Source organism: Pseudomonas sichuanensis (assembly GCF_024749065.1).
GTDB lineage: Bacteria > Pseudomonadota > Gammaproteobacteria > Pseudomonadales > Pseudomonadaceae > Aquipseudomonas > Aquipseudomonas sichuanensis.
Map to the genome: position 1 here is coordinate 1,419,856 of NZ_CP087185.1, position 229,211 is coordinate 1,649,066.

General features: G+C 63.3%; 200 protein-coding genes, 2 tRNA genes, 4 pseudogenes and 1 riboswitch (2 of these 207 only partly in view). Of the genes and pseudogenes, 128 read left to right on the plus strand and 78 right to left on the minus strand.

Going from position 1 to position 229,211, the window contains the following annotated elements; all coding sequences use genetic code 11:
* The 3 genes from relA to LOY51_RS06610 form a co-directional block, all read left to right on the plus strand.
* Positions 1–1,380, plus strand: partial view of a GTP diphosphokinase gene (gene relA, locus LOY51_RS06600; protein WP_110993026.1) — the 3' portion only. The gene continues 861 nt to the left of window position 1, outside the view; the window shows 1,380 of its 2,241 coding nt (coding positions 862–2,241); its start codon lies off the left edge, out of view; it ends in the stop codon at positions 1,378–1,380.
* Between the two features lie 107 nt (positions 1,381–1,487).
* The gene (gene mazG, locus LOY51_RS06605) at positions 1,488–2,321 is read left to right on the plus strand and encodes a nucleoside triphosphate pyrophosphohydrolase (RefSeq protein ID WP_125462980.1); all 834 of its coding nucleotides are present in this window, start codon (positions 1,488–1,490) and stop codon (positions 2,319–2,321) included.
* A 28-nt stretch (positions 2,322–2,349) separates the two neighbouring features.
* A complete protein-coding gene (locus tag LOY51_RS06610; protein ID WP_125462981.1) occupies positions 2,350–2,889 on the plus strand; it encodes a DUF2058 domain-containing protein in 540 nt (179 codons plus the stop codon).
* Between the two features lie 231 nt (positions 2,890–3,120).
* Here the strand turns inward: LOY51_RS06610 and LOY51_RS06615 are convergent, their stop codons facing one another.
* The 4 genes from LOY51_RS06615 to purM form a co-directional block, all read right to left on the minus strand.
* The gene (locus LOY51_RS06615; RefSeq protein ID WP_125857720.1) at positions 3,121–3,303 is read right to left on the minus strand and encodes a hypothetical protein; all 183 of its coding nucleotides are present in this window, start codon (positions 3,301–3,303) and stop codon (positions 3,121–3,123) included.
* 268 nt (positions 3,304–3,571) lie between these two features.
* A complete protein-coding gene (locus LOY51_RS06620; RefSeq protein ID WP_125462983.1) occupies positions 3,572–4,282 on the minus strand; it encodes a DUF3108 domain-containing protein in 711 nt (236 codons plus the stop codon).
* An 8-nt stretch (positions 4,283–4,290) separates the two neighbouring features.
* Positions 4,291–4,944 (minus strand): phosphoribosylglycinamide formyltransferase, encoded by a 654-nt coding sequence (gene purN, locus LOY51_RS06625; RefSeq protein WP_258645308.1) that lies wholly within the window; start codon positions 4,942–4,944, stop codon positions 4,291–4,293.
* Positions 4,944–6,002 (minus strand): phosphoribosylformylglycinamidine cyclo-ligase, encoded by a 1,059-nt coding sequence (purM, locus tag LOY51_RS06630; protein WP_125857721.1) that lies wholly within the window; start codon positions 6,000–6,002, stop codon positions 4,944–4,946. The genes purN and purM overlap by 1 nt, the downstream gene beginning before the upstream one ends.
* Positions 6,003–6,343: 341 nt before the next feature.
* Between purM and LOY51_RS06635 the strand changes: the two genes are divergently transcribed.
* The 7 genes from LOY51_RS06635 to LOY51_RS06665 all read left to right on the plus strand — a co-directional run bounded on the left by LOY51_RS06635 (position 6,344) and on the right by LOY51_RS06665 (position 16,544).
* A complete protein-coding gene (locus LOY51_RS06635) occupies positions 6,344–7,390 on the plus strand; it encodes a DUF2066 domain-containing protein (protein WP_125462984.1) in 1,047 nt (348 codons plus the stop codon).
* Between the two features lie 12 nt (positions 7,391–7,402).
* On the plus strand, positions 7,403–8,476 hold the full coding sequence (locus LOY51_RS06640) for an AI-2E family transporter (protein WP_125857722.1): 1,074 nt from the start codon (positions 7,403–7,405) through the stop codon (positions 8,474–8,476).
* A 340-nt stretch (positions 8,477–8,816) separates the two neighbouring features.
* Positions 8,817–9,521 carry a DnaA regulatory inactivator Hda gene (gene hda, locus LOY51_RS06645; protein ID WP_110993035.1) on the plus strand — a complete coding sequence of 235 codons (705 nt, stop codon included), beginning with the start codon at positions 8,817–8,819 and terminating at the stop codon, positions 9,519–9,521.
* Between the two features lie 127 nt (positions 9,522–9,648).
* Positions 9,649–10,278, plus strand: a complete 630-nt coding sequence (locus LOY51_RS06650) for a C40 family peptidase (RefSeq protein WP_125857724.1) — start codon at positions 9,649–9,651, stop codon at positions 10,276–10,278.
* Positions 10,279–10,424: 146 nt separating this feature from the next.
* Complete coding sequence (locus LOY51_RS06655) at positions 10,425–10,958, plus strand: C40 family peptidase (protein ID WP_125462987.1); 534 nt, start codon at positions 10,425–10,427, stop codon at positions 10,956–10,958.
* Between the two features lie 320 nt (positions 10,959–11,278).
* A complete protein-coding gene (locus LOY51_RS06660; RefSeq protein WP_258645313.1) occupies positions 11,279–13,825 on the plus strand; it encodes a dermonecrotic toxin domain-containing protein in 2,547 nt (848 codons plus the stop codon).
* Between the two features lie 139 nt (positions 13,826–13,964).
* Positions 13,965–16,544: a dermonecrotic toxin domain-containing protein gene (locus tag LOY51_RS06665; RefSeq protein WP_258645314.1), complete on the plus strand. Its 2,580-nt coding sequence runs from the start codon at positions 13,965–13,967 to the stop codon at positions 16,542–16,544.
* Between the two features lie 9 nt (positions 16,545–16,553).
* Here the strand turns inward: LOY51_RS06665 and LOY51_RS06670 are convergent, their stop codons facing one another.
* On the minus strand, positions 16,554–17,132 hold the full coding sequence (locus LOY51_RS06670; RefSeq protein ID WP_125857727.1) for a hypothetical protein: 579 nt from the start codon (positions 17,130–17,132) through the stop codon (positions 16,554–16,556).
* A 151-nt stretch (positions 17,133–17,283) separates the two neighbouring features.
* Positions 17,284–17,504: riboswitch (cobalamin riboswitch) on the plus strand.
* A gap of 110 nt (positions 17,505–17,614) precedes the next feature.
* On the opposite strand from LOY51_RS06670, the gene cobO reads away from it, so the two are divergent.
* The 15 genes from cobO (at position 17,615) to LOY51_RS06745 (ending at position 30,100) form a co-directional block, all read left to right on the plus strand.
* Positions 17,615–18,226, plus strand: a complete 612-nt coding sequence (cobO, locus tag LOY51_RS06675; protein WP_125857728.1) for a cob(I)yrinic acid a,c-diamide adenosyltransferase — start codon at positions 17,615–17,617, stop codon at positions 18,224–18,226.
* Positions 18,223–19,518, plus strand: a complete 1,296-nt coding sequence (locus LOY51_RS06680) for a cobyrinic acid a,c-diamide synthase CobB (protein WP_258645317.1) — start codon at positions 18,223–18,225, stop codon at positions 19,516–19,518. Before cobO ends, LOY51_RS06680 begins: the two co-directional genes overlap by 4 nt.
* A complete protein-coding gene (gene bluB / locus LOY51_RS06685; protein WP_258645318.1) occupies positions 19,515–20,165 on the plus strand; it encodes a 5,6-dimethylbenzimidazole synthase in 651 nt (216 codons plus the stop codon). The genes LOY51_RS06680 and bluB overlap by 4 nt, the downstream gene beginning before the upstream one ends.
* Positions 20,162–21,070 carry an adenosylcobinamide-phosphate synthase CbiB gene (gene cbiB / locus LOY51_RS06690; protein ID WP_258645320.1) on the plus strand — a complete coding sequence of 303 codons (909 nt, stop codon included), beginning with the start codon at positions 20,162–20,164 and terminating at the stop codon, positions 21,068–21,070. Before bluB ends, cbiB begins: the two co-directional genes overlap by 4 nt.
* Complete coding sequence (gene cobD, locus LOY51_RS06695) at positions 21,063–22,055, plus strand: threonine-phosphate decarboxylase CobD (protein WP_258645323.1); 993 nt, start codon at positions 21,063–21,065, stop codon at positions 22,053–22,055. Before cbiB ends, cobD begins: the two co-directional genes overlap by 8 nt.
* Positions 22,052–23,515: a cobyric acid synthase gene (locus tag LOY51_RS06700; RefSeq protein ID WP_258645326.1), complete on the plus strand. Its 1,464-nt coding sequence runs from the start codon at positions 22,052–22,054 to the stop codon at positions 23,513–23,515. The genes cobD and LOY51_RS06700 overlap by 4 nt, the downstream gene beginning before the upstream one ends.
* On the plus strand, positions 23,508–24,029 hold the full coding sequence (cobU, locus tag LOY51_RS06705) for a bifunctional adenosylcobinamide kinase/adenosylcobinamide-phosphate guanylyltransferase (protein WP_258645328.1): 522 nt from the start codon (positions 23,508–23,510) through the stop codon (positions 24,027–24,029). The genes LOY51_RS06700 and cobU overlap by 8 nt, the downstream gene beginning before the upstream one ends.
* Positions 24,026–25,081 carry a nicotinate-nucleotide--dimethylbenzimidazole phosphoribosyltransferase gene (cobT, locus tag LOY51_RS06710; RefSeq protein ID WP_125857735.1) on the plus strand — a complete coding sequence of 352 codons (1,056 nt, stop codon included), beginning with the start codon at positions 24,026–24,028 and terminating at the stop codon, positions 25,079–25,081. Before cobU ends, cobT begins: the two co-directional genes overlap by 4 nt.
* A complete protein-coding gene (gene cobC / locus LOY51_RS06715; RefSeq protein ID WP_125462999.1) occupies positions 25,078–25,647 on the plus strand; it encodes an alpha-ribazole phosphatase family protein in 570 nt (189 codons plus the stop codon). The genes cobT and cobC overlap by 4 nt, the downstream gene beginning before the upstream one ends.
* 1 nt (position 25,648) lies before the next feature.
* Positions 25,649–26,383 (plus strand): adenosylcobinamide-GDP ribazoletransferase, encoded by a 735-nt coding sequence (locus tag LOY51_RS06720; RefSeq protein WP_258645332.1) that lies wholly within the window; start codon positions 25,649–25,651, stop codon positions 26,381–26,383.
* Positions 26,384–26,481: 98 nt separating this feature from the next.
* Positions 26,482–27,660, plus strand: coding sequence for a glycoside hydrolase family 5 protein (locus tag LOY51_RS06725; RefSeq protein ID WP_125857738.1), 1,179 nt, complete (start codon positions 26,482–26,484; stop codon positions 27,658–27,660).
* Positions 27,661–27,714: 54 nt separating this feature from the next.
* A complete protein-coding gene (locus tag LOY51_RS06730; protein ID WP_258645335.1) occupies positions 27,715–28,119 on the plus strand; it encodes a MarR family winged helix-turn-helix transcriptional regulator in 405 nt (134 codons plus the stop codon).
* 64 nt (positions 28,120–28,183) lie between these two features.
* A complete protein-coding gene (locus tag LOY51_RS06735; RefSeq protein WP_125857739.1) occupies positions 28,184–29,386 on the plus strand; it encodes an MFS transporter in 1,203 nt (400 codons plus the stop codon).
* Positions 29,383–29,505, plus strand: a complete 123-nt coding sequence (locus LOY51_RS06740; protein WP_258645338.1) for a hypothetical protein — start codon at positions 29,383–29,385, stop codon at positions 29,503–29,505. The genes LOY51_RS06735 and LOY51_RS06740 overlap by 4 nt, the downstream gene beginning before the upstream one ends.
* A gap of 43 nt (positions 29,506–29,548) precedes the next feature.
* Complete coding sequence (locus LOY51_RS06745) at positions 29,549–30,100, plus strand: glutathione peroxidase (RefSeq protein ID WP_125463004.1); 552 nt, start codon at positions 29,549–29,551, stop codon at positions 30,098–30,100.
* On the opposite strand, the gene LOY51_RS06750 is transcribed toward LOY51_RS06745, so the two are convergent.
* On the minus strand, positions 30,060–30,368 hold the full coding sequence (locus LOY51_RS06750) for a DUF2798 domain-containing protein (RefSeq protein ID WP_258645341.1): 309 nt from the start codon (positions 30,366–30,368) through the stop codon (positions 30,060–30,062). The two genes, LOY51_RS06745 and LOY51_RS06750, sit on opposite strands and share 41 nt — an antisense overlap.
* 115 nt (positions 30,369–30,483) lie before the next feature.
* Here LOY51_RS06750 and LOY51_RS06755 point away from each other — a divergent pair, with 115 nt between their 5' ends.
* The gene (locus tag LOY51_RS06755; RefSeq protein ID WP_125857742.1) at positions 30,484–31,413 is read left to right on the plus strand and encodes a LysR family transcriptional regulator; all 930 of its coding nucleotides are present in this window, start codon (positions 30,484–30,486) and stop codon (positions 31,411–31,413) included.
* Between the two features lie 43 nt (positions 31,414–31,456).
* On the opposite strand, the gene LOY51_RS06760 is transcribed toward LOY51_RS06755, so the two are convergent.
* From LOY51_RS06760 to LOY51_RS06770, 3 genes are all read right to left on the minus strand, one after another.
* Positions 31,457–32,734 carry an OmpP1/FadL family transporter gene (locus LOY51_RS06760; protein WP_125463007.1) on the minus strand — a complete coding sequence of 426 codons (1,278 nt, stop codon included), beginning with the start codon at positions 32,732–32,734 and terminating at the stop codon, positions 31,457–31,459.
* Between the two features lie 146 nt (positions 32,735–32,880).
* Positions 32,881–33,363, minus strand: coding sequence for a hypothetical protein (locus LOY51_RS06765; protein WP_125463008.1), 483 nt, complete (start codon positions 33,361–33,363; stop codon positions 32,881–32,883).
* A gap of 245 nt (positions 33,364–33,608) precedes the next feature.
* Positions 33,609–33,833, minus strand: coding sequence for a hypothetical protein (locus tag LOY51_RS06770; RefSeq protein WP_125463009.1), 225 nt, complete (start codon positions 33,831–33,833; stop codon positions 33,609–33,611).
* Positions 33,834–34,775: 942 nt separating this feature from the next.
* On the opposite strand from LOY51_RS06770, the gene LOY51_RS06775 reads away from it, so the two are divergent.
* Entirely contained in the window at positions 34,776–35,189 is a 414-nt protein-coding gene (locus LOY51_RS06775) for a tetratricopeptide repeat protein (protein WP_125463010.1), read from the plus strand.
* 299 nt (positions 35,190–35,488) lie between these two features.
* A complete protein-coding gene (locus LOY51_RS06780; RefSeq protein WP_190306077.1) occupies positions 35,489–36,847 on the plus strand; it encodes a DNA recombination protein RmuC in 1,359 nt (452 codons plus the stop codon).
* Here the strand turns inward: LOY51_RS06780 and LOY51_RS06785 are convergent.
* Both LOY51_RS06785 and LOY51_RS06790 read right to left on the minus strand, forming a co-directional pair.
* The gene (locus tag LOY51_RS06785; RefSeq protein WP_258645346.1) at positions 36,819–40,295 is read right to left on the minus strand and encodes a hybrid sensor histidine kinase/response regulator; all 3,477 of its coding nucleotides are present in this window, start codon (positions 40,293–40,295) and stop codon (positions 36,819–36,821) included. The two genes, LOY51_RS06780 and LOY51_RS06785, sit on opposite strands and share 29 nt — an antisense overlap.
* Positions 40,296–40,526: 231 nt before the next feature.
* On the minus strand, positions 40,527–41,717 hold the full coding sequence (locus tag LOY51_RS06790; protein ID WP_258645347.1) for an MFS transporter: 1,191 nt from the start codon (positions 41,715–41,717) through the stop codon (positions 40,527–40,529).
* Between the two features lie 159 nt (positions 41,718–41,876).
* Here LOY51_RS06790 and LOY51_RS06795 point away from each other — a divergent pair, with 159 nt between their 5' ends.
* Positions 41,877–43,016, plus strand: coding sequence for a TDT family transporter (locus LOY51_RS06795; RefSeq protein WP_258645350.1), 1,140 nt, complete (start codon positions 41,877–41,879; stop codon positions 43,014–43,016).
* Between the two features lie 6 nt (positions 43,017–43,022).
* On the opposite strand, the gene LOY51_RS06800 is transcribed toward LOY51_RS06795, so the two are convergent.
* Together LOY51_RS06800 and LOY51_RS06805 are read right to left on the minus strand one after the other, a co-directional pair.
* Positions 43,023–43,592 (minus strand): LemA family protein, encoded by a 570-nt coding sequence (locus LOY51_RS06800; RefSeq protein ID WP_258645353.1) that lies wholly within the window; start codon positions 43,590–43,592, stop codon positions 43,023–43,025.
* 1 nt (position 43,593) lies between these two features.
* The gene (locus LOY51_RS06805; protein ID WP_258645356.1) at positions 43,594–44,700 is read right to left on the minus strand and encodes a hypothetical protein; all 1,107 of its coding nucleotides are present in this window, start codon (positions 44,698–44,700) and stop codon (positions 43,594–43,596) included.
* 211 nt (positions 44,701–44,911) lie between these two features.
* Here LOY51_RS06805 and LOY51_RS06810 point away from each other — a divergent pair, with 211 nt between their 5' ends.
* Complete coding sequence (locus LOY51_RS06810) at positions 44,912–46,786, plus strand: MFS transporter (protein ID WP_125857748.1); 1,875 nt, start codon at positions 44,912–44,914, stop codon at positions 46,784–46,786.
* A 19-nt stretch (positions 46,787–46,805) separates the two neighbouring features.
* Here LOY51_RS06810 and sugE read toward each other — a convergent pair whose 3' ends face one another.
* The 3 genes from sugE to rdgC all read right to left on the minus strand — a co-directional run bounded on the left by sugE (position 46,806) and on the right by rdgC (position 49,347).
* Positions 46,806–47,123 carry a quaternary ammonium compound efflux SMR transporter SugE gene (gene sugE, locus LOY51_RS06815; RefSeq protein WP_023631604.1) on the minus strand — a complete coding sequence of 106 codons (318 nt, stop codon included), beginning with the start codon at positions 47,121–47,123 and terminating at the stop codon, positions 46,806–46,808.
* Between the two features lie 205 nt (positions 47,124–47,328).
* Entirely contained in the window at positions 47,329–48,294 is a 966-nt protein-coding gene (locus tag LOY51_RS06820; protein WP_258645360.1) for a bile acid:sodium symporter family protein, read from the minus strand.
* A 132-nt stretch (positions 48,295–48,426) separates the two neighbouring features.
* A complete protein-coding gene (gene rdgC / locus LOY51_RS06825; protein WP_125857750.1) occupies positions 48,427–49,347 on the minus strand; it encodes a recombination-associated protein RdgC in 921 nt (306 codons plus the stop codon).
* A gap of 205 nt (positions 49,348–49,552) precedes the next feature.
* Here rdgC and LOY51_RS06830 point away from each other — a divergent pair.
* From LOY51_RS06830 to LOY51_RS06840, 3 genes are all read left to right on the plus strand, one after another.
* Positions 49,553–49,628 (plus strand) — tRNA-Val (locus tag LOY51_RS06830).
* Positions 49,629–49,641: 13 nt separating this feature from the next.
* A tRNA-Asp gene (locus tag LOY51_RS06835) sits at positions 49,642–49,718 on the plus strand.
* 171 nt (positions 49,719–49,889) lie between these two features.
* Positions 49,890–51,596: a molecular chaperone HscC gene (locus LOY51_RS06840; protein WP_125857751.1), complete on the plus strand. Its 1,707-nt coding sequence runs from the start codon at positions 49,890–49,892 to the stop codon at positions 51,594–51,596.
* Here the strand turns inward: LOY51_RS06840 and LOY51_RS06845 are convergent.
* From LOY51_RS06845 to LOY51_RS06860, 4 genes are all read right to left on the minus strand, one after another.
* A complete protein-coding gene (locus LOY51_RS06845; protein WP_258645364.1) occupies positions 51,590–54,229 on the minus strand; it encodes a J domain-containing protein in 2,640 nt (879 codons plus the stop codon). The two genes, LOY51_RS06840 and LOY51_RS06845, sit on opposite strands and share 7 nt — an antisense overlap.
* Entirely contained in the window at positions 54,226–54,918 is a 693-nt protein-coding gene (locus LOY51_RS06850) for a DUF1266 domain-containing protein (protein ID WP_258645367.1), read from the minus strand. Before LOY51_RS06850 ends, LOY51_RS06845 begins: the two co-directional genes overlap by 4 nt.
* Before the next feature lie 115 nt (positions 54,919–55,033).
* Positions 55,034–55,810, minus strand: coding sequence for a type I methionyl aminopeptidase (gene map / locus LOY51_RS06855; RefSeq protein ID WP_125463022.1), 777 nt, complete (start codon positions 55,808–55,810; stop codon positions 55,034–55,036).
* The gene (locus LOY51_RS06860) at positions 55,807–56,010 is read right to left on the minus strand and encodes a ParD-like family protein (protein WP_110993070.1); all 204 of its coding nucleotides are present in this window, start codon (positions 56,008–56,010) and stop codon (positions 55,807–55,809) included. Before LOY51_RS06860 ends, map begins: the two co-directional genes overlap by 4 nt.
* Positions 56,011–56,332: 322 nt before the next feature.
* On the opposite strand from LOY51_RS06860, the gene LOY51_RS06865 reads away from it, so the two are divergent.
* From LOY51_RS06865 to LOY51_RS06900, 7 genes and pseudogenes are all read left to right on the plus strand, one after another.
* A complete protein-coding gene (locus LOY51_RS06865) occupies positions 56,333–60,346 on the plus strand; it encodes a bifunctional nitrate reductase/sulfite reductase flavoprotein subunit alpha (RefSeq protein ID WP_258645371.1) in 4,014 nt (1,337 codons plus the stop codon).
* A gap of 306 nt (positions 60,347–60,652) precedes the next feature.
* Positions 60,653–63,205, plus strand: coding sequence for a nitrite reductase large subunit NirB (gene nirB, locus LOY51_RS06870; RefSeq protein WP_258645372.1), 2,553 nt, complete (start codon positions 60,653–60,655; stop codon positions 63,203–63,205).
* A complete protein-coding gene (nirD, locus tag LOY51_RS06875; RefSeq protein ID WP_258645373.1) occupies positions 63,205–63,567 on the plus strand; it encodes a nitrite reductase small subunit NirD in 363 nt (120 codons plus the stop codon). Before nirB ends, nirD begins: the two co-directional genes overlap by 1 nt.
* Positions 63,568–63,867: 300 nt before the next feature.
* Positions 63,868–68,503 (plus strand): annotated as a pseudogene (locus LOY51_RS06880) (tRNase toxin domain-containing protein).
* 6 nt (positions 68,504–68,509) lie between these two features.
* The gene (locus LOY51_RS06890) at positions 68,510–68,977 is read left to right on the plus strand and encodes a Cdi1I family immunity protein (protein WP_258645375.1); all 468 of its coding nucleotides are present in this window, start codon (positions 68,510–68,512) and stop codon (positions 68,975–68,977) included.
* 242 nt (positions 68,978–69,219) lie between these two features.
* Complete coding sequence (locus LOY51_RS06895) at positions 69,220–69,654, plus strand: hypothetical protein (protein WP_252091211.1); 435 nt, start codon at positions 69,220–69,222, stop codon at positions 69,652–69,654.
* 287 nt (positions 69,655–69,941) lie between these two features.
* Positions 69,942–70,217, plus strand: coding sequence for an Imm53 family immunity protein (locus tag LOY51_RS06900; RefSeq protein ID WP_258645379.1), 276 nt, complete (start codon positions 69,942–69,944; stop codon positions 70,215–70,217).
* Positions 70,218–70,301: 84 nt separating this feature from the next.
* Here the strand turns inward: LOY51_RS06900 and LOY51_RS06905 are convergent, their stop codons facing one another.
* Positions 70,302–70,571 (minus strand): DUF3077 domain-containing protein, encoded by a 270-nt coding sequence (locus LOY51_RS06905; RefSeq protein WP_011532450.1) that lies wholly within the window; start codon positions 70,569–70,571, stop codon positions 70,302–70,304.
* Positions 70,572–70,692: 121 nt separating this feature from the next.
* Positions 70,693–70,932 (minus strand): hypothetical protein, encoded by a 240-nt coding sequence (locus tag LOY51_RS06910; protein WP_258645383.1) that lies wholly within the window; start codon positions 70,930–70,932, stop codon positions 70,693–70,695.
* A 528-nt stretch (positions 70,933–71,460) separates the two neighbouring features.
* On the opposite strand from LOY51_RS06910, the gene pcaQ reads away from it, so the two are divergent.
* The 5 genes from pcaQ (at position 71,461) to LOY51_RS06935 (ending at position 74,900) form a co-directional block, all read left to right on the plus strand.
* Positions 71,461–72,393, plus strand: a complete 933-nt coding sequence (pcaQ, locus tag LOY51_RS06915; protein ID WP_258645386.1) for a pca operon transcription factor PcaQ — start codon at positions 71,461–71,463, stop codon at positions 72,391–72,393.
* 246 nt (positions 72,394–72,639) lie between these two features.
* A complete protein-coding gene (gene bamJ / locus LOY51_RS06920; protein WP_125463028.1) occupies positions 72,640–73,368 on the plus strand; it encodes a BamJ family beta-barrel-assembly machinery protein in 729 nt (242 codons plus the stop codon).
* Positions 73,369–73,650: 282 nt separating this feature from the next.
* A complete protein-coding gene (locus tag LOY51_RS06925; RefSeq protein WP_110993077.1) occupies positions 73,651–74,091 on the plus strand; it encodes a YkvA family protein in 441 nt (146 codons plus the stop codon).
* A 99-nt stretch (positions 74,092–74,190) separates the two neighbouring features.
* The gene (locus tag LOY51_RS06930) at positions 74,191–74,535 is read left to right on the plus strand and encodes a helix-turn-helix domain-containing protein (protein WP_125857761.1); all 345 of its coding nucleotides are present in this window, start codon (positions 74,191–74,193) and stop codon (positions 74,533–74,535) included.
* The gene (locus LOY51_RS06935; protein ID WP_110993079.1) at positions 74,532–74,900 is read left to right on the plus strand and encodes a hypothetical protein; all 369 of its coding nucleotides are present in this window, start codon (positions 74,532–74,534) and stop codon (positions 74,898–74,900) included. The genes LOY51_RS06930 and LOY51_RS06935 overlap by 4 nt, the downstream gene beginning before the upstream one ends.
* 200 nt (positions 74,901–75,100) lie before the next feature.
* On the opposite strand, the pseudogene LOY51_RS06940 reads toward LOY51_RS06935, so the two are convergent.
* Both LOY51_RS06940 and LOY51_RS06945 read right to left on the minus strand, forming a co-directional pair.
* A pseudogene (locus tag LOY51_RS06940) lies at positions 75,101–76,306 on the minus strand (EAL domain-containing protein); the annotation flags it as partial.
* A gap of 108 nt (positions 76,307–76,414) precedes the next feature.
* Entirely contained in the window at positions 76,415–78,496 is a 2,082-nt protein-coding gene (locus LOY51_RS06945; protein WP_167409811.1) for a carboxy terminal-processing peptidase, read from the minus strand.
* A gap of 141 nt (positions 78,497–78,637) precedes the next feature.
* Between LOY51_RS06945 and LOY51_RS06950 the strand changes: the two genes are divergently transcribed.
* Positions 78,638–79,600, plus strand: coding sequence for an NAD(P)H-quinone oxidoreductase (locus LOY51_RS06950; RefSeq protein ID WP_125857762.1), 963 nt, complete (start codon positions 78,638–78,640; stop codon positions 79,598–79,600).
* A gap of 118 nt (positions 79,601–79,718) precedes the next feature.
* On the opposite strand, the gene LOY51_RS06955 is transcribed toward LOY51_RS06950, so the two are convergent.
* The 6 genes from LOY51_RS06955 to LOY51_RS06980 form a co-directional block, all read right to left on the minus strand.
* Positions 79,719–80,372 carry an HAD family hydrolase gene (locus tag LOY51_RS06955; protein WP_258645391.1) on the minus strand — a complete coding sequence of 218 codons (654 nt, stop codon included), beginning with the start codon at positions 80,370–80,372 and terminating at the stop codon, positions 79,719–79,721.
* 13 nt (positions 80,373–80,385) lie between these two features.
* The gene (locus LOY51_RS06960; RefSeq protein WP_110996267.1) at positions 80,386–81,375 is read right to left on the minus strand and encodes an ABC transporter ATP-binding protein; all 990 of its coding nucleotides are present in this window, start codon (positions 81,373–81,375) and stop codon (positions 80,386–80,388) included.
* A 1-nt stretch (position 81,376) separates the two neighbouring features.
* Positions 81,377–82,171, minus strand: coding sequence for an ABC transporter permease (locus tag LOY51_RS06965; RefSeq protein ID WP_125857764.1), 795 nt, complete (start codon positions 82,169–82,171; stop codon positions 81,377–81,379).
* Positions 82,161–83,000: an ABC transporter permease gene (locus LOY51_RS06970; protein WP_110996265.1), complete on the minus strand. Its 840-nt coding sequence runs from the start codon at positions 82,998–83,000 to the stop codon at positions 82,161–82,163. Before LOY51_RS06970 ends, LOY51_RS06965 begins: the two co-directional genes overlap by 11 nt.
* The gene (locus LOY51_RS06975) at positions 82,997–83,803 is read right to left on the minus strand and encodes an alkaline phosphatase family protein (protein WP_110996264.1); all 807 of its coding nucleotides are present in this window, start codon (positions 83,801–83,803) and stop codon (positions 82,997–82,999) included. The genes LOY51_RS06970 and LOY51_RS06975 overlap by 4 nt, the downstream gene beginning before the upstream one ends.
* Before the next feature lie 110 nt (positions 83,804–83,913).
* The gene (locus LOY51_RS06980; protein WP_258645393.1) at positions 83,914–84,972 is read right to left on the minus strand and encodes an ABC transporter substrate-binding protein; all 1,059 of its coding nucleotides are present in this window, start codon (positions 84,970–84,972) and stop codon (positions 83,914–83,916) included.
* Positions 84,973–85,299: 327 nt separating this feature from the next.
* Between LOY51_RS06980 and LOY51_RS06985 the strand changes: the two genes are divergently transcribed.
* The gene (locus LOY51_RS06985; protein ID WP_125857767.1) at positions 85,300–86,013 is read left to right on the plus strand and encodes a UTRA domain-containing protein; all 714 of its coding nucleotides are present in this window, start codon (positions 85,300–85,302) and stop codon (positions 86,011–86,013) included.
* Positions 86,014–86,105: 92 nt separating this feature from the next.
* Here LOY51_RS06985 and LOY51_RS06990 read toward each other — a convergent pair whose 3' ends face one another.
* From LOY51_RS06990 to minC, 7 genes are all read right to left on the minus strand, one after another.
* On the minus strand, positions 86,106–88,259 hold the full coding sequence (locus LOY51_RS06990) for a mechanosensitive ion channel family protein (RefSeq protein WP_125857768.1): 2,154 nt from the start codon (positions 88,257–88,259) through the stop codon (positions 86,106–86,108).
* Between the two features lie 44 nt (positions 88,260–88,303).
* The gene (locus tag LOY51_RS06995) at positions 88,304–88,471 is read right to left on the minus strand and encodes a hypothetical protein (protein ID WP_167409870.1); all 168 of its coding nucleotides are present in this window, start codon (positions 88,469–88,471) and stop codon (positions 88,304–88,306) included.
* A gap of 177 nt (positions 88,472–88,648) precedes the next feature.
* Positions 88,649–89,938, minus strand: a complete 1,290-nt coding sequence (locus LOY51_RS07000) for a M18 family aminopeptidase (protein WP_258645397.1) — start codon at positions 89,936–89,938, stop codon at positions 88,649–88,651.
* Between the two features lie 124 nt (positions 89,939–90,062).
* Positions 90,063–90,698, minus strand: coding sequence for an RluA family pseudouridine synthase (locus LOY51_RS07005; protein ID WP_110996259.1), 636 nt, complete (start codon positions 90,696–90,698; stop codon positions 90,063–90,065).
* 113 nt (positions 90,699–90,811) lie between these two features.
* Positions 90,812–91,066: a cell division topological specificity factor MinE gene (gene minE, locus LOY51_RS07010; protein ID WP_023631120.1), complete on the minus strand. Its 255-nt coding sequence runs from the start codon at positions 91,064–91,066 to the stop codon at positions 90,812–90,814.
* Positions 91,067–91,069: 3 nt separating this feature from the next.
* Positions 91,070–91,882 carry a septum site-determining protein MinD gene (minD, locus tag LOY51_RS07015; RefSeq protein ID WP_110996258.1) on the minus strand — a complete coding sequence of 271 codons (813 nt, stop codon included), beginning with the start codon at positions 91,880–91,882 and terminating at the stop codon, positions 91,070–91,072.
* A 96-nt stretch (positions 91,883–91,978) separates the two neighbouring features.
* Entirely contained in the window at positions 91,979–92,740 is a 762-nt protein-coding gene (minC, locus tag LOY51_RS07020) for a septum site-determining protein MinC (protein ID WP_125463048.1), read from the minus strand.
* Between the two features lie 100 nt (positions 92,741–92,840).
* On the opposite strand from minC, the gene LOY51_RS07025 reads away from it, so the two are divergent.
* Both LOY51_RS07025 and LOY51_RS07030 read left to right on the plus strand, forming a co-directional pair.
* Positions 92,841–93,776 carry a lipid A biosynthesis lauroyl acyltransferase gene (locus LOY51_RS07025; RefSeq protein WP_258645400.1) on the plus strand — a complete coding sequence of 312 codons (936 nt, stop codon included), beginning with the start codon at positions 92,841–92,843 and terminating at the stop codon, positions 93,774–93,776.
* 82 nt (positions 93,777–93,858) lie between these two features.
* A complete protein-coding gene (locus LOY51_RS07030) occupies positions 93,859–95,001 on the plus strand; it encodes a patatin-like phospholipase family protein (RefSeq protein ID WP_125857771.1) in 1,143 nt (380 codons plus the stop codon).
* Positions 95,002–95,229: 228 nt separating this feature from the next.
* Here LOY51_RS07030 and LOY51_RS07035 read toward each other — a convergent pair whose 3' ends face one another.
* The gene (locus LOY51_RS07035; RefSeq protein ID WP_190306036.1) at positions 95,230–96,045 is read right to left on the minus strand and encodes an MlaA family lipoprotein; all 816 of its coding nucleotides are present in this window, start codon (positions 96,043–96,045) and stop codon (positions 95,230–95,232) included.
* The gene (gene mlaY / locus LOY51_RS07040) at positions 96,038–97,336 is read right to left on the minus strand and encodes a lipid asymmetry maintenance lipase MlaY (protein WP_125857773.1); all 1,299 of its coding nucleotides are present in this window, start codon (positions 97,334–97,336) and stop codon (positions 96,038–96,040) included. Before mlaY ends, LOY51_RS07035 begins: the two co-directional genes overlap by 8 nt.
* A gap of 219 nt (positions 97,337–97,555) precedes the next feature.
* Here mlaY and LOY51_RS07045 point away from each other — a divergent pair, with 219 nt between their 5' ends.
* Positions 97,556–97,909 carry a hypothetical protein gene (locus LOY51_RS07045; RefSeq protein WP_258645404.1) on the plus strand — a complete coding sequence of 118 codons (354 nt, stop codon included), beginning with the start codon at positions 97,556–97,558 and terminating at the stop codon, positions 97,907–97,909.
* A 45-nt stretch (positions 97,910–97,954) separates the two neighbouring features.
* On the opposite strand, the gene LOY51_RS07050 is transcribed toward LOY51_RS07045, so the two are convergent.
* Both LOY51_RS07050 and moaA read right to left on the minus strand, forming a co-directional pair.
* Positions 97,955–98,854, minus strand: a complete 900-nt coding sequence (locus LOY51_RS07050) for a bestrophin family protein (RefSeq protein WP_258645406.1) — start codon at positions 98,852–98,854, stop codon at positions 97,955–97,957.
* Between the two features lie 22 nt (positions 98,855–98,876).
* On the minus strand, positions 98,877–99,881 hold the full coding sequence (gene moaA / locus LOY51_RS07055) for a GTP 3',8-cyclase MoaA (RefSeq protein ID WP_110996250.1): 1,005 nt from the start codon (positions 99,879–99,881) through the stop codon (positions 98,877–98,879).
* 315 nt (positions 99,882–100,196) lie between these two features.
* Between moaA and LOY51_RS07060 the strand changes: the two genes are divergently transcribed.
* Positions 100,197–102,524: an FdhF/YdeP family oxidoreductase gene (locus tag LOY51_RS07060; RefSeq protein ID WP_258645408.1), complete on the plus strand. Its 2,328-nt coding sequence runs from the start codon at positions 100,197–100,199 to the stop codon at positions 102,522–102,524.
* Between the two features lie 209 nt (positions 102,525–102,733).
* Here the strand turns inward: LOY51_RS07060 and LOY51_RS07065 are convergent, their stop codons facing one another.
* Complete coding sequence (locus tag LOY51_RS07065) at positions 102,734–103,192, minus strand: Lrp/AsnC family transcriptional regulator (RefSeq protein WP_125463055.1); 459 nt, start codon at positions 103,190–103,192, stop codon at positions 102,734–102,736.
* 153 nt (positions 103,193–103,345) lie between these two features.
* Between LOY51_RS07065 and LOY51_RS07070 the strand changes: the two genes are divergently transcribed.
* Entirely contained in the window at positions 103,346–104,521 is a 1,176-nt protein-coding gene (locus tag LOY51_RS07070; protein ID WP_125857776.1) for a trans-sulfuration enzyme family protein, read from the plus strand.
* 100 nt (positions 104,522–104,621) lie between these two features.
* Here LOY51_RS07070 and LOY51_RS07075 read toward each other — a convergent pair whose 3' ends face one another.
* Positions 104,622–104,858, minus strand: coding sequence for a DUF465 domain-containing protein (locus LOY51_RS07075; RefSeq protein ID WP_125463057.1), 237 nt, complete (start codon positions 104,856–104,858; stop codon positions 104,622–104,624).
* A 116-nt stretch (positions 104,859–104,974) separates the two neighbouring features.
* Here LOY51_RS07075 and LOY51_RS07080 point away from each other — a divergent pair, with 116 nt between their 5' ends.
* From LOY51_RS07080 to LOY51_RS07100, 5 genes are all read left to right on the plus strand, one after another.
* Positions 104,975–105,343, plus strand: a complete 369-nt coding sequence (locus tag LOY51_RS07080; protein WP_125857778.1) for a 5-carboxymethyl-2-hydroxymuconate Delta-isomerase — start codon at positions 104,975–104,977, stop codon at positions 105,341–105,343.
* A 160-nt stretch (positions 105,344–105,503) separates the two neighbouring features.
* Positions 105,504–107,141 (plus strand): phosphoethanolamine transferase, encoded by a 1,638-nt coding sequence (locus LOY51_RS07085; protein ID WP_258645411.1) that lies wholly within the window; start codon positions 105,504–105,506, stop codon positions 107,139–107,141.
* Positions 107,142–107,337: 196 nt separating this feature from the next.
* Positions 107,338–108,471 carry a ribonuclease D gene (rnd, locus tag LOY51_RS07090; RefSeq protein WP_125463060.1) on the plus strand — a complete coding sequence of 378 codons (1,134 nt, stop codon included), beginning with the start codon at positions 107,338–107,340 and terminating at the stop codon, positions 108,469–108,471.
* The gene (locus LOY51_RS07095) at positions 108,468–108,761 is read left to right on the plus strand and encodes a YcgL domain-containing protein (RefSeq protein ID WP_125857780.1); all 294 of its coding nucleotides are present in this window, start codon (positions 108,468–108,470) and stop codon (positions 108,759–108,761) included. The genes rnd and LOY51_RS07095 overlap by 4 nt, the downstream gene beginning before the upstream one ends.
* Positions 108,762–108,836: 75 nt before the next feature.
* A complete protein-coding gene (locus tag LOY51_RS07100) occupies positions 108,837–109,769 on the plus strand; it encodes a D-2-hydroxyacid dehydrogenase (protein WP_258645415.1) in 933 nt (310 codons plus the stop codon).
* A 73-nt stretch (positions 109,770–109,842) separates the two neighbouring features.
* Here LOY51_RS07100 and LOY51_RS07105 read toward each other — a convergent pair whose 3' ends face one another.
* On the minus strand, positions 109,843–110,436 hold the full coding sequence (locus tag LOY51_RS07105; protein ID WP_125463063.1) for a nitroreductase family protein: 594 nt from the start codon (positions 110,434–110,436) through the stop codon (positions 109,843–109,845).
* A 145-nt stretch (positions 110,437–110,581) separates the two neighbouring features.
* On the opposite strand from LOY51_RS07105, the gene LOY51_RS07110 reads away from it, so the two are divergent.
* The gene (locus LOY51_RS07110; protein WP_125463064.1) at positions 110,582–111,031 is read left to right on the plus strand and encodes a YcgN family cysteine cluster protein; all 450 of its coding nucleotides are present in this window, start codon (positions 110,582–110,584) and stop codon (positions 111,029–111,031) included.
* A 42-nt stretch (positions 111,032–111,073) separates the two neighbouring features.
* Positions 111,074–112,282: a hypothetical protein gene (locus LOY51_RS07115; RefSeq protein WP_258645418.1), complete on the plus strand. Its 1,209-nt coding sequence runs from the start codon at positions 111,074–111,076 to the stop codon at positions 112,280–112,282.
* Positions 112,283–112,391: 109 nt separating this feature from the next.
* On the opposite strand, the gene LOY51_RS07120 is transcribed toward LOY51_RS07115, so the two are convergent.
* Positions 112,392–112,862, minus strand: a complete 471-nt coding sequence (locus LOY51_RS07120; RefSeq protein ID WP_046856681.1) for an RNA methyltransferase — start codon at positions 112,860–112,862, stop codon at positions 112,392–112,394.
* A gap of 72 nt (positions 112,863–112,934) precedes the next feature.
* Complete coding sequence (locus LOY51_RS07125) at positions 112,935–113,300, minus strand: YajD family HNH nuclease (RefSeq protein WP_110992478.1); 366 nt, start codon at positions 113,298–113,300, stop codon at positions 112,935–112,937.
* Positions 113,301–113,432: 132 nt separating this feature from the next.
* On the opposite strand from LOY51_RS07125, the gene LOY51_RS07130 reads away from it, so the two are divergent.
* Complete coding sequence (locus tag LOY51_RS07130; protein WP_125463066.1) at positions 113,433–113,711, plus strand: hypothetical protein; 279 nt, start codon at positions 113,433–113,435, stop codon at positions 113,709–113,711.
* On the opposite strand, the gene LOY51_RS07135 is transcribed toward LOY51_RS07130, so the two are convergent.
* Together LOY51_RS07135 and LOY51_RS07140 are read right to left on the minus strand one after the other, a co-directional pair.
* The gene (locus tag LOY51_RS07135) at positions 113,708–114,181 is read right to left on the minus strand and encodes a cyclic nucleotide-binding domain-containing protein (protein ID WP_258645421.1); all 474 of its coding nucleotides are present in this window, start codon (positions 114,179–114,181) and stop codon (positions 113,708–113,710) included. The two genes, LOY51_RS07130 and LOY51_RS07135, sit on opposite strands and share 4 nt — an antisense overlap.
* A 159-nt stretch (positions 114,182–114,340) precedes the next feature.
* Entirely contained in the window at positions 114,341–116,377 is a 2,037-nt protein-coding gene (locus tag LOY51_RS07140) for a S9 family peptidase (protein ID WP_258645424.1), read from the minus strand.
* 195 nt (positions 116,378–116,572) lie between these two features.
* Between LOY51_RS07140 and LOY51_RS07145 the strand changes: the two genes are divergently transcribed.
* Genes LOY51_RS07145 through LOY51_RS07155 form a run of 3 tightly spaced genes read left to right on the plus strand, consistent with a single transcriptional unit; the run spans position 116,573 to position 118,403 of the window.
* Positions 116,573–117,082: an MFS transporter gene (locus LOY51_RS07145; RefSeq protein WP_125857785.1), complete on the plus strand. Its 510-nt coding sequence runs from the start codon at positions 116,573–116,575 to the stop codon at positions 117,080–117,082.
* 16 nt (positions 117,083–117,098) lie between these two features.
* A complete protein-coding gene (locus LOY51_RS07150; RefSeq protein ID WP_125463070.1) occupies positions 117,099–117,872 on the plus strand; it encodes a class II glutamine amidotransferase in 774 nt (257 codons plus the stop codon).
* A 9-nt stretch (positions 117,873–117,881) separates the two neighbouring features.
* On the plus strand, positions 117,882–118,403 hold the full coding sequence (locus LOY51_RS07155) for a DUF2937 family protein (protein ID WP_125463071.1): 522 nt from the start codon (positions 117,882–117,884) through the stop codon (positions 118,401–118,403).
* Positions 118,404–118,492: 89 nt separating this feature from the next.
* Here LOY51_RS07155 and LOY51_RS07160 read toward each other — a convergent pair whose 3' ends face one another.
* Positions 118,493–119,404, minus strand: coding sequence for a LysR family transcriptional regulator (locus tag LOY51_RS07160; RefSeq protein WP_258645429.1), 912 nt, complete (start codon positions 119,402–119,404; stop codon positions 118,493–118,495).
* A gap of 128 nt (positions 119,405–119,532) precedes the next feature.
* On the opposite strand from LOY51_RS07160, the gene LOY51_RS07165 reads away from it, so the two are divergent.
* The 4 genes from LOY51_RS07165 to LOY51_RS07180 are packed head-to-tail and all read left to right on the plus strand — an operon-like array spanning position 119,533 to position 123,221.
* Positions 119,533–120,819: an MFS transporter gene (locus tag LOY51_RS07165; RefSeq protein ID WP_258645432.1), complete on the plus strand. Its 1,287-nt coding sequence runs from the start codon at positions 119,533–119,535 to the stop codon at positions 120,817–120,819.
* A gap of 10 nt (positions 120,820–120,829) precedes the next feature.
* Positions 120,830–121,609 carry a 5-oxoprolinase subunit PxpA gene (locus tag LOY51_RS07170; protein WP_125463074.1) on the plus strand — a complete coding sequence of 260 codons (780 nt, stop codon included), beginning with the start codon at positions 120,830–120,832 and terminating at the stop codon, positions 121,607–121,609.
* Positions 121,606–122,301, plus strand: a complete 696-nt coding sequence (gene pxpB, locus LOY51_RS07175; protein WP_125857788.1) for a 5-oxoprolinase subunit PxpB — start codon at positions 121,606–121,608, stop codon at positions 122,299–122,301. Before LOY51_RS07170 ends, pxpB begins: the two co-directional genes overlap by 4 nt.
* The gene (locus LOY51_RS07180; RefSeq protein WP_125857789.1) at positions 122,298–123,221 is read left to right on the plus strand and encodes a 5-oxoprolinase subunit C family protein; all 924 of its coding nucleotides are present in this window, start codon (positions 122,298–122,300) and stop codon (positions 123,219–123,221) included. The genes pxpB and LOY51_RS07180 overlap by 4 nt, the downstream gene beginning before the upstream one ends.
* A 104-nt stretch (positions 123,222–123,325) precedes the next feature.
* Here LOY51_RS07180 and LOY51_RS07185 read toward each other — a convergent pair whose 3' ends face one another.
* Both LOY51_RS07185 and LOY51_RS07190 read right to left on the minus strand, forming a co-directional pair.
* Entirely contained in the window at positions 123,326–124,504 is a 1,179-nt protein-coding gene (locus LOY51_RS07185; protein WP_125857790.1) for a vWA domain-containing protein, read from the minus strand.
* A 13-nt stretch (positions 124,505–124,517) separates the two neighbouring features.
* Positions 124,518–125,363 carry an AAA family ATPase gene (locus LOY51_RS07190; RefSeq protein WP_110992491.1) on the minus strand — a complete coding sequence of 282 codons (846 nt, stop codon included), beginning with the start codon at positions 125,361–125,363 and terminating at the stop codon, positions 124,518–124,520.
* Between the two features lie 301 nt (positions 125,364–125,664).
* Here LOY51_RS07190 and cysK point away from each other — a divergent pair, with 301 nt between their 5' ends.
* The 3 genes from cysK to LOY51_RS07205 all read left to right on the plus strand — a co-directional run bounded on the left by cysK (position 125,665) and on the right by LOY51_RS07205 (position 129,066).
* Positions 125,665–126,639 carry a cysteine synthase A gene (gene cysK, locus LOY51_RS07195; protein WP_125463078.1) on the plus strand — a complete coding sequence of 325 codons (975 nt, stop codon included), beginning with the start codon at positions 125,665–125,667 and terminating at the stop codon, positions 126,637–126,639.
* Positions 126,640–126,811: 172 nt separating this feature from the next.
* A complete protein-coding gene (locus LOY51_RS07200; RefSeq protein ID WP_125857791.1) occupies positions 126,812–127,747 on the plus strand; it encodes an aspartyl/asparaginyl beta-hydroxylase domain-containing protein in 936 nt (311 codons plus the stop codon).
* Positions 127,748–128,184: 437 nt separating this feature from the next.
* The gene (locus LOY51_RS07205; RefSeq protein WP_258645437.1) at positions 128,185–129,066 is read left to right on the plus strand and encodes a DMT family transporter; all 882 of its coding nucleotides are present in this window, start codon (positions 128,185–128,187) and stop codon (positions 129,064–129,066) included.
* 114 nt (positions 129,067–129,180) lie between these two features.
* Here the strand turns inward: LOY51_RS07205 and LOY51_RS07210 are convergent, their stop codons facing one another.
* Positions 129,181–130,056: a DMT family transporter gene (locus tag LOY51_RS07210; RefSeq protein ID WP_125857793.1), complete on the minus strand. Its 876-nt coding sequence runs from the start codon at positions 130,054–130,056 to the stop codon at positions 129,181–129,183.
* Positions 130,057–130,293: 237 nt separating this feature from the next.
* Between LOY51_RS07210 and aceK the strand changes: the two genes are divergently transcribed.
* A complete protein-coding gene (gene aceK / locus LOY51_RS07215) occupies positions 130,294–132,015 on the plus strand; it encodes a bifunctional isocitrate dehydrogenase kinase/phosphatase (RefSeq protein WP_125857794.1) in 1,722 nt (573 codons plus the stop codon).
* Positions 132,016–132,028: 13 nt separating this feature from the next.
* Here the strand turns inward: aceK and LOY51_RS07220 are convergent, their stop codons facing one another.
* Entirely contained in the window at positions 132,029–132,382 is a 354-nt protein-coding gene (locus LOY51_RS07220; RefSeq protein WP_125857795.1) for a hypothetical protein, read from the minus strand.
* Between the two features lie 125 nt (positions 132,383–132,507).
* On the minus strand, positions 132,508–133,380 hold the full coding sequence (locus LOY51_RS07225; RefSeq protein ID WP_125857796.1) for a DUF6279 family lipoprotein: 873 nt from the start codon (positions 133,378–133,380) through the stop codon (positions 132,508–132,510).
* Positions 133,381–133,654: 274 nt separating this feature from the next.
* On the opposite strand from LOY51_RS07225, the gene LOY51_RS07230 reads away from it, so the two are divergent.
* The gene (locus LOY51_RS07230) at positions 133,655–134,491 is read left to right on the plus strand and encodes a CvfB family protein (RefSeq protein ID WP_110992498.1); all 837 of its coding nucleotides are present in this window, start codon (positions 133,655–133,657) and stop codon (positions 134,489–134,491) included.
* Here the strand turns inward: LOY51_RS07230 and LOY51_RS07235 are convergent, their stop codons facing one another.
* The 5 genes from LOY51_RS07235 to mnmC all read right to left on the minus strand — a co-directional run bounded on the left by LOY51_RS07235 (position 134,492) and on the right by mnmC (position 142,144).
* Entirely contained in the window at positions 134,492–134,872 is a 381-nt protein-coding gene (locus LOY51_RS07235) for a hypothetical protein (RefSeq protein WP_125857797.1), read from the minus strand. It lies immediately after the preceding gene.
* A gap of 246 nt (positions 134,873–135,118) precedes the next feature.
* Complete coding sequence (locus LOY51_RS07240; RefSeq protein ID WP_258645441.1) at positions 135,119–136,303, minus strand: osmoprotectant NAGGN system M42 family peptidase; 1,185 nt, start codon at positions 136,301–136,303, stop codon at positions 135,119–135,121.
* Between the two features lie 156 nt (positions 136,304–136,459).
* Positions 136,460–138,205 carry an N-acetylglutaminylglutamine synthetase gene (ngg, locus tag LOY51_RS07245; protein ID WP_125857799.1) on the minus strand — a complete coding sequence of 582 codons (1,746 nt, stop codon included), beginning with the start codon at positions 138,203–138,205 and terminating at the stop codon, positions 136,460–136,462.
* A gap of 3 nt (positions 138,206–138,208) precedes the next feature.
* On the minus strand, positions 138,209–139,996 hold the full coding sequence (locus LOY51_RS07250; RefSeq protein WP_258645444.1) for an N-acetylglutaminylglutamine amidotransferase: 1,788 nt from the start codon (positions 139,994–139,996) through the stop codon (positions 138,209–138,211).
* 177 nt (positions 139,997–140,173) lie between these two features.
* Positions 140,174–142,144: a bifunctional tRNA (5-methylaminomethyl-2-thiouridine)(34)-methyltransferase MnmC2/FAD-dependent 5-carboxymethylaminomethyl-2-thiouridine(34) oxidoreductase MnmC1 gene (mnmC, locus tag LOY51_RS07255; protein WP_258645446.1), complete on the minus strand. Its 1,971-nt coding sequence runs from the start codon at positions 142,142–142,144 to the stop codon at positions 140,174–140,176.
* A 123-nt stretch (positions 142,145–142,267) separates the two neighbouring features.
* Here mnmC and pap point away from each other — a divergent pair, with 123 nt between their 5' ends.
* Positions 142,268–143,761 (plus strand): polyphosphate:AMP phosphotransferase, encoded by a 1,494-nt coding sequence (gene pap / locus LOY51_RS07260; RefSeq protein ID WP_125463089.1) that lies wholly within the window; start codon positions 142,268–142,270, stop codon positions 143,759–143,761.
* Between the two features lie 213 nt (positions 143,762–143,974).
* On the plus strand, positions 143,975–144,937 hold the full coding sequence (locus LOY51_RS07265) for a DMT family transporter (RefSeq protein WP_125463090.1): 963 nt from the start codon (positions 143,975–143,977) through the stop codon (positions 144,935–144,937).
* A 103-nt stretch (positions 144,938–145,040) separates the two neighbouring features.
* Here LOY51_RS07265 and LOY51_RS07270 read toward each other — a convergent pair whose 3' ends face one another.
* Positions 145,041–146,435 carry a class II fumarate hydratase gene (locus tag LOY51_RS07270; RefSeq protein WP_125463091.1) on the minus strand — a complete coding sequence of 465 codons (1,395 nt, stop codon included), beginning with the start codon at positions 146,433–146,435 and terminating at the stop codon, positions 145,041–145,043.
* A gap of 153 nt (positions 146,436–146,588) precedes the next feature.
* On the opposite strand from LOY51_RS07270, the gene LOY51_RS07275 reads away from it, so the two are divergent.
* From LOY51_RS07275 to LOY51_RS07305, 7 genes are all read left to right on the plus strand, one after another.
* Positions 146,589–147,107, plus strand: a complete 519-nt coding sequence (locus tag LOY51_RS07275; RefSeq protein ID WP_110992507.1) for a DUF2059 domain-containing protein — start codon at positions 146,589–146,591, stop codon at positions 147,105–147,107.
* A gap of 10 nt (positions 147,108–147,117) precedes the next feature.
* Positions 147,118–147,414: a BolA family protein gene (locus LOY51_RS07280; RefSeq protein ID WP_125857803.1), complete on the plus strand. Its 297-nt coding sequence runs from the start codon at positions 147,118–147,120 to the stop codon at positions 147,412–147,414.
* Between the two features lie 219 nt (positions 147,415–147,633).
* Positions 147,634–148,566, plus strand: coding sequence for an oxygen-dependent tRNA uridine(34) hydroxylase TrhO (gene trhO / locus LOY51_RS07285; protein WP_258645452.1), 933 nt, complete (start codon positions 147,634–147,636; stop codon positions 148,564–148,566).
* A gap of 3 nt (positions 148,567–148,569) precedes the next feature.
* Entirely contained in the window at positions 148,570–149,202 is a 633-nt protein-coding gene (locus LOY51_RS07290) for a DsbA family protein (protein WP_125857805.1), read from the plus strand.
* The gene (locus tag LOY51_RS07295) at positions 149,195–151,027 is read left to right on the plus strand and encodes an ABC transporter ATP-binding protein (RefSeq protein WP_258645454.1); all 1,833 of its coding nucleotides are present in this window, start codon (positions 149,195–149,197) and stop codon (positions 151,025–151,027) included. Before LOY51_RS07290 ends, LOY51_RS07295 begins: the two co-directional genes overlap by 8 nt.
* A 161-nt stretch (positions 151,028–151,188) precedes the next feature.
* A complete protein-coding gene (locus LOY51_RS07300; RefSeq protein ID WP_258645456.1) occupies positions 151,189–153,645 on the plus strand; it encodes an EAL domain-containing protein in 2,457 nt (818 codons plus the stop codon).
* A 38-nt stretch (positions 153,646–153,683) separates the two neighbouring features.
* Complete coding sequence (locus LOY51_RS07305) at positions 153,684–154,469, plus strand: iron-containing redox enzyme family protein (RefSeq protein WP_258645458.1); 786 nt, start codon at positions 153,684–153,686, stop codon at positions 154,467–154,469.
* Between the two features lie 120 nt (positions 154,470–154,589).
* Here LOY51_RS07305 and LOY51_RS07310 read toward each other — a convergent pair whose 3' ends face one another.
* From LOY51_RS07310 to LOY51_RS07325, 4 genes are all read right to left on the minus strand, one after another.
* Positions 154,590–155,330, minus strand: coding sequence for a YciK family oxidoreductase (locus LOY51_RS07310; RefSeq protein WP_110992514.1), 741 nt, complete (start codon positions 155,328–155,330; stop codon positions 154,590–154,592).
* Positions 155,331–155,444: 114 nt separating this feature from the next.
* Positions 155,445–156,116, minus strand: coding sequence for an N-acetylmuramic acid 6-phosphate phosphatase MupP (mupP, locus tag LOY51_RS07315; RefSeq protein WP_125463099.1), 672 nt, complete (start codon positions 156,114–156,116; stop codon positions 155,445–155,447).
* Between the two features lie 2 nt (positions 156,117–156,118).
* Positions 156,119–156,817: a bifunctional 2-polyprenyl-6-hydroxyphenol methylase/3-demethylubiquinol 3-O-methyltransferase UbiG gene (gene ubiG / locus LOY51_RS07320; RefSeq protein WP_110992516.1), complete on the minus strand. Its 699-nt coding sequence runs from the start codon at positions 156,815–156,817 to the stop codon at positions 156,119–156,121.
* A gap of 64 nt (positions 156,818–156,881) precedes the next feature.
* Positions 156,882–158,207, minus strand: a complete 1,326-nt coding sequence (locus tag LOY51_RS07325; protein WP_258645461.1) for a TRZ/ATZ family hydrolase — start codon at positions 158,205–158,207, stop codon at positions 156,882–156,884.
* Positions 158,208–158,318: 111 nt separating this feature from the next.
* Between LOY51_RS07325 and mtnA the strand changes: the two genes are divergently transcribed.
* From mtnA to LOY51_RS07375, 10 genes are all read left to right on the plus strand, one after another.
* Positions 158,319–159,395: an S-methyl-5-thioribose-1-phosphate isomerase gene (gene mtnA, locus LOY51_RS07330; RefSeq protein ID WP_125857809.1), complete on the plus strand. Its 1,077-nt coding sequence runs from the start codon at positions 158,319–158,321 to the stop codon at positions 159,393–159,395.
* A 270-nt stretch (positions 159,396–159,665) separates the two neighbouring features.
* On the plus strand, positions 159,666–162,437 hold the full coding sequence (gene gyrA / locus LOY51_RS07335; RefSeq protein ID WP_125463102.1) for a DNA gyrase subunit A: 2,772 nt from the start codon (positions 159,666–159,668) through the stop codon (positions 162,435–162,437).
* 231 nt (positions 162,438–162,668) lie between these two features.
* Entirely contained in the window at positions 162,669–163,754 is a 1,086-nt protein-coding gene (gene serC / locus LOY51_RS07340; RefSeq protein ID WP_258645463.1) for a 3-phosphoserine/phosphohydroxythreonine transaminase, read from the plus strand.
* Positions 163,754–164,848, plus strand: coding sequence for a prephenate dehydratase (gene pheA, locus LOY51_RS07345; RefSeq protein WP_110992521.1), 1,095 nt, complete (start codon positions 163,754–163,756; stop codon positions 164,846–164,848). The genes serC and pheA overlap by 1 nt, the downstream gene beginning before the upstream one ends.
* A 162-nt stretch (positions 164,849–165,010) precedes the next feature.
* Positions 165,011–167,251: a bifunctional prephenate dehydrogenase/3-phosphoshikimate 1-carboxyvinyltransferase gene (locus LOY51_RS07350; protein WP_258645465.1), complete on the plus strand. Its 2,241-nt coding sequence runs from the start codon at positions 165,011–165,013 to the stop codon at positions 167,249–167,251.
* On the plus strand, positions 167,248–167,934 hold the full coding sequence (gene cmk, locus LOY51_RS07355) for a (d)CMP kinase (RefSeq protein WP_258645467.1): 687 nt from the start codon (positions 167,248–167,250) through the stop codon (positions 167,932–167,934). The genes LOY51_RS07350 and cmk overlap by 4 nt, the downstream gene beginning before the upstream one ends.
* A gap of 123 nt (positions 167,935–168,057) precedes the next feature.
* Positions 168,058–169,734, plus strand: a complete 1,677-nt coding sequence (gene rpsA / locus LOY51_RS07360; RefSeq protein ID WP_110992524.1) for a 30S ribosomal protein S1 — start codon at positions 168,058–168,060, stop codon at positions 169,732–169,734.
* Positions 169,735–169,956: 222 nt separating this feature from the next.
* A complete protein-coding gene (gene ihfB / locus LOY51_RS07365) occupies positions 169,957–170,253 on the plus strand; it encodes an integration host factor subunit beta (protein WP_110992525.1) in 297 nt (98 codons plus the stop codon).
* A 17-nt stretch (positions 170,254–170,270) separates the two neighbouring features.
* Positions 170,271–170,534, plus strand: a complete 264-nt coding sequence (locus LOY51_RS07370; RefSeq protein WP_125857811.1) for a lipopolysaccharide assembly protein LapA domain-containing protein — start codon at positions 170,271–170,273, stop codon at positions 170,532–170,534.
* Positions 170,535–170,635: 101 nt separating this feature from the next.
* The gene (locus LOY51_RS07375) at positions 170,636–172,066 is read left to right on the plus strand and encodes an MBL fold metallo-hydrolase (protein ID WP_258645471.1); all 1,431 of its coding nucleotides are present in this window, start codon (positions 170,636–170,638) and stop codon (positions 172,064–172,066) included.
* A 130-nt stretch (positions 172,067–172,196) separates the two neighbouring features.
* Here LOY51_RS07375 and LOY51_RS07380 read toward each other — a convergent pair whose 3' ends face one another.
* Together LOY51_RS07380 and LOY51_RS07385 are read right to left on the minus strand one after the other, a co-directional pair.
* Positions 172,197–174,224: an aminotransferase class III-fold pyridoxal phosphate-dependent enzyme gene (locus LOY51_RS07380; RefSeq protein WP_258645472.1), complete on the minus strand. Its 2,028-nt coding sequence runs from the start codon at positions 174,222–174,224 to the stop codon at positions 172,197–172,199.
* Positions 174,221–175,108, minus strand: coding sequence for an aldo/keto reductase (locus LOY51_RS07385; protein WP_258645474.1), 888 nt, complete (start codon positions 175,106–175,108; stop codon positions 174,221–174,223). The genes LOY51_RS07380 and LOY51_RS07385 overlap by 4 nt, the downstream gene beginning before the upstream one ends.
* 776 nt (positions 175,109–175,884) lie before the next feature.
* On the opposite strand from LOY51_RS07385, the gene wbpA reads away from it, so the two are divergent.
* The 26 genes and pseudogenes from wbpA to LOY51_RS07515 all read left to right on the plus strand — a co-directional run bounded on the left by wbpA (position 175,885) and on the right by LOY51_RS07515 (position 209,140).
* Positions 175,885–177,195, plus strand: a complete 1,311-nt coding sequence (wbpA, locus tag LOY51_RS07390) for a UDP-N-acetyl-D-glucosamine 6-dehydrogenase (RefSeq protein ID WP_258645476.1) — start codon at positions 175,885–175,887, stop codon at positions 177,193–177,195.
* Between the two features lie 17 nt (positions 177,196–177,212).
* Entirely contained in the window at positions 177,213–178,160 is a 948-nt protein-coding gene (locus tag LOY51_RS07395; protein WP_258645478.1) for a Gfo/Idh/MocA family oxidoreductase, read from the plus strand.
* Positions 178,161–178,162: 2 nt separating this feature from the next.
* On the plus strand, positions 178,163–178,750 hold the full coding sequence (locus tag LOY51_RS07400) for an acyltransferase (RefSeq protein ID WP_258646605.1): 588 nt from the start codon (positions 178,163–178,165) through the stop codon (positions 178,748–178,750).
* A gap of 84 nt (positions 178,751–178,834) precedes the next feature.
* Complete coding sequence (locus LOY51_RS07405) at positions 178,835–179,944, plus strand: DegT/DnrJ/EryC1/StrS family aminotransferase (protein ID WP_258645480.1); 1,110 nt, start codon at positions 178,835–178,837, stop codon at positions 179,942–179,944.
* Positions 179,941–181,218, plus strand: coding sequence for a lipopolysaccharide biosynthesis protein (locus LOY51_RS07410; RefSeq protein WP_258645482.1), 1,278 nt, complete (start codon positions 179,941–179,943; stop codon positions 181,216–181,218). The genes LOY51_RS07405 and LOY51_RS07410 overlap by 4 nt, the downstream gene beginning before the upstream one ends.
* Positions 181,212–181,769 (plus strand): acyltransferase, encoded by a 558-nt coding sequence (locus tag LOY51_RS07415; RefSeq protein ID WP_258645483.1) that lies wholly within the window; start codon positions 181,212–181,214, stop codon positions 181,767–181,769. Before LOY51_RS07410 ends, LOY51_RS07415 begins: the two co-directional genes overlap by 7 nt.
* A complete protein-coding gene (pseC, locus tag LOY51_RS07420) occupies positions 181,766–182,905 on the plus strand; it encodes a UDP-4-amino-4,6-dideoxy-N-acetyl-beta-L-altrosamine transaminase (RefSeq protein WP_258645485.1) in 1,140 nt (379 codons plus the stop codon). Before LOY51_RS07415 ends, pseC begins: the two co-directional genes overlap by 4 nt.
* A 198-nt stretch (positions 182,906–183,103) precedes the next feature.
* Positions 183,104–184,252, plus strand: a complete 1,149-nt coding sequence (locus tag LOY51_RS07425; RefSeq protein WP_258645487.1) for an N-acetyl sugar amidotransferase — start codon at positions 183,104–183,106, stop codon at positions 184,250–184,252.
* Between the two features lie 164 nt (positions 184,253–184,416).
* Positions 184,417–185,925, plus strand: a complete 1,509-nt coding sequence (gene pseG, locus LOY51_RS07430) for a UDP-2,4-diacetamido-2,4,6-trideoxy-beta-L-altropyranose hydrolase (RefSeq protein ID WP_258646606.1) — start codon at positions 184,417–184,419, stop codon at positions 185,923–185,925.
* Positions 185,922–186,973: pseudogene (pseI, locus tag LOY51_RS07435) on the plus strand (pseudaminic acid synthase). Before pseG ends, pseI begins: the two are co-directional and overlap by 4 nt.
* Positions 186,974–188,407 (plus strand): hypothetical protein, encoded by a 1,434-nt coding sequence (locus tag LOY51_RS07440; protein WP_258645489.1) that lies wholly within the window; start codon positions 186,974–186,976, stop codon positions 188,405–188,407.
* 151 nt (positions 188,408–188,558) lie between these two features.
* Positions 188,559–189,158 (plus strand): imidazole glycerol phosphate synthase subunit HisH, encoded by a 600-nt coding sequence (hisH, locus tag LOY51_RS07445; RefSeq protein ID WP_258646607.1) that lies wholly within the window; start codon positions 188,559–188,561, stop codon positions 189,156–189,158.
* Position 189,159: 1 nt separating this feature from the next.
* Positions 189,160–189,933, plus strand: a complete 774-nt coding sequence (locus tag LOY51_RS07450; RefSeq protein WP_258645491.1) for an AglZ/HisF2 family acetamidino modification protein — start codon at positions 189,160–189,162, stop codon at positions 189,931–189,933.
* Complete coding sequence (locus tag LOY51_RS07455) at positions 189,923–191,041, plus strand: N-acetyl sugar amidotransferase (RefSeq protein ID WP_258645493.1); 1,119 nt, start codon at positions 189,923–189,925, stop codon at positions 191,039–191,041. Before LOY51_RS07450 ends, LOY51_RS07455 begins: the two co-directional genes overlap by 11 nt.
* A gap of 45 nt (positions 191,042–191,086) precedes the next feature.
* Positions 191,087–192,283 carry a glycosyltransferase family 4 protein gene (locus LOY51_RS07460; RefSeq protein WP_258645495.1) on the plus strand — a complete coding sequence of 399 codons (1,197 nt, stop codon included), beginning with the start codon at positions 191,087–191,089 and terminating at the stop codon, positions 192,281–192,283.
* A 3-nt stretch (positions 192,284–192,286) separates the two neighbouring features.
* Positions 192,287–193,498 (plus strand): glycosyltransferase family 4 protein, encoded by a 1,212-nt coding sequence (locus LOY51_RS07465; RefSeq protein ID WP_258645496.1) that lies wholly within the window; start codon positions 192,287–192,289, stop codon positions 193,496–193,498.
* A 35-nt stretch (positions 193,499–193,533) separates the two neighbouring features.
* Positions 193,534–195,960 carry a hypothetical protein gene (locus LOY51_RS07470; RefSeq protein ID WP_258645498.1) on the plus strand — a complete coding sequence of 809 codons (2,427 nt, stop codon included), beginning with the start codon at positions 193,534–193,536 and terminating at the stop codon, positions 195,958–195,960.
* 8 nt (positions 195,961–195,968) lie between these two features.
* Complete coding sequence (locus LOY51_RS07475) at positions 195,969–197,372, plus strand: hypothetical protein (protein ID WP_258645500.1); 1,404 nt, start codon at positions 195,969–195,971, stop codon at positions 197,370–197,372.
* A gap of 22 nt (positions 197,373–197,394) precedes the next feature.
* Positions 197,395–198,255, plus strand: a complete 861-nt coding sequence (locus LOY51_RS07480; RefSeq protein ID WP_258645502.1) for a dTDP-4-dehydrorhamnose reductase family protein — start codon at positions 197,395–197,397, stop codon at positions 198,253–198,255.
* Between the two features lie 1,297 nt (positions 198,256–199,552).
* Positions 199,553–202,132, plus strand: a complete 2,580-nt coding sequence (locus LOY51_RS07485) for a hypothetical protein (RefSeq protein WP_258645504.1) — start codon at positions 199,553–199,555, stop codon at positions 202,130–202,132.
* Positions 202,133–202,442: 310 nt separating this feature from the next.
* Complete coding sequence (locus LOY51_RS07490) at positions 202,443–203,453, plus strand: nucleoside-diphosphate sugar epimerase/dehydratase (RefSeq protein ID WP_258645506.1); 1,011 nt, start codon at positions 202,443–202,445, stop codon at positions 203,451–203,453.
* A complete protein-coding gene (gene wecB / locus LOY51_RS07495; RefSeq protein WP_258645507.1) occupies positions 203,446–204,573 on the plus strand; it encodes a non-hydrolyzing UDP-N-acetylglucosamine 2-epimerase in 1,128 nt (375 codons plus the stop codon). The genes LOY51_RS07490 and wecB overlap by 8 nt, the downstream gene beginning before the upstream one ends.
* Before the next feature lie 9 nt (positions 204,574–204,582).
* Positions 204,583–205,551, plus strand: coding sequence for a UDP-glucose 4-epimerase family protein (locus LOY51_RS07500; protein ID WP_258645509.1), 969 nt, complete (start codon positions 204,583–204,585; stop codon positions 205,549–205,551).
* Entirely contained in the window at positions 205,548–206,558 is a 1,011-nt protein-coding gene (locus tag LOY51_RS07505; protein WP_258645511.1) for an MraY family glycosyltransferase, read from the plus strand. The genes LOY51_RS07500 and LOY51_RS07505 overlap by 4 nt, the downstream gene beginning before the upstream one ends.
* A gap of 95 nt (positions 206,559–206,653) precedes the next feature.
* The gene (locus LOY51_RS07510) at positions 206,654–208,648 is read left to right on the plus strand and encodes a polysaccharide biosynthesis protein (RefSeq protein ID WP_374046941.1); all 1,995 of its coding nucleotides are present in this window, start codon (positions 206,654–206,656) and stop codon (positions 208,646–208,648) included.
* Between the two features lie 165 nt (positions 208,649–208,813).
* Positions 208,814–209,140 carry a ComEA family DNA-binding protein gene (locus LOY51_RS07515; RefSeq protein WP_258645513.1) on the plus strand — a complete coding sequence of 109 codons (327 nt, stop codon included), beginning with the start codon at positions 208,814–208,816 and terminating at the stop codon, positions 209,138–209,140.
* 59 nt (positions 209,141–209,199) lie between these two features.
* Here LOY51_RS07515 and LOY51_RS07520 read toward each other — a convergent pair whose 3' ends face one another.
* Positions 209,200–209,367, minus strand: a complete 168-nt coding sequence (locus LOY51_RS07520; protein ID WP_258645515.1) for a DUF2897 family protein — start codon at positions 209,365–209,367, stop codon at positions 209,200–209,202.
* A gap of 183 nt (positions 209,368–209,550) precedes the next feature.
* Between LOY51_RS07520 and pyrF the strand changes: the two genes are divergently transcribed.
* A complete protein-coding gene (pyrF, locus tag LOY51_RS07525) occupies positions 209,551–210,252 on the plus strand; it encodes an orotidine-5'-phosphate decarboxylase (protein ID WP_110992544.1) in 702 nt (233 codons plus the stop codon).
* 37 nt (positions 210,253–210,289) lie between these two features.
* Here pyrF and LOY51_RS07530 read toward each other — a convergent pair whose 3' ends face one another.
* Complete coding sequence (locus LOY51_RS07530; protein WP_125857835.1) at positions 210,290–211,291, minus strand: NADP-dependent oxidoreductase; 1,002 nt, start codon at positions 211,289–211,291, stop codon at positions 210,290–210,292.
* A gap of 178 nt (positions 211,292–211,469) precedes the next feature.
* Here LOY51_RS07530 and LOY51_RS07535 point away from each other — a divergent pair, with 178 nt between their 5' ends.
* Entirely contained in the window at positions 211,470–212,231 is a 762-nt protein-coding gene (locus tag LOY51_RS07535; protein WP_258645518.1) for an SDR family oxidoreductase, read from the plus strand.
* A 28-nt stretch (positions 212,232–212,259) separates the two neighbouring features.
* On the opposite strand, the gene LOY51_RS07540 is transcribed toward LOY51_RS07535, so the two are convergent.
* The gene (locus tag LOY51_RS07540; protein ID WP_258645520.1) at positions 212,260–213,462 is read right to left on the minus strand and encodes an MFS transporter; all 1,203 of its coding nucleotides are present in this window, start codon (positions 213,460–213,462) and stop codon (positions 212,260–212,262) included.
* 122 nt (positions 213,463–213,584) lie between these two features.
* On the opposite strand from LOY51_RS07540, the gene LOY51_RS07545 reads away from it, so the two are divergent.
* From LOY51_RS07545 to LOY51_RS27060, 3 genes and pseudogenes are all read left to right on the plus strand, one after another.
* Positions 213,585–214,982: an aminotransferase-like domain-containing protein gene (locus LOY51_RS07545; protein ID WP_258645522.1), complete on the plus strand. Its 1,398-nt coding sequence runs from the start codon at positions 213,585–213,587 to the stop codon at positions 214,980–214,982.
* A 969-nt stretch (positions 214,983–215,951) separates the two neighbouring features.
* Positions 215,952–216,131 (plus strand): annotated as a pseudogene (locus tag LOY51_RS27055) (hypothetical protein); the annotation flags it as partial.
* A gap of 201 nt (positions 216,132–216,332) precedes the next feature.
* Positions 216,333–217,037, plus strand: coding sequence for a methyl-accepting chemotaxis protein (locus tag LOY51_RS27060; protein ID WP_374046942.1), 705 nt, complete (start codon positions 216,333–216,335; stop codon positions 217,035–217,037).
* Between the two features lie 85 nt (positions 217,038–217,122).
* Here LOY51_RS27060 and LOY51_RS07555 read toward each other — a convergent pair whose 3' ends face one another.
* Positions 217,123–218,313, minus strand: coding sequence for a benzoate/H(+) symporter BenE family transporter (locus LOY51_RS07555; RefSeq protein WP_125857840.1), 1,191 nt, complete (start codon positions 218,311–218,313; stop codon positions 217,123–217,125).
* Positions 218,314–218,459: 146 nt separating this feature from the next.
* On the opposite strand from LOY51_RS07555, the gene LOY51_RS07560 reads away from it, so the two are divergent.
* On the plus strand, positions 218,460–219,062 hold the full coding sequence (locus LOY51_RS07560) for a glutathione S-transferase family protein (protein WP_110992551.1): 603 nt from the start codon (positions 218,460–218,462) through the stop codon (positions 219,060–219,062).
* Between the two features lie 90 nt (positions 219,063–219,152).
* Here the strand turns inward: LOY51_RS07560 and LOY51_RS07565 are convergent, their stop codons facing one another.
* The 5 genes from LOY51_RS07565 to LOY51_RS07585 all read right to left on the minus strand — a co-directional run bounded on the left by LOY51_RS07565 (position 219,153) and on the right by LOY51_RS07585 (position 221,958).
* Entirely contained in the window at positions 219,153–219,524 is a 372-nt protein-coding gene (locus LOY51_RS07565; protein WP_258645524.1) for a glutathione S-transferase N-terminal domain-containing protein, read from the minus strand.
* A 76-nt stretch (positions 219,525–219,600) separates the two neighbouring features.
* Positions 219,601–220,146 (minus strand): GTP cyclohydrolase I FolE, encoded by a 546-nt coding sequence (folE, locus tag LOY51_RS07570; protein ID WP_110992553.1) that lies wholly within the window; start codon positions 220,144–220,146, stop codon positions 219,601–219,603.
* A 69-nt stretch (positions 220,147–220,215) separates the two neighbouring features.
* Positions 220,216–220,776: a Smr/MutS family protein gene (locus LOY51_RS07575; protein WP_110992554.1), complete on the minus strand. Its 561-nt coding sequence runs from the start codon at positions 220,774–220,776 to the stop codon at positions 220,216–220,218.
* Positions 220,777–220,957: 181 nt separating this feature from the next.
* The gene (locus tag LOY51_RS07580; protein WP_110992555.1) at positions 220,958–221,278 is read right to left on the minus strand and encodes a hypothetical protein; all 321 of its coding nucleotides are present in this window, start codon (positions 221,276–221,278) and stop codon (positions 220,958–220,960) included.
* A gap of 89 nt (positions 221,279–221,367) precedes the next feature.
* Positions 221,368–221,958, minus strand: coding sequence for a cysteine hydrolase family protein (locus LOY51_RS07585; protein WP_110992556.1), 591 nt, complete (start codon positions 221,956–221,958; stop codon positions 221,368–221,370).
* 179 nt (positions 221,959–222,137) lie between these two features.
* On the opposite strand from LOY51_RS07585, the gene prmB reads away from it, so the two are divergent.
* The gene (gene prmB, locus LOY51_RS07590) at positions 222,138–223,046 is read left to right on the plus strand and encodes a 50S ribosomal protein L3 N(5)-glutamine methyltransferase (protein WP_125463152.1); all 909 of its coding nucleotides are present in this window, start codon (positions 222,138–222,140) and stop codon (positions 223,044–223,046) included.
* 143 nt (positions 223,047–223,189) lie between these two features.
* Here the strand turns inward: prmB and LOY51_RS07595 are convergent, their stop codons facing one another.
* Positions 223,190–223,972 carry a hypothetical protein gene (locus tag LOY51_RS07595; RefSeq protein ID WP_258645528.1) on the minus strand — a complete coding sequence of 261 codons (783 nt, stop codon included), beginning with the start codon at positions 223,970–223,972 and terminating at the stop codon, positions 223,190–223,192.
* Between the two features lie 123 nt (positions 223,973–224,095).
* Positions 224,096–225,058 (minus strand): alpha/beta hydrolase, encoded by a 963-nt coding sequence (locus LOY51_RS07600; protein ID WP_258645529.1) that lies wholly within the window; start codon positions 225,056–225,058, stop codon positions 224,096–224,098.
* Positions 225,059–225,313: 255 nt separating this feature from the next.
* Here LOY51_RS07600 and aroC point away from each other — a divergent pair, with 255 nt between their 5' ends.
* From aroC to LOY51_RS07615, 3 genes are all read left to right on the plus strand, one after another.
* On the plus strand, positions 225,314–226,405 hold the full coding sequence (gene aroC, locus LOY51_RS07605; RefSeq protein WP_125463156.1) for a chorismate synthase: 1,092 nt from the start codon (positions 225,314–225,316) through the stop codon (positions 226,403–226,405).
* Positions 226,406–226,550: 145 nt separating this feature from the next.
* Positions 226,551–227,705 (plus strand): MFS transporter, encoded by a 1,155-nt coding sequence (locus tag LOY51_RS07610; protein ID WP_125857845.1) that lies wholly within the window; start codon positions 226,551–226,553, stop codon positions 227,703–227,705.
* Positions 227,705–228,241: an oxidase gene (locus LOY51_RS07615; RefSeq protein ID WP_258645531.1), complete on the plus strand. Its 537-nt coding sequence runs from the start codon at positions 227,705–227,707 to the stop codon at positions 228,239–228,241. The genes LOY51_RS07610 and LOY51_RS07615 overlap by 1 nt, the downstream gene beginning before the upstream one ends.
* 9 nt (positions 228,242–228,250) lie before the next feature.
* On the opposite strand, the gene LOY51_RS07620 is transcribed toward LOY51_RS07615, so the two are convergent.
* Complete coding sequence (locus LOY51_RS07620; RefSeq protein WP_125463159.1) at positions 228,251–228,523, minus strand: DUF3509 domain-containing protein; 273 nt, start codon at positions 228,521–228,523, stop codon at positions 228,251–228,253.
* 267 nt (positions 228,524–228,790) lie between these two features.
* Between LOY51_RS07620 and LOY51_RS07625 the strand changes: the two genes are divergently transcribed.
* On the plus strand, positions 228,791–229,211 hold the 5' portion of the coding sequence (locus tag LOY51_RS07625) for an ankyrin repeat domain-containing protein (protein ID WP_258645534.1). 101 nt of this gene lie beyond the right edge of the window; the window shows 421 of its 522 coding nt (coding positions 1–421); the start codon lies at positions 228,791–228,793; its stop codon lies beyond the right edge, outside the window.

The window sequence follows — 229,211 nt, forward strand, 5'->3', positions numbered from 1 at the left end:
CGTGCGGTACGCGTGCTGGTGCCGGAAGTGCGCGACTGCTACACCGCGCTGGGCATCGTGCACACCCTGTGGCGGCACATCCCCAAGGAGTTCGACGACTATATCGCCAACCCCAAGGAAAACGGCTACCGCTCGTTGCACACCGCGGTGATCGGTCCCGAGGGCAAGGTGCTGGAAGTGCAGATCCGCACCCACGCCATGCACGAAGAGGCCGAGCTTGGGGTGTGCGCCCACTGGCGCTACAAGGGCACTGACGTCAAGCCCAGCTCCAACCACTACGAAGAGAAGATTTCCTGGCTGCGCCAGGTGCTCGAATGGCATGAAGAACTGGGTGACATCGGCGGCCTGGCCGAACAGCTGCGGGTCGATATCGAGCCGGACCGGGTCTATGTGTTCACCCCCGACGGCCATGCCATCGACCTGCCCAAGGGCGCCACGCCGCTGGACTTCGCCTACCGCGTGCACACCGAGATCGGCCACAACTGCCGGGGCGCCAAGATCAACGGGCGCATCGTGCCGCTCAACTACAGCCTGCAGACCGGCGAGCAGGTGGAGATCATCACCAGCAAGCACGGCAATCCGAGCCGTGACTGGCTGAACTCCAACCTCGGTTACGTGACCACCTCGCGGGCTCGGGCGAAGATCGTCCACTGGTTCAAGCTGCAGGCGCGCGACCAGAACGTCGCTGCCGGCAAGACCCTGATCGAGCGCGAGCTTAGCCGCCTGGGGCTGCCGCAGGTGGACTTCGAGCGCCTCGCCGAGAAGGCCAACGTCAAGACCGCCGAAGACATGTTCGCCGCCCTCGGTGCCGGCGACCTGCGCCTGGCGCACATGGTCAACGCCGCCCAGCAGTTGCTCGAGCCCGAGCGCATCGAGCAGGTAGAACTGGTGCCGCGCCAGGCTCGGGGCATTCGCGCGGGCAAGCGCAACGACATCCAGATCCAGGGCGTCGGCAACCTGCTCACGCAGATGGCCGGCTGCTGCCAGCCGCTGCCGGGCGATGCCATCGTCGGTTACATCACCCAGGGCCGCGGCGTGAGCATTCACCGCCAGGACTGCGCCTCGGTGCTGCAACTGGCGGGCAAGGAGCCGGAGCGGATCATCCAGGTCAGCTGGGGGCCGATCCCGGTGCAGACCTACCCGGTCGACATCGTCATCCGTGCCTACGACCGCCCGGGGCTGCTGCGCGACGTGTCGCAGGTGCTGCTCAACGAGAAGATCAACGTGCTGGCGGTCAACACCCGCTCGAACAAGGAAGACAACACCGCCTTGATGTCGCTGACCATCGAGATCCCCGGCCTGGATGCCCTCGGGCGCCTGCTCGGCAGGATCTCGCAGTTGCCGAACATCATCGAGACGCGGCGTAACCGTACCCCTTGAGAACGAGGTGGCTTCTTCGCGGGTAAACCCGCTCCTACAGGTAGGTCGCAAACCTCTGTGGGAGCGGGTTTACCCGCGAAGCAGGCGCCGCCGAAGGACCTGCATTCATGACCTACACCCTCGACGACCTGCTGCACCTCATGGCCCGCCTGCGCGACCCGCAATATGGCTGCCCGTGGGACCTCAAGCAGGACTACGCCAGCATCGTCCAGCACACCATCGAAGAAGCCTACGAAGTCGCCGATACCATCGAGCGGGGTGATTTCGCCCACCTGCAGGGTGAGCTGGGCGACCTGCTGTTCCAGGTGGTCTACTACAGCCAGCTGGCGCGAGAAGAAGGGCGTTTCGAGTTCTCCGGCGTGGTCGACTCGATTACCCGCAAGCTGGTTCGTCGCCACCCCCATGTGTTCCCCACCGGCGAGCTCTATGCTCCGGTCGATACGCCCTCGTTGAGCGAGGCCCAGGTCAAGTCGCGCTGGGAAGAGATCAAGGCCGAAGAACGTGCCGAAAATAGCGAGCCCGAGCAATTGTCGCTGCTCGACGATGTGCCGGCCGCACTGCCGGCACTGTCCCGCGCCGCCAAGCTGCAAAAGCGCGCGGCCACGGTCGGCTTCGACTGGCCCGACGCGCTGCCGGTGCTGGACAAGGTGCGCGAAGAGCTCGACGAAGTGCTGCAGGCGATGGCCGATGGTGACAGCGATGCGCTGGAGGACGAACTGGGCGACCTGCTGTTCGCCACCGTCAACCTGGCCCGGCACCTCAAGCACGACCCGGAAAACGCCCTGCGCCGCGCCAACCGCAAATTCGAGCGGCGTTTCCGTTTTATCGAACAGGCATTGCGCGAGCAGGGCCTGAACATCCAAGATCGTACCCTCGACGAGCTGGACGCCCTATGGGGCGAGGCCAAGCGTCAGGAAAAGAACCTGCCCAGCTGTGGCTGAGCCGATGCATAAGTGAGTAAAGACACCCATGAGCCTTTCCCTTCGCGACCAGTTGCTCAAAGCCGGCCTGGTCAACCAGAAACAGGTTTCCCAGACCAACAAGGCTGAGAAAAAACAGAAGCGCCTGGAGCACAAAGGCCAGGTCGAGGTGGACGACAGCCAGCAACGCCTGGCCAAGGAAGCCCTGGCCGAAAAGGCCAGGAAAGACCAGGAGCTGAACCGCCAGGTCCAGGAAAAGGCCGAGCAGAAAGCCCGCGCCGCGCAGATCAAGCAGTTGATCGAGGCCACCCGCCTGCCCAAGCTCACCACCGAGGACTATTTCAACTTCGTCGATGACAAGAAGGTCAAGCGCATCGCCGTCAACGCCCTGATGCGCAGCAAGTTGAGCAATGGTGCGCTGGCGATCGTCGGCCATGCCGGCGGCTACGAAGTGATCCCGCGTGAAGCGGCAGTGAAGATCCAGGAGCGCGACCCGCAGCGTATCCTGCTGCTCAACACCCATGTCGAAGAGGCGGACGAGGACGACCCGTACGCCGCTTACAAGATCCCTGACGATCTGATGTGGTAAGCATGTAAAACCCCGCCTAGGCGGTAATGTCAGTCAGTTAACCTTTCATCGACACTCATGGGGCTGTTTTGTAGCCCTTCGCGGGTCAACCCGCTCCCACAGGATTGCGCAATGCTTGAAACTGGCGCGAAACCTGTGGGAGCGGGTTTACCCGCGAAGGGCCGCAAAGCGGCCCCAATTGGCTTAACTGACCGGCATTAGCCTAGGCGGTTTTTTTGTTTGAAGGCGGTGTCACTGGGTGGTGCGCTGGTTTTCCAGGATTTCCAGTTCGCTGCGGTACTGCTGGGCCAGGTGTTCTTCGTGGAACATGCCGACCAGTTGGCCCTGTTGGTGCACGTCCCAGATCCGCACGCCAGCGGCCAGGCCTTCGTGGGACATTTTCGATTCGTCGCGTTCGGTTACTTGAACTGTCATCGTCAAACTCCACTGCTTGATGGGCTGCGGCACTGTGTCGCAGGCCTTCTTTATAGAATTTGTTAGCAGGCTAAGTAAATTAAACGGCGATGAAACAAGTTTCATCCAATGACCTCATCGCGGGGCAAGTCGCATCGGCGCACCGCCGCTCCCATGGGAACCACATGGCGCGTGGGAGCGGGCTTGCCCCGCGATGAAGTCACGTGAAACGCCCAGGCAAAAAGAAGCCCCGCACAAGGCGGGGCTTCCGGTGCTACTGGGGCAGCGATCAGTTGCCCTTGACCGCCTTGCCATCGACCGTGCCGTCCTGCAGCACGATCACGTACTCCTTGCCGTCGGTCTCGACCTGGCGCAGTTGCACTAGCAGGTAGTCCCAGTTCTTGGCGAACCACAGCTCGGTGATGCGCTTGCTCTGGCTCGGGTCGCGTACGCGCTCGACCTTGATCGCATCGACCTGGCCGGCCTTGGTCGCCACCTTCTCGGTGCCCAGCACGCGGAAGTCGTAGGTGTCGATCTCGTCACCGTCGACTACCTGGTAGGTCATGCTCTTCTTGCCGGCGGCCACGTCATGCTGCAGCGCCAATTGGTAGGACGACTTGTCCAGCACGCCGCGGTTGAGCGGCAGGTTGATCGCGTCGCCACGGTCGCTGCCGGTGACCTTCTTGCCGTTCCAGTCGAAGCTGAGGTCGACTTTTTTCGCCTTGCCCAGGCCGCCGCGCTCGAAGTGGTACTTCTGCGGCAGCAGGGTGTCGTTGTCGAGCTTGAGGGTGCTTTGCTCGGTGAGGCTGGCGATCATCATGGAAGCCTTGAAATTAAGGTCCCAGGTACCGTTGGCGTTCTTCACCAGGCTGCGCTCGGCAGTGCCGCTCATGGGCAGTTGCTTCCAGTCAGCCGTGTAGCTGGCCGCGAAAGGCTTCAGATCAGCTGCCTGGAGGGGCAGGGCGAGCACGGCGAGAGCCAAGAGCAGGGCGCGACGCATAAATTCTCCTAGGATCGAATCAAGTGACCGCTGGCCGCCAGCGGCTGGCCATCCAGTAATGCACCCTGTTCGCCCAGACGCAAGCGCCCTTCGCCGAACCAGCGCACCGCCAGCGGGTAGATCTGGTGTTCCTGCAGGTGCACGCGCTGGGCGAGCGACTGCTCGGTGTCGTCCGTTGCAACCGGAACCACAGCCTGTACGACCAAAGGCCCGCCGTCGAGTTCCTCGGTGACGAAGTGCACGCTGCAGCCGTGCTCGGCATCGCCAGCCTCCAGCGCACGCCGGTGGGTGTGCAGGCCTTTATACTTGGGCAACAGTGACGGATGTATGTTGAGCAGGCGGCCCTGGTAGTGGCGTACAAAGCCGCCACTGAGAATGCGCATGAAGCCGGCCAGTACCACCAGGTCGGGCTCGAAGCCGTCGATCAGCGCCATCAGCGCCGCATCGAAGGCTTCGCGGCCGTCGAAACCCTGGTGCTCGAGCAGCGCGGTGTCGATACCGGCTGCCTTGGCACGTTCCAGGCCGTAGGCATCGGCGCGGTTGGAAATCACCGCGCGGATGCGTACCGGGCTGTCATTGGCGCTGGTGTTGTCGATCAGCGCTTGCAGGTTGCTGCCGGAGCCCGACAGCAATACCACGACGTTGCAGGTCTTGCTCGGCATCAGTGTGCCTTGAGGTTCTGCAGCTCGACCTGAGCGGCGCCTTCGGCGGCTTCGGCGATGTGGCCGATCACCCAAGGCTGCTCACCGGCGGCGCGCAGTTCGTTCAGGGCGGCTTCGACCTGATCCTGGGCGACACAGATGACCATGCCGACGCCGCAGTTCAGTACGCGGTGCATCTCGTGCTCGTCGACGTTGCCTTTTGCCTGCAGGAAGTCGAACACCGCCGGGCGCTGCCAGCTGGCCACATCGACCACGGCCTGGGCGTTTTTCGGCAGTACGCGCGGGATGTTGTCCAGCAGGCCGCCGCCGGTGATGTGGGCCATGGCCTTGACCGCGCCGGTGTTCTTGATCAGTTGCAGCAGCGGCTTGACGTAGATGCGGGTCGGCGCCATCAGCAGGTCGGTCAGCGGTTTGCCGTCGAGCTGGGTGTTTTCGATGTCGGTACCGGACACTTCGAGGATCTTGCGGATCAGCGAGTAGCCGTTGGAGTGCGGGCCGGAGGACGGCAGGGCGAGCAGGGCGTCGCCGGTGGCGACTTTAGAGCCGTCGATGATCTCGGCTTTTTCCACCACGCCGACGCAGAAGCCGGCCAGGTCGTAGTCTTCGCCTTCGTACATGCCTGGCATTTCGGCGGTTTCACCACCGACCAGCGAGCAGCCGGCCAGTTCGCAACCGGCGCCGATGCCGGTAACCACGGTGGCGGCCACGTCGACATTGAGCTTGCCAGTGGCGTAGTAGTCGAGGAAGAACAGCGGCTCGGCGCCGCACACCACCAGGTCGTTGACGCACATGGCGACCAGGTCCTGGCCGATGCTGTCGTGCTTGTTCAGGTTCAGTGCCAAGCGCAGCTTGGTGCCGACACCGTCGGTGCCGGAGACCAGTACCGGCTGTTTGTAGCCGGCCGGGATCTCGCAGAGGGCGCCGAAGCCGCCCAGGCCACCCATGACTTCAGGGCGTGCGGTGCGCTTGGCGACGCCCTTGATGCGTTCGACCAGTGCTTCGCCGGCGTCGATGTCTACACCGGCGTCCTTGTAGCTCAGGGAGGGTTGCTTGCTCATTGATCCAGGCCTTTAAGAGGGAGGGATTCTTGGAAAACGACCGGGACGGCCAAGGCCGGCTTCAAAAGCGGCGGCTGCCTGTACGTCACTGGTCTGCGAAGGCGCGCGATTTTATCAGGGTTGCCCCGAAGCGGCCATCCTCAGGCCGACGGGCAGGCCGGAAATCTGGGCAAAAAAGCGCTTTCACGGTGCGCGACTGGTTGCCGCGGCGGTGCCTGTATAAGGTATAGGCATCGTGACGAGCTCAATGGGCCGCGGCAGCGGAGCATTTCTCTGCGTTGCGCGGTCACAACCGGCAGGTCCGGGCTCGTCGCTCGTGGTCATCTGGACAGGAATCCTCAATGCGTCTTTTCAATTACATCGCGGCCGGGTGCCTGGTGCTGGTCGGCGCTGCGGCGCAGGCCGAAACCGTCACCGGGCTGTATCAGGTCCGCGAACCTGTCGAAGGGCAGGGCGCCGATGCCCGCGCCCAGGCTACCAGCAAGGCCCTGGACACCTTGGTGCTGCGCCTGACCGGCGACCCCAAGGCGGCGCAGAGCCCGGCCTTGGCAGCCCTGCGCAAGGATCCCCAGCAAATCATCAATCAGGTCGGCACCGAGGCCGGGCCCCCCGAGGCGCTGCTGGTCGAGTTCGACCCCGGCAGTACTGAACGCGCGCTGCGCCAGGCGGGCCTGGCGTTGTGGGGCAACAACCGGCCGTCGATCATCGGCTGGTGGCTCTACGACAGTGTCGAGGGCAGCAACCTGGTCGGCGATGGCCAGGCCGCCGCCGAACCGCTGCGCCGTGCCGCCCAGCACCGTGGCTTGCCGCTGCGCCTGCCGCTGGCCGACCTGCAGGAGCAACTGGTGGCCAACGCCAAACAGCTCGAGGGCAATGACCCTGCGCCGCTGCGCGAGGCGTCCGAGCGTTACGGCGCCAATGCCTTGCTGGCGGTGCATGCCCATGAGGCCGACGGCAAGTGGCAAGGCAAGTGGCAACTGTGGCTGGGCGACCAGCGTGAGCAGGGCAACGCCGAAGGTGCCGACCAGGCCGCCCTGGCCGATGCCGTGCTGCTGGCCGTGAGCAACCGCCTGGCGCCGCGCTATGTGACCCGCCCCGGCGCCAGCAGTGACCTGCAGGTGCAAGTGCAGGGCATGAACTTGCAGCGCTATGCCGAACTGAGCCGCGTGCTCGAACCTTACGGCGCCCGTTTGCAGATGGCCGATGGCGCCACCCTGACCTACGGTGTCACCGGCAACCGTGAGCAGCTGCGGGCGCAACTGGGCCTGGCCAAGTTGCAGGAGTTGCCTGCCGAGGCCACGCCGGCACCTGCGCCCCAGGGCGAGCCGGGCGCGACACCCCCTACCACTGCAGCCAAGCCGTTCGATGGCTTGCGTTTTCGCTGGTAAGGGGGCTTGGACATGATTGATATGCGTCGTTGGATCGGGCTGGGCGCCGCCTTGCTGATCGCCGTGCTGCTGTACCTGCTGCACAACATTCTTTCCCCCTTCCTAGTGGGGATTCTGCTGGCCTACCTGGCCGACCCGCTGGTCGACCGCCTCGAACGGGCCGGGCTGTCGCGGACCTGGGGCGTGGTGGTGGTCTTCAGCTTGTTCACCCTGCTGTTCATGGCCCTGCTGCTGGTGCTGATCCCCATGTTGGCCAAGCAGCTGGTGCGCTTGTACGAGCTGGCGCCGCAGATGCTCGACTGGCTGCAGCATGTGGCCCTGCCTTGGGTGCAAAGCCGCCTGGGCCTGGCCGATGGCTTCTGGAAGTTCGACAAGATCAAGGCCGCCATCGGCGCGCACATGGGCCAGACCACCGACATCGTCGGTGTACTGCTGTCCCAGGCCACCGCGTCGAGCCTGGCCCTGATCGGCTGGCTGGCCAACCTGGTGCTGATCCCGGTGGTGGGGTTCTACCTGTTGCGCGACTGGGACCTGATGATGGCCAAGCTGCGCAGCCTGTTGCCGCGCCAGCGCGAAGAGCAGGTGGTGGGGTTGGCCGGTGAGTGCCATGAAGTGCTGGGGGCGTTCGTGCGTGGCCAGTTGCTGGTGATGCTCGCCCTGGGCGTCATCTATTCCACCGGGCTGATGCTGGTGGGCCTGGAACTGGGCCTGCTGATCGGCATGCTGGCGGGGTTGGCGGCAATCGTCCCGTACATGGGCTTCATCATCGGCATCGGCGCGGCCCTGGTGGCCGGGTTGTTCCAGTTCAGCGGCGATTTGTATCCGATGTTGGGGATTGTCGCGGTGTTCATGGTCGGCCAGGCGCTGGAAGGCATGGTACTGACGCCCATGCTGGTGGGCGACCGCATCGGCCTGCATCCGGTGGCGGTGATCTTCGCCATCCTCGCCGGTGGTGAGCTGTTCGGCTTCACCGGTGTGCTGCTGGCGCTACCGGTGGCGGCGGTGATCATGGTGCTGTTGCGGCATGTGCATGACCTCTACAAGGAGTCGGGCATGTATGGCGAGGCGATCGATCCGGACCTGTAAGTGACCGCGTCAGCTGCGCGATACCTGTGGGAGCTACTGTCTTATGTTGTCAGTGCTGGCCTCATCGCTGGCAAGCCAGCTCCCACAGGTACGATGCTGCTTCAAGTTAGCGCGATACCTGTGGGAGCGGGTTCACCCGCGAATACGGGCATAGCCCGTGCCAGGCACCGAGGTGTCATCTTCGCGGGAAAACCCGCTCCCACAGGGGCTCGTGAACATCGCAACTGCTTGATTTTACTTGTGCTCTTCCCCTGCCGGATTGTGCCGCCCGCGTTGCGGGTATAGACTTTGCACACTCTTCACCAAAGGCCCCCTGTGGTCCCCGCGACCGCCCGCGAGCATGAAACCGATCCAGTTGCCCCTGGGTGTGCGTCTCCGTGATGACGCCACCTTCATCAACTACTATCCGGGCGCCAATGCCGCGGCATTGGGCTACGTCGAGCGGCTATGCGAAGCCGACGCCGGCTGGACCGAGAGCCTCATCTACCTGTGGGGCAAGCAGGGCGTTGGCCGTACCCACCTGCTGCAAGCCGCTACCCAGCGTTTCCAGCAGCGCGGCGAGCCCGCCGTCTACCTGCCGCTGGCGCAACTGCTGGAGCGCGGCGTCGAGTTGCTTGACCACCTCGAGCAATACGAACTGGTGTGCATCGATGACCTGCACGTGATCGCCGGCAAGGCGGACTGGGAAGAGGCCATGTTCCACCTGTTCAACCGCCTGCGCGACAGTGGCCGACGGCTGCTGCTGGCCGCCTCCAGCTCGCCCCGCGAACTGCCGATCAAACTGGCGGACCTCAAGTCGCGGCTGACCCTGGCCCTGATTTTCCAGATGCGCGGCATGTCCGACGAGGACAAGCTGCGCGCCCTGCAGCTGCGTGCCTCGCGGCGCGGCCTGCACCTGACCGACGAAGTCGGCCACTTCATCCTCACCCGTGGCACACGCAGCATGAGTGCGCTGTTCGACCTGCTCGAACGCCTTGACCAAGCTTCGCTGCAGGCGCAACGCAAGCTGACCATCCCGTTCCTCAAGGAAACCCTGGGTTGGTGACCCCCTGAAAACACGGGGCCAGAGCGGCAAAACAGAAAAGTCACATGTTTTTCGATAAAATTTGCAAATGGTTCTGATAGAAGGCATAGTTTCCCCCTTCTAAAGGACTACAGACACGGTCGTGCCCATGCTGAAGCGCTTCGCACCCCTCGTGCCACTTGCACTTGCCACCTTCCTGTTTGGTTGCGCCGCTCATGGCCCGACCACTCAATCCCAGGATCATCGCCCGGTCGCCGAGCAATCGCTCAAGGCCAAGGCTTCCGCTTCTTCCGTATTCACCGAGGAAGAGCTGGCCAGCGACGATGACCTGAATGCCTTTTCCAGCAGCAAGCCCTATCAGCTCCCGGTGCTGGCCGACAGCATCCTCGAGCGTGGCATGGCGCTGATCGGTACCCGTTACCGCTTTGGCGGCACCACCGAACAAGGCTTCGACTGCAGCGGCTTCATTGGTTATCTGTTCCGCGAAGAGGCCGGCATGAACCTGCCGCGCTCGACCCGCGAGATGATCAACGTCGACGCCCCCAAAGTCGCGCGCAACAAGCTCAAGCCAGGCGACCTGCTGTTCTTCAGCACCAATGGTCGCGGCCGCGTCAGCCACGCCGGCATCTACCTGGGCGACAACCAGTTCATCCACTCCAGCAGCCGCCGCAGCGGTGGTGTGCGCATCGACAGCCTTGGCGATCGCTACTGGAGCAAGACCTTCATCGAAGCCAAGCGCGCGCTGGCCATGGCACCGACCACCATTTCGCGCAATTGATTTGATATCAAAATGCTGTACCCTGCCGCGGCGGCGTAGCTGAAAAGCTCGCCGCCGTGCGCATTTACAGAAAGCGTCTAATCTAATTTCTCACCTATTTTCATCTTCGGCCGTGGCCGGGGCTTGTCTGACAGGACGTTCGCATCATGGCGATGTTGGCGCGCTTCGCATTTCTTTCCCTGGCGGCATTGCTTGCTGCCTGCTCCAGCCGTGCACCTGCCCCGGCGCCGGTCAAGCAGCCCATGGTCTTCAGCCAGCAACCGGCGGCATCGCCTGCGGCGGAGGATGTGCTGTTCCGCGCGATCGGCCTGGTCGGCACGCCCTATCGTTGGGGCGGCAACACCCCTGATTCGGGGTTCGATTGCAGCGGCCTGATCGGCTACGTATACCGTGATGCCGCGGGCATCAGCCTGCCACGCACCACGCGCGACATGATCGTCATGCGTGCGCCAAGCGTGGACATCAATGCCTTGCAGTCCGGCGACCTTGTGTTCTTTGCCACCAATGGCGGGGCACAGGTCAGTCATGCCGGTATCTATGTCGGCGAAGGGCGTTTCGTCCATGCGCCGTCTACCGGCGGCACGGTGCGCCTGGACTATCTCTCCAGCAGTTACTGGGCCAAGGCCTATCTGCAGGCCAAGCGCGTGTTGCCACCTGGGCATCTGGCGCAGAATCCCTGAGCGCGGCGGGCCACCCGTCTGGCCGTGGGCCCCTCAGGGCGCCTTGTTGATGCGCCAGTCTAGGTTGCCCACATCGTCCGCAACCAATACGCCACCTCGCGGTTTGCGGTTCCACGAGTCCTGCTGTCCAATCAACGCGCTCTGTTAGAAAGGCGGCGATAACGCACCGGCGCCTGCGCGTTTCATTACCCACCTGAATTCCGGGTGAGGCGGGCGCAGGGCGGTTCAACGCACAGGCTTGGCGAGGGCCGCTTTATATACCGCGAATGGTCGTGGCGGCTGGTAAAGGATGCGTGCTTCTTCATCGAAAGGAGCATGTCATGAGCGGCATCGAAAGCATGTTGCAGCGCAACCTGCAGGTATTGGGCACCGGGCGCGAGTTGGCCCGTCTGGCCGACAAGGTCCTGAGCGCTTATCCCGATCCATACCAGCTGGCCGTGACCCAGGCGTCGGTCATCCTGCGCAAGCATACCGGCAAGGACTGGGACCCTCGGCAGGTCTGGTGGCATCAATTCAGTCGTGCCAGCTCCAGCCATCGCAGCTTTACGGGATGGGCGCACAGCAGTCCGCCCGCCAAGTCCCTGCGCTTCACCGAATTGATGGTCGAGCGCTTCGACCCCGGCTTCCAGGAAGCTACTGACTCGCTCGATCTCTATGGCGGCTTCTATCGCCAGGGGCCTCATGCGCACACCTACGATGAGCGCAACGAGGTGCCAATGTTGGCCCGCGATGTCCAGCAGGACTTCTGGGCCTTGGATTTCGCCCAGTTATACCGGCGCCAGATATCGGCATTCTGGGCCGCGTACCAAGATGACTTCAGGCTCCTGGCCAAGGTCAACCTGCTGGGCCAGTGTGCCCGTGCCGAACGGGGCGGGTATATCGACAGCGCGGACGCGGCGCAGTTGCGCGCTCATGTGGTGCCGGGGCTGTCGGCCGGGGAGCGAGCGCCCTCGCTGGCGCAACTGCGTGAACAGTCGAGTGTCGAGCTGCGTGCAAGCGGCTATGGGCTTGGTGTCGCCAGTGGGGCGGCGATCTATGCAATCCAGGGGCCCGGTACCAGGGTCCTGTTGTACTGCCCCTGGGCCGAACAGGCGCTGCGAGGCTTCGACAACCTGCAGGGCATGGCAGGCTGGCTGCGCGAGCACCTGGCCACGGCTCAGGGTCGGGGAGCGTTCCAGCAGGCGTTGATTGCCGACCCGCAAGACCTCGAGGCTGCGCAAGCGGTGCAGCAGGCCCTGCAAGCGCTGGGCGAAAGTCCGAGCGATGCGGCCGCGTTGGCTGTGCTCAAGCAGCAGCGCAGCCCTGTCGGGCACCTTCTCGACGCTCTGGTGGAGCATGCCCGGCAGGAAATGCAGCACACCGCCGCCCGCCTGGTGGACAACAGCCAACTGCGCAAGGCCCTGTGGCGGGGTTATCTGGGGGCTTTCCTGAAAGTGTTCGGCGGTTTCGTGCCGTTGGGTTGGCCGGTGTCGCTGGTGCTGCTCGGCGCCACCCTGGCAAAGGTCGGCCTGGAGGTCGACGGCGCCTTGCACGCCCGCAATGCCCAGGAACGCAAGGCGGCGATGCGTACGGCCATCCTCGATTCGATCTTCGGCGCCTTGAACATGGTGGATGTGAGTTTTGGCAGCAGCCTGGCGTCCCTGACCTACCAGGCGCCGTTCCATGAATTGGACGCATCGCTGGCCGAATGGGAGGTCGAGCAGGCCCCCACGTCGAGCCTGGCGGGGGATGAGGCCAACGAGCTGCTTGACAGCAAGCCAATGGGTAGCGACCGCTTGCAGGGGATTCGGCTCGGCACGGACGGCAGTTGCTGGATCGAGTTGGAAGGATTGCCCTACCGGGTGCGCTTCAGCCCGGAGCTGTCGTCCTGGCTGATAGTACCTCCGGAAAACCCTTACGCTTTCGGACCCTTGCGCCCGGTGCGGATGGACGCTGCGGGCGAGTGGCAGTTGCTGGTGCCGCCACGCCTGTTGGGTGGGGCGCCGACCGATGGCTTGGCCAGCGAGCCCTCGGCGTTCTGGGATGAGTACATGCACACCCACCTGGACCGCAGCCAGACCCTGTCGAATGCCGCGCGAGCGCGCCAGCGAGCTCTGTTGCAGGGGCGGGCAATCGATGTGCTGGATGACGAGCAGGAGCCGCTGGTGGACGAAGATGGATTTGACTTCATCGACAGAGAAGGCGAGCACGTTTACACCTACCGCCATGACGGGGAGTACCGCAATCACCGGATCTTCATGTACACGGAAGAAGACGGTGCCAAGATCAATCGGTTCCTGCGCGAAGGCGAGCGCGAGTTCGATTACGGCGACGAAGTCGAGTACCTCGACAACCTCGCCGATGACCTGGGGAAGCTACCGCACAACAACGACGTGCCGCTGTATCGCGGAGGCCATGGCACACGCAGTACCAGTGGTACGCATTTTCGCAGTGGGCAGTTCAAGGTGGGCGATGTGCTGGTCAACACCGACCTGACTTCCTTCACCGAAAACCCCTACATCGTGCGCCTGTTCGCCGCCGACAACGATCTGTTGGCGGGCAGCGGGGTGGAAGGCGTTTTCGACGACAGCTCGGTGGTGTTCGAGCTGCCTGCCGGCAGCTATCAGCACGGCACCCCCATCAGTCCGTTCTCCAGCCATCCGAACGAGGCGGAAACCCTGTTCCTGCCTGGTTCGTATTTCCGCGTCGAGGCGCTCAAGGAAATCCGCGGTGGCGATTACCATTTCGTCAGTGTCAGGCTCAGCGAGGTGCCGAGACCGGCCAGCGGCGAGGTCTATGAGCTGCGTACCGGCGAGCTATTCGACAAGGCCGCCTACGCTGCTCGGCTGGGTAGCGCGGAGCTGGCTAACCGATTCTTCCCTGACTGACGCGCTTCGGCGCGTCTAGCCACTTGTGCCCGGCATCGTGGGTAACTCGGGCACAAGTGCGCAGGTACATACCTACCGCCCCCGAGGTTCATCGCCCAGCCAGGATGCGTGTTCGATCACGACATCAAGGAGCGGGGTTATGAGCAGCAGTATCAAGGAGCGCGTGGAACAGAGCCTCGACGCGGTGGAGGCGGGGCGGCCGTTGGTTCGCCTGGTGGACGAGGTGATTCGCGAGTATCCCGACCCGTACGTACTGGCGAGCCAGCATGCGCAGCGCATTCTGCTCAAGCATACGGGGAAGGCCATCGATCCGCGTTTCGTCTGGTGGCACCAGTTTGACGGGGCCACCAGCAGCAGCCACAGCTTCACGGGGTGGCGGCACAGCGGGCCGCCACGCAAATCGATGCACCTGGTCGAGTTGCTGATCAATCGTTTCGATGCTCGGTTTCAGGACGCACCGGACGAGCTTGATCTTTATGGCGGCTTTTATCGCCAAGGGCCACACGCCAGCCACTTCGATGAGCGTAATGAAGTGGCGATGCTGGGCAGCAAGGTCCAGCAGGATTTGTGGGCACTGGACTTCGCGGTGGCCTATCGCGATGCAGTCACGCGTTTCTGGGCCAACTATTCCGGGCACTTTCGCGCACTGGCGAAGGTGAATGTGCTGGGGCAGGGGGCCAGCGCGTTGAGAGCAGGACGCATCAACCGTAGCGACTGGGCGTTGTTGCGTGCGATGGCCGCTGACGACCTGGCCGATGGCGAGCTGCCGACGCTGGCCAAACTCGAGCAGGACAGCACCACACACACCTTTTCCGTCAACCGCTATGTGCTTGACCAGGGCGACCGCGGCTGCCTCTACAGTTTTACGGTGGCCAGCGGTCGCACCCTGCTTTACCGTCCATGGGCCTCGCAAGCGCTCATCGGCTTTGCTTCGGAATTGGCCATGGCAGGTTGGTTGCGTACGCAGCTGCAGGACCGCGACACCTTGGCTCACCATGTGCTGGCGGCCCATACCGACGCGCGTGACCCGTCACGCGCCCAGGCGGTCAGGACTCACCTGCAGAGTATCGCCAGCAGCGCGAGCGATCAGGCGGCCCTGCACCTGCTCGGCTTCATGAAGCGAACCGTCAGCTCCGATATCTTCAGCCACCTGGCTAACCAGGCCACAACCGAGATGAGTGACAACGCGTCGGCGATCATCGGCAACGCCGAGTTGCGCAAGGCGATGTGGAGCGGTTATCTCGCGGCGTTCATCAAGGTGTTCGGTGGCTTCGCCCCCCTAGGTTGGCCCATGACCCTGATGTTGCTGGGCGCCAGTCTCGCCAAGCTGGGTCTGGACGTCGATGCGTCCCTGCATGCGGCGGACGAGCAGAGCCGCAAGGCGGCGCTGCGCAACGCCATGCTCGACTCGGTATTCGCGGCATTGAACATGGTCGATCTGGGGTTCCAATCGAGTTATGCGTCGCTGACCTATGAATCATCTGTCGGCGAGGCGGATATCGATCTGAATCGCTGGCAGGTGGCACAGGCCGCCCCGCAGCCGATGGAACACCTCGAATCCAATCAAATCGTCAGTGGCGATTTGGTCAGCGACGGGCGTTTGCGCGGTATCAGGGTCACAACCGATGGCGGTTGCTGGATCGAACTCGATGGCCTGTCCTATCGCGTGCGCTACAACCACGACCTGCACGTCTGGCAGATCGTACCTGCTCATAACCCCTTCGCTTTCAGCCCGCTGTATCCGGTGCGCCTGAGCGCCGCCGGGGATTGGGAGCTGCTGGTGCCGCCGAAGCTGGCTGGCGGAGCGCCGCCTGCCGTGGATGGCATGCCCAGCGTCACCTCGCGCTTCTGGGACAGCCACATGGTCATCGAAGAAACGCGGAGCAAGCTGGTTGCCGCCCAGGTGTTGCGTCGCCATAAAGCATTGCTTGATACCAGCGAAGTACCACGGCTGGCCCCCGGCCAAGCCCCTGATCTGGACGAGCGAGGCCTGGATTGTGTGCGGGTCGAGGGCCAGACGCGTTACTCGTATCGCTCGGGCCGCGAATTCTACAACTCCCTGATCGAGTACTACACCAGCGACGAATCCAGGGTGAATGATGTGTTCCGTTCGGGTAGCTATCGCTATGGGGACGAGGACGACTACATCCAGGCGCTTGCCGACAGTCTCGAGCGCTTGCCCAGAAACAACGGGGCCAGCCTCTACCGCGGAGGCAATGCCTCGCGCGGCACGGGTGGAGGGAATTATCGAAACGGCCAGATCAGGGTAGGGGATGTGCTGGTCAATACCGACCTGACCTCATTCACCGAGAACCCCTTCATGGTTGCCGAGTTCGCATCGCGATCGGCCGTGAGCGCGCCGGGGAACCTGCCGGGATTGTTCGACGACAGTTCGGTGGTGTTCGAGTTGCCGGCCGGTTGGTACCAGGACGGCACGCCGATCAGCGCGTTTTCCCTTTACTGGGATGAAAGCGAGACACTGTTCCTGCCGGGGCGCTACTTTCGAATCGTCAAGCTGGAGCAGGTTTACGGTGAACATTACCGCTTTATCCATGTGACCCTGCAACAGATCCCCAAACCTGCCTCGGGGACCCTCTACGATCTGCGCACGGGGCTGGTGTTCGACGCCCAGGCCTACGAAGCACGCTTCAAGACACCGGGGCTTGCGCAGCGCTTCTTTGCGGCTGATAGCCCCGCTGCCAGCGTGAGTCCGGCCTGAGTCGGCCACTCAGGCTTGCTTGAGCAGCAGCGCCACCCCCGGGTAGTACTGCCCCAGCTCGTTGTGCAGCTTGCGGTAGGCGTAGGGGAAATACCAGGCGATGGCGCAGGCGGTGTGCTTCTGCAGGTCGTCGACCAGGTCCTGAAGCTCTTCGGGGCTGGCGTGCTGGCCGGTTTTCCAGGGAGTGACGAACAGCGCGCCGGCCTTCAGCTGGCTGGCATAACCGATGTGCTTGGCCTGGGCGGCGGTTTCCTGCAGCGCCGAGGCCAGGTCGAGGCGGGCGATACGTGGCCAGCGCTGGCCGGCATGCAGGTGCACAGAGGCTTCGGCGTTGCTGATCGACAGGTCGCATCGCCCCTCGCGCTCACCCTCGTCGCGTTGCTTCTTGCTCTGGTGCTGCTGCAGTGCCACCAGCTCGCCTTGCCAGGCCGCTGCCGCGAGCATGCCGACGTTGGCGGCGCTGCCATGCCAGTAGGGCGCGTCAGCGTCCCCTTGCAGCTGGTTGAAACGATCGATGCAGTCGACCCAGCGCTCCAGCGCCGGGCGCAGGAACTCGAAGTGGGTATTGTTGATGATCAGGCCTTGCATGCTGGGCGCTCCTTGTCATTGTCATTGAGGTCAGCGAGATTGATGGCTAAGTGATATCACTGCCATCAGTGTGGCACAAGCCGACGGATTGGCCATTGATCCAGGCCAGTTCGGCCCACGTTCGATTGACGCTCCCGGTGCAACCCTCTAACCTTCGCGGCGTGTTTCAGGTGCCCTGCGAACCGTGGTTTGGCAGGGTGAAACTGGGAAGCCGGTGGGCGCCAGCAGGCGCGATTCCGGCGCTGCCCCCGCAACGGTAAGTGAGTGCAAAACCGCGCAGGGCCACTGGGTGCAAGCACCCGGGAAGGCGCGCAGGCAAGGGCCAGGTGCCCGCTCACAAGCCCGGAGACCGGCCTGGAACTGCCAACGGCATCACGGAGGGTGATGCGCAGTGCGATGTGGCCCAGGCCACGGCCCCTGCGCGTTCTCCGTCTGCCCGCCTTTTACCTGTCGCCTGGCTGCGACAGCTGCGGAGAACCCTGATGAGCGAATCCCCCGAACGCGACGAACGCCACCTGGCGCGCATGCAGCGCAAGAAGGCGCTCATCGACGAGCGCATCGCCAACTCCCCGAACGAATGCGGCTTGCTGCTGGTACTCACCGGCAACGGCAAGGGCAAGAGCAGCTCGGCCTTCGGCATGCTCGCCCGGGCCATGGGGCACGGCATGCAGTGCGGCGTGGTGCAGTTCATCAAGGGCCGCAACAGCACCGGCGAGGAACTGTTCTTCCGGCGCTTCCCCGAGCAGGTGAGCTACCACGTGATGGGCGAGGGCTTCACCTGGGAAACCCAGGACCGCCAGCGCGACATCGCCGCTGCCGAGGCCGCCTGGGCCGTGTCGCGCCAGTTGCTGCAGGACCCAGCGATCCAGTTCGTCGTGCTCGATGAACTGAACATCGCCCTCAAGCACGGCTACCTCGACCTCGACCAGGTGCTCAGCGATATCCAGGCCCGCCCGCCGATGCAGCACGTGATCGTCACCGGCCGTGCGGCCAAGCCCGAGATGGTCGAACTGGCCGATACCGTCACCGAGATGGGCATGCTCAAACATGCGTTCCAGGCCGGTATCCGCGCACAGAAGGGCGTTGAACTGTGAGTGAAGCACGTCAGTGCCCGGCGGTGCTGATCGCAGCCCCAGCCTCCGGCCAGGGCAAGACCACCGTCACCGCCGCCCTTGCGCGCCTGCACCGCAATCTCGGGCGCAAGGTGCGGGTGTTCAAGTGCGGCCCGGACTTCCTCGACCCGATGATCCTCGAGCGTGCCAGCGGCGCGCCGGTGTACCAGCTGGACCTGTGGATGATCGGTGCCGATGAGAGCCGTCGCCTGCTGTGGGAAGCGGCCCGCGATGCCGACCTGATCCTGATCGAAGGGGTGATGGGGCTGTTCGACGGCACCCCGTCGAGTGCCGACCTTGCGCGCCACTTCGGCGTGCCGGTGCTGGCCGTGATCGACGGCACGGCCATGGCCCAGACCTTCGGCGCCCTGGCCCTGGGCCTGGCGCGCTACCAGCCGGACCTGCCGTTTGCCGGTGTGCTGGCCAACCGCGTCGGCACCTTGCGCCACGCGCAACTGCTCGAAGGCAGCCTGACCGAAGGCCTGCGCTGGTACGGCGGGCTGTCCCGCGAGCGCGGCATCGAGCTGCCCAGCCGCCACCTCGGGCTGGTCCAGGCCAGCGAGCTGAATGACCTGGATGCGCGCCTGGACGCCGCCGCCGAAGCGCTCGCCGCCAGTTGCGATGCGGCGTTGCCGCCAGCGGTGAGTTTTGCCGCGCCAGCGCCTGCAGCGCTTGCGACTTCGCTCAAGGGTGTGCGCATCGGCGTGGCCCGTGACGAAGCCTTCGCCTTCACCTACGGCGCCAACCTGGAGCTGCTGCGCAACCTCGGCGCACACCTCGAATTCTTCTCGCCGCTGCATGACCGCGAATTGCCCGCTGTGGATAGCCTGTACCTGCCCGGTGGCTACCCGGAGCTTCACCACCACGCACTGGCCGCCAATGCGCCGATGCTGGAGGCGATCCGCGCCCACCATGCCCAGGGCAAGCCCTTGCTGGCCGAATGCGGCGGCATGCTCTACCTGCTCGATGCCCTGACCGACGTGGCCGGCGAACGTGCCGCGCTGCTCGGCCTGCTGCCGGGCGAGGCGACCATGCAGAAGCGCCTGGCCGCCCTGGCCTTGCAGGCGGTCGAACTGCCGGAAGGCACCCTGCGCGGGCACACCTACCACCACTCGCTGACCAGCACCGCGCTGGAACCGATCGCCCGCGGCCTGAGCCCCAACGGCGGCCGTGGCAACGAAGCGGTGTACCGCCTGGGCCGGCTGACCGCCTCCTACGTGCATTTCTACTTCCCCTCCAACCCCGACGCGGCGGCGGCGCTGCTGCGACCATGAGCGACCACGCCTACAGCGCCGCCGAGCGCGCGGCCGTCTACCGGGCCATCGGTGAGCGCCGCGACATGCGCCATTTCGCCGGTGGCGAGGTGGCGCCGGAGCTGCTGGCACGCCTGCTTGCCGCCGCGCACCAGGCGCCGAGCGTCGGCCTGATGCAGCCGTGGCGTTTCATCCGCATTACCCGCACCGAGCTGCGCACGCGTATCCAGGCGCTGGTCGAGGACGAGCGGGTACGCACCGCCGACGCCTTGAACGAGCGCTCCGATGAATTCATGAAGCTCAAGGTCGAGGGCATCAACGACTGCGCCGAACTGTGGGTGGCGGCGTTGATGGACAACCGCGAGCCGCACATCTTCGGCCGTCGCACTCTGCCGGAAATGGACCTGGCCTCGCTGGCCTGTGCCATCCAGAACCTCTGGTTGGCGGCGCGTGCCGAGGGCCTGGGCATGGGCTGGGTGTCGCTGTTCGAGCCACAGGCTTTGGCCGAGCTGCTGGGCATGCCCGCCGGGGCCAAGCCGGTGGCGGTGCTGTGCCTGGGGCCGGTGATCGAGTTCTACCCGGCGCCGATGCTGGTGCTGGAAAACTGGGCCGAGCAACGGCCCCTGAGCGAAATGCTGTACGAGAACCATTGGGGAGACCGGCCATGAGCGTGGCCTTGCTGACTGTCGCGGGCGTGGCCCTGGACGCCTTGCTCGGCGAGCCGCAACGCCGCCATCCGTTGGTGGGCTTCGGCAACCTGGCGGCGAACCTGGAGCGGCGCCTGAACGCCGGTGGCCGTGGCTGGCGCAGCCATGGTGTCAGCGCCTGGTTTCTCGCCGTGGTGCCATTGACCCTGCTGGCGCTGATCCTGTCCTGGCTGCCGTACGTTGGTTGGATGGTCGATGTGCTGGCGCTGTACTGCGCGCTGGGCCTGCGCAGCCTCGGCGAGCATGTGCTGCCGGTGGCCCAGGCCCTGCGTCAGGGTGACCTGGACGAAGCGCGGCGCCGCGTCGGTTACCTGGTCAGCCGCGAAACCCGCGAGCTGGACGAGCCCGCGGTAGCCCGGGCAGCCACCGAATCGGTGCTGGAGAACGGCAGCGATGCAGTGTTCGCCGCGTTGTTCTGGTTTGCCGTGGCCGGTGCGCCGGGGGTGGTGCTGTATCGCCTGAGCAATACCCTCGATGCCATGTGGGGTTATCGCAACGAACGCTTCGAACGCTTCGGCTGGTGCGCGGCGCGCATCGACGACGTACTCAACTACATTCCCGCGCGCCTGGTGGCGCTGACCTACGCTGTGCTCGGCAAGACCCGCCTGGCGCTGCGCTGCTGGCGCCAGCAGGGGCCGCTGTGGGACAGCCCCAACGCCGGCCCGGTGATGGCCGCCGGCGCTGGTGCGCTGGCTGTGGAGTTGGGAGGGCCTGCGGTGTACCACGGCGAGCTGCACGAGCGGCCGCGCCTGGGCGAGGGGCCGATGGCCGACGCCGACGCCATCGAGCGCGGCTGGAGCCTGGTGCAGCGTGGGGTGTGGCTATGGTTGCTGGTGATCTGCCTGGGGAGTTACCTGAATGCTTGAACACGGTGGCCGCCTGCTGCGGGCGGTGGCGCAGTACGCAATTGCCCGCGAGCGTTGGCTCGACCTGTCCAGCGGCATCGCGCCCTGGCCCTATGCCGTGCCGTCGATTCCCCAGGAGGCCTGGGCGCGACTGCCGGAAACCGAGGACGGCCTGGAGCAGGCGGCGCGCACCTACTATCACGCCGATCTGTTGCTGGCCGTGGCCGGTTCCCAGGCGGCGATCCAGGCCCTGCCGCAGCTGCGCGCGCCTGGGCGAGTCGGGGTGCTGACACCCTGTTACGCCGAGCATCCCCACGCCTGGCAGCGCGCAGGGCACACGCTGGTCGAGCTGGCTGACGAGCAGGTCGATGAGGCAATCGACAGCCTCGACGTGCTGGTGCTGGTCAACCCCAACAACCCCACCGGCCGGCTGATCCCCCGTGAGCGCCTGTTGGCCTGGCATGCCCGGCTGGCAGAGCGGGGCGGCTGGCTGGTGGTCGACGAAGCGTTCATCGACAACACCCCGCGGCTCAGCCTGTGCGGCCATGTGGATCGGCCTGGGCTGATCGTGTTGCGCTCGTTCGGCAAGTTCTTCGGCCTGGCGGGGGTGCGGCTGGGCTTCGTGATGGCGCAGCCGGCACTGCTGCAGGCGCTGGCCGAGCTGCTGGGGCCGTGGACGGTGAGCGGCCCGACTCGGGTGCTGGGCAAGGTGTGCCTGGCCGATGAACTGGCCCACCTGATGCAGATCGACCGCTGCGCCAAGGCCCGCGCGCGGCTGGTGGCGTTGCTGGGCGAAGCCGGCCTGGCGCCGACCGGGGGCTGCGACCTGTTCCAGTACGTGGCCACCGAGCGTGCGGCGCAACTATATGAATACCTCGCCCGGCGCGGCATCCTCGTGCGCCTGTTCGAGCAACCGGCGGCGCTGCGCTTCGGCCTGCCGGCCAATGCGGCGCAGGAGCAGCGCCTGCGCGAGGCGCTGCTGGATTATCAAAAGGAATCGGCATGACCACCCTGATGGTGCAAGGCACCACTTCCGATGCCGGCAAAAGCACGCTGGTTACCGCCCTGTGCCGCTGGCTGCTGCGCCAAGGCGTAGCAGTGGTGCCGTTCAAACCGCAGAACATGGCGCTCAACAGCGCTGTGACCGCCGACGGTGGCGAAATCGGCCGCGCCCAGGCGGTGCAGGCCCAAGCCTGCCGGCTGGCGCCGCACACCGACATGAACCCGGTGCTGCTCAAGCCCAACAGCGACACCGGGGCCCAGGTGATCATCCATGGGCGCGCGGTCACCAGCATGAACGCCGTCGCCTACCACGGCTACAAAGCCATCGCCATGCAGGCGGTGCTGGCCTCCCACGAGCGGCTTGAGCAGGCCTATCAAGTGGTGATGGTCGAAGGCGCAGGCTCCCCTGCCGAGATCAACCTGCGCGCCGGCGACATCGCCAACATGGGCTTCGCCGAAGCGGTCGACTGCCCGGTGATCCTGGTGGCCGATATCAACCGTGGCGGGGTGTTCGCCCATCTGGTCGGTACCCTGGAGCTGCTCTCGCCGAGCGAGCAGGCGCGGGTCGAAGGCTTCGTCATCAACCGCTTCCGTGGCGATATCGCCTTGCTGCAACCGGGCCTGGACTGGCTGGAGCAGCGCACCGGCAAGCCGGTGCTTGGCGTGCTGCCCTTTGTCACCGACCTGCACCTGGAGGCCGAGGACGGCATCGACGTGCGCCAGGCGGTCAAGGGCGAACGGCTGCTCAAGGTGATAGTCCCGGTGCTGCCGCGCATCAGCAACCACACCGATTTCGACCCGCTGCGCCTGCACCCGCAGGTCGACCTGCAATTCATCGGCCCGGGCCAGCCGATCCCGCCCGCCGACCTGATCATCCTGCCCGGCTCCAAGAGCGTGCGCGGTGACCTGGCGCAGTTGCGCGCGCGTGGCTGGGACACGGCCATCGCCCGGCATTTGCGCTATGGCGGCAAGCTGATCGGCATTTGCGGTGGGTTGCAGATGCTGGGCCGCGACGTTCACGATCCGCTCGGCCTGGAAGGCCCGGCCGGTTCCAGTGCCGGGCTTGGCCTGCTGGACTACGAGACGGTGCTTGAGGCCGAGAAGCAACTGCGCAACGTCAGCGGCACGCTGGCCTTGGAGCAGTCACCGATCGCGGGCTACGAAATTCACGCCGGAGTCACCCGTGGCCCGGCCCTGGAGCATCCGGCCGTGCAACTGCAAGACGGCCGCTGCGACGGTGCCATCAGTGCCGACGGGCAGATTCTCGCCACCTATCTGCACGGCCTGTTCGAAGGCAGCCAGTCGTGCGCGGCACTGCTGCGTTGGGCCGGGCTTGCCGATGTACAGGCCATCGACTACGAGGCCCTGCGCGAGCGCGATATCGAGCGCCTGGCCGACCTGGTCGAGCAGCACCTGGACACCGCGCATCTGCGCCAGCTGTGTGGAGTCACTGCCCATGCGTAACCTGATCCTCGGCGGCGCCCGCTCGGGCAAGAGCCGCCTGGCCGAGCAACTGGCCAGCAGCAGCGGCCTGTCGGTGACCTACATCGCCACCAGCGAGCCCTTGGATGGCGAGATGAACGAACGGGTACGCCTGCACCGTGAACGCCGCCCGGCTGACTGGGGGCTGATCGAAGAACCCTTGGCCCTGGCCAAGGTGCTGCGTGCCGAAGCCGGCGCAGGCCGTTGCCTGCTGGTGGACTGTCTGACGCTGTGGCTGACCAACCTGCTGATGCTCGATGACGAGCAACGCCTGGTGCAGGAGCGCGATGCGCTGCTGGCGTGCCTTGAGCAATTGCCGGGCACGATCATCCTGGTCAGCAACGAAACCGGCCTGGGCGTGGTGCCCATGGGCGAACTGACCCGCCGCTACGTCGACCACGCCGGGCTGTTGCACCAGGCCGTGGCCGAGCGCTGCCAGCGCGTGGTGCTGACCGTGGCCGGCCTCCCTCTCATGCTCAAAGGACCCACTCTATGACCCAGATGTGGTGGCGTGATGCCTGCCAATCCCTCGACACCGCCGCCATGCACCAGGCCCGCGCCCGTCAGCAGCAACTGACCAAGCCCGCCGGTTCCCTCGGCCAGCTCGAAGGCCTGGCGATTCACCTGGCCGCCTTGCAGGGGCGCGAGCGGCCCAGCGTGGACAAGGTGGCGATCAGCATCTTCGCCGGCGACCACGGGGTGGTGGAGGAGGGCATCTCCGCCTACCCGCAAGCGGTGACCGGGCAGATGCTGCGCAACTTCGTCGGCGGCGGTGCGGCAATCAGCGTACTGGCCCGCCAGTTGGATGCAGGTCTGGAGGTGGTCGACCTCGGCACCATCGATCCGTCCCTCGAACTGCCCGGCGTGCACCACCTGCGCCTGGGCGCGGGCACGGCCAACTTCGCCCGCCAGCCGGCGATGACCGACACCCAGCTGGCCGCCGCCCTGCAGGCCGGTCGCGACAGCGCCCTGCGTGCGGTCGAGGACGGCGCCCAGCTGTTCATCGGCGGCGAGATGGGCATTGGCAACACCACGGCGGCAGCGGCCCTGGCCAGCACCTTGCTGAGCTGCCCGGCGCGTGAACTGAGCGGGCCGGGCACCGGCCTGGACAGCGCCGGTGTGCGGCACAAGGCCGAGGTGATCGAGGCGGCGCTGGTACTGCACGGGTTGCGCGCCGACCAACCGCTGCAGGCCCTGGCCTGTGTCGGTGGTTTCGAGATCGCCGCGCTGGCCGGCGCCTACCTGGCCTGTGCCCAGCACGGCGTGGCGGTGCTGGTCGATGGCTTCATCTGCAGCGTCGCCGCCCTGGTGGCGGTACGCCTCAACCCGCAATGCCGCCCTTGGCTGCTGTTCGCCCACCAGGGCGCCGAGCCGGGCCACAAGATGCTGCTGGCCGCGTTGCAGGCCGAGCCACTGCTAGCCCTGGGCCTGCGCCTGGGCGAAGGCAGCGGTGCGGCGCTGGCTGTGCCACTGCTGCGCCTGGCCTGTGCCCTGCACGGGCAAATGGCAACCTTCGCCGAAGCGGCGGTGGCGGACCGCCCGGCATGATCCTCGACCTGCTGCGCCACGGCGAGACCGAACTGGGTGGCGGCCTGCGCGGCAGCCTGGACGATGCTCTGACCGCTACCGGCTGGGCCCAGATGCGCCAGGCCGTGGCACAGGCAGGCCCCTGGGACATCGTGGTCAGCTCACCGCTGCAACGCTGCGCGCTGTTCGCCGACGAGCTGGGCGCGCGCCTGGGCTTGCCGGTGCAGCGCGAGGCGGATGTGCGCGAGCTGCACTTTGGCGACTGGGAAGGCCGCAGCGCGGCGCAGATCATGCAGACCGAAGCCGATGCTCTGGGGCTGTTCTGGAACGACCCCTACGCCTTCACGCCGCCGGCCGGCGAGCCGGTGCTGGCGTTTGCCGAGCGAGTGGTGGCAGCGGTCGAACGCCTGGCCCGCGCGCATGCCGGCAAGCGCGTGCTGCTGGTCACCCACGGCGGGGTCATGCGCCTGTTGCTGGCAAGGGCGCGTGGCTTGCCCCGTGAGCAGCTGCTGCAAGTCGAGGTCGGCCATGGGGCGTTGATGCGCCTTGAGGCCAGCCTTGATGGCCATTTGCGCGAGGTTGGCTGAGATGCTGCCGTTCTGGATTGCCCTGCAGTTTCTCAGCAGCCTGCCGGTGAGCCTGCCAGGTATGCCGACGCCTGCGCAGATGGGGCGCTCGGTGCTGTTTTATCCCGCGGTCGGGCTGCTGTTCGGCCTGCTGCTGTGGCTGGCCAGCCATCTGCTCCAGGGTACGGCGGCGCCCTTGCACGCTGCGCTGTTGCTGGCCTTGTGGGTGCTGCTCAGCGGCGCCCTGCACCTGGACGGCCTGGCGGACAGCGCCGACGCCTGGCTGGGCGGCTTCGGCGACCGCGAACGCACCTTGCAGATCATGAAGGACCCGCGTAGCGGGCCGATTGCAGTGGTCACCCTGGTGCTGGTGCTGCTGCTCAAGTTCTGCGCTTTGTGGGTACTGGTGGAGGACGGCGCAGGCGGCCTGCTGGTGGTGGCGCCGATAGTCGGGCGGGCGGCGATGCTCGGACTGTTCCTGACCACGCCCTATGTGCGCCCGGGTGGACTGGGCACAGCATTGGCCGAGCATCTGCCGCGCCGGGCCGCTGGCTGGATACTGCTGGGCTGCGCCGGGGCCTTGGGCATGGCGGGCAGTTGGGCAGTGATGGCGGCTTTGCTGGCTGCACTGCTGGTATTCGGCTGGCTGCGCCAATTGATGTGCCGGCGGCTGGGGGGCACCACGGGCGACACCGCTGGCGCACTGCTGGAACTGCTCGAATTGACGGTGGTGGTGGCGCTGGCGGTGATGCGCTGAGCGGGTTGTCAGCGTGTGAATTTTCCTGCGGTTGTTGCGGAAATTTCCTTTGATGGGCTGACATATCCTCGGCAGCTCCACCCTCGCAAGGAGCGCACATGCGCCACTGGATCCTCGCCTGCCTGCTGGCCCTGAGCGGCCTGCCCGCGGGCGCCGCCGACCTGGTCGACTTCTGGAGCCTGCCGCGCCACGGCGGCAATAGCTTCAATCGACTGCCCCCCGACCAGGCCTACTTCAATGCGCTCAAGGGCTATGGGGCCAGTTGGGTGCGGCTTTCCTATGACAAGTGGCGGCCGTCGGCACGCGATTTCCTCCTGGGCACGGCGGATGACTATCAAGGGTTGGCGCAGGCCGATCTGCAACAGTTGTTGGAAGTCCTTGACCGTGCCCACGCGGCGGGCCTCAAAGTCGTGATCACGCCCTTGTCGCTACCGGGCATGCGTTGGGCGCAGAACAACCAGGGGCATTTCGATGACCGCTTGTGGCAGGACAAGCGCTTCTGGGACCAGTCCGCACGGTTCTGGCGTGACCTGGCACTGGCGCTCAGGGATCACCCGGCCATCGCCGCCTACAACCTCATCAACGAGCCCGCGCCGGAAAAACACGGTGGCCTGGCCGAGCACGCCACTGCGGCGCAGATGAAGCAGTGGTATCTGGGCCAGCAGGGTACTGCGCGCGACCTGCCGGCTCTTTACCGGCAACTGCTGGCGGCCATACGCGACGTCGACGAAAAGACGCCGGTCATGCTCGATGCCGGTTGGTACGCCGCCGCTGATGCTTTCGATTACTGGCCGTCGATACCGGACGACCCCCGCGTGCTGTATAGCGTGCACATGTATGAGCCTTATGCCGCCACCAGCGCGCCGAACATGGCCCGCCTGCAGCCGTTGGCCTACCCGGGGCCGGTGCCGTTCGCCGGGCAGGTGCAGCAGTGGGATGGCGAACGGGTCGCGCGGTACCTGCAGCAGCCATTGGACTGGGCCGCGTCGGTCGGGCTGCCGCGCTCGCGGCTGGTGGTCGGGGAGTTCGGCTGCATGCGCCGCCTGCCTGGGTGTCGGCAGTACCTGGAGGACGTGCTGACGGTGCTCGACCGCCAGCAGTTGCATTGGGCGTTCTACAGCTTCCGTGAAGACAGCTGGGACGGCATGGACTACGAACTGGGTGCGGCCAAGGTGCCTTGGCGGTATTGGCAGGCGATCGAACAGGGAGCGCCGGACCCGCTGCCACGCAAGGCCACACGGGAATTCGAGCCGATCCGCCGGCGCCTGCAGCCGTGACGGCGGCAATGAAACTTCTTGCAACATCCATATTGCGGGTATATACACGTAACCATGCTGACCAGTGAATGCATCTGTACCCACCTGCGTCGTGCTGCCCGTGGGGTGAGCCGACACTACGACGAGGCCCTTGCCGGCTTCGGCATCAATGTCGCCCAGTTTTCCCTGCTGCGCCATGTGCAGCGGCTCGACCGGCCGAGCATCACCAGCCTGGCCGAGGCCATGGGCCTTGAGCGCAGCACCTTGGGCCGCAATCTGCGGGTGCTGGAGGCCGAGGGGCTGGTGTGCCTGGCCGACGGCGATGACCAACGCAATCGGCTGGTGCTGTTGAGCGAGGCGGGCAAGGCGCGGCTTGAAGCGGCGTACCCGGCCTGGCAGCAGGCCCAGCAGCAACTGGTGGAACAACTGGGCGAAGGCCAGCGCGACGAACTGGTGCGCCTACTGGAGCGGCTGGCTTGATTCATTACGATCATAAGCGGGTATATACCCGCATAAACCTTGCGATGTGCTGGAGACAACGACAATGACTTCCGTATGGCGGACCAGCGGTTGGGTGCTTCTGGGGGCGGCGCTGATCCTTGCGCTGTCATTGGGTGTGCGGCATGGCTTCGGCCTGTTCCTGGCGCCGATGAGTGCCGATTTCGGCTGGGGCCGCGAGGTGTTCGCCTTCGCCATCGCCCTGCAGAACCTGATCTGGGGCCTGGCCCAGCCGTTCTCCGGCGCGCTGGCCGACCGGCTGGGCGCGGCGAAGGTGGTGATCATCGGCGGCATCCTGTACGCCACGGGGCTGGTGCTGATGGGCATGGCCGACTCGATCTGGTCGCTGTCGCTCAGTGCCGGCCTGTTGATCGGCATCGGGCTCTCAGGCACGTCGTTCTCGGTGATTCTCGGCGTGGTCGGCCGTGCCGTGCCGCCGGAAAAGCGCAGCATGGCCATGGGCATCGCCAGCGCGGCGGGTTCGTTCGGGCAGTTCGCCATGCTGCCCGGCACCCTCGGCCTGATCCAGTGGCTGGGCTGGTCGGCGGCGCTGCTGGTGCTGGGCCTGATGGTGGCGCTGATCGTGCCGCTGGTGGGCCTTTTGCGCGACAACCCGATGCCTGCCCAGGGCGCCGATCAGAGCCTTGTCCAGGCGTTGCGCGAGGCCTGCTCGCATTCTGGCTTCTGGTTGCTTGCCCTGGGCTTCTTCGTCTGCGGCTTCCAGGTGGTTTTCATCGGCGTGCACCTGCCGGCCTACCTGGTCGACCAGCACCTGCCGGCCATTACCGGTACCACGGTGCTGGCGCTGGTCGGGCTGTTCAACATCGTCGGTACCTACACCGCCGGCTGGCTGGGCGGGCGCATGTCCAAGCCGCGCCTGCTGACCGCGTTGTACCTTTTGCGGGCGGTGGTGATCGTGCTGTTCCTGTGGGCGCCGGTGACCCAGGTCAGCGCCTACCTGTTCGGCATCGCCATGGGCCTGCTGTGGCTGTCGACGGTGCCACTGACCAATGGCACCGTGGCCACGCTGTTCGGTGTGCGCAACCTGTCCATGCTCGGGGGTATCGTGTTCCTGTTCCATCAGCTGGGGGCGTTCCTGGGGGGCTGGCTGGGCGGTGTGGTGTATGACCAGACCGGCAGCTACGACCTGGTCTGGCAGATCTCGATCCTGCTCAGCCTGCTGGCCGCCGCGCTCAACTGGCCGGTGCGCGAACGCCCGGTGGCCCGGTTGCAGGCGCAGGCGGCATGAACCGGCAACTGGCGCGCAGCCTGCTGGCCCTGGCCGGGCTGCTGTTGCTGGCCTTGGTGTGGTGGGGCTGGCACAAGGGCGGGCTGGCGCTCATGCAACTGGGCATGAGCCTGTGTTAGGCGCTACCCTGCAGGAAGCATTTTCCTGCAGGAGCACCCCTTGATGCATGCACGCTGGCTGACCTTACCCCTGCTGGCCCTGGCCGCCGCGACTTCTAGCTGGGCTGCTGACTGCCCGGCCTTGCTGCAGGGCAGCTTGCCCGAATTGCGTGGCAAGGAGCAGATCGACCTGTGCCAGCGCTTTGCCGGCAAGCCGCTGGTGGTGATCAATACCGCCAGCTATTGCGGCTTCGCCCCGCAGTTCGAAGGGCTGGAAACGACCTACAAGGCCTACCACGGCCAAGGGCTTGAGATGCTGGGCGTGCCGTCCAACGACTTCAAGCAGGAAGACGCCGACAGCGAGAAGACCGCCAAGGTCTGCTACGCCAACTACGGTGTGACCTTCACCATGACCAAGACCCAGCCGGTACGCGGCAAGGATGCGATCCCGCTGTTCGTCGAGCTGGCGCATCAGAGCAGCGCACCGAAGTGGAACTTCTACAAGTACGTGGTGGACCGCAAGGGCAAGGTCATCGGCAATTTCTCCAGCCTGACCAAGCCGGATGATCCGGCGTTTACTGCGGCGATCGAGAAGGCGATTGCGTCGCAGCCGTGAGCTGGCCTGAATAAGGGTGCACCGTCAGCGCCACCAGGCGCACAACCAGTGGCCTTACCATCAGCACACAAACAAAGGCCACCGGCATCGCCAGCTGGTAGGCCTTGAGCACCTTGCTCAGGTAATCGTCACCCACCCCGGCGGTGGCCGCGGTGATCACGAAGCACATCAGCATGGCCATGATCCCCGACATGAAAAAGGCAAACACATAGGGTGTCGCACCTGGATGCAGCTTGCGTCGGGTGCGCAGGGTAAGGGGCTCGTTCATGGCGATTCCTGTTCGAAAGGTGAGGGCGCAGGTTAGCAATGACTGCCCAGGCGCCTGTAGACCTTGCCCAGTGTGTTCTTTATAAAGAGATTCTTACGAATCCGAAGGGCACGACATGGACCTGCTCAACGCCATCCGCAGTTTCATCAAGGTGGTCGAGGCCGGCAGCATTGCCGGGGGCGCCCGCGTGCTGGGGCTTAGCCCGGCAGCCGTCAGCCAGAACCTGGCGCGCCTGGAGGCTCACCTGCAGGTCCGCCTGCTGTCGCGTACCACCCGCAGTATGGCGCTTACACCGGCAGGCAGCCTGTACTACGCGCGGGTGAGCCATATCGAGCGTGACCTTGCCCTGGCCGAGCAAGCCGTGGCCACGCCCGACAGCGAACCGCAGGGCAGGTTGTGCATTGCCTCGAGTTCGGCCTTTGGTCGGCATGTGCTGGCGCCGCTGATCCCGGCGTTTGCCGCGCGCTATCCGCAGCTTTCGATAGAGTTGGTGATGACTGACCGCAAGGTCAATCATGCCCGCGAGGACGTCGACGTCAGCCTGCGCATCACCCCGCAGCTCGAAGATCATCTGCTGGCCCGGCATATCGCGCGTATTCCCTTCATCTGCTGCGCCTCGCCCGGTTACCTGGCCGCCAACGGCTGGCCGGTTACGCCTGAGGCGCTGCGCGAGCACCGCTGCCTGGTGTTCCGCTACCCGGTGGACGGGCGCTTCCTGCCCTGGGGGTTCATGCGCGATGGCCTGCGTTTCGAGGCGCAGTTCGGACCGGTACTGATCAGTGACGACATCGATGCCCTGACCCAGATGGCACTGAACGATGGCGGTATCACCCGCCTGGCCGAGTTCATCACGCGACCGCACCTGGACGCCGGGCGGCTGGTGCCGTTGTTCGAGTTCAGCGACGACACCCAGGCCTACGCCCAGACCGAGCCGATGGATGTCTACCTGTGCCTGGCGGACCGCCATGCCATGACCACCAAGGTGCGTGCTTTCATGGCGTATCTGCAGGACTGTCTGGGCGACAGCTGGCACGTGCAGGCATGAAAAAACCGCCACGAGGGCGGTTTCTTCATGCTGCGGCAGTGACTCAGAAGCGGTAGGTGAGGGATGCACCGATACCGTGGGCACTGTTTTCGTACTTGGCCTGATAGGTGCCCTTGGTCGGGCTTGCCAGGTTGACCTTGGTGTCTTCCTCCCACAGGTAGGAGTAGGCCACGTCGATGGTCATGTCGTCGGTCGGGCTGTAGCCGGCGCCCAGGCTGAAGATCTTGCGATCGCCAGTAGGAATGCGCGGCGAGCGGTCCTGGTTGTTGGTCGGCGACTGGTCCATGGAGAAGCCTGTGCGCAGGGTCCACTCCTTGTTCACCTTGTAGGCCGCACCGATGGCGCCAGCCCAGGTGTCATGCCAGTTCTGCTCCTCGGTGATGGTGCCCAGCCCGCGCCCGACCGGGCTGGCGGCAACCTGTGCCGGCAGCTCGTTGGTGACGGTGATGTCTTTCAGGCGGCTCCAGCGGGTGAAGGTGGTGCCTGCGTACAGGGTCCACTGGTCATCCAGCTCGTGAGTGATCGAGAAGTCGGCCGACTCCGGCGTCTTGATCTTCAGTTCGGCGTCGAACTTGCTGCCACTGAACGGGCCGAGGAGCGCGTTGTTGACCTTGGTATCGCCTTCAAGCTTGTAGTCGACCATCGAGTGGTAGGTCAGGCCGATGCGGGTGCGGTCGGTGGCCTGGACCATGATGCCGATGTTGTAGCCGACGGCGGTGTCGTCGCCCTTGATCTTCACTTCGCCGTCATTGCGGCCAGGGGTGAACGGGTTGACGGTGTTCGAGCCCAGTTCGCCCTTGATGCGGTTGATGGTCGGACCGAAGCCGATCGACACCTTGTCGTTGAAGGCATAGCTGATGGTGGGCTGGAAGGTCACCACTTCGACGTGGCTCTTCTTGCCCCAGTAGCGTGCGGCGTCGCCGCTGCCATAGTCGGTAACCAGGCCGAACGGTACGTATACACCGAAGCCGACGCTCCAGTTATCGTCGATCGGCTTGACGTAGTAACCCATCGGCACGCCGACGACCGGGACCATGTCACCGTCGGTTTCCCCCCCGAGGTTGCTGCCACGGCCGGAAATGTCGGATTTTGCAAAGATGGCTGCGCCACCCACGGTGATTTGTTCGCGCTTGAGGCGCGCCATGCCCGCCGGGTTGCCGTACACGGTGCTGGCATCTTCGGCAGAAGAAGAACGACCCGCGAAACCTGTCCCCATGCCGCTGACACTTTGTTCGTTCAGCGCGAAACCGCTGGCGAGCAAGTGGCTGGAAGCGAGGGCAACGGCAATACCGAGGGAGGTTTTGAGCATTGCTTTTTTCATTATTAGAAACTCCTTGGGATCTCCGGGGCGGAAAGCTACCAACAAATCTCGCTCCACGCTATAGGCTGTATCGCCGGAGATAGAGCGGTTTTGTAGGACAATCCGACCAAAATTCCTTTTTTCCGGGGTGTATACGAGAACGACTCTCAGAACGGTTCTGTCGCGACGGGTTCGATGCAGTGCTGCCAGGCCCTGGCGAAGTCACGCAAGCGGCCCTGGGGGTTGAAGGTCTGGCGCCAGATACGCGCCAGCCCCAACAGGTCGTCGGCGGCGGGTAGCGGGGTGGCCTGCTCCTCGATGAGCATCCAGGCAATGGCGGTGGCGTAACGCAGGTTTACCGTGAGTTCCAGGTGCGGCCCGCCGAGGAAGGCGTGCTGGCTGGCCAGGCCACGGACCAGGCTGGCCAGCTCGGGGTCACGGGCGAGGAATTGGTCCCACAGGCAGCGGTGGCGGTGCTCGGCAATGCGGTAAAGGCCGTGGCCGCGCCGGTCGTGCAAGGCGGAGCCCAGTGCCGACTGGCTGGCGGCAACGCCCAGTAACAATGCTTCGGCGCTTTCGCAGTGGCGGTTCAGGTAGATCAGCGTTGGCCGGATCACGTATCGACTCAACTCGTTCGCAGCGATGCCCATGGTGCCCTCGAACAGATCAGGACCGACGGGCGCTGGAGCTTGGCAGCTGGTGAGTGGTCAGGCCCGTCGGAAGCGACCACGGCCGCTCGAGTTGAAGTGTAGTGTGATAAGCATGGTGTAAAGGGCTGTTTTTAAATCGATTGCTGCCTGAGGTCGCGGGGCATATGCCCGCTGGCAATTAAGCCAAGAACCGTCAGGCAGCTTGCATGGGCATGGATTCATGGCATGAATCGCGCGCCATTCATTCATGCAACCAGCGACTGGCGGGTGCGCTCGATCACTGCCTGCAAGGGCTCGGCGCGGGTGTACTGGTCCGGGTACAGGCGCTCGGAGTGGCAAGCGACGCCATACTCGTCGACCAGGGTGAAGCTGAAGCTGCCCTTGCGGGGCGCTACGATCAGGCACTTCAGTGGAGCGAAGGCTTTGGAGAGGGTGCCAGCGGCAACCTGAATTTGATGATGGTTACTCATATTGTTGGATGTTCCTGCGTAAGACACGGTGTTTGATCCGTGCACAATAGAAACGTTCCAGTGACGTCTTTATTAAGGAGACGCAGAACCTGACTGGAACAGGGCAGCCAGAGTGGCGCAAGCAAAGGTGGGCGCTGGGCTGACTGGTAGGTACGACAAAAGGCAGGCAGCACACCGGGGCCAGGGTTCGAGGCACCGGGGAAGATCCTGATCAATCTGAGACGTGATTCGTGCTTGAGCAGCGTTGGCTGCCAAGTGGATCATCGAATGGGCCGGTCCTGATGGGGCATTGCCTGCTCGTGGTCGAGGGCGTATGCAAGGACTGTGTGGCCGGAATTGACTTTCAGCTGGGTACTAACAGGGCGCACCCTACACGAATGTTCGAGGGTTGGCAAGCATCCAGTTGTTTTCAGCGAAGCCGGCCATTATGTCGATTCTTGTCGGTGCTGTGAAGAGGGGAGCTGCCCCATCGAATGCCTGGATGGCCTGTTTTCGAGCACGCCCATGCCGTTTGATGGTGCACTTGTACACATTTGAGACACTGGCTGTTAGCCCCGTGCAACAGGCTGCAAACGCTTCGCCAATGACTTGACTGCAAGCTTAAGTCAATGAAAAAAAACACTAATTTTTACTGGTGAAAAAATCGACAGTTTGACTGTAAGCCCCGGTTCATAGGGGTTTGCGGGCTTCATGAGGGGGTTGTCCACCGAGTTATCCACAGCTTCTGTGGATTGTCACGAGCACTTGCTCTAGCACGGGCGTGCCAGCAGTTTGGGCAAGTGTCCGACAATCGGGGTGGTGCAGCGGGGGTGGAGATACGCCTCGCAAAAACGTCAAGAAAAAAACATGAAAAAAAATCGATCCTGGCCGAAAGTCTGCCGGGCCGTAGCGAAAAAAAAAGAGTAGAGTGGCGCGCCTCTTGAGTCACCTACGCTGTCGGTCATGAAGTTTCGCGGTAAACACCTCGCCAGTCCGGATACATCGTTGCCCCCCAAAAAACACTTTTCCCTGAAAGTTGCCTTGTGGCTGCTCGACAGCCCGCGCCTGGGCGACAAGCCCAGCGTCAAGCACCTAGCCGGGCGTATGCTCAAACAGCCGGCCCGCCAGGGTGTGGTGGTGGCCCAGAGCCGCCTGGGGCAGATGCTGTGCCGCGACTGTGGCAACGCCCGCGACCGGCGCATCGGCCACGAGCTGCTGCGCCAGGCTGCACGTGCCGGTGATCGCCGCGCACAGCTGGAGTACGGGCGTGCATGTCAGGCCCAGGAGCCCGAGCAGGCCCGTTACTGGCTGGAGCTGGCGGCGGGGCAGGGCTCACAGGAGGCGCGGCGGTTGTTGCGCCAGTGGGGCGACAGCTGATCGCGCTGCGCACTGTGGGAGCAACTGTCTTACGGTAGGAGCGGCCTTGTGCCGCGAAAGGCCCGCTCCTACAGCTGTCGTGTGGTACATCAGTGCAGGCTCGCTCCGCGATGAGGCCTCGCAGGCAACCTGATCAAGCTGCTGATAAGCTGCGCAGCATTCGCAAAAGATCGTTCGGGGTAACCATGGCAGTGGATCTGGCCAGCATTCTGCTGGGGTTGGTGGCGGGTGCCTTGCCCTGCCTGGGATGGGTCATGCAGGTTCAGCGCCGCCAGGGTGCCCGGGACGCAGAGCGGGCCTTGCTCGAAGAGCGCCTGAGCAGTGCCCAGTTGGCCCACGAAGGCCTGCAGGCCCAGCTTGACGCCGGCCGCGACGAGATCAGCGATCTGAGCGAAGCCAACACCGTCAAGCAGGCCCAGTTGGCCGCCCTGGGGCGCGAGCTGGAGCTCTTGCAGATCGACCGCGACAATGCCCGCGACGCCGCCCACGCCTGGAGCCTTGAGCGTGCCAACCGTGAAGCCGAGCTGCGCCGCTTCGAAGCGCAGGCGGCTCGCCTGGAGGCCGAATTGCGTGAGCAGCAGGAAAGCCACCAACAGCGCCTGGAAGACCTGCAGCAAGCGCGTGACACCCTGCGCGCCCAGTTCGCCGAAATGGCCACGAAGATCTTCGACGAGCGCGAGCAGCGCTTCGCCCAGACCAGCCAACAGCAAATGGGCCAGTTGCTCGACCCGCTCAAAGAACGCATCCAGGCGTTCGAAAAACGCGTCGAGGAAAGTTATCAGCAGGAGGCCCGCGAGCGTTTCTCGCTGGGCAAGGAACTCGAGCGCCTGCAGCAGCTCAACCTGCGCCTGTCCGACGAAGCCACCAACCTCACCCAGGCGCTCAAGGGCCAGAAAACCCAGGGCAACTGGGGTGAGCTGATCCTCGAGCGGGTGCTGGAGCACGCGGGCCTGGAAAAGGGCCGCGAATACCAGACCCAGGTCAGCCTCAAGAGCGCCGATGGCGAGCGTTTCCAGCCCGACGTGCTGATCATGCTGCCGGGCGACAAGCAGGTGGTGGTCGATGCCAAGGTCAGCCTTACCGCCTACCAGCAGTTCGTCAGCAACAACGACGAAGCCGCGCTCAAGCAGCATGTGCTGTCGCTGCGCAACCATGTCAAAGGCCTGTCGAGCAAGGATTACAACCGCCTCGATGGCCTGCACAGCCTCGATTTCGTGCTGCTGTTCGTGCCGATCGAGGCGGCGTTCTCGGCGGCGCTGCAGGCTGAGCCGAACCTGTTCCAGGAAGCCTTCGACCGGCAGATCGTGATCGTCAGCCCGACCACCCTGCTGGCCACCCTGCGGGTGATCGACAGCCTGTGGAAGCAAGAGCGGCAAACCCAGAACGCCCGCGAGATCGCCGAGCGCGCTGGCTGGCTGTACGACAAGTTCGTGTTGTTCATCCAGGACCTGGACGAACTCGGCGCCCGCCTGCAACAGGTCGACAAGGCCTACGCCGCAGCGCGCAACAAGCTCTGTGAAGGGCGCGGCAACCTGGTCAGCCGCAGCGAGCAGCTCAAGCTGCTCGGCGCCCGGGCCAGCAAGAGCCTGCCGGCCGAATTGATCGAGCGCGCCTTGAGCGACGAAGCGGTTACTGAACCAGGCTCAGATGCCGATTGAGCAGGGCGCGCAGCGCTGCGGGCTTGACCGGTTTTGCCAGGTAGTCCAGGCCGGCGGCATGGACCATGGCGATGGTCTCGTTGCGCCCGTCGGCACTGATCACCACCCCCGGTACCGGCTCGCCCAGGCGCGCCCGTAGCCAGCCCATCAGCCCGGTGCCGGTCTCGCCATCGTCCAGGTGGTAGTCCACCAGTGCCAGGTGCGGGCGCAGCCCCTTGGCCAGCAGCGCCTCGCATTCGGCCTGGTTGCGGGCGGTCCACACCTGGCAGCCCCAGCGGCTGAGCAGGCTGTTCATGCCGATCAGGATGCTGTCTTCGTTGTCCACGCACAGCACCTGCAGCCCGGCCAGTGGCTGGCCTGGCTGCTCCATCGGTGCCGGCGTCGCCGGTGCGGCGCTGCGGGCAATCGGCACGCTGACCCGGAACACGCTGCCCTTGCCCGGCCAGGAGCGGACTTCCAGCTGATGGCCCAGTACCCGGCACAAGCCGTCGGCAATCGCCAGGCCCAGGCCTAGGCCTTTTTCGGCGCGGGTCTGGTGGCTGTCCAGGCGTTTGAATTCCTGGAAGATCACCGCCAGCTTGTCGTCGGCGATGCCCGGGCCACGGTCCCACACCTCAAGCCACAGGCGCTCGCCCTGGCGCCGCACGCCCAGCAGGATCGGGCCCTTGCCATAGCGCAGGGCGTTGGTGAGGAAGTTCTGCAGCACCCGGCGCAGCAGCTTCATGTCGCTGTCCACCCGCAGGCGGCTGCCGCGCAGGCGGAACGCCAGGCCTTTTTCGGCGGCCAGCAGCTTGAACTCGGCACCGAGGGTGTCGAACAGCTCGTTGAGGGCAAAAGCTTTGACGTCGGGGGTGACCTTGCCGTTTTCCAGGCGCGAGATGTCCAGCAGGTCGCTGATCAGCTCTTCGGCCGAGCGCAGCGAGCTGTCCATGTGCTGCACCAGCTGCCGGGCTTCGTCGTTCATGCCCTCGGCCTGCTGCGACAGCGCGGCGGAGAACAGCCGCGCGGCATTGAGCGGCTGCATCAGGTCGTGGCTCACGGCAGCGAGGAAGCGGGTCTTGGACTGGCTGACGGCCTCGGCGCGGCTCTTGGCCTCGGTGAGCGCCTGGTTGAGCTGCGACAGCTCGTGGGTGCGCTCGGCCACCCGCTGCTCCAGGCCTTCGTTGGCGTCACGCAGGGCCTGCTCGGCTTCGCGGAACGGGGTGATGTCGGTGAAGCTCATGACGAAACCACCGCCGGGCATCGGGTTGCCGATCAGCTCGATCACCCGGCCATTGGGGAACAGCCGCTCGGAGGAGTGCGCCCGGCCCTGGCGCATCCAGTGCAGGCGCCGGGCCACATGGACCTGCGCTTCGCCCGGGCCGCACAGGCCGCGTTCGGCGTTGTAGCGGATGATGTCGGCGATCGGCCGGCCGACGCTGATCAGCCCGTCAGGGTAGTTGAACAGCTCCAGGTAGCGCCTGTTCCAGGCCACCAGGTGCAGGTTCTGGTCGACCACGCTGATGCCCTGGTTGATGTTCTCGATGGCGCCCTGCAACAGCGCACGGTTGAACTGCAGCACCTCACTGGCCTCGTCGGCGATGCGCACCACGTCCTCGAGTTGCATCTCGCGGCCTTCGATGGCCGCCTTGACCACTGCGCGGGTCGAAGAGCTGCCGAGTACCCCGGCGAGCAGGCGCTCGGTGTGTTCGATCCAGTCACCGTCAGCGTTCTGGTTGGGGTTGAAGCCCTTGCCCTGGCGGTAAGCGAAGCGGATGAAGCTCTGCCGGGCACGCTCTTCGCCGACGAAGCGCGCGGCCAGGTTGAGCAGGTCGTCGATCTGCACGGCCAGCAGCGGCTTGCTGCTGGGGCGGGCGCTGGTCTGCTGGCCGATGAAGCGCCCGGCCTGCCAGTGTTCCGAGACCCGCGTGCGCGACAGGATCGAGACCCAGGCGAACAGGGTGAAGTTGCCCGCCAGCGACAGCACCACGCCTTGGGTGAGCGGGGTGATCGGCAGGTCCAGCGGGTTGCCGTGCAGCCAGGCCAGTCCCGGGAACAGCGACAGCGACCAGCCCAGGCTGTGGGCGGCGATCGGCAGCACCAGGGTGTAGAACCACAGGAAGATGCCGGCGGCCAGGCCTGCAAACACGCCGCGGCGGTTGGCCTGTTTCCAGTACAGCGCGCCGAGCATGGCCGGGGTGAGCTGGGTCACGGCGGCGAAGGCGATCTGGCCGATGGTCGCCAGGCTGGCGGTGGAGCCGAGCAAGCGGTAGCTCACATAGGCCAGTAGCAGGATCACCACGATGGTCACCCGGCGCACCGAGAGCATCCAGTGGCGGAACGCTTCGAACGGCCGCTCGGCGTTGTTGCGGCGCAGCAGCCAGGGCAGCAGCATGTCGTTGGAGACCATGGTCGACAGCGCCACGGCCTCGACGATGACCATGCCGGTGGCCGCCGAGGCGCCGCCGATGAAGGCCAGCAGCGCCAGGCTCGGGTGGGCTTCGGCCAACGGCAGGCTGATCACGAACGAGTCGGAGATCACCGTGCCCGGCAGCAGCATCTGCCCGGCCAGGGCGATGGGCACGACGAACAGCGCGGCCAGGGCCAGGTACAGCGGGAACACCCAGCGTGCCAGGCGCATGTCCTGGGGTTCGATATTCTCCACCACGGTGACGTGGAACTGCCGGGGCAGGCAGATGATCGCCATCATCGCCACGGCGGTCTGCACCACCATCGACGGCCAGTTGATGGTCTCCTGCCAGTAGCTTTCCAGGTGCACCGACTGGCGCGCCTGGGTGAACAGGTCGTCGAAACCGTCGTACAGGTTGAACACCACGAAGGCGCCCACGGCGAGGAACGCCAGCAGCTTGACCAGCGACTCGAAGGCGATCGCCAGGACCATGCCGCGGTGGTGCTCGGTGACGTCCAGGCTGCGTGTGCCGAAGACGATGGCGAACAGCGCCAGCACCAGCGACACCACCAGCGCGGTGTCCTGCACCCGGCTGCCGGTAGCGTCGGCGTTGGCGCCGATCAGCAGGTTCACCCCCAGCACGATGCCCTTGAGCTGCAGGGCAATATAGGGCAGCACCCCGACCAGGCAGATCAGCGCCACCACCACGGCGAGGGTTTGCGACTTGCCGTAGCGGGCGGCGATGAAGTCGGCGATCGAGGTGATGTTCTGCTGCTTGCTGATCAGCACCATCTTCTGCAGCACCCAGGGCGCGAAGATCAGCAGCAGCACTGGGCCCAGGTAGATCGGCAGGAATGCCCACAGTTGCTCGGCGGCCTGGCCGACCGCGCCGAAGAAGGTCCAGCTGGTGCAGTACACCGCCAGCGACAGGCTGTACACCCAGGCACGCAGCTTCGGCGGCAACGGGGTGCTGCGGCGGTCGCCGTAGAAGGCGATGGCGAACATGATGGCCATATAGGCCAGGGCGACCACGGCGATCAGCCCGCTGGACAACGACATGCAAACTCCGGAGCAAAAAATGAAACGCGGTCACGATCAATCAGTCTGGCACGCAGGGGCGGGTTCGTCAGCGCCGACGTTGGTCGCAGTGGCAGGACGTCGCAGGCAGTACAGTCAGCCTGTGCGGTCCCTTCGCTGGCAAGCCAGCTCCCACAAGTACAGTGCTTGCCCCAAGAAATGCGCGGAACCTGTGGGAGCTGGCTTGCCAGCGATAGGGCCCTGATAGGTAGCCTAGAGCTGCTGGGCCCCGCGCGTGCCCAACCAGTAGAACACCGCCGCCAGCAGCACAGACCCGATCAACAGATAGAACACCGACGCCGGCGCCATGTACCCCAGGGCCAGGCCCACCAGCATCGGCCCCAGCCCCGCGCCCAAGTTGGAGAGGTTCTGCGCGCCGTAATAGATCCCACGCAGATGTTCCGGTGCGATCAGGTCGATGAACATGAATTCGGCGGGAATGACGATGATTTCGCCCAAGGTGAACACCAGCATGGCCAAGCACCAGGCCACTGCAGAGCCGGCCAGGGAAAACCCCAGCAGCCCGGCGACGAACATGGCCATGCCGGCCATCAACCAGGGCATCAGGTGCTGGCGGGCCATGCGCCGGCCGATCAGGTACTGCAGGGCGATCACCGTGAGGGCGTTGGTGGTCACCAGGTAGCCCACCAGCCGCGCCACTTCGGCGGGGTCGTGGATGCTCACCACCAGGTATTGCGACAGGTAGGCGGTGAACTGCCCGAACACCACGGCGCTGAGCACGCCGCCCAGGGTGAAGCACACCAAGCGCCGGTCGCGCAGCATGCCCAGGGCGACCTGGATGAAGCCTGCCGCCGGCGCGCCCTTAGCCTGGCTCGACAGGCTGCGTTCGCCCAGGCGGTGATAAGCCAGGCTCAGGCCCAGGCCAATCAGTGCCGACACCAGGAACGGCAGGTGGTCGTCGGCTTCGATCAGCAGCACCCCGAGCATCGGCCCGGCGGCCCAGGCGATGTTGTTGAAGGTGTACTTGATGGCGAACACCTCGCCGCGCTGGTCTTCGGGCAGCAAGGCGCAGAACCCCGCCTTGGCGGCAATGTCGACCACGGTCTGGGCCAGGTTGGCCACCACCAGGAAACAGAAGAACAGCACTGCCGAGGTACTGGCCACCATCCCCGCGATGGCCAGGGCGAACACCAGCGCGCTCGCCACGATCAGCGTGTGGCTGCGCAGCGTGTCGACCAGGTGCCCGCCATACAGGCTCAGCAACGAGGCCAGGAACATCGCGCCACCGACCAGCAGGCCCGTCTGGCCGATCGACAGGGCCATGTGCGCGGACAGGTAAACCACCAGATAGGGCAGGGTGATCGCCCGGGCCGTGGTCAGGGTGAAGGTGGTGAACAGCAGCAGGCGGACGGCGGCAGGGTAGCTTTTAAGGGCGCGCAGCATCGACGGATCCTTGTCTTTGTTAGCGGCCAAGCATATGCCAGGCGGCATGCCATGGGCTATATCTTTAAAATCGATAACAGTTAGAGAAATTACCCGTTATATAGATATTCTTCAAAGGCATAAGATGAATTCACCTTACACAAGGCCAGGAGACAGCCCATGCCATGCACCCAGACCCGCGCACCTTCATGGCGCCCGTTCAGCCAATTGGCCCATCCCCGCGAGGTGATCCGCCAGTTCACCCCCAACTGGTTCGCCGCGACCATGGGTACCGGCGTGCTGGCACTGGCCTTTCACCAGTTGCACATCCCGCTGCTGGACAGCCTGGCCGAAGGGCTGTGGTGGCTGACCATTGGCCTGTTCGTCTTGTTCTGTGTCTTGTATGGCGCCCGCTGGGTGCTGTTCTTCGACGAGGCCCGGCGGATTTTCGCCCACTCCACCGTGTCGATGTTCTTCGGCACCATCCCCATGGGGCTGGCCACCATCCTCAATGGCGCGCTGGTGTTCGGCCTGGCGCGTTGGGGCGAGGCGGTGGTGCCGTGGGTCGAGGGCCTGTGGTGGTTGGATGTGGGCCTGGCGCTGCTGTGCGGGGTGGCCATCCCCTACCTGATGTTCACCCGCCAGGAGCACAGCATCGACCAGATGACCGCGGTGTGGCTGCTGCCGGTGGTGGCTGCCGAAGTCGCCGCCGCCAGCGGCGGGCTGCTGGCGCCGCACCTGGCGGACGCTCACGCACAGTTCCTGGTGGTCATCACCAGCTATGTGATGTGGGCGGTGTCGCTGCCGGTGGCGTTCAGCATCCTCACCATCCTCATGCTGCGCATGGCCTTGCACAAACTGCCGCCGGCCAACATGGCGGCCTCCAGCTGGCTGGCCCTGGGCCCGATCGGCACCGGTGCGCTGGGCATGCTGGTGCTCGGTGGCGACGCGCCGGCGGTGTTCGCCGCCAATAGCCTGGGCAGCCTGGGCGAGGTGGCCCGTGGCCTGGGCCTGGTGGCCGGTATCGTGCTGTGGGGCGCGGGGTTGTGGTGGTTGCTGACGGCGGTGCTGATCACCCTGCGCTACATGCGCCAGGGCATGCCGTTCAACCTGGGCTGGTGGGGTTTTACCTTCCCGCTGGGGGTGTATTGCCTGGCCACTCTGAAACTGGCGGCCTGGCTGCAGCTCGGCTTCTTCAGCGTGTTCGGTCAGGTGCTGGTGGTGGCGCTGGCCATGCTCTGGGCCCTGGTGGCCAGCCGCACCTTGCGCGGGGCGTGGCGCGGCGAGCTGTTCGTGTCGCCGTGCATCGCGCAGCGCTGATCGGCCTTACAGGTTGGGTGTGTAGTCGAAGGCGCTGGCGGCCTGGATATCGGTGAACGGGGTGACGGCCGCATGCTTGTTCATCACGCTGTTGACCAAGGAGCCTGGGAACATCTGGATGCCGTTGTTGAAGCGCTCCACTTCGCCGTTGAAGATCACGATGGCCGCGCCGACGTTCTGTTGCTGCTCGGCGATTTCACGCATGAGGTTGTTCATCAGCTCCGAGGCCTTGAGCTCGGGGTAGGCCTCGAAGGCCACGCGCAGCCCGCCGAGCAGCGAGCGGGTGGCGTCCTCGGCCTTGGCCAGGGTCTTGCCGTCCGCCTCGACAGGCAGCTCGGCAATGGCGCTGCGCAGGCGGGTGATCCCGGCCAGCACGCCTTGTTCATGGTCGCGGTACAGGCCGGCCTGCTCTTGCAGCGCATCGAGCACCTTGGTCTTCTGCCGCTCATAGGTCAGCACATCGGCCCAGGCGCGTTTGACCCGGTTATGGTTGCCGACGATGCCGTTGTACAGGCTGATGACGATCAGCGGCACGCCAATCAGCACGGCCAGCAGGATAAGGGCGAAAAGGTCCATGTCAGTGCTCCGTCTGTAGCTGTGCCGGGGTAGGCGCAGTGAAATTGTCGTCGTGCTGCTCGGCCAGGGTGTGCACGGCGTCGAGCAGGGTGCTGAGCTGTGGCAGGTGCACGCCGTGGTCGATCAGCAAGCGGAAATCGCTCGCTCGGGGCAGCTCGCATGTGAGCTTGAAAGCGAGCGGATTGTCGTTGCTGCTCAGGCACAGGCGCCCGTGCCGCGAAAACTCCAGGTTGGGCTTATCGAGTTGGCGATGCAGGTCGAGCAGGTGCAGTACCGTTACCGGCTTGGCGAAGCGGGCGCAGGCCATGGCCGAGCTGCCGGTGAGGCTGAAAGCGCGGTCGAAGTCGCTCGATGCGGTCTTGAAGCGGTGCTCCATGTCGACCATGGATGAGCGGCCTCCGCTACCGCCGCCCAGGGCGATGCCCTGCACCCAAGGGAAGTCGATCACCAGGCTGTAGCGATCGTATTCCTGGTAGGAGGTCACGGTTTTCGAGGTCGTGCCGCCCTTGCCATCGGACTCGGTTTCCTGGTGGGTCTGCTTGTCCACGTAATGCAGGTGGTACCAGCGGTAGTCGAAGCTGTGCAGCCGGCCTTGATAGTGACCCTGCACGGCGCGGCGCAGGAAGCGTTTGTGGTTGCCGCGCACATAGTCGCGAAACTCGGTTTGCAGGCCCTCGAGCAACTGGCTGTCAGTCACCGGGATTTCCTGCAGGCCGGCGGTGATCAGGCTGGAGCGCTCGGCCAGGTCGTGGGCGAGGTTGGGGATGAGCTTCCTGCGCTGGTAAAGGACGACCAGGCTGATCGCAGCGGCGCCGAGCAGGCCGAGCGTGAGGTTGGATGCAAGCTGCGGCAGGCTCTGGCCCAGCAGATTGGCCAGCGGCGCCAGCAGCGGCTCGTAGGCCTGCAGGTAGCCTGCGATGCTGGCAATCGCCAGAGGCCCACAGAGCAGGGCAATCAGCCAGGGCAAGCGGTTGTCGAACTGCATGTTGCCGTAAAAGGCGGCCATGGCGTCCACGGCGACCAGCAGTTGCTGCTTGGTCGTGGCCGTGCGTGCGGTGTGGCTGGCCGCCTGCAGCGTGCGCTTGAGCCGGGCGTTATGGGTATTCAATTGAATCAATGGCTGGCCTTCATCCCTGTTCAGTTCGGCCCCAAGGGGCGCACCTTCCGTGTTGCTGAGGGGCGGCAGTCTGCCAGCTTCGCGGTTGCCGTTCCATCGTGCCGGCCAACGGGCTTGCCTTCATCGTCCATTCCCGTGCAGATTTGTGGCTTTATGCGCTGAACGTGCCTCCAATGACAAAGCCCAATCAGGTACACGGACGATGAGTCACCCCTCGCAATTCACCCTGCTCGGCAAGCGGCGCTTTTTGCCGTTCTTCATTACCCAGTCGCTGGGCGCGTTCAACGACAACCTGTTCAAGCAGTCGTTGATCCTGGCGATCCTCTACAAGCTGAGCCTGGAAGGCGACCGCTCGATCTGGGTCAACCTCTGCGCCTTGCTGTTCATCCTGCCGTTTTTCCTGTTCTCGGCGCTGGCCGGGCAGTTCGGCGAGAAGTTCGCCAAGGACCGGCTGATCCGCGCGATCAAGCTGGCCGAAATCGTGATCATGGCTGTCGGTGCCATCGGTTTCATCACCAGCCATCTGGAGCTCATGCTGCTGACGCTGTTCGCCATGGGCACCCACTCGGCGCTGTTCGGCCCGGTGAAGTACTCGATCCTGCCCCAGGCCCTGCGTGAAGAAGAACTGGTGGGCGGCAACGGCCTGGTGGAGATGGGCACCTTCCTGGCGATCCTCGCCGGCACCATCGGCGCCGGGGTGATGATGTCGGCTTCCAGCTACGCCACGGTGGTGGCCGGCGGGGTGGTCGGCACTGCCGTGCTCGGCTACCTGGCCAGCCGCTGGATCCCGCGGGCGGCGGCAGCGGCACCGGAAATGAAACTCGACTGGAACATCTTCAAGCAGTCCTGGGCCACCCTGCGCCTGGGCCTGGGGCAGACCCCGGCGGTGTCGCGCTCGATCGTCGGCAATTCGTGGTTCTGGTTCGTCGGCGCCATCTACCTCACGCAGATCCCGGCTTACGCCAAGGACTGGCTGCACGGCGACGAGACCGTGGTGACCCTGGTGCTGACCCTGTTCTCGGTGGGCATCGCGGTGGGCTCGCTGCTGTGCGAACGCCTGAGCGGGCGCAAGGTGGAGATCGGCCTGGTGCCGTTCGGCTCGTTCGGCCTGACCTTGTTCGGCCTGCTCTGGTGGTGGCATTCGGGCGATGTGCCGGCAGGCGCGGCGCCGCACAGTTGGCTGGACTTGCTGGGCATGAGCCAGGCCTGGTGGATCATGGCCTCGATCGTCGGCCTGGGCATCTTCGGCGGCTTCTATATCGTGCCGCTGTACGCCTTGATCCAGGCGCGTACCGCCGAAGGCGAGCGGGCCCGGGTGATCGCCGCCAACAACATCCTCAATGCGCTGTTCATGGTGGTGTCGGCGATCGTCACCATCGTCCTGTTGAGCCTGGCCAAGCTGAGCATCCCGCAGCTGTTCCTGGTGGTGTCGCTGCTCAACATCGCGGTCAACGCCTACATCTTCCGCATCGTGCCGGAATTCACCATGCGCTTCCTGATCTGGCTGCTCAGCCACTCGATGTACCGGGTGCAGCACCGCGAGCTTGAGCGTATTCCCGATGAAGGTGCGGCGTTGCTGGTGTGCAACCACGTGTCGTTCGTCGATGCGTTGCTGATCGGCGGCGCCATTCGCCGGCCGATCCGCTTCGTCATGTACTACAAGATCTACAACCTGCCGGTGCTCAACTTCATCTTCCGCACCGCTGGCACCATCCCCATCGCCGGGCGCGGCGAGGACGAAGTGATTTATGAACGTGCCTTCGCCCGCATCAAGCAGTACCTGGCCGAGGGCGAGCTGGTGTGCATCTTCCCCGAGGGCAAGCTCAGTGCCGACGGCGAGATCGATGTGTTCAAGGGTGGGGTCAGCCGGATCCTTTCGGAAACGCCAGTGCCGGTGATACCGCTGGCATTGCAGGGGCTGTGGGGCAGTTTCTTCAGTCGCGACCCGAACAAGGGCTTTTTCAAGCGCCTGTGGTCGCGGGTGACCCTCGTGGCAGGCGCCGCTATCCCGGTGGAAGCGGCGCAGCCCGAAGCGCTGCGCGAGCAGGTGAGCCTGCTGCGCGGCGATGTGCGTTAGGAAGGGATAAGGCGCAAGGTCAGCTTGCGCTGACCTTCAGGCCAACCAGGCCGGTGATGATCAGGGCAACACTGGCCAGGCGGATCAGCGCCATGGATTCACCGAACAGGATGATCCCGGCAATGACGGTACCCACGGCGCCCACGCCGGTCCAGATGGCGTAGGCGGTACCCAGCGGCAGCTCTTTCATGGCCAGGCCCAGCAAGCCAAGGCTGATGACCATGGCGCCGACGGTCAGCACGGTGGGCAGGGGGCGGGTAAAGCCGTCGGTGTACTTGAGGCCGACAGCCCAGCCGACTTCGAACAGGCCGGCGAAGAACAGGATGATCCAGGACATGGTGTGTCTCCATCTATTAATGATGGGGCCGTCCCCGATACGATCACGCGCAGCGTCGTGAGGTCGTCCTCACAGTGCGCACTATATTGCCCATTTGCCGAGGCCGGGGCAAGTCTCAGGGATCGGTGGTTGCCTCATCGCCGGCAAGCCGGCTCCCACAGGTGTGGGAGCCGGCTTGCCGGCGATGAGGCCGGAGCAGGCAACATCAATTGCTGACAGAGGCGGTGCTCTCAACCCCGGGCGAAGGCTCCTCCATCCGCCTGAACCAGGTCGACAGCAACGCCCCGGAGATGTTGTGCCATACGCTGAACAGCGCGCTGGGCACCGCCGCCAGGGGCGAAAAATGCGCCGCCGCCAGCGCCGCGCCCAACCCCGAGTTCTGCATGCCCACCTCCAGCGCCAGCGACTTGCGCTGGGCCAGTGGCAGCTTGCACAGCTTGCCGGTGAGGTAACCGAGCAAAAAACCGAAGCTGTTGTGCAGGATCACCACCGCCATGATCAGCAGGCCCGATTCGGCAATTTTCGCCTGGCTGGCCGCCACCACCGCGCAGACGATCATCACGATGCTCACCACCGACACCAGCGGCAGCACTTGCACCGCCGCGTGCACCCGCGCGCCGAGCAGGCGCTGGGCCAACACGCCGAGCACGATCGGCAGCATGACCAGCTGCAGGATCGACCAGAACATGTCCATGAACGAAACCGGCAGCCAGGCCGAAGCCAGGAACCAGATCAGGGCCGGGGTGAGCAGCGGGGCGAGCAGGGTGGTCACCGCCGCGATCGCCACCGCCAGTGCCAGGTCGCCCTTCGACAGCCACACCATCACGTTGGACGCTGTGCCGCTCGGGCAGCAGCCGACCAGGATAACGCCCACGGCGATCTCCGGCGGCAGGTGAAACAGCTGGCACAGCAGCCAGGCGACGCCGGGCATGATCACGAAGTGCGCCACCACCCCCAGCGCTACCCGCCAGGGCTGGCGGGCGAGGGCGGCGAAGTCGTCGAGCTTGAGGGTCAGGCCCATGCCGAACATCACCAGGCCCAGCAGCGGCACGATGGCTACCTTCAGGGCGATGAACCACTGCGGCATGAGGAAGGCCAGGCAGGCGAACACCAGCACCCACAGGGCGAAGGTGTTGCCGACGAAGCGGCTGAGGGCGGCGAGGGCGCGCATGGCGGGGGGAAACCTCCGGTTTCAGCTTCAAGCTCCAAGCTTCAAGCTATAAGAAGAAGCGGTGCCCGAGCAGGCACCGCAGTTGCTGTGGCTTTTTCTTGTCGCTTGCAGCTAGAAGCTTGCCGCTGTTCTTCAAACTCCCTGCGGAATCTCCTCGCCACCCAGCGCCTCGAACAGCGCCGGCAGGAACTCGTTGAAGGTCATCATCATCAGCAGGAAGCTGGCATCGAACTGTTGCTGGGCTTCGTCACCGCCGTCCTGCTCGGCCTGCTCCTGCAGCAGCTCCTCGAACTTCAGGCGCTTGATCACGGTCTTGTCGTCGAGCACGAACGACAGCTTGTCCTGCCAGGCCAGGGCCAGTTGCGTGACCACCTTGCCGGTGCTCAGGTGCAGCTGGATTTCCTCGCCGGTCAGGTCCTGGCGTTTGCAACGCACGATGCCGCCGTCTTCTGCCTGGTCGCGCAGCTCGCATTCGTCGAGCACATAGAAGTCCGCAGCCGGCGCCTGGGCCTTGACCCATTCGGTCATGGTCGCCACCGGGGCAATCTTGACGCTCACCGGGCGCACCGGCAGCGAGCCCATCACTTCACGCAGGGTCGACAGCAGGTCTTCGGCACGCTTGGCGCTGGCCGAGTTGACCAGGATCAGGCCCTGGCGTGGGGCGATGGCGGCGAAGATCATCGAGCGGCGGATAAAGGCGCGCGGCAGGAAGGCCTGGATGATCTCGTCCTTGATCTGGTCGCGTTCCTTCTTGTAGACCTTGCGCATCTGCTCGGTCTCGATCTCTTCGACTTTCTCCTTCACCGCATCGTTGACCACGCTGCTGGGCAGGATGCGTTCTTCTTTACGCGCGGCGATCAGCATGAACTCACCGCTGACGTGCACCAGTGGTGCGTCCTCGCCCTTGCCGAACGGGGCGACGAAACCATAAGTGGTCAGTTCCTGGCTGGCGCAGGGGCGGGCCGGCTTGCTGGCCAGGGCAGCTTCCAGTGCTTCAGGCTCGAACGGGACATCCTGGGTCAGGCGGTAGGTCAGCAGGTTCTTGAACCACATGGGGGGCAATCTCTCCTCAATACATAAGGCGGGCATTATTCTCCGAGCGGTGGGTTCAGGCCAACCCTGTCAGAGGGCCAGCACCACGCTATAAAGGAAGAAAACAGCGGCTGCGCTAGGTCCTTGAAAATTATTCAAAAAAAATTAAAAAAGTGCTTGCCAGGGTACAGGCTCCTCCGTAGAATGCGCACCACACCGAGACGAAGGGTGATTAGCTCAGCCGGGAGAGCATCTGCCTTACAAGCAGAGGGTCGGCGGTTCGATCCCGTCATCACCCACCACTCGATGTATAGCGCGGCGGTAGTTCAGTCGGTTAGAATACCGGCCTGTCACGCCGGGGGTCGCGGGTTCGAGTCCCGTCCGCCGCGCCATATTAAGCTTCAGGGCCCACTGAACACCCTGAAGCAACAGAGAAAGCGACCTTAGGGTCGCTTTTTTTGTTTCTGGCCTTCACCGGTGAGCCGGACCGGCCAGAATCCCCTGTCCGCCGCAAGTGGCCAGCAGGCCGTGCGCCGGTTCTTATCGCCAGCACGAGACCGACCATGCAGGATGCCAGCCTCTCTCCCTCCGCGACCCAAGCCGCGCCCCTACTCGGTATCGACCTTGGTACCACCAACAGCCTGATTGCCGTCTGGCGCGATGGCGCCGCACAACTGATCCCCAACGCCCTTGGCGAAGTGCTGACCCCCTCGGTGGTGAGCATCGATGAGGATGGCAGCATCCTTGTCGGGCAGGCTGCACGGGCGCGCCTGACCACCCACCCACAGCTTACCGCCGCAGCGTTCAAGCGCTTCATGGGCAGTGACAAGCGCTATGCGCTGGGCGAGCACCACTTCACACCGGAAGAGTTGTCGGCCCTGGTGCTGGGCGCACTGAAGCAGGATGCCGAAGCCTACCTGGGTTGCCCGGTGAGCGAGGCGGTGATCTCGGTGCCGGCCTATTTCAGCGACGAGCAACGCAAGCGCACGCTGTTTGCCGCCGAGCTGGCCGGTTTGACCGTGCAACGCCTGATCAACGAGCCGACCGCCGCTGCCATGGCCTACGGCCTGCACGAGCAGAAATTCGAGCGCACCCTGGTGTTCGACCTGGGCGGCGGCACCTTCGACGTCACCGTGCTGGAGTACGCGCTGCCGCTGATCGAGGTGCATGCTTCCACTGGCGACAACTACCTGGGCGGTGAAGACTTCACCGAGGCCTTGCTGCTGGCCTGCCTGCGCGACTGGAACCTCGCCCTCGAAGACCTCGAAGGCCAGGCCCTAGCCAGCCTGCGCGACGCCATCGAACAGCTCAAACGCGAAGCGGGCGAGGGCAGCTGCACACTGAACTGGAATGGTGACGGCCAGGCCCGCGAATGGGTGCTCGACGAACTCAAGCTGCAAGCCATCTGGGCGCCGTTGCTGGCGCGGGTGCGTACCCCCATCGAGCAGGCCCTGCGCGATGCCCGGCTGAGCCCGCGCGAGCTGGACAGCCTGGTGCTGGTCGGCGGCGCCACGCGCATGCCGCAGGTGCAGCAACTGGTGGCCAAGCTGTTCGGCCGCCTGCCGTACCGGCACCTGGACCCGGATACCATCGTCGCCCTCGGCGCCGCCAGCCAGGCTGCCTGCAAGGCCCGTGACGCGGCCATCGACGAACTGATCCTGACCGATGTATGCCCCTACACCCTGGGTATTGCTTCTTCACGGGGCGAAGACGTCACCGGCGCGTTCTCGCCGATCATCGAACGCAATACGGTGATCCCCACCTCCAAGGTGCAGCGCTTCTACAGTAGCCATGCCGAGCAGAAATTCGTCCGTATTGCCGTGTACCAGGGCGAGCGGCCGTGGGTGCGCGACAACATCCTGGTCGACAGTTTCGAGATCCCGCTGCAGCAGACCGGCCAGATCCAGCCGCTGGACGTGCGTTTCAGCTACGACATCAATGGCCTGCTGGAAGTGGACGTGACCTTCCTCGAAAGCGGCCAGAAGCACAGCCACAGCATCGACCGCAGCCCCACCGGGCTGGATGCCGACGCACGCCAGGCCAGCCAGGAGCGCCTGGCCAAGCTGAAGATCCACCCGCGCGACACCCTGCCCAACCGCACCCTGCTGGCTCGCCTTGAACGCGCCTGGATGCAGAGCCTGGGCGATGAACGCGAGCTGATCGGTGGCTGGCTGGATGCCTTCAACAACGTGCTGGCCCGCCAGCAGGCCAGCGAGATCAACCGCGAGCGCCAGGCCTTGAGCCAGGCGCTCGACGAACTGCGCTACTGACCGTTGAGGCGCCGCAGGGTGGCCTGCAGGCTGTCGTCCAGCAGCCCCGGCTGCCCCGGCGCCGAGCCATAGCGGTTCGGCAGCCGGTCGCCGGGCAGGCCCAGCAACAACAATGGCACTACCGGCAGCAGGCGGCTGAGCAGCACCAGCAGGACCAGCGAGGGGATGCCCCGACCCAGATCGCGCAGGCGCCTGAGCAAGGCACTGATCAACAACCCGATGACCACCACCATCAGCGCTGGCACCGTCAGCATGAGGCTGTAGCACAGGGCGATGGCCACCAGGTGCAGGCCGAAGCCTGTGCGGTCCAGGCGGCTGTTGAGCTTCCACACGGCCCAGAACGGCGTGGGTTTGCTCTGCAGGTCTTTGAGCAGCATGCGCTCGGACCAGCCCAGCAGCGCCATGATTGCGCAGCGCAGGCCCAGGTGCTCACGCGGGTTGTCCTTGTGCTTTTGCAGGGCGCGCAGTACGCGGGTTGTGGGGCGTGTGCAGCGCTCCAGCAGAGCGTCCAGGGCCTCCAGCAGGTCGCTCACCAGGCGCCTGTCGATGCCATGCTCGCGCAGCACCCAGTTTGGTACCGTGCGAGTCTTGCCCTTGAGCAGGTCAGCGCGCCAGGGCGCGAACCAGTCGCCCGTTACCTGTATCGCCTCAAGCCGCTCGCGCAGTTGGCTACGCAGCGCCTCGTCAAGCGAGCGGTCGTGGTACAGCACTGCGCAAAACAGCAGGTAGCCCAGCGGGTTCTTCGCGAGCACAGAGCCGTCATCGTTGCCCAGGCATTGCGCCAGTTGCTTGGCGCTCGGCAGGCGGTCGCTGTTCAGCGCCTGCTGCAGGTTCGCCATGCGCGCTGCGACCTGAGCCTGCAGCGGATCGCTGGGGTCCAGGTTGCCGAGCAGGCCGCCGCTTGGGTGGCGCAACAGCAAGGCATGGGTAGCGGCGAACGGATGCTCCTGCGGGTACTGCAACTGGCCGGGCAAGGCCGGGTCGATCAGCGCCAGCCAGCGAGTCGGCTGGTCGATCATGGCCAGCATGAACAACTGCTGGCGGTGCCATTGCCATAGCGCTTCGCCCTCGGGCATCGCCGGTAACACCACGCCGTCCTCGGCCAGGCGGCCCTGCAGATGCAGGGCGAACGGCACGGTGAACATACGTGGCATGTTGAAGTGATTGTTGAGTTCGTACACCGCCTGGGCCGAGTAGCAGCGCAGGCGCCGCAGCCACTCGCGGCAAACCGGGTGAATCGCGTCTTCGCTCAGGGCTGCGGGCAGTTCGGCGCCTGGCAGGGTGTCGGCACAATACCGCGTCAGCGCCTGGCATACCGGGGCGTGTGACAGCCAGTGCAGTTGCTGTGCGGCCTGGCGCTGGAAACCTTCGAGAATCAAAGCGTCGAGCGGGTCTTCGCTCGGGTGTTGGGCGAGGATCTGCCCCAGCAATTCGGCTTCACCACGTTGCAAGGCCCAGGCCTGCCAGTAGCGCTGGTGCAGGGCGTGCTCGTCTTGCTCTTGCAGCAACCAGGCCAGCAGCGGCAGTTCGTCGTCGCCGTCCAGGCGCCAGTCGACGAAGGTGGCGGCGATGCCGCCCAGCTCAAGGCGCGCCGCTTCGGCCCAGCGCGCCAGGGTCTGCGGCGCTTGCCCCGGGCTTCCCCAGGCCTGGGCCGGGTCGGCCAGCTCGGCGGGCCAGGCGGCAGGCGTGTGTTGCAGGTCAAAGGCCTGGATCAGCAGCGGCAGGCGCTGGGGTTGATGGCGCGCGCACAGGTCGAGCAACCAGCGTTCGGCCTGTGGATGCCGATGCTCACGGTGCAGCCGCAGCCAGCAGTCCAGGGCCTGTTGTTCGGCGCCCAGGGCATCGGCCTGGCGGGCCAGCAGGTAGAGCAGGTCGGCGTCGTCGGGCGCTTGCTGCAAGCGCTCCTGCAGCAGGCCATGGAAGGTGCTGCTGGCAATGCCGGCCTGGCTGAACTGCACCATCAGGCGTTCTACCAGGGCTTGGTCATTGGGCATCGCCAGGCAGGTGTGCACACTGGCGAACTGCTCGTATTCGAACAGCGGGCGCTGGGTGAAGCAGTGCTCCAGGCTGCGCAGGTACCACAGGGTTTCCATTTGCGCAGTCGGTGGCCAGTCACGCATCAGCCCGGTGTCGAACGGGTCCGGCTCATCCAGCCGGCGCAGGAAGGCTTCCACCGGTTGCGGGTTTTCCAGGCGCAGCAGCTGCTGGTCCCAGGCCAGGCGACGGGCCAGCATGCCCGCGCACTGGTGCGACAGCGGGCCGCAGTCGTACAGGGCGCGCAGCAATTGCCAGCTCAGCTCGTCCAGCTCGTCCAGCGGCAGCTCGTCCAGTTCGGCGATGTAGCGCTGCCAGGCCTGCGGGTCGAAACGCAGGGCCGGCTCTTCGAGCAGGGTGTGGAAGCTGATCAGCGCGGGGTGCGCGGCGGCTTCCTCGGCCGGCTGCTCGTTGGCATCGACTGCCGTGGCCTCTTGCTCGCGGGCCAGGCGCAAGGCTTCGTCATAGGCCGCGCGCAGGGCCTTGAAACCTTCCGGGTCGGTTTCGGGGTGGTGGGCTGGCAGCCGGCCACGGTAGGCCAGGCGGATGGCGTCGAGGTCGTTGGTGGGGTCGATCCCCAGACGAATCCAGCAGCTCATGACCAGCAATCCTCTTCCAGCGTGTTGGGGCGTTCCGGTTCGGGCAGTTGCAGGTCCCAGGGCAGGCCGGCGAGCAGTTCATGGGCGCCGTAGCGCAGGTTGAGCAGGATGCAGCGGTTCCAGTGCTCGCTGCCCTGGCGTTCGAGGTTGGCGGCGAAGGTCTCGTCGCTGCTGTCGCTGACGTTCCACAACGCCTTGCCGAACAGGTAGCCGGCCAGGTAGGTGTCCCAGCGGTTGTAATAATGGCGGGCGCGCAGGGCTAGGCGGTAGTGCAGGTAGAGGCTTTCTTCGCGGCTGACCAGGTCGTTCTTGACCCCGGCACGCAGCAAAAAGCTCATGCGCCCCAGGTCCCAGGCGCGGGTGCCGCCGGGGCCGCAGTCGGGGAAGGTGCGTGCGGCGAATTCGTGGCGGACACGCTCACGTGGGCTGAGCCCGTCGAGCAGCGCCTGCCACTGGCTGGGCAGGCAGCGCTGGAATTGCCAGTAGGCCTCGCTCACCTCGGTGGCGTGGCCGGTGTCGGCCATGCCGAGCATGTCCAGCAGTTGCGCACGGTTGCTGATGCCCCACCAGCGTTCCAGGTCGGACTGGTCCTCGCCTTCGTAGTATTCGGCGGCGGTGTAGCTGGCGCCGTTGAGCGCGGCCATGGGCGCGGAGAGGGCAAACAGCCAGCGCTGTGCGGATTCTTCCATGAAAGTCGGTCCTGAGGCTCGGGGAAACTGGCGCGGATTGTAATGCAATGGTTGGCGGTGTGGGGTTGCGCTTTCAGGCCTGTGCAGTCCCCTGTAGGAGCGTTGACTTGAGGGCTCAGTGGCGCTGTTCTTCCGCGCGCAGGGTCAAGACTTCATAGCCACTCTCGGTCACCGCCACGGTGTGTTCCCACTGCGCCGACAAGCTGTGGTCGCGGGTGATCACCGTCCAGCCATCGCGCAGGCTGCGGGTGCCGCGCCCACCCTGGTTGATCATCGGCTCGATGGTGAACACCATCCCGGGCTGCAGCTTCAGGCCAAAACCGGGCTGGCCGAAGTGCAGCACCTCGGGCGCCTCGTGCATCTGCTGGCCGATGCCATGCCCGCAGTATTCGCGCACCACGCTGTAGCCAGCGGCCTCGGCATGGGCCTGGATGGCGTGGCCGATATCGCCCAGGGTCGCGCCCGGGCGGACCTGTTCGATGCCTTTCCAGAGCGCGGCGTAGGTGGTGTCGACCAGCCGCCGGGCGTCTGCGCTGATCTGCCCCAGGCAATACATTTTCGACGAGTCGGCGATATAGCCGCCCTGTTCCAGGGTGATGTCGACGTTGACGATAGAGCCTTCCTTGAGCACCTCGTCGACCTTGGGCATGCCGTGGCACACCACATGGTCCACCGAGGTGTTCAGCGCATAGGGGAAGTCGTACTGGCCCTTGCTCGCCGGGCGCGCCTTGAGGGTTTCGACGATGAAGGCTTCGGCGCGGTCGTTGATCTGCATGGTGGTCACGCCAGGGCGGATGAACCCGTCGAGGTCGGCGAACACCTGGGCCAGCAATTGCCCGGCGCGGCGCATCAGTGCCAGTTGGGCGGCGTCCTTGAGTATCACCTTGCTCATTGCAGCAGTTCCTTGAGGTTGGCTTGTTCCTGGCGCAGCAGCTGGCGCAGCAGTTCCTGGTAAGTGGCCTGGGGGTGCAGCTCGGCGAGCATGCCGAGGCGGATCCAGTGTTCGGCCTGGGCGTTGATCGAGCGCGACAGGGCGGCGCTGGCGATGCGCAGGTCTTCGTGGAGTTCGTCGTTGATCTTGACGATGCCCATGGCTAAGTCATCCGTATATATATGAAACGTATACGAATCATATGCCGAAAGCGTCAAGGCGTGCCACCCGTTGGTGCGTCGATCCCTCTCTCGGTGCATGAGCCAATCGCGGGGCAAGCCCGCTCCCACGCTTTTGACCCTGTGGGAGCTGGCTTGCCAGCGATTGGCCCAGCGCTGGCCTGAGAATTGCTGAGCACTCACTATCAAGGCCATCAACGCCGATGGCCGCTTTTCATCACGACGAAGGCGCCGTGTTGCTCCGCTTGCCCAGTGCAGGCGGGGCAGCCGGCGCCTTTGTCGTTTCATCAGCAGGAGATCGCCGATGAGCAGCAGCCAGGTGCGCAGCGTTTGCCCGTATTGCGGGGTAGGGTGCGGCATCGTCATGAGCGTGAGCGACGGCCAGGTGGTGAAGGTCAGCGGCGACAAGCAGCACCCGAGCAATTTCGGCCGCCTGTGCACCAAGGGCCTGACCGCCCATATTCCACTGAGCGCCGGGCGCATGGCCCATGCCTTCGTACGCCGCCAGCGCAGCCAGCAACCGGTACGCAGTGGCATGGACCAGGCCATCGCCGAGGCCGCCGCCCGGCTGCGCGCGATCATCGACACACATGGGCCGGACGCCGTGGCTCTGTATGTGTCCGGGCAGATGTCGCTGGAGGCCCAGTACCTGGCCAACAAACTGGCCAAGGGCTTTATCCGCACCCGCCATATCGAGTCCAACTCGCGCTTGTGCATGGCCAGCGCCGGCAGTGGCTACAAACAGTCACTGGGCGCCGACGGCCCGCCGGGCAGCTACCAGGATTTCGAGCGCGCCGAGGTGTTCCTGGTGATTGGCGCGAACATGGCCGACTGCCACCCGATCCTGTTCCTGCGCCTGCTCGACCGGGTCAAGGCCGGGGCCAAACTGATCGTCGTCGACCCCCGGCGCAGTGCCACCGCCGACAAGGCCGACCTGTTCCTGCAACTGCGCCCAGGCAGCGACCTGGCGCTGCTCAACGGCCTGCTGCACCTGCTGCACGTCAACGGCCACACCGACCCGGATTTCATCGCCCGGCACACCGAGGGCTGGGATGAGCTGCCGGCATTCCTGGCCGACTACACCCCCGCGCGGGTGGCCGCCATCACCGGCTTGCGCGAAGCCGACATCCATGAAGCGGCGCGCCTGATCGGCGTAGCCGGCGAGTGGATGAGCTGCTGGACCATGGGCCTGAACCAGAGCATCCACGGCACCTGGCACAGCAACGCGCTGTGCAACCTGCACCTGGCCACCGGCGCCATCTGCCGCCCCGGCAGCGGGCCGTTCTCGCTGACCGGCCAGCCCAACGCCATGGGCGGGCGCGAGATGGGCTACATGGGCCCGGGGCTGCCCGGCCAGCGCTCGGCCCAGGTCGCGGCCGATCGCGCCTTCGTCGAGCAGCAATGGCAACTGCCGCCCGGCCATCTGCGCAGCGAAGGCGGCGAGGGCACCGTTGCGTTGTTCGAGCAGATGAAGGCCGGCGAGGTAAAGGCCTGCTGGATCATCTGCAGCAACCCGGTGGCCAGCGTCGCCAACCGCCAGCAGGTGATCGACGGCCTGGGCCAGGCCGAGCTGGTGATCAGCCAGGATGCCTTTCTCGACAGTGAAACCAACCGCCATGCCGACATCCTTTTGCCCGCCGCGCTGTGGGCCGAAGGTGAAGGGGTGATGATCAACAGCGAGCGCAACCTGACGCTGATGCCGCGTGCCGTCGCGGCGCCCGGCGAAAGCCTGGAGGACTGGCGGATCATCGCCCGCATCGCCTGCGCCATGGGCTACGCCGATGCCTTCGACTACCCCGATGCCGAGGCCGTGTACGAGGAAATCCGCCGTTTCTGGAACCCTGCCACCGGCTACGACCTGCGCGGCATCGGCTACGCCGAGCTACGCCAAGGCCCACGCCAGTGGCCCTGCGCCCCAGGGCAAAGCGACGATCGCAGCCCGCTGCGTTACCGCAACGACGGCCTCAGCCAGCAGCTGCTGCGCGACGCGCATGGCGAGCGGCCGGCGCTGGCCTTCCCCACGCCCAGCGGCAGGGCGCGCTTTTTCGCCCGGCCCTGGCTGCCGCCGGCCGAGCTGCCGGACGACGCCTATCCCTTCGTGCTCAACACCGGCCGCGTGCAGCACCAATGGCACACCCTGACCAAGACCGGCAAGGTGCCCAGCCTGAACAAGCTGGAGCCCGGCCCCTTCGTCGAGATCCACCCCGACGACGCCCGGCGCCTGGGTATCGCCGACCAGGACCAGGTGGCGATCCGCTCGCGCCGTGGCCAGGCGCTGTTGCCGGCGCGGCTCAGTGACCGGGTGTTGCCCGGCGGCTGCTTTGCGCCGTTTCATTGGAACGACCTTTACGGCGCGCAACTGGCGATCAACGCGGTGACCTGCGATGCGGTCGACCCCACCTCGTTGCAACCGGCCTTCAAGCACTGCGCCGTGGCCCTGGAGCGGGTTGCCGGCGAACGTATCGAAGCCCTCGACCTGACCACCGCCACGCCTTCGGAGCCTGCCACCATGCCGACCGCCACCCTGTCCCGCCTGCTGGGCCTGGACGCACTGCCGGCCCCGGTGCTGGCCGAAGACGAACGCCACTACCTGCAGGGCTTTTTGCTGGGCCTGGGCCAGGCCCGTAGCGAAGGCGTGCCGAGCCTGCCGGCCAGCGCACCCCTGGCGCCGGCCCGGCGGCTGTTCGTCGATGGCCTGTTGGCCGGGCTTTTCGCCCAACCGGCGCCAGCACCCGTGGTGATCGATGCCGCGCCATGCCACCACGTGCTCTGGGCCTCGCAGACCGGCACGGGCGAGGCCCTGGCCGAGCGCTGCGCCCAGCACCTGCGCGAGGCCGGGCTGGCGGTGCAACTGAGCTGCATGGAGGCGATGACGCCTGCGCAGTTGCAGGGCGCCGCCAGCGTGTTGCTGATCGCCAGCACCTTCGGCGATGGCGAGGCTCCGGACAGTGGCGCGGCGTTCTGGCAGGCGCTGCAGGGCGAGGCGGGCGAGCATTGCGCGGCACTGCCTTTTGCGGTGCTGGCGCTGGGCGATTCGAGTTACGACCAGTTCTGCGGGTTCGGTCGCAAGCTCGACCAGCGCCTTGCTGAGCTAGGCGGGCGGCGCCTGCTGGCGCGGGTCGATTGCGAGCCTGAGCATAGCGAGGCCTTTGCTGCCTGGCTGGCGGCTCTGCTGCCCGAACTGGGCAGCGCCGCGCCAATCTGCGTTGAGCCCGAGCCGGAAAACAACTACAGCAAACAGCAGCCTTGGCTGGCGCCGCTGCTGGAAAACCGCCTGCTCAACGGCCCCGGTTCGACCAAGGAAACCCGCCAGCTGGTGTTCGACCTGAGCGGCAGCGGCTTCACCTACCAGCCCGGCGATGCCTTGGGCGTATGGCCGCGCAACTGCCCGGCGCTGGTCAGCGAACTGCTGGCGTTGATGCAGCTCGATGGCCAGGCCCAGGTCGAGCTCAAGGGGCACGCTCCGATGCCCCTGGCCGTGGCCCTGGAGCGGCACCTGGAAATCGCCCGGGTTACCCCGCAGCAGCTTGAAGTGTTCAGCCAGTCGGCCGAGGCGTTGCGCGACCTGCTGCAGGACAAAACAGCATTGAGAGACTGGCTGTGGGGCCGTCAACTGGCCGACGTGCTGCGCGAATACCCCCAGCAGTTGGCGCTGGATGCCTGGCTGACGCTGCTCAAACCGCTGCAGCCACGCCTGTACTCGATCAGCTCCAGCCCCGCCGCGCACCCTGGGCAGGTGCACCTGACCATGGCCACGGTGCGCTACGGCGAACGCAAAGGGGTGTGCTCGGCGTTTCTCGCCGACCGGGCTCAGGCGCTGGAAGTGGCGATCTTCCCGCAGCCGTCCAGGCACTTCCGCCTGCCAGAGGACGACAGCCTGCCGATCATCATGATCGGCCCCGGTACCGGTGTGGCGCCGTTTCGCGCGTTCCTCCAGGAGCGTGAGGTGCGCGCGGCCAGCGGGGGCAACTGGCTGTTCTTCGGCGAGCAGCAGGCGGCCTGCGACTTCTATTACCGCGAGCAACTGGAGGCCTGGCAGGCCAGCGGGCACCTGCGCCTGAGCACGGCGTTTTCCCGCGATCAGGCCGAGAAGATCTATGTGCAGCAGCGCCTGCTGGAACACGGCGCCGAGCTGTGGCAGTGGTTGCAGGCGGGGGCGTATGTGTACATCTGCGGCGATGCCCAGCGCATGGCCAGGGATGTGGATGCGGCACTGCGCCAATTGGTGGCCGAGCATGGCGGCATGGATGCGGCGGCGGCGGATGCCTATGTCGAGGCGCTGGGGCGCGACAAGCGTTATCGGCGGGATGTGTACTGAGTGCCCCGCGTTGGGGAGCAGTGCACCTTGGCTGTGCATTCATGGGTTGCCTGCGCCGGCCTTTTCGCGGGTAAACCCGCTCCCACAGGAGCAGTGCAGGCCCTGTGGGAGCGGGTTTACCCGCGAAGAGGCCGGCGAAGCCACGCGACTTGATGGTCTTGGCACAGTCTCTGCTTTGACAGATTCACAACAGCCCCACTGATCAACGGCGATCAACCCAGGGGCCTCACATTGATGAGTACAGGCAAAGGCGCCTGGAGCTTACGCTCCAGGCGCCTTTTTGTTTTCCGTGATCGAGGAACGGCTATGAAGGCAACAGCGAACGGCGCACAACGGGCACGACTGGTCATCGTCGGCAACGGCATGGTCGGCCACCACTGTGTCGAACAACTGATCGGGCAGGGTGCACTCGAGCGCTTCGAGCTGCATGTATTCGGTGAAGAGCGCCAGCGTGCCTACGACCGGGTACACCTGTCGGAGTACTTCGCCGGCAGTTGCGCCGAGACCCTGGCCCTGTGCGAGCAGGGCTATTACGGCGACCACGGCGTGCACCTGCACCTGGGCGAGGCGGTACTTCAGATCGATCGTGAGCGCTGCGAGGTGGTCACTGCCGAGGGCCGTTACGGCTACGACCAACTGGTGCTGGCCACTGGTTCCTACCCGTTCGTGCCGCCGGTCGAGGGCTGCAGCGCCAATGCCCGCCTGGTCTACCGCACCCTCGATGACCTCGATGCGATCCGCAGCGCCGCCAGCGACGCTCGCCGTGGCGTGGTGGTCGGTGGTGGCCTGCTGGGGCTGGAAGCGGCCAACGCACTCAAGTCGCTGGGGCTGGAGGCCCATGTGGTGGAGTTCGCGCCCCGGCTGATGCCGGTGCAACTGGATATCGATGGTGGCGCGGCACTCAAGGCGCAGATCGAAGCGCTGGGCGTCGGCGTGCACCTGTCCCGCGCCACCCAGTCGGTGAGTGCCGGCGAAGACTACCGCTACCGCATGAACTTCGACGGCGGCGAACACCTGGAAACCGACCTGATCGTGTTCTCTGCCGGTATCCGCCCCCAGGATGCCCTGGGCCGGGCCAGTGGCCTGGAGATTGCCGCCCGGGGTGGCGTGGTGATCGACAATCATTGCCGCACCAGCGACCCACGGATTTTCGCCATCGGCGAGTGCGCCTCGTGGAACGGCAGCGTGTTCGGCCTGGTTGCCCCGGGCTACGCCATGGCGCGCAACCTGGCGGCGCTGCTGATGGGGGCGGCGGCCAGCGAATTCACCGGCGCCGACATGTCGACCAAGCTCAAGCTGCTGGGGGTGGATGTCGGCTCCATCGGCGATGCCCACGGCGCCACGCCGGGCGCGCGCAGCTACCGCTTCATCGACGAGGCCAACGCCAGCTACCGCCGGCTGGTGGTGGACGCCAGCGGCAAGCACGTAATCGGCGCGGTGCTGGTGGGTGACAACAGCTATTACGACACCCTGCTGCAATACGCCCAGAATGGCATCAAGCTGCCGGCCGACCCGGCCGCGCTGATCCTGCCCCAGGGCGGCGGCGCGCCGGCGCTGGGCGCCGATGCACTGCCCGACAGCGCGACCATCTGCTCGTGCCACAACGTCAGCAAGGGCGCGGTGTGCGCGGCTATCGACAGCGGCTGTGGCGATCTGGCCTCGGTCAAGGCCTGCACCAAGGCCGCCAGCGGTTGCGGCGGCTGCGCGGCGTTGCTCAAGCAGGTGTTCGAACACGAGCTGACCGCCCGCGGCGTGACCGTCGACAAGAGCCTGTGCGAGCACTTTGCCTACACCCGCCAGGAGCTTTACGGGCTGGTGCGGGTCGAGGGCATCCGCAGCTTCCACGAACTGCTTGAACGCCACGGCAAGGGCCATGTTGGCTGTGACATCTGCAAGCCGGCGGTGGGCAACATCCTCGCCTCGTGCTGGAACCAGCCGATCATGGACCCGGCGCTGGTGCCGCTGCAGGACACCAACGACACCTTCATGGCCAACATGCAGAAGAACGGCACCTATTCGGTGGTGCCGCGCATCCCCGGTGGCGAGATCACCCCGGAAAAACTCATCGTGATCGGCCAGGTGGCCAAGAAGTACGACCTCTACACCAAGATCACCGGCGGCCAGCGCATCGACCTGTTCGGCGCCCAGTTGCACGAGCTGCCGCTGATCTGGGGCGAGTTGATCGAGGCCGGGTTCGAGACCGGCCACGCCTACGGCAAGTCGACCCGTACGGTGAAGTCGTGCGTGGGCAGCACCTGGTGCCGCTACGGCGTGCAGGACAGCGTGGCCATGGCGTTGCGCCTGGAGGACCGCTACAAGGGCCTGCGCTCGCCGCACAAGCTCAAGTTCGCGGTGTCTGGCTGCACCCGCGAGTGCGCCGAGGCGCAGAGCAAGGACATCGGCGTGATCGCCACCGACAAGGGCTGGAACCTGTACGTGTGCGGCAACGGCGGCATGCGCCCGCGCCACGCCGAGCTGTTCGCCACCGACCTGGACGATGAAACCCTGGTGCGGCTGATCGACCGGGTGCTGATGTTCTACATCCGCACCGCCGACAAGCTGCAGCGCACCTCGGTCTGGCGCGAAAGCCTGGACGGCGGGCTGGACTACCTCAAGCAGGTGATTCTCGACGACAGCCTGGGCCTGGCCGCCGAGCTGGAGGCGCAGATGCAGCATGTGGTCGAGCAGTATGAATGCGAGTGGGCCAACGCCCTGAACGACCCGGAAAAACTCAAGCGCTTCCGCACCTTCGTCAACGACCGGCGCGCCGACCCCGATGTGCACTTCGTCCGCGAGCGCGGCCAGCGCCGGCCTGCTGCAGCGTTGCACCTGATCCCGACCCATGAGGAGGCTGTCTGATGAACCTGTCCAATGCTGCTGTAGTAAACCAATCAAGCTGGCAGGCCGTGTGCCAGGCTGCCGATCTGGTCGCCGATTCCGGCGTGGTGGTATGGCATGAGGGCGAGCAGGTGGCGCTGTTCTACCTGCCCGGGCATGAGCAGGCGCTGTACGCCATCGACAACCGCGACCCGCGCTCGGGGGCCAATATCATCGGCCGCGGGCTGGTGGGCAGCCTGCAGGGTGAGCTGGTGGTGGCGGCGCCGTTGTACAAGCAGCATTTCAGCCTGCAGGACGGGCGTTGCCTGGAGGACTCGGCGCAGCAGTTACGGGTGTGGCCGGTGCGGGTGGTGGCGGGGCAGGTGGAGATTGGCTTGGGCTGACGGGTTGATATTGCTTGGGGCTGCTGCGCAGCCCTTTCGCGACACAAGGCCGCTCGTACAAGGACCACGATTCCTCTGTGGGAGCGGCTTTAGCCGCGATCACCCGCGAAGCGGGTGCCAGATAACCAATGTTTCGTGCGCCAATGAACATCTTGTTTGTTCAACTGGTCATTTCACAAGATTTACCGTACCGCTAGCTCATCCCTTTCCTGTCGATGCCGCGACGCGTTCCGACATACAGAGCGGCATCTGCTCACCATCATTTCGCCTTCCCAAGCCATGGCCAGGAAGGCTAGCCCCATGACCACCCTCACCGAGCACGACGTCGAGCTCGCCATTGCCCCGCTCGAAACCTTGCTCAGCGAGGACCTGGGCCTCGCCGCTGCGGCTGTCAACGACTGGCTGCATGGCATCAGCAGGGGTTTGCTCGACTTGCAGACCCTGCGCAACCTCGGTGAAAACACCCCTGTTGTTGCCAACGCCCTGGCCGCCGTGGATGTGCTGGCTGACCTCATCGAGTTGGTCGAACACCCTGGCAGCGACCCGCTGCTGTGGGTCAGCCTGGGTATCAACCTGATCGGCGTGGTGCCCTTTCCACCGGGCATGGCCATCCCGCGCCGGGTGTTGCGCCCGGTGCTGCAACTGACCCGCCAGACCCTGCGCCGCCGCCCTGGCGCGCGCCTTGACGCGGTGCTGCTGGAAATCCTCGAAGGCCACCTGCACGCCAGCATCCGCGGCGAGCTGGATAACTTCATCAGCGGGGCGCTGCAGCACTTGCCAGAAATGCTCGCCCACGCCAGTGAGCTCGCCCAGGCGCTGCTTCGCCAGTTGGCCCGCGCCCTCGACGACCTCGCCAAGGGCCGGCTGGACGCCCAGGCCAGCCGGCGCACGGCGCGCCAGCAACTGGCCCAGGTGGCACTGTACGACTCGGCGCTGGAAGCGGATGCCTGGTTGTTGGCCCTGGCGGCGTTGGGCAATGCCGCCGAAGGCACCTTCAAACAGGCCTACAACAGCGTCGCCGGGCATTTCAGTGGCGAGCTCGAGGCCTTGTTCAAGCCGCTGATCGCCACCCTTGAAAGCTTGGCCGAAGCCGTGCCCAAGCAGCTTGCTGCCCTCGGCCAGGCCGAACGGCCGCACAGCATCGCCTGGCTGCTGACCCAGCTGCTGCAGACTGTGCAGGCCCATCCGCCGAGCCGGCGAGTGGCGATTAACCTCAAACCCAATGCCACTGCGCAAGCCAGGCTGATTCGCAGCGAAGGGCCGACCGAAGTTGCCCGCCGCCAGGGTCGCGCCAACAAGCAGCCCAAGCCCGAGAAGAACGGCCCCTGCGCCTGCACCGGCTTCAGCATTGGCCATGTACTCGGTGATGAGACACTGGCCCACCAGGATTTCAGTCTGCCTGGGCCGTTCCCGGTCAACTGGACGCGGGTGTACAACTCGCGGCTGGCCAAGCTGGACGACGGCAGCCTCGGCGCCCGTTGGATCACCGAGTTCACCACCTGCATCGATGTCGTGGAAAAGGGCCTGGTGCTGCATGATTCCGATGGTCGCAGCCATGAGTTGCCGCTGCCCAAGGTTGGCAAACACCATCACGACGCCATTGAATACCTGACGCTGGTGCGCACCGCCGAGCAGCAATTGGTGTTGCTGCGTGGCCTGGACCGCCGCGAAACCTATGCCCGCGAGGGTGACCGCTTCTACCTGACGCATATCCAACTGCGCAGCGGCGCCGGGGCAATGCTGCACTACGAGCACCGGTTCAACGGCCGGCCGGTGTTGTCGGATATCAACACCTACTCCGACAACGACCCCGAAAAAGTCCACCTGCAATTGGGTACCTTGCTCGACGACCATGGGCATATCCAGGGCCTGTGGCAGGTGGTCGATGGCACGCCGCTGCGTCAGCTGTGCGGATACCACTACGACACCCACGGCGACCTGATCGCCGCCCAGGACGAACACGGCGCTGCTTGGCAGTATCAATACCGCCAGCACCTGATCACCCGCTACACCGACCGCACCGGGCGCGGCATCAACCTCGAATGGGACGGCATCGGCCCGCACGCCAAGGCCATCCACGAATGGGCCGATGACGGCAGCTTCGAAACCCGCCTGGCGTGGGACCCGAACATCCGCCTGACCTATGTCACCGACGCCCACGGCCAGCAAACCTGGCATTACTACGACGCCCTGGGCTACACCTACCGCCTGATCCACCCGGATGGTCGTGAGGAATGGTTGTTCCGCGACCCGCGCAAGAACGTCATCCGCCACGTCCACCCCGACGGCAGCCAGGACCGCTACACCTACGATGAGCGCAGCAACCTGCTGCAGCACATCCGCGCCGACCACAGCACGGTGCACTACGCCTATGACGATCACGACCAGCCGATCAAACTGCGCGATGCCGAGGGTGGCTTGTGGCTACGTGACTATGACGAGCGCGGCAACCTGGTCGAGAGCGTCGATCCGTTGGGCAACAAGACCGAGTACGCCTACACCCCGGCCGGGCTGGTCAAGGCGATCAAGGATGCGCTGGGCAACGAAAAGACACTCGCCTACAACGACGCCGGACAGTTGCTTGAGTACACCGACTGCTCGGGCAAGCGCAGCCAGTGGGCATACAACGCCTTCGGCCAGCTGACCGACTTCGCCGATGCGGCGGGCCACACGACCGCCTACGCATACCAGGCCGGGCAACTGGCCAAGGTCACCCATCCCGACCAGACCGAAGAGCGCTTCAACTATGACGCCGAAGGCCGCCTGCTGGCGCATGTCGATGCCCTCGACCGCTGCACCACTTGGGCGTACAGCGCCGCAGGCCTGCTGAGCGAACGCATCGACGCCAACGAACACACCCTGCGTTATCGCTGGGACAAGCTTGGCCGTTTGATCGGCCTGGAAAACGAGAACGCGAGCAAGGCCACTTTCCTCTACGACCCGGTGGGCCGGCTGCTGCAAGAGACCGGCTTCGATGGTCTGGTCACCCGTTACCAGTACGACTCGCACAGCGGTCGCCTCGCCTCGACCCAGGTTGGCCAGCGCCGTATCGAACTGACCTTCGACCCCATGGGCCGATTGAGTGAGCGTACGGCCCGCCTGGGCAACCAGAGCCAGAGCGAAACCTTCGCCTACGACGGCAACGGCCAGCTGATCCAGGCAGTGAATGCCGCCAGCAAGCTGCAATGGTTCTTTGATGAAGCCGGCAACCTGACCCGCGAGCATCAGTACTACCAGGCCACCGGCACGCCGATGGTTGCGGTGTGGCAGCACCAGTACGACGCGCTCAACCAACGCACCGCGACGATTCGCCCGGACGGCCACAAGGTCAGCTGGCTGACTTACGGCAGCGGCCACCTGCTCGGCATGACCCTCGACCAACACGAGATGCTGGCCTACGAGCGCGATGACCTGCACCGCGAGGTGGTGCGGCATCAGGGCAATAAGTTGATGCAGACCCAGGCCTGGGACCCGGCCGGGCGTTTGCAGGAACAGCTGCTGGGCAGCCATGACGGCCAGTCCACGTTGCTCAAGCGTCAGTACCGCTACGACGTCGCCGGCCAGCTGACCAACATCCACGACAGCCGTCGTGGACAACTGGAGTACCAGTACGACCCGGTGGGCCGCCTGCTCAAGGCCACCAGCCGGCTGGGCGTGGAAACCTTCGCCTTCGACCCGGCGGGTAACCTGCTGGACCAGAAGACTCAGGAACTGAATCGCCCGCTGGAAGCCGATCCACGCCGTAACAAGCTGATGGACAACCTGCTGCGCGAGTACGCCGGGAGCCACTACAAGTACGACGAACGCGGCAACCTGATCCATCGCCTGCATAACGGTTCCCATGCCCACTTCACCTGGGACCTGTTCGATCGGTTGGCCTCATACAACGACGACAAGCTCAAGGTGGATTACAGCTACGACGCCCTGGGCCGTCGCCTGCACAAGCATTCGGTGGCGCATTTCTGGGATCGCCCCGAGGCGGGCACTGGCTGGAACCAGTTGCAACGGGCCAAACGCCAGCGCGAACTCGGCTGTGGCTTCACCCTGTTCGGTTGGGATGGTGACACGCTGGCCTGGGAAAGCTCACCGCCTCTCGATGAAGGCGATACCGGGCGTACGGTGCATTACCTGTATGAACCGGACAGCTTCGTGCCGGTGGCTCAGGCCTTACGCAAAAGCCCGATCCGGTTGCACAAGGTGCCGGATTGGAGCCAGCGCGAGTACGACTTCGAGCAGGATCCGTTGTGGCATACCGAGGTGAAACCACAGGCGTTTGAGGCGATCGCCTGGTACCACTGCGACCACCTCGGTACGCCGATGGAGCTGACCGATGAGCAGGGCAATGTCGCTTGGGCGGGGCAGTACAAGGCCTGGGGTGAAGTCCGTGAAGAGCGCTCGGCGTGGGCCAAACAGCACGGCCTGGGCAACCCGCTGGCTCTTCCAGGGTCAATACCACGATCATGAGACCGGGCTGCACTACAACCGCTATAGGTACTATAATCCAAAGGTCGGAAGATTCGTGGGTCAGGACCCAATTAGTTATGCAGGGGGCATAAATCTATATTCGTATGCGAGAAACCCTGTAACTTGGGTAGACCCATTAGGCCTTTGCGCTTGTGCAAAAGGAACTGCGTCTTTCGGGGAAGTAAAAACGGTTCTTAAATCTGCCCAAGCTCCTTACAAGGGCAGCACGGTAATCGGTCACGGACTATCTAAGCATGCCGGTAGAAATCCACACATCTGGGGTAAAACTACAGGGTCAATGGCTACCTGGAACGATCAAGCCATGAAGCACTTGCGGGAAATCTCACGGGCTCCAGGTGAGTTCAAGCAAGTTACAACCGATAAAGGGCTTAACTTTATGGAGAAGCGGCTGCCTGATGGGCGCGGTGTTCGGTTGAATATGGACGGAACTTTCAAAGGATTTATTGATTGAATATTTATGTCTGAGTCTTATGAGGTTGTTCTCCAGCAAGTTGCGAAAGGCGACTTGCAAGTGCTGCTGGAATATATAGAGATGGGATCTCAAACCCTCTCTGGTCTAGCTGTTTCTGAAGAATTCGGAGAGGTCGGCTCGGCGGGAATTAACAAGAATTTGATTGATGCTATTGTTGCCCATGAGGGAGATGTGTGCCTGACGGAGCATTTGCATGAATTTAATGTTTCAGGAGTCATACGCCTCCCTCTAGTATTTTTGAGAGTCATCAAGTATAAGGGTGAAGTGGATGTCGAACTGTCTTTCAATGATGACCCGTCGCTTGATATTGACCGCGTAATGCTTGTTATGCAGGGGTATGCCGATGAGCTATCAAAGAAATTTCATATAAAGGAGTTCTACGGCGGGCTTGAGCCTGCAGCGGATATTGATACTAGATATTTTACTGGTAATACTTTAGGGCCCTTGGGTTGAAAGGCTAAGCGGAAAGCGGATGAATTTAATCTTTACTCTAATTGCTGCCTAAGCGGGACCTAAGGGCCACGAAACTTAGGTGATACCGGCTGAAGAGAGCAGCCCTATTCAATAGGTGACCCTATGCGACTCATCGAAAATTTATTGAGAAGATGAAGCAGGGTGGACCGAAACTAGAGTAGAAAAAATAAATTCCCCCTTTTTCTCGAAGCAAATAAATCGAGAGCTGGAGGCGGCAGCATATGATTCCACTGGAAGTTACAAAATACTTAAGCGGCTACAAGGGTGATATCGCCAGGGCGGATCAAAGTAGAGCGGCGTCGGCACTTCAACTTCTAGGAGTGGCGACAGACTCTGAATTCGGACGCTTCTACCTTAAGTATCAAGGTAGTTTTATAAGCCCCCGACCTGCCGCCGAACTCCTTGATATTGAAGGCCCAGACATCCCTGCAATCCCAGATCAAACTGACTATGTCTGGGGCAGGTACGAGATACCGACAAACTACCTCGCACTATCTTCCGACGAAAGTGAGGGAGTGTACTTGTACGGAATAAACGACGGCGCCGTTTACGACCTCGACATTTCGCACCTTAATGAGTTCATTAATGGCAAGCTCCCTGCTCGCTGGAAAAGCTTTAACGAGTTTTTAACCTGGTACTTCGAACCACAAGCTTAAACTTCCGACATGAGCTTTCCCCGCGCCAGACCGGAACTCACCGGTATCCACAGCGACTGTGGCTACCGCTTATGCGCGTCAACCATTAATAAAAAATACACAAACCATCATGACCTACTGCGAACTCACCACAATTGCAGCCTGATTCAGCAGAAAAAATATATCTGTCCCAAATTGTGCCCTAACGGTATGAGAATGGCCTACAAGAAAACCGAAGTAGCAACAGTAGCTACAAAACAAGATGTGCGATTGGCTTGCGAACTCGCAAGACAGCAAGGACTTTGCAGATGAAAAACCTGATCGAAAATCTACAAAGTTGGTACGGCAGTCAATGCAATGATGTTTGGGAGCATTCATTTGGCATTGAAATTTCCAACATTGACAACCCAGGCTGGAAAATCAAAATCACAGGTGTAAATAACAAAAGCCACCTAACTATTAACGTCGAAAGAAGCGACGCGGACTGGATAGTAATCAACGCAGACGACACAGCATTTCAAGCATATGGCGGCTCACTAAATCTACAAGAGCTTCTGGAGGCGGCGGTTAAATGGCTTGAGTGACCTTGCTTATCAGGAAGGGCGACATTTGTCGCCCTGCGTAATTTTTTCTCGTACTGTCGGAACTCGCGAATTTCAGTTCCTGCTTCAGTGCCTCATACCCAGCTCCGCATCATCCATCAGCGCCTTGGCCAGCGCGCTCAGGTAGTACGACGCCCAGAGCAGTTGCGGCTTTTCTTCCATGATCCCGGCGATGGTCAGGTCGCGCACGCAGCCCATCAGTTCCGAGGCTTGTTCGCGGGCGTGCTGGCAGGGGATGCCGGGTTCGATGCAGAACAGCGGAGCGGTCCGGCCTTCGCCTTGGTAGAACTTGGTTTTGCCTGCGGTGGTGTTGGGGGTGGTGTCGTCTGTGGTCATTATTTTTCTCCCTGAAGTTGTTGGTGCCTGGGCGGGCCCTTTCGCCAGCAAGGCTGGCTCCTACAGGTGAAACGCAGCCCCGGTAGGGGCCGGCTTGCCGGCGAACAGGGCCGGGCGCGGGCTAGTGCAGCGTCTGTGGAGCTTTGGGCATCTGCACCTGAATCAACGCCGACTCGAGCAGCACGCGCAGCGATTCGACTTCATGCATCGACGCCATCATCAGGATCGTGGCCGGGGACCTGGGCTGGGCATGCACGGCCTGATGGGCCACGGTCAATGCGCACAGGGCGTACTCGGTGGCCTGGATGAGGGTGTCTTCGAGGGAATGAGGATGGGGTGGGTCGGGGACGATCTTTAACATGACTACCTCTTGCTGATGAGTGGGACCACCACCGTCTGCTGTCAAACAAGAGGGTGGCAGCTGTACATGGGTTGACAGACCGGTCAGCAAGAGCAAAACCCCGGCGCACACGAAGTGCCCCACATACAGCCGCCATGAAAAGCGAAGCCGTTGAAGTTGCTCTTGGAAGTCGGCCTGTCAAAGCCGGTCGCTGATTCAAGCGACCCGCCGAGACTAGAGCCGTGCCAGAACGACCGCAACGGAAAAAGGGCGGCGGGAGTATGTTTGGGAAATGGACTACAAGGAAGGGGTTAAATCTGATTTCAGAGCCTGAAATGCAACCCCATCGAGGCGTGTCATATCCCTGGCTCCACACTAACCTCAAGCCTTGCGCGATCCTTGTGGGAGCGGCCTTGTGTCGCGAAAGGGCCGCAAAGCGGCCCCAGCGATCATTGCATCGACACTGAGATCCTGGGGCTGCTATGCAGCCCTTTCGCGACACAAGGCCGCTCCAACAGGGCTTGCCGTTTTACGGATACACTGCCGGGCATGAACCTCGACACCCGCATCAAGTACCGCCACCTGCTGTGCTTCCTGGAGATTGCTCGGCAGGGCAGCTTGGCCAGGGCCGCCGACGTGCTCGCCATCAGCCAGCCGGCAATCTCCAAGACCCTCAAGGAACTGGAAGACCTGCTCGAGGCGCGCCTGTTCGAGCGCTCGCGCAACGGCGTCACGCTGACCCCGGCCGGCACCCGCTTCATGCGCTACGCCGGCCCCAGCGTGCAGGCCCTGCGCGAGGGCGTGGGCAGTGTGCGCGGCGAGGCGCGCACGCCGTCGCAGGTGCGCATCGGCGTGCTGTCCACCGTCGAGGGGCTGTTGATGCCGGAGGTGCTCTGCCGCCTGCACCAGCGCCACGAGGCATTGGTGATCAGCGTGGTGACCGGGGTGAGCGCGCAACTGCTCGGGCAGTTGCACCTGGGCGAACTGGAACTGGTGGTCGGGCGCATGACCGACAGCCCGCAGATCCAGGGCCTGTCGTTCGAGCACCTGTACAGCGAATCGATGGCCCTGGTGGTGCGCCCGGGCCACCCGCTGCTGGCCAGTACGCCGGTGGAGCGGGCGCAGGTGGGGGGTTACCCGCTGGTGCTGCCGCCCCAGGGCACCACCATTCGCCAGCACGCCGACAGCCTGTTCGTGCAGTGCGGTATTCCGCTGCCGGCACAACGCCTGGAAACCTTGTCGCTGGCCTTGAGCCGCCGTTACCTGCTGGGCAGCGATGCGCTGTGGGTGGCGCCGCGTGATGCGGTGCTGCTCGACCTGCGCCGTAACGAACTGGCCGAGCTGGACCTGGGCGTGCGCGAGCCCGGCGGCTCGGTGGGCATCTGCCGCAACGCCGCCTTGCCGGCGAGCTTGCCCGCGCAGTGGGTGTGTGAGGTGCTGCGCGAGGTGGCCGGGCAGTACCGGGACGGCCTGTACCCCTGAACGGGCCATTGCGCGGGGCTTCGGGGCCCTTTGTCAGGCACTGGATCGAGGGAGTGATGGCGATTTGGCACTTCACCGTCGACGCAATTCGCTCTGCACGGCCTGGTGCCGTGACCTCAGTAGTTTCAATACCGGAACTTATCGGGCTTTACTGGCTCCTATGCCGGTAGCCATTGGTCGTGGCCGCCTGATAAGCTCGCGGCTTTACCCTGATTTGCCCCTCTGGCGCATGAACAAGGAATCAGCATGAAACAAACTCGTCTGGCGGCTGCGGTTGCCCTGGTAGGTCTGGTGCTGGCGGGCTGCGACGCCCAGACCAGCAGCGTCGAACTGAAGACTCCGGCACAGAAAGCTTCCTACGGTATCGGCCTGAACATGGGCAAGAGCCTGGCTCAGGAAGGCATGGACGACCTGGATTCGAAAGCTGTCGCCCAAGGTATCGAGGACGCGGTTGGCAAGAAAGAACAGCGCCTGAAGGACGAAGAGCTGGTCGAGGCCTTCTCCGCCCTGCAGAAGCGCGCCGAAGAGCGCCTGGCCAAGGCCAGCGAAGAAGCTGCCGCCACCGGCAAGAAGTTCCTGGAAGAAAACGCCAAGAAGGCCGGCGTGGTCACCACGGCTTCGGGCCTGCAGTACGAAGTGGTGAAGAAGGCTGATGGCCCGCAGCCAAAACCGACTGATGTAGTGACCGTTCACTACGAAGGCAAGCTGATCGATGGCAAGGTGTTCGACAGCTCCGTCGAGCGCGGCGCCCCAATCGACCTGCCGGTCAGCGGCGTGATCCCGGGTTGGGTCGAAGGCCTGCAACTGATGCATGTCGGCGAGAAGTACAAGCTGTACATCCCGGCTGAGCTGGCCTACGGCGCCCAGAGCCCGAGCCCGCTGATCCCGGCCAACTCGGTCCTGGTCTTCGACCTGGAACTGCTGGGCATCAAAGACCCGAGCAAGCAGGACGCCGAACCAGCCCAGGCTGAGTAAGCGCAACCTTTGCTGCACAACGACGCCCCGTTTCGACGGGGCGTCGTTGTTTTTGCCGGTGGTTGACGCGAACCGCTGGCGTCCTTCACTGTCGCAAGCAATACCGCAGGTGATCCTGCGGCGGGTTGTCGCAAAACGTTTGCGCGATTGAAACGACTGTGTAAAAAACGCCCGATCCGTGCCCGGCCCTTGCCCGGCGGGCACCGAGCGGCGCAAAGGCGGTCCTGTTCACAAGGTTATCCACAATAAATGTGGATAACTGTCCGTTGCTCTGGAGGTTGCATGAGCGCTCCCTGGAATTTCGCCCGTTTTCTGCCGCTTGCCGAGCGCCTGCTCAGCCGTGGCCGTTTGCCGGCACTGTTGTTCGCGGTCGCGCGCAAGGGGCCCAAGCTTGGCCAGCTGCGCGAGGATGTGCGGCTGATGCAGGCCCTGTGCCTGGCCTGGTGGCGCGGCGAGTACCGCGCCGTGAGCCCCAAGGCGCTGGTGACCATCGTCGCCGGGCTGCTGTATTTCGTCAGCCCCCTGGATGCGATCCCCGACTGGTTGCTGGGAGTGGGCTTGCTTGACGATATCGCCGTGCTCGGCTGGGTACTCAAGACCGTGGCCGATGAGCTGAGCCGCTTCAGGGCCTGGCGCGACAGCCAGGCGCCGGAGAAACTGCGGGTGGTCGAGCGCTTGCCGGACACGCCCGAGGCGCTGCGCCTGGAGCGCCCCAACCGCTGAATAAGCAGCGAGCGCACAGACCCCCGAGGTTGGTAATATAATTGGCATAAGCGTTATGCCTAGGGATTACATGCCGTGATCCAACGTCAAGGGGGTTGTATGGGTATTCAGGTCATCAGCCGGGACGGTCAGCCCGAGTACGCAGTGGTTCCCTGGGAGCAGTATCAGGCGCTGCTGGCCGCTGCGGGCCAGGCACCTGCCGCGGCGCCAGGCAACAGCGACACTGTCGAAAGCACAACGCAGAACGCGAGCCTGCGCTCCCTGGACGAGCTGGCGTCGTTGCGTCAGGCCAAGGGCCTGCCCCCTGAGCAACTGGCGCGCACGGTGGGCATCAGCCCGGCTTACCTGGCGATGATCGAGGCCGGCGAGCGCCGCCCTGACGCAGCGATCCTGCGCAGCCTGGCCTGGCACCTGGGTATTGGTGGCTGGAGCGAGCCGTCATGAGCCAGGTCAGGATCAGCCGTCAGCACTGGGAGAGTCTGCTGACCGAGCTCGACCTGGCCCGCCGACAACGCCACCTGCTCACTTACCGTGCATTGCTCGAACGCCTCCAGCTACCCAGCCCGGCCATGCAGACACTGACCGCTGCCCTGGAATACCTGGCGCTGCTCGATGCCCGTGCCGAGCAGCCGTTGCGCAGCTCGCTGGTGATCAGCCAGGGCGCCAGCCGCCTGCCGCGTACCGGTTTTTTCGAGTGCGTAGAGCGGCTGGGCAGGTTCAACGGGCCGGTGGATGGCATGGAGGCTGCGTCGTGGCATGCCTCGGAAGTGGTGCGGGTATTCGAGTACCGGTATCCGGAAGAGGCGTGAATCGGGTCGGCAGTGCCGGCCCCATCGCTGGCAAGCCAGCTCCCACAAGGGCTGCGTAACTTCTGTGGGAGCGGGTTTACCCGCGAAGCAGGCGGCGCGCCGCTTTGACGCCAAGCGTTGTATCTGAGGGGCGCAATGCAGTCAGTACAAAACAGTCGCTTTCACATGCGCTGGCCCATCTAGCAACAGGTGCGTTGATCGCGGGCCCGCTCGCTCTGTTGTTCGGTGATCAGCTTGAGCACGTCGATCACCCGCCCCAGCCCCAGGTAACGGCCGCCTTGGGTAATGATGAACGCCTCCTCGATGCGCTGCTGCGCCCGGCCGGTAAGCAGGCGGCTGACCTGCTGCAGCGATTGTCCACGTTCGACCACCACAAAGTCCCTGCTCATCAGTTGGCTGACCGGCGTGGCTGCCAACAGGTTGCAGCCCAAAGGCTTGAGCAGGGCTTCGGGCAACGAATGGCGGTGGACGATGCCACAGGGCTTGCCCTGTCGGTCCAGCACGGCGAGGGAATTGAGGTTGGCTTGGCCGCGGAAGGCTTCCAACACTTGCTGGGTGGCGGTTTCCAGGGGCACCGCCGGCTGCTGGATGAGCAGGGCGCCAAGGTCGGCGCTGTCTTCGTTCAACGCCCCAGGGTTGCCCGGCGCCAGGGGTGGCAGGAACGAGCATTCACGCGCAGCGGTCTCCTGAGGGCGGCCAAGCAGATAGCCCTGCAGCAGCTCGACGCCCATTTCAGCCAATACGGTCAGCTCTTCTGCCAGTTCGATGCCTTCGGCGATCACCTGGGCGCGTGAGGCGCGAGCGATTTGCAGGATCGAGCCGACGAATTCGCGCTTGAGCGGGTCCTGGTGGATGCCGTCGATGAAATGGCGGTCGATCTTCACGTAGTCCGGGCGCAGCTCCGACCATAGGCGCAGGCTTGAATAGCCGGCGCCCAGGTCATCCAGGGCAATCGAGAAACCCATGTCGCGGTAATGGTGCAGGGCGTTGAACAGCAGCTGGAAATCTTCGGTGGGCGTCTGCTCGGTGAGTTCGATGACCACCCGGCTGGGCGACAGGCCTACCTGTTCGAGCATCTTCAGGGTGCGCCCGGACGGGTAGTGCGGTTCAAGCAAGGACTCGGGGGAGACGTTGAGGAACAGCTTGCCCTCAAGGTTCTGCTCGGCAAAACGCCGGCAGGCGGTTTCGCGGCACAGCACTTCCAGTTCGCTGAGGCGCCCGGCCTGGCGGGCGATGGCGAACAGGTTCAGTGGCGAATGCAGCGGGCTGTTGGAGGGGCCGCGACTCAAGGCTTCATAGCCGAGAATGCGCCGTTCGGAAAGACAGACGATGGGCTGGAACAGGCTGTGCACGCTACGTTGAGCCAGGATGGCGCTCAGTGCGCTGAGCTGTTCGGTGACGGTCATGGACTGCTTCCTGAATAGAAAAAGGCCGGGCGTTTTCACGCTCGGCCCTTCTATTTCACGACAGCCAGATGACTGTTTGATGACGGCTCACATTATATTGCCATCACCTCAGTGCTTGGCCACCGAAGTGCTCAAGCTCAGGTAGTCGAGCAGGATGCGCCCGGTCTCCGACAGGTAGGCGTCGTCTTCCGGCTTAGTGTCGTCCGGCTCGGCCGGCAGCGCGTCCTCGTCCTCTTTCTTCAGCTCTTTGAGCGGTTCTTCGCCCTTGGCCTTGCGGCGGATGTTTTCCAGCGCCAGCTGCTTGGCCTCGATCTGGTCGTGGCGCGCGCGGCGGTCCTGTTCGTTGAGGCTGACGGTCTTCTCGTCCATCAGCTTCTGGGTCAGGGCCAGGCGGTCACGGATGTAGGCAAACTCGGCATCCTTGACGCTGCGCGCTTCATGCTGTGCCTTGAGCTGGGCCAGGTACGGCTTGAACGGGTCGGCCACCGGCTTGATCACCGGGCGGATGGTGTCCCACGGCATGGCTTCGGGCAGGGCGCTTTCGCCGATCTCCTTGGTGTCGATGATCGACGGGTAGGCGATGTCCGGCAGCACGCCCTGGTGCTGGGTGCTCTGCCCGGAAACCCGGTAGAACTTGGCCAGCGTCAGCTTGAGCTCGCCATGGTTGAGCGGCTGGATGGTCTGCACGGTGCCCTTGCCGAAGGTCTGGCCACCGATGATCAGTGCGCGGTGATAGTCCTGCATGGCGCCGGCGAAGATCTCCGAGGCCGAGGCCGAGAGGCGGTTGACCAGCAGCGCCAGCGGGCCTTTGTAGAAGGCACCGGGGTTTTCGTCTTCGAGCACATCCACGCGGCCGTCGCTGTTGCGCACCAGCACGGTCGGGCCTTTTTCGATAAACAGGCTGGTCAGCTCGGTCGCTTCCTGCAGCGAGCCACCGCCGTTGTTGCGCAGGTCGATGACCACACCGTCGACTTTCTCTTTCTGCAGCTCGGTGAGCAGCTTCTTGACGTCGCGGGTGGTGCTCTTGTAGTCCGGGTCACCGGCGCGATAGGCCTTGAAGTCGAGGTAGAAGGCCGGGATCTCGATGATCCCCAGCTTGTAGTCGCGGCCGTCCTGCTTGAGCTTGAGCACCGACTTCTTCGCCGCCTGCTCTTCGAGCTTGACCGCTTCACGGGTGATCGAGACGATCTTGCTGGTCTGATCGTTCGGCGCATTGCTCGCCGGGATGACTTCCAGGCGTACCACCGAGCCTTTCGGGCCACGGATCAGCTTGACCACTTCGTCCAGGCGCCAGCCGACCACGTCGACCATTTCCTTGTTGCCTTGCGCCACGCCGATGATCTTGTCGGCCGGGGCCACCTGCTTGGTTTTCGCCGCAGGGCCTGCCGGCACCAGGCGCACGATCTTGACTTGGTCGTTGTCGCTCTGCAGCACCGCGCCGATACCTTCGAGCGACAGGCTCATGTTGATGTCGAAGTTCTCGGCGTTGTCTGGCGACAGGTAGTTGGTGTGCGGATCGTACGACTGGGCGAAGGTGTTGATGTAGGCCTGGAAGATGTCTTCGGCACGGGTCTGGTCCAGGCGCGCCAGCTGGTTCTTGTAGCGCTTGGTCAGGGTTTCCTGGATCTGCTTGAAGTCCTTGCCGGCGATCTTCTGGCGCAGCACCTCATCCTTCACGCGTTTGCGCCACAGGTCGTCGAGCTCGGCCGAGTTCTTCATCCACGGGGCGTCCTTGCGGTCGACCAGCAGGTCTTCTTTTACCGTGAAGTCGATCTTGTCGACGCCCTTGTTCAGCTCGGCCAGGGCGAAGTCCAGGCGCTGCTTCACACGGTCCAGGTAGCGCTTGTAGATGGTGAAGCCGGGGTCGAGGTTGCCGCTTTTCAGGAAATCGTCGAACTGCGTCTTCCACTTGTCGAACTCGGCGATGTCGGCCGCGGTGAAGTAGCTGCGCGCAGGGTCCAGCAGCTTGATGTAGCTGTCATAGATGATGACCGAACGGGCGTCGTCCAGCGGCGGCTTGCTGTAGTGGTGGCGCTTGAGCAGCTCGACCACGTTGAGGCTGGCGACGATTTCGTCACGGTCCGGCTGCAGGCTGTCCCACTTGTTGGCGGCGGCCGCATTGCCACCGAGCGTGAGGCTGCCAAGCCCGATGACAAGGGCGAGGGCGGTGCTGGGGAGGAAATGCTTCATGCTGATTCGACGTGTAGGCAATTGATCACGCATAGTAGGCCGTCTTTTCCGTTCGCCGGTTCCATGAAACCGGGAAAATACTGCAAAAAGCCTGGGACGGTGATCCCAGGCTCAGTCATATGATTCAACTATGGAGGCACTGTGAAGGCATTGCAAGGCGTTGACGGACATGTGGCCTGGGTCGAGGCCGAACGCCCGGCCTGTGACGCAGGGCAGGTGCGCATTCGAGTGGCCGCTGCGGGGCTGAACCGCGCCGACCTGCTGCAAAAGGCCGGCCTTTATCCACCGCCGCCGGGTGCCAGCCCTTATATGGGCCTGGAGTGCGCGGGCATCATCGAAGAGGTCGGCGCCGGCGCCGACTGGCGCGTCGGTGACCGGGTCTGCGCCCTGCTGGCCGGTGGCGGCATGGCCGAAGAAGTGGTGGTCGATGCCCGCCACGTGCTGCCGGTACCCGAGGGCCTGAGCCTGCACCAAGCGGCGGCGATCCCCGAGGTGTACGCCACGGCCTGGCTGAACATCTTTCAGCTGGGTGGCCTCAAGGCTGGCGAGAAGGTGCTGGTGCACGCTGGCGCCAGCGGCGTAGGTTCGGCGGCGATCCAGCTGTGCAAGGCCTTCGGCAACCCGGTATGGGTCAGCGTCGGCTCTGACGAGCGCCTGGCTTACTGCCAGGACCTGGGGGCGGCGGGCGGTGTGGTGCGCAATGCCAACCTCGACGCGCTGGAGCAGCTCGGGCCGTTCGATGTGATCCTCGACCCGGTCGGTGCCAGCTATGGTCCGCTCAACCTCAAGCTGCTGGCCCGCGACGGGCGCTGGGTGATCATCGGCCTGATGGGTGGGCGTAAGGTCGAGCTGGACCTGGCGCTGGTGCTGGGCAAGCGCTTGCAGGTTACCGGGTCGACGCTGCGTAACCGCGATGACGGGTTCAAGGCTGAGCTGCTGCGCGAGCTGGGGCAGCAGGTGTGGCCGCTGTTCGCTGAGGGGCGGTTGTCGCCGCAACTGGTCGATACCTATCCGGTGGAGTTTGCCGAGGCGGCCTATGCCGAGCTCGAGAGCAACCAGGTGTCGGGCAAGCTGGTGCTGGTGATCGATTCGAGCCTGGTGTAACCAGGTTCGGCCTCTTCGCGGGTAAACCCGCTCCCACAGGATCATCACAGATTTTTGAGTCTGTGATGATCCTGTGGGAGCGGGTTTACCCGCGAATGGGCCAGAACAGGTCCTAACGTCAGGTCCAGCTCAACACCGGCCAGCCATTGACCAGCGCATGCTCACGCAACACCGCATCCGGGTTCACCACATGCGGATGATCCACCTTCAACAACAACGGCAAATCGTTGCGCGAATCGGAATAGAAACTCGCCCCCTCCAGGTTCTCCTGCTCCTGATCCAGCCACTCCAGCAAGCGGGTGATCTTGCCCTCGCGGTAGGTCAGCACGCCGTGGGTCTTGCCGGTAAAGACGCCGTTGACCGCCTCCAGCTCGATGGCCAGGTACTCGTCCACCCCCAGCCGAGCTGCGATCGGCCCCACCAGGTGCGTACCGCTCGCGGAAATGATCAGGATGCGGTCGCCACGTTTGCGGTGCTCGGCGATGCAACGGCAGGCATCGCCATAGATGATCGGCTCGATCACGTCCTCGACCCAAGGCTCGACCAGATGCTCCACCTCTTCCAGGGGGCGCCCGGCGATCGGTTCCAGGCTGAAGGCCATGTAGTCTTCCATGGCCAGGTGGCCCTTGCCGTAGGCCTCCATCAGTTCATGGTCGCGCTTGAGGAACGCCTTGCCGTCGACCCAGCCCAGCCGGGCCATCTGTTCGCTCCACAGCGACGCGCAGTCGCCGTGGATCAGGGTTTCGTCCAGATCGAAAATTGCCAATGCCATGGGTTGAATCTCCTTAGGCCACTTCCCGTAGCGCCGTGGGGTCGATCGACAAGGATACACGCTGCCCGTCGGCGTGCAGGTCGGCTGCCGAGCGGTTGAGCACGTCCACCACCAGCTCCACGCCGCGCACCTGCACGCGGTAGCGGATGACATTGCCGAGCAGGCTGTGGCTGCGTACCTCGCCGTCCAGCTCGCCGTTCACGCCCAGGGTGATGGACTCCGGGCGGATCGCCAGGCGGCTGGCCACCGGGCGCTGCAGCAGGCGGCTGGCACTGTCGGCATCGAGCAGGTTGTAGTTGCCGATGAAGCCTGCGGCGAACAGGTCGACGGGGGCGGTGTAGAGGGTTTCGGCATCGCCGCTCTGGACGATGCGCCCCTGGTTCATCAGGACGATGCGGTCCGACATGGTCAGCGCCTCCTCCTGGTCGTGGGTGACGAAGATGGTGGTCAACCCCAGCTCGCGCTGGATCGCGCGGATCTGCTCGCGCAGGTGCTTGCGAATGCGCGCATCCAGCGCCGACAGCGGCTCGTCGAGCAGCAGCAGGCGCGGGCGGGTGACCAGCGAGCGGGCCAGCGCCACGCGCTGGCACTGGCCGCCGGACAACTGGTGCGGGTAGCGCCCGGCGAAGCTGCCCAGCTCGACCAGGTCGAGCACTTCGCGCACCCGTGCCTGGCTTTCTTCGGCCTTGACCTTCTGCATGCGCAGGCCAAAGGCGACGTTCTGCTCCACGGTCATGTTGGGGAACAGCGCGTAGCTCTGGAACACCATGCCGATCCCGCGCTTCTGCGGGCTGAGCGGCACGATATCGTGGCCGTCGAGGAGGATATGGCCGCTGTCCACCGGCGTCAGCCCGGCGATGCAACGCAGCAGGGTGGACTTGCCGCAGCCCGAGGGGCCGAGCAGGGTGACGAACTCGCCGCGCTCGATCTGGCAGTCGATGTTTTCGAACACCGGGCTGCCGGCGTAGCTCTTTTGCAGTTTCTGTACGCTGACGAAGCTCATGTCAGGTCTTGTCCTTGTTCAAACGGTTGGCGACCCAGGTCAGGACTAGCACGAAGGCGAAATAGGAAATCACCAGCGCGCTGTTGAAGTGGCCGCTGCTGTTGCGCATGTTGTTCAGGTACACCTGCAGGGTCTCGTAGCGGGTGCCCACCAGCAGGTTGGCGAACACGAACTCGCCGAACAGGAACGAAAACGACAGCAGCAACGCCACCATCAGGCCCTTGCGCAGGTTGGGCAGCACCACCAGGAACGCGGCCTGCCAGGTGCTGGCCCCCAGCAGTTGGGCGGCGTCCATCAGGTCGCGCAGGTTGATCGCCTGCAGGTTGTTGGTGATGGCCCGGTACATGAACGGCAGGGCGACGGTGAAGTAGCAGCCGATCAGGATCCACGGCGTACCGACCATGGCCATCGGCCCGCTGCCGTACAGCTGCAGCAAGCCCACCGCCGACACCACCGGCGGCACCGCGAACGGCAGCAGGATCAGCACGTTCATCAGCGCGTCGAGCCGGGGGAAGTGGTAGTGCACCACGAACAACAGCGGCAGGATCAGCACCACCGACAGCAGCAGCGCACCCACGCACACCAGCAGCGACTGGCCGAAGGCGGCGAGGAAGCGCGGCTCGCTCCACAGCGCGATGTACCACTTGAAGGTCAGGCCGCTGGGCAGCAGGGTTGCCGACCAACTGGTGGCCAGGGAGTAGAGCAGGGTGCCGGCCAGCGGCAGCAGCAGGATCAGGAACAGCAGGTAGACCACCAGCTTGTGGTAAAGCCCGGCGGCGGTTTTTTCAGCGCGCATGGTAGCTCCTCTTGAGCAGCCATTGATGGACCACCGTGACCAGGGTCATCAGCCCCACCAGCACCATGGCCAGGGCGCTGGCCAGGTTCGGGTCGAGGCTGATGTCGCCGGCTACCAGGCCGGCGATGCGGATCGGCAGCACGTTGAAGTTGCCGGTGGTCAGGGCGTAGACCGTGGCGTAGGCGCCCAGGGCGTTGGCCAGCAGGATGACGAAGGTGCCGAGCAGGGCAGGGGTGAGCACCGGCAGGCCGATATGCCGCCAGAACTGCCAGTGGTTGGCCCCCAGTAACGCCGCGGATTCGCGCCAGTCTTCGCGCAGGGCGTCGAAGGCCGGGTAGAGCAGCAGCACCCCCAGCGGGATCTGGAAGTAGGTGTACACCAGGATCAGCCCGGTCTTGGAGTAGATGCTGAAGTCACCGAGCAGGCCCATCTGCTTGAGCAGCAAGGTCAGTGCGCCGTTGAAACCCAGCAGGATGATGAAGGCGAACGCCAGCGGCACCCCGGAAAAGTTGCTGGTCATGTTGGCGAAGGCGCTGACGAAGTCGCGCAGTTTCGAGTCGACCCGGCGCAGCGAGTAGGCGCCCAGGGTGGCGATGACAATGCCGAACAGGCTCGACCAGAAGCTGATCTCCAGGCTGCGTTGCAGCGCCTGCAGGTAGAACTTCGAGGCGAACACCTTGCTGAAGTTGGCCAGGCCCCAGCCACTTTCGCTTTGCAGGCTGTTGATCGCCACCCAGGCCAGCGGGGCAATCTGGAAGACGATGAAGAACACGGCGAACGGCAGCAGGCAGAGCAGGGCCAGGTAGCGGCCACGGGGGCTTGCATTCACTTGAGCAGCTCCCGGCAGACGGTCTTGTCGTGCGCAGCACCGAGCAGCTCGCAGATGGTGCCGCACAGCTCGGTCTGCAGCGGTTTGGCCGCAGGATCCAGGCTGAAGCCGTCACCAAAGACGAACAGCGGCACCTCGCGCTCCTCGGCCAGCAGGCCATTGTGCGAGCGGTCGTTGTTCATGCCGTGGTCGGCGGTGACCAGCACTTGGTAGCCCTCTTCCAGCCAGCGCGGCAGGTAGTCGGCCAGCAGAATGTCGGCGCTGCGCGCGGCGTTGCGGTACTGGCTGCTGTCCAGGCCATGGCGGTGGCCGGCGTCGTCGATGTTCATCGGGTGCACCAGCAGGAAGTTCGGTGCATGGCGCCGGCGCAGGTATTCGGCGTCGGCCAGCAGGTGCGAATCGGGGTAGTGGTCGGCGTAGTAGAACAGGCCGTGCTGGATCGGCAGCTTGGGCGCGTGGGTGTGGCGGTCGCGCAGCGGGTCGAACGGCGAGCGGTTGTACAGCTCGCTCATCCAGTGGTAGGCCGCCGCCGCCGTGCCCAGCCCGGCCTCGCGGGCGTAGTGGAACACGCTGCGCTGGTTGGACAGGCGGTTGACGTTGTTGTGCACGATGCCGCTGTCGATCGGCGGCACGCCGGTGAGGATGCATTCGTAGAGCGGTCGCGACAGCGACGGCAGCTCACATTCCACGCGGTACAGCGCGGCGCGGTCGGCCTCGACGTAAGCGTGCAGGTGGCCCATGGCATGGTGGGCCACCTGATGGTTGAGGCCGTCGAGCAGTACCAGGATGACGTTGTGTTGCATGTTCGCTCCCTTCGGAGCTACAAGCGGGCAAGCGGCAAGCTGCAAGAAGACGCGGGCATGTCGATAGCCTGCTTTTACTTGCAGCTTGCAGCTTGAATCTTGTAGCTGCCTTATTCCATCTCGATGATCACCTGCTCCTGCCACTTCTGCGGCAGGGCCTTGGAGGTGGCTTCCCAGGCCGCGGCGTCCTTGATCGGCTGGGCGGCCTTGTACTGCTCGTTGGGCAGCAGCTTGGCCTGTACGTCTGCCGGCAGCTTCAGGTGCTCGGCACGGATCGGCCGGGCGTGGCCCTTGGCCAGGTTGATCTGCCCGGCATCGCTGAAGATGTACTCACGCGTCAGCTTGGCCGCGTTCGGGTGCTTGGCGTACTTGTTGATGATGGTGGTGTAGCCGGAAATCACCGTGCCATCGGACGGGATCAGCACTTCGAAGCGCTTGGGGTCGATCTGCTCGCGGTAGCTCAGGCCGTTGAAGTCCCACACCACGCCGACTTCGATCTCGCCCTTCTCGATGGTCTGGATCGTCGGGTTGGCCAGCGACAGGCGCTTCTGCTGGGCCAGCTTGGTGAACAGCTGCAGGCCCGGCTCGATGTTCTTCTCGTCGCCCTTGTAGGCGATGGCGGCGGCCAGCACGCCGTTGGCGGCCTGGGCGGCGGTGCCGACGTCACCAATGGCGACCTTGTACTTGCCTTTTTCCAGGTCGTGCCAGCTGGTGGGGCGCTCGCCTTCCTTGACCAGGTCCTTGTTGATGATGAAGGCGATGGTGCCGGTATAGGCCAGCGCCCAGTGGCCGTCCTGGTCCTTGGCCCAGGCTGGCACCTGCTCCCAGGTGCTTGGCTTGTAGGGCTGGGTCACGCCCTTGGTCACTGCGATCGGGCCGAAGGCGGCACCCACGTCGCCGATGTCGGCGCTGGCGTTGTCCTTCTCGGCGTCGAACTTGGCCACTTCCTGGGCCGAGCTCATGTCGGTGTCGCTGTGCTTGAGGCCGTATTTGCTCGCCAGGTCTTCCCAGGTGCCTTTCCAGTTGGCCCAGGCATCGGGCATGCCCACGCTGTTGACCGTGCCTTCCTTGCGGGCGGCATCTTCCAGGGCCTTGAGGTCTTCGGCCATGGCCGTGGTGCAGAACGCGATGGCCGAACCGAGCAGTGACGCCATGAACAACTTTTTCATCCGAAGCTCCTTGGGTGGGTGCCTTGCAATCGTTGTTATGTGATGAAGCGGTGCCTGCCAACCGTTGGTCTAGGTCAGCAAACCTTGAGCCAAGGTAGGCCGGTTGCGTGACAGTTTGATGTAAGGGGCGGGCCTGAGTAGTGCGCCGCAAGCCCTGGCAATACAGCGTAGACCAGATCGAAAGCCTTGATTCACGCGGGCTGGCCCGGTTCTGGCAAGCCCCGCTAAAAGCCTTTGTCACAGGATGTTCATCAGCCGTGACTAGGCTTGCACTACGCTCCATATGCCCTGTTCTGGGGCTGGACTAGTCCAGATAGGTAACCTTTGATGCAAGCGACGCCACCGCGAGCGGTAACAGCCATCTGCCATGCCCTGCAGGAGCAGATCGAACACGGCCTGCTGGCGCCGGGCGGCAAGCTGCCGGCCGAACGCAAGCTCAGCGAGGTGTTCGACACCACGCGCATCACCCTGCGCGAGGCACTGGTGCAGCTGGAGGCCCAGGGCCTGATCTACCGCGAGGAGCGGCGTGGCTGGTTCGTTGCACCCGAGCGGCTGACCTACGACCTGATCGAGCGTAGCCACTTCCATGCGATGGTGCGGGACCAGGGGCGGCTGCCCAGCACCGAGCTGTTGTCGGCGCGGCTGCAGCCGGCCCCGGCGGCTATCTGCGCGCGCCTGCGCCTGCCGGCGTTGTCCAGCGTGGTGCGGATCTGTCGTTTACGGCGGATCGACGGGCGGGCGGTGCTGTATGCCGAGCATTACCTCAACCCGAGCTACTTCCCTGGGATTCTCGAACAGGACCTGGCGCAGTCGCTGACTGAGATTTATGGCCGGGAATACGGCATTCAGTACGGCCAGGTGTGTTTCGAGATCCTGCCGACCGCCTTGCCGGTGGAGGCCGCCAGTGCGCTGAAAGTGTCAGCGGGCAGCCCAGGGCTGCATATCACCCGGGTCAACAGCGACCAGCGCGGGCATCTGATCGATTGCGATCTGGAGTATTGGCGGCATGATGCGATCCGCATCCGTGCCGAGGCGGGATAAAGTGAACATCGCGGGGCAAGCCCGCTCCCACGCCATGTCATGCATAGCGTGGGAGCGGCGGTGCGCCGATGCGACTTGCCCCGCGATGGCCTCTAGCTGGAGGCATTCCCTTCGGTCATTCCACCACCCCCCGCCGTCACCACCTGCACCGACAACCGCGGCGTCGCCAGGTCCAGACCGGCTTCGTCCAACTGGCGCTTCAGCGCCAGGTTGAACGCCCGCGACACCTCCCACTGCTTGATCGGCGCAGTCTTGAACCGCGCCCGCAAGATCGCCGAACCCGACTCGAAACTCTCCACCCCCTGCAGCTCCAGCGGTGACCAGATGTTGCGGCGCATCAACGGGTCGCTGCGCAGCTTCTGGCCGACTTCGCGGACCAATGTGATGGCCTGGTCGATGTTCATGTTGTGGGGAATCGCCACACGGAAGATGGCGTAGCCGAACTCGCGCGAGTAGTTCTTGATGCTCTTGATCTCGCTGAACGGGATGGTATGCACGATGCCGTCGATGTCGCGCAGGCGCACGGTGCGGATGGTCAGGCCTTCCACGGTACCGAGGTGGCCGCCGACATCCACATAGTCATCGATGGCCAGCGAGTCCTCGATGATGATGAACAGCCCGGTGATCAGGTCGGCGACCAGCGACTGGGCGCCGAAACCGATGGCCAGGCCAATGACCCCGGCACCGGCCAGCAGCGGCGTGACGTTCATGCCCATGTTGGCCAGGGCGACGATCACCGCGATGATGAAGATCGCCACGAACATCACGTTGCGGATCAGCGGCATCATGGTCTGTGCGCGGGCGTTGGCCTGGCCCCGGCGCGAGCGCACCAGGGAGTGGTGCACGGCGGTGTCGGCCAGGATCCACACCAGCCAGGCGACGATCAGGGTGCCTGCCAGGCCCAGCAGGCGCAAGCTGATCTCGTGGCCGTCGCCTTCGGCGAAGTCGATCATCGACAGGCCCCACACGCGCAACCCCAACTCGATGAAGGCCAGCCAGATGAACAGGTGCACCAGGGCATAACCGAAGTTGCGCAACCGTTCGGTGTACACCGCCTGGCGTTTGTTGGCGCGCTTGGGGTTGGCGGCGTGGCGACGCACCAGGCCGTTGAGCACCATGCACACCACCACCAGCACCGTGCACATCAGCGATTGCCGCAGGGCGGTGCTGGTGTCGCCGGCGGACACGAAGGTGGCGAACAGCGAGACCGCCACCAGCAGCAGCGCCGGGATGAACCAGAAACTGCCGAGGATCTCGATGGTGTCGCTGAGGGTGCGTCGGGTCAGGCGCCGGCTCAGCGGCTGGTTGCGGATCAGGTGGGCGATCGGGCGTCGGAAGCGCAGGATGAACAGCCCGGTGCACAGCGCGGCGAAGACGTTGGCCAGGGTGGCCAGGCCATGGGCCAGATGGCTGCCCAGGGCGGTAGTCAGGCGTGGGTCGCTCATCGCCTCGCCGAACGCGGCGAAACTGCCGATCAGCCACAGCGGGCGAAACGCCTGGTGGCGCAGGATGTGCAGGGCGCGGTGGCGGTGCGGGCCGTCGAGCAGCGAGAAGGCGATCACGCAGATTGCCGAAAACAGCGTGCCGACCACCAGCGCATACGCCAGCACCATGGCCATGGATTTACCCAACGACGGTGGCAGGGCGAAGCTCAGGTAGACGGTGAACACCAGCGCCACCAGCCACGGCCCGAGCTTGCGCAGGGCAAACCGTACCAGGTCCCAGGTGCGTGGGTGCTGCGGCAGCTCCTCGGTAAGGCCGAAGCGCACCCGCACCCGGTGGCCGATCCAGTTGAAGGCGTAGGCCAGCAGGCTCCATACGGCGATGACCGCCGCGAAACCGAAGAGAATGGCCGGCCATTGGTGCACCGGCACCATCAGTGCGGTGAGTTCATCCTGGGCCTGGCTGATTTCCTGCGCCCAGCGGTTGAACGGGCTGGCGTCACCGCTGAACTGCTTTTCGAAGTCATGCAGGGCGCCGCCGATCAGGCCGAGCACGCCTTGTTCGACGGTGGGTTGCGATTGTTTGCTGGCGTCGCGCAGCTTTTTCAGGTCGGCCAACAGCTTGGCGCGCTGCTGGTCGTTCTCCAGGTTCTTGATCACCTCGTCCAGCGACTTGCCCAGCGGCTCCGTGGCCTCGGGCTGGGCAGGCGTGCTGGAGCCAAGCAGGCTCGGCAGGCCGGCGGCCTGCACCGGGGTGACGAACAGTAGAAACAGCAGGAACAGGCAACGCAGGAGGGCAGGCACCGGGAAATCTACCTCAGGTCAAACGATTGACCGAGTGTAGAGGTTTATGTGGGCAGTTTCTCCAGGATCTTCCAGCAGGTCAGGCCGAAGATGCCCAAGGTGCCGATCCACATCATCAGCACGCCGATATTGCGCTCGCGCAGGCTGAAGCCGATGGTCAGCAGCATGAGAAACCCGAATACCGGGATGAACAGCGACAGGAACGGGGACATGGTGCGGCAATCCTTGTGCTTGATGGGCCATGTATCAAGCATAGCGCTTTGCCAGCGAGGTGGATTGACCGGGGGCAGGGGGTTGCCAATGCCGGCCTCATCGCTGGCAAGCCAGCTCCCACAGCTACAGCGCAACCCTGTGGGAGCCGGCTTGCCGGCGATGGATGTGACGCGGCCTCAGGGCAGTTCGCGGCTGCGGTAGAAGGCCGTCAGCACCTTCACCAGGTGCGCCAGGTCATGGCTGCCGCACAGCTCGCGGATCGAGTGCATGGCAAAGGTCGGCAAGCCTATGTCGACCGTGCGCACGCCCAGGTTGCCGGCGGTGATCGGGCCGATGGTCGAGCCACAGCCCATGTCGCTGCGGACCACGAAGCTCTGCATCGGCACTTCCTCGGCCATGCACAGGTGGCGGAAGAACCCGGCGGTTTCGCTGTTGGTGGCGTAGCGCTGGTTGTTGTTGACCTTGATCACCGGGCCTGCGTTGAGCTTGGGCCCGTGGTTACCGTCGTGCTTGTCGGCGTAGTTGGGGTGCACGCCGTGGGCGTTGTCGGCCGAGATCATCAGCGAGCGCTGCACGGTACGCACATAGGCGTCACCTTCGGGCAACAGGCGCTGCAGGGTCTGTTCGAGCATCGGGCCGTCGGCGCCGCAGGCCGAGCAGGAGCCGACTTCTTCGTGGTCGTTGCACACCAGCAGGCAGGTTTCGTCGCTGTCGGCACTCAGCAGCGCCTGCAGGCCGGCATAGCACGACAGCAGGTTGTCCAGGCGGGCGCCGGCGATGAAGTCGCCGTTCAGGCCGATCAGTGCCGCGTCCTGGGTGTCGTAGAAGCTCAGCTCGTAATCGAGCACCACGTCGGCGTTGAGGTCGTGCTCGCGGGCCAGTTGCTCGGTGAGCAGGGCGCGGAAGTCGATGCGCTCGTCGCCTGCCACCTGGGCCAGGATCGGCGGCAGTTCGGTCTGCGGGTTGATCGTCCAGCCTTCGTTGGCGGTGCGGTTGAGGTGGATCGCCAGGTTGGGGATCACCGCGATCGGCAGCTTGAAGTCGATCAGTTGGCTTTCGACCTTGCCGTCACGGCGGAAGGTGACTCGCCCGGCCAGCGACAGGTCGCGGTCGAACCACGGGGCGAGCAGGGCGCCGCCATAGACTTCGACGCCCAGCTGCAAGAAGCCCTGGCGCTGCAGTTCGGGTTGCGGCTTGACCCGCAGGCACGGGCTGTCGGTATGGGCGCCGACCATGCGGATGCCGCTCATCAATGGCGAGTGCTTGCCGAGCTTGATGGCGATGATCGAGGAGTCGTTGCGGGTCAGGTAGTAGCGCCCGCCAGGCACCGTGGCCCAGCTGTCGCGTTCGTCCAGGTGCTGGAAGCCGGCGGCTTCGAGGCGCTGCACGAGGCTTGCGGTGGCATGGAAGGGCGTCGGGGAGGCCTTGAGGAATTCAATCAGGCCGGCGTTCAGGGCATCGCGCATAAGTCACTCCAATTCGAGCTTCAAGCCGCAAGCTGCAAGCTTCAAGCAAAGGCGGTCAGCAGCGCAAGCGTGCACGCGACCTGCCTTGGCTTTAGCTTGCAGCTTCTAGCTTGAAGCTTGCAGCTTAAAAAGGCGCCGGGCACTCGAACTTCAACCGCTGCCCGGATACCGGGTGGGTAAAGCTCAGCATCGAGGCATGCAGGCACAGCCGTTCATGGGCGGCCAGCGCTTGCGGGTTGGCGTACAGGCGGTCCCCCAGCAGCGGATGGCCGATCGACAGCATGTGCACGCGCAACTGGTGCGAGCGCCCGGTGATCGGTGTCAGCTCGACCCGGCAATGATCGCCGCAGCGTTCGACGATGCGCCAGAAGGTCAGGGCGTGCTTGCCTTGCTCATGGTCGACCACGTGGCGCGGCTTGGTCGGCGGGTCGTAGCGCAGCGGCAGGTCGATGCTGCCGCTGTCCAGTTGCGGTTGGCCCCAGCACAGCGCGGTGTAGGCCTTTTCCGTCTCGCGGTCGTGGAACTGGCGCGACAGTTCGCGGTGGCTGTCGGCGTCACGAGCCAGCAGGATGATCCCCGAGGTCTCCCAGTCCAGGCGGTGGACGATCAGCGCGTCGGGGTAGCCGTTTTCCTGCAGGCGGGTGATCAGGCAGTCCTTGTTGTCATCGGCACGGCCCGGCACCGACAGCAGCAGGGTCGGCTTGTTGATCACCAGGATGGCGGCGTCTTCGTGAAGGATCTGGATGTTCGACAGCGGCATGTTCGGGCGTTCTCTGCAAAGCATTGTGGGAGCGGGCTTGCCCCGCGATAGCGTCAGATGGCCATCGCGGGGCAAGCCCGCTCCCACAAGGTATACCTGGGGCTGCTGAAGACTCAGCGATCAGGCAGGGTGATGTTCAGTTCCAGAATCGAGCAGCTGCCCTGGTTTTCCAGTTCGATCTGCACGTCGTCATTGCCGATGTTGACGTACTTGCGAATCACCTCGACCAGCTCCTTCTGCAGGGCAGGCAGGTAGTCCGGGGTGCTGCGCTGGCCACGCTCGTGCGCCACGATGATCTGTAGACGCTCTTTCGCTACCGACGCGCTGCTCTGTTTCTGTCTGCCACGAAAGAAGTCAAAAAGGTTCATGGTTTACTTGCCTCCAAACAGGCGTGCGAAGAATCCTTGCTTCGGCACTTCGATGAACCGCAGTGGCTTGGGCTTGCCCAGCAGGCGGTCGACGGTGTCACTGTACGCCTGGCCGGCATCGCTCTGGTCATCGAGGATGACCGGGATGCCCTGGTTGGACGCCTTGAGCACGGCCTGGGATTCGGGAATGACACCCAGCAGTTCGACCGAGAGGATTTCCTTGACGTCTTCGACGCCCAGCATTTCGCCCTTCTCGACACGCTCTGGGTGGTAGCGGGTGATCAGCAGGTGTTCCTTGATCGGGTCGTCACCTTGTTCCGCGCGGCGCGACTTGCTCGACAGCAGGCCGATCATGCGGTCGGAGTCACGTACCGAGGAAACTTCCGGGTTGGTCACGACGATGGCTTCGTCGGCGAAGTACATCGCCAGGTGCGCACCTTTTTCGATACCGGCCGGCGAGTCGCAGACGACGAACTCGAACTGCTCCTTGAGCTCCATCAGCACCTTTTCCACGCCTTCCTTGGTCAGCGCGTCCTTGTCGCGGGTCTGGCTGGCGGCCAGCACGTACAGGTTCTCGAGGCGCTTGTCCTTGATCAGGGCCTGTTGCAGGTTGGCTTCGCCGTTGACCACGTTGACGAAGTCGTACACCACGCGGCGTTCGCAGCCCATGATCAGGTCGAGGTTACGCAGGCCGACGTCGAAGTCGACGATGACAGTCTTGTGCCCACGCAGTGCGAGGCCGGTACCGATAGCGGCGCTGGTGGTGGTCTTGCCCACACCCCCCTTGCCGGAAGTAACCACGAGAATCTTGGCCAAGGTGTTTCACCCCTAAATAATCGGGACAGGCGTCCCTGCAAATACAAAAAAACGGCAACGGTAAAAAGTTGCGCTAAAAATGCCGGCAAGTATCCGTTAAAGACGGGTGATGTTCAACACGTCACCGGACAGGCTGACCTGTACGCCCGAGCCCCACAGCGGGTCGCGGCGCAGGTCTTCGCAAACTTTGTACTGGCCGGCGATGGAGACCATTTCTGCGGTCATCTGCTGGCAGAAGATGCGCGCCTTGGTATTGCCCTTGATCCCCGCCAGGGCCCGGCCGCGCATGGCGCCGTACACATGGATGTTGCCATCGGCAAGAAGTTCCGCGCCCGGGCTGACGGAGCCGGTGACCACCAGGTCGCCGCCCTGGGCGTAGATCTGCTGGCCGCCGCGCACCGTCGTGGTGATGATGCGCGTCGGGCGCACTTCGGGTTCGGCTGGCGCCGGTGGCGGTGGCGGTGCAGGTTCCGGCGCTTTCACCTCCGGCTCCGGCTCCAGCGGGCGCTCGCGGGCTCCGGAAGGCGGCAGCACCGGCAGGTCGATGGCGATCGCCGCGGCGATGTCCTCGATGCGGTTGGCGCGGATCGCCAGGGTGCGCAGGCCATGATGGCGGCAGACGCGCATCAGCCCAGGCAGGTCGATGGCGCCCTCGTCGGGGGGCAGCTTGTCCAGCGCCAGCACCAGCGGCGTGTTGCTGAAGAAGTTCGGCGCCTGCGCCACCTTCGCCGCCAGCTGGCGGTCGAGGGATTCGAGGTCGTTGCGCGCCAGTTCCAGCACGGTGATGGCAAGCATGCTGCCCTTGAGCTGGAACACGGGGGCGTTGTCGGGTGTCTGGTTAGGGCTCATGGTCTGCATAGACGGCTTGTTGCGAGAAAAGTGCCCTGACTTATAGCGATAAGACCGATTGCCCGCAACCGATGTAGAATGCTCGGCCCTTGTCTTGCCGGAAGCTTCAATGGAACGCCCGCGTTTTCGCCGCCAATTTCTCCACCCGCGATTCTGGGCCCTGTGGCTTGGCCTGGGCCTGTTGTGGCTGGTCGCCCAGTTGCCCTACCGCGCCCTGCTCGGGCTCGGCCGCGTTCTCGGTGCGCTGATGTACCGGGCGGCCGGCGAACGCCGCCGCATTGCCGCGCGTAACCTTGAATTGTGTTTCCCCGAGCTTTCCAGCGACGAACGGCAGCGCCTGCTCAAGGAAAATTTCGCCTCCACCGGCATCGCCTTCTTCGAAATGGCCATGAGCTGGTGGTGGCCACAGGCCCGCCTGGCCCGCCTGGCGCACATCGAAGGCATCGAACACCTGCAGGCTGCCCAGCGTGAAGGGGAGGGGGCGATCCTCATGGCCGTGCACTTCACCACCCTGGAGATCGGCGCTGCGCTGCTGGGCCAGGTCCACACCATCGACGGCATGTACCGCGAGCACGGCAATCCGGTGTTCGACTTCATCCAGCGCCGTGGCCGCGAGCGCCACAACCTCGATTCGCTGGCGGTGGAGCGCGACGATGTGCGCGGCATGCTCAAGCTGCTGCGCAAGGGCCGGGCGATCTGGTATGCGCCCGACCAGGACTACGGCATGAAGCAGAGCATCTTCGTGCCGCTGTTCGGCATCCCGGCCGCCACCGTTACCGCCACCAGCAAGTTCGCCCGCCTGGGCAAGGCCCGGGTGATCCCCTTCACCCAGAAGCGCCTGGAAGATGGCAGCGGCTACCACCTGGTGGTGCACCCGCCGCTCGAAGGCTTCCCGGGGGAGACCGAAGAGGCTGATTGCCTGCGCATCAACCAGTGGGTTGAAGGCGTGCTGCGCGAGTGCCCGGAGCAATACCTATGGGCGCACCGGCGGTTCAAGTCGCGGCCTGAGGGCGAGCCGCGGCTGTACGACAAGAAGAAAAAATGAGAAAGATCGCGGGGCAAGCCCGCTCCCACAGGCCTGTCGTGGGAGCGGGCTTGCCCCGCGATAGCGACTCCAGGAAGGAACCATGACCCCCACCACCGGCCTGATCCTCTCCGGCGGCGGCGCCCGCGCCGCCTACCAGGTCGGCGTGCTCGCCGGCATCGCCGAACTGCTGCCGCCTGGCGCGGCCAACCCGTTCCCGGTGATCGTCGGCACCTCCGCCGGCGCCATCAACGCGGTCAAGCTGGCCAGCGGCGCCACCCGCTTCGCCGAATCGGTGCAGCACCTGACCGCCTTCTGGCAAAACTTTCGCAGCCACCTGGTACTGCGCAGCGACTGGCCCGGGGTGATCCGCCAGGCCAGCCGTTTCGTCGGCCACAGCCTGCTGGGCCTGGGCGGCCAGGTGCCGGTGGCACTGCTCGACAGCCGCCCGCTGCGCAAACTGCTGCACCAGCACCTGGACCTGGACGGCATTGCCCATTCCCTGGCCGCCAACCAGTTGCGCGCCATCGCCGTGACCGCCTTCGGTTATGAGTCCGGCCAGGCGGTGACCTTCTATCAGGGCCGCGACACCATCGAGCCCTGGCTGCGTCACCGACGCATCGGCATGCCTACGCCGCTGACCATCGACCATCTGTTGGCCAGCTCCGCCATCCCGCTGCTGTTCGCCCCGGTGCGGCTCGGCGAGGAGTTTTTTGGCGACGGTGCGGTACGTCAGTCGGCGCCGATCAGCCCGGCCCTGCACCTGGGGGCCAGCCGCGTGCTGGTGGTGGGCGTCAGTGGCAACCCACAGCGCCCGGCGCCGCCGTTGCCCACCCAGCGGGTGTTCAGCGGCCAGCAGCCGAGCCTGGCGCAGATCGGCGGGCACATGCTCAACAGCACCTTCATCGACAGCCTCGAAGACGACATCGAGTTGCTGCAACGCCTCAACCACCTCAGCCATATGTTGCCAGCGCACCTCGATGCACGGCGCCTGGGGCTGGCACCGATCGAGGTGCTGGTGGTGGCGCCAAGCCAGCCGCTGGACGAGATTGCCGCGCGGCACCGGCGCGACTTGCCGGCGGCGCTGCGGCTGTTCCTGCGCGGGCCGGGGGCGACCAAAACCAGCGGGGCGGGGGTGCTCAGCTACCTGCTGTTCGAGGCGAGCTATTGCAGCGAGCTGATCGAACTGGGGCGCAAGGATGCCTTGGCCAAGAAGCGCGAGTTGTGCCAGTTCCTGGGGATCTGACAAAGTATCGCGGGGCAAGCCCGCTCCCACATGGATCGCGCTAACTTCGAGGCAGCATCGTACCTGTGGGAGCTGGCTTGCCAGCGATGAGGCCAGCACTGACAACATAAGACAGTTGCTCCCACCCTCTGTACTGCCCCCAAGAGTTGGATTGGTTTCCAACTTTTTGTGAGGAGTCCAGAACGTGGGAGCGGCGGTGCGCCGCTGCGACTTGCCCCGCGATGATGCTTACTCGGCGATCTGCAACTTGCGCGCCTGGGTGTACACGTACCGCAGCTTTTCATACTCGAACGGCGAGTTGGTCTGGCCATAGCTGAAGTTGGTGCTGTTGCGCTTGTCGATGGCCCGCATCAGCGTGATTTCCGGGTGCTCTTCGGCAGACTCCGGCACGTCCAGGTAATTGACCGCCTGCTCGCCCACGTAATCCACCACCAGCCCGGTGGTGTCGCGCAGGTTTGACGGCCCGAGGATCGGCAGCATGATGTACGGCCCTTCCGGGACGCCATAGAAGCCAAGCGTCTGGCCAAAGTCCTCGCTCTGGCGCGGCAGCCCCATGCTGGTCGCCGGGTCCCACAGCCCGCCGACACCGAGGATGGTGTTGAACATCAGCCGCGCGGTGATTTGTGCCGAGCGCTTGGCCTTGAGCTGGAACACGCTGTTGAACAGGTTCGGCACATCGCCCAGGTTGTTGAAGAAGTTGTTCACCCCGGTGCGCACGAAGCTTGGGGTGATGTAGCGGTAGCCATCGACCACCGGCAGGAACACCCACTGGTCGAAGCGGTAGTTGAAGTGATAGATGCGCCGGTTCATCGCTTCCAGCGGGTCATAGATGTTCAACGCCGCCAGGGTCGAGCGCTCGAACTCGCGCTGGTCCAGGCCCGGGTTGAACTTGAGTTCGCGCAGCGGATCGAGGAACCCATCGGGTTCTGCGGTGAGGGCCGGGGCCTTGTCGGCCTCGACCACGCTGGCCCGGGGCGCGACTTCCTCGGCCAGGGCGCAGCTGCTGGCGAGTATGGCTGTGACGAGCAGCAATCGGTTAACCACGGAAGAACTCCAGCATGGCGTCGCTGTTGACGCGGTAATTGAGGTTGCCGCAGTGGCCGCCATGGGGGTACAGGGTCAGGCGCTCGCCGAACACCCGGCGCAGGAAACCGATGTCGCCGGGGCCGAGGATCACGTCGTCGGCGTTGTGCATCACGGCGATCTTCGGGCTGTCGTGCAGGTAGTCGGCGAGGGCGTACAGGCTGACCTGGTCGATCAGCTGCAGCAGGCTGTTGCCGTCGGTGCGCGCGCGCCACATGGGGATCACCTGCTCGGTCAGGTAACAGTCGAAATCGCACTGCAGGGCACGCTTGAAGAACGGCGTGAGGCTGGTGGTTTCGGTGATCGGGTACTTCGGCGGAATGATCAGGCCGCGGCGGTTGATCAGGTCGGAGGTGAAGGCGATGTCGGCTGCCGAGAAGCGGAACGAGGTGCCGATCAGCATGGCCATCTGTTCGTTGGACAGGTGCTGGCGCGACTGCTGGAAGTCGTACAGCAAGGCTTCGTTGAGGTCGATGTAGCCCTTGTCCTGGAAGTAGCGGGTGAGCTTTTCCAGCATCAGTTCGTAGAACGTGGTGCTTTTGTCGATGCCCTTGACCCGGGTCTGCACCAGTTTGTCCAGGTTGCTGATCGAGGTGTACAGGTTGACCGGCGGGTTGAGCAGCAGCACGCGCTTGAAGTTGAAGCTGCGCCGGGTTTCGTCCAGCTTGCTGACGAAGGCTGCATCCAGCGCCCCCAGGCTGTAGCCCGTCAGGTAGTACTCGCTGACCGGCAGGCGCGGGTGCTGAGCGCGCACCGCCTGCATCACCCGGTACAGGTCCTTGGCATCCTCGGCGCTCACGCCAGGCGTGGCGAAGCGCGAGGCCGCGCTCATGAAGTCGTAGCTGGTCGGCGAGGACAGCTGCACCACGTGGTAGCCGGCCTGATAGAACAGTTTTTTCAGGTATTCGTTGATCGAGCTGAAGTAGGGCGCGCCGGTACCGGCGATCAGGAAGATCAGCGGCGCCTCGTGGTCCTGCCTGGCCAGGCGGTAGCGCAGTTTCTTCACTGACCAGAAGTTGTCCGGCAGGGTGAACTCGCGTTCCGGGCGCAGGGTGAGGCTGTAGTCGTCCTGGTTGATTTCATCGTCACTGGGCAGCGTCGGGCGTTGCTCAGGCGGGGTGGTGGCGATGGTCGCCTCGAACGGGTTGGTCAATGGGTAGCCGTAGCTCGCGGCATCGATATCCCGCGCCGAAGCGGCCGCAGCCATGAGCAGGCCGCCAAGCAGCGCGGCGAGGCGCAAAGATCGAAGCATGTAGTCCCCCAGAAAAACGCAAGGTCGTGCAGTTTGTACGCAGGCTAGGACCATGGTCGGCACGGCAAAGTTGCCTGCCGTTCATACCTTTGTCGCACCAGATGTTGTTGTCCACGGCAATGTCTGTGTTGTGCAACATAGCCGCTGGGCCATGATTTTGCCTTACATCGGCCCGTGAGCGATCATTCACGCTTTCGATTGCCGCTATTGGAGAACCGGATGTCCCGTTCGTGGCCGCTCATTGCCTTGCTGCTGTTCCTGCCCCTGTGGCTGGCCGCCAGTTATGGCGTGCGTTATGGCTTGATGGAAGCGCCCCAGTGGGTCGGCTTGTGCTCGCAGCCGGGGGAGATCTGGCAGTGCCAGGTGCGCTCGCTGCTGGGCTTGGGCATTCATTTCCAGGTGATCGCCTGGAGCGCGTTGGGGCTGGCGCTGGTCGCCCAGTTGGCTCCGGGCCGCCTGGGTCGGCGGCTTGCACTGCTGGCGCTGGTGTTCGGGCTGCCGGCGCTGGTGCTGTACACCGCGAGCATCGCGGTGTTCGCGGTGGTCCTGGCAGGCTTGCGCTTGGTCAGGTGATTACCGGCTTGCTGGGTCGGGCTTGGAGGGTGGCGGGCTGAAACCTCAACTCAGCACGTGTTCCACCGGCTCCAATGCCGGCGGCAAAGGCTCATGCCCCAGCGCCGCCAGCACATCGCGCTCGAGGGTGCGCACCAGCGCATCGGTCGGCAGGTCGTTCTCATCCCGGCCGAACGGGTCTTCCAGCTCGTTGCCAATGGCATCCAGGCCGAAGAAGGTGTAGCTGACGATGGTGGTGAACAGCGGCGCCAGCCAGCCCAGCGGTTCGGCCAGGGCGAACGGCAGCAGCAGGCAGAAGATATAGATGGTGCGGTGCAGCAGCAGAGTGTAGGGGAATGGCAGAGGCGTACCCTTGATCCGCTCGCAGGTGGCCTGCACATCCGTCAACCCCGACAGGCGCTGTTCCAGGGTGGTGTAACGGAACTCGCTGATCAGCTGTTGCTGCGCCAGTCGTGAACATTGCGCGCCGATGTCCTGCAGGATTCCGTTGCACAGATTGTGCGGGGTCAGCGGCGCCTGCTCGGCCAGCCAGGGGCAGGCGGCGCGCAGTTCGTCCTCGTTGCGCAGCCGGGCATTCAGGGCGTGGGCAAAACCGCACAGGCTGCGCAACATCGCCGAGCGCAGTTGCGCATCCTCGATCACCACGCTTTCACGCACGAACGAACGCACCTCGATGATCATCCGCCCCCAGGCCTTGCGTCCTTCCCACCAACGGTCGTAGCAGGCGTTGTTGCGAAAACTCATGAAGATCGACAGTGACAGCCCGAGCAGGGTGAACGGGGTGGCGCTGACCGGGTAGAACAACGCCGGGTAGTGCCGCTCGATGAGCACGATCAGTGCGGCCAGCAGGGTGACCATCAGGCAGCGCAACGCGATGCGCTTGACGATCGAGCCCTTGAGGGTGAACAGCACGCGCAGCATGTCGGGGCGGGAGTGGACGATCAAGAGGGGTTCCCGAGGCGGTCGTTCAGCCGCCGGTCATGTTCATGAAACGCAGGATCTGCACCTCGCCACCCACTTCGAAGTGGTGGCGCCAGGGCTTGAGCTGCATGGCCTCGCGGATGGCCTTGTCCAAGCGGGCACTGTCGCCGGGGTGCTGGCGCAGCACCTGCTTGAGGTCCAGCGAGTGCTCGTTGCCCAGGCACAGCAGCAGGCGGCCTTCGACGGTCAGGCGCACGCGGTTGCAGGTGGCGCAGAAGTTGTGGCTGTGGGGCGAGATGAAGCCTACCCGGGTGTTCGGCGCTTCGGCCAGGCGCCAGTAGCGGGCTGGGCCTTGGGAGGATTCGGCCGATTCGATCAGGCTGAAGTGCCCGGCCAGGCGCTCGCGCACATCGTCGCTGGAGCAGTAGGACTCGCCGCGCTGGTGTTCGCTGATCACCCCCAGGGGCATTTCCTCGATGAACGAGATGTCCAGCTCGCGGTCGATGGCGAAGCGCACCAGGTCGACGATCTCGTCGTCGTTGCGGCCCTTGAGCACCACGGCGTTGAGCTTGGTGCGACGAAAACCGGCGGCGCGCGCGGCATCGATGCCGGCGATCACCTGGTGCAGGTCACCGGTGCGGGTCAGGGCGCGGAAGCGCTCGGGGTCGAGGCTGTCGAGGCTGATGTTCAGGCGCGACACGCCGGCATCGAACAGCGGCTGGGCCAGGCGGCCGAGCTGCGAGCCATTGCTGGTCAGGCACAGCTCACGCAGGCCGGGCAGGGCGGCGATACGTTCGCAGAGCCCGACGATGCCCTGGCGAACCAGGGGCTCACCGCCGGTCAGGCGGATCTTGCGGGTGCCCAGGGCGACGAAGCGTTCGGCCACCTGGTAGAGCTCTTCGAGGCTGAGGATCTGCTGGCGCGGCAGGAACTGCATGTCCTCGGCCATGCAGTAGACGCAGCGGAAATCGCAACGATCGGTGACCGACATCCGCAGGTAGTCGACCTTGCGGTTGAAACCGTCGATCAGGGCCTGGGGGTTTTGTTCCACGTTGGCGCTCGAGAGGGTTGGGGCTATGCAATCCAAGCTATCGCCTGGGGCCAGACCCGTCAAATTGCTTTCCCTGACCGCTTGATCAATGGCCTCTATCAAGGGTCAAGCAGATGCGCGCACGGTACTCTCGTGGGAGCGGGCTTACCCCGCGAAAGGTCTATTACAGACACCTGAAACCCATGATCGACACCGCCTATCACCCCGTCAGACATTTCGATTGGACGCCCCCACACCACCCTCCATAGGCTGGAAAAAAGCAGCGGGCAACGTGATCCGCCGCACCTTTACCATGCCCGCGTGAGGATTGACCGCATGAGCCAGGACGAACACATCAGGGACTACAAGGGGCCGGCCGCCGGCTGGGGCGCGCTCAAGAGCGTGACCAAGAGCTGGCTGGGCAGCGAGAACGCCTTCAAGAACCTGCGGGCCATGCTCAAGACCAACCAGAACGGCGGCTTCGACTGCCCCGGTTGCGCCTGGGGCGAGTCGCCGGAAAGCGACATGGTCAAGTTCTGCGAGAACGGCGCCAAGGCGGTCAACTGGGAAGCCACCGGCCGCTCGGTGGACCCGGCTTTCTTCGCCAAGTACAGCGTCAGCGCGCTGCTGGAACAGACCGACTACTGGCTCGAGTACCAGGGCCGGCTGACCCACCCGATGCGCTATGACGCGGCCAGCGATCACTATGTCGAAACCAGCTGGGACGAGGCCTTCGCCCTGATCGGCCAGCACCTGAACAGCCTCGAGTCGCCCGATCAGGCCGAGTTCTACACCTCGGGCCGGGCCAGCAACGAGGCGGCGTTCCTCTACCAGCTGTTCGTCCGCGCCTACGGCACCAACAACTTCCCCGACTGCTCGAACATGTGCCATGAAGCCAGTGGCGTGGGCATGGCCGAGACCCTCGGCGTGGGCAAGGGCACCGTGGTGTTCCATGACCTGGAGCTGGCCGACGCGATCTTCGTCATCGGCCAGAACCCCGGCACCAACCACCCGCGCATGCTCGAACCGCTGCGTGAGGCGGTCAAGCGCGGCGCCCAGGTGGTGTGCTTCAACCCACTCAAGGAGCGCGGGCTGGAACGCTTCCAGCACCCGCAGCACCCGCTGGAGATGCTCAGCAACGGCTCCGAGTCCACCAGTACCGCGTACTTCCGCCCGGCGCTGGGCGGCGACATGGCGGCCATGCGTGGCATCGCCAAGTACCTGTTGCAGTGGGAACGCGAAGCGCAGCTCAACCATGAGCCGGCGGTGTTCGACCATGCCTTCATCGCCGAGCACACCAGTGGTGTCGAGGCTTACCTGGCCGTGGTCGAGGCCACGCCCTGGGACCATATCGTCGAGCAGTCCGGCCTGACCAAGGCCGAGATCGAGCTGGCGGCGCGCATGTACCGCAAGGCCGAGCGGGTGATCATGTGCTGGGCCATGGGGGTGACCCAGCACCGCCACTCGGTGGCGACCGTGCAGGAAATCGTCAACCTGCAACTGCTGCGCGGCAACGTCGGCAAACCCGGTGCCGGCCTGTCACCGGTACGCGGCCACAGCAACGTGCAGGGCGACCGCACCATGGGCATCGACGAAAAACCCAAGGCGCAACTGCTCGACGCCCTGGAAAAGCGCTTCCAGTTCAAGGTGCCGCGTGCCCATGGCGACAACGCCGTGCTGGCGATCAAGGCCATGGAGGAGGGGCGGGCCAAGGTGTTCGTCGCCCTGGGCGGCAACTTCGCCCAGGCCACCCCGGACACGCCACGCACCCACGCGGCGTTGCGCAACTGCGCGCTGACCGTGCAGATCTCCACCAAGCTCAACCGTTCGCACCTGGTCACCGGGCGCGACGCGCTGATCCTGCCGTGCCTGGGCCGTACCGAGATCGATAGCCAGGCCGAGGGCCCGCAAGGGGTGACGGTCGAAGACACCTTCAGCATGGTGCACATCTCCCATGGCCAGCTGAAGCCGCGCTCGCCGCACCTGCGCTCGGAGCCGGCGATCGTTGCCGGCATGGCCAAGGCCACCCTGGGCAACATGCCGATCGATTGGGAATACGCGATTGCCGACTATGGCCGCATCCGCAGCATGATTGCCGATGTGATTCCGGGCTTTGCCGATTTCAACGAGCGCTTGCAGCATCCGGGCGGTTTCCACCTGGGCAACAACGCGGCGGACCGCACCTTCCGTACCGCCACCGGCAAGGCGCGCTTCACCCCGAGCCTATTGCCCGAGCAACTGGTCAACGACCAGGTGCTGGCCCGTGGCGACAAGCCCGACCTGATTCTGCAGACCCTGCGCTCCCACGATCAGTACAACACCACCCTGTACGGGCTGGATGACCGCTATCGCGGGGTGTTTGGCCTGCGCGAAGTGGTGTTCGTCAACGAGGCCGATATCCGCCGCCTGGGTTTCGAGCCGGGCGAGCAGGTGGACCTGGTGTCGTTGTGGGCGGATGGTCGCGAGCGGCGGGTGTCGGGGTTCCGCCTGGTGGCCTATGACGTGCCCGAGGGGCAGGCGGCGGCGTACTACCCGGAGACCAACCCGTTGGTGCCGTTGGAGAGTTATGGCGAGGGCACTTACACGCCAACCTCGAAGTTCGTCGCGATCAAACTGGAGAAGGCCAGCGCGGGGAACCGGATCGCGGCGGCAGTGGCTGATTGATCGGTTGCCGGTCAGGGCCTCATCGCCGGCAAGCCGGCTCCCACAGGCGTAATGCGAACCACTGTGGGAGCCGGATCGCGGCGGCAGTGGCTGACTGATCGGTTGCCGGTCAGGGCCTCATCGCCGGCAAGCCGGCTCCCACAGGGATAATGCGAACCCCTGTGGGAGCCGGCTTGCCGGCGATGAGGTCGGGCCTGCAGGCAGCGAAATCAGCGGCTCACCGGATACGCCGTGGTGTACTTCATCTGCTCCATGGCAAAGCTCGAGGTGATGTTCGACAGCCCGTCGGTGCTGGTGATCAGTTTCTTGTAGAAGCGGTCGTAGGCGGCGATGTCGCCTACCACTACCCGCAGCATGTAGTCCCAGTCGCCGGACATGCGGTACACCTCCATCACCTCCTCGAACGCGGTCACCGTGGCGGCGAACTGCGCCAGCCAGGCGCTGTCGTGGCGCTGGGTCTTGAGCTGGACGAACACCGTCAGGCCCAGGCCCAGGCGCTGGGGGTCGAGCAGGGCGACGCGGCCGCGGATATAACCTTCGTCCTCCAGGCGCTTGACCCGCTTCCAGCAGGGGGTTGTGGTCAGGTTGACCGCTTCGGCCAGGTCCTTGAGGGAGATCGAGGCGTCGCGCTGGAGCAGGGTGAGGATGTGCTGGTCGAAACTGTCCATGTCGCTGTTGGGCTCCAGGCGAGAAAAAGTTTCCCGAGATTAGCCGTTGGCGGTGCAGCTTGGAATCGCTATGGGACGCATAAGGTAATAATGTTCTGGCTGGCGCCGGTCGCTGGCGGATATGAGATAGTTGCGCTTTTCCACCCTTAGTCAATGGACCCGACCATGTCCGAAAAGCCGCGCAATTTCGCCACCCGCACCATCCACGCCGGCGAGCAGTCCAGCGTTGCCGACAACGCCATTTTCCCGGCCATCGTCACCTCCAGCTCGTTCATCAAGCGTGGCCTGGACGACAACCCCGAATACGCCTACAGCCGGGTCAGCAACCCCACCCGGCATGCCTATGAAACCTGCGTGGCGGCCCTGGAGGAGGGTGTCGGCGCGGTGGCCTGTGCTTCTGGCGTCAGCGCTACGGCCACGGTGCTCGAGCTGCTGTCCAAGGATGCCCACGTGGTGGTGATGAACGGCGTCTACGGCGGCACCTTCCGCCTGCTGGAAGACTACCGCGGGCGCACCTCGGGCCTGACCACCACCTACGTCGACCTCAACGACGTCGAGGCCGTGGCCGCGGCGATTCGCCCGAACACGCAACTGATCTGGATCGAGTCGCCGACCAACCCCTTGCTGCACCTGGTCGATATCAAGGCGGTCTGCGACCTGGCCCGCGCGCGCGGGATCATGACCTGCATCGACAACACCTTCTGCTCGCCGTGGAACCAGCAGCCGATCACATTGGGCGTGGACCTGGTGATGCACTCGGCGAGCAAGTACATCGGCGGCCACTCCGACCTCACCGGCGGCGTGGTGGTGGCGGCCAACGACGAACTGCTGGGGCGCCTGCGCAAGATCAGCATGGCGGTGGGGGCGATCCAGGGGCCGTTCGATTGCTACCTGGCGCTGCGCGGGCTGAAGACCCTTGACGTGCGCATGGAGCGCCAGAGCGCCAACGCACTGCGCGTGGCGCAGTACCTGGAAAGCCATCCGCAGGTCGAGCAGGTGTATTACCCAGGGTTGGAGAGCCATCCGCAGCATGAATTGTGCAAGCGCCAGATGCGCACCGGCGGGGCCGTGGTGGCCATTCGCATCAAGGGTGACCGGGCTGCGGTCAACCGCCTGGTCGAGGCGCTGCAGATCTTCGTCCTGGCCGATTCGCTGGGCGGCGTGGAGAGCATGATCAACCATTCCTGGAGCATGTCGCACAACTCGCTCAGCCCTGAGCAGAAGGGCGTGATGGGCATCAGCGAGAACCTGGTGCGGTTGTCGATGGGGATCGAGGACTATCGGGATCTGATCGAGGACCTGGATATGGCGCTCAAAGCGTCCGCTTAAGGGCTGATAACGTCATCGCGGGGCAAGCCCGCTCCCACGCACGTGGGAGCGGGCTTGCCCCGCGATCATTTTGAAGGGTTTACCCGGTTATCCGGGGTGTTCAGGACTTGGGCGGATGGACGATCCGTTCAATCTTGTCCTTGATCAGCAGCCGCTCCTTGCGTAACAGGTTGACCTTGTCGTCGGCGCTGCCGTTGCCTTCGGCAGCCACCACTTCCTTGTCCTTGGCGTTGTAGTCCTTGTGCAGCTTGTGCAGGTCCTGATTCTTGTCGATCAGGGCCTGGAACTGGTCGGCGCTAACGTGCAGGTCTGCGAGCAAATCGTGCGGAACTGGCATTTCTTCACCTCTTTCAGGGTTGGCGAACGGGCCTGAACCATGAGGATAGCCGCCTTTGCCCCAATGGGGGACTGGGTTAGGCTGTCGCACACCCTCCCTTGACCGGAACCTGCGCCATGCCTCACCTGAACCTGGAATACAGCGACAACCTGGGCGAACTCAACGTCGACCTGCTGTTGTTGCGCCTTAACCACGCCCTGGTGGGCAGCGGCCAGTTTGCCGACGAAGCCGACATCAAGAGCCGCGCCCAGGCCTTCGCCAAGTACCGGGTGGGCACCGCACCGGGTGAGCGTGCCTTCGCCCATGTACGCCTGGCGATGCTCAGCGGGCGCTCGGAGCAGGTGAAACAGCAGTTGTCGGGCAGCCTGCTCGCGGTGCTGCAGGAGGCGATCCCTGCCCAGGCCGGGCTGGATATCCAGCTGTGCGTGGAGGTGCTGGACATCGACCGTGAGCCCTATGCCAAGCTGCGTCTGCCGGCTGAATAAAAGCTGAATGAAACTTGTTTAATTGGTGAAAACTGCATTCCGACCAATTGTTACCAAGTTTTTCACAAAAAATTGATGCTAGCCTTCTTAGAGTTCGGCCAACTTCCCAAGGTGCCCGCCCGGGCACCCTGGCCGCTCATGAACTCTACCTGCGAATGCCATGCTCAACGTCAAATCCCTGCGGACTGAATGGGTCACGCTGCTGGCCAGCCTTTACCTGTTGATCGGCCTTAACACCTTCCTCTGGCAACACCTGCAAGCCATCGTGCCGCCCGGCATGGTGGGGCTGTGGCTGGGGCTGGCATTCGCCGTGCTGATGTTGTTCGCCTTCAATCTGATATTGACCTTGTTGGCATTCAAGTATGTGTTGAAACCGGTATTGATCCTGTTGTTCATGAGCGGCGCGGGCGTTGCCTACTTCATGAATCAATATGGCGTGCTGATCGATACCGGCATGTTCCGCAATGTGGCGGAAACCAACGTTGCGGAAGTTCGCGACCTGCTGTCGATCAAGTTTGCGCTGTATATCGTGCTGCTCGGCGTGCTGCCGTCGCTGTTGGTATGGAAGGCGAAAATCGCCTACCGCCCCTGGTACCGCGAAGTGCTGGGCAAATTGGTGGTGACGGGGGCCTGTGTGGCGGCGCTGGGCTCGGTGGCACTGGTCAACTACCAAGGGCTTGCATCGCTGTTTCGCAACCACCACGAACTGCGCCTGATGCTGACCCCGAGCAATATCGTCGGTGCGTCCATCGGTTATGTCAGCGAACAGTTGGGTACTGCATCACGGCCTTTCCAGCCATACGGCACGGATGCCCACCGCGATGCCGCCTGGCAGCACCATGAGCGCAAGTCGTTGACCGTGCTGGTGGTGGGTGAAAGTGCCCGCGCCGAGAACTTCGGCCTGCTTGGCTATGCCCGCGACACCACGCCGAACCTGGCCAAACAGCAGGGCCTGCTGAGTTTTACCGATGTGCACTCGTGCGGTACCGAAACCGCCGTGTCGGTGCCGTGCATGTTCTCCGGCATGACCCGCAAGGACTATGACGCCCGCGTGGCCAAGAACCGCGAAGGCCTGCTCGACATCCTCCAGCGCGCCGGCCTGGCCGTGCAGTGGCGTGACAACCAGTCCGGCTGCAAGGGCACCTGCGACCGCGTGCAGTTCATCGACGTGAGCAACCTTGCCGACCCGGCCCTGTGCGCCAACGGCGAGTGCCACGACGAGATCCTCCTGCAGGGCCTGGGCGAGCTGATCGACAACCTCGACAAGGACACCGTGCTGGTGCTGCACCAGATGGGCAGCCACGGCCCCGAGTATTTCAAACGCTACCCGACGGGCAGCGAGCCGTTCACCCCGGTGTGCCGCAGCAATGCGCTGAACCAGTGCAGCCAGGCGGAAATCGTCAACGGCTACGACAACACCCTGGCCTACACCGACAAGGTGCTTGGCTCGCTGATCGATACCCTGCGCAGCAAGCAGGACAAGGTCGACACGGCGATGATCTACCTGTCTGACCACGGCGAGTCGCTGGGTGAATACAACCTCTACCTGCACGGCACCCCCTACGTGATGGCGCCGGAGCAGCAGAAGCACGTGCCGTTGTTGACCTGGTTCTCCGACAGCTACCAGCAGGACTTCGGCCTGGACACCGACTGCCTGGCCAAGCTGCGCGACGCGCCACTGTCCCAGGACAACCTGTTCCACTCGATGCTCGGCCTGTTGCAGGTACGCACCGAGGTCTACCAGCAGTCGCTGGACATGTTCGCCAGCTGCCGGCCGTGGCTGGCGGCGGGGCGCTGAAGCAGGGTTTTAACGCCATCGCGGGGCAAGCCCGCTCCCACGACATAGCGCCGAGGCGTGGGAGCGGGCTTGCCCCGCGATGGCGTTAAAACCCGGTCACCGTCCGGGCAACCGCCCGGCACCATGGATGGCGCGAGGTTTCACCCCCAGGGGCCGCGCCGTATATACTGCGCGCCAATGTTAGTGGGAGAGCCTCGTGGCCATCGAAATTCACTGGATCCGTGACGACCAGACCCTGGCCGAGCACTGCCAAAGCTGGCGCGAACTGCCCTTCGTGGCGCTCGACACCGAATTCATGCGGGTCGACACCTTCTACCCGAAAGCCGGCCTGATCCAGGTGGGCGTCGGCGAGCACGCCTACCTTATCGACCCTCTGCTGATTGGTGACTGGCAGCCGCTGGCCGAGTTGCTCGACGACACGGCCGTGGTCAAGGTGCTGCACGCCTGCAGCGAAGACCTCGAAGTGCTGCTGCGCCTGACCGGCAAGCTGCCGCAGCCGCTGTTCGACACCCAGCTGGCCGCCGGTTACCTGAACATCGGTTTCTCCATGGGCTACTCGCGCCTGGTGCAGGAAGTCCTGGGGCTTGATCTGCCCAAGGGCGAGACCCGCTCCGACTGGCTGCAGCGCCCATTGTCCGATACCCAGGTGAGCTACGCCGCCGAGGATGCCGTGCACCTGGCCGAGCTGTTCAGCGCGCTGCGCCCGAAATTGTCCGACGACAAGTACGCCTGGGTCCTCGACGACGGCGCCGAGCTGGTCGCCGCGCTGCGCCGTGAAGTCGAGCCAGAGACCCTGTACCGCGACGTCAAGCTGGCCTGGAAGCTGGGCCCTCAGCAGTTGGCTGTGCTGCGCGAGCTGTGCGCCTGGCGCGAGCGCGAAGCCCGCAGCCGCGACGTACCGCGCAACCGTATCCTCAAGGAACACTCGTTGTGGCCCATGGCCAAGAGCCAACCCGGCAACCTGCCGGCCCTGGGCAAGATCGAAGAGATGCACCCGCGCACTATCCGCCAGGACGGCGAGTTCCTCATCCAGCTGATCAAGCGCGCCGCAGGCCTTCCCGCCGAACAGTGGCCGCAGCGCTTGCCTGAGCCGCTGCCGATCGAGGCCGCCGGCATTCTCAAGCGCCTGCGTGCCATCGGCCAGGCCGAAGGCGAGCGCCTGCAGATCGCCCCGGAGCTGATGCTGCGCAAGAAGACCCTCGAGGCCCTGCTCAAGAGCGGCTACCCCGACGGCCCCTATCAACTGCCCGATTCGCTGCGCGGCTGGCGTCGCGAGCGTATGGGCCAGGCCCTGCTGGACGACCTGGCAGGCGCCGGAGAAACTCAATGAAACGTATTTGCTCGATTTACAAGAGCCCACGCAAGAACGGCATGTACCTCTATGTGCTCAAGGCCGATGGCCTGGAGCGCGTTCCTGAAGGCCTGTTGCCGGTATTCGGCACGCCGATGCACGCCTTCGACCTGGTGCTGACCCCGGAGCGCAAGCTGGCCCGCGAGGACATCGTGAAAGTGCTGGAGAACCTCGACAACCAGGGTTACCACCTGCAGATGCCGCCGCCGGAAGAGGAGTACATCGAGCACCTGCCCGAAGAGTTGCTGCGCCGCAACGACCCGGTCTGATTCGGGCGCGCTCATCCTCATAGCTGCGGCCCGCCTGGCGGGCCGCTTTCGTTGTTTGCCAAGGTTGTGTTTCACATGCGCGTACTGATCGCTGAACAGGATCATGCCAACTACGCCCGCCTGCTCGGCGAGGCAGCACCGGACCTGGAAGTGCTGACCAGCGGCGACTCCGCTGAACTGGCGCGCTTCGCCGCCGACTGCCCGGTGTGGCTGGGCCAGCCGGACCTGCTGGCCAGCCTGCTGCGCCAGGGCCATAAACCTGAGTGGATGCAATCGACCTGGGCGGGCATCACCCCGCTGCTGGCCGATGCGCTGCCGCGTGACTACCGCCTGACCCGGGCGGTGGGCATCTTCGGCCAGGTGATGGCCGAGTACATGCTCACCTACATGCTGGTGCACGAGCGCGAAGTGTTGTCGCGCCTGGTCAGCCAGGTCGAGCGGCGCTGGGACGACCGCCCCGGGCGCAGCCTGGAAGGGCGCCGGGTACTGATCGTCGGCACGGGCGACATCGGCCAGCGGGTCGCCGAGTTTCTCGTGCCCTTTGGCGTGACCCTGTACGGCGTAGCCAGCACGGCTCGCGAGCAGGCGCCCTTCGTCGAGGTGGTCGGGCTCGACCAGTTGCCACGCATGGTCGGGCAGGCCGACTACGTGCTCAACCTGCTGCCCGACACCCCGGCTACCCACGATATCTACGATGCAGCGCTGTTCAAGTGCTTCCAGCCCAGCGCATTGTTCATCAACGCCGGGCGTGGCGCGGCGGTGGTCGATGCAGCCCTGGTCGAGGCGCTCAAGGAAGGCCATCTGGCCGGTGCGGTGATCGACGTCTGCCGGCAGGAGCCGTTGCCTGCGCGGCACCCGTTCTGGACCGCCTGGGGGCTGCTGCTGACCGGGCACAGCTCGGCGCCGACCTCGCCGCCGGCGATGGTGCGCTTGTTCGTCGAGAATGTGCGGGCCTATGCAGCGGGGCAGGGGTTGCGCGGCGAAGTGGATTTCGCCCGCGGGTATTAGCGAGGAGCTACAAGCTACAAGCGTCTGCGGATCGCTTTTTCTTGCAACTTGCAGCTTGCAGCTTGCAGCTGCTTTACAAGCTGAACTCACCCTCAGCCGCCAGCTCGCTCAGCGGCCGGCGCGGGCTCGGCACTTCGCGGGCCTGCAGGCCCTCGGCCAGGCTAGCCTTGTCGCCCAGCTTGCCGATCGCCACCATCGCGTGCAGCGCGTAGCCTTCGGGGATCTTCAGCTCGCTACGGGCCAGGTCCTGGTCGAAGCCGGCCATGCCATGGGTGTGCCAGCCGCTGATGCTGGCCTGCAGCGCCAGGTGGCCCCAGGCGGAACCGGTGTCGAAGGTGTGCCACAGCGCCGGCTTTTCTTCATCCGAGCCCGGTGCGGCGAAGGTGGTCTTGGAAATTACCAGCACCAGCGCCGAAGCCTGCTGCGCCCAGCTGCGGTTGAACTCGTTGAGGATGCCCAGGTAGCGCTCCCAGCTCGGCGTGTCGCGGCGCGCATAGAGGAAGCGCCAAGGCTGCGAGTTGTAGGCAGACGGCGCCCAGCGCGCGGCTTCGAGGAAGCTCAGCAGGGTCTCCTGGCTGATCGGCTCGGCGGTGAAGGCGCGAGGCGACCAGCGGTTGATGAACTGCTCGTTGATGGCGTAGTCGGCGATACGAGGGGTGGCGCTCATGGCTGCTCCTGCAGTGGGCGGGGTAAAGACCGCACGCTACTGCGTCCGGCAAGCACTGACAAGCGGTCTGGCGTTGCCGCCGGACAGCCTCTAGACTGGCGCCGCCGCGCGCCGCGGATTCAAGTTGATTGCAGGAATACGTGTGATGATCGCCGACAACGCGCCCTTCTGGCGGCGCAAGACCCTCGAAGAACTCGACTCGCGCGAGTGGGAGTCGCTGTGCGACGGCTGCGGCCTGTGCTGCCTGCAGAAGCTCGAGGACGAAGAAGACAACAGCGTCTATTACACGAGCATCGCCTGCAAATTGCTCGACCTCACCACCTGTCAGTGCAGCGACTACCCCAACCGCTTCGCCCAGGTGCCCGACTGCATCCAGCTCACCCCGGGCAAGGCCGACCAGTTCAAGTGGCTGCCGCCCACCTGCGGTTACCGCCTGGTCAGCGAGGGCAAAGACCTGCCGGCCTGGCATCACCTGGTCAGCGGCGACCGCGAGCAAGTTCACGAGCAGCGCATTTCCCGGTCCGGGCGCATGCTCAGTGAGAACGATGTGGATGAAGATGACTGGGAAGATCACCTGATTTTCCGCGCTGGTTGAATCGCCCGGGCTTTCGTCTCTGGGGAACAAGGAGTTTTCTGTATGCGTCGCCCGCTGTTGCTGCTGCTTGGCCTGCTGGCCAGTTCCCAGGTACTGGCGAAGAAAGTCGACCTCGATTACCAGGTGCGCCTGCTGCCGCAAAGCGGCCAGGCCGAAGTGCGCCTGACCCTGGCCGACGGTAGCGTGGTACGCAGCCTGGACTTTGACCTGGGCCAGAGCGGCGCCTACAGCGACTTCCTTGCCGACGGCCAGTGGCAGGCCCAGGGCGGCCGCGGTGTGTGGCGCCCGGCCCCCGGCAAGACCAGCCTCAGCTACCGGGTACTGCTCGATCAGGCGCAGCCTGGCGCCAGCCATGAGGCCCGGATCACCGCGCATTGGGCGTTGCTGCGCGGTGAGCAGCTGGTGCCGCCGGCGCGCCTTGACCAGCAGGACGGTACCGAACTGGTGGCGCGCCTGACCTTCGAGTTGCCCGCCGGCTGGAAGAGCGTGGAAACCGCCTGGCCGCGCATCGGCCGACAGAAATTCCGAATCGACGATGTTTCGCGCCTGTTCGACCGCCCCACGGGCTGGATGCTCGCCGGCAACCTCGGCAGCCGCCGTGCGCGCCTTGGCGAGACCGAGGTCACGGTTGCCGCGCCGCAGGGGCAGGGCATGCGCCGCATGGATACGCTGACCCTGCTGACCTTCGTCTGGCCGCAACTGCAGGCGGTGTTCCCGCGCAACCCGCCCAAGCTGCTGCTGGTCGGCGCCCGGGACGGCATGTGGCGCGGCGCCCTGGCCGGGCATAACTCGCTGTACCTGCACAGCGGCGCGCCGCTGATCAATGACAGCGGCGCCAGCCCGCTGCTGCGCGAAGTGGTGCAACTGTTCGCGCAGATCAACGACCGCGATGGCAGCGACTGGCTCGGCGAGAGCCTCACCGACTATTACGCCACCGAACTGCTGCGCCGGGCAGGCGGCATCAGCGATGACCGCTACCAGGCCTTGCAGGCCCGCTTGCACAAGCAGGGCGCCAAGGTGACCCAGCTCAAGGGCGCCAAGGCCGACCCCGCGCAAGTCGCCCGCGGGGTGTTGCTGTTGCAGGCGCTGGACCGCGAGATCCGCCTGCACAACCACGACAAGCGCTCGCTGGACGATGTGGCGCGGGCGCTGATGCGCCTGTCCAGCGTGAGCACCGAAGAGTTCGTGCAGATCAGCGAGAACGTGCTCGGGCGCCAGTCCGAGGTGTTGCAGAGCAAGCTGCTGCGCTAGAGTGAACTGGTCAAGTAATTTTGGACACCGGTTAAGGTTCATGCCGGCTCCCACAAGGTCCACGAAAACCCTGTGGGAGCCGGCTTGCCGGCGACAGGGCCAGACCTGCTTACTTGAACTTCGGCCCCGACCGGGTATTCAAGCCCTTGGCCATGCGGTCATACAGCACCACATTCACCGTCGCCGCCAGGTTCATGCAGCCCTGGGTCGGAATATAGATGGTCTCTTCGCACCACCCCCGCACATCCTCGCTCAGCGAGCCATCCTCAGGCCCGAAGATGTAGATCGCCCGATCCGGGTGGGTGTACTCCGGCAGCGGCCTGGCACCGTCCACCAGCTCCACCGCCACGGGCGTGCAACCCAGCGGGATGATGCGTTGCAGGTCGTCGATGCCGATCAGCGGAATGTCGTAGTGCACGCGCTTGGTGTCGGTGACGAAGTCGCGGGCGCGCTCGTAGCGCTTGCCGGTGTAGAACACCGAATTGACCCCGTAACAGCCTGCCGCACGCATCACCGAACCGACGTTCTCGGCGGATTTGGGGTTGAACAGGCCGATGCAGCTGTACCGTTTGTTCGCCACGAGTCGGGCCCTTCGCAAAAAAAGAGCGCGATTATACGGGGTCGCCGACGCGGTGGGGGCGGGAATCGACGTTCAGTCTTTCTTCAGCAGGCTGGCCAGCCCGGCGAACGGGTTATGGGTGGCCACGGCGGTTTTCGGCGAGCTCAGCGAGCCCTCGCTGAAATACTGCTGGTCGGTGTAGCGCGAATGCTCGTTGTCGTGGCAGTACAGGCACAGCAGCTCCCAGTTCGAGCCGTCCTGGGGGTTGTTGTCGTGGTTGTGGTCACGGTGGTGCACGGTCAGTTCCGACAGGCGCTTGCCGGAGAACTCGCGGGTGCAGCGGCCGCACACGTGGGGGTACATCTTCAGTGCCTTGTCGCGGTAGCCCATTTCCTTGTCGCGCTTGGCGTCGGCGAGGATGCGGTCGAGGCGGGCGGTGGCAGCGGAGGTGGAGCTCATGGTGTTACCTTTTTTCTGATCAGGCGAATGACGGTTATAGCGTCGAGTCTAGCGCGCCTGTGGCGTCAGCGGACAGGCAAAAACGCAAGGATCGGCCTAGCCTGTAGCAAGGTTCCCGACAGGAGGTGGCAGATGTTGCATGCGATCCTCGCCGCGCTGCTGAGCGCCGCCACCCCCATGGCCGATGCCGCCGGCCAGCAGGCCGGCTCCCTCACGCCCGCGCCCGGTGCGCCCGGCACGGCGACACCCACGCCGTATCCGCAGATCACCCCGAGCACGCCGCCCAAGGCCGGCGCCAACCGCCCCGGCGCACCGCTGTTACCGCCCATGCCGGTGCCCGGGCCGCCGAAGGATCAGCCATTGCCCGGGTTGAACCAGGACCCGCCGAAAGCCCCGGGCAAAAACGACTAGACCTGGCGTGCCAGGCTTTGCCCGTCCTGCATGCGCAAGCGCTTGGACAACGCCACCGCCAGGGCGCGGATGATGCGTGCGGCGATGCGCGGCGAGTCCATCAGCATCTTTTCCAGTGAGTCCTTGCCCAAGGTGAGCAATTGGCAATCGCTGGCCGCGACACAGGTGGCCGAGCGCCGCTCACCGTCGAGCACGGCCATTTCGCCGAAGGCACGGCCCTTGCGCAGGGTGGCGATCTCCACCAGGGCGCCAGTGGCGTCGGTCTTGCGTACCGAGACCACGCCGCGGTGCAGGATGCACATGAACGTGCCGGCATCGCCTTCGCTGAAAATGGTCTGGCCTTCGCTGATCGCGGTGAGGCTGAAATAGCCGGCGGCGGCAAGGTAGTCGCCGGGTTGCAGGGTGTCGAACTGGCCGCAGTCCATGAGCATGTCGCGGATTTCGGCGTTGAGGTGGGATTGGTCGGGCATGTGTTGTTCTTCTTCGAATGTCTTGATCCCTGTGGGAGCGGGTTTACCCGCGAATGCTGCAGTGGCTTCACTGACGCTTTCGCGGGTGAACCCGCTCCCACAAGGGCCGTTTCACCTTCATGTCGGGTGACCGAACCCTATGACAACCAAAAACGCGTTTTACACCACGCCCAGCTCATTGAAGACGAACGCATATTCCAGCGCCACGTCGCGCAGCCCCTGGTAACGCCCGCTCATGCCGCCGTGGCCAGCACCCATTTCGGTCTTGAGCAGCAGCAGGTTGCTGTCGGTCTTGCACGTGCGCAGGCGCGCCACCCACTTGGCCGCTTCCCAGTACTGCACGCGGCTGTCGTTGTAGCCGGCGATCACCAGCATGGCCGGGTAGGCCTGCTGCTTGACGTTCTCGTACGGGGCGTAGCCCTTGATTCGCGCGTACACCTCGGGCTCTTCGGGGTTGCCCCATTCGTCGTACTCGGTGACGGTCAGCGGCAGCTCCGGGTCGAGCATGGTGTTGAGCACGTCGACGAACGGCACTTCGGCGATGGCGCAGCGGAACAGCTCCGGGCGCAGGTTGAGCACCGCGCCCATCAGCAGCCCGCCGGCGCTGCCGCCGCTGATGGCCAGGCGTTCGGAGGAGGTGATGCCCTCGTTGATCAGGTGTTCGGCGCAGGCGATGAAGTCATCGAAGCTGTTGTGCTTGTGTTCCTGCTTGCCGGCCCGGTACCAGGCCTCGCCCAGCTCGCCACCGCCGCGCACATGGGCGATGGCGAAGGCCACGCCGCGCTCCAGCAGGCTCAGGCGGGCATGGGAGAACCAGGGGTCGAGGCTTTCGCCGTAGGCGCCGTAGCCGTACAGGTAGAGCGGCACGGTCTTGTCCAGATCGACACGCCGGCGCACCAGGCTGATCGGCACGCGGGTGCCGTCCTTGGCCACTGCCCACAGGCGCTGGCTGACATAGTCGTCGGCATCGAAAGCGCCCAGCACCGGGGTCTGCTTGAGCACGGCCTGCTCGCCCGTGGCCAGCTCCAGCTGGCGCACCTGGGCCGGGCGGTTGAGGGCCTCGTAGCGCAGGCGGATGCGCGTGCTGGCGAACTCCAGGCTGTCCTGCACGTACAGGCTGTAGGCAGCGTCCGGCAGCTCCACGCGGTAGGCCGGCAAGCCTTGCGGGCGCACCTCGATGATCGGCAGGCCGCCTTCGCGCAGGCTCAGGCTCAGGGCCGAAGCGTTGAGGCTTACGCCTTCGAGCATGATGTCGTCGCGGTGCGCGACCAGCAGCTGCCAGTCGGCGCGGGTCGGTACCTGGTCGGCCGGGGCGTGGTACAGGGCGAAGTTGATGCCGTCCTGGTTGCTGCGGATGAACCAGCGCCACTGGCCGTCGAGCTGGCCGTGGTCGGGGAAGTATTCGTGGCCTTCGATCCGTGGCGCCAGGCAGGTGAACGCAGCCTGCGGCGTGGCGGCGTCCAGCACCCAGGCCTCACTGGTGGTCTTGCTGTTGAGCAGCAGCACCAATTGGCGCTCGGAGCTGGCGCGGTAGCAGTGCAGGAAGAAGCGCCCGTCGGGCTCTTCGAACACGCTCAAAGCATCGGCCTCACCGAGGGTGTGGCGGCGCAGGCGCCAGGGGCGGTGGGTGTCGTCCAGTTCGGCGAAGAACAGCGTCTGGCTGTCGTTGGCCCAGGTCATGCTGCCGTCGCAATCGTCGAAGGGCAGGGTGGTCAGCGCGCCGTTGGCCAGGTCCTTGACGTACAGGGTGTAGATCTCGTCGCCGCTGGTGTCGAGGCTGTAGGCCAGCAGGCGGTGGTCGGGGCTGACGTTGAATGCGCCGAGGGCCAGGAAGCCGCCATTGGCCAGGGCGTTGGGGTCGAGCAGCAGTTCTTCGCGGCTTTCATCCACCGTGTTGCTGTCATCCGCAGGGCGCGGGCAGCGGTAGTGGCGCGGGTATTCGTCACCGGCGGTGGTACGGGTGTAGTACAGGTAGGGGCCCCAGGGCGAGGGCAGCGACAGGTCGGTCTCGAGGATACGGCCCTTGATCTCTTCGAACAGCTGTTCGCGCAAGCTGGCCTGGTCGGCCAGGCAGGCCTCCTGATACGCGTTTTCCGCGTTCAGGTAGGCCAGTACCTCGGGGGTGTCGCGATCTTGCAGCCAGGCGTAGGGGTCGGTGCCGGGGGCCTGGTGGGCGACGGGGGGCATGATTGGCATTCGGTGTCTCATGATTGAAGGCAGCCTGTGCCGGCCATTTCGCGGGTAAACCCGCTCCCACAGGTTATGCGTAATCCCTGTGGGAGCGGGTTTACCCGCAAAGCAGCCGACGCGGTTCCTGAATGGGAGAGGGGGCGCCTGCGCCGGTAAAAGTGTTTATCATAGGCGTCTCTTTGCCTGGCATGCACGAACACCATGACCGAACACGACTATCTGTTGGCCTGGGGCCTCTACGCCGTCGCCGCCCTGGGTTGCCTGCTGGTGGCCTGCAAGCTCACCGGCTGGATGTGGCGCTGGCTGCGCGAGCCGCTGTGGGTGATCGTCGCCGTGCTGCTGTTCAGCCCGACCATCGTCGACCCGGTCAAGGACAGCTTCGCCCCGGCCATCGCCATCACCGCGCTGGACCTGGCCTTCAAGGTCGGCAACAACGCCTGGCGCGCCGCCTCGGACCTGGCCATGTACGGCATGATCGCCTTCGCCCTGTACCTGGTCTTCGTGCTGATCCGCTGGCCGCTGGAAAAACGCGCCGGCGAGCGACGTGCCCTGCGTGAGGCCGCGGCCCAGCGCCAGGCCAAGGAAGATGACGAGGCGCCGGCCCTGGCCCCGGTGGCCGCCGACCGCAACGACCGTTACCGCGATGACCCGCCACCTGCTCCCGTGCGCCGTTCCGGCCCGGCCCAGGGCCGCGTAGAACCCCGTCTGTAAGCCAGGAGCCGCGAGCATGTGCGAACTGCTGGGCATGAGTGCCAATGTCCCCACCGATATCGTCTTCAGTTTCACCGGCCTGATGCAGCGCGGTGGCCGCACCGGCCCGCACCGCGACGGCTGGGGCATCGGGTTCTACGAAGGGCGCGGCCTGCGCCTGTTCCAGGACCCGGCGGCGAGCAGCGAGTCGGAGGTGGCCAATCTGGTGCAGCGCTACCCGATCAAGAGCGAAGTGGTGATCGGCCATATTCGCCAGGCCAACGTTGGCCGGGTGTGCCTGTCCAACACCCATCCGTTCGTGCGCGAGCTGTGGGGCCGCAACTGGTGCTTCGCGCACAATGGCCAGTTGGGCGAGTTCAGCGGCCAACGCACCTTCTATCGCCCGATCGGCGACACCGACAGCGAAGCGGCCTTCTGCGACCTGCTCAACCGCGTGCGCGAGGCCTTCCCCGAGCCGGTCGAGGTCGAGCAACTATTGCCGGTGCTGGTCGAAGCCTGCGCCGAATACCGTGGCAAGGGCGTGTTCAACTGCCTGCTCAGCGACGGCGACTGGCTGTTCTGTTTCTGCTCCACCAAGCTGGTGCACATTACCCGCCGCGCGCCTTTCGGTGCTGCACGCTTGAAGGATGTCGACCTGATCGTCGATTTCCACACGCAAACCACCCCCAACGACGTGGTCACGGTGATCGCCACTGAAGCCTTGACCGAGAACGAGACCTGGAACCGCTACGAGCCGGGCCAATGGGCCCTGTGGCGCCACGGTGAGTGCGTCGCCCACGGCCAGAGCTAAGGACGCTCCATGTTCAGAAGTTACCTGCGCTTGCTGTTGTTCACGTTCGGCCTGCTGGCCGGTATCCAGGTGCCCGGGCTGGTCAAGGACTACAGCCAGCGGGTCGAGGCGCACCTGCTGGAATCGCGCCAGGCGCTCGACGGCTTCCGCCAGACTGCCCAGCGTTTCTTCAACGGCGACCTGCAGGCGCTGGTGCAGCATTACCGCAGCAGCGACGACCCGGTGTTCAACAGCGATGCCAACAGCATCGAAAGCCTGCTGATCCGTAATCAGTTGCTGGAGCACGAGTGGCAGGCGCTGCAAGGCTCGTGGGTGAGCCGCACCTGGCATGTGCTGGTGCAGCCGGAACCGGCGTTGCGTGAAGAGACGCTCAAGGGCTACAGCTACCAGATCCTGCTGGTGCCCGAGGCGATCGGCTGGGGGATTGGCGCCGGGTTCGTGCTGGCGTTCGTGGTCGAGAGCCTGTTGCTGCTGGTCGGCTGGGTGATCCTGGGTGGTCGGCGCAAGGTGGTCAAAGAGAGCTGGCGCTAGCCCTCGCCAGCCCAATCGCGGGGCAAGCCCGCTCCCACAGGTGAACACACTGCATGCGTGGGAGCGGGCTTGCCCTGCGATTGGGCCGTTCAGACCAACACAATCCGCTGCCCCCCCACATCCCGCGCATAGCGCTCCAGCACCTGTCGGCAAACCTCCACCACCTCGTCCACCAGCGCCACCCCGGTCTGCCAGGCCACCACCAGTTCCAGGCTCGGCGGTGGCTGCAACCCCTCCAGCAGCACCAGTTCACCCCGGCTCAACTCGCTGTCCACCAGCGCCGGCGGCAGCGCGCCGATGCCGAAGCCATCGCGCAGCAAGCGCGTGATTGCCGCCACCGAGTTCACGCAGTTCAAGCGCGGCGCCTCGGCCCCTGCACCCTGCAACAGGCTGAGCACCTCCTGGTGAGGCCGTGAATTCTTCGAGAAGGTGACGATGCGTTCGCGGCCCAGCTCAGCCAGCGACCCATAGTCACGGTGGTGGATGGAGCCTGCGGCAACGATCCAGCCCATGGGGTAACGCGCCAGGTCCAGGCTGCGGATCGACGGCTCGCGCAGCAGGTCGGTCTGCAGGATCACGTCGAGAAAGCCCTTGTGCAGCTGTTCGCGCAGGTTCAGCGCGGTGTCGGCCACCAGTTCGATCTCCACCTGCGGATAGCGTTCGGTAAGCTCCGCCACCAGCGCGCTCATCCAGGTGTGGATCACCGTGTCCATCACCCCCAGGCGAATCCGCCCGGTCTTGGCCCGGTCGCTGTCCAGCGACTGCTTCATGGCCTTGGCGGTGTCGAGCATGCGCTCGGCGTATTCGAGCACCTTGCTGCCTTCGGGCGTCAGGCTGACCCCGCGCGAGTCGCGCAACAGCAGTTTCACCCCAAGGTCGGCCTCCAGCGCGGCGATGCGGCTGGACACCGAGGCCTGGGTGGTGAACAGCTTCTCGGCGGTGAGGCGGAAGCTCTTGAGCCGGGCGACCCAGACGAAGGTTTCGAGGAAACGAAGGTTCATGATCAGTTTTTCTTGTTCCAGACCGGCGGATTTTCTCGTTGGACGCTTGAGGCGTTGGCTCTGAACATGGCAGCCAGGCCGCGACCTCGACGTCGCCCGTAAAACAATACCAACAAGCCGAGGCATACATGAACCCGACCGGCGTGCAGCAGCAGGCCCCCGCCCGATCCTCGAGCGGCCCCTTCGCCTGGTACCGCGACATCGACTCCCAGCAACGACGCACCTTCTGGAGCTGCAAGATCGGCTATGGCCTGGACGGCATGGACACCCAGATGCTCAGTTTCGTCGTGCCCACCCTGATCATGCTCTGGGGCATCAGCACCACCGAGGCCGGGTTGATCCATACCAGCACGCTGATCGCCTCGGCCCTAGGCGGCTGGATCGCCGGCATCCTCTCCGACCGCATCGGCCGGGTACGCACCCTGCAACTGACGGTGCTGTGGTTCGCCTTCTTCACCTTCCTCTGCGGCTTCGCCCAGAACTACGAGCAACTGCTGATCGCCCGCACCCTGATGGGCTTCGGTTTCGGCGGCGAATGGACCGCCGGCGCGGTGCTGATCGGCGAGGTGATCCGCGCCCAGGACCGTGGCAAGGCGGTGGGCATGGTGCAGTCGGGCTGGGCCATCGGCTGGGGCCTCACCGCCATCCTCTATGCGCTGCTGTTCTCCTGGCTGCCACCTGAACAAGCCTGGCGTGCGCTGTTCCTGCTCGGCCTGCTGCCGGCGCTGTTCGTGATCTTCGTGCGCCGCCTGGTCAAGGACCCGGAGGTCTATCGCGAGGCCAAGGCCGCCGAAAGCGCTGCCGAGCCCGCGCATTTCTACGAGATCTTCGCCCCCGGCATGCTCTGGATTACCGTGCGCGCCTCGCTGCTGACCACCGGCGCGCTGGGCGGTTACTACGCCATCACCTCGTGGCTGCCGACTTTCCTCAAGAACGAACGCGGCCTGAGCGTGCTCGGCACCGGCGGCTACCTGGCGACGGTGATCGTCGGCTCCTACATTGGCTACGTGGTCAGCGCGTACCTGTCTGATCTGCTGGGGCGCAAGAAGAACTTCATCCTGTTCGCCGTGGGTTCGTTCATCATCGTGCTGCTCTACACCCAGCTGCCGGTCAGCAATGACGTGATGCTGTGGCTGGGCTTGCCGCTGGGCTTCTTCGCCTCGGGCATCTTCAGCGGCATGGGCGCCTTCCTCACCGAACTGTTCCCCACCCGTATCCGCGGCTCGGGGCAGGGCTTCTGCTACAACATCGGCAAGGTCTTCGCGGCGTTGTTCCCGCTGCTGATCGGCCTGCTCAGCCAGAAAGTCCCCCTGGGGCTCGGCATTGGCGCCTTCGCCGCGGTGTCCTATGGCGTGGTGATCCTGGCAGCGCTGAGCCTGCCGGAAACCCGCGGCAAACAACTGCTGGCACGCTAAGGTAGGCAGCATGAACATCGACACGGGAATCAGCCAAGTGAAACGCCTGCTACTCAATTGCGACATGGGCGAGAGTTTCGGCAGCTGGCGCATGGGCCTGGATGCCGAGGTGATGCCGTACATCGATTGCGCCAACATCGCCTGCGGCTACCACGCCGGCGACCCGGGCACCATGCGCCGCACGGTGGCCCTGGCGCTGGAGCATGGCGTGACCATTGGCGCGCACCCGGCCTACCCGGACCTGGTGGGCTTCGGTCGCCGCTCCATGGCCTGCAGCAGCGAGGAGATCCGCGACCTGCTGCACTACCAGATCGGCGCGCTGGATGGCATCTGCAAGGTGCAGGGCAGCCGGGTGGCCTACATCAAGCCCCATGGCGCGCTGTACAACGACATGATGGCCGACCCGCAAAAGCTGCGTGCCGTGCTCGAGGCCGTGGCCGCCTATGACGGCAACCTGCCTTTGATGCTCATGGCCACTGCTGACAACAGCGCCGCCCAGGCCCTGGGCGACGAAATCGGCGTGCCGCTGTGGTTCGAAGCCTTCGCCGACCGTGCCTACACCGCCAGCGGTCACCTGGTGTCGCGGCGCCTGCCGGGCGCGGTGCACCACGACCCGGCGCTGGTGGTCGAGCAGGCATTGCGCCTGGCCCGGGGTGAAGCACTGGTGGCTGATAACGGCAGCGCTGTGGGGCTGAACGCCAGCACCCTGTGCGTGCATGGCGACAACGAAAGCTCGGTGGCCGCCGTACGCCAGATCCGCCAGGCCCTCGACGCGCTGGAGCTGCCATGACGCCGCGTATCGAGGTGGTGGCGTTCGACAGCCTGATGGTGCGCCTGTTCGACCGTATCGATGAGGCCAACATGCCCTGGATTCTCGCCGCCAGCCAACGCCTGCGAGCGGTGTTCGGCGCGCAGCTGATCGACTTGGTGCCGTCCTATACCACGCTGATGGTGCAGTTCGACCTGGCACCGAACGAAGCGCGCCAGCGCATTGTGCAAGCATTCGAGGGGTTGCAGCCGGACCCCGGCAGCGCCGGGCGGCGCCACGAGATCCCGGTGTGGTACCACGCCAGCGTCGGCCCTGAATTGCCACTGCTGGCCGCCCGCAGCGGCCTGAGTGAAGCCGAGGTGATCAGCCTGCACAGCGGTCGCGATTATCCGGTATTTGCCTTGGGTTTCGCCCCCGGCTTCGGCTTCATGGGCCTGGTCGATGAGCGCCTGGCCAGCCCGCGCCTGAGCACCCCGCGCAAGCGCGTGGCGGCGGGCAGCGTGGGCATCGCCGAACGCCAGACGGCCGCTTACCCTGCGGTATCGCCGGGCGGCTGGAACCTGATCGGGCGCACGCCGGTGCGCCTGTTCGACCGTGAGCGCGAAGGCTACAGCCTGCTGCAGCCGGGCGACCGGGTACGTTTTGTGGCGGTGGACCGCCGTGAATTCATCACCTTGGGCGGCGACGACAGCCCGTTGGAGGCCCAGGCATGAGCCAGTTGCGGATCGAGGCCAGCACCGCGCTGTGCCTGTTGCAGGATGCCGGGCGTTTTGGTGTGCGCCACCTGGGTGTGACCCAGGGCGGGGCGTTGGATTGGGTGGCCATGCGTTGGGCCAACTGGCTGCTGGGCAACGACCTGGACAGCGCCGTGGTCGAGATCGCCCTGGGCGGTTTCAGCGTGGTCGCCGAACAGGATTGCGTGCTGGCGTTGGCCGGTGCCGACCTGGATGCGCATATCGATGAGCGGCCAGTGGCGCCTTGGCGCAGCTTCAGGCTGGGCAAGGGGCAGCAGTTGAGCTTGCGCCAGCCGCGTCAGGGCGTGCGGGCTTATCTGGCGGCGCCCGGCGGATTCGCGGGTGAGGTGGTGCTGGGCAGTTGTGCGACGGTGGTGCGCGAAGCCTTGGGTGGCTTGGATGGGCAGGGCCGGGCGTTGCTCAAAGGTGAGGTGTTGCACGCGGGTGCTGCCATCGCGGGGCAAGCCCGCTCCCACGTGCCTGAAACGGTGCGCCCGGTGTATGACGAGAAGCCCCTGCTGGACCTGGTAATGGGCGCGCAGATTGGCGACTTCAGCGGTACCAGTTTGTTCGAGGCGTTCAATCGTGACTGGACATTGGACAGTCGCGCCGATCGCATGGGCATTCGCCTGTTGGGGTCGCAGCTGGTGTACCAGGGGGCGCCGATGATTTCCGAGGGCATCCCGCTGGGCGCTGTGCAGGTGCCGCCGGACGGGCAGCCGATCGTGCTGCTCAATGACCGGCAGACCATTGGCGGCTATCCGCGGCTGGGCGCGTTGACGCCGCTGGCCCTGGCGCAACTGGCGCAGTGCCTGCCGGGGGCGGTGGTGCGGTTCCGGGCGGTGGTGCAGGATGAGGCGTGGCGGGAGCAGCAGGTGTACTTGCGCAGGTGGGGTTGAGTCTGCCGGCCTCATCGCGGGGCAAGCCCGCTCCCACGCCATTTCCACGAGAGTATGGCGTGGGAGCGGGCTTGCCCCGCGATGGGGTCAGTCCAGTCAATTCATCACTTGGAGAGGTAACGCATCCCGTCTTCCAACCCCTGCAAGGTCAGCGGATACATCTTGTCCTCGATCAGGTCGCGCACCAGGTGGGTTGACGCCGTGTAGTCCCAGGCCTGCTTGGGGTACGGATTGATCCAGATGACCTTCTTGAACTTCTCCATGAAGCGCTGGATCCACACATACCCGGCTTCTTCGTTCCAGTGCTCGACGCTGCCACCCGGCTGGGTGATCTCGTAGGGGGCCATGGCGGCGTCGCCAACGAAGATCACTTTGTAATCGTCGCCGTACTTGTGCAGCAGGTCGAAGGTGGCGAAACGCTCCGAGGTGCGGCGCAGGTTGTTCTTCCACACCGACTCGTAGACGCAGTTGTGGAAGTAGTAATACTCCAGGTGCTTGAACTCGGTCTTGCAGGCCGAGAACAGCTCTTCGCACACCTTCACATGGGCATCCATCGAGCCGCCGATGTCGAACAGCAACAGCAGCTTCACCGTGTTGCGCCGCTCGGGGCGCATCTGGATGTTCAACAGCCCCGCGTCACGGGCGGTGTGGTCGATGGTGCCGTCGATGTCCAGCTCTTCGGCGGCGCCTTCACGGGCGAACTTGCGCAGGCGGCGCAGCGCCAGCTTGATGTTGCGGGTGCCCAGCTCGACCTGGTCGTCGAGGTTCTTGTACTCGCGCTGGTCCCACACCTTCACCGCCTTGCCCTGGCGCTTGCCGGCCTCGCCGACGCGGATGCCCTCGGGGTTGAAGCCGCCCGAGCCGAACGGGCTGGTGCCGCCGGTGCCGATCCACTTGTTGCCGCCGGCGTGGCGTTCCTTTTGCTCTTCGAGGCGTTTCTTGAATTCCTCGATCAGCTTGTCCAGGCCGCCCAGGGACTGGATCTGCGCGCGTTCCTCGTCGCTCAGCGAGCGTTCGAACTCCTTGCGCAGCCAGTCCTCGGGGATCAGAGCCTCGATGTGCCGGTCGAGGTTATCCAGGCCCTTGAAGTAGGCGGCGAAAGCGCGGTCGAACTTGTCGAAATGGCGTTCGTCCTTCACCAGGATGGCCCGGGCGAGGTAGTAGAACGCGTCCATGTCGGCGAACACCACGCCCTTCTGCAGGGCGTGGTGCAGGTCGAGCAGCTCGCGCACCGACACCGGCACCTTGGCCGCGCGCATTTCATTGAACAGGTTGAGCAGCATGGCCCGGCTCCTGTCAGCGGTTGCCGCGCCGGCTCATGAAGGCCAGGCGCTCGAGCAGTTGCACGTCCTGCTCGTTCTTGACCAGGGCCCCGGCCAGCGGCGGGATGGCCTTGGTCGGGTCGCGTTCACGCAGTACCGCTTCACCGATGTTGTCGGCCATCAGCAGCTTGAGCCAGTCGACCAGTTCGGAGGTGGAGGGCTTTTTCTTCAGGCCCGGCACCTTGCGCACGTCGAAGAACACGTCCAGCGCCTCGCTGACCAGCGACTCGCTGATCTTCGGGTAGTGCACATCGACGATGCGCTGCAGGGTGTCGCGGTCGGGGAAGGCGATGTAGTGGAAGAAGCAGCGGCGCAGGAAGGCGTCGGGCAGCTCCTTTTCGTTGTTGGAGGTGATGATGATGATCGGGCGCTGCTTGGCCTTGATGGTCTCGTCGGTCTCGTAGACGTAGAACTCCATCTTGTCGAGCTCTTGCAGCAGGTCGTTGGGGAACTCGATGTCGGCCTTGTCGATCTCGTCGATCAGCAGGATCACCCGCTCCTCGGCCTCGAAGGCTTCCCACAACTTGCCCTTTTTCAGGTAGTTGCGCACATCGTGGACTTTGTCGGTGCCCAGCTGCGAGTCGCGCAGGCGGCTGACCGCGTCGTACTCGTAGAGGCCCTGGTGGGCCTTGGTGGTCGACTTGATGTGCCAGGTGATCAGGCGCGCACCGAACGAGGCGGCCAATTGCTCGGCGAGCATGGTCTTGCCGGTGCCGGGCTCACCCTTGACCAGCAGCGGGCGTTCCAGGGTGATGGCCGCGTTGACCGCCAGTTTCAGGTCGTCTGTGGCGACGTAGTCGCGGGTGCCTTCGAACTTCATGAACCGATCCTCTGGGGTGGCCTGTGCCGGCCCTTCGCCGGCAAGCCGGCTCCCACAGGTACGGCGCAATCGCTGTGGGAGCCGGCTTGCCGGCGATAGGGCCGGTAGAGACAACACATGTTTGTATTTTGTCAGCGACTATAACCCCAGCCCCGACGCCTGCAAACGCAGACCCGGTATTCAGTCCCTGAATGGTCCGTCACGACCGGCCGCCCGGCAGGCGCGATCAGGCTTTACGCTCCCCCGTTGCAGGCTTACCCTGATGTTTTTCCCCGCTCTTTCATGTTCAAGGACACCTGCCATGAGCCGTATCTACGCAGACAACGCCCACTCCATCGGCAACACGCCGCTGGTGCAGATCAACCGCATCGCCCCGCGCGGCGTGACCATCCTGGCCAAGACCGAAGGGCGCAACCCTGGCTACTCGGTGAAGTGCCGGATCGGCGCGAACATGATCTGGGACGCCGAGAGCAGCGGCAAACTCAAGCCGGGCATGACCATCGTCGAGCCCACCTCGGGCAATACCGGCATCGGCCTGGCCTTCGTGGCCGCCGCCCGCGGCTACAAGCTGATCCTGACCATGCCGGAGTCGATGAGCCTGGAGCGGCGCAAGGTGCTCAAGGCGCTGGGCGCCGAGCTGGTGCTGACCGACAAGGCCAAGGGCATGAAGGGCGCCATCGAGAAGGCCAACGAGATCGTCGCCTCAAACCCTGCGCAGCACTTCCTGCCGGGCCAGTTCGACAATCCGGCCAACCCGGCCATCCACGAGAAGACCACCGGCCCGGAAATCTGGAACGACACCGATGGCGCGGTGGACGTGCTGGTGGCCGGCGTCGGCACCGGTGGCACCATCACCGGGGTGTCGCGCTACATCAAGCACACCCAGGGCAAGGCGATTCTGTCGGTGGCGGTGGAGCCGGTGAACTCGCCGCTGATCAGCCAGACCCTGGCCGGCGAGGAACTCAAGCCCACCCCGCACAAGATCCAGGGCATCGGCGCCGGCTTCGTGCCGAAGAACCTCGACCTTTCGATTGTCGACCAGGTGGAGACGGTGACCGAGGAGGAGTCCAAGGCCATGGCCATTCGCCTGATGCAGGAGGAGGGCATCCTCTGTGGCATCTCCTGTGGCGCGGCGATGGCGGCGGCGGTGCGCCTGGCGGAAAAACCGGAAATGCAGGGTAAGACCATCGTCGTGATCCTGCCTGACTCCGGCGAGCGCTACCTGTCCAGCATGCTGTTCAGCGACATGTTCAGCGAGCAGGAAAACCAGCAGTAAGCGGCAAAGTAAGCGGCAAGTTGCAAGTTGCAAGCTTCAAGCGGCAAGATCACGGCCTGCGTTGACGCAGATCAGCTTGCCGCTTACGGCTAGGAGCTTGCAGCTCCCCCGGAGGGGGTTATCATGTCCGGCTATTCGGGGATGGCCAGATTTCCCCTCCAAGGAGTGTTGCATGACCTTTTCCTTTGTCGCCAAGGCCGGTGTGTTGCTGGTCTTTTTCGGCAGCGTGCTGTTCGTACACCTGCGCGGCAAGGCGCGTCTGCCGGTGCTGCGCCAGTTCGTCAACCATTCGGCGCTGTTCGCCCCGTACAACAGCCTGATGTACCTGTTCTCCGGCGTGCCTTCCAAGCCGTACCTCGACCGCCAGCGCTTCCCTGAACTGGACGTGCTCAAGGACAACTGGCAAACCATCCGCGAAGAGGCCATGCGCCTGTTCGACGAGGGTTACATCAAAGCCGCAGAAAAGGACAACGACGCCGGTTTCGGCTCGTTTTTCAAGAAGGGCTGGAAGCGTTTTTACCTCAAGTGGTACGACAAAGCGCTGCCGTCGGCCGAGGCGCTGTGCCCCAAGACCGTCGAACTGGTCAACAGCATTCCTAACGTCAAAGGTGCGATGTTTGCCCTGCTGCCCGGCGGCAGCCATCTGAACCCGCACCGTGACCCGTTTGCCGGTTCGCTGCGCTATCACCTGGGCCTGTCCACCCCCAATTCGGACAACTGCCGCATCTACGTCGACGGCCAGCCCTACGCCTGGCGCGATGGCGAGGACGTCATGTTCGACGAGACCTTCGTGCACTGGGTGAAGAACGAGACCGAGATGACTCGGGTGATCCTGTTCTGCGATGTCGAGCGCCCGCTCAACAGCCCGTTGATGACCCGCATCAACCGCAAGGTCAGCGCCTTCCTCGGCCGTGCCACCGCACCGCAGAATACCGACGACGAGCGTGTCGGCGGGATCAACCAGGCGTATGCCTGGAGCAAGCGTTTCAGCAATGTGATCAGCTCCCGCGTGAAGCAGTTCAAGCGTGCCAATCCCAAGGCCTACCGTGTGCTGCGGCCAGTGCTGGCGGTGCTGGTCGCCGTCGCGCTGTACCGCTGGTTGTTCTGATTTATCCGTTGCTTGCCAGGGCCCCATCGCCGGCGAGCCGGCTCCCACAGTGAAACGCATGACCCTGTGGGAGCCGGCTTGCCGGCGATGGGGCCCTGTTGCTCAGCCAAAGAATTGCCGATATATTCCGAAACATTCACTTCTGCAGAAGACCTGCTCATGCCAGCCATCCCTTCCACCACTGCTTACGTTCTCGCGCCTGTCGCGGGCGTGGTTGTGCGTGGCAGCCAGCAGCCGGCCATGATCAGTCATTACCCACCACCACCTGTCAGTGGCGTCGTAGGCGGCGTAGCTCCGCCTCCTTGCGTGGTCGTACTGGGCTGATCGGCTTCTGGCCGCATCCCCAGCGCACGCAAGCTACTGAACACGGTCGGCTATCCCTCGATACGCGATAGAACCGCCCGTACGGCTTTCCTTGCCCATACAGGTGGCAATACATGTCTGTTTTCAACAAAGCATCCGTGGCCTCGGCGGCCACCACCAGCCTGTTCGTCCTGCTGTGGAGCAGCGGGGCGATCGTCTCCAAGCTTGGTCTGGCCCAGGCCAGCCCCTTCGCCTTCCTGTTGCTGCGCTCGGCGCTGGCACTGGCCGGCCTGTTGCTGATCGGCCCGTTGCTGGGGTTGCGCTGGCCGCGTAGCCGGGGTGGCATTCTGCGCGCCCTGGGTACCGGCTGCGTGCTGCTCGGCGCGTACCAGATCTTCTACCTGCTGGCGCTGAACACCCACGTCACCCCCGGCGTCATGGCCACAGTGATGGGCGTGCAGCCAATCCTCACCGTGGTCCTGATGGAGCGTAGGCGTTCCTGGAGCCGGCTGTTCGGCCTTGGCTTGGGCCTTGGTGGGCTGGTGATGGTGGTCTACCAGGGCATCAACCTGGGTGGCGTCTCGTTGCTCGGGATGCTGTTCGCCTTGCTGGCGCTGGCCAGCATGACCTGCGGCTCGATCCTGCAGAAGCGCATCACCGACAACCCCATGGGTACCTTGCCATTGCAGTACCTGGCAGGTTTTGCCCTGTGCGCGCTGTTCGCGCCGTTCCAGCCGTTGCAGGTGGCGTGGAATGCCAGCTTCCTCGGCGCGCTGCTGTGGATGGGGCTGGTGGTCTCGTTGCTGGCCACGCTGCTGCTGTACCGGCTGATTGCGCGGGGCAACCTGGTCAATGTCACCAGCCTGTTCTACCTGGTGCCGGCGGTGACGGCGGTGATGGATTTCATCATCTTCGGTAACCGCCTGGCGCCGCTCAGCCTGCTGGGCATGGGGCTGATCGTGGTCGGGCTGCTGTTTGTGTTCCGCAAGCCGGCGTTGCGTACAGCGCAGGCCTGACGCCAGTGGGAGCGGGCTTGCCCCGCGATGCGTCGTCCGATCTGACGAAATCGCGGGGCAAGTCGCAACGGCGCACCGCCGCTCCCACGCTACACAGCTCCCACGCTGCCCGGTTCACTGCCGGGTAGGGCGCAGCACCAGCCACAGTGCCGCGCCAATCAGCACCCCGCCGTACAGGTGTGCCATCGACAGTGGCTCGTCCAGCAGCCACGCCCCCCACAGCACGCCGAACACTGGAATCAGGAAGGTCACGGTACTGGCCTTGACCGGCCCGATCTCGTCCAGCAAGCGGAAGTACAGGATGTAGGCGAACGCGGTGCACAGCAGGCCCAGGCCCAGCAGCGACAACCACACCTGCCAACCGCCCCAGCTGGCTGGCGGTTGGCTGAGGGCGCTCCAGGTGAACAGCGGGCTGAGCAGCAGCGTCGCGCCGAGCATGCTGCCCAGGGCCGACAGGCGGCTATCCAGGCCGCTGATCCAGCGCCGGGCGAGGAAACCGGCGAAGCCATAGCAAGTGGTCGCCGCCAGGCAGGCCAGAGCGCCTTGCAGCAGGGCCAGGTCCAGCGCCGCAGGCCCTGCGCCGCTGAGGATGCCGACGCCGAACAGGCCCAGGAATATCCCGCACAGCTTGGCCAGTGTCATCGGCTCACGGAAGCACAGCGCGCCGATCAGCACACCCATCAGTGGCGTGGTGGCGTTGAAGATCGCCGAATAGCCGGCCGGCAGCACCTGCGCTGCCACCGAATAGAAGGTCGCCGGGATGCCGGAGTTGATCATGCCCAGCACCAGGCAGGCGCCCAGCTTGCCGTTGAAGTCCCAGCGCACCCGGGTAGCGGCGAGGATCGCGATCAGCCCAAGGCAGGCGATCGACACCCGGAAGAACGCGGTCGGCACGGTGCCGAGTTCCGGGGCGATGATGCGCATGAACAGGAAGCTCGCCCCCCAGACAGCGGCGAGGGTCAGCAGGCGGGCTAGGGCGATGGGGCTCACGGGGGTCTCCGGCAGTGGGGCAGGGGCGCGAGTGTACGTCACGGGCCTTGGCGATTCTTGTGCTTTCTTGCTCAGTGATTGCGTGCGGCCCATCGCGGGGCAAGCCCGCTCCCACGCCACACACCACACACGCGGGAGCGCGTGGGAGCGGGCTTGCCCCGCGATGGGCCGCACGGTCTTCCGTAAACCCTGCAGGCGACTAAGCTCTTTAACTCACCTTGATTCGAGGCCCCGCGCATGACCCAACCCTGGCCCGCTGCCGACATCGCCCGCGTGATCCTCGAGGGCTTCGACGACTACCGCGAGCATTTTCGCCGCATCACCCTGGGCGCCCGCGAGCGTTTCGAGCAGGCGCGCTGGCAGGACATCCAGCAAGCGGCTGCGGCCCGTATCAACCTCTATGAAGAAAAGGTCGCCGAGGCCAACGGCAGGTTGCGCCAAGGGTTCCAGGCGCCGGTGCTGCTGGACGTGGAGCAGTGGCCGCTGGTGAAGAGCGCTTACATCCGCCTGATCGACCCGCGCCTGGACGATGAACTGTCCGAAACCTGGTACAACTCACTGTTCTGCAGCCTGTTCAGCCATGACCAGATCAGCGACGGTTGCATGTTCATCCACACCACCCGGCCTTCGATGCGCAGCCACGAGCGCGCGGCGCAAACCTGCACTTACCCGCTCCAGGGTGGGCTGAAGGGGTTGTTGCGGGCGATCTTCGCCGATTATGCATTCAACGAGCCCTACGGCGATCTGGAGGGCGACCTGACACGGCTGGAGCAGCAACTGCGCGAGAGCCTGCCCGACTGGGTGTGCAAGGACCCGGCGCTGGCCGTGGAGCTGTTCACCCCGGTGCTGTACCGCAACAAGGGCGCCTACCTGGTCGGGCGCCTGCACACCGTCGACGAGCAATGGCCGCTGGTGATCCCGCTGCTGCACCGCGAAGGGCATGGCATCGAGGCCGACGCGCTGATCACCGATGAGGCCGAGGTGTCGATCATCTTCTCCTTCACCCGCTCGTACTTCATGGTCGATGTGCCGGTACCGGCGGAGTTCGTCAACTTTCTCAAGCGCATCCTGCCGGGCAAGCACATCGCCGAGCTGTACACCTCGATCGGCTTCTACAAACACGGCAAGTCGGAGTTCTACCGCGCGCTGATCGGCCACCTGGCGCGCAGCGATGACCGTTTCATCATGGCCCCGGGGGTACGGGGGATGGTGATGAGCGTGTTCACCCTGCCGGGCTTCAACACCGTGTTCAAGATCATCAAGGACCGCTTTTCGCCCTCAAAGACCGTGGACCGTGCCACGGTGATCGACAAGTACCGCTTGGTGAAAAGCGTCGATCGCGTCGGGCGCATGGCCGATACCCAGGAGTTCGCCGATTTTCGCTTCCCCCAGGCCAAGTTCGACCCCGAATGCCTTGCCGAACTGCTGGAGGTTGCGCCCTCCACCGTGGCCCTCGAAGGTGACACGGTATTGATCCGCCACTGCTGGACCGAACGGCGCATGACCCCGCTCAACCTGTACCTGGAGCATGCCAGCGAGGCGCAGGTGCTGGAGGCGCTGGAGGATTACGGGCTGGCGATCAAGCAACTGGCGGCGGCCAATATCTTCCCGGGCGACATGCTGCTGAAAAACTTCGGTGTCACCCGTCATGGCCGGGTGGTGTTCTACGACTACGACGAAATCTGTTTCCTTACCGAGGTCAACTTCCGCCATATCCCGCCACCGCGCTATCCGGAGGACGAAATGTCCGGCGAGCCGTGGTATTCGATCGGCCCCCACGACGTGTTCCCCGAGGAGTTCCCTCCGTTCCTGTTCGCCGACATGGGCCAGCGGCGTTTGTTCAGCCGCTTGCATGGCGAGCTGTATGACGCCGATTACTGGAAGGGGCTGCAGGAGGCGATCCGGGCGGGGAAGGTGATCGATGTGTTTCCGTATCGGCGCCGGGATCGCAAGCCGTGAGAGTGCCGGCGGGTCAGAGCATTCTGAGCAGCAGATGGGCGCCTGCCTTCAGGTATTCGACTTGTGCAATCAACGCATCGCGCACGATGGCTGCGCCTGTGTCGCTGAGTTCGGTTTTCATAGCTTGCAGAACCGACAGCTGTAACAGGTGCATGGTCACGTCCATGGCGTTCATGTAGGCGGTGAGGTTGCTGTTTGGAGTGCCGAGCAGGTTGATCAGCCGCTCGATGCGTTCATCGGCGTCCCTGGCGATGGCGCGATACTCCTGCAGGTTCACCGTGCCGTCCGCATGGATGGTGCTGAGCAAGTGTTCAAGCGAGCCTGAGTTGAATGGGTTGCGCTCTGCTTTTGTGGTGTGGTCGTTCATGGGTTGTCCTCTAGGAAGCCGTGTTAGGTAACCGTGGCGGTTGCCACAACACGCAGTCTGCCTAGCCCCAGGGCCCAGGTTGCGGTACATGATTGCGACATTGCACGGGCAGAACGTGGTATGCGCTAGCGGGACGCGGCTGTCTTCAGGCACTTCAGCTCACTGAAGTCTGCCCGTACCTGGCCCAGGCGTTGTTGCAGGAACGTGCGCTGTTGCGGGCTGCTTTGTTTCATCAAGTCCACCAGCAGGCTGCGGGCTTGCAGTTCGGTATTCTGGAACGCGGCTCGGTATTCTGGCGTCCACAGACTCTCCTTGCGCTGCAGCAGCTGTGCCAGCCGTGGCTCGAAGCCGGGCGAGGCACGCTGGTCCATCACCAGCACCAGCTGCTGCTGCCAATGGGCGCGGTTGGCGATCGCTGCACGGTTCTGATCGCCCAGCGCCTGGGACCAGCTCAATACCCGCAAGCGCTGTTCGGGGGTGAGCTCTCCCAGCCAAGGTTCAAGGCGCTTCTGCATGCGGGTTGCACGCTGTTCGATCTGTTTGGGCAACGGCGTCTGGGCATAGGCTTGCCGGCGTTTGTCGATGTCCTGGCGAAACGCCTGGCGCATCTCGGCCACCTGGGCGTCGCTCATGCCACGCAGCAGCTCGCTGGCGGAGGGGGTGATCTGCTCGGCGACCCTCCCGATCGCCTGGCGTGCCTCGGCAGTGCGCTGTTGCAGGGTCGCATCGGTAACGTTATCGCTGGCGACCATCCCTTGCACCCGGTCGAGCCAGTCGAGGTAGCCGGGCAGTTGGGTCTTGCAGTGCCAGGCCAGTTGTTCCTTGAGCCGTTCGTCGAGCAGGCGCTTCTGTTCGCGGTTCATGTCCAGGTAATCGCCCAGCGACCACGGCACCAGGCGGTCGAGGTTGCGGTAGGCCAGGTCGATGCGGTTGCAGGCTACCAGCACCAGGGCCAGGGCAACGACGATGAGCAGGGCTTTGGTCAGGCGTACAGGCATGAGCGAATCCTTGCAGGGACTGGCCAGGCGGTAGACGCAAAGGGTGCGCGGCGGTTCCGGCGCATGTGCGTTCGGACGGCCGGGCGGGTCAGGTGTTAGGTTTTGTACGAAAAGTGTCTGCGCGACGATCATGCTGCGTTGAAAACAGGCTCGGAATGCTCATTTACAACCCGTAAACTCCGCTTCCTCGCCTGTTTTCGCCTTGCCTGATCGCCGCTCGACGACTTTTTGTACAAACCCTAGAATAGCCGCCTTGTCTTGAGGATCTTCACAAATGGCTCTGCTTGGGCGCTACAACAGTTTGCAAATCGTGAAACACGTGGAATTCGGCCTGTACCTGGACGGCGGCGCCGATGGCGAAATCCTGCTGCCACGGCGCTACTTCCCCAAGGGCGCAGAGCTGGAACTCGATGACTGGCTCAACGTGTTCATCTACCTGGACAGCGAAGACCAGCTGATCGCCACCACCGAGAAGCCGAAAATGCAGGTGGGCGAGTTCGCCAGCCTCAAGGTCAAGGACATCAACGGCGCGGGCATCTTCCTCGACTGGGGCCTGTCCAAGGACCTGCTGATGCCGTACTCGGAAGAGTCGCGGCCGCTGAAGATCGGCGACTACTGCGTGGTCCACGCCTACCTGGACAAGCGCACCCGCCGCATCACCGCCACCGCCAAGCTGGATCGCTACCTGGACAACGCCCCGGTCGACTACAAGGTCGGCCAGCCGGTCGAGCTGCTGGTGGCCGGCGAAACGCCGATGGGCTTCAAGGCGATCATCAACAACCGCCACTGGGGCCTGATCCACAAGAACGAGGTGTTCAAGTTCCTGCGTTCAGGCATGCACGAGAAGGGTTTCATCAAGGAAGTGCGCCACGACGGCAAGATCGCCCTGAGCCTGCAGCCGGTGGGCGAAGCGCTGGCCGACGGCCTGCAAGAGCAGATCATGCAGCGCCTGGAAGCGGCTGGTGGCGTGCTGCCGGTGTGCGACAAGAGCGACCCGGCGGTGATCAGCCAGATGTTCAACGTCAGCAAGGGCAACTTCAAGAAGGCCATTGGCGCGTTGTTCAAGCAGGGCAAGATCGTCATCCATGACGACCGGATCGAGCGGGCCTGATCAGGCCTGCACGAAGGTGCGGAAATCCAGTTGCTCGCCACCCGGGCGGGTGTCGCGCAGCAGCGAATCGCGGTCGGCGCTCAGCGCCAGGCTGATGGTGGAGCGGCGCTTGCCGGGGTGGCGTACTTCCATCTGCTCCTGGTGAGCACGGAGGAAGTTGACCGGCACCTTCAGGTGCTGCAGTTCGTCGGTTTCCGGGGTGTGCAGCAACAGGTTGACCCAGTCGGGCTGGCCTTTGCGCAGCAGTGCCACCGGCACTTCGAACCACCACAGGTTGCGCTTGGTGTCGAGGATGGCGAACAGGGTGTTGTCGCTGTCGAGTACCGGGCGGGCCAGCGCTTCGTTGCGCCGGGCGATGGCGGTGGGTTTGTTGATTTTCATGCAGGGTCCTGCGGATTGACGCCAGAAAGGCCTGACATTGTGCGGGGTGGCGCAGGGCGGGGCAAGGTGTGCGATGCGCATTGGCCGCTCCGGCAGTGGGTGTGCAAGTCCACTTAGTGGGCGCAACTGTCTTGTATTGCCTGCACTGGCCTCATCGCTGGCAAGCCAGCTCCCACATTAAGGATGGCGCGGTCCATGTGGGAGCCGGCTTGCCGGCGATGAGGCCCGTGCAGACATCACAAAACCTCAACCTTTGTTACCCACCAGGCTATCCACCGCCGGCACCCGGGTGTCGCTTTCCATCTGTGCATCGTGCTCCAGCTGGTGGCTGAAGCGCTCCAGCGAGGCGTTGGCCGGCTGCGAATCGCTGGCGAACACCGGCGGGCTCAACAGGTAGCCGCAGAGCAGCCGGCTGAGGGCCGCCAGGCTGTCGATATGGGTGCGCTCGTAGCCGTGGGTGGCATCGCAACCGAAGGCCACCAGGGCGGTGCGGATGTCGTGGCCGGCGGTCACCGCCGAATGAGCGTCGCTGAAGTAGTAGCGGAACAGGTCGCGGCGCACCGGCAGGCCCTGGTCGCCAGCCAGCTTCAGCAGGTGGCGCGACAGGTGGTAGTCGTAGGGCCCGGACGAGTCCTGCATGGCCACGCTCACCGCATGTTCGCTGGAGGCCTGGCCGGGGGCAACCGGAGCGATGTCGATACCGACGAACTCGCTGACATCCCAGGGCAGGGCGGCGGCAGCGCCCGAGCCGGTTTCCTCGGTGATGGTGAACAGTGGGTGGCAGTCGATCAATGGCTGCCGGCCGCTTTCCACCACCGCCTTGAGCGCTGCCAGCAGCGCCGCCACGCCGGCCTTGTCGTCCAGGTGACGGGCGCTGATATGGCCGCTTTCGGTGAACTCCGGCAGCGGGTCGAAGGCGACGAAATCACCGATGGCTATGCCCAGCGCCTCGCAGTCGGCGCGGGTGGTGCAGTAGGCGTCCAGGCGCACTTCCACGTGTTCCCAACTGATCGGCATCTGGTCGATGGCGGTGTTGAAGGCGTGCCCGCTGGCCATCAGCGGCAGCACGCTGCCGCGGTATACGCCGGTATCGGTGAACACGCTGACCCGGCTGCCTTCGGCGAAGCGGCTCGACCAGCAGCCCACGGCCGCCAGCGCCAGCCGGCCGTTGTCCTGCAACTGGCGCACGCTGGCGCCGATGGTGTCCAGGTGCGCGCTGACGGCTCGGTCCGGCGAGCTTTGCCGGCCCTTGAGCGTGGCGCGGATGGTGCCGCGACGGGTCAGTTCGAAGGGGATGCCCAGTTCGTCCAGGCGTTCGGCGACATAGCGCACGATGGTGTCGGTGAAACCGGTGGGGCTGGGGATGGCGAGCATTTCCAGCAAGACTTTCTTCAGGTAGTCGAGATCAGGTTCGGGGTGTCGATCGGTCATGAGTACTCCTTGGTTCCTGTGCCGGCCTCTTCGCGGGTAAATCGCATCGGCGCACCGCCGCTCCCACAGGTACGTCGCCGCCTTCAAGGAGGGCGAAGTCCCTGTGGGAGCGGCGGTGCGCCGATGCGATTTACCCGCGAAGAGGCCTTTGCAGGCTTACGCCGGCGCGCGGCTATGGGCGAACAGCAAATCGACAAAGCGCTCAGCCGTGGGCTGCGGTTCATGGTTGGCCAGCCCCGCGCGTTCATTGGCCTCGATGATCACGTAATCCGGCTGCTCGGCAGCACGCACCATGAAGTCGAGCCCCACCACCGGGATTTCCAGCGCCCGCGCAGCCCGCACAGCGGCATCGGCCAGCACCGGGTGCAGGCGTTCGGTCACGTCTTCCAACGTCCCCCCGGTATGCAGGTTGGCGGTGCGTCGCACGGCCAGGCGCTGGCCGGCCGGCAGTACATGGTCGTAGCCAACGCCCGCCGCCTTGAGCGTGCGTTCGGTCTCGTCATCGAGCGGGATGCGGCTCTCGCCGCCGGTGGCGGCCTGGCGCCGGCGGCTCTGGGCCTCGATCAGCGCGCGCAGGCTGTGCTTGCCGTCGCCGATCACCTGGGCCGGGTGGCGGATGGCCGCGGCCACCACCTCGTAGCCGATCACCAGGATGCGCAGGTCGCTGCCCGGGTGGTAGCTTTCCAGCAACACGCGGCTGTCGAAGCGCCGGGCTTGTTCCACCGCCTGGCCGACGTCGTCGATGCAGGTCAGGTTCACGGCCACGCCCTGGCCTTGCTCACCGTCCACCGGCTTGACCACCACCGCGCCATGCTCGTCGAGAAACGCCAGATTGTCGTCGGCGTTGCCCGCCAGTTGCTGCGCCGGCACCTGCAGGCCGGCGTCGTGCAGCACCTGGCGGGTCAGGCGCTTGTCCTGGCACAGGGTCATACTCACGGCACTGGTCAGGTCGCTGAGCGACTCGCGGCAGCGGATGCGTCGGCCGCCCAGGCACAGGGTGAACAGCCCGGCGGCGGCATCGTCCACCTGCACCTCGATGCCGCGGCGCAACGCTTCATCGACGATGATCCGCGCATAGGGGTTGAGCCCGGCCTCGGGGCCGGGGCCCAGGAACAGCGGCTGGTTGATGCCGTTCCTGCGCTTGACCGCGAAGGTCGGCAGGTTACGAAACCCCAGCTTCTGGTACAGGCGCTTGGCCTGGCGGTTGTCGTGCAGCACCGACAGGTCGAGGCAGGCCAGCCCGCGGCTCATGAAGTGCTCGATCAGGTGGCGCACCAGCACCTCGCCGACGCCGGGGCGGGTGCAGTGTGGATCGACCGCCAGGCACCACAGGCTGCTGCCGTGTTCGGGGTCGTCGAAGGCCTTGTTGTGGTTCAGGCCCATGACGCTGCCGATCACCGCGTGGCTGTCTTCGTCCTCGGCCAGCCAGTACACCGGGCCACCGAGGTGGTGTGGGGTCAGCAGGTCGGGGTCCAGCGCCAGCATGCCGCGGGCCTGGTACAGCGCGTTGACCGCCTGCCAGTCCGCCGGGCTCTGCGCACGGCGAATGCGAAAGCCACGGAACACCCGCTGCGCCGGGCGGTAGTCGGTGAACCACAGGCGCAGGGTGTCGGACGGGTCGAGGAACAGCTGCTGCGGCGCCCGGGCCAGCACCTGCTGCGGCGCGGCCACGTACAGGGCGATGTCGCGCTCGCCGGCACGCTCTTGCAGCAGGGCGTCGGCCAGGCTGGCCGGGTCGGGGTAGGTGTGCCCGATCAGCAGGCGGCCCCAGCCACAGTGCACTGCGCGGGGTTGGTCGTGGGGTTCGCTGCCGTCACCGGCCAGGCGCGCCTGCAGGCGTTCGTAGGACGGCGCCTGGCCGCGCAACAGGCGCTGGCCATAGGCGATTTCGTGGGCTTTCATCGATCAGATTCCTTGTTCGCTGAGCCACAGGTTCAGCGCTGCCAGCTGCCACAGCTTGGAGCCGCGCAGCGGGGTGAGCTGGCCATGGGGGTTGCTCAGCAGGCGGTCGAGCATCGCCGGGTTGAACAGGCCGCGGTCCTGGCTGGGGTCGGTCAGCAGCTCGCGCACCCAGCCCAGGGTCGCGCCCTCCAGGTGCTTGAGCCCGGGCACCGGGAAGTAGCCCTTCTTGCGGTCGATCACTTCGTGGGGGATGACCCGCCGTGCCGCCTGCTTGAGCACCTGCTTGCCGCCATCGGGCAGCTTGAAGCGCGCCGGGATGCGCGCCGACAGCTCGACCAGGCGGTAGTCGAGGAACGGGGTGCGCGCCTCCAGGCCCCAGGCCATGGTCATGTTGTCCACCCGTTTGACCGGGTCGTCGACCAGCATCACCGTGCTGTCCAGGCGCAGCGCCTTGTCCACCGCGTCCGGCGCACCAGGGCGGGCGAAGTGCTCGCGGACGAAGTCGCCAGCGGCGTCGTTGTCCAGCAGCCAGGGGGCCTGCACGGTGTCGCGGTATTCGCCGTGGCTGCGGTCGAAGAAGGCTTCGCGGTAGGCCGCGAACGGGTCCTGCGCGCCATCCACCTGCGGGTACCAGTGGTAGCCGGCGAACAGCTCGTCGGCGCCCTGGCCGCTCTGCACGCCCTTGCAGTGCCTGGCCACTTCCCGCGACAACAGATAGAAGGCGATGCAGTCATGGCTGACCATCGGCTCGCTCATGGCCCGGAACGCCGCCGGCAACTGCTCGATGATCTCGTGCTCGGCGATGCGCAACTGGTGGTGGCGGGTGCCGTAATGGCGGGCGATCAGGTCGGAGTACTGGAATTCGTCGCCGCGCTCGCCACCGGCATCCTCGAAACCGATGGAAAAGGTCGACAGATCGTCGACCCCGGCTTCACGCAGCAGGCCGACCAGCAGGCTCGAATCGACTCCGCCGGACAACAGCACGCCAACGTCCACCGCCGCGCGCTGGCGGATCGCCACGGCGTCGCGGGTGGCGTCGAGCACCCGGGTGGTCCAGGCCTCCAGGTCCAGTTCCTGCTCATCGGGGTTGGCCCCGTAGTGCAGTTGCCACCAAGTCTGACGCTCGACTTCGCCGTGGCGGTCGATGCGCATCCAGGTGCCGGGTTCGAGCTTCTGCACGTTGGCCAGCAGGGTGCGCGGCGCCGGCACCACGGCGTGGAAGTTGAGGTAGTGGTTGAGCGCCACCGGGTCGAGCACAGGGTCGATGTCGCCGCCCTTGAGCAGCGCCGGCAGCGTCGAGGCGAAGCGCAGGCGTTCGCCGTTGCGCGACAGGTACAGCGGCTTGACGCCGAGGCGGTCGCGGGCCAGGAACAGGCGCTGGTTGTCGCGTTCCCAGATGGCCAGGGCGAACATGCCGTTGAGCTTGGGCAACAGCGCTGCGCCCCAGGCGTGGTAGCCCTTGAGCAGCACCTCGGTGTCGCCATCGGAGTGGAAGCGGTAGCCCAGCGCCTGCAGTTCCTCGCGCAGTTCGGGGAAGTTGTAGATGGCGCCGTTGAAGGCCAGGGCCAGGCCGAGGGGGTTGTCGACCATCGGCTGCGCCGAGTTGTCGGACAGGTCCATGATCTTCAGCCGGCGGTGGCCGAGGGCGATCGGGCCCTGGCTATGGAAGCCCCAGGCGTCCGGGCCGCGGGGCGCCAGGTGGTGGGTGATGCGCTCCACGGCGGCGAGGTCCGCCGGGCGAGGGGCTTGGTCGAAGGGGGTGAAACGTAACTCTCCTGCTAATCCGCACATAAGTCCTTACCGGTTTTGCCGTTGGGGAAGGTGCCCAAAAATCGGGGCACTTAGGTAGGGACCGGGGTGGGTTGTGAGAGTTTTAGATCAATCTGTTATATGGCCTGGGTGGCCATCGCGGGGCAAGCCCGCTCCCACGCAACCACGTGGGAGCGGGCTTGCCCCGCGATGCTTTGGTCATTTACCGCGAATCAACCGGCGCAACGCGAACCGGTTCGGGTGGCAGGCCTCGGCCACTGCTCGGGGCACCGGCAACGGCTCACCACTGACCCACGCCGCAATCAGCTCCCCAGACAGCGGTGCGGTGATCAACCCACGCGAGCCATGCCCGCTGTTCACATACAGGCCCTCAAGCCACGGGCAGGCGATATCCGGCACCTGCCGCGCGTCCCTGGCCAGCACGGCATAGGCCTCATTGAACGCCTCGGTGTCCGCCACCGGCCCGACGATGGGCAGGTAATCCGGGCTGGTGCAACGGAACGCCGCGCGACCTTGCAGTTGCTCGACAGCGAGCTTGCCGACGGCCAATCGCCCGGCCAGGTCAGTGGAAATCTCGTCCAGCAGCGCCAGGTTGCCCTTGTGCTCGGCGAGGGTGGGCGTGGTGCCCTGGCTGTGGAAGTCGAAGCTGGCGCCCAGGGTGTGCTCATCGCCTCGTGGCGGCGCCACATAGCCTTCGGCGCACACCACCGTTTGCAATGCCCGGCTGGCCTCGGTGGCCGGCAAGCGGGTGATCTGCCCGCGAATGCGCTTGAGCGGCAGCCCGGCGCAGGCCGGGAAGTTGCGTACCTCGGCGGCACCGGCCAGCACCACCAGCGGCGCGCTGGCCAGCAGGCGTTCGCCGTCCCAGGCCTGCCACAGGCCATCGGCCTTGCGCAGTTCGAGCACATTGGCGTGGCTCAGCAGGCGGATACGCGGATGGCCGAGTTGCGCCTGGCACAGCGCGGGCGGGTGCACCCAGCCACCTTCGGGGTAGAACAGGCCGCCAGCGGGCAGGGCAACGCCGGCGACGGCTTGGGCCTGGTCGCGGTCCAGCACCCGCAGCAGGCTGCTGTCGAACGCAGCCGCCAGTTTGGCCTGGCGCTCGGCCTCTTTGTCGTCGAAGGCCAGTTGCAATACCCCGCAGCCATCCCAGGCCTGGCCGCGTTGCAGGCGCTGCAGCCAGCGGCGGGTGTAGCCAAAGCCGGCAAGGATCATCTGCGACAGCGCCGTGCCATGGGCGGACAGCTTGAGGTAGAGCACGCCTTGCGGGTTGCCCGAGGCTTCCTGCGCCGGGCCGTCGTGGCGTTCCAGCACGCTGACTTGCCAGCCGCGTGCGGCCAGGCTGGCGGCGGTGGCACTGCCGGCCAGGCCGGCGCCGATCACCAGGGCTTCGCGCGGGCCGGGTGGTGCGGCCGGGCGGGCGTACCAGGGGGCGGGCAGGGCCGCCGGTTCGGCGCTGTAGTGGCCATGCATCACTTCCCATTTCTTGCCCAGCCCCGGCACCTTCTTCATGGTGAATCCGGCCTCGACCAGCGACCGGCGAACCCAGCCGGTGGTGGTGAAGGTGCCGAGGGTGGTGCCGGCGTGCGACAGGCGTGCCAGCTGGGCGAACAGCTCGGGGGTCCACATGTCCGGGTTTTTCGCCGGGGCGAAGCCGTCGAGGAACCAGGCATCGATGCGCGCGTCGAGCTGCGGCAACTGCTCCAGGGCATCGCCGATCATCAGCGTCAGGGTCACCCGGCCGCCATCGAGGCTGAACTGCTGGAAGCCTGGGTGGATGGCCACGTACTGCTCGAGCAGCGGGCCGGTGAAGGCCGCGAACTGTGGCCACAGCTGCATGGCCCGCGCCAGGTCGTCACGGGTCAGCGGGTACTTCTCGACACTGACGAAATGCAGGCGGGCATCGGCATGGGCCAGCTCGTCGAACAGTTGCCAGGCACAGAAAAAATTCATGCCGGTGCCGAAGCCGGTCTCGCCGATCACCAGGCAGGCGTGTGGCGGCAGTTCGGCGAAGCGTTGACGCAGGCGGTTCTGCTCGATGAACACATGCACGGTTTCGTCGATGCCTTCTTCCCTGGAGAAATATACATCGTCGTATTGGCGCGAGTGGGGGCGGCCCTGGTCGTCCCAGTCGATCTGGGCATGCAGGGAGAGGGGTGAGTCAGACATGGTCGTATTAAGCCGCAAGTTGCAAGCTTCAAGCTGCAAGATAAAAGCGGATAGTCGCACGCGCCGCTTTTTCTTGCAGCTTGAAGCTTGTAGCTTGTAGCTGATCCATTGAAGGAGCCCAGCATGTTCGAATCCGCGGAAATCGGTCACAGCATCGACAAGGACACCTACGAGGCCGAAGTGCCCGCCCTGCGCGAGGCGTTGCTCGAAGCCCAGTACGACCTCAAGCAGCAGGGGCGTTTCCCGGTGATCGTGCTGATCAACGGCATCGAGGGCGCCGGCAAGGGCGAGACGGTCAAGCTGCTCAATGAGTGGATGGATCCGCGCCTGATCGAGGTGCGCACCTTCGACCAGCAGACTGACGAAGAGCTGGCCCGCCCGCCGGCCTGGCGCTACTGGCGGGCCCTGCCGCCGAAAGGGCGCATGGGCGTGTTCTTCGGCAACTGGTACAGCCAGATGCTCGAAGGTCGGGTGCATGGCCAGTTCAAGGACGCCGTGCTCGACCAGGCCATCGCCGGGGCCGAGCGCCTGGAGCAGATGCTGTGCGACGAAGGCGCGCTGATCATCAAGTTCTGGTTCCACCTGTCCAAGAAGCAGATGAAGGCGCGGCTCAAGGCGCTGAAGGACGACCCGCTGCACAACTGGCGGATCAGCCCGCTGGACTGGCAGCAATCGGAAACCTACGACCGTTTCGTGCGCTTCGGCGAGCGGGTGCTGCGCCGCACCAGCCGCGACTATGCGCCCTGGCATGTGGTCGAGGGCTTCGACCCGCATTACCGCAGCCTGGCGGTGGGGCGCATCCTGCTGGAAAGCCTGCAGGCTGCGCTGGCCAACAACCCCAAGGGCAAGCATCAGGGCAATGTGGCGCCGCTCGGGCGCGCCATCGACCAGAAGAGCCTGCTCGGGGCGTTGGACCTGACCTTGCGCCTGGACAAACGCGACTACGAAGAACAGCTGGTTACCGAGCAGGCGCGCCTGGCCGGCCTGCTGCGCAACAAGCACATGCGCCGGCATGCGCTGGTGGCGGTGTTCGAAGGCAATGACGCCGCGGGCAAGGGCGGGGCGATCCGCCGGGTGGCGGCGGCGCTTGACCCGCGGCAGTACCGGATCGTGCCGGTGGCCGCGCCCACCGAGGAGGAGCGCGCCCAGCCTTACCTGTGGCGCTTCTGGCGGCACATTCCGGCGCGCGGCAAGTTCACCATCTTCGACCGCTCCTGGTACGGGCGGGTGCTGGTGGAGCGGGTCGAGGGCTTCTGCAGCCCGGCCGACTGGATGCGCGCCTATGGCGAGATCAACGACTTCGAGGAGCAACTGCGCAACGCCGGGGTGGTGGTGGTCAAGTTCTGGTTGTCCATCGACCAGCAGACCCAGCTTGAGCGTTTCGAGGAGCGCGAGCAGATCCCGTTCAAACGCTACAAGATCACCGAGGAAGACTGGCGCAACCGCGACAAGTGGGACCTCTACAGCGAAGCGGTGGGCGACATGGTCGACCGCACCAGCACCGAGATCGCGCCGTGGACGCTGGTGGAGGCCAATGACAAGCGCTGGGCGCGGGTGAAGGTGCTGCGCACCATCAATGAGGCGCTGGAAGCGGCGTTTGCCCGGCATAAGAAATGAATCAGCGGCAAGTGCCAGCTTTAAGTTTCAAGTAAAAGCGGCTCGGCGCAGGGCCGCAATTCTTGAAGCTTGTGGCTTGTAGCTTGCCGCTGGGGGGCAACCATGCCCCCCGGGAATGACCTGATGAATTCTTTTCCCGCAACCCGTCCTCGGCCCTGTGCCGCAACCCCTTAGAATCCAGTTACCCCCACCACGGGCCTGATCGAGGACACCATGCACATCACTTCCGGCCGTTGGGTTTTCGGCCTGCTGCTCGCCCTGTTGACCGCGCTGCTATGGGGCATCTTGCCAATCAAGCTCAAGCAGGTACTGCAAGTGATGGACCCGGTGACCGTCACCTGGTACCGCCTTGCGGTGTCCGGTGGGCTGCTGTTCGCCTGGCTGGCGGCCCGTCGACGCCTGCCGTCGTTCGGTCGGCTGGGCGGCAAGGGCAAACTGCTGATGCTGGTCGCCATCGGCGGGCTGCTGGGTAACTATGTGCTGTACCTGATCGGCCTGAAGCTGCTCAGCCCCGGTACCGCGCAGTTGGTGGTGCAACTGGGGCCGGTGTTGTTGCTGGTGGCCAGTGTGTTCGTGTTCAAGGAGCGCTTCAGCCTGGGGCAGGGCATTGGCCTGGTGGTGCTGTTGGCGGGCTTCGGGCTGTTCTTCAACCAGCGCCTGGAAGAATTGCTGACCTCGTTGGGTGCCTACACCACCGGGGTGTTGACCATCCTGTTGGCCACCAGCATCTGGGTGTTCTACGCCCTGAGCCAGAAGCAACTGCTGACGGTGTGGGGTTCGCAGCAGGTGATGATGGTGATGTACCTGGGCTGCGCCCTGCTGCTGACGCCCTGGGTACACCCACTGGAGGCCCTGCAGTTGAGCCCATTGCAGGGTTGGTTGCTGCTGGCGTGCTGCCTCAACACGCTGGTGGCCTATGGCGCCTTCGCCGAAGCCCTGGCGCACTGGGAGGCCTCGCGGGTGAGCGCGACCTTGGCGTTGACGCCTTTGGTCACTTTCATTGCGGTGGCGATCGCGGCCTGGGCCTGGCCGGAATACGTGCATGCCGAGGATATCAATGCGCTGGGGTATCTCGGGGCGGTGACGGTGGTGCTGGGGTCGGCGCTGGTGGCGTTGGGGCCATCGCTGGTGGCGGGGTGGAAGGCGCGGCGGGCGCGGACAGTGCAGGCTCACTGAGCATCGGTGCTGGCTTCATCGCCGGCAAGCCGGCTCCCACAGATTGGACGCGAAACCCTGTGGGAGCCGGCTTGCCGGCGATGAAGCCAGCGCGGTCAATCGATCAGCCCTTGCCGCCTGGCGCCAGCATGTTCTCCGGCCTTACCCACTGGTCGAACTGCTCGTTGGTCAGGTACTTCAACTCCAGTGCCGCCTCGCGCAGGGTCTTGCCTTCGCTGTAGGCCTTCTTGGCAATTTCCGCGGCCTTGTCATAACCGATGTGCGGGTTGAGCGCCGTCACCAGCATCAGCCCGCGCTCCAGGTGCTCGGCCATCTGCTCGGCGTCGGGCTCGATACCGGCCACGCAGTGCTGCTGGAAGTTGCTGCAGCCATCGGCCAGCAGCTCGATCGACTGCAGCAGGTTGTGGATGATCACCGGCTTGAAAACGTTCAACTGCAGGTGACCCTGGCTTGCGGCAAAGCCGATTGCCGCGTCGTTGCCCAGCACCTGGCAGGCCAGCATCGACAGCGCCTCGCACTGGGTCGGGTTGACCTTGCCGGGCATGATCGAGCTGCCGGGCTCGTTGGCCGGCAGGCGGACTTCGGCCAGCCCCGCGCGCGGTCCGGAACCAAGCAGGCGCAGGTCGTTGGCAATCTTCATCAGCGCCACCGCCAGGGTTTTCAGCGCGCCTGCCAGGCTGGTCAGCGGCTCGTGGCCGGCGAGGGCGGCGAACTTGTTCGGTGCGGTGATGAAGGGCAGGCCGGAGAGTGCTGCCAGCTCGGCGGCGATGGCCTCGGCAAAACCATGCGGGGCGTTGAGCCCGGTGCCCACCGCCGTACCGCCCTGGGCCAGCTCGCAGACCGCCGGCAAGGTGGCGCGGATGGCGCGCTGGGCATAGTCGAGCTGGGCGACGAAGGCCGAGACTTCCTGGCCGAAAGTGATCGGTGTGGCGTCCATCATGTGCGTGCGGCCGGTCTTGACCAGCTTCTGGTGGCGCGCCGACAGCTCGGCCAGCCCGGATGACAGCTCGGCGATGGCCGGCAGCAGTTTGTGCTGCACGGCCTGGGCGGCGGCGATGTGCATGGCGGTGGGGAAGCAGTCGTTGGAGCTTTGCGAACGGTTGACGTGATCGTTGGGGTGGACCGGCACCTTGCCGCCACGACCTTTGCCGGCCAGCTCGTTGGCGCGCCCGGCGATCACCTCGTTGACGTTCATGTTGCTCTGGGTGCCGCTGCCGGTCTGCCAGACCACCAGCGGGAATTGATCGTCGTGCTCGCCGTCGAGCACTTCGTCGGCGGCCTGCTCGATCAGCCGGGCGATGTCGGCGGGCAGGTCGCCGTTGCGGTCGTTCACCCGCGCCGCGGCTTTCTTGACCAGCGCCAGGGCGTGCAGCACCGCGAGGGGCATGCGTTCCTTGCCTATGGCGAAGTTGATCAGCGAGCGCTGGGTCTGCGCGCCCCAGTAGGCGTGCTCCGGAACTTCCACCGGGCCCAGGCTGTCTGTCTCGATACGGCTCATGCTGCGCTCACTCCTTTGTAGTCCGAATTCGCAGTTTAGGCCCTGATTCGACCAAGCGGTTCCCACGCTCGTCGTAGCCCTTGAGCACTTCGCCATCACAGCGCAGAATGCTCTACTCTGAGGTACCCGCCTCCCTTTCTTGAAGGAAATGCAATGACCCGTCTCCGTGTCCTCTGTGCCGCCGTAGCCCTGGTCTGTGCCAGCGGCCAGGTACTCGCTGCCACCCCCAGCCACAATGCCGCCGCCGAGAAATTCCTGACCCTGGCCAACGCCGACAAGCTGGGCACGCCGGTGTACATGCAGGTCCAGCAGATGTTCGCCCAGCGCTTCGAGCAGACCAAGGCGCCGGCCTCCAAGAAAACCGTACTCGACAGCTACCAGGCCAAGGCCAACGCCGCCCTGGACAACGCCATCGGCTGGAAGAAGCTCAAGCCGAAGATGGTCGACCTGTATACCGCTACCTTCACCGAGGGCGAGCTGAACGACCTGGTCAAGTTCTACGAGTCGCCGCTGGGCAAGAAAGTCCTGCGCGAAATGCCCAAGGTCACCCAGCAGTCGGCCCAGCTCACCCAGCAGAGCCTCGAGCCTGCGGTACCGGTGGTCAACAAGCTGCTCGACGACATGACCAAGGAACTCGACCCGAACGCCGGCAAGGCCCCGGCCAAGAAGTGAGCCCATCGCGATGAGCATGCAGCAACGCATCGAACAGCAACTGGCGCCGCTGGGCACCGCGCACCTTGAAGTGCTCAACGAAAGCCACATGCACAGCCGTGGCCAGGAGACGCACTACAAGGCGGTGCTGGTCAGCGAGCAGTTCGCCGGGCTGAACAGCGTCAAGCGTCACCAGAAGGTCTACGCCACCATGGCTGAGCTGATGGGCGAGATTCACGCCCTGGCCATTCACACCTACACCCCCGACGAGTGGGCGCAGGTGGGCAGTGCGCCGGCTTCGCCGGTGTGTGCGGGCGGCGGGCACTGAATCCTTTCCGTCGTTCTGGTACACTTCGCGACATTCCCTAGGGGGCCGCTGTGCGGCCCATCGCCGGCAAGCCGGCTCCCACAGGTACGGCGCCTCTCTTGAGGCATGCGCCCGACCTGTGGGAGCCGGCTTGCCGGCGATGGGCTGCGCAGCCGCCCCTTTGTTCTTGTAGACCCCGGTCCGCCCCTTACGAGGGCAACCACCTGGAGATTCAACGCAATGAGCCAACCGATCGTCGTGGCGGCGCTGTACAAGTTCGTCACCCTGGAAGACTACCTCGAGCTGCGCGAGCCGCTGCTCAACGCCATGCTCGAAAACGGCGTCAAAGGCACCCTGCTGCTGGCCCATGAAGGCATCAACGGCACCGTGTCGGCCACCCGTGAAGGCATCGACGGGCTGCTGGCCTGGCTGCGCAACGACCCGCGTCTGGTGGACGTTGACCATAAAGAGTCGTACTGCGACGAGCAGCCGTTCTACCGCACCAAGGTCAAGCTCAAGAAAGAGATCGTCACCCTCGGCGTGCCGGGCGTGGACCCGAACAAGGCAGTGGGCACCTACGTCGATCCGAAAGACTGGAATGCCCTGATCAGCGACCCTGAAGTGCTGCTGATCGACACCCGCAACGACTACGAAGTGGCCATCGGCACCTTCAAGGGCGCCATCGACCCGAAGACCGAGACCTTCCGCGAGTTCCCCGAATACATCAAGGCCAACTTCGACCCCAGCAAGCACAAGAAGGTGGCCATGTTCTGCACCGGTGGCATCCGTTGCGAAAAAGCCTCGAGCTACATGCTCGGTGAGGGCTATGAAGCGGTCTATCATCTCAAGGGCGGCATCCTGAAATACTTCGAGGAAGTACCTCAGGAAGAAAGCCTGTGGGACGGCGACTGCTTCGTCTTCGACAACCGGGTCACCGTGCGTCATGACCTGAGTGAGGGCGAGTACGACCAGTGCCACGCTTGCCGCCACCCGGTCGATGCGAAGGACCGCGAGTCCGAGCACTATTCGCCAGGCGTGAGCTGCCCGCATTGCTGGGACAACCTGAGCGAGAAGACCCGGCGCAGCGCCATCGACCGCCAGAAGCAGATCGAGCTGGCCAAGGCGCGCAACCAGCCGCACCCGATCGGTTTCAACTACAAAGCCGAGGCCTGATGCATGTCCGCACGCCTGCTCTATGTGATGGACCCGATGTGCTCCTGGTGCTGGGGTTTCGCCCCGGTGGCCGAAGCGCTGATCGCCCAGGCGCGCGAGGCCGGTGTCAGCACCCGCCTGGTGCCGGGCGGGTTGCGTACCGGCGGCAGCGCCCTGGACGCCTCGACCCGCAAGTACATCCTCGAGCATTGGCAGGCGGTGCATGACGCCACCGGGCAACCGTTCCGTTTTGAAGACGCGATGCCGGACGGTTTCGTCTACGACACAGAGCCTGCCTGCCGCGCCCTGGTTGCGGCGCGTGAACTGGACGAGCAGCGCGCCTGGCATCTGCTCAAGCTGATCCAGGCGTCGTTCTACCAGCAGGGCGTGGATGTCACCCGCGCCCCGCAACTGGTCGAGCTGGCTGAGCAGGCCGGGTTCGATCGGGAGCTGTTCTCCCTGCGCTTCGCCAGCCACGACACCCGCACCGCCACCACGGCCGACTTCGCCTGGGTGCAGGACCTGGGCATCGCCGGCTTCCCCACGCTGTTGGCCGAGCGCAACGGCCAGTTGGCCTTGCTGACCAATGGCTACCAGCCGCTGGACAGCCTGAAACCCTTGCTCGGCCGTTGGCTGCAGCAGGCTGTTTGTGCTTGACCTGCCCGGGTCGCCAGACCCGGTGCCCGGGAAGCCCCCCGCTGTGCCCGATCGCTTGAGCTGGGCAGAAATCCGCCGCCTGGCCCTGCACCACAAAAAAGCCCTGTGGAGCGCCAACCTGGTGGCCGTGTTCGCCGCCCTGTGCAGTGTGCCGATCCCCTTGCTGCTGCCGTTGCTGGTGGACGAAGTATTGCTAGGGCATGGCGATGCCGCGCTCAAATGGATGAACCACCTGCTGCCCAGCAACTGGCAGGTGGCCGCCGGTTATATCGGCCTGATGCTCTGCGCCACGCTGACCCTGCGCCTGGCAGCGCTGGCCTTCAACGTGGTCCAGGCCAAGCTGTTCGCGGGCCTGGCCAAGGATATCGTCTACCGCCTGCGCATCCGCCTGATCGAGCGGCTCAAGCGTATCTCGCTGCAGGAGTATGAAAGCCTGGGCAGCGGCACGGTGACCACGCACCTGGTCACCGACCTGGATACCCTCGACAAGTTCGTCGGCGAAACCCTCAGCCGGTTCCTGGTGGCGGTGCTGACACTCACCGGCACGGCGGCGATCCTGATCTGGATGCACTGGCAGCTGGCGCTGCTGATCCTGCTGTTCAACCCGCTGGTGATCTACTTCACCGTGCAGTTGGGCAAACGCGTCAAGCACCTGAAAAAACTCGAGAACGACAGCACTGCACGCTTCACCCAGGCGTTGACCGAAACCCTCGATGCCATCCAGGAGATCCGCGCTGGCAACCGCCAGGGCTATTTCCTCGGCCGCCTTGGCCTGCGGGCCCGCGAGGTGCGCGACTACGCTGTCGCTTCGCAGTGGAAAAGCGATGCCAGTGGCCGCGCCAGCGGGCTCTTGTTCCAGTTCGGCATCGACATCTTCCGTGCCGCCGCCATGCTCACCGTGCTGTTCTCCGACCTGTCCATCGGCCAGATGCTGGCGGTGTTCAGCTACCTGTGGTTCATGATCGGCCCGGTGGAGCAACTGCTCAACCTGCAGTACGCCTACTACGCCGCAGGTGGCGCCCTGAGCCGGCTCAACGAGCTGCTGGCGCGCGCCGACGAGCCGCAGTACCCGGCGGCCAGCGACCCGTTTGCCGGGCGTGAAACGGTGGGTATCGAGGTGCGTGACCTGCGTTTTGCCTATGCCGAAGAACCGGTGCTGGACCAGTTGAACCTGTCCATCGCCCCGGGTGAGAAGGTGGCGATCGTCGGCGCCAGTGGTGGTGGCAAGAGCACCCTGGTGCAACTGTTGCTGGGGCTGTACAGCGCTCAGGCCGGGACCATCCGCTTTGGCGGTGCCAGCCTTCAGGAAATCGGCCTGGAGACCCTGCGCGAGCACGTCGCGGTGGTGCTGCAGCACCCATCGCTGTTCAACGACAGCGTGCGTGCCAACCTGACCATGGGCCGCGACTGCTGCGACGACGCCTGCTGGCAAGCGCTGCGCATCGCCCAGCTGGATGCCACCATCGCGGCACTCCCCCAGGGCCTGGACAGCGTGGTCGGTCGATCCGGGGTGCGCCTGTCCGGCGGCCAGCGTCAGCGCCTGGCGATTGCGCGCATGGTGCTGGCCGAGCCCAAGGTGGTGATTCTCGACGAGGCCACCTCGGCGCTGGATGCCGCCACCGAGTACAACCTGCACCTGGCCCTGGCGCGTTTCCTCAGCGGGCGCACCACGCTGATCATCGCCCATCGACTGTCGGCGGTGAAACAGGCCGACCGGGTGCTGGTGTTCGATGGCGGGCATGTGGCCGAGGATGGCGACCACCAGCAACTGATCGCCGAAGGTGGCTTGTACGCCAAACTGTACGGGCATCTGCAGCAGACCTGAAAAAACAGCCGCAAGTGGCAAGCCTCAAGCGGCAAGATAAACGCGTGCGCTTTTTCTTGTCGCTTGAGGCTTGTCGCTTGTCGCTGCTTCATGGCAAATGGCCTACGCTGTGCTGTGTCTAGGTCGATTCGTGCCTTATCTGCCGCCGTGACAGGGACTACATGAAGGGAAATCGGACTCTCGAAGCGCCAAGGCTGCTGGGCATCATCTGGCCTTTCGTCGCCGTTGTGGTCTTCCAGGTACTGCTGGGCAGCCTCAGCCTCTATGCGTTGTCCTCGGTACGCGCCTACGTGGCGGGGGAAAGCCTGTGGTCCAAGGCGCAGAAAGACGCCATCTACTACCTGAGCCTGTATGCCGACGACCGGCATCCGCTGACCTACCAACGCTATCGTCAGGCTATTCTGGTGCCCCAGGGCGACCACAACCTGCGCCTGGCGCTCGACCGGCCGGAGCCAGACATCGAGGCCGCGCGCAAGGGCATCCTGCAGGGCGGCAACCACCCGGACGATGTCGCCCGGATCATCTGGTTCTACCGCAACTTTCGCAACATCAGCTACATGCAGACCGCCATCGATTACTGGGATATCGGCGACGACTACTTGCGCCAGCTCGATGTGCTGGCCGGCGAAATGCGCGAGGGCTTTGTCGGCGGTGCTGTCGACGCCGGCCAGGTGGCGCAATGGAAGGCCCGCATCGTCGCCATCAACGATGGCGTGACCCCGGCGGCCAAGGCCTTCAGCGATGCCCTGGGCGAGGGCTCGCGGGCGCTGCTCAAAGTGCTGATGCTCACCAACCTGATCACTGCGCTGTTCCTCATCGTCATGGCCTGGCTGCGCTCAAGCAAGCTGCTGGCCCAGCGCCAGGCGTTCGCCAGTGCCTTGCAGGAAGAGCGGGAGCGGGCGCAGGTAACCCTCGAATCGATCGGCGATGCGGTGATCACCACCGACGTCGATGGCTGTATCACCTTCATGAATCCCGCTGCCGAGCAGCTGACGCACTGGCAGGCCGCCCAGGCCGAGGGCCTGCCACTGGCGGCGTTGTTCAGCCTGCTCGACGAGAACGCCGAGAAGGACAGCCGGACCCTGGTCGAGCAGGTGCTCAGCGGCAGCCTCAAGGGCAGCGACGAACATGCCCGGTTGATCCAGCGCCTGGATGGCAGCACGGTGTCCATCAACCTGGTGGGTTCGCCGATACTCACCGACGGCCAGGTCAGCGGCATCGTCGTGGTGCTCCACGACATGACCCAGGAGCGTCAATACATCGCCAACCTGTCCTGGCAGGCGACCCATGACGCCCTCACCGGGCTGGCCAACCGCCGCGAATTCGAATATCGCCTGGAGCAGGCGCTCAACAGCCTGATGCGCCAGGCGGGGCGCCACTCGCTGATGTTCCTCGACCTCGACCAGTTCAAGCTGGTCAACGACACCTCTGGCCATGCCGCCGGCGACGAGTTGCTGCGGCATATCTGCGCGGTGCTTCAGTCGGGCCTGCGCGAGGGTGACACCCTGGCGCGCCTGGGCGGCGACGAATTCGGCGTATTGCTGGAGAACTGCCCGCCGGAGCAGGCCGAGCGCATTGCCGAGCAGTTGCGCCAGGTGGTGCAAAGCCTGCATTTCGTGTGGAAGGGCCGGCCATTCGTCACCACCGTGAGTATTGGTCTGGTGCATATCGCCCAGGCGCCGAGCACCCTGGAGGCGTCGCTGCGGGCTGCCGACATGGCCTGCTACATGGCCAAGGAGAAAGGACGCAACCGGGTCCAGGTGTATCACGCCGACGACAGCGAGCTGTCCATGCGCTTTGGCGAGATGGCCTGGATCCAGCGCCTGCATGTGGCGCTGGAGGAGAACCGCTTCTGCCTGTACGCCCAGGAAATCGCCCCCCTGCAAGGGCAGGAAGGCCCCGGCCATATCGAGATCCTGCTGCGTCTGCACGATGAAAGTGGCCGCACCATCCTGCCCAACAGCTTCATCCCTGCGGCCGAGCGCTACGGGTTGATGACGGCCCTCGATCGCTGGGTGGTACGCAGTGTGTTCCAGGTGATCCGCCAATGCCTGGACGAGGGGCGCGAAGGGCCGTTGGCCCTGTGCGCGATCAACCTGTCGGGGGCGAGTATCGGTGACGACAACTTCCTCGAATACCTGCAACGGCTGTTTGGCGAGTTCGATATCCCGCCACGGCTCATCTGTTTTGAAATAACCGAGACCAGCGCAATTGCCAATCTTGGAAGCGCAATTCGATTCATCAATGAATTGAAAGGGCTGGGCTGCAAGTTCTCCCTCGATGACTTCTGCGCCGGGATGTCGTCATTCGCCTATTTGAAACATTTGCCAGTAGACTTCCTGAAGATCGACGGAAGTTTTGTCAAAGACATGCTCGACGATCCGATCAATCGGGCTATGGTTGAGGTGATCAATCACATCGGTCATGTGATGGGCAAGCGCACCATCGCCGAGTTCGTCGAGACGCCGTTGATCGAACAGGCTTTGCAGGAAATCGGCGTGGATTACGCCCAGGGTTATCTCATCGAGCGGCCGCAGGTGTTCACCTGCGACAGCCTGCAGCGCCAACGGATTGCCGCGAGACCCCTGTTGCACCGGGCGCCGGGGACCTTTCGCTGAATACAGCCCGGGAATCACAGGGAATCAAGGAGCTGACAGTGATTGATTCATTCATAAGGATCGGACCCTTGATGGATCCGGCCAGTTATCCGGATTGGGCCCAGCAACTGATCGAGGATTGCCGCGAAAGCAAGCGCAGGGTGGTCGAGCATGAGTTCTACCAGCGCCTGCGCGATGGTCAGCTGCGCCCGGCGACCGTGCGCCAGTACCTGATCGGCGGTTGGCCGGTGGTCGAGCAGTTCTCGCTGTACATGGCTCACAACCTCACCAAGACCCGCTACGGGCGCCACGCCGGTGAAGACATGGCGCGGCGCTGGCTGATGCGCAATATCCGCGTCGAACTCAACCATGCCGACTACTGGGTGCACTGGTGCCAGGCCCACGGTATTCACCTGCACGAGTTGCAGGCGCAGGAAGTGCCGCCAGAGCTCAACGGCCTCAACGACTGGTGCTGGCGGGTCTGCGCCACCGAGTCACTGGCCATCGCCATGGCCGCCACCAACTACGCCATCGAAGGTGCCACAGGCGAGTGGTCGGCGGTGGTCTGCGCGAATGATACTTACGCCCAAGGTTTCCCCGACGAAACCCGCAAGCGCGCGATGAAGTGGCTGAAGATGCACGCCCAGTATGATGATGCGCACCCGTGGGAAGCGCTGGAGATCATCTGCACCCTGGCGGGGGAGAACCCTACGCTGGGGCTGCGCACCGAACTGCGCCGGGCGATCTGCAAGAGCTACGACTGCATGTTCCTGTTCCTGGAGCGTTGCATGCAGCTGGAAGGGCGCCAGCAAGGGCGTGTGCGCCCGGCGCTGGCGGCGGGCTGAGGATCGTTGTTGGGTTTGCAGGCCTAATCGCCGGCAAGCCGGCTCCCACGGGATCGCATAAACCCTGTGGGAGCCGGCTTGCCGGCGAAAGGCCGCACCGCGGCCCCGGCAATCCAGGGTTTATTGCGCGTTCAGCGCTTGGCCGTTCACTTCCTTGCTATCTGGCCCCATCAGGTACAGATACACCGGCATGATCTCTTCGGGCAGCGGATTGTTCTGCGGATTCTCGCTCGGGTAGGCCTGTGCCCGCATCGCCGTGCGCGTGGCGCCCGGGTTGATGCTGTTGGCGCGTACCGGCGCCACACCTTCCAGCTCGTCGGCCAGGGTCTGCATCAGCCCTTCGGTGGCGAACTTCGACACGCCATAGGCGCCCCAGTAGGCCCGGCCCTTGCGCCCGACGCTGCTGGAGGTGAACACCACCGAGGCGTCGTCCGACAGCTTGAGCAGCGGCAGCAGGGTGCTGGTGAGCATGAAGGTGGCGTTGACGTTGATGTGCATCACCCGCATGAAGTTGTCGCCCGACAGCTGCTCCATCGGCGTGCGCGGGCCGATGATCGAGGCGTTGTTGAGCAGGCCGTCGAGGCGGCCGAACTGCTCCTCGATCATCACCGCCAGTTCGTCGTACTGGTGCGGCAGGGCGGTTTCCAGGTTGAACGGGATGACCGCTGGTTGCGGATGGCCGGCGGCTTCGATCTGGTCGTAGACCTCGTTGAGGTTGGCTTCGGTCTTGCCCAGCAGCAGGACCGTGGCGCCCAGGGCGGCATAGGCCTTGGCGGCGGCGGCGCCGATGCCGCGACCGGCGCCGGTGACCAGGATGATCCGGCCTTTGAGCAGGTCGGGGCGGGCGGTGTAGTCGAACATAGGTCTGTCCTTGGATATGAGCTGCAAGCTATAAGCGGCAAGCTACAAGAGAAAGCGGATCAGTGTTGGAGCGGCTCTTTCTTGAGGCTTGAAGCTTGACGCTGCGACTTGAAATCAGCAGCCGCACAGCGCGCTGTCGATCACCTTGCGCAGCTCCAGCGGGTGGTCCACCACCACATCGGCGCCCCAGTTGTTGGGGTTGTCCTGTGGATGAATATAGCCATAGCGCACGGCGGCGGTGCGGGTGCCGGCATCGCGGCCAGACTCGATATCGCGCAGGTCGTCACCGACGAACAGCACGCTGGCCGGGTCCAGGTTCAGCGTCTTGCAGGCGAGGATCATCGGCTCCGGGTCGGGCTTGCTGCGCTTCACGTGCTCGGGGCAGATCAGCAGCGCCGAGCGCTCGGCCAGGCCCAGGCGCTGCATGATCGGCTCGGCGAAACGCACCGGCTTGTTGGTGACCACGCCCCACAGCAGGTTGCCGCGCTCGATGTCGGCCAAAAGCTCGGCCATGCCGTCGAACAGCTTGCTGTGCACCGCGCAGTCGCGCTGGTAGCGCTCGAGGAACTCCTGGCGCAGGGCCTCGAAGCCGTCGGCGTCCGGGTCCATGGCGAAGGTTGCGGCCACCATGGCGCGGGCGCCGCCGGAAATCTCGTCGCGGATGCGCGCGTCGTCGATGGCCGGCAGGCCGCGATCGGCAAGCATCGCCTGGCAGATGGCGATGAAGTCCGGCGCGGTGTCCAGCAGGGTGCCATCCATGTCGAAGAGTACTGCTCGCAGGCGCATGCTCATTCCTCGCGCAGGGTCTGGATCATGTAGTTGACGTCGACGTCGTTGTTCAGCTTGTAGTGCTTGGTCAGCGGGTTGTAGGTGAGGCCGATGATGTCCTTCACTTCCAGGCCGGCAGCGCGGCTCCAGGCGCCCAGTTCGGAGGGGCGGATGAACTTCTTGAAGTCATGGGTGCCGCGCGGCAGCATCTTGAGGATGTACTCGGCGCCGACGATGGCCAGCAGGTAGGCCTTGGGGTTGCGGTTGATGGTCGAGAAGAACACCTGGCCGCCGGGCTTGACCATGCGGTAGCAGGCGCGGATCACCGAGGACGGGTCGGGCACGTGCTCGAGCATTTCAAGGCAGGTGACCACGTCGAACTGCTGGGGCATTTCCTCGGCCAGGGCCTCGGCGGTGATCTGCCGGTATTCGACTTCGACGCCGGACTCCAACTGGTGCAACTGGGCCACCGCCAGCGGTGCCTCGCCCATGTCGATACCGGTGACGGTGGCGCCGCGCTGGGCCATCGCTTCACTGAGGATGCCGCCGCCGCAGCCGACGTCGAGCACTTTCTTGCCAGCCAGGCTGACTCGTTCGTCGATCCAGTTGACGCGCAACGGGTTGATGTCGTGCAGGGGCTTGAACTCGCTTTCGCGGTCCCACCAGCGGTGGGCCAGGGCTTCGAACTTGGCGATTTCGGCGTGGTCGACGTTGCTCATCTGAACAGTCCTCTGAAACTTCGATAAAGAGTGTCACGGGGCGGCAGCCGTGGCTGCCAGCCAGTCATTCGTTGCGCCCGCCGATGCGGGTTCCCCAGGCGCGGGCCGTGGCGGCCAGGGCCTGCTCGTCCATCCGCGTCAGGTGGCGGTCCTGCACCAGGGGGTGGCCGGCGACCCAGACGTCCTTGACGCAGTCGCGGCCGGTGGCGTAGATCAGTTGCGAAACCGGGTCGTGCACGGGTTGCTGGGCCAGGCCGGACAGGTCGAACACGGCCAGGTCGGCGGCCTTGCCCGGCTCCAGTGAGCCGGTCACGTCCTCAAGGCCCAGCGCCCGGGCGCCATTGAGCGTGGCCATGCGCAGTGCCCGGTGGGCATCCAGGGCGGTGGCGCTGCCGGCGACGGCCTTGGCCAGCAGGGCGGCGGTGCGGGTTTCGCCGAGCAGGTCGAGGTCGTTGTTGCTGGCCGCGCCATCGGTACCGACGGCCACGTTCACGCCGGCCTGCCACAGGCGCTCCACCGGGCAGAAGCCGCTGGCCAGCTTGAGGTTGGATTCCGGGCAGTGGACCACGCTGGTGTTGCTTTCTACCAGCAGCGCCAAGTCTTCGTCGCTGACCTGGGTCATGTGCACCGCCTGCAGGTTGGGGCCGAGCAGGCCCAGGCGAGCAAGGCGCGCCAGCGGGCGCTCGCCGGTGTCGTTGAGCGCCTGCTCGACTTCACTGGCGGTCTCGTGGATGTGCATGTGCAGCGGCGCGTCGAGCTGGTCGGCGATGATGCGGATCTTTTCCAGGTTCTGGTCACTGACCGTGTAGGGCGCGTGCGGGCCGAGGGCGATGCTGATGCGCGGGTGGTGGCGCAGGTCGCCGAACAGCTCGATGGCCAGCTGCAGGCCTTCTTCCGGGGTGCGTGCGCCAGGGATCGGGAAGTCCAGCAGGGGCACGGCGATCTGTGCGCGGATGCCACTGCGGTGCACGCGGTCACAGGCTTCGCGGGGGAAGAAATACATGTCGGCGAAGCAGGTGATGCCGCCCTTGAGCTGCTCGGCGATGGCCAGGTCGGTGCCGTCGCGCACGAATGCTTCGTCGACCCAGCGCCCCTCCGCCGGCCAGATGTGCTCCTGGAGCCAGGTCATCAACGGCAGGTCGTCGGCCAGCCCGCGGAACAGGCTCATGGCGGCATGGCCGTGGGCATTGACCAGCCCGGGGCTGAGCAGGCAGTCGGGCAGCTCGCGCACCTCGTTTGCCCGGGGTGCCCGCTCGCGCGGGCCGAGCCAGGCGATCAGGCCGTCGCGAATGCCCAGCGCGTGCCCCGTCAGCACCACCCCCGCCGGCTCCACGGGCACCAGCCATTGCGGTACGAGCAGCAGGTCGAGAGGGGGAGTGGCGGTGGGCATGCGCGGCATATACCTGGGTCGGTTCGGCTAAACGCGCAGTATACCCGAGCGTCCGGGGCTGAGGGTCGCTATAATCGCCGGCTTTTGATGCCAGGGCGACGGGGAGAGGCGATGCGCGAGCAACTTTTGGCGGCGGAGACGGTGACGGGCATCCAGTGGCGCGACGGCGCGTTGCACCTGCTCGACCAGCGCCTGCTGCCGCTCGAGCAGCATTGGCTGACCTGCACCGACGTTGCGGCGGTGGTCGAGGCGATCGGCGACATGGCCGTGCGCGGCGCTTCGGCAATCGGCATCTGCGCCGCCTACGGGCTGGTGCTGGCGTTGCGTCAGCGGCTGGCGGAAGGCGACGGCTGGGAAGAGGCCCTGGAAGAAGACTTCATGATGCTGGGCGAGGCGCGCCCGACGCCGGCCAATCTGTTCTGGGCGCTCAACCGAATGCGCGAACGCCTGCAGCGCCTTCGCCCCGATGAGGACGTGCTGGCGGCGTTGGAGGCCGAGGCGGTCGCCATCCATGAAAGCGATCGGGAGGCCAACCTGACCATGGCCCAGTTCGGTGTCGAGCAGATCCGCAAGCACCAGGGCAGCGAGCAGGTGCTGCTGACCCATGGCAATGCCGGGGCGCTGGCCAGCGGTGGTTTCGGTACCGCGCTGGGGGTGATCCGGGGTGCGGCGCTGGAAGGCATGGTCGAGCGGGTCTACGCCTGTGAATCGCGCCCGTGGTTGCAGGGCTCGCGCCTGACGGCCTGGGAGTTGGCTGCCGATGGCGTGCCGGTGACTGTGGTCGCCGATTCTGCCGCCGGGCACCTGATGAAGGTCAAGGGCATTACCTGGGTGGTGGTCGGTGCCGACTGTATCGCCGCCAATGGCGACGTGGCGGCGAAGATCGGCACCTATCAGATGGCCGTCACGGCGATGCACCATGGCTTGCGCTTCATGGTGGTGGCGCCGAGCACCAGCATCGACCTGAACCTGGCCACGGGCGAAGACATCCCGCTGGAAGTGCGCGGTGAAGAGGAGCTGCTGGAGGTGGAAGGCATCCAGGTGACGGCCGATGTCGAGGCCTACAACCCGGTGGTGGATGTCACCCCGGCCGACCTGATCGATGTGATCGTTACCGAAAGGGGCGTCGTCGAGCGCCCGGATACCGCGAAAATCGCCCAGTTGATGTGCCGCAAACGCCTGCATTGAGGAGTTTTCAGCAGCTTCGCCCTCTCCAAACGGATGGGGCTGTTGCGGGGCACGGCGGCATCCTGCCATATCTCCCATGCGCCCAGCCTTTGTGGTAACATCCGGCAGTTTCCAAGGCCGCTCGTTGAAGCGGCCTTCATTGCGCAGATCCATGGTACAACTCATTGATTTGTCGTATGTCGTCGCACCCCTATGCGCTGCGGCGGCGAGCTTCGTTCGTCCTTCGAGGGATCAGGCGAAGTTTCACCAGAAAAAGGAATCAGGCTTCTCATGGGCGAACTGGCCAAAGAAATCCTCCCGGTCAATATCGAAGACGAACTGAGACAGTCTTACCTCGACTACGCGATGAGCGTGATTGTCGGGCGAGCGCTGCCCGATGCGCGTGACGGCTTGAAGCCCGTGCATCGTCGCGTTCTGTATGCGATGAGCGAACTGGGCAACGACTGGAACAAGCCGTACAAGAAATCCGCCCGTGTGGTCGGTGACGTGATCGGTAAGTACCACCCCCACGGCGACACAGCCGTGTACGACACCATCGTGCGTATGGCGCAGCCGTTCTCGCTGCGTTACCTGCTGGTCGATGGCCAGGGCAACTTCGGTTCGGTGGACGGCGACAACGCCGCGGCCATGCGATACACCGAAGTGCGCATGTCCAAGCTGGCCCACGAGCTGCTGGCCGACCTGCACAAAGAGACCGTCGATTGGGTGCCCAACTACGACGGCACCGAGCAGATCCCGGCGGTCATGCCGACCCGTATCCCCAATCTGCTGGTCAACGGTTCCAGCGGTATCGCCGTGGGCATGGCCACCAACATTCCGCCGCACAACCTGGGCGAAGTGATCGATGGCTGCCTGGCACTGATCGACAACTCCGATATCACGGTCGATGAGCTGATGCAGTTCATCCCGGGCCCGGACTTCCCGACGGCCGGCCAGATCAACGGTCGCCAGGGCATCATCGAGGCCTATCGCACCGGCCGTGGCCGCATTTATATGCGTGCCCGCTCCGAGATCGAAGACATCGACAAGGTCGGTGGTCGCCAGCAGATCGTCATCACCGAGCTGCCTTACCAGCTGAACAAGGCGCGTCTGATCGAAAAGATCGCCGAGCTGGTGAAAGAGAAGAAGATCGAAGGCATCACCGAGCTGCGCGACGAGTCCGACAAGGACGGCATGCGCATCGTCATCGAGCTGCGTCGCGGCGAGGTGCCGGAAGTGGTGCTCAACAACCTCTACCAGCAGACCCAGCTGCAGAGCGTGTTCGGCATCAACATCGTTGCCCTGATCGACGGTCGCCCGCGCCTGCTCAACCTCAAGGACCTGCTCGAAGCCTTCGTCCGTCACCGCCGCGAAGTGGTGACCCGGCGTACCGTGTTCGAGCTGCGCAAGGCCCGCGAGCGTGGCCACATCCTTGAAGGCCAGGCTGTCGCGCTGTCCAACATCGACCCGGTCATCGCCCTGATCAAGGCTTCGCCGACGCCTTCCGAGGCCAAGGAAGCGCTGGTTGCCATGGCCTGGGAATCCAGCGCCGTGCAGGTGATGGTCGAGCGCGCCGGTGCCGAGTCGTGCCGCCCGGAAGACCTGCCGGAGCAATACGGCCTGCGCGAAGGCAAGTACTACCTGTCGCCGGAACAGGCCCAGGCCATTCTCGACCTGCGCCTGCACCGCCTGACTGGCCTGGAGCACGAGAAGCTGCTGGCCGAGTATCAGGAGATTCTCGAGCAGATCGGCGAGCTGATCCGCATCCTCAGCAGCGCCGAGCGCCTGATGGAAGTGATCCGCGAAGAGCTCGAAGCGATTCGCGCCGAGTACGGCGATGCCCGTCGCACCGAGATCCTCAATGCCAGCCATGACCTCAACTACGGCGACATGATCCCGGAAGAAGAGCGCGTGGTGACCATCTCCCACGGTGGTTATGCCAAGACCCAGCCGCTGTCCGCGTACCAGGCCCAGCGCCGTGGTGGCAAGGGCAAGTCGGCTACCGGCGTAAAGGACGAGGACTACGTCGAACACCTGCTGGTCGCCAACAGCCACGCCACCCTGTTGCTGTTCTCCAGCAAGGGCAAGGTGTACTGGAAGAAAACCTACGAAATCCCAGAGGCTTCCCGCGCCGCTCGCGGTCGTCCGCTGGTCAACCTGCTGCCGCTGGAAGAAGGTGAGCGCATCACCGCCATGCTGCAGATCGACCTGGAGGCGCTGCAGCAGCACGCAGATCCTGAGGAAGAGCTGGAGGACAGCGACGACAGCGTGATCGAAGGCGAGCTGGTGGAAGTCGAGGAGGTCGACGAGGAAGACGGTGACACGCCAGAGTGGGTTGCCGAAGCGACAGGCGCTTACATCTTCATGGCCACCGCCTCCGGTACCGTCAAGAAGACCCCGCTGGTGCAGTTCGCCCGTCCGCGCTCCAATGGCCTGATCGCCCTGAAGCTCAAAGAGGGTGACACCCTGATCGCCGCGGCCATCACCGACGGCGCCAAGGAAGTCATGATGTTCTCCGACGCCGGCAAGGTGATCCGTTTCGCCGAGAGCGTCGTGCGCGAAATGGGCCGTACCGCCCGTGGCGTGCGTGGCATGAAACTGGGCAAAGGGCAGCAGATCATCTCGATGCTGATCCCGGAGTCCGGCGCGCAGATCCTCACCGCCTCCGAGCGTGGCTTCGGCAAGCGTACCCCGCTGTCCAAGTTCCCGCGTCGCGGTCGTGGTGGCCAGGGCGTGATCGCCATGGGTACCAAGGGGCGCAACGGCCTGCTTGTCGGCGCTATCCAGGTACAGGAAGGCGAAGAGATCATGCTGATCTCCGACCAGGGCACGCTGGTGCGCACGCGGGTTGGCGAGGTGTCCAGCCTGAGCCGTAACACCCAGGGTGTGACGCTGATCAAGCTGGCTGCCGACGAGACGTTGGTGGGCCTGGAGCGAATCCAGGAGCCATCCGAGGACGAACTCGATGATGTGATCGAGACGGGCGAGGAGGGCGTACCGCTCGACGCGGTGGATGCCGCTGACGAGGACAGTGCCGGCGCTGAAGAGGCGCAGCAAGAGTAAGCAAGTGCAACAACCCGAACGGGGCGACCAAGGTCGCCCCGTTTGACTGATTAGCGTCGGCAGCGTCCTGAAGGGCGGTGCAATGCCCTGTGGCAGCGGGTTTGCCCGCGAAGGCGCCGATGCGGTGCAAGCCCCGGCCATGCCGGGGTTCGCGGGTGAACCCGCTCCCACAGGGGGCTGTGCAGTATCGAAGATTGCAGATTTGTACTATTTGGCAGAGCGAGAGTGGATGTGAGCAAACGAGCCTTTAACTTCTGCGCAGGCCCCGCCGCGCTTCCTGATGCCGTCCTGCAGCGTGCCCAGGCAGAAATGCTGGACTGGGGCGGCAAGGGTCTGTCGGTGATGGAAATGAGCCATCGCAGCGACGACTACGTGGCCATCGCCGAGAAGGCCGAGCAGGACCTGCGTGACTTGCTGTCCGTCCCCTCCAACTACAAGGTGCTGTTCCTGCAGGGTGGCGCCAGCCAGCAGTTCGCCGAGATCCCGCTGAACCTGCTGCCGGAAAACGGCACTGCGGACTATGTCGAGACCGGTATCTGGTCGAAAAAGGCCATCGAGGAAGCACGTCGCTTCGGCAACGTCAATGTCGCCGCCAGCGCCAAGCCCTACGACTACCTGGCCATCCCGGGCCAGAACGAGTGGCAGCTGAGCAAGAACGCCGCCTACCTGCACTACGCCTCCAACGAGACTATCGGTGGCCTGCAGTTCGACTGGGTGCCCGAGGCCGGTGACGTGCCGCTGGTGGTCGACATGTCCTCCGACATCCTCTCGCGCCCGATCGACGTGTCGCAGTTCGGCCTGATCTACGCCGGTGCGCAGAAGAACATCGGCCCGAGCGGCCTGGTGGTGGTGATCGTGCGTGAAGACCTGTTGGGGCGTGCCCGCAGCAGCTGCCCGACCATGCTCGACTACAAGGTTTCGGCTGATAACGGCTCGATGTACAACACCCCGGCCACCTATTCCTGGTACCTCTCGGGCCTGGTGTTCGAGTGGCTCAAGGAGCAGGGTGGCGTCGAGGCCATGGAGCAGCGCAACCGGGCGAAGAAGGACCGTCTCTACGGCTTCATCGACTCCAGCGAGTTCTACACCAACCCGATCAGCGTCAATGCCCGTTCGTGGATGAACGTGCCGTTCCGCCTGGCCGACGAGCGTCTGGACAAGGCCTTCCTGGCCGGCGCCGACGCCCGTGGCCTGCTGAACCTCAAAGGCCACCGCTCGGTTGGCGGCATGCGCGCCTCGATCTACAACGCCCTGGGCCTGGAAGCGGTCGAGGCGTTGGTGGGTTACATGGCTGAATTCGAGAAGGAGCACGGCTGATGTCCGAGCAGGAACTCAAGGCTCTGCGCGTACGCATCGACAGCCTCGACGAGAAGATCCTCGAGCTGATCAGCGACCGCGCGCGCTGCGCCGAAGAAGTGGCGCGGGTCAAGACCGCCTCGCTGGCCGAAGGCGAGAAGCCGGTGTTCTATCGCCCTGAGCGCGAAGCTGCCGTGCTCAAGCGCGTGATGGAGCGCAACAAGGGCCCGCTGGGCAACGAAGAGATGGCGCGGTTGTTCCGCGAGATCATGTCGTCGTGCCTGGCGCTTGAAGAGCCGTTGAAGATCGCCTACCTCGGCCCCGAGGGGACCTTCACCCAGGCCGCGGCCATGAAGCACTTCGGCCATGCCGTGATCAGTCGCCCGATGGCGGCCATCGACGAAGTGTTCCGCGAAGTGGCGGCCGGTGCCGTCAACTTCGGCGTGGTGCCGGTGGAGAACTCCACCGAAGGTGCGGTCAGCCATACCCTGGACAGCTTCCTCGAGCACGACATGGTGATCTGCGGTGAGGTCGAGCTGCGCATCCACCATCACCTGCTGGTGGGCGAGAACACCAAGACCGACAGCATCACTCGTATCTACTCCCACGCCCAGTCGCTGGCCCAGTGCCGCAAGTGGCTGGACGCGCATTACCCGAATGTCGAGCGCGTGGCGGTTTCGAGCAACGCCGAGGCAGCCAAGCGGGTCAAGGGTGAGTGGAACTCGGCGGCGATCGCCGGCGACATGGCGGCGAACCTGTATGGCCTGACCCGCCTGGCCGAGAAGATCGAGGACCGCCCGGACAACTCCACGCGCTTCCTGATGATCGGTAACCAGGAAGTGCCGCCGACCGGCGACGACAAGACGTCGATCATCGTGTCCATGAGCAACAAGCCGGGCGCGCTGCACGAGCTGCTGGTGCCCTTCCATGAGAACGGCATCGATCTGACGCGCATCGAGACCCGTCCGTCGCGCAGTGGCAAGTGGACCTACGTGTTCTTCATCGACTTCGTCGGCCATCACCGCGATCCGCTGATCAAGGCGGTGCTCGAGCAGATCAGCCAGGAGGCTGTGGCGCTGAAGGTGTTGGGCTCTTATCCGAAAGCGGTGCTTTGATCGATTTTGCTGGGGCCGCTTTGCGGCCCATCGCCGGCAAACCGGCTCCCACAAAGATCGGTGTGTCGCCGGCCCTGTGGGAGCTGGCTTGCCAGCGATGGGTTGCGCAGCAGCCCCCTGCGGTCTCACTGACTGGCATGTTTTTGAACAGGGTTCGCGCTCGTGGTTAATGCTGTAACAAATAATCCCGTTCCACTGATCAACCGCCTGGTTGTCGTCGGCCTCGGCCTGATCGGTGGCTCTTTCGCCAAAGGCCTGCGCGAGAGCGGCCTGTGTCGCGAAGTGGTCGGTGTCGATCTGGATGCCGAATCGCGCAAGCAGGCGGTAGTGCTGGGTGTGGTCGATCGCTGTGAGGCCGACCTGGCTGCGGCCTGTGTCGGTGCCGACGTGATCCAGCTGGCCGTGCCGATCCTGGCCATGGAGAAGGTTCTGGCGCGCCTGGCGCAGCTCGACCTTGGCAATGCGGTCATTACCGATGTCGGCAGCGCCAAGGGCAATGTCGTGCGCGCCGCCCGTGAGGCTTTCGCCGCGGGCCTGTCGCGCTTTGTCCCGGGCCACCCGATCGCCGGTTCCGAGCAGAGCGGGGTGGAGGCTTCCAATGCCGCGCTGTTCCGCCGGCACAAGGTCATTCTCACGCCATTGGCTGAAACCGACCCCGCTGCCCTGGCCCTGGTCGATCGGCTGTGGCGCGCGCTGGACGCCGATGTCGAGCACATGCCGGTGGAGCGCCACGACGAAGTGCTGGCTGCCACCAGTCACCTGCCACACCTGCTGGCATTCGGCCTGGTCGACTCGCTGGCCAAGCGCAATGAAAACCTGGACATCTTCCGGTACGCTGCGGGGGGCTTCCGCGATTTCACGAGAATCGCCGGCAGCGACCCGATCATGTGGCATGACATCTTCCTCGCCAACCGGGAAGCGGTCCTGCGTACTCTCGATACATTTCGCAGCGACCTCGACGCCTTGCGCGACGCGGTCGATGCTGGAGACGGGCACCAACTGCTGGGTGTGTTCACCCGCGCCCGGGTTGCCCGCGAGCATTTCAGTAAAATCCTTGCCCGCCGGGCCTATGTGGACGCTATGAACGCCAACGACCTGATTTTCCTGGCCCAACCTGGTGGCCGCGTATCCGGACGGATTCGCGTACCGGGCGACAAATCGATTTCCCACCGTTCGATCATGCTCGGCTCCCTGGCCGAAGGCACCACCGAAGTCGAAGGCTTCCTCGAAGGTGAAGATGCGCTTGCCACTTTGCAGGCATTCCGTGACATGGGTGTGGTCATCGAGGGCCCGCAACATGGCCGCGTGACCATTCACGGTGTCGGCCTGCATGGCCTGAAGCCGCCGCCTGGCCCGCTCTATGTCGGTAACTCCGGCACCTCGATGCGCCTGCTCTCGGGCCTGCTGGCCGGCCAGCCGTTCGACGTGACCATGACCGGCGACGCCTCGCTGTCCAAGCGCCCGATGAACCGCGTGGCCAACCCGCTGCGCGAAATGGGCGCAGTGGTCGAAACCGGTCCGGAAGGGCGTCCGCCGCTGACCATCCGTGGCGGCGCCAAGCTCAAAGCCCTGACCTACACGCTGCCGATGGCCAGTGCCCAGGTTAAGTCCTGCCTGCTGCTGGCGGGCCTGTACGCCGAAGGCACCACCACCGTCACCGAGCCGGCTCCGACCCGTGACCACACCGAGCGCATGCTGCGTGGCTTCGGCTACTCGGTTGCGTCGAATGGCCCGGTCGCCTCGCTGCAGTCCGGCGGCAAGCTCACCGCGACCCGTATCGAAGTGCCAGCGGACATCTCTTCCGCGGCGTTCTTCCTGGTGGCCGCTTCGATCGCCGAAGGTTCCGAGCTGGTCCTGGAGCATGTCGGCATCAACCCGACCCGTACCGGCGTGATCGACATCCTGCGCCTGATGGGTGGCGACATCACCCTGGAGAACCAGCGTGAAGTCGGCGGCGAGCCGGTGGCCGACCTGCGTGTGCGTGGCGCCAAGCTAAAGGGTATCGACATCCCTGAAGAGCTGGTGCCGCTGGCCATCGACGAGTTCCCGGTGCTGTTCGTCGCTGCCGCCTGCGCCGAAGGGCGTACGGTACTGCGCGGTGCCGAAGAGCTGCGGGTCAAGGAATCGGATCGCATCCAGGTGATGGCCGACGGCCTGATCACGCTGGGCGTGAAGTGCGAGCCTACCCCTGACGGCATCATCATCGATGGCGGCCAGATCGGCGGCGGTGAGGTGCACGGTCACGGTGATCACCGTATTGCCATGGCGTTCAGCGTCGCATCGCTGCGCGCCACTGCACCGATCGTCATTCATGACTGCGCCAACGTCGCCACGTCGTTCCCCAACTTCCTGGCGCTGTGCAAGGAAGTCGGTATTCGCGTCGCAGAAGAGGGCAAGTCGTGAATTCGCTAGCGCCGGTCATCACCATCGACGGGCCAAGCGGCTCGGGCAAGGGTACGGTCGCAGGGCTGCTGGCCCGTGAGCTGGGCTGGCGTCTGCTCGACTCCGGCGCGTTGTATCGCCTGCTGGCATTCAATGCCAGCAACCATGGTGTCGACCTGACCAACGAAGAGCTGCTCAAGGCCCTGGCGGCCCATCTGGACGTGCAGTTCATCGCCGCCGAGCCTGGCAAGCTGCAGCAGATCATTCTCGAGGGTGAAGATGTCAGCAATGTCATCCGCACCGAAACGGTTGGTGCCGGCGCCTCGATGGTCGCCTCGCTGCCGGCCGTGCGTGAGGCGCTGCTGCAGCGCCAGCGGGCTTTCCGCGAGGCGCCCGGGCTGATCGCCGATGGCCGTGACATGGGTACGGTGGTGTTCCCGGACGCGCCGTTGAAGGTGTTCCTCACCGCCAGTGCCGAGGAGCGTGCCCGTCGCCGTTACCTGCAGTTGAAGGGCAAGGGCGAAGATGTTAGTCTGTCGAGTCTGCTAGATGAGATCCGTGCGCGTGATGAGCGTGACACCCAGCGCGCAGTGGCCCCGCTCAAGCCGGCGGCCGATGCGATCCAGCTGGATTCCACGGAGTTGTCCATCGAGCAGGTGCTGCAACGCATCAGAAGCGAGCTCGCCCTGCGCGACTTGGCCTGATGGAGAGGAGAGCGGGCAGGGGCACCAGTCATCGTCCTGTCAGCACTTCTTAACTTAACGAAACCCACATTGTCTGGAATGTGGCTGTGGGCGTCTTTTTCGCCCGAATCTACAGGAATTAAAATGAGCGAAAGCTTTGCAGAACTCTTTGAAGAAAGCCTGAAAACCCTCAATCTTCAGCCGGGTGCCATCATCACCGGTATCGTTGTCGACATCGACGGCGACTGGGTTACCGTACACGCTGGCCTGAAGTCCGAGGGTGTCATCCCGCTCGAGCAGTTCTACAACGAAGCTGGCGAACTGACCATCAAGGTCGGTGACGAAGTTCACGTTGCGCTGGACGCGGTCGAAGACGGCTTCGGCGAAACCAAGCTGTCCCGTGAAAAAGCCAAGCGCGCTGAGTGCTGGATTGTTCTGGAAGCTGCTTTCGCTGCTGAAGAAGTGGTCAAGGGCGTTATCAACGGTAAGGTTAAAGGCGGCTTCACTGTCGACGTTAACGGCATCCGTGCGTTCCTGCCGGGCTCCCTGGTTGATGTCCGCCCAGTGCGCGACACCACCCACCTCGAAGGCAAAGAGCTGGAATTCAAGGTCATCAAGCTGGACCAGAAGCGCAACAACGTTGTCGTTTCCCGTCGCAGCGTCCTGGAAGCCGAAAACAGCGCCGAGCGCGAAGCTCTGCTGGAATCGCTGCAGGAAGGCCAGCAGGTCAAAGGTATCGTCAAGAACCTCACCGACTACGGTGCGTTCGTTGACCTGGGCGGCGTCGATGGTCTGCTGCACATCACCGACATGGCCTGGAAGCGTATCAAGCACCCGTCCGAGATCGTCAACGTTGGCGACGAGATCGACGTCAAGGTCCTGAAGTACGATCGCGAGCGCAACCGCGTTTCGCTGGGTCTGAAGCAACTGGGTGAAGACCCATGGGTTGCTATCAAAGCCCGTTACCCAGAGAGCACTCGCGTCACTGCTCGCGTTACCAACCTGACCGACTACGGCTGCTTCGCTGAGCTGGAAGAAGGCGTTGAAGGTCTGGTACACGTTTCTGAAATGGACTGGACCAACAAGAACATCCACCCGTCGAAAGTCGTTCAGGTTGGCGACGAAGTGGAAGTCATGGTTCTGGACATCGACGAAGAGCGTCGTCGTATCTCCCTGGGCATCAAGCAGTGCAAGTCCAACCCATGGGAAGACTTCTCCGGCCAGTTCAACAAGGGTGACAAGATCACCGGTACCATCAAGTCGATCACCGACTTCGGTATCTTCATCGGTCTGGACGGCGGCATCGACGGTCTGGTTCACCTGTCCGACATCTCCTGGAACGAAGCTGGCGAAGAAGCCGTGCGTCGCTTCAAGAAGGGCGACGAGCTGGAAACCGTCATCCTGTCGGTTGACCCAGAGCGCGAGCGCATCTCCCTGGGCATCAAGCAGCTGGAAGACGATCCGTTCTCCAACTTCGTTTCGATCAACGACAAGGGCGCTATCGTCAAAGGTATCGTCAAGGAAGTTGACGCCAAGGGCGCTATCGTGACCCTGGCCGACGACATCGAAGCTACTCTGAAAGCTTCCGAAATCAGCCGTGACCGCGTTGAAGACGCCCGTAACGTGCTGAAGGAAGGCGAAGAGATCGAAGCCAAGATCATCAGCGTCGACCGCAAGTCCCGCGTCATCAGCCTGTCCATCAAGTCGAAGGACGATGCTGAAGAGCGCGAAGCCATCCAGAGCCTGAAAAACGCTCCGGAAGCGGCTGCCGATACCACCATGGCTGCGCTGCTGCGCGAAGCAATGGCCAAGCAGAACTGAGTTCTGTTTGATCGGTAAGAAAAAGGGCGACTTCGGTCGCCCTTTTTTGTGCCTGCAGTTCAGTAGTTCCCGCTCTGGGCTATCGGTAGTCACCGTTGAGGCGGATTGTAGCCTTATCTTGAATTTTTTCTTTTAGTCAAGAACTACCCTGTTCAAATGTGCCGGGGCGTGCTACAAACTGATTAAGCAATGATCTAGCTGCTTGATAACGAAGGGAAAAATATGACGAAGTCGGAGCTGATCGAACGTATTGTCACCCATCAGGGGCTGCTCTCGTCCAAGGACGTCGAGTTGGCCATCAAGACCATGCTTGAACAGATGTCGCAGTGCCTGGCGACCGGGGATCGCATCGAGATTCGCGGCTTCGGCAGCTTCTCTTTGCACTACCGCGCTCCGCGGGTAGGCCGCAACCCCAAGACCGGCCAGTCGGTCAGCCTCGAAGGCAAATTCGTGCCGCACTTCAAACCGGGCAAAGAGCTGCGGGATCGCGTCAATGAAGACGAGCACGAACCTATCTGAATGCAAGGAACACTCTGATGCGTAATCTCAAGCGCGCCTTGGTGGTGCTGTTCGTGCTGCTGCTGGCGGCGGTGGTGGTGTTCTTCGTGCTGGAGAACCAGCAGTCGGTTGCCCTGGTATTGTTCGGTTGGTCCGCACCGCAGATGCCGGTAGCCGTGCTGGTGCTGGCTGCGCTGGTGGTCGGGCTGGCGGTAGGGCCGCTGCTCGGGGCCTATGGGCTGATGCAGGGTAAGCGCAGGATCCGCGCAGCAGTACGCCGGGAAATGCTTTCCGGGAGTTGAGACTTTTCTCACTGATGTCGGCGCATTCGCGTTCTTTGTCGCGGGTTGAAGGGATGGGTTAATGGATCACCTCTTCCCAGCCTGCCGAAGGACTCAGCAGAATGCACTTTCCCTCGATTTCCCATCATGGCGGTACCCGCGGGGTAACCGGCTCCTGTCATCAGCTTCATCTCGATCCTGTCACCAGCCTGCTGATTGATTGCGGGCTGGAGCAAGGGTTGGAGGTCGCGCCTGGGGTGCCTAACGCCACGCTCGGCTTCGATGTCTCCGGCATCCAGGCCTTGATCGTCACCCATGTCCATCTTGATCACGTTGGGCGCATACCTGCCCTTTTTGCTGCAGGCTTTCGTGGCCCCATCTTTTGTAGTGAGCCATCGGCCAGGTTGTTGCCGATCGTCCTGGAGGACGCGTACAGGCTTGGGGTCAGCAATGAGCCAAAGCAGGTGGCTCGGTACGTGGCATTCCTGGAGCAGCATATTGTCCCGGTGCCGTTCGAGTGCTGGCATGTGCTCGTCGAGCGTCCGGCGCTGCGTTGCAGTATCCGGCTTCAGCGGGCAGGGCATCTGCTTGGCTCGGCGTATATCGAGTGCGAGGTGGAACTGGATGGCAGCAGTACTCGAGTGGTCTTCTCGGGTGATCTAGGAACCTGCGGCAATCCATTGTTGCGCCCGTTGCTGCCACCCGAGCGCGCTGATGTGCTGGTGTTGGAAAGCACCTATGGCGATCGCCTGCATCCGGATCGCAGTGGGCGGCGTCAGCAGTTGGAGGCGGCTATTGACCGTGCCTTGATTGATCAGGGCACGATCCTGATCCCTGCTTTCAGTCTTGGCAGGACTCAGGAGTTGCTCTATGAGCTGGAGGATCTGCTCCATCACAAGAATCTGTTGAACAAGCCGGCCGGCGAGGTCGCTGGTGACTTCCCTGACTGGGCCCGTCTGCCTGTGGTTCTCGACTCTCCGCAGGCTCAGCGGGTTACCCGTGTGTACAGGGAGTTGCATCAATTCTGGCGTTCCGAGGCCAGGGAGCGCTTGGTTCAGGGGCGTGATCCGTTGGGGTTTCGCCAGCTCATTACGGTCGACTCCCATGCCCGGCATCAACAGGTCGTCAACTACCTCAAGAGTACCGGTCGCCCGGCTATCGTGATCGCGGGTAATGGCATGTGCTCGGGTGGGCGGATTGTCAATTACCTCAAGGCCATGCTCGGGGATGCGCGCCATGAGGTCATGTTCGTCGGGTTTCAGGCCAAAGGTACGCCAGGGGCGGTAATCCAAGCCAGCGAGGGGGCTGAGGGCTTCGTGTCGATCGATCTGGATGGGCGGTTGTACGAAATTCGCGCCAAGGTAATGACTTTGGCCGGGTACTCCGGGCATGCGGATCAGGGGGAGCTGGTGCGGTTTGCCATGGGGGGCTTGGTGCCGTCAAGGCGGGTTGTGCTTGTGCATGGAGAAGTAGGGGCCAAGAAGGCGTTGGCTCGACTCTTGGTTGCGCGCTACGCAGAATTGGGGGGCGAGGTGAGTGTTACATTAACTTGATTTTGAGGTTGTTTGCTCTCTGGTCAGCCCTGGCGGGCGCATCTGGCTATCTTGCCGGGGCTGCCGGAGAGTTCTCGGTGGTATGGAAGATCACCATTCTTCGATTGCTCGTCGAAGGTGATCTTGCAGGTCAGTTAAGGCGCTTGAAACCGCCGTGGCATACCGGCCCTTGCAGCAGTGCATCCACTGATCTGCCTTCCTCGCATTCTTTGATCAGATGGAAGATCGGGTCGAGCGCTTCGAAATAGCCGGCTATCAGCTCGGGGGTGTGCTCGGTGGAGACGTAAACAGCATTGCTTGCCAGATAGCCCTTTTGCAGCATTTCCTGAGTGATCAGGGTCTTGTAGTGCAGTGCCTTCTCGCTGTTGAAGCTGAAACCGGTCAGTGCGGGTAAACCCCAGTGGCTGATTGACAGTTCATGTTTGTCGGCGAGTTTTTGCCAGCCGGCGCGAATATCGAGTCCGCTGCGTGTAATGGTCTCCCAGGACTTTACCCGCTCCATGATCTCCAGTGTTTTCAAGGCTGCTGCTGGGCCAATTCGCTCGGTCCAGAAAGTGCTGCTAATAAAGGTGTTCTGGGCGGCTTCCATGACCTCGCGACGACCAATAGTGGCGGTAATCGCGTAACCATTGCCCAAGGCCTTGCCGAACATGGCCATGTCGGGTTCTACACCGTAGTTCTTGTGCAGTCCGCCAAAGGACTCTCGGAAGCCGGAGGTGCACTCGTCAAATATCAGTACGATGCCGCGGTCGGTGGCCAGCTTGCGGACTTTGTGCAGGAAATTATCTTCCGGCCCCATGTTACGAACCACTTCCATTTTGATGACGCCGATGTCGTGGGTGTTGACCAGCGTCTCAAGCTCGGAGAAGTTATTGTAATTGAAGGGGAACACTGTGCCGCGCAGGTTGCCCGGAACACCATTGGGTTCGAGGCCAGGGAGCAGGTGTCCGGCGAGGTTCTCCTCGCTGCCAAGATTTGCGGAGAGGTACCAGTCGTGCCAGCCATGGTAGCCGCAGACGGCGACTTTATCCTTGCCGGAGGCTGCACGTGCAATTCGAATTGCGATGGCATTCGCTTCGCCGCCCGAGCGCGCGAAGCGAACCATATCCGCCCAGGGATGCAGTTCGACGAGTTTTTCGGCGAGATAGACTTCCTCGGGGCAGTTGAAGGTGGACATGTTGCCATTGTCGATGACACTGCGGACGGCATCGTCAACCTCGGGGTGGCCATAGCCAAGGCTGTTGGTACCGACACCCATGATGCACATATCGATGAACTTGTTGTTGTCGAGGTCCCAGACCTCGCACCCTTTCGCCTTGCTGAAATAGGCGGGCCATTGCTCGGGCAGGAACATCTCAGCGCGCTTCGAGAGAAGCATGTTGCCGCCTGGAATAACCTGCTTGGCGCGTTTCCAAAGCTTTTGACCGGTACTCATTGCCGCTCCTTGATTTCGAATGAGTGCTGCATTCGCGGTAAAGGTCTCCGGCTGTCTGTTCTGGAGTTCCAGAATCTCAAGCCAGCCGAAATGGATGTCAGGGGAGAAATGCTCAAATACGTTGGTAACGACCTTCAGGTCCGCCGGCTCGTCGACGGTCCAGCGCAGTGCTGAAAGGTCGGTCGAATGCTGCATGGCGGCACGTCGGTAGCCTTGTGCCTCCCGGAGATAGGGGGTCACATGCTCGTGGTCGAAAAGGTTGTCGGTCTCACGGCCTGCCCGCTCCAGTGCGGCAGTGGTGAATACTTCGATGTCCAGGCCGTCGGGAAAGGTGGGGGGGGATACATTGCTATAGTAGTCGACGTTGGCTTCGCGGAAGTTGCGAATTGCAGTGTCGACCAAGGTTGGGTCGACAAGTGGGCAATCACCTGTGATGCGCACGATAACGTCTGCTTTGCAGGTGTGTGCTGCGAGCAAATACCGGGAAAGCACGTCATTCTCGCTCCCGGTCACGCAGATATATCCAAGCCCGCGCACCATTTCCACCAGCGGCTGATTGCGCGGGTCTACGGAGCTGGCAACGACAATTTCATCCAGTTCCTCGGCACGAGAAAGGCGGGAGAGAAGAAGTTCGATCATGGGTGTGCCATTGATCTTCTTGATGACCTTCTCGGGGAGGCGTGTAGAGCCGAGTCGGGCTTGAACTATCGCAACCGTTTTCATAGGCGGCTCCATAGGGAGGGATTCAGTAGCTCAATGTCTGAGCAGCTCACGGAGTGGGGGGGTATATCGCACAGGTTTGACGGCATCTGGGTGATCTGTCGCAAGTGTTGTTCATTGTCCACTCCGACTATCACTCGATTGATCTGAGGATACGACAGGGCGAAGTGTAGGCAGGCTTCCAGCGGGGTCTGTCCAGTTTGCTCGAGCCAAAGATCCCAGGCTTTCCAGATCGGCGCCCAGCGTGAGAACTTTGTGGGTCGCGACTGTGATGGCATGAGCAGTAGCCCTTGCATGAAAATGGAGCGAACGTGAATTTCAGTCCCCCGCTCATGCAGTCTGTCCATCCAGCCCGACTCTGCCAGTCGGCGATCCACTGGATTGAAAGGGGCTTGGACCAGGTCGAACGTCATGCGATTTTCAAATGCTTGCAGCTCGCAGGGGCTGTATACCGAGATACCAATCTTTTCGACAAGGCCTTCATCTCGAACAGCCAGAAGTGCTTGGTGCAGCGCTTCTCCATTATGGCTCAGAAGCTGTTCTGGGCGGTGCAGCAGCAGGCCGCGCAGGCGAGGGATGCCGAGGCGCTTCAGGGAGCTCTTACACTGTGATCTTACCCAATCCTGCACATCTACTATGCCCTCTGGCATTTCAGGTAGTTTGCTGATCACATTGAAGCCTGCAAGGGGGAGGCTGCCCAGTACCGACTCGCTATCGCCGTAGGCTATCGCCGTGTCGAGGGTGTCGATACCGGATTCGCGCGCTGTCTGCAGCACGCGCCCGGCTTCTTCGGTGTGGATTTTGCCTGCCTGGTTGGCAATGCCGTAGGCAAGTCCGAACTGAACGGTGCCTAGTGCAACTCTGTTTGTTGGGTGAGGGTTACTCATTTCTGGTGCCTCTAGAGAAGCTGTGCGGCTGTGCATGAGATATTGAATCTTTTGGGTTGGCTGGGCTCGTCTGGCGGCCGAGAATGATCGGTATTTGCATGGCCTCGATCGTGCGCCCCTGTCGTTGGTGCGAATGAGGTGGATTCAAGAGGGGCAGGCCCAGCGTTGCAGGAGGGGAGTTCCATTTTCAGTCAAAAGTGGCGCCTGGTTTCGCATGGCGGGCACGAGTAGGGTGATCCTTTGCCTTGAGCTGGCCGTGGTGCGCGTTTACAAGCAGCAAGGTCAGGTATGGTCGACCGCTCTTCGCCTGTTTCGGCTTATGTGATCGTACTTCTGCTGTTTTTCGCACAAGCTCTGAAAATGGCTGGCCTTGGGTGCTGGGATTTCACCACAAAAGCGTTGCCCGGGACAGCTCATTTTCCACCTGCCGCACCCGGCGACAGGGGGCACGGAACATGGGGGTTGATCTCGCCCATTGCCTCTTGTGCTCGTTCGCTTTTCTAAAGCTATCTGCCAAGGAAAAGGGCATAATACTCATTTTTCGATTTGTTGGTGGTCGGGCGTCCGGTCGGTCTGGCTTGTGATGTTTGTGCCTGATTGGGCGTGCGATGCGTGTTTTGTTCTGCGCGTATCGACCCGGCTGCCGAACAGCAGGTAGGCGTGGTGCTGTCGAAAGCCGTTCGGTGTGCACCGTGTAGTGGCATTGGCAGAGGGTGATGTGGCCCGGGAATGCCAATGATCATATTCTTTTGGTTACAGGCGGGGAGGTTCAGAAGATGTCTGTCAAGCAGGGCAGTGTTGCCAAGTTCAATAGCCGGGAAGCGTTGATAGGGATCGTTGGGTTGGGGTATGTCGGCCTGCCGCTGATGTTGCGCTACAACGCCATTGGTTATCGTGTCTTGGGTATCGATATCGATGCTTCGAAAACTGCCCGTCTGAATGCGGGGGAAAGTTATATTGAACACATTTCTGCGGACAGTATTCGTGCTGCCCGTGAGAGTGGCTTCGAGGCGACTTGTGATTTTTCTCGTGTGGCCGAGTGTGATGCGCTGATTTTGTGTGTGCCCACGCCATTGAATAAGTATCGCGAACCTGACATGAGTTTCGTGATCAAGACAACCGAAGCGATAAAGCCTTATCTGCGCAAGGGACAGGTGGTTTCGCTGGAAAGCACCACCTACCCAGGTACGACCGAAGAGGTATTGCTGCCGCGTGTCGAGGAAAATGGTCTTAAAGTAGGGATGGATCTTTTCCTGGTCTATTCGCCTGAGCGCGAGGATCCGGGCAATCTGAGTTTTGAAACGCGCACCATCCCAAAGGTGATTGGCGGGCATACGCCTGACTGCCTGGAAGTGGGTGTGGCGCTGTATGAGCAGGCCATCGACCGCTTGGTCAAGGTCAGCTCAACGAAGGCGGCGGAAATGACCAAGCTGCTCGAGAATATTCACCGGGCGGTGAACATCGGTCTGGTCAATGAAATGAAGATCGTCGCTGACCGTATGGGGATCGATATTTTCGAGGTGGTTGACGCTGCGGCCACCAAGCCATTTGGTTTCTCCGCTTACTATCCTGGCCCAGGCTTGGGCGGGCACTGCATTCCAATTGATCCATTCTACCTGACTTGGAAAGCGCGAGAGTTTGGCTTGCATACGCGCTTTATCGAGCTGTCCGGCGAAGTTAATCAGGCAATGCCCGAATATGTGGTCAGCAAGTTGATGGACGGGCTGAATGATAGGGGTATGGCGCTGAAAGGTAGCAAGGTATTAGTGCTGGGTATCGCCTACAAGAAGAATGTCGACGATATGCGCGAGTCTCCCTCGGTTGAGATTATGGAGCTGCTTGAGGCTAAAGGCTGCCTGATTCAGTATAGTGATCCGCATGTGCCTGTGTTTCCTGTCATGCGTGAGCACCACTTCGATCTTTCCAGTCAGGTGATCACCGCTGAAAATCTGGCCTCTTACGACGCTGTGATCATAGCAACCGATCATGATCGATTTGACTACGATCTGATTCGTGAGCATGCTGCTTTGATTGTTGATAGTCGCGGCAAGTACCGGGCGCCTGAAGCGCATATTATCAAGGCTTAAGTGCGGGAGTTGTGCATTTGAAACGTTTTGCTCTTATTGGTGCTGCTGGCTATATCGCTCCTCGGCACATGCGCGCTATCAAGGATACTGGTAATGAGCTGGTGTTGGCGTATGATATAAATGACTCGGTTGGCATTATTGATAGCCTGTCTCCGCAAAGTGAGTTTTTTACTGAGTTTGAACGTTTTATCGAGCGTGGTTGGCAGTTAAAGCGGGAAAAGTCTGCCGCGCTGGATTATGTTTCGGTGTGTTCGCCGAACTATTTGCATCACGCGCACATTGCTGCCGGTTTGCGGCTTGATAGCGACGTAATATGCGAGAAGCCATTGGTGCCAACTCCAGAGGTTCTGGACGAGCTCGCGCTGGTGGAGCGTGAGACCGGTAGGCGAGTCTACAATATTCTGCAGTTGCGGCACCATCAGGCTATATTGGACCTAAAGGACAAGGTGGTGCGTCTGGCCAGGGATGGGAAGTATGATGTTGAACTGACCTATATTACTTCGCGCGGTAAGTGGTATATGGAAAGTTGGAAGGGGGATCCGCGTAAGTCGTATGGCGTGGCCACCAACATTGGTGTGCACTTCTTCGATATGTTGCATTTCATTTTTGGCAAGCTCCAGCGTAACGTTGTGCATTTTTCTGATGCATGCAAGGCTGCCGGCTACCTTGAGTACGAAAATGCTCGAGTTCGTTGGTTCCTGTCGATCGATGCCCTGGATCTGCCTGACTCGGTCAAGGGAAAGAAGCCTACATATCGCTCCATTACCGTTGATGGTGTCGAAATGGAGTTCTCCGAGGGCTTCACTGATCTGCATACGGTCAGTTACCAGGAAATCCTCGCTGGCCGGGGTTATGGAATCGAGGATGCGCGGCACTGCGTGGAAACCGTTAGTGTCATACGTTCGGCAGCGCCCGTGGTGCCGCGAAATGATGAAGGCCACCCGTTGCTTGAATCGCTGGCATGAATATGAACTATCAGGTCCATGCTTCGGCGATCATTGACGAAGGCGCGCAGATTGGTGAGGGATCGCGTGTATGGCATTTCGTACATATTTGCGCGGGGGCTCGCATCGGCAAAGGGGTGTCGCTTGGGCAGAACGTATTTGTCGGCAACAGGGTTGTGATCGGTGATCACTGCAAGATCCAGAATAATGTCTCGGTCTATGACAATGTCACGCTCGAGGAGGGGGTTTTCTGTGGTCCTAGCATGGTGTTTACCAATGTATACAATCCCCGTTCTTTGATCGAGCGCAAGAACGAATACCGTGACACTTTGGTGCGGAGGGGGGCAACATTGGGAGCCAACTGCACCGTGGTTTGTGGTGTCACTATCGGTGAGTTTGCCTTCATTGGTGCCGGTGCCGTCGTCAACAAGGATGTGCCGGCCTTTGCCTTGATGGTTGGCGTTCCGGCGCGCCAGATTGGCTGGATGAGCGAATTTGGCGAGCAGTTACCGTTGCCGGTTTCCGGTCGGGGTGCGGTCTATTGTGATCACGAGCGGGTTCGCTATGTGCTGGATGGCAAGGGGTTGCACAAAGAGCCAGTCGGCGCTTAGTCCTGTCGCTTGTTTGTGGTGCGGTGGCGTGATTAGGTGCTGTGACAAATATTTCGAAGGCAATCTGCTAATAGTGAAGTGAATATGGAATTTATTGATCTCAAAACTCAGTATCGCGATCTCAAGAGCTCTATCAATGCGCGTATCGAGCGCGTGCTGGAACATGGTCAGTATATCATGGGGCCAGAAGTAGCAGAGCTCGAAACACGACTTGCTGAGTATGTTGGGGTCAAGCACTGTATTAGTGCCAGTAGCGGTACTTGTACTTTGTTGATAGCTATGATGGCGTTGGGTATTGGGCGAGGCGATGAAGTCATTACGACTCCGTTCACCTTCATTTCAACAGGTGAAATGATTGCTCTACTGGGGGCGACGCCCGTTTTCGTTGATGTTGACTCTCGCACCGGCAATATAGATCCCGCGAAGATCGAGGCGGTAATTACGCCTCGAACACGCGCAATCATGCCGGTTAGCCTATATGGGCAGTGTCCGGACTTTGATGTGATCAACGCAATTGCCGCGCAATATGGGCTGCCGGTGATAGAAGATGCAGCCCAGTCCTTCGGGGCAGCCTACAAAGGGCGCCGCTCGTGTGCGCTGAGCACTATCGGCTCAACCAGTTTCTTCCCTTCCAAGCCCTTGGGTGCTTATGGTGACGGCGGTGCCTTGTTCACTGATGATGATCAGTTGGCCAAGGCCATGCGCGAGATCCGTGTTCATGGCCAGGATCGACGTTATCACCATCCTCGCATCGGGCTTAATGGACGCCTTGATACCCTTCAGGCCGCTGTCCTGCTCGCCAAGCTGGAGCGTTTCGATTGGGAGGTCGAGCGTCGCATTCAGGTGGCTAACCACTATGACAACCTGATTAGTGCTGCCTGTCCGGATGTCATGACTCCTTGCATCATTTCGGGTGCTACTAGCGTATTCGCGCAGTACACATTACAGGTTGATCTACGGGATGAGCTGTCGCGAGCGCTCAATGAGTCTGGTGTGCCCACCGCAGTGCACTACCCGGTGCCGCTGCATCTTCAGCCTGCATTCAGTCAGCTCAACCAGGGGGTTGGTACCTTCCCGGTCGCCGAGGCCTGGGCTCGGCGAGTCTTGAGCTTGCCCATGGGGCCGGATATCACCGAGGCGCAGCAATCGTTTGTAGTCGATGCCTTACGCCAAGCGCTGCGAAGCATCGCATGACGGCATTGAAGCGGCTGGTGAGTTCGACAGCAACTTATATGTTGGCGAATATCATTAATAGCGCCATTCCATTCCTTTTGCTTCCTGTTCTTACCCGAGTGCTCGCCCCTGCGGAATATGGGATGGTGACGATGTTCACCACGCTCGTGAGTGTGCTTTGCGCATTTACCGGGTTGAGCGTGCATGGAGCGGTAAGCGTGCGCTATTTCGACGGCGCCACGGATCACCCCCGATTTGTAGGTGCATGCCTCGCGTTGCTGGCTGTGAGTACTGCTGTGGTGTTGTTCTTCGTCTGGTTGATGGCTGGACCTATCGCGGCTTCGACCGAGATTCCCGAAGGTTGGTTGCTGGTGGCGGTGCTGGTCTCTGCGGCGCAGGCAATTATTCAGGTGCGGCTGGTCATTTGGCAGGTTCGCAATGAAGCGGTGCGCTACGGTGTGTTCCAGATCCTCCAGACTACCCTGAATCTGTCGCTTTCCCTGGTGTTGATTTTGCTTTTGGGGATGGGCTGGGAGGGCAGGGTGTACGGTGTCGCTGTGGTAGTATCCGTCTTTGCGGGTATGGCGTTGATAGGGTTGCAGCATCGCCGGTTGGTGCGTTGGAGCCTGGAACTCGAGTATTTTCGAGCAGCCCTGCGTTTTGGTGTGCCGCTAATCCCACACGCGGTAGGTGCCTTGCTGATAGCGATGAGTGATCGTTTCATCATTACTCATCTATTGGGTATCGGCGTAACCGGTGCCTATGCGGTGGGGGTGCAGATGGGCATGGTGATCGGTTTGCTGGCGGATGCTTTCGTCAAGGCATTCGGCCCCCACCTGTTCAGGGAGTTGAAAAATCGCGATGCTTCCTCTGATCTGCGTGTGGTGTGGCAATGTGCGGTTGTATTCGTCGGGTTTCTGGTTCTCGCGCTTGGCTACGTCGTATGCCTGCCTTACGTCTACCCTTTTATCGTTGGCGAGCAGTACGAAGGGTCTTTGCAGATCGCTCAACTAATCGGTTTTGGTAACGCCTTCATGGGCATGTACTACGTGGTGGCGGGTTTTCTGTTCTTTTTTGAGCGCACATTGCTCTTGGCAAAACTGACGCTGGCGGTAGGCGCCACAGGGGGACTGCTGACCTATGCGTTGGTAGCACGCTATGGAGTGATCGGGGCCGCCTGGGCCTATGTTATGGTTCAGTTGGTGTTCTTCCTGGGGGCCTGGTGGCTGGCACAGAAGGTTTACCCCTTGCCGTGGCGTGCTCTGCTGAAAAAGCGAGAGGATACAGTATGTTGAAAGGCGCGAACCGCTTGTTGGCGCGCGGGCTGCTGGTCTGCAGTGCCCTCTACTGGAAGGTCATATATGCTTCGCAGCGCGAAAAGTACGATGTTGCGCCGGGCTTCCGTTTCAACGGGAAGCATATTCTTCTTTACGGTGAGGGGGTAATTTCACTGGGGGACAACAGCTACATCGGTGATTACTCCACGGTGCATGCCTCGCTGGGTAACAGTGTTACAGTTGGTGTGGGTTGTCATATTTCATCGAATGTGCGGATCTTCACTGAGTCGGTGAAACCGGACAGTGACTTCCGGCTGAAACCGGTGCCGTCCAAGAGTGCCGATGTGGTAATCGGTGATGCGTGTTGGATTGGTGCGAATGTGCTCATCAATCCGGGCGTATCAATCGGTGCAAACAGTGTGGTGGGGGCTAACAGCGTAGTGACGCGCGATATACCCGGAGATGAAATCTGGGGTGGTGTACCGGCAAAATTCATCAGGAAGAAACGGCAACAAGATGTCGATCTGCCTTCCAGCCTTGGCAAAACACATGTGATGCAGGATTTATGATTCCTTACGGTCGACAAAATATAAGTGGTGATGATATTGCAGCCGTTATCGACGTGCTGCACTCGGAATGGCTTACCCAAGGGCCAGGTATCGCCAGCTTCGAGCAAGCCCTGGCTGCTGCCTGCAAGGCAAAGCACGCAATCGCTGTCAGCAATGCTACCGGTGCACTGCATATTGCTTGTCTGGCGTTGGGGGTCGGGCAGGGCGATGTGGTTTGGACCAGTCCGAATACCTTCGTGGCGAGTGCAAACTGTGCTCGTTATTGTGGTGCAGACGTTGATTTTGTCGATATCGATCCCCAGACGCTTAATATCTGTGTCAAGCAGTTGGCTGATAAGTTGGAGCATGCCCGCACGGCTGGCCGCCTGCCGAAAGTCGTAATACCTGTGCATTTCTCTGGCCGTAGCTGTGACATGGAAGCTATTGCTGCGTTGGGCAAGAAATACGGCTTCCGGATTATTGAGGACGCGTCGCACGCGGTCGGGGCTGAGCACTTGGGAATGCCCGTTGGTGCCTGCCAGTTTAGTGATATCGCCATATTCAGCTTTCACCCGGTGAAGATCATCACCACAGGTGAGGGTGGCATGTTGATGACTAACGACACCGCGCTGGCGAAGCGACTGGGGCGGCTGCGTACGCACGGTATCGCGCAGAGTGCCGAGGAATTGTTGAGTCCACTGGTCGGGCCCTGGGAATATCAGCAGGTAGAGCTCGGCTTCAACTACCGCATGACCAACCTGCAGGCTGCATTGGGTTTGAGTCAGCTCAAGCGCTTGCCTGAGTTTATTGCGCGGCGTCGCCAACTGGCGCGGCAGTATCATGAGCTGCTGGCTGATCTGCCCATCGTTCGTCCGCTGCCAAGTGATGAGTCAGCGTGGCATTTGTACGCCATCCGTGTGCCAGCGGACCGTCGGCTGGAAGTATTCACCAAATTGCGTGAAGCGCAAGTATGGGTGCAGGTGCATTATATGCCAGTACATACGCAAGCGTACTATCGCAACCTGGGGTTTGGGCCTGGAGACTTCCCGGAGGCCGAGGATTATTTTTCCAAGGCGTTTAGCCTGCCTCTTTATTATGGCTTGACCGACGAAGAGCAGCTTAGCGTTGTCGCTTTACTTCGCAGCTACCTGGCATAAGTCAGGATTGCTCCGTCTGGGCCTTGTTGTGGTATTCCGGGCTCGAGTACCAGGCAAGCACGCACTACTCAAGCGGTGTGCGCTTGCCTTCAGGGGTAGAGATGGTTGTCGGTGCCTCAGTGTGTGATGGAAAGTACCTGTCGCCTCCATCGGTCACCAGTTGGCGCATGTAAGGGCACCGGGTGCGGAGGAAGTGAGATGTTAAAATATTGCATCAGGTGCGTGATGCCGCACACCAGACCCAATATGCACATTGATGAAGAGGGGGTGTGCGGTGCATGCCGTTCTTATGAAAAACGGAGTGAAATCGACTGGGATCGGCGCAAGCATGAGCTTCTCTCGATATTGGAGAAACATCGGAGCAGCGGTGATAACTGGGACTGCATTGTCCCTGTAAGCGGTGGAAAAGACAGCACTTACCAAGTCATTCGAATGCTTCAGCTCGGACTGAATCCATTATGTGTGACGTCATCACCCTGTGATGAGACCGCCGTCGGTCGACAGAACCTGCAGAACTTGAAAAGCCTGGGTGTGGATCATGTTGAATTCTCACCTAATCCGCGTGTTCGTGCAGCACTCAATCGTATTGGTTTGGTCGAAGTTGGTGATATCTCCTGGCCAGAGCATGTAGGCATTTTTACCCTGCCGGTGCGCGCTGCGGTTCAATACGGCGTACCGCTGATCGTTTGGGGGGAAAATCCGCAAAATGAATACGGCGGGCCAACCCTGGCGGCTGAAAATACAACCCTCACACGGCACTGGCTGGATCAGTTCGGTGGACTGCTTGGGTTAAGCGTGCCTGAGCTTTCCATTAGGCACGGCCTGGAGTCGCGCCACCTTATACCGTATCAGTATCCGTCGGATGAGGCGCTGCAGCGCATTGGTGTGACTGGCCTTTTCCTGGGGCACTACCTACCTTGGGATGGGCTTTCAAATGCATTGATTGCCCAGGCCAACGGCTTCGTCTCAAGTGCGCAGGTGGTAGAGGGGTCCATGGTCAACTATGAAAATCTGGATAACCATCAGAGCGGTATCCATGATTATTTCAAGTACCTTAAATTTGGCTTCTCACGCGTGACTGATCACGCATGCCTGCATGTCAGGCGTGGGCGCATGACGCGCCTTGATGCGGTAGAAATTGTCAGGGCGCGGGAGGGTAAGTTTCCCTGGACGTATCTGGGGAAGCCGCTTTCAAGGATTCTCGAGCCATTGGAAATGAGTACAGACGAGTTTATCGAAGTCTGTGATCGTTTCACCAATCGACAGATCTTCAAGTGCGATGACGCTGGCAGACCTCTCAAGGACGCTCAAGGTAATCTGATCAAGCAGGCGCTCGCTACTCTTTGAATGGAAACCGGGTGTGCGATGAAGGCAATATGCCTATTTTTGGTACTCATGCGCAGAAAATCTTACGGCGTAGGATTAGCTGGGTGCAATTGGAGATCTTCGCCTCTTTGCGGTGAGACGGGGCGTTGTCGCGAATTGGATGGAGATGCAAACTTTTGAACATAGTGCTACGTGTCGACGCCAGCCCGAGAATGGGTACAGGGCACTTCATGCGATGCCTGACCCTGGCCGATGCTCTCGCTCGCCGCGGTGCTAAGTGCGTATTTCTGAGTCGTGGGTTGCCGAATCACCTCGGGCAGTTGCTCCAGAGTCGGGGGCATGAATTGTTTCGGTTGCCTATGCGCGATGGTGATTCTACCGATGCCGTATTGGCGCATTCGGATTGGTTGGGTACCACGCAGCAAGCCGACGCCGAGGACAGCTTGGCAGCACTGGGTGCGCAGACGTGGGATTGGTTGGTTGTTGATCATTACGCGCTGGATCACTGCTGGGAGGCCAAGCTGCGGCAGGTCGCGCACAAGATTCTGGTGATCGATGACCTGGCTGACCGTGAGCACGACTGTGATCTCTTGCTGGATCAGAATCTCTACCACGACATGCTTTCGCGATACGACGCCAAAGTGCCTCAGGCATGTCGCAGGTTGTTGGGGCCGCGATTCGCATTGCTGCGCGATGAGTTTCGTGAAGCGCGCGCCAGCCTCCGTCCGCGCGATCAGGAAGTTAAGCGCGTACTGGTGTTTTTCGGTGGTGTTGATGAACGTAATTTCACCGGGCAAGCGCTCGCTGCGCTGGTAGCCGTCGGAAGGAAAGGTTTCGAGGTCGATGTCGTGCTGGGTGCTTTGCACCCGCAGCGGGAAGCAATCGAAGCGCTGTGCCTGGCTGAAAAATTCCAATGTCATGTGCAAACTACCCGGATGGCTGAGCTCATGGCCAATGCCGACCTTGCTATCGGCGCGGGGGGCGGCGCCACATGGGAGCGCTGCTGTCTGGGGCTTGTCACTCTTGCGTTGAGCACTGCCGACAATCAGCGGAAACAACTCGAAGATGCCGCGGCTCAGGGCTTGGTATATGCCTTGCCACCGGCCTCACATCTTTCAGAGCAACTGGCTTTCCATCTCCAGGCCTTGCTGGAGAACTGTGGGCTTCGCAAGATGATTTCATCTGTCTCTCTGAAGGCGGTGGATGGTTTGGGAGCGCAACGTGTGGCTGCATGTATGGGGTGTACCGGTATCAGTGTGAGGCTGGCTAATGCGCAGGACTCTCAAGCACTGCATCGTTGGCGAAATCATCCCAGTATCCGCATGGTGTCACGAGATACCCGGGAGATCGCCTGGGAGGATCACAGCCGATGGTTTGAAGCTGTACTTGAGGATCAGGGGCGACTGGTACTGATAGGCGAGTACGAGGGTGAGCCGGTAGGGGTTGTGCGCTTCGACCTTGATGCTAAGGGGCATGCCGAGGTATCAATCTACTTGGTGCCTGAAGGAAATTCGCGTTGCCGCGGAGGCGATCTGCTACAGAGCGCTGAAGACTGGGTTGTTCGGCATCGAGGTGATATACAATTGCTACATGCGTATGTGAAAGGCTTCAATAAGCGTTCCAATGGGTTATTCGTGGCCGCAGGGTACGAAGTTGACAACACTCGATTTTCAAAGAAGCTGCATGAGCTATGACTGAATCTATCAAAATTGCAAACCGCCAGATCGGGCGTAATCATCCGCCCTTCATCATTGCTGAAATGTCCGGCAATCATAATCAGTCGCTGGAGCGTGCGCTGGAAATTGTAGACGCGGCGGCGCGTTCGGGCGCTCACGCATTGAAGATCCAAACCTACACGGCTGACTCGATGACGCTGGATATCGATAAGGGAGAGTTCCATATCGGTGACCCCAATAGTCTGTGGGCGGGGACTTCGCTGTACAAGCTGTACGGGAAGGCATATACCCCTTGGGAGTGGCACAAGCCAATCTTCGATCGGGCGCAGGAATTGGGCATGATTGCTTTCAGTTCCCCTTCGATGACAAAGCCGTGGACTTCCTGGAGACGCTGGATGTTCCCTGTTACAAGATCGCCTCGTTCGAGAATACCGACCTGCCTCTGATTCGTCGGGTGGCGGCCACTGGCAAGCCCATGATCATATCCACTGGCATGGCCACGGTTGCGGAATTGGACGAGACCGTACGCGTTGCACGAAAGGCCGGGTGCAAGGAACTGGTCCTGCTCAAGTGCACCAGCACTTACCCGGCATCGCCAGAGAACACCAATATCCTCACAATTCCACACCTGAGTGAGCTGTTCGGCTGCGAGGTCGGTTTGTCCGACCACACCATGGGCGTAGGTGTGTCCGTGGCGAGCGTCGCGCTGGGCGCGAGCGTTGTCGAAAAACACTTCACGCTCGATCGCGCTGATGGCGGTGTAGATAGTGCGTTTTCCATGGAGCCAGCGGAAATGGCCCAGTTGGTCGTCGAGACCGAGCGTGCATGGCAAGCACTGGGTCGGATAAGTTACGGCGCCACCGCAGCGGAAGAGAAAAGTCGTGTGTTCCGGCGTTCGATTTATGCCAGTGAGGATATTGCCGAGGGTGAGCTTCTTTCACCTGCCAATGTGCGCATCATTCGCCCAGGGCTTGGATTGCCACCGAAGTATATTGATCACGTGATCGGAAGAAGCGCGAAGTGCTCGATCAAGCGTGGTACACCCATCAGCTGGGACCTGATCTAAGTGCAGCAGGCAAGTTTTGCGCAACTGCTGGAGATCGAAAACGATCCCGCATTCCTGACCTTTCGTAGTTCGGTGGAAGGCACACTGTTATGGCCGCTGATACGCAATCAGTTCTATCGTCTACTGATCTCCGGGCTGTACTACCAGAGTGCACCGCTGGTTGCCGAGGTGCCTTCGGTGCCTAGGCGACAGGCGCTGGTCTCGCTGGGGCAAGTGGTGCGGCACAACCTGAGGCATCGGGCTCAGCAAGGTGACGTGCTGGTCATGGCGACGGGAGCTGGGAGCTTCCTGCGTGACGGGAAGTGGTTCAATCGTATTACCGATTATCTGGTCGAAGCTTCGCCCGCCAATACGGTTACGATCGAAGGGCTGATGGACTGGCATGTGCCGCAGCAGCGTTGGAATCAGCGCCTCTCATATTGGTTGCCCTGGCAGGGGGCGATCTCTCTGAGCGGGCGAGTGCTACAGCGCAAGCGACATCTCCATCAGGCTCGCGAAATCGTGGAGTACGCCGGTCTCAGGGCAATCCAGCTGCTTGACTTGCATATCGGCGACCGGGATAAGGACATGCTGGTAGGGATGTTGGCGCGCAAGATAGCCCGTTTGCCGATCATGCTCTATGCCTATCGACGCCTGTTCGAGCGCGTCCGGCCGCGGTTGCTGATGATGGAGCAAGCATGCTACGGCGACTTCTCACCGATAAATCAGGTGGCGCATGAAATGGGCATTCGTGTCGCAGAACCGCAGCACGGCATGGTTTCTGTTGGACATGATGCTTATTGCTACGCGCCGCTGCTCAGAGACAGTCAAGCATTCAGGGCGTGCTTGCCACACGACTTCCTCGCTTATGGTGCGTGGTGGACTGAGCAGATCAATGTGCCGGTCAACAAATGGGTGATCGGTCACCCCCACTACACCGAACAGCGACAGGGGATGCTTAATCCCCAGGCGCAGGAGCAAAACGATATCCTGCTGCTGAGTGACGGCATCGAGTTTTCGATCTACCTGGCACTTGCCACTGAGCTGGCGGCTTTGCTGAAGGGGCGGTACCGCGTTGTGCTGCGCCCTCATCCGCTGGAGAGAGCCCGGATCGGCCTGCAGTACCCGGGTGGAAGGGTGGGGGATGTTTGTATCGACGGCAATCGAGATATCTACAGTTCATTCGTTACCGCACGTGCCGTAGCGGGAGAGGTGTCCACGGGGCTGTTCGAGGCAATTGGGGTGGCTGGCCAGGTGATGCTCTGGGAGACACCCAAGGCTCGCTTCAGCTACCCCGAGCACCCATTCTCCGGCTTTGCCAACGCGAGGGAGTTCGTCGACACGCTGCATAGCTCGGATCGCTCTGTCAGTGTGGTTGAGGAGGACCTCTGGGCGAGCGGCTGGAGGGACAACTACAACGGTTATCTCAGGCAAGTCTTGGACGAGTCAGTCTGATCGCTCAAGGGCGGGCAGCAGGTGATTGCTGTCTGTGGGTGTGGCAAAGCATGTTATCCTTCGGCCTTTTATGAAGCCGCGCAGTGCATCTGGCGTTTCTGGCCTGTAGCAACTTACTGAATAGTGAATATTGGTCGTGCGAAAAATTTCCGTGATTGACTATGGCTGCGGTAACTTGGCGTCAGTTGTCAACATGATCCAGCACGTTGGTGGCGAGGCCCAGATCATCAATTCTCCTGAGCAGGTGGCTGGTGCCGGCAAGCTCATCCTGCCCGGAGTCGGAGCTTTTGATCATGGTATGGGCGACCTGCGTAGAGGGGGGTGGATTTCTGCGCTTGAGGAGGCGGTCTTCGAACGTCAGGTTCCGCTGATGGGGATTTGTCTTGGCATGCAACTGCTTTGTCGTGGCAGCGAAGAGGGGCAGGAGCCCGGGCTCGGTTGGGTCAATGCCCAGGCTCGGCGCTTTCGAATATCCGATCCGCGGTTGAAAGTGCCTCACATGGGCTGGAGCGAAGTCCGACAGCTTCGTCCAGATGCGCTCCTGCCTCACTGTGATGCGCCAAGGCGCTTCTACTTTGTGCACTCCTATCGCGTGGAATGTGAAAACCCAGGTGATGTGCTGCTTGAGTGCGAGTACGGCGAAACTTTTGTGGCCGCCTTCCGTCGCGGTAATATCTGGGGTTTTCAGTTCCATCCGGAAAAGAGCCACAAGTTCGGTGTAGCCTTGTTCCGACAGTTTCTCGAGGTGTGATGTGCTCAAACATCGTGTGATACCCGCGTTGCTGCTGCGTGACGGGGGGTTGGTCAAAACTCAGAAGTTTGGCAAGCACAAGTACATCGGTGATCCAGTCAATGCCATCCGAATCTTCAATGAGAAGGAAGTTGACGAGCTGATGGTGCTCGATATCGATGCCAGCCGGCAGCGTCGCGAACCGGATTATGCGTTGATTGAAAGTGTTGCCTCCGAGTGCTTCATGCCGTTGGGATATGGCGGTGGTATTTCCACGGTAGAGCAGGCGCGCCAGATTTTCTCGTCGGGCGTGGAGAAAGTGGTGTTGCAGACATTTGCTCTTGAAAATCCGAAATTGGTGAGCGATATCGCCGAACGTTTTGGTAGTCAAAGTGTGGTTGTCTCGATTGACGTAAAGCGCGATTGGCTGGGGCGCTATCGGCTCTGGTCGGCCTCTTCGCGGACACTTCTGAAAAAGGACTGGCTGGCGACCCTCAAGGGGATGGTTGAGGCCGGGGCTGGTGAAGTGTTGCTCAACTCGGTTGACTGTGATGGCATGCAGCAAGGTTTCGATGTGCGTTTGATCCAGACGGCAGCCCAAGCCGTGGACGTGCCGCTCGTTGCTCTCGGTGGGGCATCGTCCCTGTCCGATTTCGTGAAGGCGATCCAGGCGGGGGCTTCCGCAGTCGCGGCCGGTAGTCTCTTTGTCCTGCAAGGACCGCATCGGGCGGTGTTGATCAGCTACCCAAATTATTCAGAACTCGAATCGCTTTTCAGGGGTAACGATGTCGGTTAACCAACACAAAGTTTGCACCCGTTGCGTCATGGATGATAGTGCCGCCGGAATTGTTTTTGACGAACACGGTGTTTGTAACTACTGCACCTACTTTCAGCAGCGAGTCAATGGGGTCGTATTTGCGCCAGACGCCGAGCGGGTGCAGAAGCGCAAGGCGTTCGTCGAACAGGTGAAGAAGGCTGGCGAAGGTAAGAAGTACGATTGCATCATCGGACTATCCGGAGGCGTGGACAGCTCATATGTCATCCATCTGGCGCTGGCAGAAGGGCTTCGTCCGCTGGCCGTGCACATGGATAACAACTGGAACTCAGAGCTGGCCGTTAACAACATCAAAAATTTGGTGAGCCGTCTGGGTGTTGACCTGTATACCCATGTGATCGATTGGCCCGAATACAAAGGGCTGATGCAGGCGTTCTTTGATGCCGACGTCATCGATGTCGAGCTGCTCTACGACAATGCCATGTTGGCTGTGAATTATGAGCAGGCTAGGCGCTATGGCATAAAATACATTCTCTCTGGTAGTAATTCTGCTACTGAAGGTATGCCGATGCCGGAGGACTGGAATTGGCGCAAGTGGGATAAGCGTAATATCAAGGCCATTGCTCGGCGTAATGGTGTGCATATCAAGACATTCCCGATCATGGGGACTACCGGCTATATATATAATCGAGTCGTGCGAGGCATTCAGTGGGCATCGTTCCTCGATCTGTATGATTATCAGAAAGATCAGGCGTTGGAGTTGCTGGAGGAGAAATACGCTTACAAGCGCTATCCTTACAAGCACTACGAGTCGGTGTTCACCCGTTTTTATCAGGGTTTCATTCTGCCGCAAAAATTTGACGTGGATAAGCGGAAGTTGCATTTGTCCACCTTGGTCATGAGTGATCAGATGGTGCGGGAGGAGGCGCTCGCACATTTGCAGCAGTCGCCTTACGCTTCACCTGAAGAGCTTGATCGTGATCGCAAGTACTTCCTCAAGAAGATGGGCTGGAATGAAAGCCAGCTGGAGAGCTACCTGCAGCGGCCAGCGATCCCGCACGATGCCTATCCCAGCGAGCGATTTGCCTGGGATTTGCTGCGAAAACTCTATCAAATGAAACGCAGCTGATTCAGCTCAATGAGCCTGTCGGCATTGTTCTAGTAGGGATCCTTAGTGAATGTCTTGTATTTGCACCCGGCGGCAGCATTCGGCGGTGCATCGAAAAGTCTTATTGAGCTTTATGCTTTATTGCATCAAGAGGGCGTGCGTGGCACCGTGCTGACGCCTGAGGGGGTGGTCTGCCAGTCCTTTGCTGAAGCCGGGATGGATGTGCGCGCCGTGCGTGGCCTCAGTCAGTTTGATAATACGCGTTACGGGTACTACCGAAAGATCCGGTGGATCATTCCGCTGCGCGAATTGTTTTTGCTGCCAAGCTCGTTGCTCGGTTTGTGGCGGCTTCGCAAGCAGTCTTTCGACCTCATTCATATTAATGAAATCACGTTGCTACCCCTCGGGCTGCTTGCCCGTTGGCTTTTCCGTGTACCGCTGATCGTGCATGTGCGCTCCTTGCAACGCAAGCCGGCGCAGGGGTTGCGTACCCGGTGGGTCAATGCGTTGTTGCGCCGTTACGCCGATGCGGTAGTGGCGATTGATCACACAGTTGCTTCAACGTTGGCGGCCGACCTGAAATTAAGCGTGATCCACAACGGCCTTAAAATCTCGCCGACGGCACCCACCGGCCAAGTAAAGCGTGATGACGATGTCGTCTCCGTGGGTTTTCTTGGGGGGTTGATTCCTCTCAAGGGGATTTTCGAGCTGGTCGAGTCGATGCGTATCCTCAAGCACCGCGGCGTTCGTATTCAATGCCTGATCGCGGGTGAGAATGCACGTCAGTTGTCTGGGCTGAAAGCCTGGGTGCTGGGGAAGTTTGGTTTTGCCCGGGATGTGCATAGCGAGCTTGAGGAAATCATCCGGCGCGAGCAGTTGGGTGATCAGGTTAAGTTGCTCGGCTTTGTGGGTGATGTCCGTTCGCTGTATCCGCAGTTGGATATTCTCTGCTTCCCTACGCACCTGGACGCAGCTGGCAGGCCGGTTTTCGAAGCTGCTTTCTACTCCGTTCCAAGTGTTGTTGCCGTTGCGAACCCGGTGCCGGATGCGCTGCTTCATGAGGTAACCGGCCTTGCGGTGCCTGCGCCGGATCCACAACTGATCGCGGATGCCCTTCAGCGCATGGCGCAATCACCTCAGTGGCGTCGTGAGTTGGGCAGGCAAGCGAAGCTATGGGCTGAGGAGAACTTTTCTATCGAAGTCAACGCTGCACTGATGCTCGAACTGTATCGTGACCTTCTCTCAACGCGAACGAGGAGCTGAGCTGTGCGCATTCTTGTGCTATCCCAGTATTTTTGGCCGGAGAGCTTCATCATCAACGACATCGTGCGCACGCTCGACGAGCAGGGGCACAGTGTCGTGGTTGCTACCGGCAAGCCCAACTACCCGGATGGTAGTATATTTGCCGGCTACCGTGCGTGGGGGATGCAGCGCGAGCGCTTCGAAGAGCGTGTCGAAGTGGTGCGGGTGCCGCTCTGGCCGAGGGGCAGGGGAGGGGCCAAGAACCTCATCCTCAACTATCTTTCGTTCGTGTTCTCCGGGCTGCTGTTGCTGCCCTGGATGCTACGTGGGCGGCAGTTCGATGCGATCCTGGTATTCGCACCCTCGCCTGTGACTCAAGCTATCCCAGCCATCGCTCTCAAGTGGCTGAAAAAGGCCCGCCTGGCCCTGTGGGTCCAAGATCTCTGGCCAGAAAGCCTGTCAGCCACCGGCTTCGTGCGTAATCGGCATGCACTCCGTGCGGTAGGCTGGATGGTTAAGGCAATCTATGGTTGTTGCGACATGCTGCTGCTGCAGTCGCGCGCATTCACCGATCCGGTATCTCGGTATGGTGGCAGAAAAAAGCTCCATTATTACCCCAACTCCATGAGTGGAAACCCGGTGCAATCGACGACGGATATCGGGCCGGAACTCAAGGCGGTGCTGGATCAATATTTTTGCGTTGTGTTCGCCGGGAATCTGGGCACGGCCCAGGCGTTGGAAACATTAGTTGGGGCTGCGGTCGAACTGCGTGACGACCCTCAGGTGCGCATAGTCCTGGTCGGAAGCGGGAGTCGATCGGGTTGGCTTGAGTCCCAGAAGCAGGCGTTGGGGCTGGACAATCTTGTCCTGCCGGGACGTTTCCCAATGGATGCGATGCCGCAGATTTTCGAGCGCTCCTCGGCGTTGCTGGTGTCTCTGAGCGACGAAGAAGCCTTCGCTCAGACAATTCCCAGCAAGGTTCAAGCCTATCTTGGTGCCGGTCGACCAATTATCGCTGCCATGAATGGAGAAGGCGCTAGAGTAATCTGTGAGGCGCGAGCGGGTATGGCCTCGGCTGCTGAACAGGTTGCTCCGTTGGTTGACAATATTCGGCGCTTGAAAGCACTTACCGCGACCGAGCGGGAGGCCATGGGCCAAGCGGGAAGAGCGTATTTTGAAGCTCATTTCGAAATGGATAGCCAGGTGGCTCGCCTAGTTGAGCTGCTGCAGCGCTGACCGCGCATAAACGGGACGTCCCGTCTAAGGATACGATGATACGTGTGATGGTTTTTCCGGTTGCCTTCATGGCGAACACGTTTGCCATGATGTTGGTAATGATTGGGCTCAGTTTGTTTGGCAAGTCCACTCTGGCGGCCGATTTCGGACTAATCCACGGTGCCACGGTGGCGCTGTTCTATTCGTTCTCGGGCAATGCACGCAGCCTGGTACTGGCGGAGTCGGCACTGCTGGGTGCGGCCGACATCCTGCGCTTACGCTTGATCATCCTGTTGCCATTGGGGGTGCTTGCCTGGCTGCTGTGCGTGCCGGTGGTCGATGGTGGTTGGATGTTTGTCCTGTTCCTGGTCTTGCGCAGGTCTGCTGAGTGGATAGCAGAGATATTTCTGAGCGAACAGGAACTGAATCATCGATACAGCGCTGCGATGACTTTCCTGCTGGTGCAAGGCACCTTGAGTGTTTTGCTGTTGCTTGTCCTGTTGGGTGACGAGCCATTGGCTCTACCGGTGATTCTGCTTTGGGCGCTGTCACCTCTGTTGGTATGCATAGTCAGGGGGGGGGCATGGCGCGTGCCGGGTGGCTGGACGCCGCTGATCACCAGCATTCGAATACTGCTTCCTCACTTCGGCTCAACAGCAGTAATCGGTGTATCCGTTTATGTGTTTCGCCTGTTCATACTACTGGTAGCTGACAAGCAGGTCGCCGGAGATCTGTTTTCCGCTTTTGCGCTAGGAGGGATCCTGGGGGCGGTCTTTTCCCAGGCGCTGGGACCAACCATGGTTCGTCAGGAGCGTCAGGGGGCCGGAGCCGGTCGACTGCAAAAAATGTTCAGCCTCATGCTGTTGGGTATGACGCTGACAGGTCTGCTGTTGGCGGTAAGTGCATGGATGGCTCCGCATTGGTTTGCGTGGACTCACAAAAGCCAGCTTTTTTGGCTAGCGGTGGCGTGCTCTCTGGTTGGCGGCGTCGTTATGGTTCTGGCGCAGCGTATTCGTCTGCGAATTCTGCAGAATCAGGAGGGCGGTGATGTATTTGGCTCGGACATGATGTCGAATCTTTTGCTGGTGTCCTGTATCCCGTTCCTGTTCTTCGGGGTCGGTGTGCAGGCTTTGTCCTTGCTGTACCTGATTGGTGCGCTACTGTCTTGGGTGTTCTACGCGAGCGAGCGACGGGGCCTACTGCCAAAGGCCACTATCGGTTTGTTCAGCCAACGTAATGTGCTTCTGCTGCTGGCCTTTGTGATATTTCTCCCATTGTTTTTCCAGTTTGACGGCGGTGTGTTTGACGATCCCTCCATCGCTTTCAGCAGTGGCGGTTCGCTGCCGTTGCTGCCGATACCCCTTTCAGTCATGGCGTGTTACCTGGGTATCGTACTTCTAGGCGCTTATTCACAAGCGAGATTGGCGCTGCTTAGCCTGTTCTTTGTTTTCATTGGCATGCTGCTGACCAGTCTGCTGCTTGGGTTGAGTACCAATGGTGAAGGTCGGCAGAAACTGATTCTGCTCTTTCAATACATTCTTCCCATGTTTGCACTGGTGCTGGGGCAGCAATATGGCAATCGAGAGCACGGGCTTGAGCAGCTTGCCAAGGCAGCGCTCGCGGTACTGTTGGCAGTTGTGCCCTTGCAGCTTCTGGTTACCGTGTTTCAAACTCAGTTGGTGCTTTTGCCATCGGTCTACTTTTTCAGCATTTATCAGCATTTGCTGTACGTTCCTGTCTTGTTCGTCGCGCTGTTCTTATTGGTCCTGTTCACGCTGTGGGGGGGCGGTAGGAGCCAAATCGCCTTGCGGCTATTGGCCGTATTGATGGGCGGCTACGTCATCCTCTCATGGTCGCTGCTTGCCGGAGGGCTTCTGGTGTTGGGGATGGGCTGTTTCATCGCTCAGCAGGCTGCACTTGGTCGCTGCCGCAGGTCGGTGCTGGCATTGGCAGGAATGGTGATGTTCGGTGCGTTGCTGGCAGTCCTGTATGTCCATTTATTCTGGTCTGAAGAGGGTTCGGCCTCTGTCTTCGAAGCGGTATGGCGGGGTGGGGGGACGCTTCAGGAGCAAATCGGCTATTGGGAGCGGTGGGGGTTCTATATCGAGGGGATCTGGTCAACCTGGACTAGCGCCTTGCTTGGACATGAGCAGGCCCCAGCCCGTCAGCTACACCCAAGCGCGCTGAACTATTACCTTGATTTCGCGTATAATTTTGGTCTTCTGGGATTGCTGCCGTTGGTGCTGCTGGTGCTGTACAGCCTTGTCGCGGTTGGACTGCAGCGGCGGGCTCTGCGGGTTCGACCTGCAATTGCAGGGTTGGTGTCGGTGGTCTTTTTCATGTTGCTCATCGATAACATGTTCAAGGTCGGTTTACGCCAGCCTTATTCAGGTGTAATCATGTTTTTTTTGTGGGGAGTGCTGCTGGCGGTGATATCACCCGCTGTAATGCAGCATGAACAAGACAATAATAAGGCCGCTTGAGGATATTCATGCATTGGAGTGTTCTGATTAAAGGCGTTTGGGCTGTGGTGTTCGCGGCGATCGCGATACTCGCAGTGTGCGCAATCTCTCAGTATCCAGGGAGCGCGTGGGTATACCTGCTATTTACTGGGCTGTCCACCGCAGTGCTTTTTTTTGGATTTGGTCGTGGCGCGATTTTCTTCGACGCTTTTATTGGCGTTCTGTTGTGGATTGGATTTTGGCTAAAATTTAGTGTGCACACTGCGTTTTCCAATGGGAAGTTCAATATATCCGTTGGCGCGTTCGATGGTTCGCCTGGCTCGCTGGATAAGGCGCTGCTGGTAGTATCCTGCGCCTTGGCAGCCATTCTTGTGGTGCGTCTGGTCAGGCCGCGATTTTTCTCTTACCCGGAGACACTGCCGGGTATTGCATATGGTGGGCTGTTTGAGTTTTACCAACGTAATCGCAAAGCACTACTGATTGCCTATGTCTTCGCAGTGCTCACTGTTTGCTTGGTCAATACTCACTTTGGGATCTATCAGCGGGGGCTTGTTTCCAGGATGCAACTGCCTTTCGGGCTGAACGGTGTCTTTTCCTGGTTGTTGATGTTCGGGATGGCGTCGGTTTCCACGTTGATCCTGCGTTTTGAGTTTGAAATAAATAGAGAGCGGTACTGGGTCGCAATCACCATTGCTTTGCTGGAAACCTGTCTGTCGAACATCTCACTGTGGAGTCGTGGGATGATCTTGAACGGTTCGGCATTGATGTTCGGTGCGGTAGCGATGTTCCGGCGTGCAGAGCAGCGACTTCGCTTGGGGCTTGCAGTCTATGTCGTTATTGCATTCATATTCTTTTTCGTGACCTCCGTGCTCTCTGTGAATTTTTTGCGCACCACCGTCTACTATCAAGGATTGTCGCAAACCGAGCAGGGGCAGGCCGTAGCGGATCAGACCTCGACGCTTTTCCTGGACCGCTGGGTAGGCATAGAAGGTGTCATGGCGGTTGTAGGTTCAGGCCATCAAGGGTGGGCGGTCTTCCAGGAGGCATTGAGCGAGCGTCTTGACAAGGGCGTGAACTCCTATTATGACCAGCACTTTGTCGTCAGCTCCTACGATAATACCCGGGGGGACGGTACGCATTTCATCTCGTTACCGGGTTATCTGGCATTTCTGTTCTATCCCGGCTCGTTCCTGTTCCTGTTCTTCGCCGTGATGGCATTTTCTCTGGTTGCAGTGATCTTCGAATTTCTGGTTTATCGTTTGGGCGGTCAGAACCTTGCGTTCTGCGCCCTTATCGGTCAGGTGATTGCCTTCCGCTTCACCAGCTTTGGTTACGTGCCACTGCAGAGCTATCTGCTGTTCGGCTCGATTTTGCTGAATGTCCTGATTCTGTTTTCCTGTGATAGGGCATTACGTTTCATCTACAAGCACTGATTTCTTGGAAGGTTGACGAATTATGGCGCGGGTTCTTGTTCTCGGCATTTCCGGCATGCTCGGCAACGCTGTCTTTCAGGTGTTTTCCGCTGATGCGGAGCATGAGGTATGGGGGACGTTGCGCAGCGCTGCGGCGCTTGCCAATTTTCCGTCTCAGGCACACGGGCATATACTCCGAGGCGTTGATGTGCTTGATCAGGATGTCCTGGCGGCCACTCTCGCCAAGGTCAAGCCGGATGTGGTCATCAACTGCGTCGGCTTGATCAAGCACCTGGCGGATGCCAATGATCCGCTGACAGCGCTCCCTATCAATGCCCTGCTGCCGCATCGGTTGGCACGGTTATGCGATCTGGCGGGCGCGCGACTCATTCATGTCAGTACGGATTGCGTGTTTTCCGGGCGGACGGGTCGCTATCTTGAGTCCGATTTGTCGGACGCTGAGGACCTGTATGGTAAGTCCAAGTACATTGGTGAGTTGCATGACCTGCCGCATGCCATCACGCTGCGAACCTCTATAATCGGTCACGAACTGGGCTCCAGTCATGCGCTCGTTGACTGGTTCTTGGCCCAACAGGGAAGCGTGAAGGGGTTCACCAAGGCCATCTTTTCCGGTTTGCCGACCGTGGAGCTGGCTCGGGTCATGAAAGATTTTGTCATTCCCCATCCAGAGCTCTTTGGGCTTTATCACGTCGCCGCAGAGCCGATCGCCAAGTTCGATCTGCTCGGGTTGGTGGCCGCCGAATACGGCAAGAAGATCGAGCTTCGCCCGGATGATGTCCTGGAAATTGATCGTTCGCTCGATGGATCACGTTTCCGCGAGGCAACGGGTTATGTAGCACCTGCCTGGAGAGAGCTGATCCGCAATATGAAAGCGGGGAGTTGAAGGTCCTTGCCCCATGCCGGTTGTAAGTGACCGGCATTGATCATTTCTCGCGAGATGTAAGTTTGATGGTTAAGGCGCTGTACGACATGTCATTTTTTCGGCGCCGCCATCAGTACCTAGTATAGGAATCGCCGCACAGCGTTCAGCTAATTTTCCTAGGATTTGTCCGAAAAGTGCCTGTGCGAAGATCTTGCGGCGTTGAAAGCAAGCTCGGAATGCTTATTGAAAGCCAGCCAAGTCGAGCGCGATTCTGACCATCCCTCGCCTGTTTTCGCCTTACCTAATCGCCATTCGACGATCTTTCGTAGCAACCCCGGCACCTCCCTGATTTGCAGTCCTTCTTGAGGTGGCCCGATAGCCATTTGAAGGCCCTCCACTGTCGCTGTTTGGATTTGCCAAACATCCCGGCAAGCCTGGTGTCGTTTTGTGTTCCATGTCTCGCAGAGGAATCACCGGCTGCATCCTATAGCGCTCGCAATACTGCTGCGAGTACTTCGTGTCGTAGCCCTTCACCGCCAGGAGCCAGAGGCAGAGCTCGCGTAACCGACTATGAGCGTGAAGTGAAGCCCATGGCTCGGGTGTCACCGATCATGTGCATTATTATCTTCAGACCATCCCGATTTAGTCCCCGTGCGCTGCCCCTTCGGTTTTTCAGTCCTCTTTCTTGCCTTGCTCCAGAGAAGCGCAAGCTCACGCTGCTGTTGAGTCGATGCACTAGATGCTAAGCATCGTTTAGGCACGTTCCGCCATATTGCTCGGACGCACAGCATCCACAGCACGCCGTCGAGCATCAAACGATTGTCGATTCCTGGGCATCTGGTAAGTCGGTGTGCAGTGAAGAGATCTATGACTATTTTTCACTCCACTTCGGAAGGTTTCGTGTCACTTGTACATGGCAGAGCCCTTCGTCTCAAAGGCTAGAGCTCCGAGAAAAATCAGGCCGCCACGGGGAGTGACAAAATTTCAAGGATTTCATTCTGAGTCTAGGCTTCGGGTTATTCGTGCTGCTTGTAGGATCTTTCCGAATTTTTTCGATTTATAATATCTTAATAAAAATTTCTGTATAAGCGTTATTTCTGTTCTGCCGCTGAAGGGTATCTCTGCTCGTGCTGATTTGCTCCATGCTTTTTGATTGGGGTGAGTGGTTGATTTTCTTGGGGATTGATTGTGCATCATGCTGCTTGTTCGGAGTGGCCGCGCTGGTAAGGCTAGTATCCAGTGCTGTGTTTTTCCTGGGTTAGAATAGATGCGCCTGCTGTGCGGTGGTGCGGACAAACTTATAACGTGAAGAGAACCAATGATGTCCGTATATGTTTTTCCGGTGGCAGTCATGTTCAACTTGTCTGCTATGATGATTCTGATGATTGCATTAAGCCTGTTCCGTAAACCAGAAATGGCGGCTGACGTGGGGTTGGTTCATGCGGCAACGGTTGCACTATTTTATTCATTTTCGGCTAATGCGCGTAGTCTGATTATTTCTGGCTCAACTTCCTCGGGGGTGTCAGAGCTTCTGCGCTTACGATTGCTGCTGCTGCTACCGCTGTGCTTATTGGTCTGGTTGTTATGCGGTGGCAGCATACAGGGTCAGGAAGGTTTAATTGTCCTGCTGATCTTGAGGCGGGCTGCAGAGTGGCTGGCTGAAATATTTCTCAGTGAGCAGGAACGGCAACAGCGCTTTAGTAGTAGCGTCAGCTTTGTCTCGGTCCAATGCGTTGCGCTGATAATGGTGTCGGCGGCCATGATTTTTGATGTGGCGGTTCTTGAAGTGACCTTCATATGGGCGTGCTCGCCGTTGCTGAGCTGTATGGGTAGTCGTTTATTACAGCAGGTTGTGGTGCGAAGTACGGGTATGTCACTTGATGTGCGAAAACTGCTACCTCATTTTGGCTCAACGCTGGCGATTGGCGCTTCCGTATATTTTTTTCGGCTGTATCTAATACTTTTGCTCGGCAAGCAGGGCGCGGGTGATCTGTTTGCCGCATTTGCCTTCGGCGGAATTATGGGGGCGGTTTTCGCCCAGGCACTGGGGCCAACGATGGTTCACAATGAGGCGTCGCTAAAAAATTGTCGTTTGAGAAAACTCTTCAATATTTTTTTGCTAGCAATAACGCTGTCGGGCATCGCTCTGGCGTTTGCGATATGGAGAATGCCTGAGCTGTTGGCATGGACAGCAAAGAGTCATGTTTTCTGGATGGCTGTGAGCTGCTCCTTAGTCGGTGGGGGGGTGATGGTTCTGGCTCAGAAACTGCGACTCCAGCTCCTGCAGAGCAGTGGCGGACGTGATGTCTTTGGCTCTGATGTGCTGGCGAACCTGCTTCTGGTCATGTGCGTGCCTATTTTGTATTTCGGTATGGGCGACGCCTACTTGGCGAGCTTGTATCTGGTTGGTGCTGTTCTATCTCTGGTTTTCTACTTAAGTGAAGATTGGTCTGAAATTATGGGAAAATGCCGAGGTAGTCGAATCGCTCTGTGTCTACGTAGGGGTGTTGGTGCCAATGCGCAGAAGCATGGTTGGGGCATGCTGTTGCTGGTGGCTGGTTTGTTTGTCCCTATTTTTTTTCAATGGAAGCACGGAATTTTTCATGAAGGTGTTTATTATGAGAGCGACGGGAGTCTAGAGTCGCTACCCCTGCCGCTGTCCCTGATTTTTTGTTATGTGGCTATCGTCCTGATGGGCGGATATGCACGCGCGCGTAGAGTGCTGTTGGTGATATTCTTTTCTTTCGTGGTGATGTCGCTGGGGGCGCTGCTGCTCACGGGAGATACGGGTGCCGGCATAAATATTAACAAGCTGGTTTTATTGGTTCAGTATGTACTGCCAATGTTTGCATTGATAGTAGGTGTGCAGGCAGGGAGCTTGCGCGATGCTCTTCACGGACTGGCTCGAGGGGTGCTTGTTGTTCTGTTGGTTGTTACAGGTCTGCAACTGGTTGCTACGTTGCTAGCGGGTCAGCAGGTATTGAGTTCGTCTGCACTAGTTTTCGGGGTGTATCAGAGTTTGCAGTATGTTCCAGTCATATTTGTCGGTGGGTACCTGATCGTGCTCTATACGCTGTGGGGCGATGCGTCTGCGCATGGCTGGTTGTTTTTGCTCGGTGGGCTGATAGGAGGATATACGGCGCTCTCAATCTCGCTGCTTGCCCTGTCCCTGTTGTTGGTGGGAGGGTTGATTTTCATCATGGCGAACCTGACTGCGGGCGCTTACCGTGTTCGTGTCGTGCTTCTGGCAGCGCTACTGATGACCGGTTTTGGAGGCGGGATAGCGTACTCGTCCGGCAGTCCGCTGTTCGCGATCAAGTTTACTGTACCGTTTACTGCAGCTGAACCCGCTGCAATCCCTTCGCAGGTTAATTTGCCAGCAGCGACCGGGGCGGCCCAGCCTCTTGACTCAATCACCCCTGCTCAATCAGTTGCAGCCGCCGCCGTCACAGAGGCTCCCTTGGTTAGCGATGAGAGCAAGAACCTTGCGCTTCCGCGCAACTTGGTCGAACGTGTGGCGTTTTGGGATTTTTATGTTGAGGGCGTGCAAGAAAGTTGGAGGGCATTCCTCTTGGGGCATGAGCATCCCCCTGAGCGAAGTACTTATCCAAGTGCTCATAATTACTACCTTGATTTTGTATATAACTTTGGCTTTCTGGCGCTCCTGCCGTTGCTCATGCTGATACTGCATACCATCTATAGCGTTGGAAAGAGTGCGGGGCGAATTTGGGGTGAGCCGGGAATATTAGCGATTACCCTTGTTTTGTTGTTTATCCTGCTCATTGACAATTCGCTGAAGGTCGGAATGCGCCAGCCTTACCCAGGTATTGTTTCATTCTTTCTCTGGGGCTTCCTTCTGGCCTGGCTGTGGCGGTTTGAGGAGGCTCCCAGAACCTGAGCCTCCGTGCCTCTCCGTCACGCTGGTCGGGGGCGACGATCTTGATGTGGCTGCGACCTTCGCCAAGAGTGTGTCGCAGCCTGTATCATGTGCCAGCCGAGGGAAGGTCCGGATTCGCTGCAATCAGGCAGAGGGGCAGCCGCTTGGTAGTCGTATGCGCCAGACGCGTGCTATCCAGGGCTCGGATGTCGATGTTCATGGTTTTACATGTGCCTGGGTGACGCGTCAGGCATGGCTGGCATCATAATTGGCATGCGTTCATATCATTTCGTGCACCGCGTTGGCTGCACGCACCAGTTGGGAAGGTTCTATGTTCGACAATAAGGTATTGATGATCACCGGAGGCACCGGCTCCTTCGGTCACACGGTGTTGCGGCGTTTCCTCGATACCAATGTGCGTGAAATCCGCATTTTCTCCCGCGATGAGAAGAAGCAGGAAGACATGCGCATCGCCTTGGCCAATGACAAGGTCAAGTTCTACATCGGTGATGTACGCGACAGCGACAGCCTGAAACAGGCCATGGTCGGTGTCGACTACATCTTCCACGCTGCGGCCCTCAAGCAGGTGCCTTCGTGTGAGTTCTACCCGATGGAGGCCGTGCGCACCAATGTAATCGGCACCGAGAACGTGCTCAATGCCGCCGTTGCCAGTGGGGTCAAGCGAGTGGTGGTGCTGTCGACCGACAAGGCGGTCTACCCGATCAATGCGATGGGTATTTCCAAGGCGATGGCTGAGAAGCTGGTCGTGGCCAAGTCGCGGATGATCCCCCCGGGCGGCACCGTGGTCTGCTCCACGCGCTATGGCAACGTCATGGCATCACGCGGCTCGGTGATCCCGCTGTTCATCGAACAGATGCGCAACGGCGAACCGTTGACCGTCACTGATCCGGCCATGACCCGCTTCCTTATGTCGCTGGAAGACTCCGTGGACCTGGTGCTGCATGCCTTCGAGCACGGTGAGCAAGGGGATCTTTTCGTACAGAAAGCTCCGGCTTCTACCGTAGGCGACCTGGCTCAGGCGTTGAAGGAGATGTTTGCCAGTGATAGCGCGCTGCGAGTGATCGGTACCCGTCATGGCGAGAAGCTCTATGAGTCGCTGGTGTCCCGCGAAGAGATGGCCAAGGCCGAGGACATGGGCCGCTACTACCGCATTCCCGCCGACAATCGCGACCTCAACTACAAGAAGTACTTTGTTGAAGGCGAGGAGAAGATCTCCGAGTTGGAAGACTACACCTCGCATAACACCGAACGCCTCGATATCCCTGGCGTCAAGCAGTTGCTGTTGAAACTGGACTACATCAAGGAGCAACTGAATGCTTAAGGTCATGACCCTGGTCGGTACCCGCCCCGAGCTTATCAAGATGAGCCGGGTGATCGCCGAGCTCGATCGCCAGGTCAATCATGTCCTGGTGCATTCCGGGCAGAATTACGACTTCGAACTGAATCAGGTGTTCTTCGACGACCTGGAAATTCGCAAGCCCGATCATTTTCTCGGTGCCGCCGGTGAGACTGCCGCGCAGACCATCGCCGAGGTGATCGCCAAAGCCGACGCAGTATTCGAGCAGGAACAGCCCGATGCGCTGCTGCTCTACGGGGATACCAATACCTGTCTGGCGGTGATCGCGGCCAAGCGTCGCAAGATCCCGGTGTTCCACATGGAAGCCGGCAACCGCTGCTTCGACCAGCGTGTCCCGGAAGAGCTCAACCGCAAGGTGCTCGACCACCTGTCCGACATCAACATGGTGTTGACCGAGCATGCCCGCCGTTACCTGATCGCCGAGGGTATCCGCCCGGAAACCATCATCAAGACCGGCTCGCACATGCATGAAGTGCTCGAGTACTACATGCCGAAGATCGAAGCCTCCGACGTGCTGGCGCGCAGCGGCCTGGAAGCGGGCAAGTTCTTCATCGTCAGTGCTCACCGTGAAGAGAACGTGGACAGCCCGGACAACCTGCGCGACTTCCTGGCCACCTTGCGTGCCCTGGTGGACCAGTATGGTTACCCGGTGATCGTCTCGACCCACCCACGTACACGCAAGCGCCTGGAAAGCCTGGGTGAGAACCTGAACCATCCGCTGATCCGCTTCGTCAAGCCGTTCGGCCTGCTGGACTACATCAAGCTCCAGATGTCTGCGTTCTGTGTACTGTCCGACAGCGGCACCATCACCGAAGAAGCCTCGTTGCTGAACCTGCCGGCGGTGACCCTGCGCAATGCCCACGAACGGCCGGAGGGGATGGATGAAGGCACGCTGATCATGAGCGGCCTCAAGGCCGAGTCGGTACTGGCAGCTGTCAAGGTGATCACCAGCCAGCACCAGGCCGGCCTGCGGCAGATTCCGGTGGTCCCTGACTATGAGGGCGGCCCGGTTTCGCAGCAGGTCGTGCGCGTGGTGCTGAGCTACACCGACTACATCAATCGCACTGTCTGGCGTAAAGCCTGAATGCCCGGCATGACTCAACGGGTCTTCCTGACCGGGGCAACGGGTTTCGTCGGTTCGGCGATCGCCCGGCGCCTACTGGCTGATGGTTGCCGCGGTCTGCTCTGCGCAGTGCGCAGTGAGGCAGCCGATGTGCCGTCGCCTGCGCAAGCCGTGGTATGCAAGGACTTCGCCGAGAATGATGGTTGGCAGGCGGCGTTGTCCGGCGTGGACGTGGTCATCCACAGCGCAGCCCGCGTGCATGTGATGAACGACACCGAGACGGACCCGCTGGCTGCGTTTCGCCGGGTCAATGTCGAGGGCACGCTCAACCTGGCGCGCCAGGCAGCGGCTGCTGGCGTCAAACGTTTCGTGTTCATCAGCTCAATCAAGGTCAACGGCGAAGGTACGCCTCCTGGCAGCGCCTACCGTGCCGATGATGCCGCTGCGCCACAGGACCCTTATGGCGTATCCAAGCATGAGGCCGAGCAGCAACTGCTGCAGTTGGCGGCCGAGGGCGCGATCGAGGTGGTCATCATTCGACCAGTGCTGGTTTATGGCCCGGGAGTCAAAGCCAACTTCCTGGCCATGATGCGTTGGCTCGACCGCGGTGTGGTATTACCGTTCGGCGCCATCGGCAATCAGCGCAGCCTGGTTGCACTGGACAATCTGGTCGACCTTGTCGTGACCTGTGTCCCGCACCCGGCCGCGGCCAACCAGATTTTCCTGGTCAGTGATGGTGAAGACCTGTCGACGACGCAGTTGTTGCAGCGCATGGCCGCAGCCCTGGGCAAACCGGCGCGGTTGCTGCCGATCCCCGCCTGGGTGCTGACCCTAGGCGCCACCTGCCTGGGGCGCAAGGCGCTGTCGCAGCGCCTGTGTGGCTCATTGGCGGTGAATATAGACAAAACCCGAACACTGCTGGGATGGACCCCGCCGGTCAAGGTAGATGCCGCATTGTCGGCCACAGCACGGCACTATCAGGATTCAGTTCGCAAATGATCTATTGGTTACTCCCCCTGATTGTCGTCTTCTCGCTGGTGATGACGGCGTTGTTGCGCCGTTACGCGTTGGCCAGAAGCATCATCGACATCCCCAACGCCCGCAGCTCTCATACACTGCCGACACCTCGCGGTGGTGGCGTGGCGATAGTGGTGGCGTTCCTGCTGGCGCAGCCCCTGCTGGCCTGGGCCGGCCTGTCGGACAGTGCTTCACTCGTCGCATTGTTTGGTGCCGGGCTGCTGGTCGCTGTCATTGGTTTCATGGACGACCACGGTCATATTGCGGCGCGCTGGCGCTTGCTCGGGCATTTTTGCGCTGCGATCTGGGCGCTGGCCTGGCTCGGTGGCCTGCCACCCCTGCAAGTGTTCGGCATGAGCTGGTCATTGGGATGGGCCGGGCATGTGCTGGCCGCTTTCTACCTGGTCTGGATGCTCAACCTCTACAACTTCATGGATGGCATCGACGGCATCGCCAGTATAGAGGCGATCACCGCCTGCCTTAGCGCTTGCCTGCTCTATTGGCTGGCGGGCGAGACCTCGCTGATCTGGGCCCCACTGTTGCTGGCGGGCGCGGTAGCGGGCTTCCTGTTCTGGAACTTTCCACCGGCACGCATATTCATGGGCGATGCGGGCAGCGGTTTTCTCGGCATCGTGCTGGGCGGGCTCTCGCTTGTCGCTGCCTGGCAATCGCCACAGCTGTTCTGGGCCTGGCTGATTCTGCTGGGTGTGTTCGTGGCCGATGCGACGTTCACCCTGGGGCGGCGCCTGCTACGGGGAGAGAAGGTTTACGAGGCTCATCGCAGCCACGGTTATCAGTTTGCCTCGCGCCGCTACAAGAGCCACAAGCGAGTGACCCTGGCGGTACTGGCAATCAACCTGCTTTGGTTGCTGCCCATCGCTGTTGTGGTCGTTCATTGGCAACTGGATGGTTTGCTGGGGCTGTTGATCGCGTATAGTCCCCTGCTTGTGTTGGCGCTCAAGTTCGACGCTGGCAAGCAAGACAGCTAAAAGCATATCGGCAATGACCGGTATCATGCGGTAACCGTGTTTACTGAATATTGACGTCATATCCGCGGGATGCGGAGGCGGGATCAACTCTGATGATGGACAAATTTAGAGCAGGCCTACTCGGCTTGCCGCGTCGCTATAAAAGGGCCCTTCAGGTCGTTGTCGATCTGCTACTGGTCTGGGTTGCGCTGTGGATGTCGTTTATCGTACGCCTAGGGTTTGATGACGCGGGTAGCCCACTACTCGATCACCCGTGGCTATTTATTGCGGCGCCGGTGATAGCCATTCCGATCTTCATCCGTTTAGGTATGTACCGAGCGGTCATGCGCTACTTCGGCAACGATGCCCTGATGGTCATTTTCAAGGCCGTGGGGCTTTCCTCGCTGTTGTTGGCGCTGGTTGTCTATTGGTACAGCAACCATGCCACCCTGGTACCCCGTTCGATCGTCTTCAACTACTGGTGGTTGAGCCTGGTCATGCTGGGCGGCCTGCGCCTGGTAATGCGCCAGTATTTCATGGGTGACTGGTTTGCCACGGCCCAGCACGTACCCTTCACCAGTCGCGATGATGGGCTGTTGCGTGTGGCCGTCTACGGTGCCGGAGCCGCAGGCAACCAATTGGTGGCCGCCTTGCGTATGGGGCGTTCCATGCGCCCCGTGGCGTTCATTGACGACGATCCGAGCATTGTCGACCGGGTTATTTCCGGCCTTCCGGTTTTCAAGTCACGCAATATCCAGCGCATGATCGATGCCACCGGTGCCCAGGAAATCCTCATGGCGCTGCCTTCGGCCAGCCGGGGCCGCCGGCGGGAAATCCTGACCTATCTCGAAGGCTTCCCGCTGCATGTGCGCAGTGTGCCCGGGCTGATGGACCTGGCCAGCGGTCGGGTCAAAGTCGACGACATTCAGGAAGTCGACATCGCCGACCTGCTGGGGCGCGATGCGGTACCGCCCGAGGCCGGCCTGTTGCAGCGTTGCATCACCGGTAAGGTAGTGATGGTGACTGGTGCCGGTGGTTCGATCGGTTCTGAGCTGTGCCGGCAGATCATGGGGCTTGGGCCGACCACCTTGCTGTTGTTCGAGCACAGCGAGTTCAACCTCTACAGCATCCTCACCGAACTGGAGCAACGTTGCCAGCGCGAGTCCTTGAGCGTGCGTCTGCTGCCGATCCTTGGCTCCGTGCGCGACGCCGACAAGCTGTTGCACGTGATGAAAACCTGGCATGTCGAGACCGTCTACCACGCGGCCGCCTACAAGCACGTGCCAATGGTCGAGCACAACATCGCCGAAGGCGTGCTGAACAACGTCATGGGGACGCTGCATGCCGCGCAGGCGGCGATGCAGGCCGGTGTCGCCAACTTCGTGCTGATCTCCACCGACAAGGCCGTGCGCCCCACCAATGTCATGGGCAGCAGCAAGCGCCTGGCCGAGATGATCCTGCAGGCGCTGAGCCGGGAGAGCTCCCCGGTGCTGCTGGGCGACAATCACAATGTCTCGCAGATCAACTCCACCCGTTTCACCATGGTGCGCTTCGGCAACGTGCTGGGTTCTTCGGGCTCGGTGATCCCGTTGTTCCGCCAGCAGATCAAGGCCGGTGGACCGTTGACCGTGACCCACCCGAAGATCACCCGCTATTTCATGACCATCCCGGAAGCCGCGCAACTGGTGATCCAGGCCGGTTCCATGGGGCAAGGTGGCGATGTGTTCGTGCTGGACATGGGCGAGCCGGTGCGGATCGTCGAGCTGGCGGAGAAGATGATCCATCTCTCGGGCCTGAGCGTACGCAGCGAGCGCAACCCTGCGGGGGACATCGCCATCGAGTTCACTGGCCTGCGCCCGGGTGAGAAGCTTTATGAGGAGTTGCTGATCGGCGACAACGTCGAGGCCACTCACCATCCGATGATCATGAGCGCCCAAGAGGACCACCTGGCGTGGGAAGCGCTCAAGGAGCGCCTTGGCCAGTTGTTGACGGCGGTGGCGGCGGATGATTACGGGCGGGTGCGCCAACTGCTACGGGAAACGGTGAGCGGTTATGCACCAGATGGCGAGATCGTCGACTGGATCTACCAGCAGCGTCGGCTGGAACCTTAAGAAAAAGCCCGGCTTGATGCCGGGCTTTTCTTTACTTCAACGCTTTGAATTATCTAGAAAAATACTCGCACCTTGAGCGGTTTGCCGTGGGCGGCACGGCCTTCTACCGTAGCAGGGCAACCAAGGAAACGTTGCCTTTCTATCAGCCTCAAGGAGTGACTTCCCATGCGTAACACTGTCCTGTCGTATCTGCTGCTCCCGCTTTTCACTTGCCTGTCCTTTTCACTCAACGCTGCCCCAACCAGCATGCCTTCCGAGCCGGTGCCTGCAGTGATGCCGGCCCAGCCGGCAAACAGCCAGGTGGATCTGAACACGGCCGATGCGCAAACTCTGCAAAAAGCGCTGAACGGCATCGGTCAGGCCAAGGCACAGGCCATCGTCGCCTACCGTGAGGCCAACGGGCCGTTCACCTCCGTGGACGAACTGCTCGAGATAAAGGGCATAGGCAAAGCGCTGCTGGAGCGCAATCGTGACAAGCTGATGGTCGAGTAAAGGTGGCTGGAGCCGATTGGCACCCGGCTGGTCGGCTCTTGATGACGGCAGTGCTTATTTCAGCGGTCTTGGGCATCCTTGGCATCCGCCTCGGCATTGCGCTCGTGAACTTTCTTCAACTGCTCATCGGTCAACGGCAGTTTTTTCGCCGTATCACGCAGCATCATCAGCCCGCCAACGATCGAGCCAAGGGCGACGATGAGTATCAACCAGGCATACCAAGGCATCGGTGTTCTCCTGCAAACTGAAGATGACAGCACCTGCATGGCATTCGAACCATGGCCGTGCGCGATGGTTCAATTATAGGAGTGGCCCACTGCCAGGCCAATTCTCATGACCCGCGGCCTCCAAAGGCCATGCCACTTCGTTTACAATGCGCGCCGTTTACGACTTGCCAAGAGACCGCGCCCATGTCCGCCTGCCAGACGCCCCTGATCGTCGCCCTGGATTTCCCTACCCGTGACGCCGCCCTGAAGCTGGCTGACCAGCTTGATCCGGCGCTGTGCCGGGTAAAGGTCGGCAAGGAACTGTTCACCAGCAGCGCTTCGGGGATTGTCGAGACCCTCTGCAGCAAGGGTTTCGAAGTGTTCCTCGACCTTAAGTTCCACGACATTCCCAACACCACGGCGATGGCGGTCAAGGCCGCAGCCGAAATGGGCGTGTGGATGGTCAACGTGCACTGCTCCGGTGGCCTGCGCATGATGTCGGCCTGCCGTGAAGAGCTGGCCAAGCGCAGCGGCCCGCAGCCACTGCTGATCGGCGTGACCGTGCTGACCAGCATGGAGCGTGAGGACCTGGCGGGCATTGGCCTGGATATCGAACCGCAGGAGCAGGTATTGCGCCTGGCGGCACTGGCCGAGAAGGCCGGGATGGACGGCCTGGTGTGTTCCGCGCTGGAGGCTCCGGCGCTGAAGGCAGCGCACCCGTCGCTGCAGCTGGTCACCCCGGGTATCCGCCCGGCGGGCAGTGCCCAGGACGACCAGCGCCGGATCCTGACCCCGCGCCAGGCGCTGGATGCAGGTTCCGACTACCTGGTGATCGGTCGCCCGATCAGCCAGGCGGCGGATCCGGCGCAGGCGCTGGCCGCCGTGGTCGCCGAAATTCGCGGCTGATTCGAGCCGGCCGGGGCTGCCTTGCAGCCCCGGGGTTTCAGACCTTCAACACCAGCTTGCCGAAGTTCTCCCCGCTGAACAGCTTGAGCAGCGTCTCTGGGAAGGTTTCCAGCCCCTCGACCACATCCTCCTTGCTCTTCACCTTGCCGCTGGCCAGCCAGCCGGCCATCTCCTGTGCGGCCTTGCCGTACTCCTTGACGTAGTCCATCACCACGAAACCTTCCATGCGCGCACGGTTGACCAGCAGCGCCAGGTAGTTGGCCGGGCCTTTGACCGCTTCCTTGTTGTTGTACTGGCTGATGGCGCCGCAGATCACCACCCGCGCCTTGAAGTTCAGGCGCGACAGCACCGCGTCGAGAATATCGCCGCCGACATTGTCGAAGTAGACGTCCACGCCCTTCGGGCATTCACGCTTCAGGCCCGCCAGCACGTCCTCGGCCTTGTAGTCGATGACGCCGTCGAAGCCCAGCTCGTCGAGCAGGTACTGGCATTTCTGCGCGCCGCCGGCGATGCCGACCACACGGCAGCCTTTGAGCTTGGCGATCTGCCCGGCAATGCTGCCCACCGCGCCTGCGGCACCGGAGATCACCACAGTGTCGCCGTCCTTGGGCTGGCCGACGTCGAGCAGGGCGAAGTAGGCGGTCATGCCGGTCATGCCCAAAGCGGAGAGATAGCGGGGCAGGGGGGCCAGCCGTGGGTCGATCTTGTGCAGGCCCTGGGGTTCGCCGGTGAAATAGTCCTGCACGCCCAGAGCGCCGCTGACGTGGTCACCGGGCTTGTAGTCCGGGTGCTGCGAGGCAACCACTTCGCCCACGCCCAGGGCACGCATCACCTGGCCCAGGCCTACTGGCGGGATATACGACTTGCCTTCATTCATCCAGCCGCGCATGGCCGGGTCGAGGGACAAGTACAGGTTCTTCACCTGGATCTGGCCCGCGCCGGGTTGGTCTGCTGGCACCTGCTCGAAGGTAAAGTCGTCGCGGCGCACGGCGCCGACCGGACGCTTTGCCAGCAGGAAACGGCGGTTGGTCTGGGGCATGGCGGATTCTCCTGAACAGGGTAAGAGGTGGCTGATGATCGGCTGTGATTATGTACTGCGTCACGCAAAATCACCGCAAACGATAGTAGTCCAACCGTGCCCCTGATGATGCTGCCCAGCCGGCAGGAGGGCTGACTAGACTCAGCCTCGACTCAATTTCTCCATGCAGGAGCCAGTGATGAGCATGACGTTCTCCGGCCAGGTAGCCCTGGTCACCGGTGGTGCGGCGGGTATCGGCCGGGCGACAGCCCAGGCGTTCGCTGCCCAAGGGCTGAAAGTGGTGGTGGCCGACCTGGACGCGGCCGGCGGTGAAGCCACCGTGGCGCTGATCCGCGAGGCGGGTGGCGAGGCCCTGTTCGTCGCCTGCGACGTGACCCGCGATAGCGATGTGCGCCAGTTGCACGAGCAGACCGTGCAGGCCTACGGCCGGCTGGATTACGCCTTCAACAATGCCGGCATCGAGATCGAGAAGGGCCGCCTGGCCGAGGGCAGCGAGGCCGAGTTCGACGCCATCATGGGCGTCAACGTCAAGGGCGTGTGGCTGTGCATGAAGTACCAGTTGCCGCTGCTGCTGGCCCAAGGCGGTGGCGCGATCGTCAATACCGCCTCGGTGGCGGGCCTGTCGGCGGCGCCGAAGATGAGCATCTATGCCGCGTCCAAGCACGCGGTGATCGGCCTGACCAAGTCGGCGGCGATCGAGTATGCGAAGAAGGGCATCCGGGTGAACGCGGTGTGCCCGGCGGTGATCGACACCGATATGTTCCGCCGCGCCTACGAGGCCGACCCGCGCAAGGCTGAGTTCGCCGCGGCGATGCATCCGGTTGGGCGCATCGGCAAGGTCGAGGAGATCGCCAGCGCGGTGCTGTACCTGTGCAGTGATGGCGCCGCTTTCACCACCGGGCACAGCCTGACCGTCGATGGCGGTGCACTGGCGATCTGATTGTCCGGTCAGCGCTGGGCGGGCGGGATCAATTATCTTGCTCGCCATTCAAACAGCTGCGCGATTCCTGTGGGAGCGGGTTTACCCGCGAACGGGCCGGCAAGGTTATCCACAACCGCCACGCCACCCCCGCACACCCCAGCAGCAACACCGTGCCGAATACGCTCAGCGCCAGGCGCGACCCCAACCTGTCGCTGAGCAAGCCGGTAAAGATCACCGGCAGGCTGAACCCCAGATACGCCAGCAAGAAGAACCCGGCACTGGCCCGGGTCTTCTCGCTGCCGGCGAGCTGGTTCACCGCAGCCAAGCCACCCAAGTAGATGAAGCCGTAGCAGGCACTGCTGGCGGCAATCGCGCCCAGCAGCACGCCAGCCAGTTGACCGCTGTCGGCGCCCCAGGCCAGCAACCCATAGCTGCAAGGCAGTATCAGCAACCCGAGCAGCGTGGCCTGGGCGCTTGGCAGGCGGCGGGCCATGGGCTGGAACAGCAGCCCGCAACTGATCACGCAAAAGGTCGAGAACCCCGACCAGGCACTCAGGCCGTGTTGGCGCAGGATCCCCGGCAGCAAGGCGATCACCAGGCCGACACAGGCCCAGGCGAGCAGGATCGCCATGCCATAGGCCAGGCTACCTGCGGGGTAGCAGGGCAACCGCAGCATGGCGCTGCGCTGCGCCGGGCGTGGCTCGGGCAGGCGCCACAGCAACAGCACGGCGATCCCCGCGAGCAACAGTTGCAGATGAAAGCTTGCCGGTGCCAGGGTGGGCCCGCGCAGCAGGCACAGGCTGGTCAGCGCCGCGCCCAGGCCGAAGCCCAGTGAGGTGCTGGCCGTGACCCAACTGGCGGCGCGGCCGCTGTCGCTGCCCGCCATCAGTTCGCCCATGTACGCGGTGGCCGTGGCCGATGCCAGCCCGGTACCCAGCCCCAGGAGCATGCGCGCGGCACCCAGTGCCTCCAGGCTTGGGAACAGCAGCATGATCAACGTGGCGAGCATCGACAGGGCCAGGGCGGCGATGATCAGCGGGCGTCGCCCGACCCGGTCGGCCAGCCCGCCAAGGGCCAGCAGCACCGGCAGCACGCCGAGCACATAGCCGGAGAAGGCCACGGCGGTGGCCGCGGCGCCACGCCCGGCGAGTTCGGCGTAGGTGATGTACAGCGGTGCCTGCAGGTTGACCGCGAGGGTGATCAGGCACAGCGCGAAGGCCAGCAGGGCCGGGTCATGGCGGGTGGGCATGGGGTCATCCGTCAAAGGGTGGAGTGTCTGTCGGCAGCATCGAGGCTGTGGGGTTGCTCAACAAGGCACACTCCCCAGGCATTTGTGATTAACTGTTCGCCCGAAATCAGCGAACACTTGCCATGCACCTGAATCTGGATCGCCTGCAGCCAACGCCCCTGGTCCAGCAACTGACCGAACAGTTGCAAGCCTGGATCGAACAGCAACGCCTGCGCCCCGGCGCCCGCCTGCCGTCGATCCGCACCCTGGCCAAGGCCCAGGCGGTGAGCGCGTCCTGCGTGATCGAGGCCTACGACCGCCTGGTGGCGAGCGGCTGGCTGGTGGCGCGGCACGGTGCCGGGTTTTTCGTTGCCGAACGCAAGCCGGGGCAGCAGGCGGATGCCGGCAGCGCCTGGGGTGAGGCCATCGATGGCAGCTGGCGCTTGTTCGGCGAAGGCCATGAGGCGCTGCTCAAGCTCGGCTGCGGCTGGCTGCCGGTGGCCTGGCGCGCCGAGGCGGAACTGGCGCAGGCCGTGCGCCAGGTCAGCCGGGGCGAGCCCGAGGCGCTGTTCGACTACTGCCCGCCGCTGGGCCTGGCCAGCCTGCGCCTGCAGCTGCACAAGGGCCTGGCGCGGCTCGACATCAACGCCGAGCCCGAGCGCATCCTCACCACCCAGGGCATCAGCCATGCCCTCGACCTGCTGGTGCGCACCCTGCTGGCGCCGGGCGACACCGTGCTGGTGGAGCGCCCCGGCTACTACAACCTGTTCAACCTGCTGCGCCAGCACGGCGTGCGGATGCTTGAAGTGCCGCGCACGCCAACGGGGCCAGACGTTGTCGAACTCGAGCGGCTGCTGGTCGAGCACCGGCCACGCTGCCTGTTCACCAACAGCCTGTACCAGAACCCCACTGGCACCAGCCTGACCCCCAAGGTCGCCTATCGCCTGCTGGAGCTGGCCCGCGAGCATGACCTGCGGATCATCGAGGACGACCTCTATGCCGACTTCCAGGAAGGCCCGGCCACCCGCCTGGCCACCCTCGACAGCGAGCAGCGGGTGATCTACCTGGGCAGCTTCTCGAAAACCCTCAGCAGTTCGCTGCGGGTGGGCTACCTGGTCGCGGAACCTGCGCTGATCGCCCGCCTGGCCGAGTTGAAGATGGTCAGCGGCATCGGCACCTGCCGCTTTGCCGAGCAGGTGATCGGCCAGATGCTTGGCAATGGCAGCTACCGCAAGAGCATCCAGCGCCTGCGCGTGCGCCTGGGGCAGCACATGGCCAAGCTCCTCGGGCAGCTGGAGGCGTGGGGCTGGGAGGTGTTGTGCGAACCCTGCGGCGGCATGTTCGTCTGGGCCCGCTCGCCCGGGCGCGACTTTGCCGGGCTGGAGCGCCTTGCGCTGGAGCATGCCGTGCTGCTCACGCCCGGCAGCGCCTTCGACCCCCAGGGACGGGCTTGTGACTGGTTGCGCATCAATGTCGCCTACGGACAGGACGTCCGCGCCCAGGCGTTCCTCCGACACGCGGGGCGACCTCCAGCGGCCTGAAAGCGACACGTTCATAGCTAAATGACACCATTCTGGCGCCAGGCTCTTGTGAGGTGGCCGCTGCGATTGTCACTCTTGCCTTTCGGAAAAGCCCGACAAGCTAGAGGGGAATCGGTGATGGCGGTGACCAAGCACGGTGTTCTGGCCAACCTGGGCATGGCCCGCAAGCTCGGCCTGGGCTTTGCCTTGGTGCTGCTGCTGACGCTGCTGGTGGCGGCCATCGGCGTATACGCGCTGTTCAGCGTAGGCCAGCGCTTCGACGGCTTGCGCCAGATGGCCCAGTTCAATACCGACCTGCTGCGCCTGCGCCAGCACGAGCAGGCGTTTGCCCTGCGCTCCGATATCAGCGAAGCCGATGCGCTGCGCGCTGGCCTCCAGGGCCTGGTCGAGCGTGCCCGTGGCCTGCCGGGGCTGGCCTCGACCGAAGGCGAACTCGGCGCCTACGGCCAGGCGTTCGACCAGTTCGTCCAGGCGGTACAGGGCAAGGAGCTGGCGCTGGACATGGCCAGCTGGTCGGTGTCCAGCGTGGCCAACAACCTCGATGTGCTGCAGGCCGGCCTGGCCGATGACGGCACCTACACCCTCAAGCAGTCGCAAGGCCAGCAGGGCGGCGAGTTTCTCGAACAGGCCGGCCAGGTGGCGCAGGTGTCACGGCTGATGCTGCAGGCCATGGACGAAGCCCGGGTGCGCCTGGAACAAAGCCGCAAGGGCGGCGAGGTGGAGCAGGGGCGCATTGCCCAGACAGTGGAGGCCGCCAGCCTGGTCGAGCAGCTCAAGGGCGCGGTGAGCGATGCCGGTTACCAGAGCGTGCTGGGCGAGGTGGCCGGGCATATCGCCAGCTTCTCCGACAAACTCAATGAATACACCGACCTGCTGGCTCAGGAACAAGGCATCAAGGCCCAGTTGCAGGCCCGCGCGGAACAGGTCACGGCGCGGGTCGACCAGGCCTACAACGCACAGGAACAGGCGATGCAGGCCGAGCTAGCGCGCAATGCCGTGGCCATCGCGGCCGCCACCGCGCTGGCGCTGCTGGTCGGGGTGCTGGCGGCCTGGCTGATCACCCGTGCGGTGGTCGCGCCGCTCAAGCGGGTGATCATCCGTGCCCGGCGCATCGCCGCCGGTGAACTGGCCATCGAGGCCGAGACGCCACGCAGTGACGAGGTCGGGCAGTTGTTGCAGGCCATGCAGCAGATGGCCGAGGGCTTGTCCGGTGTAGTCAGCGGCCTGCAACAGGGCATCGAGCAGTTGGCCGGCAGCGCCCAGGCGTTGTCTGCCGTGACCGAGCAGACCAACCGTGAAGTCGGCAGCCAGAAGGACGAGACCGAGCAGGTGGCCACCGCCATGCAGCAGATGACCGCCACCGTGCATGATGTGGCGCGCAATGCCGAGCAGGCGGCCGAAGCGGCCCAGGCCGCCGACGACAAGGTCGAGTCCGGCCAGCTGGTGGTGCGCCAGAGCATGCAGCGCATCGAGCAGCTCGCCGCCGCCGCCGAGACCGCCAGCTGCGGGATCGACAGCCTGAGTGCCGAGATCCATACCATCGGCGACGTGCTGGAGGTCATCAAGAGTGTCGCCGAGCAGACCAACCTGCTGGCGCTCAATGCCGCCATCGAGGCCGCTCGCGCCGGTGAGCAGGGGCGTGGTTTCGCCGTGGTGGCCGATGAAGTGCGCGCCCTGGCGCGGCGTACCCGTCAGTCCACTGAAGAGATCGAGCGCCTGGTGGCCAGCCTGCGTGGCAATGCCCAGCAGTCGGTGACACAGATCCGGGGCAGTACCGAGCTGGTGCGCCTGGCGGTGGCCGATGCGCTGCAGACTGAAAGTGCGCTGGGCAGCATTGCCGCGGCGGTGTCGTTGATCCAGCAGATGAACCAGCAGATCGCCGCGGCGGCCGAGCAGCAAAGCTCGGTGGCCGAGGAGATCAGCCGCAGTGTCACGCAGATCCGCGGCAGCGCCGATCAGGCGGCGCTGGCGATGGAGGACAACGCCCGCTCAAGCGTCGAGCTGGCGCGTCTGGGGGATGACCTGAAGGGGATGGTGGGGCATTTCCGACTGTGATTGCCTGTGGTGACCCTATCGCGGGGCAAGCCCGCTCCCACGCAGTGGACTGGTGTGGGAGCGGGCTTGCCCCGCGATAGCGTTGTCAGCCTTTGCGCTGGCTGAGGATAAGCAAGGTCAGCACCCCCGCCACAATCCCCCAGAACGCCGACCCGATCGAGAACAAGGTGAACCCCGATGCCGTCACCATGAAGGTGATCAGTGCCGCTTCACGCTCGCGAACCTCGCCCATGGCCACGCTCAGGCCATTCATGATCGACCCGAACAGCGCCAGCGCGGCGATCGACAGCACCAGCTCTTTGGGCAGGGCGCCGAACAGCGCCGCCAGGGTGGCGCCGAAGGTACCGGCGATACCGTAGAAGATCCCGCACCAGACCGCAGCGGTGTAGCGCTTGCGCGGGTCTTCATGGGCGTGCGGCCCGGTGCAGATGGCCGCGCTGATGGCCGCCAGGTTGACCCCGTGTGAACCGAACGGCGCCAGCAGCAGCGAAGCAAAGCCGGTGGCCGTGATCAGCGGCGAGGCCGGCACCTGGTAGCCATCGGCGCGCAGCACGGCGACCCCGGGCATGTTCTGCGAGGTCATCGCCACCACGAACAACGGGATGCCGATGCTGATGGTCGCCGCCAGCGAGAAGCTGGGCGTGGTCCATACCGGGGTGGCTACCTCGAGCTGGAAGCCGCTGAAGTCCAGCAGGCCCAGCGCGCCGGACAGCGCGGTGCCGACCAGCAGCGCGGCCAGCACGCAGTAGCGCGGCGACAGGCGCTTGACCAGCAGGTAGCTGAAGAACATGCCCAGCACCAGCAGGGTACGGTGCTGGGCGGCGACGAAGATCTCGCTGCCGATCTTGAACAGGATGCCCGCCAGCAAGGCGGAGGCCAGCGACGCGGGAATGCGCCTGACCAGCCGTTCGAAGCTGCCGGTGAGCCCGCAGATCAGCACCAGCACGGCGCAGGTGATGTAGGCGCCGATGGCCTCGCCGTAGCTCACGCCACCAAGGCTGGTGATCAACAGGGCTGCGCCGGGTGTCGACCAGGCCACGGTGATTGGCGTGCGATAGCGCAGCGACAGGCCGATGCTGCAAACCGCCATGCCGATCGACAGCGCCCAGATCCACGACGAGATCTGCGCGCTGGTCAGGCCTGCCGCCTGGCCGGCCTGGAACATCAGCACCAGCGAGCTGGTGTAGCCGGTGAGCATGGCGATGAAACCGGCGACTACCGCCGAGGGGGAGCTGTCTGCCAGCGGGCGCAGGGGCACGGTGGTGGCATCGGTCATAGGGTGAATTCCTTGTACAGGTGTAAGCATTTTTTTCAGGCTACCGTGCCATGGCTTGATCCTTGCCATACAGCAGGCATTGCATTTAGCCGTACAGTCGCCAACTATTGGCCACGGTTCTGCAACTGCGTGAAAGGGGAGGGGCGATGTACAAGGTGTATGGCGATTACCAATCGGGCAACTGCTACAAGGTCAAGCTGATGCTCAGCTTGCTGGGCCGCCCGTACGAGTGGCAGGCGGTGGATATTCTCAAGGGCGAGACCGAAACCCCCGAGTTCCTGGCCATGAACCCCAATGGCAAGGTGCCGGTGCTCAAACTGGAGGATGGCACGTGCCTGTGGGAGTCCAACGCCATCCTGAACTTCCTCGCCGATGGCAGCGAGTTCCTGCCCAGCGAGCCACGCCTGCGCACCCAGGTGCTGCAGTGGCAGTTCTTCGAGCAATACAGCCATGAGCCGTATATCGCAGTGGCGCGGTTCATCCAGTTCTACCTGGGGTTGCCGGACGAGCGACTGGAGGAATACAAGGGGCTGCACAAGGGCGGCTACAAGGCGCTCAAGGTGATGAACAAGCAGCTGGAGATGACGCCGTACCTGGTCGGCGACCAGTATTCGATTGCCGACGTGGCGTTGTATGCCTACACCCATGTGGCGCATCAGGGCGGGTTTGATCTTTCTGCCTATCCGGCGGTGCAAGCCTGGCTGGCGCGCGTGGCCAGCCATCCGCGGCATGTGCCGATGGTGGATTGAGGCGCTACTGGCCTCATCGCCGGCAAGCCGGCTCCCGCACATCAACCCTGTGGGAGCCGGCTTGCCGGCGATGAGGCCGATGCAGGATTCTCAGACCGCCGCGAAGCGCTTGTCCAGGTAGGCAATGATGTCCTTGGACTCATACATCCAGGTCACCTTGTCGCCTTCATCGATGCGCAGGCATGGCACTTTCACCCGGCCACCGCCTTCGAGCAGCGCCTGGCGGTGCTGGGCATCGTGCTTGGCGTCGCGCAGCGCCACCGGCACGTTGAGGCGGTGCAGGGTGCGACGGGTCTTCACGCAGAACGGGCAGGCGTGGAACTGGTACAGGGCAAGGCTCTTGGCGTCCTGTTCAACGCGCGCCTGGGCCGAGGCATCACGCTTCTTCTTGGCCGGGCGGCTGATCCAGTCGCCGAACACGATGAGCTGGCCGAGGCCGACCCGCAGGGCTTTGACGATCATGACTGACTCCTGATCTGGTTAAGGCGCACAAAACAAAAAGCCGACCCCTGGGGGTCGGCTGCGGATCATAGGCCGATCACTTGATCAGGCTGAGGAACTCGCTGCGGGTGGCGGCGTTGTCCCGGAACTCGCCGAGCATCACCGAGGTGAGCATGGTGGAGTTCTGCTTCTCGACACCGCGCATCATCATGCACATGTGCTTGGCTTCGATGACCACGGCCACGCCGGCGGCACCGGTCACCTGTTGCACGGCCTCGGCGATCTGGCGGCTGAGGTTTTCCTGGATCTGCAGGCGACGGGCGAACATGTCGACGATGCGCGCCACTTTCGACAGGCCCAGTACCTTGCCCTTGGGCAGGTAGGCGACATGGGCCTTGCCGATGAACGGCAGCATGTGGTGTTCGCACATCGAATACAGCTCGATGTCCCGGACCAGCACCATTTCGCTGTTGTCGGAGCTGAACAGCGCGTTGTTGGTGACTTCTTCCAGGGTCTGCTCATAACCGCGGCAAAGGTACTTCATGGCCTTTGCAGCCCGCTTGGGCGTGTCGAGCAGGCCCTCGCGGGAGACGTCCTCACCCAGTTGGCTGAGGATCTCGGTGTAGTTCTGTTCCAGGGACATGGATCTACCTGTGGAAAATTTCGCAAAGGCGAAGGGTACGGCGGCGGCGGCGGCGCTGCAAGCGCGATGTCACTCGTCGCGGCCTTCGAGCATGGTTCGCTTGAGCATGACATACACCGCGCCAGTACCACCGTGGCGGGCCTGGCACGAGGCGAAGCCGAGCACCTGCGGGTGCTGGCGCAGCCAGGTGTTGACGTGGCTCTTGATCATCGGGCGCTTGCCGTCGATACGCGCGGCCTTGCCGTGGGTGACGCGCACGCAGCGTACTTCCAGCTTGGTGGCCTCGGCGATGAAGTCCCAGAGGATCTCGCGGGCTTTCTCCACACTCATGCCGTGCAGGTCGAGGCTGCCCTCGAAGGCGATCTGGCCGAGCTTGAGCTTGCGGATCTGGCCTTCCTGCACGCCGTCGCGGCGCCACATCAGCTCGTCTTCGGCGCCGACGTCGATGACGAACTGGTCGGACAGGCCGTCGACCACCAGTGGCTGGTCGCTGCGGATGGTCGCCGCCTGGCGCAGGCCGGCCAGTTGCTTGCGATCGGCCTTGGCTTTGCCGACTTCGGCGCGGTCGTGCTTGATCTGCTTGACCCCGCGTACTTCGCTGCGAAAGAGGGAAAAATCGTCGTCTTGCATGGTGCCTCCACGTGGGCGGCGTAGTTTACGCGAGTGTGGGCCTTAGTGAAGTCTTGAGTTAATGGTGCGGGCCTCATCGCCGGCAAGCCGGCTCCCACAGGATGATACTGGGTTCAGGAATGACACGGTCGCTGTGGGAGCCGGCTTGCCGGCGATGAGGCCGGTACTGACGAACGGGATATCAGTCGTGTTTTTTCATCAAATGCGGCGACAGGTTCAGCTCACGCCCGCGGCGCAGGCGAATACGGCTGCGGCGCCAGAAGCGCACGCCGACATACAGCAGCAACAGCCCGACCACAGTCAGTGTGGCCGCGAGTGGGCGGTTGGCATTGAGTTCGGCGAGGGCGGGGTAGTTGCCCAGCAGGCCGGCGATGCCGGCCATGGCGAGCAGGATGCCCAGGGTGGCCAGCAGGACGGAGAAGGCGGCGGCCAGGCGCGCGCCCCAGTTGCGCGGCTCGCGCTGGCGTAGGCGTCTGGCATCGAAACTGCCTTTGAGCTTCATTCGAATTCCTCGGGATCGGGTGTCGCTGATCCGGGTTTCGACCTGCTGTGCGCCCTTGGGTTCCGCCCGTCCGCCGGGCGGTGCCTGGTTCAGACCAGGCTGGCGGTAGGGGCCACGCAGGCGAAGTTGTCGGCCATCACGGCCATCTCGCACTGGTGAATCTGTGCGGCCGGGATGACCCCGTCCTTGAAGGCCAGGTCGCGGGTCGCCGAGGCATCTTCCACCAGGGTGCAACGATAACCATAGTCCTTGGCGCGGCGTACGGTGGTGCTGACGCTGGAGTGGCTCATGAAGCCGCACACGATCAGGTCCAGGTGGCCGAGCTCCTGCAGCGTTTCGTGCAGCTTGGTGTTCTTGAAGGCGTTGGGCATGCGCTTTTCGATGATGGTTTCACCGGCCAGCGGCTCCAGGCCCGGGATGAACTCGCCGCGCGCGCCTTGCGGGTCGAACAGGCCGCCGACGGTGCCCAGGTGGCGAACGTGGATGATCGGGCGCCCGGCCTTGCGGGCAGCGTCGAGCAACCGGGCGATGTTGGCCACGGCCTCGTCCATGCCCGACAGCGCCAACGGACCGCTCAGGTACTCCTTTTGCGCGTCGATGACGATCAGGCTGGCTTGGCCCAGCTTGGCCGGCGGGTAGTCGCGGCCGCTGAGGCGGAACATCGTGGTTGGAACGGACATCAAGGGCTCCTTGGGTAGGGCTTTTGTGCCCCTATTCTCCCTTGCCTTGGCGCCAATGTGAATGGTTGACATTGCAGGCGGCATGGTTACTGGCCTGTGGCTATCCATTCGGCTATCGGAAAGAGCATTTGTGTGGTGTGGGCTGTTAGACTTTTGGCCTGTCTGAAAAGGAGTCTTCCGTGATCACATCCCGCCTGCGCACCCTGCGCGACCATATCCGCTGGGCGGTCAGCCGCTTCCATGAGCATGAGCTGTTCTTCGGCCACGGTGCCGACAATGCCTGGGACGAGGCCCGCCTGCTGGTGCTCGGCGCCGTGCACCTGCCGTGGGAGGTGGCCGACAGCTACCTGGACTGCCAACTGGAGGACGACGAGCGGGTACGCCTGATGCACTTGCTCAAGCGCCGTATCGAGGAGCGGGTACCGACCGCCTACCTGCTGGGCGAGGCGTGGTTCTGCGGCATGTCGTTCATTGTCGACGAGCGTGTGCTGGTGCCGCGCTCACCGATTGGCGAGTTGATCGAAAAACGCTTCGAGCCGTGGCTGGCGGCGGAACCTGCGCGCATCCTCGACCTGTGCACCGGCTCCGGTTGCATCGGCATCGTCGCTGCCGAGGTGTTCCAGGAGGCTGAGGTGGTGCTGGGCGACCTGTCCTTCGACGCCCTGGAAGTGGCCAACCAGAACATCGAGCGCCATGGCCTGGATACGCGGGTCTACACCGTGCAGGGTGATGGCTTCGCCGGCCTGCCGGGGCAGCGCTTCGACCTGATCCTGTCGAACCCGCCATACGTCGACTCGGAAGACTTTGCCGACATGCCGGCCGAATACCACCACGAGCCCGAACTGGGCCTGGCCTGCGGCAATGACGGCCTGGACCTGGTGCGGCGCATGCTCGCCGAGGCGGCTGACCATCTGACCGAAAAAGGTTTGCTGATTGTCGAAGTGGGCAACAGCCAGGTGCATGTCGAGGCGTTGTACCCCGAGGTGGACTTTGCCTGGCTGGAGTTCGAGCGCGGCGGGCACGGGGTGTTCATGCTGACTGCCGAGCAGTGCCGGCAGCATCAGGAACTGTTCGCTTCGCGGGTTTGATCGGCGTTCGGTGAACTGGGGCTGCTGTGCAGCCCTATCCGGCCGGTCCGGCGCCCCGGCAAGGCCGCTCCTACAGGAGACCGCGTACATCTGTAAGAGCGGCCTTGTGCCGCGAACGGGCCGCAACGCGGCCCCAGCTTTTGTCAGCGAGTGGCAATCCAGATCAGCAGCCCGGCCTGGAACACCGCAAAGGCTACCAGGCAGGTGATGGTGAAGCGCAGCCCATTGTCCTCGCGGCGGTACTTGGCCACACGCTCGTCGCGCTCGCGCAGCTGCGCTTCCTTTTCCATCAGGTTCTGTTCGGCCTGCTGCAGCATGCCGGCGGCGTCGAGGATGTCGACCCGCTGCACCTTCTCGGCATTCCAGCCGCCCTTGAGCTGGCCCACTGTGGTTTCCACCACGGCGCCCTTGAGTATCTGGCCTTCGCTGTACTCCACGGCCAGGCCGACGCTGGTCAGCACATGGTCGCGGCGCAGGCGCGTGTCTTCGTTCAGCGCGTCCTTGTTCGGCAGGCTCATGCCTTCGATGCGGTAGCCCGAGCAGCGCTGCTGCAGCCATTGCACCGCCTGGGCCAGCAGGTAGCGGCCAAGCCCACGATTGAGCGGCTCAAGCTGCAGGCCGGCGTCGCTGCCGATGCGCACCAGGCGCTGTTCGTGATCGACGCGAATATCCAGCTGGTTCTGTTCCTTGCGCACTTTCTGCCCGGGCAGGCGGATTTCCATGCGCAGCAGGCTATGGGCCTTGTCATGCCGCTCGGCGTAACCGAACTGGACGAAGCGCAGCGGGCGGGCGCCGCTGTTGCGATCGGTCGGCAGGGCGGCCAGGCGCAGCAGCTGGAAGTGTTCGGCAGCCAGGTCCGCCCACGGCTGCGGGGCGCTTTCCGGGGCTTGTTCTTCGGTCGCCTCGGCGGCGGGAGCATCGGTCATCAGGGCAATCCTCAGGTGCGCGGCGGCCGGGTGCTGGTGGACATCGCACGCGCAGTCACCGCCTTCTCATGCCGCGTTATCGGCAGCCATCGCCAAGACCTGAGCCTACGGCGGCAGGAAAGCTCAGGCCGGCGGCAGGCCATGGATGAAGGCGACGATCCGTTCGCCCAGTTCGCGGGCCAGCGGCAGTTCGGGATTGCTGTAGCTGTCGCGTTGCTGGCGCATGTCCCGGGGGCTGATGCGCAACATATGGTTCATGCCGTCGATCAGCGCCAGTTGCGCGTCGGGCTTGGCGGCCTTGAGCCGCTCGGCGTCGGCAACCTCTACCTGCACGTCGTTGCGCCCCTGAATGATCAACGCCGGCACCTGGAGCCTGGCGAACGCCGCCGCCGGGTCCTGGCGCAGCAGCGAAATCAGGTACGGCTGCACACTGGGGCGGAACACCTGGCGCAGCGGGGCCGGTACATCCAGGCTGGTCTGCCCGGCCTGCAGGCGGTCGATCAGGGCCACGCCACCGGCCAGTTGCGCCGCCGGCAGGCGCTGGGCCAACTGCTCGCGCAGCACATCGGCCACCGGGCGGCCGCTGCCGGCCAGGGTGATGACCGCGCTGGCGCCGGCTTGCTCGGCGGCCAGGCTGGCAATCAGTGCCCCCTCGCTGTGGCCGACCAGGATCAATGGGCCGAAACGTGGGTCGTGGCGCAGTTTCTGGCCCCAGGCCACGGCGTCGGCGACGTAGCGCTCGACGCTCAGATCGCGCTCGTCCGGGGTGGCCGGCTGGCTGGCGGCCACCCCGCGCTTGTCGTAGCGCACGCTGGCGATGTGTTCGCTGGCCAGCAGCAAGGCCAGGCGCTTGAGGTTGTCGATGCGCCCGGAGGCCGGGTTGTTGCCGTCGCGGTCGGTGGGGCCGGAACCGGCGATGATCAGCACCACCGGCGGCGGGGTGTCCTGCTGCGGCAACAGCAGGCTGCCGTGCAGCACGCCCTGGCCGGTGTCCAGGTCGATCGGGCGTTGCAGCACGGTAGGGGCGGCCGCTTGGGCCAGGCTGGCGCACAGCATTAGGAGCAGGGTGATGAGGCGCGACTTCATGGATGGGGGGCTGCTTGGGGAGGTGAGGGTAAGACAGAGCCGGAAGGGGAAGGTTCGTGCGGCGCGTCGAGTTGACCTGTGCCGGCCTCTTCGCGGGTAAACCCGCTCCCACAGGGTCAGCGCCGGTTTCGAACACACAGTAGCACCTGTGGGAGCGGGTTTACCCGCGAAGAGGCCGGCATGGGCAACCCATCCTGTGGCGTTTTCCGTATACTGCTGCTTTCGTCCCACTCAGGCTGATTTCGCGGAGCGTCCATGTCCGGCAATACCTACGGCAAGCTGTTCACTGTCACCACCGCTGGCGAAAGCCATGGCCCGGCGTTGGTCGCCATTGTCGATGGGTGCCCGCCCGGCCTGGAAATCTCCCTGGCCGATCTGCAGCATGACCTTGACCGGCGCAAGCCCGGCACCAGCCGGCATACCACCCAGCGCCAGGAAGCGGATGAAGTGGAGATCCTCTCCGGCGTGTTCGAAGGCCGCACCACCGGCTGCTCCATCGGCCTGCTGATCCGCAACACCGACCAGAAGTCCAAGGACTACTCGGCGATCAAGGACCTGTTCCGCCCGGCCCACGCCGACTACACCTACCACCACAAGTATGGCGAGCGCGACTACCGCGGCGGCGGGCGCAGCTCGGCGCGCGAGACCGCCATGCGCGTGGCAGCAGGCGCCATCGCCAAGAAGTACCTGGCCACCCAGGGCATCCGCGTGCGCGGCTACATGAGCCAGCTCGGCCCGATCGAGATCCCGTTCAAAACCTGGGACTCGGTGGAAGACAACGCCTTCTTCAGCCCCGACCCGGCCAAGGTGCCGGAGCTCGAGGCCTACATGGACCAACTGCGCCGTGACCAGGATTCGGTCGGGGCGAAGATCACCGTGGTGGCCGAGGGCGTGATGCCGGGCCTGGGCGAGCCGATCTTCGACCGCCTCGACGCCGAGCTGGCCCATGCACTGATGAGCATCAACGCCGTCAAGGGCGTTGAGATCGGCGCCGGTTTCGCCTGCGTCGCCCAGCGCGGCACCGAACACCGAGACGAAATGACGCCGGAAGGCTTCCTCAGCAACAACGCCGGCGGCATTCTCGGTGGCATCTCTTCCGGCCAGCCGATCGTCGCCCACCTGGCGCTCAAGCCGACCTCCAGCATCACCACGCCGGGCCGCTCGATCGACATCGATGGCAACCCGGTGGAAGTGATCACCAAGGGCCGTCACGATCCGTGCGTCGGTATCCGTGCCACGCCGATCGCCGAAGCGATGATGGCCATCGTGCTGATGGACCACCTGCTGCGCCACCGCGGGCAGAATGCCGACGTGAAGGTGAATACCCCGGTGCTGGGCCAGCTCTGAGTATTCAGCCGACTGTGCCGGCGCTATCGCCGGCAAGCCGGCTCCCACAGGTCATGGGTTGTCGCTGAGGCCTGCGCATAACCTGTGGGAGCTGGCTTGCCAGCGATAGGCCCGGTCAGACACCACCGAACCCGCGGTCTGCCCCATGCCCCCCATCCCCTACTGGCGCCTGTCCAGCTTCTACCTTTTCTACTTCGCCCTGCTCGGCTCCACGGCGCCGTTCCTGGCCCTGTACTTCGATCACCTGGGCTTTTCCCCGGCACGCATCGGCGAGCTGGTGGCCATCCCCATGCTGATGCGTTGCGTCGCCCCCAACCTGTGGGGCTGGCTGGGTGACCGCAGTGGCCAGCGCCTGTTGATCGTGCGTTTGGGGGCTTTGTCGACCCTGGCGACCTTCTCGCTGATCTTCTTCGGCAAGAGCTACGCCTGGCTGGCGTTGGTGATGGCCCTGCACGCGTTCTTCTGGCATGCGGTGCTGCCGCAGTTCGAAGTGATCACCCTGGCCCACCTGCACGGCCAGACCGCGCGCTACAGCCAGGTGCGGCTGTGGGGCTCGATCGGCTTCATCCTCACCGTGGTCGGCCTGGGGCGCCTGTTCGAACAGTTGAGCCTGGACATCTACCCGGTGGCCCTGGTGACCATCATGGCCGGCATCGTCGCCGCCAGCCTGTGGGTGCCCAACGCCCAGCCGCCGGAGCATGCCGAGCGGCGCGGGGCAGGGGGCTTCCTCAAGCAGTTGCTGGCCCCGGGCGTGCTGGCGTTCTACCTGTGCGTGGGGCTGATGCAACTCAGCCACGGCCCGTACTACACCTTCCTCACCCTGCACCTGGAGTCGCTGGGCTATAGCCGCGGTGCGATCGGCCTGCTGTGGGCGCTGGGGGTGGTGGCCGAGGTGCTGGTGTTCATGGCCATGAGCCGCATCTTTGCGCGCTTTTCGGTACGCCGGGTGCTGTTGGCGAGCTTCCTGCTGGCCGCCGTGCGCTGGCTGCTGCTGGGCAACCTGGCGGATATCCCGGCGGTGCTGGTGCTTGCCCAGGTGTTGCACGCCGCCACCTTCGGTTGCTTCCACGCCGCCAGCATTGCCTTCGTGCAGTCCAGCTTCGGTGCCCGCCAGCAGGGCCAGGGCCAGGCGTTGTACGCCGCCTTGTCCGGCACCGGCGGTGCGCTGGGCGCGCTGTATTCGGGTTACAGCTGGAAACTCCTGGGCCCGCACTTCACCTTTGGTATGGCCAGCGTCGCGGCACTGGCGGCAGCCGTTATCATTGCCCTCCGTTTGAAAGACAGCAGGAACGACCCCTGATGAGCATCCTCAGCGTTTTCCACAGCAGCAGCCCCGAGCTTGCGAACAAGGTACTGACTCACCACGACGACATCGTCGCCACCCTGGCCGAGCAGGGTGTACGCCTGGCGCGCTGGGAATCCGGCGCGCGCCTGCGTCCTGGCAGCAGCCTGAGCGAGGTGCTGGACGCGTGCCGCGCACCGCTCGACCGGCTGATGAGCGAGCATGGCAGCGCAACCTTCAGTCTGCTCAGCCGCGATGGCGACGACCCCGCCGAGGTCGACTTGCGCGACGAGCATGTGCATGACGACGAGCAAGTGTTCGCGCTGATCAGCGGGCGTGCGCAGCTGAGCCTGCGCCTGGGCGATTTCGTCTATGCCGTGCTGTGTGAAAAAGATGATGTGCTGGTGGTGCCGGCTGGCACCCGGCGCTGGCTTGACCTGGGGGACACGCCGTTCTGCCTGGCGTTGCGGCTGCACGCCAGCGAGCAGGGCGTGCAGCCGCGTTTCACCGGTGATGCCGGTGCCCGGCAGTTCCCGGGGTTTGGCGAGCTCTGAAACAGCCGCTTAGCGGTAGGTTGGCAGCGCGAAGCGCTGCTGGCTCTGCAGCCTGGAGATCACTGGCAGTTCGCTGGCTTGTTCGGCGAGGTCACGGCGCAGCGCACTGATCGCCCACGACAGCTGTTCGGCACTGTGCAGTTGCGCGTAGCTCAGCACTCGGCGGGTGACCACGCCATCGGCGGCGCGCAAGGTCAGCAGCACACCGCCGTCCGGGCGGGCCTTCGTGTCCACCTGATAAGCGGAAAACACCGAGACGAACTTTTGCTGGATGAGGTCCATATCAACTCCTGACTGATGTGTGGGCAGACATGAGTTGGGTTTTGCAGTGATCGTGCCATTCTTCTCGTTGTAAAAAATCCTTTATAAACAATAAGTTATCGCATATTTGGGAACGCCTTGGATTGCATTCTGCAAGGTCGTGCAATTTGCACAGTGCAATTTGCACGGTCATAGCTTCTGTCTTTGCCCCCCATAGAATCTGAACCTTTGACCCGCTGGCGGTGCCTGACCAACACTTGGGCCCATTCAATTGCCAGGAGGTTCCAGATGTCCGACCAACAGCCCGCGCCCATGACCGCCGAAGAAACCGCCGCATTCGCCGAAGAAGTCTTCGAGCGTGCCCGCCGCGGCGATGCGCCGATGCTCAGGCGCCTGCTCGACAGCGGCTTGCCGGTCGATTTACGCAACCACAAGGGCGATACCCTGCTGATGCTGGCCAGCTACCACGGCCACCATGAGGCGGTGCAGGTGCTGCTCGGCCACGGTGCCGACCCACTGATCGCCAACGACAATGGCCAGTTGCCCATCGCCGGCGCGGCATTCAAGGGCGACCTGGCGATGATTCGCCTGCTGCTGGAGCAGGGCGTGCCCGTGGACGCCGCCGCAGCGGACGGCCGTACCGCACTGATGCTGGCGGCGATGTTCAATCGCCTGGAGATCATCGACTACCTGCTGGCCCAGGGCGCCG

Coding starts and splice junctions, on each gene's coding strand:
- mazG (WP_125462980.1), top strand. CDS start 1,488: ATGACCTACACCCTCGACGACCTGCTGCACCTCATGGCCCGCCTGCGC.
- LOY51_RS06610 (WP_125462981.1), top strand. CDS start 2,350: ATGAGCCTTTCCCTTCGCGACCAGTTGCTCAAAGCCGGCCTGGTCAAC.
- LOY51_RS06615 (WP_125857720.1), bottom strand. CDS start 3,303: ATGACAGTTCAAGTAACCGAACGCGACGAATCGAAAATGTCCCACGAA.
- LOY51_RS06620 (WP_125462983.1), bottom strand. CDS start 4,282: ATGCGTCGCGCCCTGCTCTTGGCTCTCGCCGTGCTCGCCCTGCCCCTC.
- purN (WP_258645308.1), bottom strand. CDS start 4,944: ATGCCGAGCAAGACCTGCAACGTCGTGGTATTGCTGTCGGGCTCCGGC.
- purM (WP_125857721.1), bottom strand. CDS start 6,002: ATGAGCAAGCAACCCTCCCTGAGCTACAAGGACGCCGGTGTAGACATC.
- LOY51_RS06635 (WP_125462984.1), top strand. CDS start 6,344: ATGCGTCTTTTCAATTACATCGCGGCCGGGTGCCTGGTGCTGGTCGGC.
- LOY51_RS06640 (WP_125857722.1), top strand. CDS start 7,403: ATGATTGATATGCGTCGTTGGATCGGGCTGGGCGCCGCCTTGCTGATC.
- hda (WP_110993035.1), top strand. CDS start 8,817: ATGAAACCGATCCAGTTGCCCCTGGGTGTGCGTCTCCGTGATGACGCC.
- LOY51_RS06650 (WP_125857724.1), top strand. CDS start 9,649: ATGCTGAAGCGCTTCGCACCCCTCGTGCCACTTGCACTTGCCACCTTC.
- LOY51_RS06655 (WP_125462987.1), top strand. CDS start 10,425: ATGGCGATGTTGGCGCGCTTCGCATTTCTTTCCCTGGCGGCATTGCTT.
- LOY51_RS06660 (WP_258645313.1), top strand. CDS start 11,279: ATGAGCGGCATCGAAAGCATGTTGCAGCGCAACCTGCAGGTATTGGGC.
- LOY51_RS06665 (WP_258645314.1), top strand. CDS start 13,965: ATGAGCAGCAGTATCAAGGAGCGCGTGGAACAGAGCCTCGACGCGGTG.
- LOY51_RS06670 (WP_125857727.1), bottom strand. CDS start 17,132: ATGCAAGGCCTGATCATCAACAATACCCACTTCGAGTTCCTGCGCCCG.
- cobO (WP_125857728.1), top strand. CDS start 17,615: ATGAGCGAATCCCCCGAACGCGACGAACGCCACCTGGCGCGCATGCAG.
- bluB (WP_258645318.1), top strand. CDS start 19,515: ATGAGCGACCACGCCTACAGCGCCGCCGAGCGCGCGGCCGTCTACCGG.
- cbiB (WP_258645320.1), top strand. CDS start 20,162: ATGAGCGTGGCCTTGCTGACTGTCGCGGGCGTGGCCCTGGACGCCTTG.
- cobD (WP_258645323.1), top strand. CDS start 21,063: ATGCTTGAACACGGTGGCCGCCTGCTGCGGGCGGTGGCGCAGTACGCA.
- LOY51_RS06700 (WP_258645326.1), top strand. CDS start 22,052: ATGACCACCCTGATGGTGCAAGGCACCACTTCCGATGCCGGCAAAAGC.
- cobU (WP_258645328.1), top strand. CDS start 23,508: ATGCGTAACCTGATCCTCGGCGGCGCCCGCTCGGGCAAGAGCCGCCTG.
- cobT (WP_125857735.1), top strand. CDS start 24,026: ATGACCCAGATGTGGTGGCGTGATGCCTGCCAATCCCTCGACACCGCC.
- cobC (WP_125462999.1), top strand. CDS start 25,078: ATGATCCTCGACCTGCTGCGCCACGGCGAGACCGAACTGGGTGGCGGC.
- LOY51_RS06720 (WP_258645332.1), top strand. CDS start 25,649: ATGCTGCCGTTCTGGATTGCCCTGCAGTTTCTCAGCAGCCTGCCGGTG.
- LOY51_RS06725 (WP_125857738.1), top strand. CDS start 26,482: ATGCGCCACTGGATCCTCGCCTGCCTGCTGGCCCTGAGCGGCCTGCCC.
- LOY51_RS06730 (WP_258645335.1), top strand. CDS start 27,715: ATGCTGACCAGTGAATGCATCTGTACCCACCTGCGTCGTGCTGCCCGT.
- LOY51_RS06735 (WP_125857739.1), top strand. CDS start 28,184: ATGACTTCCGTATGGCGGACCAGCGGTTGGGTGCTTCTGGGGGCGGCG.
- LOY51_RS06740 (WP_258645338.1), top strand. CDS start 29,383: ATGAACCGGCAACTGGCGCGCAGCCTGCTGGCCCTGGCCGGGCTGCTG.
- LOY51_RS06745 (WP_125463004.1), top strand. CDS start 29,549: ATGCATGCACGCTGGCTGACCTTACCCCTGCTGGCCCTGGCCGCCGCG.
- LOY51_RS06750 (WP_258645341.1), bottom strand. CDS start 30,368: ATGAACGAGCCCCTTACCCTGCGCACCCGACGCAAGCTGCATCCAGGT.
- LOY51_RS06755 (WP_125857742.1), top strand. CDS start 30,484: ATGGACCTGCTCAACGCCATCCGCAGTTTCATCAAGGTGGTCGAGGCC.
- LOY51_RS06760 (WP_125463007.1), bottom strand. CDS start 32,734: ATGAAAAAAGCAATGCTCAAAACCTCCCTCGGTATTGCCGTTGCCCTC.
- LOY51_RS06765 (WP_125463008.1), bottom strand. CDS start 33,363: ATGGGCATCGCTGCGAACGAGTTGAGTCGATACGTGATCCGGCCAACG.
- LOY51_RS06770 (WP_125463009.1), bottom strand. CDS start 33,833: ATGAGTAACCATCATCAAATTCAGGTTGCCGCTGGCACCCTCTCCAAA.
- LOY51_RS06775 (WP_125463010.1), top strand. CDS start 34,776: ATGAAGTTTCGCGGTAAACACCTCGCCAGTCCGGATACATCGTTGCCC.
- LOY51_RS06785 (WP_258645346.1), bottom strand. CDS start 40,295: ATGTCGTTGTCCAGCGGGCTGATCGCCGTGGTCGCCCTGGCCTATATG.
- LOY51_RS06790 (WP_258645347.1), bottom strand. CDS start 41,717: ATGCTGCGCGCCCTTAAAAGCTACCCTGCCGCCGTCCGCCTGCTGCTG.
- LOY51_RS06795 (WP_258645350.1), top strand. CDS start 41,877: ATGCCATGCACCCAGACCCGCGCACCTTCATGGCGCCCGTTCAGCCAA.
- LOY51_RS06800 (WP_258645353.1), bottom strand. CDS start 43,592: ATGGACCTTTTCGCCCTTATCCTGCTGGCCGTGCTGATTGGCGTGCCG.
- LOY51_RS06810 (WP_125857748.1), top strand. CDS start 44,912: ATGAGTCACCCCTCGCAATTCACCCTGCTCGGCAAGCGGCGCTTTTTG.
- sugE (WP_023631604.1), bottom strand. CDS start 47,123: ATGTCCTGGATCATCCTGTTCTTCGCCGGCCTGTTCGAAGTCGGCTGG.
- LOY51_RS06820 (WP_258645360.1), bottom strand. CDS start 48,294: ATGCGCGCCCTCGCCGCCCTCAGCCGCTTCGTCGGCAACACCTTCGCC.
- rdgC (WP_125857750.1), bottom strand. CDS start 49,347: ATGTGGTTCAAGAACCTGCTGACCTACCGCCTGACCCAGGATGTCCCG.
- LOY51_RS06840 (WP_125857751.1), top strand. CDS start 49,890: ATGCAGGATGCCAGCCTCTCTCCCTCCGCGACCCAAGCCGCGCCCCTA.
- LOY51_RS06845 (WP_258645364.1), bottom strand. CDS start 54,229: ATGAGCTGCTGGATTCGTCTGGGGATCGACCCCACCAACGACCTCGAC.
- LOY51_RS06850 (WP_258645367.1), bottom strand. CDS start 54,918: ATGGAAGAATCCGCACAGCGCTGGCTGTTTGCCCTCTCCGCGCCCATG.
- map (WP_125463022.1), bottom strand. CDS start 55,810: ATGAGCAAGGTGATACTCAAGGACGCCGCCCAACTGGCACTGATGCGC.
- LOY51_RS06860 (WP_110993070.1), bottom strand. CDS start 56,010: ATGGGCATCGTCAAGATCAACGACGAACTCCACGAAGACCTGCGCATC.
- LOY51_RS06865 (WP_258645371.1), top strand. CDS start 56,333: ATGAGCAGCAGCCAGGTGCGCAGCGTTTGCCCGTATTGCGGGGTAGGG.
- nirB (WP_258645372.1), top strand. CDS start 60,653: ATGAAGGCAACAGCGAACGGCGCACAACGGGCACGACTGGTCATCGTC.
- nirD (WP_258645373.1), top strand. CDS start 63,205: ATGAACCTGTCCAATGCTGCTGTAGTAAACCAATCAAGCTGGCAGGCC.
- LOY51_RS06890 (WP_258645375.1), top strand. CDS start 68,510: ATGTCTGAGTCTTATGAGGTTGTTCTCCAGCAAGTTGCGAAAGGCGAC.
- LOY51_RS06895 (WP_252091211.1), top strand. CDS start 69,220: ATGATTCCACTGGAAGTTACAAAATACTTAAGCGGCTACAAGGGTGAT.
- LOY51_RS06900 (WP_258645379.1), top strand. CDS start 69,942: ATGAAAAACCTGATCGAAAATCTACAAAGTTGGTACGGCAGTCAATGC.
- LOY51_RS06905 (WP_011532450.1), bottom strand. CDS start 70,571: ATGACCACAGACGACACCACCCCCAACACCACCGCAGGCAAAACCAAG.
- LOY51_RS06910 (WP_258645383.1), bottom strand. CDS start 70,932: ATGTTAAAGATCGTCCCCGACCCACCCCATCCTCATTCCCTCGAAGAC.
- pcaQ (WP_258645386.1), top strand. CDS start 71,461: ATGAACCTCGACACCCGCATCAAGTACCGCCACCTGCTGTGCTTCCTG.
- bamJ (WP_125463028.1), top strand. CDS start 72,640: ATGAAACAAACTCGTCTGGCGGCTGCGGTTGCCCTGGTAGGTCTGGTG.
- LOY51_RS06925 (WP_110993077.1), top strand. CDS start 73,651: ATGAGCGCTCCCTGGAATTTCGCCCGTTTTCTGCCGCTTGCCGAGCGC.
- LOY51_RS06930 (WP_125857761.1), top strand. CDS start 74,191: ATGGGTATTCAGGTCATCAGCCGGGACGGTCAGCCCGAGTACGCAGTG.
- LOY51_RS06935 (WP_110993079.1), top strand. CDS start 74,532: ATGAGCCAGGTCAGGATCAGCCGTCAGCACTGGGAGAGTCTGCTGACC.
- LOY51_RS06945 (WP_167409811.1), bottom strand. CDS start 78,496: ATGAAGCATTTCCTCCCCAGCACCGCCCTCGCCCTTGTCATCGGGCTT.
- LOY51_RS06955 (WP_258645391.1), bottom strand. CDS start 80,372: ATGGCATTGGCAATTTTCGATCTGGACGAAACCCTGATCCACGGCGAC.
- LOY51_RS06960 (WP_110996267.1), bottom strand. CDS start 81,375: ATGAGCTTCGTCAGCGTACAGAAACTGCAAAAGAGCTACGCCGGCAGC.
- LOY51_RS06965 (WP_125857764.1), bottom strand. CDS start 82,171: ATGCGCGCTGAAAAAACCGCCGCCGGGCTTTACCACAAGCTGGTGGTC.
- LOY51_RS06975 (WP_110996264.1), bottom strand. CDS start 83,803: ATGCAACACAACGTCATCCTGGTACTGCTCGACGGCCTCAACCATCAG.
- LOY51_RS06980 (WP_258645393.1), bottom strand. CDS start 84,972: ATGAAAAAGTTGTTCATGGCGTCACTGCTCGGTTCGGCCATCGCGTTC.
- LOY51_RS06985 (WP_125857767.1), top strand. CDS start 85,300: ATGCAAGCGACGCCACCGCGAGCGGTAACAGCCATCTGCCATGCCCTG.
- LOY51_RS06995 (WP_167409870.1), bottom strand. CDS start 88,471: ATGTCCCCGTTCCTGTCGCTGTTCATCCCGGTATTCGGGTTTCTCATG.
- LOY51_RS07000 (WP_258645397.1), bottom strand. CDS start 89,938: ATGCGCGATGCCCTGAACGCCGGCCTGATTGAATTCCTCAAGGCCTCC.
- LOY51_RS07005 (WP_110996259.1), bottom strand. CDS start 90,698: ATGCCGCTGTCGAACATCCAGATCCTTCACGAAGACGCCGCCATCCTG.
- minE (WP_023631120.1), bottom strand. CDS start 91,066: ATGAACCTTTTTGACTTCTTTCGTGGCAGACAGAAACAGAGCAGCGCG.
- minC (WP_125463048.1), bottom strand. CDS start 92,740: ATGCAGACCATGAGCCCTAACCAGACACCCGACAACGCCCCCGTGTTC.
- LOY51_RS07025 (WP_258645400.1), top strand. CDS start 92,841: ATGGAACGCCCGCGTTTTCGCCGCCAATTTCTCCACCCGCGATTCTGG.
- LOY51_RS07030 (WP_125857771.1), top strand. CDS start 93,859: ATGACCCCCACCACCGGCCTGATCCTCTCCGGCGGCGGCGCCCGCGCC.
- mlaY (WP_125857773.1), bottom strand. CDS start 97,336: ATGCTTCGATCTTTGCGCCTCGCCGCGCTGCTTGGCGGCCTGCTCATG.
- LOY51_RS07045 (WP_258645404.1), top strand. CDS start 97,556: ATGTCCCGTTCGTGGCCGCTCATTGCCTTGCTGCTGTTCCTGCCCCTG.
- LOY51_RS07060 (WP_258645408.1), top strand. CDS start 100,197: ATGAGCCAGGACGAACACATCAGGGACTACAAGGGGCCGGCCGCCGGC.
- LOY51_RS07065 (WP_125463055.1), bottom strand. CDS start 103,192: ATGGACAGTTTCGACCAGCACATCCTCACCCTGCTCCAGCGCGACGCC.
- LOY51_RS07070 (WP_125857776.1), top strand. CDS start 103,346: ATGGACCCGACCATGTCCGAAAAGCCGCGCAATTTCGCCACCCGCACC.
- LOY51_RS07075 (WP_125463057.1), bottom strand. CDS start 104,858: ATGCCAGTTCCGCACGATTTGCTCGCAGACCTGCACGTTAGCGCCGAC.
- LOY51_RS07080 (WP_125857778.1), top strand. CDS start 104,975: ATGCCTCACCTGAACCTGGAATACAGCGACAACCTGGGCGAACTCAAC.
- LOY51_RS07085 (WP_258645411.1), top strand. CDS start 105,504: ATGCTCAACGTCAAATCCCTGCGGACTGAATGGGTCACGCTGCTGGCC.
- LOY51_RS07095 (WP_125857780.1), top strand. CDS start 108,468: ATGAAACGTATTTGCTCGATTTACAAGAGCCCACGCAAGAACGGCATG.
- LOY51_RS07100 (WP_258645415.1), top strand. CDS start 108,837: ATGCGCGTACTGATCGCTGAACAGGATCATGCCAACTACGCCCGCCTG.
- LOY51_RS07105 (WP_125463063.1), bottom strand. CDS start 110,436: ATGAGCGCCACCCCTCGTATCGCCGACTACGCCATCAACGAGCAGTTC.
- LOY51_RS07110 (WP_125463064.1), top strand. CDS start 110,582: ATGATCGCCGACAACGCGCCCTTCTGGCGGCGCAAGACCCTCGAAGAA.
- LOY51_RS07115 (WP_258645418.1), top strand. CDS start 111,074: ATGCGTCGCCCGCTGTTGCTGCTGCTTGGCCTGCTGGCCAGTTCCCAG.
- LOY51_RS07125 (WP_110992478.1), bottom strand. CDS start 113,300: ATGAGCTCCACCTCCGCTGCCACCGCCCGCCTCGACCGCATCCTCGCC.
- LOY51_RS07130 (WP_125463066.1), top strand. CDS start 113,433: ATGTTGCATGCGATCCTCGCCGCGCTGCTGAGCGCCGCCACCCCCATG.
- LOY51_RS07135 (WP_258645421.1), bottom strand. CDS start 114,181: ATGCCCGACCAATCCCACCTCAACGCCGAAATCCGCGACATGCTCATG.
- LOY51_RS07140 (WP_258645424.1), bottom strand. CDS start 116,377: ATGCCAATCATGCCCCCCGTCGCCCACCAGGCCCCCGGCACCGACCCC.
- LOY51_RS07145 (WP_125857785.1), top strand. CDS start 116,573: ATGACCGAACACGACTATCTGTTGGCCTGGGGCCTCTACGCCGTCGCC.
- LOY51_RS07150 (WP_125463070.1), top strand. CDS start 117,099: ATGTGCGAACTGCTGGGCATGAGTGCCAATGTCCCCACCGATATCGTC.
- LOY51_RS07155 (WP_125463071.1), top strand. CDS start 117,882: ATGTTCAGAAGTTACCTGCGCTTGCTGTTGTTCACGTTCGGCCTGCTG.
- LOY51_RS07160 (WP_258645429.1), bottom strand. CDS start 119,404: ATGAACCTTCGTTTCCTCGAAACCTTCGTCTGGGTCGCCCGGCTCAAG.
- LOY51_RS07165 (WP_258645432.1), top strand. CDS start 119,533: ATGAACCCGACCGGCGTGCAGCAGCAGGCCCCCGCCCGATCCTCGAGC.
- LOY51_RS07170 (WP_125463074.1), top strand. CDS start 120,830: ATGAACATCGACACGGGAATCAGCCAAGTGAAACGCCTGCTACTCAAT.
- pxpB (WP_125857788.1), top strand. CDS start 121,606: ATGACGCCGCGTATCGAGGTGGTGGCGTTCGACAGCCTGATGGTGCGC.
- LOY51_RS07180 (WP_125857789.1), top strand. CDS start 122,298: ATGAGCCAGTTGCGGATCGAGGCCAGCACCGCGCTGTGCCTGTTGCAG.
- LOY51_RS07185 (WP_125857790.1), bottom strand. CDS start 124,504: ATGCTGCTCAACCTGTTCAATGAAATGCGCGCGGCCAAGGTGCCGGTG.
- LOY51_RS07190 (WP_110992491.1), bottom strand. CDS start 125,363: ATGAAGTTCGAAGGCACCCGCGACTACGTCGCCACAGACGACCTGAAA.
- cysK (WP_125463078.1), top strand. CDS start 125,665: ATGAGCCGTATCTACGCAGACAACGCCCACTCCATCGGCAACACGCCG.
- LOY51_RS07200 (WP_125857791.1), top strand. CDS start 126,812: ATGACCTTTTCCTTTGTCGCCAAGGCCGGTGTGTTGCTGGTCTTTTTC.
- LOY51_RS07205 (WP_258645437.1), top strand. CDS start 128,185: ATGTCTGTTTTCAACAAAGCATCCGTGGCCTCGGCGGCCACCACCAGC.
- aceK (WP_125857794.1), top strand. CDS start 130,294: ATGACCCAACCCTGGCCCGCTGCCGACATCGCCCGCGTGATCCTCGAG.
- LOY51_RS07220 (WP_125857795.1), bottom strand. CDS start 132,382: ATGAACGACCACACCACAAAAGCAGAGCGCAACCCATTCAACTCAGGC.
- LOY51_RS07225 (WP_125857796.1), bottom strand. CDS start 133,380: ATGCCTGTACGCCTGACCAAAGCCCTGCTCATCGTCGTTGCCCTGGCC.
- LOY51_RS07230 (WP_110992498.1), top strand. CDS start 133,655: ATGGCTCTGCTTGGGCGCTACAACAGTTTGCAAATCGTGAAACACGTG.
- LOY51_RS07235 (WP_125857797.1), bottom strand. CDS start 134,872: ATGAAAATCAACAAACCCACCGCCATCGCCCGGCGCAACGAAGCGCTG.
- LOY51_RS07240 (WP_258645441.1), bottom strand. CDS start 136,303: ATGACCGATCGACACCCCGAACCTGATCTCGACTACCTGAAGAAAGTC.
- ngg (WP_125857799.1), bottom strand. CDS start 138,205: ATGAAAGCCCACGAAATCGCCTATGGCCAGCGCCTGTTGCGCGGCCAG.
- LOY51_RS07250 (WP_258645444.1), bottom strand. CDS start 139,996: ATGTGCGGATTAGCAGGAGAGTTACGTTTCACCCCCTTCGACCAAGCC.
- mnmC (WP_258645446.1), bottom strand. CDS start 142,144: ATGTCTGACTCACCCCTCTCCCTGCATGCCCAGATCGACTGGGACGAC.
- pap (WP_125463089.1), top strand. CDS start 142,268: ATGTTCGAATCCGCGGAAATCGGTCACAGCATCGACAAGGACACCTAC.
- LOY51_RS07265 (WP_125463090.1), top strand. CDS start 143,975: ATGCACATCACTTCCGGCCGTTGGGTTTTCGGCCTGCTGCTCGCCCTG.
- LOY51_RS07270 (WP_125463091.1), bottom strand. CDS start 146,435: ATGAGCCGTATCGAGACAGACAGCCTGGGCCCGGTGGAAGTTCCGGAG.
- LOY51_RS07275 (WP_110992507.1), top strand. CDS start 146,589: ATGACCCGTCTCCGTGTCCTCTGTGCCGCCGTAGCCCTGGTCTGTGCC.
- LOY51_RS07280 (WP_125857803.1), top strand. CDS start 147,118: ATGAGCATGCAGCAACGCATCGAACAGCAACTGGCGCCGCTGGGCACC.
- trhO (WP_258645452.1), top strand. CDS start 147,634: ATGAGCCAACCGATCGTCGTGGCGGCGCTGTACAAGTTCGTCACCCTG.
- LOY51_RS07290 (WP_125857805.1), top strand. CDS start 148,570: ATGTCCGCACGCCTGCTCTATGTGATGGACCCGATGTGCTCCTGGTGC.
- LOY51_RS07300 (WP_258645456.1), top strand. CDS start 151,189: ATGAAGGGAAATCGGACTCTCGAAGCGCCAAGGCTGCTGGGCATCATC.
- LOY51_RS07310 (WP_110992514.1), bottom strand. CDS start 155,330: ATGTTCGACTACACCGCCCGCCCCGACCTGCTCAAAGGCCGGATCATC.
- mupP (WP_125463099.1), bottom strand. CDS start 156,116: ATGCGCCTGCGAGCAGTACTCTTCGACATGGATGGCACCCTGCTGGAC.
- ubiG (WP_110992516.1), bottom strand. CDS start 156,817: ATGAGCAACGTCGACCACGCCGAAATCGCCAAGTTCGAAGCCCTGGCC.
- LOY51_RS07325 (WP_258645461.1), bottom strand. CDS start 158,207: ATGCCCACCGCCACTCCCCCTCTCGACCTGCTGCTCGTACCGCAATGG.
- mtnA (WP_125857809.1), top strand. CDS start 158,319: ATGCGCGAGCAACTTTTGGCGGCGGAGACGGTGACGGGCATCCAGTGG.
- gyrA (WP_125463102.1), top strand. CDS start 159,666: ATGGGCGAACTGGCCAAAGAAATCCTCCCGGTCAATATCGAAGACGAA.
- pheA (WP_110992521.1), top strand. CDS start 163,754: ATGTCCGAGCAGGAACTCAAGGCTCTGCGCGTACGCATCGACAGCCTC.
- rpsA (WP_110992524.1), top strand. CDS start 168,058: ATGAGCGAAAGCTTTGCAGAACTCTTTGAAGAAAGCCTGAAAACCCTC.
- ihfB (WP_110992525.1), top strand. CDS start 169,957: ATGACGAAGTCGGAGCTGATCGAACGTATTGTCACCCATCAGGGGCTG.
- LOY51_RS07370 (WP_125857811.1), top strand. CDS start 170,271: ATGCGTAATCTCAAGCGCGCCTTGGTGGTGCTGTTCGTGCTGCTGCTG.
- LOY51_RS07375 (WP_258645471.1), top strand. CDS start 170,636: ATGCACTTTCCCTCGATTTCCCATCATGGCGGTACCCGCGGGGTAACC.
- LOY51_RS07380 (WP_258645472.1), bottom strand. CDS start 174,224: ATGAAAACGGTTGCGATAGTTCAAGCCCGACTCGGCTCTACACGCCTC.
- LOY51_RS07385 (WP_258645474.1), bottom strand. CDS start 175,108: ATGAGTAACCCTCACCCAACAAACAGAGTTGCACTAGGCACCGTTCAG.
- wbpA (WP_258645476.1), top strand. CDS start 175,885: ATGTCTGTCAAGCAGGGCAGTGTTGCCAAGTTCAATAGCCGGGAAGCG.
- LOY51_RS07400 (WP_258646605.1), top strand. CDS start 178,163: ATGAACTATCAGGTCCATGCTTCGGCGATCATTGACGAAGGCGCGCAG.
- LOY51_RS07405 (WP_258645480.1), top strand. CDS start 178,835: ATGGAATTTATTGATCTCAAAACTCAGTATCGCGATCTCAAGAGCTCT.
- LOY51_RS07410 (WP_258645482.1), top strand. CDS start 179,941: ATGACGGCATTGAAGCGGCTGGTGAGTTCGACAGCAACTTATATGTTG.
- LOY51_RS07415 (WP_258645483.1), top strand. CDS start 181,212: ATGTTGAAAGGCGCGAACCGCTTGTTGGCGCGCGGGCTGCTGGTCTGC.
- pseC (WP_258645485.1), top strand. CDS start 181,766: ATGATTCCTTACGGTCGACAAAATATAAGTGGTGATGATATTGCAGCC.
- LOY51_RS07425 (WP_258645487.1), top strand. CDS start 183,104: ATGTTAAAATATTGCATCAGGTGCGTGATGCCGCACACCAGACCCAAT.
- LOY51_RS07455 (WP_258645493.1), top strand. CDS start 189,923: ATGTCGGTTAACCAACACAAAGTTTGCACCCGTTGCGTCATGGATGAT.
- LOY51_RS07470 (WP_258645498.1), top strand. CDS start 193,534: ATGATACGTGTGATGGTTTTTCCGGTTGCCTTCATGGCGAACACGTTT.
- LOY51_RS07475 (WP_258645500.1), top strand. CDS start 195,969: ATGCATTGGAGTGTTCTGATTAAAGGCGTTTGGGCTGTGGTGTTCGCG.
- LOY51_RS07480 (WP_258645502.1), top strand. CDS start 197,395: ATGGCGCGGGTTCTTGTTCTCGGCATTTCCGGCATGCTCGGCAACGCT.
- LOY51_RS07485 (WP_258645504.1), top strand. CDS start 199,553: ATGATGTCCGTATATGTTTTTCCGGTGGCAGTCATGTTCAACTTGTCT.
- LOY51_RS07490 (WP_258645506.1), top strand. CDS start 202,443: ATGTTCGACAATAAGGTATTGATGATCACCGGAGGCACCGGCTCCTTC.
- wecB (WP_258645507.1), top strand. CDS start 203,446: ATGCTTAAGGTCATGACCCTGGTCGGTACCCGCCCCGAGCTTATCAAG.
- LOY51_RS07500 (WP_258645509.1), top strand. CDS start 204,583: ATGACTCAACGGGTCTTCCTGACCGGGGCAACGGGTTTCGTCGGTTCG.
- LOY51_RS07505 (WP_258645511.1), top strand. CDS start 205,548: ATGATCTATTGGTTACTCCCCCTGATTGTCGTCTTCTCGCTGGTGATG.
- LOY51_RS07510 (WP_374046941.1), top strand. CDS start 206,654: ATGGACAAATTTAGAGCAGGCCTACTCGGCTTGCCGCGTCGCTATAAA.
- LOY51_RS07515 (WP_258645513.1), top strand. CDS start 208,814: ATGCGTAACACTGTCCTGTCGTATCTGCTGCTCCCGCTTTTCACTTGC.
- LOY51_RS07520 (WP_258645515.1), bottom strand. CDS start 209,367: ATGCCTTGGTATGCCTGGTTGATACTCATCGTCGCCCTTGGCTCGATC.
- pyrF (WP_110992544.1), top strand. CDS start 209,551: ATGTCCGCCTGCCAGACGCCCCTGATCGTCGCCCTGGATTTCCCTACC.
- LOY51_RS07530 (WP_125857835.1), bottom strand. CDS start 211,291: ATGCCCCAGACCAACCGCCGTTTCCTGCTGGCAAAGCGTCCGGTCGGC.
- LOY51_RS07535 (WP_258645518.1), top strand. CDS start 211,470: ATGAGCATGACGTTCTCCGGCCAGGTAGCCCTGGTCACCGGTGGTGCG.
- LOY51_RS07540 (WP_258645520.1), bottom strand. CDS start 213,462: ATGCCCACCCGCCATGACCCGGCCCTGCTGGCCTTCGCGCTGTGCCTG.
- LOY51_RS07545 (WP_258645522.1), top strand. CDS start 213,585: ATGCACCTGAATCTGGATCGCCTGCAGCCAACGCCCCTGGTCCAGCAA.
- LOY51_RS27060 (WP_374046942.1), top strand. CDS start 216,333: ATGACCGCCACCGTGCATGATGTGGCGCGCAATGCCGAGCAGGCGGCC.
- LOY51_RS07555 (WP_125857840.1), bottom strand. CDS start 218,313: ATGACCGATGCCACCACCGTGCCCCTGCGCCCGCTGGCAGACAGCTCC.
- LOY51_RS07560 (WP_110992551.1), top strand. CDS start 218,460: ATGTACAAGGTGTATGGCGATTACCAATCGGGCAACTGCTACAAGGTC.
- LOY51_RS07565 (WP_258645524.1), bottom strand. CDS start 219,524: ATGATCGTCAAAGCCCTGCGGGTCGGCCTCGGCCAGCTCATCGTGTTC.
- folE (WP_110992553.1), bottom strand. CDS start 220,146: ATGTCCCTGGAACAGAACTACACCGAGATCCTCAGCCAACTGGGTGAG.
- LOY51_RS07575 (WP_110992554.1), bottom strand. CDS start 220,776: ATGCAAGACGACGATTTTTCCCTCTTTCGCAGCGAAGTACGCGGGGTC.
- LOY51_RS07580 (WP_110992555.1), bottom strand. CDS start 221,278: ATGAAGCTCAAAGGCAGTTTCGATGCCAGACGCCTACGCCAGCGCGAG.
- LOY51_RS07585 (WP_110992556.1), bottom strand. CDS start 221,958: ATGTCCGTTCCAACCACGATGTTCCGCCTCAGCGGCCGCGACTACCCG.
- LOY51_RS07595 (WP_258645528.1), bottom strand. CDS start 223,972: ATGACCGATGCTCCCGCCGCCGAGGCGACCGAAGAACAAGCCCCGGAA.
- LOY51_RS07600 (WP_258645529.1), bottom strand. CDS start 225,058: ATGAAGTCGCGCCTCATCACCCTGCTCCTAATGCTGTGCGCCAGCCTG.
- aroC (WP_125463156.1), top strand. CDS start 225,314: ATGTCCGGCAATACCTACGGCAAGCTGTTCACTGTCACCACCGCTGGC.
- LOY51_RS07610 (WP_125857845.1), top strand. CDS start 226,551: ATGCCCCCCATCCCCTACTGGCGCCTGTCCAGCTTCTACCTTTTCTAC.
- LOY51_RS07615 (WP_258645531.1), top strand. CDS start 227,705: ATGAGCATCCTCAGCGTTTTCCACAGCAGCAGCCCCGAGCTTGCGAAC.
- LOY51_RS07620 (WP_125463159.1), bottom strand. CDS start 228,523: ATGGACCTCATCCAGCAAAAGTTCGTCTCGGTGTTTTCCGCTTATCAG.